Source organism: Stenotrophomonas muris, from assembly GCF_052751275.1.
The window spans coordinates 1638310-1861651 of sequence record NZ_CP199879.1; the positions used below are offsets into that span (position 1 = coordinate 1638310).

Annotated in this window: 226 protein-coding genes and 1 tRNA gene (1 of these 227 cut by a window edge); 77 read left to right on the forward strand and 150 right to left on the reverse strand. The window is 65.9% G+C overall.

Annotation, left to right across the window (positions count from 1 at the left end; translation table 11 throughout):
* On the forward strand, positions 1-941 hold the 3' portion of the coding sequence (locus tag ACUVWL_RS07420) for a long-chain fatty acid--CoA ligase (RefSeq protein ID WP_014647008.1). Its footprint begins 736 nt before the window's first position; the window shows 941 of its 1677 coding nt (coding positions 737-1677); the start codon falls outside the window, past its left edge; its stop codon occupies positions 939-941.
* 161 nt (positions 942-1102) lie between these two features.
* Positions 1103-1975 (forward strand): crotonase/enoyl-CoA hydratase family protein, encoded by an 873-nt coding sequence (locus tag ACUVWL_RS07425; protein ID WP_014647007.1) that lies wholly within the window; start codon positions 1103-1105, stop codon positions 1973-1975.
* A 70-nt stretch (positions 1976-2045) separates the two neighbouring features.
* On the opposite strand, the gene ACUVWL_RS07430 is transcribed toward ACUVWL_RS07425, so the two are convergent.
* From ACUVWL_RS07430 to ACUVWL_RS07465, 8 genes are all read right to left on the reverse strand, one after another.
* Positions 2046-4223 (reverse strand): response regulator, encoded by a 2178-nt coding sequence (locus tag ACUVWL_RS07430; protein ID WP_046430396.1) that lies wholly within the window; start codon positions 4221-4223, stop codon positions 2046-2048.
* Positions 4220-5365 (reverse strand): response regulator, encoded by a 1146-nt coding sequence (locus ACUVWL_RS07435; RefSeq protein WP_032959453.1) that lies wholly within the window; start codon positions 5363-5365, stop codon positions 4220-4222. The genes ACUVWL_RS07430 and ACUVWL_RS07435 overlap by 4 nt, the downstream gene beginning before the upstream one ends.
* A 205-nt stretch (positions 5366-5570) precedes the next feature.
* The gene (gene lysS / locus ACUVWL_RS07440) at positions 5571-7082 is read right to left on the reverse strand and encodes a lysine--tRNA ligase (protein WP_049440102.1); all 1512 of its coding nucleotides are present in this window, start codon (positions 7080-7082) and stop codon (positions 5571-5573) included.
* Positions 7083-7242: 160 nt separating this feature from the next.
* Complete coding sequence (locus tag ACUVWL_RS07445; protein ID WP_329768615.1) at positions 7243-8883, reverse strand: acetolactate synthase large subunit; 1641 nt, start codon at positions 8881-8883, stop codon at positions 7243-7245.
* A 62-nt stretch (positions 8884-8945) separates the two neighbouring features.
* Positions 8946-10331 carry an NAD-dependent succinate-semialdehyde dehydrogenase gene (locus tag ACUVWL_RS07450; protein ID WP_445978990.1) on the reverse strand — a complete coding sequence of 462 codons (1386 nt, stop codon included), beginning with the start codon at positions 10329-10331 and terminating at the stop codon, positions 8946-8948.
* Positions 10332-10977: 646 nt separating this feature from the next.
* Positions 10978-11760, reverse strand: coding sequence for a helix-turn-helix transcriptional regulator (locus tag ACUVWL_RS07455; RefSeq protein WP_021204557.1), 783 nt, complete (start codon positions 11758-11760; stop codon positions 10978-10980).
* 156 nt (positions 11761-11916) lie between these two features.
* Positions 11917-13042 (reverse strand): peptide chain release factor 2 gene (prfB, locus tag ACUVWL_RS07460; RefSeq protein ID WP_014037064.1). Its coding sequence is split into 2 segments (ribosomal slippage): positions 11917-12966 and positions 12968-13042, totalling 1125 coding nucleotides; the frame shifts between segments, so codons are not numbered across the junction.
* Between the two features lie 70 nt (positions 13043-13112).
* A complete protein-coding gene (locus tag ACUVWL_RS07465; protein ID WP_032959458.1) occupies positions 13113-13973 on the reverse strand; it encodes a LytTR family DNA-binding domain-containing protein in 861 nt (286 codons plus the stop codon).
* 175 nt (positions 13974-14148) lie between these two features.
* Between ACUVWL_RS07465 and ACUVWL_RS07470 the strand changes: the two genes are divergently transcribed.
* Positions 14149-15348: an acyltransferase family protein gene (locus ACUVWL_RS07470; RefSeq protein WP_046429954.1), complete on the forward strand. Its 1200-nt coding sequence runs from the start codon at positions 14149-14151 to the stop codon at positions 15346-15348.
* A 102-nt stretch (positions 15349-15450) separates the two neighbouring features.
* Here ACUVWL_RS07470 and ACUVWL_RS07475 read toward each other — a convergent pair whose 3' ends face one another.
* Positions 15451-18363, reverse strand: coding sequence for a VIT domain-containing protein (locus ACUVWL_RS07475; RefSeq protein WP_445978991.1), 2913 nt, complete (start codon positions 18361-18363; stop codon positions 15451-15453).
* A 142-nt stretch (positions 18364-18505) separates the two neighbouring features.
* Entirely contained in the window at positions 18506-20263 is a 1758-nt protein-coding gene (gene recJ, locus ACUVWL_RS07480; RefSeq protein WP_445978992.1) for a single-stranded-DNA-specific exonuclease RecJ, read from the reverse strand.
* 148 nt (positions 20264-20411) lie between these two features.
* On the opposite strand from recJ, the gene ACUVWL_RS07485 reads away from it, so the two are divergent.
* Positions 20412-21452, forward strand: coding sequence for a DUF1176 domain-containing protein (locus ACUVWL_RS07485; RefSeq protein WP_049440092.1), 1041 nt, complete (start codon positions 20412-20414; stop codon positions 21450-21452).
* Between the two features lie 112 nt (positions 21453-21564).
* On the opposite strand, the gene ACUVWL_RS07490 is transcribed toward ACUVWL_RS07485, so the two are convergent.
* The 5 genes from ACUVWL_RS07490 to ACUVWL_RS07510 form a co-directional block, all read right to left on the reverse strand.
* A complete protein-coding gene (locus tag ACUVWL_RS07490; RefSeq protein WP_014646995.1) occupies positions 21565-22482 on the reverse strand; it encodes a Regulatory protein, RpfE type in 918 nt (305 codons plus the stop codon).
* Between the two features lie 4 nt (positions 22483-22486).
* Positions 22487-22951 (reverse strand): transcription elongation factor GreA, encoded by a 465-nt coding sequence (gene greA, locus ACUVWL_RS07495; protein WP_026347191.1) that lies wholly within the window; start codon positions 22949-22951, stop codon positions 22487-22489.
* An 8-nt stretch (positions 22952-22959) separates the two neighbouring features.
* Entirely contained in the window at positions 22960-26202 is a 3243-nt protein-coding gene (gene carB, locus ACUVWL_RS07500; RefSeq protein WP_014646994.1) for a carbamoyl-phosphate synthase large subunit, read from the reverse strand.
* A gap of 149 nt (positions 26203-26351) precedes the next feature.
* On the reverse strand, positions 26352-27479 hold the full coding sequence (carA, locus tag ACUVWL_RS07505) for a glutamine-hydrolyzing carbamoyl-phosphate synthase small subunit (RefSeq protein WP_014646993.1): 1128 nt from the start codon (positions 27477-27479) through the stop codon (positions 26352-26354).
* Positions 27480-27815: 336 nt separating this feature from the next.
* The gene (locus ACUVWL_RS07510) at positions 27816-28487 is read right to left on the reverse strand and encodes a 4-hydroxy-tetrahydrodipicolinate reductase (protein WP_445979163.1); all 672 of its coding nucleotides are present in this window, start codon (positions 28485-28487) and stop codon (positions 27816-27818) included.
* A gap of 138 nt (positions 28488-28625) precedes the next feature.
* Here ACUVWL_RS07510 and ACUVWL_RS07515 point away from each other — a divergent pair, with 138 nt between their 5' ends.
* The 4 genes from ACUVWL_RS07515 (at position 28626) to ACUVWL_RS07530 (ending at position 31033) form a co-directional block, all read left to right on the forward strand.
* Entirely contained in the window at positions 28626-29387 is a 762-nt protein-coding gene (locus ACUVWL_RS07515; protein WP_414611750.1) for a 3-oxoacyl-ACP reductase, read from the forward strand.
* Positions 29388-29391: 4 nt separating this feature from the next.
* The gene (locus ACUVWL_RS07520; protein ID WP_445978993.1) at positions 29392-29787 is read left to right on the forward strand and encodes a MerR family transcriptional regulator; all 396 of its coding nucleotides are present in this window, start codon (positions 29392-29394) and stop codon (positions 29785-29787) included.
* A gap of 55 nt (positions 29788-29842) precedes the next feature.
* Positions 29843-30424, forward strand: coding sequence for an NAD(P)H-dependent oxidoreductase (locus tag ACUVWL_RS07525; protein WP_049408776.1), 582 nt, complete (start codon positions 29843-29845; stop codon positions 30422-30424).
* A gap of 147 nt (positions 30425-30571) precedes the next feature.
* Positions 30572-31033 carry a DUF4304 domain-containing protein gene (locus ACUVWL_RS07530; protein WP_142234665.1) on the forward strand — a complete coding sequence of 154 codons (462 nt, stop codon included), beginning with the start codon at positions 30572-30574 and terminating at the stop codon, positions 31031-31033.
* 106 nt (positions 31034-31139) lie between these two features.
* Here the strand turns inward: ACUVWL_RS07530 and ACUVWL_RS07535 are convergent, their stop codons facing one another.
* The 3 genes from ACUVWL_RS07535 to ACUVWL_RS07545 are packed head-to-tail and all read right to left on the reverse strand — an operon-like array spanning position 31140 to position 33501.
* Positions 31140-31385 carry a DUF6587 family protein gene (locus ACUVWL_RS07535; protein ID WP_032959473.1) on the reverse strand — a complete coding sequence of 82 codons (246 nt, stop codon included), beginning with the start codon at positions 31383-31385 and terminating at the stop codon, positions 31140-31142.
* Complete coding sequence (gene feoB / locus ACUVWL_RS07540; protein ID WP_032959475.1) at positions 31385-33250, reverse strand: ferrous iron transporter B; 1866 nt, start codon at positions 33248-33250, stop codon at positions 31385-31387. Before feoB ends, ACUVWL_RS07535 begins: the two co-directional genes overlap by 1 nt.
* Positions 33247-33501, reverse strand: a complete 255-nt coding sequence (locus ACUVWL_RS07545; RefSeq protein ID WP_005416370.1) for a FeoA family protein — start codon at positions 33499-33501, stop codon at positions 33247-33249. The genes feoB and ACUVWL_RS07545 overlap by 4 nt, the downstream gene beginning before the upstream one ends.
* Positions 33502-33620: 119 nt before the next feature.
* Here ACUVWL_RS07545 and ACUVWL_RS07550 point away from each other — a divergent pair, with 119 nt between their 5' ends.
* The 5 genes from ACUVWL_RS07550 (at position 33621) to yeiP (ending at position 37195) form a co-directional block, all read left to right on the forward strand.
* On the forward strand, positions 33621-34409 hold the full coding sequence (locus tag ACUVWL_RS07550) for an enoyl-CoA hydratase/isomerase family protein (protein ID WP_014037048.1): 789 nt from the start codon (positions 33621-33623) through the stop codon (positions 34407-34409).
* A gap of 2 nt (positions 34410-34411) precedes the next feature.
* A complete protein-coding gene (locus ACUVWL_RS07555) occupies positions 34412-34813 on the forward strand; it encodes a VOC family protein (protein ID WP_014646985.1) in 402 nt (133 codons plus the stop codon).
* Entirely contained in the window at positions 34810-35706 is an 897-nt protein-coding gene (locus tag ACUVWL_RS07560) for a hydroxymethylglutaryl-CoA lyase (RefSeq protein WP_329768620.1), read from the forward strand. The genes ACUVWL_RS07555 and ACUVWL_RS07560 overlap by 4 nt, the downstream gene beginning before the upstream one ends.
* 101 nt (positions 35707-35807) lie before the next feature.
* Positions 35808-36578 (forward strand): SDR family oxidoreductase, encoded by a 771-nt coding sequence (locus tag ACUVWL_RS07565; RefSeq protein WP_014646983.1) that lies wholly within the window; start codon positions 35808-35810, stop codon positions 36576-36578.
* Positions 36579-36628: 50 nt separating this feature from the next.
* Positions 36629-37195 (forward strand): elongation factor P-like protein YeiP, encoded by a 567-nt coding sequence (yeiP, locus tag ACUVWL_RS07570; RefSeq protein WP_005409468.1) that lies wholly within the window; start codon positions 36629-36631, stop codon positions 37193-37195.
* A gap of 119 nt (positions 37196-37314) precedes the next feature.
* On the opposite strand, the gene ACUVWL_RS07575 is transcribed toward yeiP, so the two are convergent.
* The 4 genes from ACUVWL_RS07575 to ACUVWL_RS07590 form a co-directional block, all read right to left on the reverse strand.
* Positions 37315-38016, reverse strand: a complete 702-nt coding sequence (locus ACUVWL_RS07575) for a COG3650 family protein (RefSeq protein WP_445978994.1) — start codon at positions 38014-38016, stop codon at positions 37315-37317.
* An 83-nt stretch (positions 38017-38099) separates the two neighbouring features.
* On the reverse strand, positions 38100-38492 hold the full coding sequence (locus tag ACUVWL_RS07580) for a nuclear transport factor 2 family protein (RefSeq protein WP_445978995.1): 393 nt from the start codon (positions 38490-38492) through the stop codon (positions 38100-38102).
* Complete coding sequence (locus ACUVWL_RS07585; RefSeq protein ID WP_445978996.1) at positions 38473-41622, reverse strand: multidrug efflux RND transporter permease subunit; 3150 nt, start codon at positions 41620-41622, stop codon at positions 38473-38475. The genes ACUVWL_RS07580 and ACUVWL_RS07585 overlap by 20 nt, the downstream gene beginning before the upstream one ends.
* Positions 41623-41658: 36 nt before the next feature.
* Positions 41659-42807 (reverse strand): efflux RND transporter periplasmic adaptor subunit, encoded by a 1149-nt coding sequence (locus ACUVWL_RS07590; RefSeq protein ID WP_445978997.1) that lies wholly within the window; start codon positions 42805-42807, stop codon positions 41659-41661.
* Positions 42808-42936: 129 nt separating this feature from the next.
* Between ACUVWL_RS07590 and ACUVWL_RS07595 the strand changes: the two genes are divergently transcribed.
* Positions 42937-43653 carry a response regulator gene (locus ACUVWL_RS07595; protein ID WP_172617733.1) on the forward strand — a complete coding sequence of 239 codons (717 nt, stop codon included), beginning with the start codon at positions 42937-42939 and terminating at the stop codon, positions 43651-43653.
* Positions 43653-44729: an ATP-binding protein gene (locus ACUVWL_RS07600; RefSeq protein WP_445978998.1), complete on the forward strand. Its 1077-nt coding sequence runs from the start codon at positions 43653-43655 to the stop codon at positions 44727-44729. The genes ACUVWL_RS07595 and ACUVWL_RS07600 overlap by 1 nt, the downstream gene beginning before the upstream one ends.
* Here ACUVWL_RS07600 and ACUVWL_RS07605 read toward each other — a convergent pair.
* From ACUVWL_RS07605 to ACUVWL_RS07615, 3 genes are all read right to left on the reverse strand, one after another.
* Positions 44707-46602 (reverse strand): DUF7844 domain-containing protein, encoded by a 1896-nt coding sequence (locus ACUVWL_RS07605; RefSeq protein ID WP_445978999.1) that lies wholly within the window; start codon positions 46600-46602, stop codon positions 44707-44709. The two genes, ACUVWL_RS07600 and ACUVWL_RS07605, sit on opposite strands and share 23 nt — an antisense overlap.
* 10 nt (positions 46603-46612) lie before the next feature.
* Positions 46613-46912 carry a DUF2388 domain-containing protein gene (locus ACUVWL_RS07610; protein WP_126412056.1) on the reverse strand — a complete coding sequence of 100 codons (300 nt, stop codon included), beginning with the start codon at positions 46910-46912 and terminating at the stop codon, positions 46613-46615.
* Between the two features lie 62 nt (positions 46913-46974).
* The gene (locus tag ACUVWL_RS07615; protein ID WP_445979000.1) at positions 46975-48363 is read right to left on the reverse strand and encodes an FAD-binding oxidoreductase; all 1389 of its coding nucleotides are present in this window, start codon (positions 48361-48363) and stop codon (positions 46975-46977) included.
* A 168-nt stretch (positions 48364-48531) separates the two neighbouring features.
* On the opposite strand from ACUVWL_RS07615, the gene serA reads away from it, so the two are divergent.
* Positions 48532-49773, forward strand: a complete 1242-nt coding sequence (gene serA / locus ACUVWL_RS07620; protein WP_005416356.1) for a phosphoglycerate dehydrogenase — start codon at positions 48532-48534, stop codon at positions 49771-49773.
* A 125-nt stretch (positions 49774-49898) separates the two neighbouring features.
* On the opposite strand, the gene ACUVWL_RS07625 is transcribed toward serA, so the two are convergent.
* Together ACUVWL_RS07625 and ACUVWL_RS07630 are read right to left on the reverse strand one after the other, a co-directional pair.
* Complete coding sequence (locus tag ACUVWL_RS07625; RefSeq protein WP_053495366.1) at positions 49899-50291, reverse strand: hypothetical protein; 393 nt, start codon at positions 50289-50291, stop codon at positions 49899-49901.
* Positions 50291-50905 carry an NUDIX hydrolase gene (locus tag ACUVWL_RS07630; RefSeq protein ID WP_197606707.1) on the reverse strand — a complete coding sequence of 205 codons (615 nt, stop codon included), beginning with the start codon at positions 50903-50905 and terminating at the stop codon, positions 50291-50293. Before ACUVWL_RS07630 ends, ACUVWL_RS07625 begins: the two co-directional genes overlap by 1 nt.
* Before the next feature lie 131 nt (positions 50906-51036).
* Between ACUVWL_RS07630 and ACUVWL_RS07635 the strand changes: the two genes are divergently transcribed.
* The 5 genes from ACUVWL_RS07635 to mtnC all read left to right on the forward strand — a co-directional run bounded on the left by ACUVWL_RS07635 (position 51037) and on the right by mtnC (position 56567).
* Complete coding sequence (locus tag ACUVWL_RS07635; RefSeq protein WP_014646972.1) at positions 51037-52512, forward strand: amino acid permease; 1476 nt, start codon at positions 51037-51039, stop codon at positions 52510-52512.
* Between the two features lie 81 nt (positions 52513-52593).
* Entirely contained in the window at positions 52594-54021 is a 1428-nt protein-coding gene (locus tag ACUVWL_RS07640) for an amino acid permease (RefSeq protein ID WP_014646971.1), read from the forward strand.
* Between the two features lie 555 nt (positions 54022-54576).
* Positions 54577-55218 carry a methylthioribulose 1-phosphate dehydratase gene (locus ACUVWL_RS07645; protein WP_445979001.1) on the forward strand — a complete coding sequence of 214 codons (642 nt, stop codon included), beginning with the start codon at positions 54577-54579 and terminating at the stop codon, positions 55216-55218.
* Positions 55219-55310: 92 nt separating this feature from the next.
* A complete protein-coding gene (locus tag ACUVWL_RS07650) occupies positions 55311-55868 on the forward strand; it encodes a 1,2-dihydroxy-3-keto-5-methylthiopentene dioxygenase (RefSeq protein WP_005409451.1) in 558 nt (185 codons plus the stop codon).
* A gap of 3 nt (positions 55869-55871) precedes the next feature.
* A complete protein-coding gene (gene mtnC / locus ACUVWL_RS07655; protein WP_014646969.1) occupies positions 55872-56567 on the forward strand; it encodes an acireductone synthase in 696 nt (231 codons plus the stop codon).
* Between the two features lie 86 nt (positions 56568-56653).
* On the opposite strand, the gene ACUVWL_RS07660 is transcribed toward mtnC, so the two are convergent.
* The 6 genes from ACUVWL_RS07660 to ACUVWL_RS07685 form a co-directional block, all read right to left on the reverse strand.
* The gene (locus ACUVWL_RS07660; protein ID WP_445979002.1) at positions 56654-59272 is read right to left on the reverse strand and encodes a beta-mannosidase; all 2619 of its coding nucleotides are present in this window, start codon (positions 59270-59272) and stop codon (positions 56654-56656) included.
* 77 nt (positions 59273-59349) lie between these two features.
* Positions 59350-60576 carry an AGE family epimerase/isomerase gene (locus ACUVWL_RS07665; RefSeq protein ID WP_014646967.1) on the reverse strand — a complete coding sequence of 409 codons (1227 nt, stop codon included), beginning with the start codon at positions 60574-60576 and terminating at the stop codon, positions 59350-59352.
* Complete coding sequence (locus ACUVWL_RS07670) at positions 60573-61568, reverse strand: carbohydrate kinase family protein (protein WP_049441047.1); 996 nt, start codon at positions 61566-61568, stop codon at positions 60573-60575. Before ACUVWL_RS07670 ends, ACUVWL_RS07665 begins: the two co-directional genes overlap by 4 nt.
* 7 nt (positions 61569-61575) lie before the next feature.
* The gene (gene fucP, locus ACUVWL_RS07675) at positions 61576-62889 is read right to left on the reverse strand and encodes an L-fucose:H+ symporter permease (RefSeq protein WP_032957977.1); all 1314 of its coding nucleotides are present in this window, start codon (positions 62887-62889) and stop codon (positions 61576-61578) included.
* Positions 62890-62949: 60 nt separating this feature from the next.
* Positions 62950-63999, reverse strand: a complete 1050-nt coding sequence (locus ACUVWL_RS07680) for a LacI family DNA-binding transcriptional regulator (RefSeq protein WP_014646964.1) — start codon at positions 63997-63999, stop codon at positions 62950-62952.
* A 96-nt stretch (positions 64000-64095) separates the two neighbouring features.
* Positions 64096-66561, reverse strand: a complete 2466-nt coding sequence (locus ACUVWL_RS07685) for a GH92 family glycosyl hydrolase (RefSeq protein ID WP_075077211.1) — start codon at positions 66559-66561, stop codon at positions 64096-64098.
* 1031 nt (positions 66562-67592) lie between these two features.
* Between ACUVWL_RS07685 and ACUVWL_RS07690 the strand changes: the two genes are divergently transcribed.
* Positions 67593-70667 carry a TonB-dependent receptor gene (locus tag ACUVWL_RS07690; RefSeq protein WP_445979003.1) on the forward strand — a complete coding sequence of 1025 codons (3075 nt, stop codon included), beginning with the start codon at positions 67593-67595 and terminating at the stop codon, positions 70665-70667.
* Between the two features lie 203 nt (positions 70668-70870).
* Positions 70871-71065 carry a heavy-metal-associated domain-containing protein gene (locus tag ACUVWL_RS07695; protein ID WP_008267227.1) on the forward strand — a complete coding sequence of 65 codons (195 nt, stop codon included), beginning with the start codon at positions 70871-70873 and terminating at the stop codon, positions 71063-71065.
* Positions 71066-71143: 78 nt separating this feature from the next.
* Here the strand turns inward: ACUVWL_RS07695 and cueR are convergent, their stop codons facing one another.
* The 19 genes from cueR to hisS form a co-directional block, all read right to left on the reverse strand.
* Positions 71144-71599 (reverse strand): Cu(I)-responsive transcriptional regulator, encoded by a 456-nt coding sequence (gene cueR / locus ACUVWL_RS07700; protein ID WP_134808815.1) that lies wholly within the window; start codon positions 71597-71599, stop codon positions 71144-71146.
* Positions 71600-71610: 11 nt separating this feature from the next.
* Positions 71611-74112, reverse strand: a complete 2502-nt coding sequence (locus ACUVWL_RS07705; protein WP_445979004.1) for a heavy metal translocating P-type ATPase — start codon at positions 74110-74112, stop codon at positions 71611-71613.
* A 150-nt stretch (positions 74113-74262) separates the two neighbouring features.
* Positions 74263-77220, reverse strand: coding sequence for a TonB-dependent receptor domain-containing protein (locus ACUVWL_RS07710; RefSeq protein WP_164077858.1), 2958 nt, complete (start codon positions 77218-77220; stop codon positions 74263-74265).
* Positions 77221-77598: 378 nt separating this feature from the next.
* On the reverse strand, positions 77599-78330 hold the full coding sequence (locus tag ACUVWL_RS07715) for a copper homeostasis protein CutC (RefSeq protein ID WP_445979005.1): 732 nt from the start codon (positions 78328-78330) through the stop codon (positions 77599-77601).
* Positions 78327-79325, reverse strand: coding sequence for a N(4)-(beta-N-acetylglucosaminyl)-L-asparaginase (locus tag ACUVWL_RS07720; protein ID WP_227864045.1), 999 nt, complete (start codon positions 79323-79325; stop codon positions 78327-78329). The genes ACUVWL_RS07715 and ACUVWL_RS07720 overlap by 4 nt, the downstream gene beginning before the upstream one ends.
* Before the next feature lie 51 nt (positions 79326-79376).
* Positions 79377-80399, reverse strand: a complete 1023-nt coding sequence (locus ACUVWL_RS07725) for a glucokinase (RefSeq protein ID WP_169412490.1) — start codon at positions 80397-80399, stop codon at positions 79377-79379.
* Positions 80400-80483: 84 nt separating this feature from the next.
* Positions 80484-80768: a hypothetical protein gene (locus ACUVWL_RS07730; RefSeq protein ID WP_005409434.1), complete on the reverse strand. Its 285-nt coding sequence runs from the start codon at positions 80766-80768 to the stop codon at positions 80484-80486.
* A 36-nt stretch (positions 80769-80804) separates the two neighbouring features.
* Entirely contained in the window at positions 80805-82394 is a 1590-nt protein-coding gene (locus ACUVWL_RS07735; RefSeq protein ID WP_032957989.1) for a calcineurin-like phosphoesterase C-terminal domain-containing protein, read from the reverse strand.
* 98 nt (positions 82395-82492) lie between these two features.
* Complete coding sequence (hisIE, locus tag ACUVWL_RS07740) at positions 82493-83113, reverse strand: bifunctional phosphoribosyl-AMP cyclohydrolase/phosphoribosyl-ATP diphosphatase HisIE (RefSeq protein WP_014646954.1); 621 nt, start codon at positions 83111-83113, stop codon at positions 82493-82495.
* Positions 83103-83879: an imidazole glycerol phosphate synthase subunit HisF gene (hisF, locus tag ACUVWL_RS07745; protein WP_014646953.1), complete on the reverse strand. Its 777-nt coding sequence runs from the start codon at positions 83877-83879 to the stop codon at positions 83103-83105. The genes hisIE and hisF overlap by 11 nt, the downstream gene beginning before the upstream one ends.
* Positions 83873-84607, reverse strand: coding sequence for a 1-(5-phosphoribosyl)-5-[(5-phosphoribosylamino)methylideneamino]imidazole-4-carboxamide isomerase (gene hisA, locus ACUVWL_RS07750; RefSeq protein ID WP_014646952.1), 735 nt, complete (start codon positions 84605-84607; stop codon positions 83873-83875). Before hisA ends, hisF begins: the two co-directional genes overlap by 7 nt.
* Complete coding sequence (gene hisH, locus ACUVWL_RS07755; protein WP_032957991.1) at positions 84604-85206, reverse strand: imidazole glycerol phosphate synthase subunit HisH; 603 nt, start codon at positions 85204-85206, stop codon at positions 84604-84606. Before hisH ends, hisA begins: the two co-directional genes overlap by 4 nt.
* Positions 85203-86276 carry a bifunctional histidinol-phosphatase/imidazoleglycerol-phosphate dehydratase HisB gene (hisB, locus tag ACUVWL_RS07760; RefSeq protein WP_014646950.1) on the reverse strand — a complete coding sequence of 358 codons (1074 nt, stop codon included), beginning with the start codon at positions 86274-86276 and terminating at the stop codon, positions 85203-85205. The genes hisH and hisB overlap by 4 nt, the downstream gene beginning before the upstream one ends.
* Positions 86273-87367: a histidinol-phosphate transaminase gene (hisC, locus tag ACUVWL_RS07765; protein WP_069118396.1), complete on the reverse strand. Its 1095-nt coding sequence runs from the start codon at positions 87365-87367 to the stop codon at positions 86273-86275. Before hisC ends, hisB begins: the two co-directional genes overlap by 4 nt.
* Positions 87364-88659, reverse strand: a complete 1296-nt coding sequence (hisD, locus tag ACUVWL_RS07770; protein ID WP_445979006.1) for a histidinol dehydrogenase — start codon at positions 88657-88659, stop codon at positions 87364-87366. The genes hisC and hisD overlap by 4 nt, the downstream gene beginning before the upstream one ends.
* Positions 88656-89567 carry an ATP phosphoribosyltransferase gene (hisG, locus tag ACUVWL_RS07775; RefSeq protein WP_049406503.1) on the reverse strand — a complete coding sequence of 304 codons (912 nt, stop codon included), beginning with the start codon at positions 89565-89567 and terminating at the stop codon, positions 88656-88658. Before hisG ends, hisD begins: the two co-directional genes overlap by 4 nt.
* A 34-nt stretch (positions 89568-89601) precedes the next feature.
* Entirely contained in the window at positions 89602-89910 is a 309-nt protein-coding gene (locus ACUVWL_RS07780; RefSeq protein ID WP_005416326.1) for a YerC/YecD family TrpR-related protein, read from the reverse strand.
* A gap of 198 nt (positions 89911-90108) precedes the next feature.
* Positions 90109-90375 (reverse strand): hypothetical protein, encoded by a 267-nt coding sequence (locus tag ACUVWL_RS07785; protein WP_232017557.1) that lies wholly within the window; start codon positions 90373-90375, stop codon positions 90109-90111.
* Positions 90376-90401: 26 nt separating this feature from the next.
* Entirely contained in the window at positions 90402-91799 is a 1398-nt protein-coding gene (gene hisS, locus ACUVWL_RS07790) for a histidine--tRNA ligase (protein WP_445391597.1), read from the reverse strand.
* Positions 91800-91926: 127 nt separating this feature from the next.
* Here hisS and ACUVWL_RS07795 point away from each other — a divergent pair, with 127 nt between their 5' ends.
* Positions 91927-92679, forward strand: coding sequence for a Crp/Fnr family transcriptional regulator (locus ACUVWL_RS07795; protein ID WP_010482595.1), 753 nt, complete (start codon positions 91927-91929; stop codon positions 92677-92679).
* Between the two features lie 102 nt (positions 92680-92781).
* On the opposite strand, the gene thrC is transcribed toward ACUVWL_RS07795, so the two are convergent.
* The 3 genes from thrC to thrA are packed head-to-tail and all read right to left on the reverse strand — an operon-like array spanning position 92782 to position 97513.
* The gene (gene thrC, locus ACUVWL_RS07800) at positions 92782-94068 is read right to left on the reverse strand and encodes a threonine synthase (protein ID WP_445979007.1); all 1287 of its coding nucleotides are present in this window, start codon (positions 94066-94068) and stop codon (positions 92782-92784) included.
* A 29-nt stretch (positions 94069-94097) separates the two neighbouring features.
* Complete coding sequence (locus tag ACUVWL_RS07805; protein ID WP_049406512.1) at positions 94098-95012, reverse strand: homoserine kinase; 915 nt, start codon at positions 95010-95012, stop codon at positions 94098-94100.
* Complete coding sequence (gene thrA, locus ACUVWL_RS07810) at positions 95009-97513, reverse strand: bifunctional aspartate kinase/homoserine dehydrogenase I (RefSeq protein WP_445979008.1); 2505 nt, start codon at positions 97511-97513, stop codon at positions 95009-95011. The genes ACUVWL_RS07805 and thrA overlap by 4 nt, the downstream gene beginning before the upstream one ends.
* Before the next feature lie 27 nt (positions 97514-97540).
* Here thrA and ACUVWL_RS07815 point away from each other — a divergent pair, with 27 nt between their 5' ends.
* Positions 97541-97861 carry a hypothetical protein gene (locus ACUVWL_RS07815; RefSeq protein ID WP_162489812.1) on the forward strand — a complete coding sequence of 107 codons (321 nt, stop codon included), beginning with the start codon at positions 97541-97543 and terminating at the stop codon, positions 97859-97861.
* 9 nt (positions 97862-97870) lie between these two features.
* Here the strand turns inward: ACUVWL_RS07815 and ACUVWL_RS07820 are convergent, their stop codons facing one another.
* The gene (locus tag ACUVWL_RS07820; protein WP_049440819.1) at positions 97871-98821 is read right to left on the reverse strand and encodes a DMT family transporter; all 951 of its coding nucleotides are present in this window, start codon (positions 98819-98821) and stop codon (positions 97871-97873) included.
* 167 nt (positions 98822-98988) lie between these two features.
* Positions 98989-99684: a helix-turn-helix transcriptional regulator gene (locus ACUVWL_RS07825; RefSeq protein WP_126412031.1), complete on the reverse strand. Its 696-nt coding sequence runs from the start codon at positions 99682-99684 to the stop codon at positions 98989-98991.
* Positions 99685-99787: 103 nt separating this feature from the next.
* On the opposite strand from ACUVWL_RS07825, the gene ACUVWL_RS07830 reads away from it, so the two are divergent.
* Complete coding sequence (locus ACUVWL_RS07830) at positions 99788-100594, forward strand: DUF6491 family protein (protein WP_049406516.1); 807 nt, start codon at positions 99788-99790, stop codon at positions 100592-100594.
* Here ACUVWL_RS07830 and ACUVWL_RS07835 read toward each other — a convergent pair.
* From ACUVWL_RS07835 to ACUVWL_RS07845, 3 genes are all read right to left on the reverse strand, one after another.
* Positions 100591-101643 (reverse strand): linear amide C-N hydrolase, encoded by a 1053-nt coding sequence (locus tag ACUVWL_RS07835; RefSeq protein WP_014646937.1) that lies wholly within the window; start codon positions 101641-101643, stop codon positions 100591-100593. The two genes, ACUVWL_RS07830 and ACUVWL_RS07835, sit on opposite strands and share 4 nt — an antisense overlap.
* Positions 101644-101710: 67 nt before the next feature.
* Entirely contained in the window at positions 101711-102124 is a 414-nt protein-coding gene (locus ACUVWL_RS07840; RefSeq protein ID WP_134808806.1) for a DUF6691 family protein, read from the reverse strand.
* Positions 102121-102558 carry a YeeE/YedE family protein gene (locus ACUVWL_RS07845; protein ID WP_445979009.1) on the reverse strand — a complete coding sequence of 146 codons (438 nt, stop codon included), beginning with the start codon at positions 102556-102558 and terminating at the stop codon, positions 102121-102123. The genes ACUVWL_RS07840 and ACUVWL_RS07845 overlap by 4 nt, the downstream gene beginning before the upstream one ends.
* An 86-nt stretch (positions 102559-102644) precedes the next feature.
* Between ACUVWL_RS07845 and ACUVWL_RS07850 the strand changes: the two genes are divergently transcribed.
* Positions 102645-102968, forward strand: a complete 324-nt coding sequence (locus ACUVWL_RS07850; RefSeq protein WP_049406519.1) for an ArsR/SmtB family transcription factor — start codon at positions 102645-102647, stop codon at positions 102966-102968.
* Between the two features lie 3 nt (positions 102969-102971).
* Here the strand turns inward: ACUVWL_RS07850 and ACUVWL_RS07855 are convergent, their stop codons facing one another.
* From ACUVWL_RS07855 to ACUVWL_RS07875, 5 genes are all read right to left on the reverse strand, one after another.
* Positions 102972-103400, reverse strand: a complete 429-nt coding sequence (locus tag ACUVWL_RS07855; RefSeq protein WP_014646933.1) for a BLUF domain-containing protein — start codon at positions 103398-103400, stop codon at positions 102972-102974.
* 83 nt (positions 103401-103483) lie between these two features.
* Positions 103484-104617: a hybrid sensor histidine kinase/response regulator gene (locus tag ACUVWL_RS07860; RefSeq protein WP_032957670.1), complete on the reverse strand. Its 1134-nt coding sequence runs from the start codon at positions 104615-104617 to the stop codon at positions 103484-103486.
* Positions 104614-105189, reverse strand: a complete 576-nt coding sequence (locus ACUVWL_RS07865) for a chemotaxis protein CheB (RefSeq protein ID WP_046430340.1) — start codon at positions 105187-105189, stop codon at positions 104614-104616. Before ACUVWL_RS07865 ends, ACUVWL_RS07860 begins: the two co-directional genes overlap by 4 nt.
* Positions 105189-106013, reverse strand: coding sequence for a CheR family methyltransferase (locus ACUVWL_RS07870; RefSeq protein ID WP_075076806.1), 825 nt, complete (start codon positions 106011-106013; stop codon positions 105189-105191). Before ACUVWL_RS07870 ends, ACUVWL_RS07865 begins: the two co-directional genes overlap by 1 nt.
* Positions 106010-109123 (reverse strand): response regulator, encoded by a 3114-nt coding sequence (locus tag ACUVWL_RS07875; protein WP_049440809.1) that lies wholly within the window; start codon positions 109121-109123, stop codon positions 106010-106012. Before ACUVWL_RS07875 ends, ACUVWL_RS07870 begins: the two co-directional genes overlap by 4 nt.
* Positions 109124-109274: 151 nt before the next feature.
* On the opposite strand from ACUVWL_RS07875, the gene ACUVWL_RS07880 reads away from it, so the two are divergent.
* Both ACUVWL_RS07880 and ACUVWL_RS07885 read left to right on the forward strand, forming a co-directional pair.
* Positions 109275-110438, forward strand: a complete 1164-nt coding sequence (locus tag ACUVWL_RS07880) for a two-component system sensor histidine kinase NtrB (protein WP_401730139.1) — start codon at positions 109275-109277, stop codon at positions 110436-110438.
* The gene (locus tag ACUVWL_RS07885; RefSeq protein WP_014646927.1) at positions 110428-110787 is read left to right on the forward strand and encodes a response regulator; all 360 of its coding nucleotides are present in this window, start codon (positions 110428-110430) and stop codon (positions 110785-110787) included. The genes ACUVWL_RS07880 and ACUVWL_RS07885 overlap by 11 nt, the downstream gene beginning before the upstream one ends.
* Positions 110788-110872: 85 nt before the next feature.
* On the opposite strand, the gene ACUVWL_RS07890 is transcribed toward ACUVWL_RS07885, so the two are convergent.
* Positions 110873-111766: a helix-turn-helix domain-containing protein gene (locus ACUVWL_RS07890; RefSeq protein WP_445979010.1), complete on the reverse strand. Its 894-nt coding sequence runs from the start codon at positions 111764-111766 to the stop codon at positions 110873-110875.
* A gap of 146 nt (positions 111767-111912) precedes the next feature.
* Here ACUVWL_RS07890 and ACUVWL_RS07895 point away from each other — a divergent pair, with 146 nt between their 5' ends.
* Entirely contained in the window at positions 111913-112473 is a 561-nt protein-coding gene (locus tag ACUVWL_RS07895; protein WP_142234640.1) for a GNAT family N-acetyltransferase, read from the forward strand.
* 7 nt (positions 112474-112480) lie between these two features.
* Here ACUVWL_RS07895 and ACUVWL_RS07900 read toward each other — a convergent pair whose 3' ends face one another.
* Complete coding sequence (locus ACUVWL_RS07900) at positions 112481-112945, reverse strand: GNAT family N-acetyltransferase (protein WP_445979011.1); 465 nt, start codon at positions 112943-112945, stop codon at positions 112481-112483.
* A gap of 662 nt (positions 112946-113607) precedes the next feature.
* Here ACUVWL_RS07900 and ACUVWL_RS07905 point away from each other — a divergent pair.
* Positions 113608-114507, forward strand: a complete 900-nt coding sequence (locus tag ACUVWL_RS07905; RefSeq protein ID WP_445979012.1) for a hypothetical protein — start codon at positions 113608-113610, stop codon at positions 114505-114507.
* 922 nt (positions 114508-115429) lie between these two features.
* Here the strand turns inward: ACUVWL_RS07905 and ACUVWL_RS07910 are convergent.
* Complete coding sequence (locus ACUVWL_RS07910) at positions 115430-116059, reverse strand: hypothetical protein (protein ID WP_197574456.1); 630 nt, start codon at positions 116057-116059, stop codon at positions 115430-115432.
* A complete protein-coding gene (locus ACUVWL_RS07915) occupies positions 116022-117149 on the reverse strand; it encodes a hypothetical protein (RefSeq protein ID WP_445979013.1) in 1128 nt (375 codons plus the stop codon). Before ACUVWL_RS07915 ends, ACUVWL_RS07910 begins: the two co-directional genes overlap by 38 nt.
* Positions 117150-117584: 435 nt before the next feature.
* Here ACUVWL_RS07915 and ACUVWL_RS07920 point away from each other — a divergent pair, with 435 nt between their 5' ends.
* Positions 117585-118700, forward strand: a complete 1116-nt coding sequence (locus ACUVWL_RS07920; RefSeq protein WP_197574458.1) for a hypothetical protein — start codon at positions 117585-117587, stop codon at positions 118698-118700.
* 127 nt (positions 118701-118827) lie between these two features.
* Here ACUVWL_RS07920 and ACUVWL_RS07925 read toward each other — a convergent pair whose 3' ends face one another.
* Positions 118828-119328 (reverse strand): hypothetical protein, encoded by a 501-nt coding sequence (locus ACUVWL_RS07925; protein WP_445979014.1) that lies wholly within the window; start codon positions 119326-119328, stop codon positions 118828-118830.
* Between the two features lie 472 nt (positions 119329-119800).
* Between ACUVWL_RS07925 and ACUVWL_RS07930 the strand changes: the two genes are divergently transcribed.
* Positions 119801-120076: a hypothetical protein gene (locus tag ACUVWL_RS07930; RefSeq protein ID WP_164166280.1), complete on the forward strand. Its 276-nt coding sequence runs from the start codon at positions 119801-119803 to the stop codon at positions 120074-120076.
* Here ACUVWL_RS07930 and ACUVWL_RS07935 read toward each other — a convergent pair.
* From ACUVWL_RS07935 to ACUVWL_RS08170, 48 genes are all read right to left on the reverse strand, one after another.
* Positions 120073-120522: a BLUF domain-containing protein gene (locus ACUVWL_RS07935; RefSeq protein WP_445979015.1), complete on the reverse strand. Its 450-nt coding sequence runs from the start codon at positions 120520-120522 to the stop codon at positions 120073-120075. The genes ACUVWL_RS07930 and ACUVWL_RS07935 overlap by 4 nt on opposite strands.
* A gap of 481 nt (positions 120523-121003) precedes the next feature.
* A complete protein-coding gene (locus tag ACUVWL_RS07940; RefSeq protein WP_142234548.1) occupies positions 121004-121303 on the reverse strand; it encodes a hypothetical protein in 300 nt (99 codons plus the stop codon).
* A gap of 590 nt (positions 121304-121893) precedes the next feature.
* Entirely contained in the window at positions 121894-122118 is a 225-nt protein-coding gene (locus ACUVWL_RS07945) for a hypothetical protein (protein WP_164166284.1), read from the reverse strand.
* A gap of 427 nt (positions 122119-122545) precedes the next feature.
* Positions 122546-122917, reverse strand: a complete 372-nt coding sequence (locus ACUVWL_RS07950; RefSeq protein ID WP_239508202.1) for a hypothetical protein — start codon at positions 122915-122917, stop codon at positions 122546-122548.
* A 208-nt stretch (positions 122918-123125) separates the two neighbouring features.
* Complete coding sequence (locus ACUVWL_RS07955; RefSeq protein ID WP_164166286.1) at positions 123126-123701, reverse strand: hypothetical protein; 576 nt, start codon at positions 123699-123701, stop codon at positions 123126-123128.
* Positions 123702-123824: 123 nt separating this feature from the next.
* Complete coding sequence (locus ACUVWL_RS07960; RefSeq protein ID WP_445979016.1) at positions 123825-124487, reverse strand: hypothetical protein; 663 nt, start codon at positions 124485-124487, stop codon at positions 123825-123827.
* 74 nt (positions 124488-124561) lie between these two features.
* The gene (locus ACUVWL_RS07965) at positions 124562-124951 is read right to left on the reverse strand and encodes a hypothetical protein (RefSeq protein ID WP_164166294.1); all 390 of its coding nucleotides are present in this window, start codon (positions 124949-124951) and stop codon (positions 124562-124564) included.
* Positions 124951-128463 (reverse strand): host specificity protein J, encoded by a 3513-nt coding sequence (locus ACUVWL_RS07970; RefSeq protein ID WP_445979017.1) that lies wholly within the window; start codon positions 128461-128463, stop codon positions 124951-124953. The genes ACUVWL_RS07965 and ACUVWL_RS07970 overlap by 1 nt, the downstream gene beginning before the upstream one ends.
* Positions 128460-129077 (reverse strand): tail assembly protein, encoded by a 618-nt coding sequence (locus ACUVWL_RS07975; RefSeq protein WP_445979018.1) that lies wholly within the window; start codon positions 129075-129077, stop codon positions 128460-128462. Before ACUVWL_RS07975 ends, ACUVWL_RS07970 begins: the two co-directional genes overlap by 4 nt.
* Entirely contained in the window at positions 129070-129771 is a 702-nt protein-coding gene (locus ACUVWL_RS07980; protein ID WP_445979019.1) for a C40 family peptidase, read from the reverse strand. The genes ACUVWL_RS07975 and ACUVWL_RS07980 overlap by 8 nt, the downstream gene beginning before the upstream one ends.
* A 131-nt stretch (positions 129772-129902) precedes the next feature.
* Positions 129903-130595: a phage minor tail protein L gene (locus ACUVWL_RS07985; protein WP_445979020.1), complete on the reverse strand. Its 693-nt coding sequence runs from the start codon at positions 130593-130595 to the stop codon at positions 129903-129905.
* A complete protein-coding gene (locus tag ACUVWL_RS07990; RefSeq protein WP_401728118.1) occupies positions 130592-130981 on the reverse strand; it encodes a hypothetical protein in 390 nt (129 codons plus the stop codon). Before ACUVWL_RS07990 ends, ACUVWL_RS07985 begins: the two co-directional genes overlap by 4 nt.
* Positions 130978-131529, reverse strand: a complete 552-nt coding sequence (locus ACUVWL_RS07995) for a hypothetical protein (RefSeq protein WP_445979021.1) — start codon at positions 131527-131529, stop codon at positions 130978-130980. The genes ACUVWL_RS07990 and ACUVWL_RS07995 overlap by 4 nt, the downstream gene beginning before the upstream one ends.
* 9 nt (positions 131530-131538) lie before the next feature.
* Complete coding sequence (locus ACUVWL_RS08000) at positions 131539-131868, reverse strand: phage tail protein (protein WP_164166308.1); 330 nt, start codon at positions 131866-131868, stop codon at positions 131539-131541.
* Positions 131868-134654, reverse strand: a complete 2787-nt coding sequence (locus ACUVWL_RS08005) for a phage tail tape measure protein (RefSeq protein WP_445979022.1) — start codon at positions 134652-134654, stop codon at positions 131868-131870. The genes ACUVWL_RS08000 and ACUVWL_RS08005 overlap by 1 nt, the downstream gene beginning before the upstream one ends.
* A gap of 2 nt (positions 134655-134656) precedes the next feature.
* On the reverse strand, positions 134657-134956 hold the full coding sequence (locus tag ACUVWL_RS08010) for a DUF1799 domain-containing protein (RefSeq protein WP_164166312.1): 300 nt from the start codon (positions 134954-134956) through the stop codon (positions 134657-134659).
* Positions 134957-134964: 8 nt separating this feature from the next.
* A complete protein-coding gene (locus ACUVWL_RS08015; protein ID WP_164166315.1) occupies positions 134965-135273 on the reverse strand; it encodes a phage tail assembly chaperone in 309 nt (102 codons plus the stop codon).
* Positions 135273-135932 carry a phage tail tube protein gene (locus ACUVWL_RS08020; RefSeq protein ID WP_445979023.1) on the reverse strand — a complete coding sequence of 220 codons (660 nt, stop codon included), beginning with the start codon at positions 135930-135932 and terminating at the stop codon, positions 135273-135275. Before ACUVWL_RS08020 ends, ACUVWL_RS08015 begins: the two co-directional genes overlap by 1 nt.
* A gap of 71 nt (positions 135933-136003) precedes the next feature.
* Positions 136004-136360 carry a tail completion protein gp17 gene (gp17, locus tag ACUVWL_RS08025; protein WP_142234528.1) on the reverse strand — a complete coding sequence of 119 codons (357 nt, stop codon included), beginning with the start codon at positions 136358-136360 and terminating at the stop codon, positions 136004-136006.
* A complete protein-coding gene (locus tag ACUVWL_RS08030) occupies positions 136357-136860 on the reverse strand; it encodes an HK97 gp10 family phage protein (protein WP_164166319.1) in 504 nt (167 codons plus the stop codon). The genes gp17 and ACUVWL_RS08030 overlap by 4 nt, the downstream gene beginning before the upstream one ends.
* A complete protein-coding gene (locus tag ACUVWL_RS08035; protein WP_445979024.1) occupies positions 136857-137207 on the reverse strand; it encodes a phage head closure protein in 351 nt (116 codons plus the stop codon). The genes ACUVWL_RS08030 and ACUVWL_RS08035 overlap by 4 nt, the downstream gene beginning before the upstream one ends.
* Positions 137204-137683, reverse strand: coding sequence for a head-tail connector protein (locus tag ACUVWL_RS08040; protein WP_445979025.1), 480 nt, complete (start codon positions 137681-137683; stop codon positions 137204-137206). Before ACUVWL_RS08040 ends, ACUVWL_RS08035 begins: the two co-directional genes overlap by 4 nt.
* A gap of 3 nt (positions 137684-137686) precedes the next feature.
* Positions 137687-138157: a hypothetical protein gene (locus tag ACUVWL_RS08045; protein WP_164166246.1), complete on the reverse strand. Its 471-nt coding sequence runs from the start codon at positions 138155-138157 to the stop codon at positions 137687-137689.
* Positions 138158-138218: 61 nt separating this feature from the next.
* Positions 138219-139469 (reverse strand): phage major capsid protein, encoded by a 1251-nt coding sequence (locus ACUVWL_RS08050; protein ID WP_049454497.1) that lies wholly within the window; start codon positions 139467-139469, stop codon positions 138219-138221.
* 11 nt (positions 139470-139480) lie between these two features.
* Entirely contained in the window at positions 139481-140323 is an 843-nt protein-coding gene (locus tag ACUVWL_RS08055; protein WP_445979026.1) for a head maturation protease, ClpP-related, read from the reverse strand.
* The gene (locus tag ACUVWL_RS08060) at positions 140301-141575 is read right to left on the reverse strand and encodes a phage portal protein (RefSeq protein WP_164166328.1); all 1275 of its coding nucleotides are present in this window, start codon (positions 141573-141575) and stop codon (positions 140301-140303) included. Before ACUVWL_RS08060 ends, ACUVWL_RS08055 begins: the two co-directional genes overlap by 23 nt.
* 8 nt (positions 141576-141583) lie before the next feature.
* Complete coding sequence (locus ACUVWL_RS08065) at positions 141584-143281, reverse strand: terminase large subunit (RefSeq protein WP_445979027.1); 1698 nt, start codon at positions 143279-143281, stop codon at positions 141584-141586.
* Between the two features lies 1 nt (position 143282).
* Positions 143283-143696, reverse strand: coding sequence for a hypothetical protein (locus tag ACUVWL_RS08070; RefSeq protein WP_445979028.1), 414 nt, complete (start codon positions 143694-143696; stop codon positions 143283-143285).
* A 148-nt stretch (positions 143697-143844) separates the two neighbouring features.
* A complete protein-coding gene (locus ACUVWL_RS08075; RefSeq protein WP_445979029.1) occupies positions 143845-144174 on the reverse strand; it encodes an HNH endonuclease in 330 nt (109 codons plus the stop codon).
* Entirely contained in the window at positions 144174-144536 is a 363-nt protein-coding gene (locus tag ACUVWL_RS08080) for a DUF1064 domain-containing protein (protein ID WP_445979030.1), read from the reverse strand. The genes ACUVWL_RS08075 and ACUVWL_RS08080 overlap by 1 nt, the downstream gene beginning before the upstream one ends.
* Positions 144536-144727 carry a hypothetical protein gene (locus ACUVWL_RS08085; RefSeq protein WP_445979031.1) on the reverse strand — a complete coding sequence of 64 codons (192 nt, stop codon included), beginning with the start codon at positions 144725-144727 and terminating at the stop codon, positions 144536-144538. Before ACUVWL_RS08085 ends, ACUVWL_RS08080 begins: the two co-directional genes overlap by 1 nt.
* Positions 144724-145245, reverse strand: a complete 522-nt coding sequence (locus tag ACUVWL_RS08090; RefSeq protein WP_445979032.1) for a Rha family transcriptional regulator — start codon at positions 145243-145245, stop codon at positions 144724-144726. Before ACUVWL_RS08090 ends, ACUVWL_RS08085 begins: the two co-directional genes overlap by 4 nt.
* Before the next feature lie 156 nt (positions 145246-145401).
* Positions 145402-145866, reverse strand: a complete 465-nt coding sequence (locus ACUVWL_RS08095; RefSeq protein ID WP_445979033.1) for a lysis system i-spanin subunit Rz — start codon at positions 145864-145866, stop codon at positions 145402-145404.
* Positions 145863-146177, reverse strand: coding sequence for a hypothetical protein (locus ACUVWL_RS08100; protein ID WP_445979034.1), 315 nt, complete (start codon positions 146175-146177; stop codon positions 145863-145865). Before ACUVWL_RS08100 ends, ACUVWL_RS08095 begins: the two co-directional genes overlap by 4 nt.
* Positions 146174-146662: a glycoside hydrolase family 24 protein gene (locus ACUVWL_RS08105; RefSeq protein ID WP_445979035.1), complete on the reverse strand. Its 489-nt coding sequence runs from the start codon at positions 146660-146662 to the stop codon at positions 146174-146176. Before ACUVWL_RS08105 ends, ACUVWL_RS08100 begins: the two co-directional genes overlap by 4 nt.
* Positions 146663-146786: 124 nt before the next feature.
* The gene (locus tag ACUVWL_RS08110) at positions 146787-147512 is read right to left on the reverse strand and encodes a hypothetical protein (RefSeq protein WP_445979036.1); all 726 of its coding nucleotides are present in this window, start codon (positions 147510-147512) and stop codon (positions 146787-146789) included.
* Between the two features lie 185 nt (positions 147513-147697).
* Complete coding sequence (locus tag ACUVWL_RS08115) at positions 147698-148189, reverse strand: hypothetical protein (protein ID WP_445979037.1); 492 nt, start codon at positions 148187-148189, stop codon at positions 147698-147700.
* A 269-nt stretch (positions 148190-148458) separates the two neighbouring features.
* Positions 148459-149157 (reverse strand): hypothetical protein, encoded by a 699-nt coding sequence (locus tag ACUVWL_RS08120; protein WP_445979038.1) that lies wholly within the window; start codon positions 149155-149157, stop codon positions 148459-148461.
* Positions 149158-149266: 109 nt separating this feature from the next.
* Positions 149267-149584 (reverse strand): hypothetical protein, encoded by a 318-nt coding sequence (locus ACUVWL_RS08125; protein WP_445979039.1) that lies wholly within the window; start codon positions 149582-149584, stop codon positions 149267-149269.
* A complete protein-coding gene (locus tag ACUVWL_RS08130) occupies positions 149581-149784 on the reverse strand; it encodes a hypothetical protein (RefSeq protein WP_445979040.1) in 204 nt (67 codons plus the stop codon). The genes ACUVWL_RS08125 and ACUVWL_RS08130 overlap by 4 nt, the downstream gene beginning before the upstream one ends.
* On the reverse strand, positions 149781-150149 hold the full coding sequence (locus ACUVWL_RS08135) for a Ref family recombination enhancement nuclease (RefSeq protein ID WP_445979041.1): 369 nt from the start codon (positions 150147-150149) through the stop codon (positions 149781-149783). Before ACUVWL_RS08135 ends, ACUVWL_RS08130 begins: the two co-directional genes overlap by 4 nt.
* Entirely contained in the window at positions 150149-150343 is a 195-nt protein-coding gene (locus ACUVWL_RS08140; protein WP_197620970.1) for a hypothetical protein, read from the reverse strand. The genes ACUVWL_RS08135 and ACUVWL_RS08140 overlap by 1 nt, the downstream gene beginning before the upstream one ends.
* Entirely contained in the window at positions 150340-151002 is a 663-nt protein-coding gene (locus ACUVWL_RS08145; RefSeq protein ID WP_445979042.1) for a hypothetical protein, read from the reverse strand. The genes ACUVWL_RS08140 and ACUVWL_RS08145 overlap by 4 nt, the downstream gene beginning before the upstream one ends.
* On the reverse strand, positions 150992-151882 hold the full coding sequence (locus tag ACUVWL_RS08150) for a helix-turn-helix domain-containing protein (RefSeq protein ID WP_445979043.1): 891 nt from the start codon (positions 151880-151882) through the stop codon (positions 150992-150994). Before ACUVWL_RS08150 ends, ACUVWL_RS08145 begins: the two co-directional genes overlap by 11 nt.
* A 1-nt stretch (position 151883) precedes the next feature.
* Positions 151884-152198, reverse strand: coding sequence for a winged helix-turn-helix domain-containing protein (locus ACUVWL_RS08155; protein ID WP_164166363.1), 315 nt, complete (start codon positions 152196-152198; stop codon positions 151884-151886).
* Between the two features lie 5 nt (positions 152199-152203).
* The gene (locus ACUVWL_RS08160) at positions 152204-152395 is read right to left on the reverse strand and encodes a hypothetical protein (RefSeq protein WP_088476175.1); all 192 of its coding nucleotides are present in this window, start codon (positions 152393-152395) and stop codon (positions 152204-152206) included.
* A gap of 29 nt (positions 152396-152424) precedes the next feature.
* Positions 152425-152610, reverse strand: a complete 186-nt coding sequence (locus ACUVWL_RS08165) for a hypothetical protein (protein ID WP_005418752.1) — start codon at positions 152608-152610, stop codon at positions 152425-152427.
* A 58-nt stretch (positions 152611-152668) separates the two neighbouring features.
* A complete protein-coding gene (locus ACUVWL_RS08170; protein ID WP_445979044.1) occupies positions 152669-153127 on the reverse strand; it encodes a hypothetical protein in 459 nt (152 codons plus the stop codon).
* A 73-nt stretch (positions 153128-153200) separates the two neighbouring features.
* Here ACUVWL_RS08170 and ACUVWL_RS08175 point away from each other — a divergent pair, with 73 nt between their 5' ends.
* The 7 genes from ACUVWL_RS08175 to ACUVWL_RS08205 all read left to right on the forward strand — a co-directional run bounded on the left by ACUVWL_RS08175 (position 153201) and on the right by ACUVWL_RS08205 (position 156106).
* Positions 153201-153875: a S24 family peptidase gene (locus tag ACUVWL_RS08175; protein ID WP_164166367.1), complete on the forward strand. Its 675-nt coding sequence runs from the start codon at positions 153201-153203 to the stop codon at positions 153873-153875.
* Positions 153876-153904: 29 nt separating this feature from the next.
* Complete coding sequence (locus ACUVWL_RS08180; protein ID WP_445979045.1) at positions 153905-154438, forward strand: hypothetical protein; 534 nt, start codon at positions 153905-153907, stop codon at positions 154436-154438.
* Between the two features lie 271 nt (positions 154439-154709).
* Complete coding sequence (locus ACUVWL_RS08185; protein ID WP_445979046.1) at positions 154710-154835, forward strand: hypothetical protein; 126 nt, start codon at positions 154710-154712, stop codon at positions 154833-154835.
* Positions 154832-155047 (forward strand): hypothetical protein, encoded by a 216-nt coding sequence (locus ACUVWL_RS08190; protein WP_445979047.1) that lies wholly within the window; start codon positions 154832-154834, stop codon positions 155045-155047. Before ACUVWL_RS08185 ends, ACUVWL_RS08190 begins: the two co-directional genes overlap by 4 nt.
* Positions 155044-155457, forward strand: a complete 414-nt coding sequence (locus tag ACUVWL_RS08195) for a hypothetical protein (protein ID WP_445979048.1) — start codon at positions 155044-155046, stop codon at positions 155455-155457. Before ACUVWL_RS08190 ends, ACUVWL_RS08195 begins: the two co-directional genes overlap by 4 nt.
* 109 nt (positions 155458-155566) lie before the next feature.
* Positions 155567-155809, forward strand: a complete 243-nt coding sequence (locus tag ACUVWL_RS08200) for a hypothetical protein (RefSeq protein WP_445979049.1) — start codon at positions 155567-155569, stop codon at positions 155807-155809.
* Between the two features lie 87 nt (positions 155810-155896).
* Positions 155897-156106, forward strand: a complete 210-nt coding sequence (locus tag ACUVWL_RS08205) for a hypothetical protein (protein WP_445979050.1) — start codon at positions 155897-155899, stop codon at positions 156104-156106.
* Positions 156107-156190: 84 nt separating this feature from the next.
* Here the strand turns inward: ACUVWL_RS08205 and ACUVWL_RS08210 are convergent, their stop codons facing one another.
* A complete protein-coding gene (locus ACUVWL_RS08210; RefSeq protein WP_445979051.1) occupies positions 156191-156877 on the reverse strand; it encodes a hypothetical protein in 687 nt (228 codons plus the stop codon).
* A gap of 64 nt (positions 156878-156941) precedes the next feature.
* Here ACUVWL_RS08210 and ACUVWL_RS08215 point away from each other — a divergent pair, with 64 nt between their 5' ends.
* Genes ACUVWL_RS08215 through ACUVWL_RS08235 form a run of 5 tightly spaced genes read left to right on the forward strand, consistent with a single transcriptional unit; the run spans position 156942 to position 159754 of the window.
* Entirely contained in the window at positions 156942-157673 is a 732-nt protein-coding gene (locus tag ACUVWL_RS08215; RefSeq protein WP_445979052.1) for a hypothetical protein, read from the forward strand.
* On the forward strand, positions 157670-158254 hold the full coding sequence (locus ACUVWL_RS08220; RefSeq protein ID WP_445979053.1) for a hypothetical protein: 585 nt from the start codon (positions 157670-157672) through the stop codon (positions 158252-158254). Before ACUVWL_RS08215 ends, ACUVWL_RS08220 begins: the two co-directional genes overlap by 4 nt.
* Positions 158251-158559 (forward strand): hypothetical protein, encoded by a 309-nt coding sequence (locus ACUVWL_RS08225; protein ID WP_445979054.1) that lies wholly within the window; start codon positions 158251-158253, stop codon positions 158557-158559. Before ACUVWL_RS08220 ends, ACUVWL_RS08225 begins: the two co-directional genes overlap by 4 nt.
* A gap of 11 nt (positions 158560-158570) precedes the next feature.
* Entirely contained in the window at positions 158571-158906 is a 336-nt protein-coding gene (locus ACUVWL_RS08230) for a hypothetical protein (RefSeq protein ID WP_229767336.1), read from the forward strand.
* Between the two features lie 8 nt (positions 158907-158914).
* Positions 158915-159754: a tyrosine-type recombinase/integrase gene (locus tag ACUVWL_RS08235; protein ID WP_445979055.1), complete on the forward strand. Its 840-nt coding sequence runs from the start codon at positions 158915-158917 to the stop codon at positions 159752-159754.
* Positions 159755-159847: 93 nt separating this feature from the next.
* Here the strand turns inward: ACUVWL_RS08235 and ACUVWL_RS08240 are convergent.
* Positions 159848-159924 (reverse strand) — tRNA-Arg (locus ACUVWL_RS08240).
* A gap of 183 nt (positions 159925-160107) precedes the next feature.
* On the opposite strand from ACUVWL_RS08240, the gene amaB reads away from it, so the two are divergent.
* From amaB to ACUVWL_RS08275, 7 genes are all read left to right on the forward strand, one after another.
* Positions 160108-161640, forward strand: a complete 1533-nt coding sequence (gene amaB / locus ACUVWL_RS08245) for an L-piperidine-6-carboxylate dehydrogenase (protein WP_014646923.1) — start codon at positions 160108-160110, stop codon at positions 161638-161640.
* Positions 161640-162479: an SDR family NAD(P)-dependent oxidoreductase gene (locus tag ACUVWL_RS08250; protein ID WP_445979056.1), complete on the forward strand. Its 840-nt coding sequence runs from the start codon at positions 161640-161642 to the stop codon at positions 162477-162479. Before amaB ends, ACUVWL_RS08250 begins: the two co-directional genes overlap by 1 nt.
* Before the next feature lie 179 nt (positions 162480-162658).
* Complete coding sequence (locus tag ACUVWL_RS08255) at positions 162659-162943, forward strand: DUF4190 domain-containing protein (protein ID WP_014646921.1); 285 nt, start codon at positions 162659-162661, stop codon at positions 162941-162943.
* Positions 162944-162947: 4 nt separating this feature from the next.
* The gene (locus tag ACUVWL_RS08260) at positions 162948-163718 is read left to right on the forward strand and encodes a class I SAM-dependent methyltransferase (protein WP_014646920.1); all 771 of its coding nucleotides are present in this window, start codon (positions 162948-162950) and stop codon (positions 163716-163718) included.
* Between the two features lie 8 nt (positions 163719-163726).
* Entirely contained in the window at positions 163727-164782 is a 1056-nt protein-coding gene (locus ACUVWL_RS08265) for a quinone-dependent dihydroorotate dehydrogenase (RefSeq protein WP_032962331.1), read from the forward strand.
* 8 nt (positions 164783-164790) lie between these two features.
* Complete coding sequence (gene murB, locus ACUVWL_RS08270) at positions 164791-165852, forward strand: UDP-N-acetylmuramate dehydrogenase (protein ID WP_111206792.1); 1062 nt, start codon at positions 164791-164793, stop codon at positions 165850-165852.
* A gap of 32 nt (positions 165853-165884) precedes the next feature.
* Complete coding sequence (locus ACUVWL_RS08275) at positions 165885-166772, forward strand: DMT family transporter (RefSeq protein WP_049406338.1); 888 nt, start codon at positions 165885-165887, stop codon at positions 166770-166772.
* A gap of 110 nt (positions 166773-166882) precedes the next feature.
* On the opposite strand, the gene ACUVWL_RS08280 is transcribed toward ACUVWL_RS08275, so the two are convergent.
* The 5 genes from ACUVWL_RS08280 to ACUVWL_RS08300 form a co-directional block, all read right to left on the reverse strand.
* The gene (locus ACUVWL_RS08280) at positions 166883-167887 is read right to left on the reverse strand and encodes an aminoglycoside phosphotransferase family protein (RefSeq protein WP_032959991.1); all 1005 of its coding nucleotides are present in this window, start codon (positions 167885-167887) and stop codon (positions 166883-166885) included.
* Positions 167888-167986: 99 nt separating this feature from the next.
* A complete protein-coding gene (locus tag ACUVWL_RS08285) occupies positions 167987-169021 on the reverse strand; it encodes a DUF418 domain-containing protein (protein WP_046430305.1) in 1035 nt (344 codons plus the stop codon).
* A complete protein-coding gene (locus ACUVWL_RS08290) occupies positions 169018-169608 on the reverse strand; it encodes a TetR/AcrR family transcriptional regulator (protein WP_014646914.1) in 591 nt (196 codons plus the stop codon). The genes ACUVWL_RS08285 and ACUVWL_RS08290 overlap by 4 nt, the downstream gene beginning before the upstream one ends.
* A gap of 96 nt (positions 169609-169704) precedes the next feature.
* Positions 169705-170508: an APH(3')-II family aminoglycoside O-phosphotransferase gene (locus ACUVWL_RS08295; RefSeq protein ID WP_142234634.1), complete on the reverse strand. Its 804-nt coding sequence runs from the start codon at positions 170506-170508 to the stop codon at positions 169705-169707.
* A 41-nt stretch (positions 170509-170549) separates the two neighbouring features.
* The gene (locus ACUVWL_RS08300; protein WP_197574374.1) at positions 170550-171056 is read right to left on the reverse strand and encodes a DUF2938 domain-containing protein; all 507 of its coding nucleotides are present in this window, start codon (positions 171054-171056) and stop codon (positions 170550-170552) included.
* A gap of 55 nt (positions 171057-171111) precedes the next feature.
* On the opposite strand from ACUVWL_RS08300, the gene ACUVWL_RS08305 reads away from it, so the two are divergent.
* The 4 genes from ACUVWL_RS08305 to ACUVWL_RS08320 all read left to right on the forward strand — a co-directional run bounded on the left by ACUVWL_RS08305 (position 171112) and on the right by ACUVWL_RS08320 (position 175306).
* On the forward strand, positions 171112-171777 hold the full coding sequence (locus tag ACUVWL_RS08305) for an ArsR/SmtB family transcription factor (RefSeq protein WP_111206789.1): 666 nt from the start codon (positions 171112-171114) through the stop codon (positions 171775-171777).
* A 14-nt stretch (positions 171778-171791) separates the two neighbouring features.
* Positions 171792-172520, forward strand: a complete 729-nt coding sequence (locus ACUVWL_RS08310; RefSeq protein WP_445979057.1) for a GNAT family N-acetyltransferase — start codon at positions 171792-171794, stop codon at positions 172518-172520.
* Between the two features lie 28 nt (positions 172521-172548).
* Entirely contained in the window at positions 172549-173265 is a 717-nt protein-coding gene (locus tag ACUVWL_RS08315; RefSeq protein ID WP_111206787.1) for an SDR family NAD(P)-dependent oxidoreductase, read from the forward strand.
* Positions 173266-173359: 94 nt separating this feature from the next.
* A complete protein-coding gene (locus ACUVWL_RS08320) occupies positions 173360-175306 on the forward strand; it encodes an EAL domain-containing protein (RefSeq protein ID WP_445979058.1) in 1947 nt (648 codons plus the stop codon).
* On the opposite strand, the gene ACUVWL_RS08325 is transcribed toward ACUVWL_RS08320, so the two are convergent.
* On the reverse strand, positions 175303-175914 hold the full coding sequence (locus ACUVWL_RS08325) for a TetR/AcrR family transcriptional regulator (protein WP_014646907.1): 612 nt from the start codon (positions 175912-175914) through the stop codon (positions 175303-175305). The two genes, ACUVWL_RS08320 and ACUVWL_RS08325, sit on opposite strands and share 4 nt — an antisense overlap.
* A 104-nt stretch (positions 175915-176018) precedes the next feature.
* Here ACUVWL_RS08325 and ACUVWL_RS08330 point away from each other — a divergent pair, with 104 nt between their 5' ends.
* Both ACUVWL_RS08330 and ACUVWL_RS08335 read left to right on the forward strand, forming a co-directional pair.
* Positions 176019-177095 carry an MBL fold metallo-hydrolase gene (locus ACUVWL_RS08330; RefSeq protein WP_445979059.1) on the forward strand — a complete coding sequence of 359 codons (1077 nt, stop codon included), beginning with the start codon at positions 176019-176021 and terminating at the stop codon, positions 177093-177095.
* Positions 177096-177261: 166 nt separating this feature from the next.
* Positions 177262-180381, forward strand: coding sequence for a discoidin domain-containing protein (locus ACUVWL_RS08335; protein WP_445979060.1), 3120 nt, complete (start codon positions 177262-177264; stop codon positions 180379-180381).
* Between the two features lie 59 nt (positions 180382-180440).
* On the opposite strand, the gene ACUVWL_RS08340 is transcribed toward ACUVWL_RS08335, so the two are convergent.
* The 9 genes from ACUVWL_RS08340 to ACUVWL_RS08380 all read right to left on the reverse strand — a co-directional run bounded on the left by ACUVWL_RS08340 (position 180441) and on the right by ACUVWL_RS08380 (position 191092).
* Complete coding sequence (locus ACUVWL_RS08340) at positions 180441-181418, reverse strand: ABC transporter substrate-binding protein (protein WP_014646904.1); 978 nt, start codon at positions 181416-181418, stop codon at positions 180441-180443.
* 16 nt (positions 181419-181434) lie between these two features.
* Positions 181435-183180, reverse strand: coding sequence for an amino acid ABC transporter permease/ATP-binding protein (locus tag ACUVWL_RS08345; RefSeq protein ID WP_445979061.1), 1746 nt, complete (start codon positions 183178-183180; stop codon positions 181435-181437).
* Complete coding sequence (locus ACUVWL_RS08350) at positions 183177-183728, reverse strand: GNAT family N-acetyltransferase (RefSeq protein ID WP_046430282.1); 552 nt, start codon at positions 183726-183728, stop codon at positions 183177-183179. The genes ACUVWL_RS08345 and ACUVWL_RS08350 overlap by 4 nt, the downstream gene beginning before the upstream one ends.
* Positions 183725-184945 (reverse strand): M20 aminoacylase family protein, encoded by a 1221-nt coding sequence (locus tag ACUVWL_RS08355; RefSeq protein ID WP_445979062.1) that lies wholly within the window; start codon positions 184943-184945, stop codon positions 183725-183727. Before ACUVWL_RS08355 ends, ACUVWL_RS08350 begins: the two co-directional genes overlap by 4 nt.
* Positions 184946-184949: 4 nt before the next feature.
* Entirely contained in the window at positions 184950-186293 is a 1344-nt protein-coding gene (locus tag ACUVWL_RS08360) for an LLM class flavin-dependent oxidoreductase (RefSeq protein WP_445979063.1), read from the reverse strand.
* Between the two features lie 18 nt (positions 186294-186311).
* Positions 186312-187289 (reverse strand): MsnO8 family LLM class oxidoreductase, encoded by a 978-nt coding sequence (locus ACUVWL_RS08365; protein ID WP_049440771.1) that lies wholly within the window; start codon positions 187287-187289, stop codon positions 186312-186314.
* A 14-nt stretch (positions 187290-187303) separates the two neighbouring features.
* Complete coding sequence (locus ACUVWL_RS08370; protein WP_049440770.1) at positions 187304-187663, reverse strand: DUF3088 family protein; 360 nt, start codon at positions 187661-187663, stop codon at positions 187304-187306.
* 153 nt (positions 187664-187816) lie between these two features.
* Entirely contained in the window at positions 187817-188398 is a 582-nt protein-coding gene (gene msuE, locus ACUVWL_RS08375) for an FMN reductase (RefSeq protein WP_032960012.1), read from the reverse strand.
* A gap of 117 nt (positions 188399-188515) precedes the next feature.
* Positions 188516-191092: a TonB-dependent receptor plug domain-containing protein gene (locus ACUVWL_RS08380; RefSeq protein WP_445979064.1), complete on the reverse strand. Its 2577-nt coding sequence runs from the start codon at positions 191090-191092 to the stop codon at positions 188516-188518.
* Positions 191093-191421: 329 nt separating this feature from the next.
* Between ACUVWL_RS08380 and ftrA the strand changes: the two genes are divergently transcribed.
* From ftrA to ACUVWL_RS08395, 3 genes are all read left to right on the forward strand, one after another.
* A complete protein-coding gene (gene ftrA, locus ACUVWL_RS08385; protein ID WP_142234625.1) occupies positions 191422-192423 on the forward strand; it encodes a transcriptional regulator FtrA in 1002 nt (333 codons plus the stop codon).
* A 94-nt stretch (positions 192424-192517) separates the two neighbouring features.
* A complete protein-coding gene (locus ACUVWL_RS08390) occupies positions 192518-192952 on the forward strand; it encodes a BLUF domain-containing protein (RefSeq protein WP_046430266.1) in 435 nt (144 codons plus the stop codon).
* Positions 192953-193059: 107 nt separating this feature from the next.
* Positions 193060-193527, forward strand: coding sequence for a chemotaxis protein CheW (locus tag ACUVWL_RS08395; RefSeq protein WP_142234624.1), 468 nt, complete (start codon positions 193060-193062; stop codon positions 193525-193527).
* Between the two features lie 11 nt (positions 193528-193538).
* On the opposite strand, the gene ACUVWL_RS08400 is transcribed toward ACUVWL_RS08395, so the two are convergent.
* The 3 genes from ACUVWL_RS08400 to ACUVWL_RS08410 all read right to left on the reverse strand — a co-directional run bounded on the left by ACUVWL_RS08400 (position 193539) and on the right by ACUVWL_RS08410 (position 195787).
* A complete protein-coding gene (locus tag ACUVWL_RS08400; RefSeq protein WP_445979065.1) occupies positions 193539-194039 on the reverse strand; it encodes a hypothetical protein in 501 nt (166 codons plus the stop codon).
* 92 nt (positions 194040-194131) lie between these two features.
* Positions 194132-194719, reverse strand: coding sequence for a TetR/AcrR family transcriptional regulator (locus ACUVWL_RS08405; protein WP_046430255.1), 588 nt, complete (start codon positions 194717-194719; stop codon positions 194132-194134).
* A 123-nt stretch (positions 194720-194842) separates the two neighbouring features.
* The gene (locus ACUVWL_RS08410) at positions 194843-195787 is read right to left on the reverse strand and encodes an AraC family transcriptional regulator N-terminal domain-containing protein (protein ID WP_164110218.1); all 945 of its coding nucleotides are present in this window, start codon (positions 195785-195787) and stop codon (positions 194843-194845) included.
* A gap of 102 nt (positions 195788-195889) precedes the next feature.
* On the opposite strand from ACUVWL_RS08410, the gene ACUVWL_RS08415 reads away from it, so the two are divergent.
* On the forward strand, positions 195890-196729 hold the full coding sequence (locus ACUVWL_RS08415) for an oxidoreductase (RefSeq protein WP_046430252.1): 840 nt from the start codon (positions 195890-195892) through the stop codon (positions 196727-196729).
* A gap of 47 nt (positions 196730-196776) precedes the next feature.
* Here the strand turns inward: ACUVWL_RS08415 and ACUVWL_RS08420 are convergent, their stop codons facing one another.
* The 3 genes from ACUVWL_RS08420 to ACUVWL_RS08430 all read right to left on the reverse strand — a co-directional run bounded on the left by ACUVWL_RS08420 (position 196777) and on the right by ACUVWL_RS08430 (position 200507).
* Positions 196777-198546: an oleate hydratase gene (locus ACUVWL_RS08420; RefSeq protein WP_445979066.1), complete on the reverse strand. Its 1770-nt coding sequence runs from the start codon at positions 198544-198546 to the stop codon at positions 196777-196779.
* A gap of 141 nt (positions 198547-198687) precedes the next feature.
* Entirely contained in the window at positions 198688-199212 is a 525-nt protein-coding gene (locus ACUVWL_RS08425; RefSeq protein WP_197605061.1) for a GNAT family N-acetyltransferase, read from the reverse strand.
* Positions 199213-199412: 200 nt separating this feature from the next.
* Positions 199413-200507, reverse strand: coding sequence for an FAD-dependent oxidoreductase (locus ACUVWL_RS08430; protein WP_445979067.1), 1095 nt, complete (start codon positions 200505-200507; stop codon positions 199413-199415).
* 80 nt (positions 200508-200587) lie between these two features.
* Here ACUVWL_RS08430 and ACUVWL_RS08435 point away from each other — a divergent pair, with 80 nt between their 5' ends.
* The 4 genes from ACUVWL_RS08435 to ACUVWL_RS08450 all read left to right on the forward strand — a co-directional run bounded on the left by ACUVWL_RS08435 (position 200588) and on the right by ACUVWL_RS08450 (position 202487).
* Positions 200588-201043: a MarR family winged helix-turn-helix transcriptional regulator gene (locus ACUVWL_RS08435; protein WP_014646885.1), complete on the forward strand. Its 456-nt coding sequence runs from the start codon at positions 200588-200590 to the stop codon at positions 201041-201043.
* A 184-nt stretch (positions 201044-201227) separates the two neighbouring features.
* Positions 201228-201683, forward strand: coding sequence for an SRPBCC family protein (locus ACUVWL_RS08440; protein WP_046430242.1), 456 nt, complete (start codon positions 201228-201230; stop codon positions 201681-201683).
* 10 nt (positions 201684-201693) lie between these two features.
* Complete coding sequence (locus tag ACUVWL_RS08445) at positions 201694-202026, forward strand: ArsR/SmtB family transcription factor (protein ID WP_445979068.1); 333 nt, start codon at positions 201694-201696, stop codon at positions 202024-202026.
* A gap of 2 nt (positions 202027-202028) precedes the next feature.
* A complete protein-coding gene (locus ACUVWL_RS08450; RefSeq protein ID WP_423373341.1) occupies positions 202029-202487 on the forward strand; it encodes an SRPBCC family protein in 459 nt (152 codons plus the stop codon).
* Between the two features lie 54 nt (positions 202488-202541).
* On the opposite strand, the gene ACUVWL_RS08455 is transcribed toward ACUVWL_RS08450, so the two are convergent.
* Entirely contained in the window at positions 202542-203792 is a 1251-nt protein-coding gene (locus ACUVWL_RS08455; protein ID WP_445979164.1) for an alpha/beta hydrolase family protein, read from the reverse strand.
* 180 nt (positions 203793-203972) lie between these two features.
* Between ACUVWL_RS08455 and ACUVWL_RS08460 the strand changes: the two genes are divergently transcribed.
* Both ACUVWL_RS08460 and ACUVWL_RS08465 read left to right on the forward strand, forming a co-directional pair.
* Positions 203973-204350 carry a DUF4180 domain-containing protein gene (locus tag ACUVWL_RS08460; RefSeq protein WP_445979069.1) on the forward strand — a complete coding sequence of 126 codons (378 nt, stop codon included), beginning with the start codon at positions 203973-203975 and terminating at the stop codon, positions 204348-204350.
* A 97-nt stretch (positions 204351-204447) separates the two neighbouring features.
* The gene (locus ACUVWL_RS08465) at positions 204448-205212 is read left to right on the forward strand and encodes a COG4705 family protein (RefSeq protein WP_445979070.1); all 765 of its coding nucleotides are present in this window, start codon (positions 204448-204450) and stop codon (positions 205210-205212) included.
* Here ACUVWL_RS08465 and ACUVWL_RS08470 read toward each other — a convergent pair.
* Both ACUVWL_RS08470 and ACUVWL_RS08475 read right to left on the reverse strand, forming a co-directional pair.
* Positions 205209-205991: a 3-hydroxybutyrate dehydrogenase gene (locus tag ACUVWL_RS08470; RefSeq protein ID WP_288496740.1), complete on the reverse strand. Its 783-nt coding sequence runs from the start codon at positions 205989-205991 to the stop codon at positions 205209-205211. The two genes, ACUVWL_RS08465 and ACUVWL_RS08470, sit on opposite strands and share 4 nt — an antisense overlap.
* Before the next feature lie 61 nt (positions 205992-206052).
* Entirely contained in the window at positions 206053-206532 is a 480-nt protein-coding gene (locus ACUVWL_RS08475) for a tetratricopeptide repeat protein (RefSeq protein ID WP_288496638.1), read from the reverse strand.
* A gap of 229 nt (positions 206533-206761) precedes the next feature.
* Between ACUVWL_RS08475 and ACUVWL_RS08480 the strand changes: the two genes are divergently transcribed.
* The 3 genes from ACUVWL_RS08480 (at position 206762) to ACUVWL_RS08490 (ending at position 211277) form a co-directional block, all read left to right on the forward strand.
* Positions 206762-207103, forward strand: coding sequence for a hypothetical protein (locus tag ACUVWL_RS08480; protein WP_143572903.1), 342 nt, complete (start codon positions 206762-206764; stop codon positions 207101-207103).
* A complete protein-coding gene (locus tag ACUVWL_RS08485) occupies positions 207100-210327 on the forward strand; it encodes a zeta toxin family protein (protein ID WP_445979071.1) in 3228 nt (1075 codons plus the stop codon). The genes ACUVWL_RS08480 and ACUVWL_RS08485 overlap by 4 nt, the downstream gene beginning before the upstream one ends.
* Before the next feature lie 185 nt (positions 210328-210512).
* A complete protein-coding gene (locus ACUVWL_RS08490; protein WP_445979072.1) occupies positions 210513-211277 on the forward strand; it encodes a hypothetical protein in 765 nt (254 codons plus the stop codon).
* A gap of 373 nt (positions 211278-211650) precedes the next feature.
* Here ACUVWL_RS08490 and ACUVWL_RS08495 read toward each other — a convergent pair whose 3' ends face one another.
* Genes ACUVWL_RS08495 through ACUVWL_RS08505 form a run of 3 tightly spaced genes read right to left on the reverse strand, consistent with a single transcriptional unit; the run spans position 211651 to position 215069 of the window.
* Positions 211651-213585: a helix-hairpin-helix domain-containing protein gene (locus ACUVWL_RS08495; RefSeq protein ID WP_401747833.1), complete on the reverse strand. Its 1935-nt coding sequence runs from the start codon at positions 213583-213585 to the stop codon at positions 211651-211653.
* Complete coding sequence (locus ACUVWL_RS08500; protein ID WP_445979073.1) at positions 213586-214395, reverse strand: PP2C family serine/threonine-protein phosphatase; 810 nt, start codon at positions 214393-214395, stop codon at positions 213586-213588. It lies immediately after the preceding gene.
* Positions 214395-215069 carry a vWA domain-containing protein gene (locus tag ACUVWL_RS08505; protein ID WP_262089698.1) on the reverse strand — a complete coding sequence of 225 codons (675 nt, stop codon included), beginning with the start codon at positions 215067-215069 and terminating at the stop codon, positions 214395-214397. The genes ACUVWL_RS08500 and ACUVWL_RS08505 overlap by 1 nt, the downstream gene beginning before the upstream one ends.
* Positions 215070-215212: 143 nt before the next feature.
* Between ACUVWL_RS08505 and ACUVWL_RS08510 the strand changes: the two genes are divergently transcribed.
* Entirely contained in the window at positions 215213-215824 is a 612-nt protein-coding gene (locus ACUVWL_RS08510; protein WP_445979074.1) for a hypothetical protein, read from the forward strand.
* 279 nt (positions 215825-216103) lie between these two features.
* Complete coding sequence (locus tag ACUVWL_RS08515; protein ID WP_445979075.1) at positions 216104-216280, forward strand: hypothetical protein; 177 nt, start codon at positions 216104-216106, stop codon at positions 216278-216280.
* A 66-nt stretch (positions 216281-216346) separates the two neighbouring features.
* Here ACUVWL_RS08515 and ACUVWL_RS08520 read toward each other — a convergent pair whose 3' ends face one another.
* Positions 216347-216826: a hypothetical protein gene (locus ACUVWL_RS08520; RefSeq protein ID WP_445979076.1), complete on the reverse strand. Its 480-nt coding sequence runs from the start codon at positions 216824-216826 to the stop codon at positions 216347-216349.
* 306 nt (positions 216827-217132) lie between these two features.
* Here ACUVWL_RS08520 and ACUVWL_RS08525 point away from each other — a divergent pair, with 306 nt between their 5' ends.
* Both ACUVWL_RS08525 and ACUVWL_RS08530 read left to right on the forward strand, forming a co-directional pair.
* Positions 217133-217507: a nucleotide pyrophosphohydrolase gene (locus ACUVWL_RS08525; protein WP_401747866.1), complete on the forward strand. Its 375-nt coding sequence runs from the start codon at positions 217133-217135 to the stop codon at positions 217505-217507.
* Complete coding sequence (locus ACUVWL_RS08530; RefSeq protein WP_445979077.1) at positions 217504-219387, forward strand: DNA/RNA helicase domain-containing protein; 1884 nt, start codon at positions 217504-217506, stop codon at positions 219385-219387. The genes ACUVWL_RS08525 and ACUVWL_RS08530 overlap by 4 nt, the downstream gene beginning before the upstream one ends.
* Before the next feature lie 67 nt (positions 219388-219454).
* Here the strand turns inward: ACUVWL_RS08530 and ACUVWL_RS08535 are convergent, their stop codons facing one another.
* Entirely contained in the window at positions 219455-220186 is a 732-nt protein-coding gene (locus ACUVWL_RS08535; protein ID WP_053494842.1) for a hypothetical protein, read from the reverse strand.
* Between the two features lie 98 nt (positions 220187-220284).
* Entirely contained in the window at positions 220285-221124 is an 840-nt protein-coding gene (locus ACUVWL_RS08540; protein WP_445979078.1) for a type 1 glutamine amidotransferase domain-containing protein, read from the reverse strand.
* Between the two features lie 95 nt (positions 221125-221219).
* On the opposite strand from ACUVWL_RS08540, the gene ACUVWL_RS08545 reads away from it, so the two are divergent.
* Positions 221220-222137, forward strand: a complete 918-nt coding sequence (locus ACUVWL_RS08545) for a LysR family transcriptional regulator (protein ID WP_445979079.1) — start codon at positions 221220-221222, stop codon at positions 222135-222137.
* Between the two features lie 553 nt (positions 222138-222690).
* Positions 222691-223047, forward strand: a complete 357-nt coding sequence (locus ACUVWL_RS08550) for a hypothetical protein (RefSeq protein ID WP_445979080.1) — start codon at positions 222691-222693, stop codon at positions 223045-223047.
* The last annotated feature ends 295 nt before the right edge of the window (positions 223048-223342 follow it).

Sequence of the window (223342 nt, forward strand, 5' to 3'; positions counted from 1 at the left end):
CCGGCATCGAGATGGGCAAGGAGTGGATCATCACCGCCCTGCCGCTGTACCACATCTTCGCACTGACCGCGAACGGGCTGGTCTTCATGAAGTTCGGTGGCTGCAATCACCTGATCACCAACCCGCGCGACATGAAGGGCTTCGTCAAGGAGCTCAAGTCGGTGCGTTTCACCGCCATCACCGGCGTCAACACGCTGTTCAACGGCCTGCTCAACACCCCCGGTTTCGACACGGTCGACTTCTCCTCGCTGAAGGTCACCCTGGGCGGCGGCATGGCGGTGCAGCGCGCCGTCGCCGAGCGCTGGAAGAAGGTCACCGGCGTGACCCTGGTCGAGGCCTATGGCCTGACCGAGACCTCGCCGGCAGCCTGCATCAACCCGCTTACCCTGACCGAGTACAACGGCTCGATCGGCCTGCCGATCCCCTCCACCGATGCCTGCATCAAGGATGACAACAGTGCCATCCTGCCGCTGGGCGAGGTCGGCGAGCTCTGCATCAAGGGCCCGCAGGTGATGAAGGGCTACTGGCAGCGCCCGGAGGAAACGGCCAAGGCCATCGACGCGGACGGCTGGCTGCATACCGGCGACATGGCCAAGATGGACGAACACGGCTTCTTCTACATCGTCGACCGCAAGAAGGACATGATCCTGGTGTCCGGCTTCAACGTGTACCCGAACGAAGTCGAGGACGTGATCGCGATGATGCCGGGCGTGCTGGAAGTGGCCGCGGTCGGCGTCCCGGACGACAAGTCCGGCGAGGTGGTGAAGGTGGTCATCGTGAAGAAGGACCCGAACCTGACCGCCGAAATGGTCAAGGAGCATGCCCGGGCCAACCTGACCGGCTACAAGCACCCCAAAATCGTTGAATTCCGAAAGGAGCTGCCGAAGACCAACGTCGGCAAGATCCTCCGTCGCGAACTCCGCGATACGCCCGCCCAGTAAGGGTTTGCGGCAATCTGGACAGTGCAGGGCCCGGGGCGGAAACGTCCCGGGCCCTTTCGCATGCGACGCCGCTGAGGCGGTGTAGCATCGCCGCGTGTGTGGACCGTTCGGCCCGCCGGCCACCCACCTGACACTGCGGGCCGCATGCCGAGGACCCTTCCATGAGTACCATCGAAAAGCTGCCTTCAAGCGGCTCACCGTTCGCCACCATCCGTACCGAAGACAGCGCCGACGGCGCTGCCCACTGGCTGTTCATGCACGCCGATGCCGCCACCGGGATCCGTCCCTGCTGCCGCAAGGACATGCTCGACGAAATGTGGAGCTACATGGCGGCCATCACCCGCAGCCCTGCCGAACGCCACAACGGGACATTGCGGCATTTCGTGCTGGCCTCCGATGCCGTCGCCTACAACCTGGGCGGCGACCTGGACCTGTTCACCCGCCTGATCCGCGAAGGCAACCGCGACCTCCTGCTGAACTACGCCCAGCGCTGCGTGGAGGGCGTGCACCACCTGCATACCGGGTTCGGCGGCGACGTCCGTTCGATCGCGCTGATCCAGGGTGACGCCCTCGGCGGCGGCCTGGAAATGGCCCTGGCCTGCCACACCATCGTCGCCGAGGAAGGCAGCGGACTGGGCCTGCCGGAGGTGCTGTTCGGCCTGTTCCCGGGCATGGGTGCGTACTCCTTCCTGTGCCGGCGCGTGTCCCCCCATCTGGCCGAGAAGATCATCCTCGACGGCCGGGTCTACAGTGCCGAGGAGATGCATGCCATGGGCGTGGTCGACGTGCTGGTGAAGAAGGGCGAAGGCCGGGCGGCGGTCGAGGAACTGATCCGCCAGCAGCAGCGCACGCCGCAGTCCTATCTGGCGATGAATGCCGCACGCGCCATCGCCCAGCCGGTCAGCTACGACGAACTGCTGGAGATCACCAAGGTATGGGTCGATTCCGCCCTCGCACTCGGCGACCGCTCGCTGCGCACCATGGATCGCCTGATCAAGGCCCAGACCCGTCGCGCCAGTCTCGACGCGGCCTGATTCCTCCCCTCCCCCAGGATGGGTTCAAGCCCGGCTCGCCACCGGGCTTTTTTTGGGTTCACGCCACGCCTCAGCGCGCTTCACCATCATCGGCGGCGCCGCGCATGCGGCGTTCGGCCCGCGCGTCCAGCGCGCGCCGGCCTTCCTTGATCGCCTCCTGCAGGATGCCCAGGCGCTGACGCCATTCGGTCTTTAGCTGCCAGTCGGCCATCCGCATCAGCTCGCCGGCACGGTTGGACGCGCGCATCAGGCCGAGATTGCTGGCCACGCCCTTGATCGCGTGGGATTGTTCGCGGAACACATCCCACTGCGTGGCCTCGCCGGCCTGCTCGGCCTTGCCCATGCAGCTCGCCACGTCCTCCAGGCACTGGCGGATGAACTCACGTTCGAAGCCCTCGCCCATGCCCAGCGAAGCCAGTTCGTCCAGCACGCTGCTGTCGAGCACGCCATCCTGCAGCGGCGCCGCCGGTCGCACCACCGGTGCGGCCATGGTCTTCAGCTGGGCATTGCTGGCGATCTCGGCCAGCGTATCGAGCAGGCGCACCGCAACGACGGGCTTGGCCAGGAAGGCATGTGCGCCGGCCTGGGTACAGCGCTGGATCGCCTCGGGCGTTACATCCGCACTGAGTACCAGTACCGGCGTGCGCGGACCGCCGCCGGCCTGCATCACCCGCAGTTCCTTGAGCATGTCCAGCCCGCTCATGCCCGGCATGTGCAGATCGACGATGACCGCGTCGAACTCGCTGTCGGCCAGCGCATCCAGCACCGCCTCACCGCCGTCCACGCACAGCACGCGATGGCCGGCCTTCTGCAGCAGGCGCTGCAGGACCATGCGGTTGGCCTCGTGGTCGTCGGCCACCAGGATCTGCATGCTGCGCACGCGGGCGCGATGGCGCAGGAACGGATCGGCAAAAGCGATCACGTTGCCGCCCGGGCCCGCGTCTTCGTCGCCGCTCAGGCTCGGCACCGCGCCCGGCACCTGCGGCTGCGGCGGCGCGAACGGCAGCTCGACCCAGAAGTGGCTGCCGCGCGGCGGGTTTTCCAGATAGCCGATGTCACCGTCCATCGCCTCGACCAGGCCCTTGGCGATGGTCGTGCCCAGCCCCGTCCCCTCGTGGCGGCGCGCCATGCTGACATCGGCCTGCTCGAACGCGTCGAACAGCCGTGCACGCATGGCAGGTGGCACGCCGATGCCGGTGTCGAGGATGTCGAAGCGCAACCGCACCGCACCGCTGGCATCGGCCTGCACCACGCCGACACGTATCTCGACCCGGCCATGGTCGGTGAACTTGACCGCGTTGCCCGCCAGGTTCAGCAGGATCTGCCGCAGGTGCCCGACATCGCCGCGCACGCGTGGCGGCACACCATCGGCCACCTTCACCCGGTAATCCAGCCGTTTGGCCTTGGCCTGTGGCAACAGGATCAGACCGATCGCCTGGATCACGTCGGCCACGGCGAAGTCCTCGGCCACCACGCGCAGCTTGCCGGCCTCGATGGCCGAGATGTCCAGCACTTCCTCCACCAGTGCCAGCAGGCTGCGCGAGGACGCCTGGATGGTGTTGAGGCACTCGCGCTGCTCGTCATCCAGGCGCGTGGTGGCCAGCACTTCGGTCATGCCGTTGAGACCGTTCAACGGCGTGCGGAACTCATGGCTCATGTTGGCCAGGAACCGGCTCTTGGCCTCGCTGGCGCGGCGCGCCTCGGCCATCGCTTCGGTCAACTGCCGCAGCAATGTCGAGAAGTACAGCGGCACCGCTGCCAGGCCCAGCCAGAGGCCGATGGCCAGGCGGAAATTCTGTTGCCAGTAAGGCGTCAGCATCACGGTGCAGCCGAAGCTCACCATCGCCATGGCCACCGCCACGTACAGATAGTGGTTGCCAAAGCGCATGCCATTGCCGACCGTCACCCACATCACCACGATGTAGACCCAGGCCAGCGGCTCACCCATCTGCACCATGCCGGCAGCAATGAGGCCGTAGTCAGCCAACATGCCCAGCACGCGGCGGGGATCGGAACGCGCCGGCCGCCACAGCAGCCAGCCGAACAGCAACAGTGACAGGCTCAGGCCGGTCAGCACGATCGCCAGCACACCGACGTACTGGGTGTGCGGCAGATCGTGGCGCGGTGCCGGCAACAGTACGTAGGCCAGGATCAGGCTGATCAGCACGATGCGGACGATCTGCTGGCCGTGCTCGCTGTCCTGGCGCTGGGACAGGCGCAGCCGCAGCTGCGACAACAGGCGTTTCACGCGCCCAGCCCCGGGCGCGCGGACGCCATCGAATGCTCGGCGCAGATCTGGTCGAGCTGTTCGCGGCCGCGCAGCAGCGCGTCCACGCATCGGGGATCGAACAGGCGGCCACGCTGGGCGTAGAGATAAGCCAGGGTGGCTTCCATGGTCCATGCTTCCTTGTACGGACGGGGCGAAATCAGGGCGTCGAAGACATCGGCGACGGCCACGATGCGCGCTTCCAGCGGAATCGCGTCGCCGACCAGCCCATCGGGATAGCCACTGCCGTCGTAGCGCTCATGATGACGCAGTGCGATCAACGCGCCAACCTGGATGAAGCGATTCTGGCTGCCGCTCAGCAGTTCATGGCCAATCCGCGGGTGCCGGCGCATGATCGCCAGCTCTTCCTCGTTGAGCTTGCCCTGCTTGAGCAGCACCGCATCGGGAATGGCGATCTTGCCCATGTCATGCAGCGGTGCAGCCATTTCGATCAGGCGCACCTCCTCTTCGGGCAGCCCGAGCTGTTCGGCGATCAGTCCGGCCACGCGCGCCATGCGCTCCAGGTAGGCGCTGGTGCCGGCATCACGGAACTCGATCGCGCGTGCCAGCCGCGACAGCGTCTCGCGCTCGCGCTCTTCGACCTCATGCATGCTGGCCAGCAGGCGCTGCTCCAGCGACAGCGCCCGCTGCTTCACGTTCTCGGTCTGCTGGCGCAGCTGCAGCAGGTTGTAGCAGCGCGCCCGCAGCTCGCGCGGGCGGATCGGCTTGACCAGGAAGTCGATGACGCCTGCTTCCAGTGCCGCTTGCCGGATCGGCTCGTCACCGACCACGGTGATCAGGATCACCGGAATGTCACGGTGCTTGGGCAGGCGACGGAAACGACGGGCGAATTCCAGCCCATCCATCTCCGGCATGCGGTAATCGAGCAGCAGCAGGTCGACCGGATGGGCTTCGCACCAGGCCAATGCGGTCAGCGGGTCTCCGAAGTCATACACGCTCAGTTCCGGCGCGATGTCTTCGATGACGTGACGCAGCATCGTCCGGGCCGAAGTCTGGTCGTCAACGATGACGATGTTCAACGCGTACTCTGCCTGGTTTCTCGACCACGCTGGATCATCAGCAGGCGAGGATACTCTGCCGCTGCGAACGCTCGCACCCTGCATCGGCCTGACTCCCGTGTCATGCGTCCCGATTCATGATCGTCATCACAATGTGAAGCGGACTCCCCACACCGTGCCCTCCCCCTGGCGCCGATCAAGCCATAACAGGCGTCAAGGTAGTGCAATTACGATACGCCGAGTGCGGGACGCGTCAATCGCGCCGTCTCGTTTCGGGACGGCGCGCACAATCGGGAGTCAAAAAGGCGACTTACTGCTCCGGACGCATGTACGGGAACAGCAGTACATCGCGGATCGAGCTGCTGCCGGTCAGCAGCATCACCAGGCGATCCACGCCGATGCCGAGGCCGCCGGTCGGTGCCATGCCGTACTCCAGCGCACGGATGTAGTCGGCGTCGTAGTGCATGGCCTCGTCATCGCCACCTTCCTTCGCCGCCACCTGGGCCTGGAAGCGCTGGGCCTGGTCTTCCGGATCGTTCAGCTCGGAGAAGCCGTTGGCCAGCTCCTTGCCGTTGACGAACAGCTCGAAGCGGTCGGTGTAGCCCGGGTCATTGTCGTTGGCACGGGCCAGCGGCGAGACCTCCACCGGATGGTCAGTGATGAAGGTCGGCTGGATCAGGGTGTGCTCAACGGTGGCCTCGAAGATCTCCAGCAGCAGCTTGCCCCAGCCGTAGGACGGCTTGACGCGGATCTTCAGGCGCTCGCAATGGCGCAGCAGCGCATCGCGGTCGGTGCAATCGGCGACGGAGATTTCCGGGTTGTGGTGGCGGACTGCCTCGTCCATGCGCCAGCGGCGGAATGCCGGGCCCAGGTCGATCTTCGCGCCGTCCCATTCGACCTCGGTGCCACCGTTGACGGCCTTGGCCACGTCACGGATCACGCCTTCGGTCAGGTCCATGATCTCGTTGTACGTGGCATAGGCCTCGTACAGCTCCATCATGGTGAATTCCGGGTTGTGGCGGGTGCTGACGCCTTCATTGCGGAAGTTGCGGTTGATCTCGTACACGCGCTCAAGGCCACCCACGGTCAGGCGCTTGAGGTACAGCTCCGGCGCCACGCGCAGGTACAGGTCCAGGTCCAGCGCATTGTGGTGGGTGGTGAACGGCTTGGCCGCCGCGCCGCCGGGGATGTAGTGCATCATCGGCGTCTCGACTTCCAGGAAGTCGCGGTTGTCCAGCCACGCGCGCATGGCGCGGATGATCTTCGAGCGCTTGATGAACACCGCGCGCGACTCCGGGGTCACGATCAGGTCGACGTAACGCTGGCGGTAACGCTGCTCGACGTCGGCCAGGCCATGCCACTTGTCCGGCAGCGGGCGCAGCGACTTGGTCAGCAGGCGGATCGATTCGGCCTTGACCGACAGCTCGCCGGTCTTGGTACGGGTCAGGCCGCCTTCGACGGCGATGATGTCGCCCACGTCCCAGCCCTTGAAGGCGGTATAGGCATCGCCCAGCACCGCGCCCTGCAGGAACAGCTGGATGCGGCCGGACTCGTCCTGGATCTGCGCGAAGCTGGCCTTGCCCATGATGCGCTTGGCCATCAGGCGGCCCGCCATCTTCACCTGGCGGCCGTTGCCTTCCAGGGCCTCGGCGGTCCAGGTTTCGGCATCTGCGAATTCTTCCTGCAGGCGGCCGGCGAAGTCCTCGCGACGGAAGTCGTTCGGGTACGCGATGCCCTGCCCACGCAGCGCTTTGAGTTTCTCACGGCGCTCGGCGATCAACTTGTTTTCGTCGACGGGGGGGGTATCGGTAGCTTCGCTCATGGATCTGCGGGAATCGTGTAGTGAGGGGGGATGCAGCGCCCGGCACAGCCGGTTGCCCAGCATACCAAAACCGCCCAGCCCCAGCCGGGAGAGGGGTCAGATCCCTCTGCTGCGCAAAGGGATCTGACCCCGACCGGGACCCCGCCTGGACCCTGGATGTCTACCTGTTGCCGGGGAACGCCTGGCGCAACTCATCCACCAGCACCCGCTGGTTCTCCGAATAGTCCACCGGCACCGACACCAGGTGCACCCCGCCCTCGTTGAAGGCCGCTTCCAGGGTCGGGATGAACTGCTCGATGGCCGTCACCTCGTGGCCCTTGCAGCCATAGGCCTCGGCGTACTTCACGAAATCGGGGTTGCTGAAGGTCATGCCGTAGTCGGTGAATCCGTCCACGGCCTGCTTCCAGCGGATCATGCCGTAGGCACCGTCGTTGAGGATCAGCACCACCAGGTTCAGGCCCAGCCGGCGGGCCGTCTCCAGCTCCTGGCTGTTCATCATGAAGCCGCCGTCGCCGCACACCGCCAGCACCCGCCGCTGCGGATACAGGATCGAGGCCATGATCGCCGACGGCAGGCCCGCGCCCATCGTCGCCAGCGCGTTGTCCAGCAGCAGCGTGTTGGCCACCTGGGTGCGGTAGTTGCGCGCGAACCAGATCTTGTACATGCCGTTGTCCAGCGCCACGATGCCATCCGGCGGCATCACCTGGCGCACGTCGTGCACCAGCCGCTGCGGGGTGAACCCGACCTCTTCGGCCCGGTCGGCCAGGTGTTCGAGGATGGTCGCGCGCAGCGGCAGCAGCGCAGCGGCATCCGGCACCGCGCCCTCGATGCGGTCGGCCAGCTGGGTCAGCGAACGACCGATATCGCCGATCACCTCCACCTGCGGGAAATACACCTGTTCCACCGCCGCCTGCGAGTACCCGATATGGATCACCGTCGGCCCACCCGGGCGCATCACGAATGGCGGCTTCTCGGTGACCTCGTGGCCGATGGTCACGATCACATCGGCCTGGTCGATCGCCATGTGCACGTAATCGCGCTCGGTCAGCGCCGCGGTGCCCATGTACAGGCCTGAACCACCGGCCACCGCGCCCTTGCCCATCTGCGTGGTGAAGAACGGGATGCCGGCGCGCAGCACGAACGCGGACAGCGCGTCGCTGGACTGCGGCCGCGAGGCCGCCGAAGCGATCATCAGCAGCGGCCGCTTTGCATTGCGGATGAGCTCTGCTGCCCGATCCAGCGCCTCCGGGCTGGCAATGGGACGGTCCACCGCGTGCGGCGGAATCAGCGCCACGCCCTCGACCTCATCGGCAGCAATGTCTTCGGGCAGCTCCAGCAACACCGGGCCCGGGCGCTCTTCCTGGGCGACACGGAACGCCTCGCGGACGATGGTCGGAATGGTGCGTGCCGAGACGATCTGCCGCGCCTGTTTGGTCAGCGGCTTCATCGTGCCGACGATGTCGACGATCTGGAAGCGCGCCTGCTTGCTGGCGACGATGCCCTTCTGGCCGGTGATCATGATCACCGGCCACGCACCCAGCAGCGCATAGGCGGCGCCGGTGGTGAAGTTGAGCGCGCCCGGGCCGAGCGTGGCCAGGCATACGCCCGGCTTGCCGGTCAGGCGGCCGTAAGTGGCCGCCATGAACACCGCCGCCTGTTCGTGGCGGGTGATGACCAGTTCGATGCTGGAATGGCGGAGCGACTCGACCACGTCGAGGTTTTCTTCGCCGGGAATGCCGAAAATGCGCTCGACGCCTTCGTTCTCAAGTGCGGCGACGAGCAGATCTGAACCCTTGGACATCGGATGCCGTCCTTTGTGCTGGACTGATGGTGGATCGTTGCAGGAAGGATGAGAGCCGCGCGTCAATGCTTGTCGAACCACACTGTCTGCGCGTTGACGAATTCACGGATGCCGAAGTGCGAGAGCTCGCGGCCGAAGCCGCTCTTCTTCACACCGCCGATCGGCACGCGAGGGTCGGAAGCGGAGAAGCCGTTGACGAACACACCGCCGGTCTGCAGCCGGCGCGCCAGCTGCATGGCCCGCGCGCGGTCACCGGTCCACAGGTTGCCGCTGAGGCCGAACTCGCTCTGGTTGGCCAGTTCCACCGCGTGGTCGGCATCGCGGGCGCGGCTGATCGAGGCCACCGGCCCGAACGTTTCCGTGTCAAAGGCCTGCATGCCCGGCTCCACGTCCGCCAGTACGGTGGGCGCGTAGAACGCGCCCGGGCGATCGAGCTGATGGCCGCCGACGAGCAGCTTCGCGCCTGCGTCCACCGAGGCGCGCACCTGCGCGTCCAACTGTTCCAGCAGGTCCTGGCGTGCCATCGGACCAACGCGATTGCCCGCTTCACGGCCATCACCGATGGTCAGCGCCTGCACTTTCTGGCAGAACTGCGCCACGAAGCGGCCGTACACCGCGTCTTCAACGATGATGCGCTTGCCGGCAATGCAGACCTGCCCGGTGTTCTGGAAGCGCGAGGTCACCGCCGCATCGACGGCCGCATCCAGGTCAGCGTCAGCCAGCACGATGAACGGATCCGAGCCGCCCAGTTCCAGCACCACCTTCTTCAGCGCCTGCCCGGCCTGGGCAGCGATGCTGCGGCCTGCGGCCACGCTGCCGGTCAGGGTGACGGCGGCGATGCGGTCATCGGCGATCGCACGGCTGGTACCCTCGCGGCTGATGTTGGCGGCGATGAAGGTGCCTTCCGGCAGCCCGGCATCACGCCAGGCGGCATCGAGCAGCTGCGCGGTGCCGACGATGTTCTCGGCCGGCTTCAGCAGGAAGCCGTTGCCGCCCATCAGGATCGGTACCGCCGCGCGCATCACCTGCCAGTACGGGAAATTCCACGGCATGATGCCCAGCACCACGCCCAGCGGCAGGTAGGACACGTAAGCCTTGTCGTCGGGCACCTGGGTCGGCTCGTCGCGCAGGAACTGCGCACCGTGGTCGGCGTACCAGTCGCACAGCACGGCACACTTCTCGATCTCGGCCAGTGCTTCGGCCTGCACCTTGCCCATCTCGGCGGTAGCCAGCGCGGCCAGCTTTTCACGGTCACGGCGTAGCACCGCGGCCATCGCACGCAGTACGTCTGAGCGCTGTTCGAGGCTCTTGACGCTCCAGGCCGCAAAGCCGACCTGGCCGCGATCCAGGATTGTTTCCAGCTCGGCGTCGGTAGCGAAGGGATGGCTGGCGATCTGCTGGCCGGTGGCCGGGTCGCGGGAAATGGCGGTGGTGGGGGCAGCGGACATGCAGGTCTCCTGGTGTCTCGACGACGGGCGGCGGCCCGTCTCCGGCACAGGAATGTGGACCCGATTGGCGGAGGCAACAAGGCGTCTGCTTATCCTGTGACCTGCACTTACCTGTCTGAATGGGGGCTCTTGCAGGGCTGCGCCCTGCACCCGCAGAGGCAACGGCAACAGCCGAAGCAGCAGCAACAGCGGGCTATCCGTGGGATGGCGAGGTGGGTCCGGTTGCGGGAGACGCCGTAAACCCGTCCTTGGGGGCTTGGCCGCGGCATCCATGCCGCGGACACTCCCGCAACCGGACCCACCCCGCCTTCGACGGTTTTCCGCGATCTGTCGGAAATGCTCTTGGGGTCAGATCCGTTTTCCATAGGAAAACGGATCTGACCCCGGAATTTCTTTCGATATCTGACAGATGTGTCGACCAAGGTCGACACCTACCAACAGCCGCGTGAACCTTTCAAAGGTGGGGCGGTGTCGGAGTGCGGGGTGTCAGCCGCATGGATGCGGCTGCCAAGCCCCCAGGGACGGGTTTACGGCGTCCCCGCACTCCGACACCGCCCCGCCAACCCACGGAATCCAGCTCTAGCTCTGGCTCTGGCTTTGGCCGTTGCATTGAGCAGGTGCAGGGCTGCAAGCCCTGCCGACCAACCTACCTACGCGGCAGGTAAGTGACCAGGGAAAGATCGTGCCGGCTCTCCGGCACCAGCGCCACGTACTGCAGGTCCAGCAACCCGCGCGTGGGATGGTTCAGCTTCTTCGCCCCTTCATCGAACCGACGCACGTCGTGCTCCGGCCACCACTGGCGGAACTCCTCGCTATGCGCCGCGATGTCCTCCACCAGCGCCAGGAACGGCGCCTTGTCCGGCGCCTGCGCCATCGCCGCACGGAAGCCTGCCAGCAGGCCGCGGGTCATTTCTTCCCAGTTGAGGATCAGCGTGCGGTACGGCGGGTACAGGAACATCAGCCGCAGCGTGTTGCGCTCATGCGGCGCCAGTTGGCTGTAGTCCACGAACAGATCGGCGATGGCCGGGTTCCAGGCCAGGATGTCGAAGCGGGTGTTGCGCACATAGGCCGGGATCGGCTGCATCGCCTCCACCAGCTGGCGCAAGCCGTCGGTCACGCTCTCGTCCGGTGATTCCAGCGGCACGCCGTAGCCGGACAGCGCGAACGCGTAGGCGCGTTCGTCGTCGCTCATGCGCAGCACCTGCGCCAGGCGCTCCAGCACCTCGGGCGAGGCGCGCACTTCACGGCCCTGCTCGATCCAGGTGTACCAGCTGACGCTCACCCCGATCGCCAGCGCGACTTCCTCGCGCTTCAGGCCCGGGGTACGCCGGCGCCCGGCCGGCAGGCCGAGCGTGGCAGGATCGACACGGGCGCGGCAGGCCTTGAGAAAGCCGCCGAGTTCCTTGCGTTCACTTTCGCTGCGCATCATCGCTACCGCCGTACCCGTTGTAGCGTCGAGCCATGCTCGACGCATCTGCTACTGCGCCAACAGCAGCCGAGCATGGGCTCGGCCCCACATCGGAAGCGTGATCAGCCACCCTCGGCGTTGCGCACGAGGGTGACGATATCCGCGCAGGCGCGCCGATCAGGCATCGACGCGCTTGGAGCCCACGGCCAGGCCGGCCTTCAGGCTGGCCTCGACGAACTCGTCCAGGTCGCCGTCCAGCACCTTCTGCGTGTCCGACCGTTCGATGCCGGTGCGCAGGTCCTTGATGCGGCTCTGGTCGAGCACGTAGTTGCGGATCTGGCTGCCCCAGCCGATGTCGGACTTGGTGGCTTCCACCGCGTCCTTCTCGGCGTTGCGCTTCTGGATCTCCAGTTCATACAGCTTGGCGGCCAGCATCTTCATCGCGTTGTCGCGGTTCTGGTGCTGGCTGCGGCCGGTCTGGCAGGCCACGACGATGTTGGTCGGGATGTGGGTGATACGCACCGCCGACTCGGTCTTGTTCACGTGCTGGCCACCGGCACCGGACGAACGGTACACGTCGGTACGCAGGTCGGCCGGGTTGATGGTGATGTCGATGTTGTCGTCGATTTCCGGCGACACGAACACCGAGGTGAAGCTGGTGTGGCGGCGGTTGTCCGAGTCGAACGGCGACTTGCGCACCAGGCGGTGCACACCGGTCTCGGTCTTCAGCCAGCCATAGGCATAGTCGCCTTCCACGCGCAGCGTGGCCGACTTGATGCCAGCAACGTCGCCGCCGGAGACTTCCATCAGCTCGGTCTTCCAGCCACGCGATTCACACCAGCGCAGGTACATGCGCAGCAGGATCTCGGCCCAGTCCTGGGCTTCGGTACCACCGGCACCGGCCTGGATGTCCACGAACGCGGCCGCATTGTCCATCTCGCCGGAGAACATGCGCTGGAACTCCAGCTTCTCCACGTGCGCCTGGTGCTTGTCCAGGTCGGCGACCACGGCCAGGGCGGTGTCCTCGTCCTGCTCGGACTCGGCCAGCTCCAGCAGCTCGGTGGCGTCGTTCAGGCCATCCAGCACCGAGGCGATGCCGCCCACGGTCTTTTCCAGGCTGGAACGCTCGCGGCCCAGGTTCTGGGCGTATTCGGCGTTGTTCCAGACGTCGGGGCTTTCCAGCTCCCGCGTTACTTCTTCAAGACGCTCTTTCTTGGCGTCGTAGTCAAAGATACCCCCGAAGCGACAGCACGCGATCGGTCAGATCGGTGATGCGCTGGCGGACAGGATTCAGTTCGATCATGTCGGCGGTCGTGCATTCAAAAGATGACTGGTAATGATACCGCAGGCTGCGGGTGCCCGGAATGAGGGCCTCACCCTGCCCCCAGCGCCTGCCGCAGCAGCGGCAGCTGGCGCCGGCTGCACGGCACTTTCGCCCCGTCGGCCATGTGCAGCAGGGCCTCGCCACCGTCCAGCGGCTCGATCGAGCGCAGCTGGCCCCGATGGATCAGCCAGCTGCGGTGCGGGCGCAGGAACTCGCCCGGGTCGAGCCGCTGCTCCAGCACCGCCATGGTGATCCGCAGCGGATAGTCGTGGCCGCGTACCCGCAGGTTCACATAGTTCCCCGCGGCCTGGGCATACTCCACGTCCGCCGTGGCGACCAGGAACTCCTTGCCCAGCTTGCGCACCAGGAAGTGCTGGGGGCGCTCGACCGGCTCCACCGGCGGGCCGACGTCCGGCTCGGCCAGCAGGCTCGCCTCGCCCTGCCTGCGCCGGCCGAACCAGCTGGCAAAGTGCTCCAGTGCCACGAACATCGCAAACGTGCGTACATCCTTCAGGTATTCGTAGGCAAAACGCTCCAGCCAGCCGGCATCATCCTGGTAGCGATGGCCCAGCGACCCGTAGGCCAGGTGCCGCAGCAGCACCATCCCCACCACGTGCAGCAGCGACCAGCCGACGCTGGCCAGCAGATACAGCGGCAATCGCCGCTTCCAGGTATCGGCATGCAGCGGCCAGCGCTCGCAGCCCCACCACAGCAGCGGCAGGGTCAACAGGACCAGGCCGAGGCTGCTGAACTCCCAGATCATCGGCTCCCACAGCCCGAGATCGGCGCCGCGGCGACTGGCGTCCATCACTTCCACCAGCGCATTGGTCACTGCCGAGGCCGACAGGATCGCCGCCCATACCAGCAGCCGGGTTGAAGTACGCCAGCGCGATGGTCGGCCCTGAGTCATTGCTGCATCCATGTCGTTGCGGTGCTCCAGCCTGCCTCAAGGGACAAAGGGTAGCGGCTCCATTGATCCCACCACCCCCGCCATTGGTCACTGCGTCGGTTCCAGCGGCCCCTTGCCAGTCGCCGCACGGACCGGGCGGCGTCACCTTGGCTCGACTCTCCGGCACACCACCACCATGACCCGACGCTACGACATCGACGCCCTGCGCGTGTTCGCCTTCGCCCTGCTGATCCTCTACCACACCGCCATGGCCTACGTGGACGACTGGGGCTTTCACCTCAAGAGCGTGCATACCGCCGAATGGCTGCAGTGGCCGATGCTGTTCGTCAACCGCTGGCGGATGTCGCTGCTGTTCCTGATCTCGGGTATCGCCATCGCGCTGATGCGGCCGGAAGGCAGGTTGCTGCGCTTCGCCGGCCTGCGCACCTGGCGGCTGCTGCTGCCGCTGCTGTTCGGCATGTTCGTGATCGTGCCGATCCAGCCCTATTGCGAAGGCGTGGCCAACGGCCACGTGGCACCCGGCTTCGGCCACTTCCTGCTGCGCTACTGGCAGGTGCGGCCGTGGCCGGAAGGCAGCTTCGCCGGCTGGCAGTACGGCATCACCTGGAACCACCTGTGGTACCTGGCCTATCTGTGGAACTACACGCTGGCCTTGGCCCTGTTGATGCCATTGCTGGGAACGGCGGTGGTTCGCCGCGCGATGGCGCTCTGCGCAGCATCGCCGATGCTGCTGATCGGCCTTCCGTCCGCCCTGCTGCTGGCCTGGGTGATCTGGCTGGAGCCGATCTACCCGTCCACCAATGCCCTGCTCGGCGACTGGTACCAGCACGCGAAGTACGCGACGGTGTTCCTGGCCGGCTACCTGCTGGGTCGTGAACCGGTGTTCTGGGAGCGCGTGGTCGCCCTGCGCCGCACCACGCTATGGCTGGCGCTGGCTGCCGTCGGCTGGTATCTGGGGTTGCGCATCCTCGGCCAGGTATTGCCCGCCGATTCCCCGCTGCGGCAATGGCCCGAACCGTTCTGGGACCTGCAGGGCCGGGCCAGCCAGTCGCTTTACGTATGGACCGCGCTGCTGGCCATCCTCGGCTGGGGAAAGGTCTTCCTCGATCGCCCGTTCCGCTGGCTGCCGTACTGCACCGAGGCGATCTATCCCTGGTACATGCTGCACCAGAGCCTGATCATCGTGCTGCTGTTCTGGCTCAAGCCACTTCAGTTGGGCCCGTGGATGGAACCGGCCCTGCTGCTGGCCGGTACTGTCGGCGGCTGCCTGCTGATCCATGAGTTGCTGATCCGTCGCGTGCGTTGGCTGCGGCCCCTGTTCGGCCTGCGTGCGAATCCGCCGGCGGCGCCAATGGCGCGCACCGCAGTAGTGTAGAGCCGAGCCCACGCTCGGCTGCTTCTGCCATGAGCCGAGCGCAGGCTCGGCTCTACATTGAGGCAGTCGAGCCAGCTCGACTCTACACGGGTGCCCGAGCGATCAACGCACCTCGAACTCGCCCACCAGCACGGTTTCGGCGCGATCCTTCAGCCGCATCGTCACCATCTGGTCCTTCTGCTTGGCCGTGCCCCAATGGGTGGTCAGGCGCAGCATCAGCGTCGTCGCACCGGTCACCAGCTGCTGGCGACTGCCGAAATAGTTCGCCTCGACCTTGTACTTGCCCGGCTTGGCGTTGCGCAGCGAGAACTGCTCGGGGCCATAGCCGCCGGTGAAGTCCTGCGACATCCGCCCGCCCTGGTAGGTCTGGCGGTTGCCGTAGTAGGCACGCTCGCCGTTCGGGTCGGTCACCCACAGGTCCATGTCGCTGTTGTCGGCATCCCAGGACAGCACCACGCGCAGGTCCAGCGGCATTGCCTGCAGCAGGCGCGGGTCGATGGCCGAGGTATCCAGCCGTGGCGTGCTGCGCGCCACCAGGTTGGTCAGCTCATCCAATGCGATCAGGGCGATGCCATCGAAGCGGCTGTCCCACGGCCGCACCACCACCTGGTACAGCGGCGCCAGCGCCTGCTGCGGCTTGCCGGCCGCTGCCAGCGCCAGGCCCAGGTCGCGGAAGCTCTGCGGTTCTTCCTGGCCCATCGCCAGCACCTGCTCGAACACCGGCACCGCCAGTGCCGGGGCATCAGCCTGCATCAGCCGGTAGCCGAGCACGCGCAGCAGATGCCGGTTGTCCAGATCCATCTCGGCCAGGTTCGACAGTACCCGCAGTGCCAGTTCGCGCTGGCCCTGCTCCAGCAGCAGGTCGGCCACATCGAGGAAGAACGCGCTGCTGTCGGCGTGGGCATCGCGCTCGGCCAGATAGCGGTCGTAGAGTTGCGACGGCGGGCCCTCGCGCAGGCGCCGGGCGATGGCCGAGTCCGGCTGCCAGGCCGCCAGCTGGATGCCGAGTTGGCCGTCGTTGGCAGCAGCGGGCGCAGCGACACGGCCACCAGTGACCGTGATTGAATCCAGGGCATTGTTCGATGCAGGCGCTGAGCGACGCGCACGCGCGCTGCTGGCTTCCATGCGCTGCTCGGCGGCGGCGGCCATCGGTGCCGGGGCGGGTGGTGCCGCCGGCGCCGGCGCGGCGAGCATCGCCACCGGTGCTGATTCCATCGCGTAGTCCGCGGAGGCCACTTCGAGTGCCCCGCCCTTCGGCTGCGGCGGCACACCCTTCGGCCAGCTGCGGTTCCACCACTGCTGGCGCTCCTTCCAGCGAGCGGCCACTTCATCCAGGCGCTGGCGATCGGCTGCGGCGCGATCACTTACCTGCACTGCAAACCTGGCGTCGTACTCGGCGCGCAACGTGCCCGAAGGGCGGATCGCATAGCGCAGGTAGTCCTCCAGCGTCTCCAGCACGATCAGCGAGGTATCCGGCCCGACCAGGCCGAACTGTTGTGACAGGCGCTGCATCGCCTCACGGTTGCCACGGCGGTCGGCGGCCAGCTGCTGCAGGCGCGCCTGCGCCCACAAGCCTGCCAGCAGTTCACCGTCTTTGCTCTTCTGCGTGGCGGGCAGCGCCTGCCATTCGCCGCCACCCACGCGCACCCGCATCGGCACGCCGTCGGCCGCCAGTCGTGCATGCAGCCACAACCAGCCCTGGGCTTCACTGCGACGATCGATCACCACGTCCTGCACGCCGCGCCCTGCATCGACCTGCACATCCAGCGGCGACGACAGCAGCTCACGGGCGGCCAATTCGACATCCTTCCCCAGCGCTACGAAGCGACCGCCATGCGCTTCGCTCCATCCACGCAGTCGCACGGCATCGGTGCGCGCGCCGGCGCTGCTGACCGCAAACAGGCGTTGGTCCGGCGCCATCGCCGGCAGCTGTTCCGGCCCATAGGTCAGCAGGCCATCGCTGAACAGCAGGTATTCCTTCACGCTCGATTGCGGCTGCCACTGCGCCAGCGCGCTGGCACCGTCCGGGCGTACGGCCTGCAGTGCCGCACGCAGCTCACTCCAGTTACCGGCGCGGATGCGGAAGCGCCTTACCGGCTCGGCGCGATCCCGCAGCACGGTCAAGGCCACGGTGCCGTCACCCAGCGCAGCGAAGTAGCGATCCAGCAGGGCGAACTCCCGTGAGCGATCGCGCTGTCCCGCCGATCCGGAGCCGTCCCACAGCAGGCCGATCTCGCTGGGCAGCGTGCGCGGCTTACTGCTGGCCGCCACCGGCAGTTGTGCCAGCAGGTAGTGCCCATCCTGCCAGGGCGCCACCTGGACCTGCGCCTGACGTGCTGCCGGCAGGTTCGACTGCAGCTGCTGCGGCAACTGCGCGCCCTTGCCCTGCCACAGCAGTTGGCCCGCGCTGATGCGGAAGGGTGCCGTACCTGCAGTGGTCGCGCCGGGTGTCTGCAGTTTCAGTTCAACCGAGGCCGCGCCGGCGGCGAACTGCAGCGGCAGCGTCCACTGCCAGCCTTGTCCGGCGAAGGCCAACGGCTCGCGAATCACCAGCTCCACGCGCCGGCTACCGCCGGCCGGCAGCGGGTAGATGCGCAACCGGAACTGGTTGCCGGCGGTCTGTTCCAGCAGGCCCGGGTCGACCCCGCGACGGGCGATCTCCTCGAACACCTGGCGGCCGCGATCCTTGGGCACCGGCACCGCGTCACGCATCTCGCCGTTGATATCCAGCGCGAAGCCGCTGACCTGCTGACCGTCGGCCAGCGGGAACTGCAGCTCGCCCTCCAGCACGCGCCGGTTCGGGTTGTGGAATTCCAGTGTGATCCGGGTCTGGGCGATGCCGGCCTGGACTTCGCCTTCGATGCGGGCGTGTCGCAGCTGCACCGCCTGCTCGGCGGCCGGGGCAATCAGCAAAGGCATGCTGGCCTGCGGCCGGGAGATCGGCGGCGACTGCGCGCCAGCGGGCCAGGCCGCGAGGGCCAGCAACAACACAGTGCAGCAACGGACGAAGACCATGAGCGGACTCCAGTGGGATCGTGAACCTTTGAACGCACCAGCAACCGTAATGGGGTTGGCGCCCCCAAAAAGGGGACGGAGGGGATTAAGTCGCAAGTGGCAAACAAGGCACAAGCGACTTAATCCCCTCCGTCCCCTTTTTCTATGCGGGCAGGCAGTGCTCCACGATCAGCTGGATGGCGCTGCCGCCGCGATAGTCGTCGCAGGCGAGGCGATAGGCGAGATGCACATGGCGACCGGGCGCGTTGCCGTGCCAGCCGCCGAAGTGGATCGCGTTGATGGTGCCGGGCACGCCCGGCAGGCGCAGCTCCAGCTTCAGGTGACGCTCCTTCAGCACGCGCCAGTTGGCCACTTCGAAGTGGCCGTCGAACAGCGGCTCGGGGAAGCCCTGGCCCCATGGGCCTGCCAGACGCAGCGCATCGGCATGGCGATGATCGAGTTCGTTGGCGGCCAGCTCACCGTCGCTGAGGACCTGCTGCTGCAGTGCCGCCGGATCGAGCATTTCCAGCACCACGGCGACGAAGGCGGCCTTGAAGTCATCGACGTGGTCACGCCGCAGGCTGAGCCCGGCCGCCATGGCGTGGCCGCCGAAGCGTTCGATCAGGCCCGGATGGCGCGCATCGACCAGCGCCAGGGCGTCACGGATGTGCAGGCCGGGAATGGAGCGCGCCGAGCCTCGCAGGGTGTCGGCGCCAGGTTCGGCCGGCGCGAAGGCGATCACCGGTCGATGCAGGCGGTCCTTCATCTTCGACGCGACCAGGCCGACCACGCCCGGATGCCAGTCGGCATCGAACAGGCAGGCCGCCACCGGTCGCTGACCGGCCATGTCCAGCACTACCCGGGTCAACGCCTGCTCGGCGTCATCGGTCATCGACTGCTGCACGGCGCGCCGTTCCGAATTGATCTGCTCCAGCGTCTGCGCGATCTCGCGCGCCTGGCGCGGGTCTTCGGTCAGCAGCAGCGCGATGCCCAGCGCCATGTCTTCCAGCCGGCCCGCGGCATTCAGGCGCGGGCCGAGCGCGAAGCCGATGTCGGTGGCTGTGAGCCGCGCGGCATCACGGCCGCTGGCTTCGATCAGCGCACGCAGGCCGACACAGCCCTGCCCCGCGCGCAGACGCCGCAGGCCCGCGCTGACCAGTGCCCGGTTGTTCGGATCCAGCGCCACCAGGTCGGCGACGGTGCCGACCGCCACCAGGTCCAGCAGCGTGGTCAGGTCCGGCCCCTTGCCATCGGCGAAGACGCCGGCCTCGCGCATGTGCCGGCGCAGCGCCATCAGCACGTAGAAGATCACGCCGACGCCGGCCAGCGACTTGCTGGGGAAGGCATCACCGTCGAGATTGGGATCGACGATGACATCGGCCGGCGGCAGCTGCGGCCCGGGTAGGTGATGGTCGGTGACCAGCACCTGCCAGCCCCGCGCCTTGGCCGCGATCACGCCCGCATGGCAGGCGATGCCGTGGTCGACCGTGACCAGCAGGTCCGGCTGCAGCTCGGCCAGCTCCTCCACCAGTGAGGGTGACAGGCCGTAGCCGTGCACCATTCGGTTCGGCACCGCGTGGAAGACATGCTGCGCGCCGAGCATGCGCAGGCCACGCACGCCGACCGCACAGGCGGTGGCGCCATCGCAATCGAAATCGCCGACCACCAGGATGCGCTTGTCATTGGCGATGGCCTCGATCAGCAGACCCACCGCATCATCGATGCCGGTCAGCAGCTCGGGGGCGTGCAGATGGCCCAGTCTCGGCTGCGCCAACTCCGGTGTACCGGCGCCCCGGTTGGCATAGAGACGCGCCAGCAGCGGCAGCGTGCCCTCCGGCCAGCTGCCGGGCGCGACCGCATCGCGGCGGCGGATCGTCGGCGTATCAGGGAATGGCTGCACAGCATCGGCGGCAAGGGACATCGGCATCGCCGGGTTGCGGAAGACATCCCCATGATAGCGCGGGGTCGGATCTCTCTGCCCGCAGGAGGCTCCCCCCCCCTGATCGCGAGCATTTGGAATCTGCCAGCATATCTTCCATGCTTGTCGGCCCTGAAATGGACTTCAACGCATGCATCGCACGCTGCTTCCCGCGCTGCTGGGCCTCGCCCTGGCCCCGGCCGCCCACGCCGCCACGCCCGAACCGAAGGCCGGCGTGCAGTTCCAGCACAACGACTGGTCGCTGGCCTGTGACAACACCCGCACCTGCCGCGCCGCCGGCTACAGCCCGGAAGAACCCGGCAATCTGCTCAGCCTGATGCTGGAACGCGCGGGCGGCCCGGGTACGAAGGTGCTCGCGCGGCTGCGCAATGGCGAGGATGGCGAAAGCCCGACGCCGACCGGGGCGCTGCGCCTGCGCCTGAACGGCAAGGACCTGGGCCCGGTGCACGACACCGGCGACGGGGACAACGTGTTGTTGCAGCAGGCACAGACCGATGCACTGGTCGCCGCACTGCCGCGCCAGGCACGCATCGAGATCATCGACGGCAAGGGCAAGGCGTGGCCGATCTCCGACAGCGGCGCAGCGGCCGTACTGCTGAAGATGGACGAGGCCCAGGGCCGGCTGGGCACGCCCGGTGCGCTGGTGCGGCGTGGCGACAAGCCCGAAGCGAGCGTGCCTGCGGCGTTGCCGGTGCCAGTGATCGTGCGCGGCACGCTGATGGCACCGCGCGCCTCGGACGCGGCGCTGGCCAAGGCACCGGGCCTGCGCAAGGCGCTGATCGCCAGCCTGCCGAAGCCGGATGAGTGCGGCCGCCTGAGCGATGGCGGGGCAGATGAGATCGAGATCCAGCGACTGGACGCCCAGCATGTACTGGCAAGCACCAGTTGCTTCGTGGGTGCCTACAACATGAGCAACGCCTACTGGGTGGTGCGAGACAGATCGCCTTACCAAGCGACCTTTGTCACCAACCTGGCCGAAGATTTTGACCGCGATGACGCTACGCTGCGAGGCCGCTCCCGAGGCCGCGGTGTCGGCGATTGCATCTCCGCCAATGACTGGGTGTGGGACGGGGAGCGCTTCGTGAAGAGCAGCGATTTCACGACGGGCCAGTGTCGCAATATGCTCGGCGGGCACTGGACACTGCCGACGGTGGTCAGCGAGGTCCGTTGAGGCGCCGCTACCTGCGGTAGTGCCGGCCGCTGGTCGGCAACCCCGACAAACCCTGGGGGTCAGAGCCGTTTTCCGATGGAAAACGGATCCGACCCCGATCGGTCGACCCCGATCAATCGTGAAGCTGCCGCGGCTTCTTCCAGAACTGCCAGCGCTGGCCGCGGTCCAGCTGGAACTGCAGGCCGTCCTCGAAATCCAGCACCAGCCGCTGCAGCTCGCCACGCTTCAGCGCGGCCAGCAGCGGCCGGATTGCATCATTGCCGAGCTGCTGCAGCGAACGCAGCTGGCGCAGGTCGACCAGTGCATCCACCGCCTGTTCGCCATCGACGGCTACGCCAGCCGCCAGGGCCAGGCCCTGCAGCAGGGCATCGCGGCTGCGCACCTGTGCGTGCGGCGTGCTGACCGACACCGGCATCACGCCACCGCCCCAGAACCACAGCGAATTGATCGGCTGTTGTCCCTGAGCGGCGCGCTGCTGGTTCCAGGAATGGTTGTGCAGCAGTACCTGCGCTTCGGTCATCAGCGCCCGCCAGCGACGGCCGCCCTCGCCCTCCGGCAGATGCGAGAACAGGTCATCGCCCAGCACCTCGTCCGGACTATTGAAGTCCGGCAGCACCAGGTCGATTGGAAGCCGCAGGTACCAGCGCGACGGGTCCGGTGCGTCAAGCACGAACCCGGCATCGGCAAACAAGGGCTGCAGCACCGGCAGCAGGGCCAGGCTGTCGGCCAGCGTCGGCCGCAGCGTTTCGCCGTAGGCCATCATCCGCGCGCCATGCATGTCCGGCACCATGCAGGCCGGATCGGCACGCAGCCAGCTGGCGCCGGCGGCATCGCCGACGTCGCGCTGGCGGGTCAACGCGGCCACCGGCCAGTGCGGCGCGGCAACCGCAAAATGGCGCGTCAGCTGCGCGCGTTCGCCCGGCGCGACCTGCACGGTCGTGGCACGGCCGAGCGCACGTGCCACATCGTCCGGCAACGCAGCCGCGGCAAAGCGGCTGCGGGCCGGCAACAGCAGGGTCGCCGTTGCCACCGTGTCAGTCCACGTAGCTGACGCTGACGATCTCGTACTCGCGCTGGCCGGCCGGGGCGTCGATCACGATCGAATCGCCTTCCAGCTTGCCGATCATCGCGCGCGCCACCGGCGAGGAAATCGCGATCAGGCCCAGCTTGATGTCCGCTTCCAGGTCACCGACGATCTGGTACTTCTTCTCTTCGTCGGTTTCCACGTCGGCCAGCGTCACGCTGGCGCCGAACACCACCTTGGAGCCGGCGTTGAGCTTGCTCACGTCGATGATCTCGGCGTGCGACAGCTCGCCTTCCAGCTGCTTGATGCGGCCTTCGATGAAGCCCTGTTCCTCGCGCGCGGCGTGGTACTCGGCGTTCTCCTTCAGGTCGCCATGCTCACGCGCTTCGGCGATGGCGGCGATCACCTTCGGGCGCTTGACCGACTTCAGGTGATCCAGTTCGTCGCGCAGCTTCTGCGCGCCCTTCATGGTGATGGGGGCTCTCATGCATTCAACTCCTTGTGCAGCTCCTGCAGCGACCAGACGGGACCGGTGCCGCGGAATTCCAGTGAATCCACCAGCGCCTTGGCGCCGGCAATGGTGGTCGAGTAGGTGACGCGATGCTGCAGCGCCTCGCGACGGATCGAGAACGAGTCGTTGATCGCCGAACGACCTTCGGTCGTGTTGACGATGTAGACGATCTCGCCGTTCTTGATCGAGTCGACGATGTGCGGACGGCCTTCGACCACCTTGTTGATGATCTCGCAGTCCATGCCGTGCTGCTGCAGCCAGGCGGCGGTGCCACGGGTGGCGACCAGGCTGTAGCCACGCGCCAGCAGCGCCTTGGCCACCGGCAGCACGCGCTTCTTGTCCGGATCACGCACCGAGACGAAGGCCTTGCCAACCGGCGGGGCCTTGATGCCGCCGGCTTCCTGCGCCCGCGCGAAGGCGGCGTTGAAGGTGCGGCCCACGCCCATCACCTCACCGGTGGAGCGCATCTCCGGCCCGAGGATCGGGTCGACGCCCTGGAACTTGGCGAACGGGAAGATCGCTTCCTTCACCGAGTAGTAGTCCGGCACGATTTCCTTGGTCGCGCCCTGCTCGGCCAGCGTCTTGCCGGCCATGCAGCGGGCGGCGATCTTGGCCAGCGGCATGCCGGTGGCCTTGGACACGAACGGCACGGTGCGCGAGGCACGCGGGTTCACTTCCAGCAGGTAGATGGTGTCGGCACCCTCGTCGCTGGTCTGGATCGCGAACTGGGTGTTCATCAGGCCGACCACGTTCAGGGCCTTGGCCAGCTCCACCACCTGGCGGCGCAGCTCGGCCTGGGTTTCAGCCGACAGCGAGTACGGCGGCAGCGAGCACGAGGAATCGCCCGAGTGCACGCCGGCTTCTTCGATGTGCTCCATCACGCCACCGATCAGGACGTTGCCCTGGGCATCGGCAATGATGTCGACGTCGCACTCCACGGCGTTGTCGAGGAAGCGGTCCAGCAGCACCGGCGAATCGTTGGACACCTTCACCGCGTCGCGCACGTAGCGGGCCAGGTCGGCTTCGCCGTAGACGATTTCCATCGCACGGCCGCCCAGCACGTAGCTCGGGCGCACCACCAGCGGGTAGCCGATCTCGCGGGCCAGCAGCAGGGCTTCCTGGTCGTTGCGGGCGATGCGGTTCGGCGGCTGCTTCAGGCCCAGCGTGTCGACCAGCTGCTGGAAGCGCTCGCGGTCTTCGGCCAGGTCGATCGAGTCCGGGCTGGTGCCGATCACCGGCACGCCATTGGCTTCCAGCGCGCGCGCCAGCTTCAGCGGGGTCTGGCCGCCGTACTGCACGATCACGCCCTTCGGCTGTTCCAGTTCGACGATCTCCAGCACGTCTTCCAGGGTCAGCGGTTCGAAGTACAGGCGGTCGGAGGTGTCGTAGTCGGTCGACACGGTTTCCGGGTTGCAGTTGACCATGATGGTTTCATAGCCATCCTCGCGCAGCGCCAGTGCCGCGTGCACGCAGCAGTAGTCGAACTCGATGCCCTGGCCGATGCGGTTCGGGCCACCGCCCAGGATCATGATCTTGTCGCGGTTGCTCGGCGCGGCCTCGCACTCGTCCTCGTAGGTCGAGTACAGGTAGGCGGTGCCGGTGGAGAATTCACCGGCGCAGGAGTCCACGCGCTTGTAGACCGGGCGCACCTTGTGCGCACGACGCAGCGCGCGGATGGCGGCTTCATTGGTGCCGGTCAGCTGCGCCAGGCGCGCATCGGAGAAGCCAGCACGCTTCAGCTTGCGCAGGCGTGCGGCATCCAGCGCGTCGATGCCACCGGCCGCGACTTCGCCTTCTGCAGCGATGATTTCCTCGATCTGGTCCAGGAACCAGTGGTCGATGAACGACAGTGCGTAGATCTCTTCCACGCTCATGCCGGCGCGGAACGCGTCGGCGACGAAGAACAGGCGCTCCGGGCCCGGCGCCTTCAACTCGCGACGCAGGGTCTGCAGGTCGTCTTCGTTGGCCAGGTCCAGGCCGGTCGGGTCGAAGCCGACCTTGCCGGTTTCCAGGCCACGCAGGGCCTTCTGCACCGACTCCTGGAAGGTACGGCCCATCGCCATCACCTCGCCCACCGACTTCATCTGGGTGGTCAGGCGGGCGTCGGCGGCCGGGAACTTCTCGAAGGCGAAGCGCGGGATCTTGGTGACGACGTAATCGATGGACGGCTCGAACGAGGCCGGGGTCAGGCCGCCGGTGATCTCGTTCTTCAGTTCGTCCAGGGTGTAACCCACGGCCAGCTTGGCGGCGACCTTGGCGATCGGGAAGCCGGTGGCCTTGGAGGCCAGCGCCGAGGAACGCGACACGCGCGGGTTCATCTCGATGACGACCACGCGGCCGGTCTTCGGGTTGATGCCGAACTGCACGTTCGAGCCACCGGTATCGACGCCGATCTTGCGCAGCACGGCGATGGAGGCATCGCGCAGGCGCTGGTATTCCTTGTCGGTGAGGGTCTGCGCCGGCGCCACGGTGATCGAGTCACCGGTGTGCACGCCCATCGGGTCAAGGTTTTCGATCGAGCAGACGATGATGCAGTTGTCAGCGGTATCGCGGACCACTTCCATCTCGAATTCCTTCCAGCCCAGCACCGACTCTTCCACCAGCACCTCGGTGGTCGGCGACAGTTCCAGGCCGCGGCTGACGATCTCGACCAGCTCTTCGCGGTTGTAGGCGATGCCGCCACCGCTGCCGCCCAGGGTGAAGCTGGGGCGGATGATGGTCGGGTAGCCGACGCGGGTCTGGATCTCCAGCGCTTCGTCCAGGGTGTGGGCGACGGCGGCGGTCGGGCATTCCAGGCCGATCTCACCCATGGCCACGCGGAACAGCTCGCGGTCTTCGGCCATGCGGATCGCTTCGCGCTTGGCGCCGATCAGTTCGACGTTGTACTTCTCCAGCACGCCGTTGTCGGCCAGGTCCAGCGCGCAGTTCAGCGCGGTCTGGCCACCCATGGTCGGCAGCAGCGCATCGGGCTTTTCCTTGGCGATGATCTTCTCGACCGTCTGCCAGTTGATCGGCTCGATGTAGACGGCGTCGGCCATCTCCGGGTCGGTCATGATCGTGGCCGGGTTGCTGTTGACCAGCACCACGCGGTAACCCTCGTCACGCAGGGCCTTGCAGGCCTGGGCGCCGGAGTAGTCGAACTCGCAGGCCTGGCCGATGACGATCGGGCCAGCACCGATGATGAGGATGGTCTTGAGGTCAGTGCGCTTGGGCATTTTCTTCTCTAAGTCAGTACAGCGTGACAAGGGGGAGTGATCGCACGCTGTCGATCAGGAATCTTGATCCGCAGCGCCGCGCCGGGGGCAGCAGCGATGCGGGGTTTACGGTCCATCGCGACGCCACCGGGGGGCCGGCGGCGTACTGATCACGCCTTGGCCTGCTCCATCAGCACCACGAAGCGGTCGAACAGCGGACCGACATCGGTCGGGCCCGGCGACGCTTCCGGGTGGCCCTGGAACGAGAACGCCGGCACGTCGGTGCGGGCGACACCCTGGTTGGTGCCGTCGAACAGCGAACGGTGGGTCACGCGCAGGGTCGGCGGCAGGGTCGCTTCATCGATCGCGAAGCCGTGGTTCTGCGAGGTGATCATCACCCGGCCGCTGTCCAGGTCCTGCACCGGGTGATTGGCACCGTGGTGGCCATGGCCCATCTTCATGGTCTGCGCGCCCGAGGCCAGGCCCAGCAGCTGGTGGCCCAGGCAGATGCCGAAGGTCGGGATCTTCACATCGATGAAGGTCTTGATCGCTTCGATGGCGTAGTCACACGGCTCCGGGTCACCCGGGCCGTTGGACAGGAACACGCCGTCCGGCTTCAGGGCCAGCACTTCGGCGGCCGGGGTCTGCGCCGGTACCACGGTCACTTCGCAGCCACGCTCGGCCAGCATGCGCAGGATGTTGGTCTTCACGCCGAAGTCGTAGGCCACGACCTTGAACCGGGCCGGCACGCTGACGAAAGCGTTGGCATCCAGGTCCAGCTGGCCCTCGGTCCAGGTGTAGGTCTTCTCGGTAGTGACGACCTTGGCCAGATCCATGCCCTTCAGCCCCGGGAACTTGCGGGCGGCTTCCAGTGCCTTTTCCACGTCGATGTCGCCGGCCATCAGCGCACCGTTCTGCGCGCCCTTCTCGCGCAGGATGCGGGTCAGCTTGCGGGTGTCGATGCCGGCGATGGCGACCACGCCACGCTGGATCAGCCAGTCCTGCAGCGACACCTGGCTGCGCCAGTTGCTGGGGCGGCGCGGAACGTCGCGCACGATCAGGCCGGCCGACCACACCTTGGACGCTTCGTTGTCCTGGTCGGTCATGCCGGTGTTACCGATATGCGGATAGGTCAGCGTGACCATCTGCCGGGCGTAGGACGGGTCGGTCAGCACTTCCTGGTAGCCGGTCATGGCGGTGTTGAACACCACCTCACCGACGGACAGGCCGGGCGCGCCTACGGATTCGCCCTCGAATACGGTGCCGTCTTCGAGGACGAGGATTGCGGCTTGGGTCACGGGAATCTCACTTTGGCTACCGAGGGGGCTGCCGAAGTCACGCCTGCGCTTCACGGAAATCCGGTTGCAAAAAAGCGCGGACGTACGGTCTGGGACCGGTCCGGCTTTCGTGATTCGGCGAGTGCGAATTGTAGCGCTGCCGGGGCGCTCGCGCCAGCGGTTATCGCGCTTCATGAACAGGCGATTGCGCATTCATTTCAATCCGATGGCGTATGCGGGCCGGAGGCGGGGTCGGATCCATTTCCCGAATGGGAAAGGCTCTGACCCCAGGCGCCCTCGGATGGGGTCAGAGCCCTTTCCGCAGGAAAGGGATCCGACCCCAGGAATCAGCCCGCCCTACTGCAGCAGGTCCCGCACCCGGTAGCTGCCCGGCGCCCGCCCCTGCAGCTGGCGGGCGGCGAACAGGGCGCCGCGGGCAAAGATGTCGCGGTTGGTGGCCCGATGCACCAGCTCGATGCGCTCGCCCAGACCGGTGAACTGCACCATGTGCTCGCCCACGATGTCACCGGCACGCAGGCTGGCGTAGTGCGGCTCCGCCCCGCCCCGCTGCGCGGCCGCGCCCAGGGTCAGCGCGGTGCCCGATGGCGCATCCTTCTTCTGGGTGTGGTGCGATTCGACGATGTCGCAGTCCCAGCCGGCCAGCGCCTGCGCCGCGCGCTCCACCAGTTCGTCCAGTACCGCCACGCCCAGGCTGAAGTTCGAGGCCCACACCAGCGGGATCTTCGCCGCCGCGGCCTCCAACGCTTGCCGCTGCGTGCTGGAGATACCGGTGGTGCCCGACACCAGCCCCGCGCGGCGTTCCACGCACAACGCCAGCATCGGGTCGAAACCCTCCGGCAGGCTGAAGTCGATCGCCACATCGAACACCGGCGCGCCGGGCAGCTCACTGGCGCCGAAGAACGGCACGCCGTCGACCACGCGCTGTGCCGGCGCACGGCCGGTCACTGCGGCCACGATCTGCAGGGTTTCGGGATGTTCGGCGGCCAGCCGCAGCAGGGCCTGGCCCATGCGCCCGGAGGCGCCGTGAATGAGCAATCGCAGGGGAGTCTGGTTCATGCCTGCAGGCTAGCGGCAGCACGCCTGCTCCGGCAAGCGCCATCACTGCTACGCTGCATGCCCTTTCATGCAATGGATGGCAGCCCCTTCATGCAGATCAGCGAACAGCTGGTGCTGGTCACCGGCGCCGGCCGCGGCCTTGGCCAGCACATCGCCCGCGCGTTCGCGGCGCAGGGTGCGCGCGTCATCGTCAACTACCACCGCAGCGAAGGCCCCGCACGGGCGCTGGCCGCCGAGCTGGGCGGACAGGCGATCGCGCTGCCGGCCGACGTCACCGACCGCAGCCAGGTCGATGCAATGCTGCAGCACGCCCTGGCCCACTTCGGCCAGGGCGTCACCACCGTGGTCAACAACGCGCTCGCCGCGTTCTCGTTCAATGGTGATGCCCGCGACGGCGCCGCCGATATCGGCTGGTCGGCGTTCCAGGCGCAGTTCGAGGGCAGCGTGCGCGGCGCGCTGAACACCGTGCAGGCCGCCCTGCCCGGCATGCAGGCCCGCCGCTTCGGCCGCATCATCAACATCGGCACCAACCTGTTCCAGAACCCGGTCGTGCCCTACCACGACTACACCGCCGCCAAGGCCGCGCTACTGTCCCTCACGCGCACGCTGGCCGGCGACCTCGGCCCACATGGCATCACCGTGAACATGCTGTCCGGCGGCCTGCTGCGCACCACCGATGCCAGCGCTGCCACGCCGGAGGCAGTGTTCGACTACATCGCCGCCAACACGCCACTGCGCAGCGTTACCACGCCAGCAGAATTCGCCGATGCCGCGCTGTTCTTCGCCAGCCCCTGGTCGCGCGCGGTGACCGGGCAGAACCTGGTGGTCGATGGCGGGCTGGTGCGGGACTGAGCCAATGCGCATTTCCGAGGTCAGCCGCCTGACCGGCGCCAGCGCCAAGGCCATCCGCCTGTACGAGGCGCGCGGACTACTGCCGCCGGTGCCGCGGCTGAACCGCTATCGCGACTACGGCGAACAGGATGTGGCCTGGGTGCAGCTGATCCGCCAGGCGTTGGCGCTGGGCATCACCCTGGCCGCGATCTCCCGCCTGCAGGGCCGCGACGGACGGCTCGACTGGCCCGCGGTGCTGGCCCTGCTTGAGCAACAACGCAGCCGCATCGCCAGCGAGCGGGCACGGCTGGCGCAGGTCGAGCTCGACCTGCAGCAGGTCAGCGACGAACTGCGGCAGTGGCTGCACTCCGGCAGCGGTGACTGCATCCTGGAACCCAGCGGCTGCGCCGCTGGTGGTTGACTCTGCCCCAAGGGCATAGCCCAACCTCGCGCACTTTCCATTGCCCGAGGTTGCCGTGTCCCGTTCCATCCTGATCCTGCTCGGCCATCCCGACCGCGACAGCCTGTGCGGTGCCCTCGCCCAGCGCTACGCCACCGCCGCCGAGAATGCTGGCCATCGGGTGCGCCTGATCGCACTGGGCGAACTCGAGTTCGATCCGGTGCTGCGCCATGGCTACCGCCAGATCCAGCCGCTGGAAGCCGACCTGCAGGACACTGCGGATGCGATCGAGGCCTGCGACCATCTGGTGCTGGTCTATCCCACCTGGTGGGGCGCGATGCCGGCGCTGCTGAAGGGCTTCTTCGATCGCGTGCTGCTGCCGGGGTACGCCTTCCGCTACCGGCGCGATTCAGTCTGGTGGGACCGGCTGCTGGCCGGTCGCAGCGCACGGGTGATCACCACGCTGGATACGCCGCCCTGGTATTACCGCTGGATCTACCGCGACCCGGGCATCACCCAGATCCGCGCCACTATTCTGGAATTCTGCGGCATCCGCCCGGTGCGGGTCAGCCGACTCGGTGCGGTGCGCAGCAGCTCGCCGGAGCAACGCAACCGGTGGCTGGCGTTGGCAGCGGAGCTGGGCTCACGGGCCAACTAGCTGGAAGAGCGTGCGAACCAAGGTTCGCACCCACCTGGAGCGTTCGCACCCACCTGGAGCGCTCGTTGCGGGTGTCGCGTTTGCCAATTGACCGTCAGGCACTGCGCCTCAAGGCTGTGGGCCCTTGTTACGGCCCAGGCAAAGCCCATGAAATCCTCGACTGTCTTCAGCAAGTGCGCCAGGAAGACCGGCTTTGCCGGGACGTCGACGACCCGCTACCGCTTGCTGGACGCCGCGCTGCTTGTCGTGAATCACCAGCGCGCCAGCGAAAGCCGGGGCTTCTATGTGAATGCTGGACTCTACTTTCCGGAACTGCTCACGTATCCCCTCGCGCCTGACGATCTTGAAACGGCTTTCCGGTACCGCTCCAGCATCCCCACGCCCCATGTCGACTGGCGGATCGAAGAAACGCCGGGCCTGCGCCGGACCTTCATCCAGCAGGATCTTGAAGATCTGCTGGAGGCCGGTAACCGCGACGCGTTGAAGGCCCTGCTGCTCGATGCCCTGGCCGACGTGGCAGGTTTCGCGGCAGCCCATGGGAACAGGGAATCGGTGCGGCGATTGAACCGGGACGGGAACTTCCGGGCGATCATCCGCAGAGAGGTCTGAATCCCGAGAGCGTGCGAACCAAGGTTCGCACCCACAGGGCGAAGGCCCGCACCACCGGCCGAAGGTTCGCACCCACCGGCCGGCCGCCGTCGAGCATGGCTCGACGCTACTTCTTGGTCGGCCCGCAGCTGTCGCAACCGCCACAGGCACCACCACCGCCCGTTGCCGGCGGCGCGATCTTCCGCCCCAGCGCCTGCAGCCAGGCGGCGCGGCCCGGCTTCAACAGGGCCAACGCCAACGCACCGCGCAGCGTGCGCACGGTGCCCGGGAACTGCTTCTTCAGCACCACCCAGGCACTGACCAGCACAGCCACCGCGATGATCAGGTACTGGATCAGCAGGCCGGTATCCATCAGCCGCCTCCCAGCGCCCTGGTCACCTGGTAGGTGATCAGTGCGGCCACATAAGCCGCTGCGAACAGGTAGAACGCGGCAAAGCCCATCTGCTTCCACGAATTGGTCTCGCGCTTGATGGTGGCCAGCGTCGAGATGCACATCGGGGCGTAGATGTACCAGACCAGCAGCGACAGCGCGGTCGCCAGCGACCAGCCATCGCTGATCAGCGGGGTCAGCGCCTGGCTGGCGGCATCGTCATCGGCGGCCGACAGCGCATACACGGTGGCCAGCGACGACACCGCCACCTCGCGCGCGGCCAGGCCCGGGATCAGCGCGATGCAGATCTGCCAGTTGAAGCCCAGCGGCGCGAAGAACACCGCCATCGCATGGCCGATCTGGCCGGCGTAGCTGTAGTCGATGGCTGGCATCGTGGCGTCGGCCGGTGCCGCCGGGAACGACAGCAGCACCCACAGCAGGATGGTCAGCGCCAGGATGATGCCGCCGACGCGCTTGAGGAAGATCATGCCGCGCTCGTACAGCCCCACGGCCAGGTCGCGCACATGCGGCAGGCGGTACGACGGCAGCTCCAGCATCAGCGGGTGCTCGCTCTTGTCGCGACGCCACTTCTTCATGATCCACGACATCGCCAGCGCGCTGAGAATGCCCGCCGCATACAGGCCGAACAGCACCAGGCCCTGCTGGTTGAACACGCCCCACACCGTCTTCTGCGGAATGAACGCACCGATCAGCAGCGCGTACACCGGCAGGCGCGCCGAGCAGGTCATCAGCGGCGCCACCAGGATCGTGGCCAGGCGGTCACGCGGGTCCTGGATGCTGCGCGTGGACATGATGCCCGGCACCGCGCAGGCGAAGCTGGACAGCAGCGGGATGAACGAGCGGCCGGACAGGCCGGCGGCCGCCATCATGCGGTCGAGCAGGAACGCCGCACGCGGCAGGTAGCCGGACTCCTCCAGCACCAGGATGAAGAAGAACAGGATCAGGATCTGCGGCAGGAACACCACCACGCCGCCGACGCCTGCGATGATGCCGTCGGTCAGCAGGCTGGCCAGCGGGCCTTCCGGCAGCACGCTGCCAACAAAGGTGCCGAGCCAGGCGAAGCCAGCCTCGATGCCGTCCATCAGCGGCGTCGCCCAGGCGTACACCGCCTGGAAGATCAGGAACATGACCACCGCCAGGCTGACCAGGCCGAACACCGGGTGCAGCAGCCAGCGGTCCAGCGCGTCGTCGATCTTCGCGGTCCGTGCCGGCATGCGCACGGCGACCGACAGGATCCCGCGCACCTTGGCGTGGTAATCGATGCCACCTTCCGGGCCCGGCACCGGCGCATCCAGGTGCGGCACCATGGCGTCCAGGCGCTCGACCAGGGCCTTGGCGCCCTGCTTGCGCACCGCCACGGTCTCCACCACCGGCACGCCCAGCTCGCGTTCCAGCGCGGCCACATCCACCTGGATGCCGCGGCGCTGGGCCGCGTCGACCATGTTCAGGGCCACCACCATCGGCTTGCCCAGCTCGCGCAGTTCCAGCGCGAAGCGCAGGTGCAGGCGCAGGTTGGTGGCGTCGATCACGCACAGCAGCACGTCCGGCGCGGCCTCGCCCGGGTAGAAGCCCCGGCACAGGTCACGGGTGATCGCCTCGTCCAGGCTGGCCGGATGCAGGCTGTAGGCGCCCGGCAGGTCAAGCACGGCGAATTCACGGCCGGACGGCGCGCGCAGGCGGCCCTCCTTGCGCTCGACGGTGACGCCGGTGTAGTTGGCGACCTTCTGCCGGCTGCCGGTCAGCTGGTTGAACAGCGCGGTCTTGCCGCTGTTGGGGTTACCGACCAGCGCGATGCGCAGGGGGGCGGTGGCGGCGATTGCGGTCATGCACGTCGTTCCTGGCTGGCGGCGTCGACCACGACCCGCTTGGCTTCACTGATCCGCAGCGCGAACCGGGTGAACCCGACCTGCACCAGCAGCGGCTCGCCGCCCACCGGGCCCTTGGCCACCAGGCGCACTTCCTCGCCGTTCACGAAACCCAGCTCGCGCAGGCGCCGGGCAATGGCATCGTTGGCATGCAGGTCCTGCACGGACTCGACCACGGCCGAGGTGTGCAGCGGCAGTTCGGACAGCGTCATCTAGCGTGTTCTCTGCTGGATGTAAATGGTTCTCGATTCTAACATTCCCGCGTCGCGTCATGGCCCATGACCAATGGCCCGCTATGATCCATACAGGTATGGAGTGACCCTGGAATCCCATGAACGATGCTTTGCAGATCGAGCGCCGTGGCGCCGTCCTCACCCTCTGGCTGAACCGGCCGGAGCTGCACAACGCCTTTGACGCCAGCCTGATCGCCCGGCTGACCGCCGCGCTGGAAGCCGCCGGCCGCGATGATTCGGTCCGGGCCGTGGTGGTGGCCGGCCACGGCGCCTCCTTCTCGGCCGGTGCCGACATGCAGTGGATGCGCGGCATGGCGGCGGCCAGCGAGGCCGACAACCGCGAGGACTCGCTGGCACTGGCACGGCTGATGCGCACCCTGGACGAGTTGCCCAAGCCGACCCTGGCCCGGGTCCACGGCGCGGCCTTCGGTGGCGGCGTCGGCCTGGTTGCCTGCTGCGACATTGCCATCGCCAGCACCTCGGCCCGCTTCGGCCTGACCGAAAGCCGCCTTGGCCTGCTGCCGGCGGTGATCTCGCCTTACGTGATCGAGGCCATCGGCCCGCGCCAGGCGCGGCGCTGGTTCGCCACCGGCGAGCACTTCGACGCCGATACCGCACTGCGCATCGGCCTGGTCCACCAGCTGGTCGAGCCCGAGCGCCTGGACGAAGCGCTGGAGCGCCAGCTGGCCCTGCTCGACAAGGCCGGCCCGATCGCCTCGTCCACCGCCAAGCAGCTGGTCCGGCAGGTCCGCGACAGCCATGACCGCGACGCGCTGGATCGGGATAATGCCGCCCTGATCGCGCGCCTGCGGGTGTCCGCCGAGGGCCAGGAAGGCCTGGGCGCCTTCCTCGACAAGCGCGCCCCCCATTGGGTCACGGAAGCCTGAACATGCTCGATCATCTTGGTTTGACCAGCGCCGACCTGGCGCGCAGCAAGACCTTCTTCCTGCAGGCGCTGGCGCCGCTGCAGATCGGCGTGGTGATGGAAGTGAGCGCCGAACAGACCGGCGACCACGACCACATCGGCTTCGGCAGCGACGGCAAGCCGTTCTTCTGGCTCGGCAATGGCGGCACCGCCAGCCACGGCGTGCACGTGGCCTTCGCCTGCGCCAGCCGCGCGCAGGTGGACGCCTTCCACGCCGCCGCCCTCGCCGCCGGTGGCCGCGACAACGGCGCGCCGGGCCTGCGCCCGTGGTACCACCCGGATTACTACGCCGCCTTCGTGCTCGACCCGGACGGCAACAACATCGAAGCGGTCTGCCATCGCCCCATCGGCGAGGTGGCTGCATGAGCGACTACGTCCGCATCGTCGAGGTCGGCCCGCGTGACGGCCTTCAGAACGAAAAGCAGTCGGTGTCCACCGCCGACAAGATCGAACTGATCAACCGCCTGTCGGCCACCGGCCTGCGCAGCATCGAGGCGACCAGTTTCGTCAGCCCGAAGTGGATTCCGCAGCTGGCCGATGCCGCCGAGGTCTACGCCGGCATCCAGCGCCGGCCGGGCATCCACTACCCGGTACTGGTGCCGAACGAACAGGGCTACGACCGCGCCCGCGCGGTGGGCGTGGAGGAAGTGGCGGTGTTCACCGCTGCGTCCGAGGCCTTCAACCGCACCAACACCAATGCCGGCATCGACGAATCGCTGGCCCGGTTCGAGCCGATCCTGCGCCGCGCCGCCGCCGATGGCGTGCGCGTGCGCGGCTACGTCTCCACCGTGCTCGGCTGCCCCTACCAGGGCGAGGTGCCGCTGGCCGACGTGGTGCGGGTGGCGCGCGCGCTGCACCAGATGGGCTGTTACGAAATCTCGCTGGGCGACACCATCGGCGTCGGCACCCCACGCAAGGCACGGGCGATGCTGCAGGCGGTCGCTGCCGAGATCCCGATGGGAGCCTTGGCCGTGCACTTCCACGACACCTACGGCCAGGCCATCGCCAACATCGCCACCTGCCTGGAAGCAGGCGTGCGCGTGGTCGACAGTGCAGTCTCGGGCGCCGGTGGCTGCCCGTACGCGAAGGGGGCCAGCGGCAACGTCGCCAGCGAGGACGTGGTCTACCTGCTGCAGGGCCTGGGCCTGGACAGTGGCGTGGACCTGCCGGCACTGGCCGAGACCGGCCGCTGGCTGGCCGGCCTGCTCGGCCGCGCCACCGCCAGCCGCACCGGCCAGGCGCTCGCAGCGACCGGCTGAGCACCCCGCTGCGCCGCTCCCGCTCGGGCGGCGCAGCGCACAACGGCGACGGTCGCCGCTTCCGTTAGAATCGGCGGTTCTCGAACCTGCAGGACCGTTCAATGCAGCTGTCTTCCGTACGTGCCGTGATCACTGGCGGCGTCTCCGGCCTCGGCCTGGCCGTGGCCCAGCACCTCGTCGCCCAGGGCGGCAAGGTGGCTCTGTTCGACCTCAACGACGACAAGGGTGCAGCTGCCGTTGCCGGGCTGGGTGCCGACAAGGCCCGCTATTTCAATGTCAACGTCAGCGATGAGGCGGCCGTGGCTGCAGCCATCGACCAGGCCCACGATTTCCTCGGCGGCCTGAACGTGGCGATGAACTGCGCCGGCATCCTCGGCGCCGGTCGCGTGCTCGGCAAGGAAGGCCCGATGCCGCTGGCCGGCTTCCAGGGCACGGTGATGGTCAACCTGGTCGGCAGCTTCAACGTCGCCAAGGCCGCGGCCAACCGCATGCAGCACAACGACGCCGGCGAAGACGGCGAGCGCGGCGTGATCATCAACACCGCCAGCATCGCTGCCTATGAAGGACAGATCGGCCAGGCCGCGTATGCCGCCAGCAAGGGCGGCGTGGTGTCGATGACGCTGCCGATGGCGCGCGAACTGTCGCGCTTCGGCATCCGCGTCAATACGATTGCTCCTGGCGTGTTCTGGACGCCGATGGTCGATGGCATGCCCGAAGCCGTGCAGCAGTCGCTGGCCGCCTCGATCCCGTTCCCGTCGCGCCTGGGCAAGCCGGAAGACTTCGCCAGCCTGGTCGGCTTCATCCTCGGCAACACCTACCTCAACGGCGAGACCATCCGCCTGGACGGCGCTACCCGCCTCGCTCCGAAGTGATTCCCCCCCGGGCGCCGGGACGGCGCCCTCCCCCAACGACCTAGATCACCATGAAAGCCAACGACATCAAGAAGGGCAACGTCGTCGAGTACAACAACGGCGTGTACCAGATCCGCGACATCGAGCGCAGCTCGCCGCAGGGTCGCGGCGGCAACGTCCGCTTCCGCTTCATCATGTACAGCGTGCCGGGCGGCAACAAGCTCGACGCCAGCTTCGATGCCGACGACAACCTGGTCGAGGTCGAACTGCTGCGCCGCCAGTCCACCTATTCGTACAAGGACGGCGATGCCTTCGTGTTCCTCGATGACGAGGACTACACGCCCTACACCCTGGACGCGGACGTGATCGGCGACGACGCCGGCTACATCACCGACGGCCTGACCGGCATCTACGTGCAGGTGATCGACGAGCAGCCGGTGGCGATCCAGCTGCCGGCCTCGGTGGTGCTGGAAGTGATCGAGACCCCGCCGGAACTGAAGGGCGGCACTGCCACCAAGCGCCCGAAGCCGGCCAAGCTCAACACCGGCATCGAGATCATGGTGCCGGAGTACATCGTCAACGGCGAACGCGTGCTGGTGAACACCGCCACCGGCGAATTCGCTGGCCGTGCCGACTAAGCGCCTTGCGCTGATCGGCTGCCTGTCCCTGCTTGCGGCGTGCTCGCCGCAGACAGCGGGCAGCGCATCGGATGTACCGATCGTGTAGAGCCGAGCGTGGGCTCGGCTCTACAGAAGGCTTACGGCTGCTTCGCGCCGAAGTTGCCGCAGCCGTGGTACTGGCGGGTGCCGATGGTCAGGTTCACCTTGGCATCGAACGCCTCGCCGCTCATGTCGTCCTGGCAGGTGGTGCGCTGGAAGCTGAGCTTGACGTCGGTACCGTCGGACGCCTTGCCACTCCAACCGTCAGCACCTTCGGTGGGCGTGGCGACGTCGAAGCGACGCTCGCCATAGTCAACTTCCACCCGCAGGCCCGGCGCGTCGCCATCGACGACCGCCAACCAGCCCGGCTCGTTGCCCGTGGCGCGGAACGCGGCCGTGCCCGCGCTGCCATCGCCTTCGGTCGCTTCGACCGCATGGCACTCGCGGTCCGCCTCGCCCTTCAGGCTCAACAGGCCGTCATCGCTGCCCTTGGTCCAGAAGCTGTTGCCCTGGCCATCACCGTACCTGGCACCCGACGCCGCACGTTCGGAGGTCATGGCGAAGGTACGTTCGCCGATCACCACCGTGGCCGCATCCTCGCCATTGAAGGTCGCGCGCACGCCCAGATCACCACACTGGTACGTGGTCTCGCTGCCGGTACCGGCGCTGGTGCTGGCAGCCGGTTCGGGCGCCGCCGGCGGCGCGGCATCGGTGCCGCCCGCAGCGGGTGCCTGGGCCGGCTGGCACGCGGCCAGCACCAACCCGAGCGAGGCTGCCAACAGACTGGGAACTACACGCATGGCTCGACTCCTTGTCGACACTACAGAGACCTTCGACCCTACCACCTGCCGGTGAGCGCGGCCTGAAAGCGGCCTGACCGTACTCACGCGGCCAGTACCGCCATCGACAACAGCTGCGCACCGCTGCCGGCGGAACTGCAGGCCCAGACCCGCAGCAGGCGCAGCTTCACTTCACGCTCCCGGCCCTGCCGCGACACGGACAACCGCACGTCGCTGGACAGCAACGCCAGGCGGCCACACAGCAGCGCCTCCACCGCGTGCAGCTGCAGGCTTCGCACCTGCAGGCTGCCGGCCAGCCAATCGCCCAGCCATGGCAGATCGAGCATGCGGCCGCCGTGGCCTTCCATCATGAACAAGGCCGGCGATACCAGCGCGTTCAACGCATCGTGGTCATTTTCCAGCAGCGCAGCGCACAGGCGCTGCTCCAGCGCCATCAACTGCTGCTCATGCAGGTCTTCAACGATGTTCCGTTCCATCCACGGTTCCTCCCGGCATCGGCCGGCGCCTGCGCAGGCGCTGCGCGATCCACTGCCGCGCGCCCTGCACCACTACATAGAAGACCGGCACGAAGAACACCGCCAGCACGGTCGCACTGACCATGCCGCCGAACACACCGGTTCCAATCGCCTGCTGGGTTTCCTTCGACGCGCCCTGCGCCAGCATCAGCGGCACCACGCCCAGCGCGAATGCCAGCGAGGTCATCACGATCGGGCGCAGGCGCAGCCTGGCTGCCTCCAATGCCGCCTCGACCAGGCCGCGCCCCTGCTGCTGCAGCTGCCGCGCGAACTCGACAATGAGGATCGCGTTCTTCGCAGACAGCCCGATCACGGTGATCATGCCGACCTTGAAGAACACATCGTTGGGCATGCCACGCAACAGCACCGCGGCGACCGCACCGAGCAGGCCGAGTGGCACCACCAGCATCACCGCCAGCGGAATCGACCAGCTCTCGTACAGCGCCGCCAGCACCAGGAACACCACCAGCATCGACAACAACAGCAGCCACGGCGCCTGCGCCCCCGATTCACGCTCCTGCAGCGACTGGCTGGTCCACTGCAGGGCAAAACCGGACGGCAGCTTCCCGGCCAACCGCTCCATCTCCGCCATGGCCTGGCCGGTCGACACGCCGGAGGCCGGTGCGCCGGACAGATTCAACGCCGGGAAGCCCAGGTAGCGCTGCAGCTGCAGCGGCGCCTCGGTCCAGTGCGGGGTCACCAGTTCCGACAACGCCACCATGCCGCCCTCGCTGTTGCGCACGTACAGATTCAGCACGTCCTCCAGTTCCATGCGATGCGGCGCGTCGGCCTGCAGGATCACCTGCTGCAACCGGCCCTTGTTGAGGAAATCATTGACGTACTGCGAGCCCATCGCCGCTGACAGCGTGCTGCTGATGTGCTCGAAGCCCACGCCCATCGCCTCGGCCTTGGCGCGATCAATGTCCAGCCGCACGCTGATACCTGCCGGCAGGCCATCGGCATGCACCTCCGACAGCAGCGGACTGGCCTCGGCCAGCTTCAGCAGCTGCTGCAGGGCCGCGCGCAGCTCGGCCTGGCTCTGCCCGGTACGCGCCTGCAGGGCCAGCGAGAACCCGGACGAACGGCCCAGGCTGTCGATCGCCGGCGGCATCACGCTCATCACCTCACCCTCGGCAACCGTGGCCATCGCCTGCTGCGCGGCCTCCACCTCGCCGGCCGCGGTGGCGCCAGCACGCTCACCCCAGTCCTTCAGCATGGTGTAGGTCAGCGCCGCGCTCGGGCCGGAACCGGAGAAGCTGTAACCGAGGATCGACTGGTTGGAGCCGATGCCCGGGCGCGAGGCCACGTGCCGTTCGTAGGCTTCGACCACCGCCAGCGTGCGTTCGGCGGTGGCTTCGGCCGGCAGCTGGATCGAGGTCATGAAATAGCCCTGGTCCTCTTCCGGCAGGAACGCGCCCGGCAGCCAGTGAAGGCCCAGCAGCAGCGCCGCCACCAGCGCGGCGAACACGCCCATCACCCGGCCGCTTCGCTGCAGCACGGAGGCCACGCCACGCTGGTAGCGCCCGGTCAACGCCTCGAAGCCACGATTGAAGGCGCCGAACAGCCCGCCACGACCATGATGGCCGTGGGTGTTCGGGCGCAGCAGGGTCGCGCACAGCGCCGGTGTCAGGCTCAGTGCCAGCAGCGCCGAGAACAGGATCGACACCGCCATCGCCACGGTGAACTGGCGGTAGATCGCGCCCACCGAGCCGCTGGCCAAGGCCATCGGAATGAACACCGCGGTCAGCACCAGGGTGATGCCGATCACCGCGCCGGTCAGCTCGCGCATCGCCTTGATGGTCGCCTCGCGCGGCGGCAGGCCCTCCTCGGCCATGATCCGCTCCACGCCCTCGACCACCACGATCGCGTCGTCGACGATGATGCCGATCGCCAGCACCATGCCGAACATGGTCAGCACGTTGATCGAGAAGCCCAGTGCCAGCATCACCGCGAAGGTACCGAGCAGCGCGATCGGTGCAACCAGCGCCGGAATCAGCGTGTAGCGCCAGTTCTGCAGGAACAGGTACATCACCGCGAACACCAGCAGCATCGCCTCCAGCAGCGTCTGCACCACCTTCTGGATCGAGATCTTCACGAACGGCGCGGTGTCGAACGGGATGCTCGCCTCCACGCCGCGCGGCAACAGCGGCGCCAGCTCGGCCATGCGCTCACGGACCGCCGACGCCGTGCGCACCGCATTCGCGCCCGGCCGCAGCTGCACCCCGGCGGCGGTGGCCGGATGGCCGTCCTCGCGGGTGCCCCAGGCATAGCTCTGCGCGCCCAGTTCGACGCGGGCGACATCACCCAGCACCACCCGTGAACCGTCGGCCCCGGCGCGCAGTACGATCGCCGCGAACTGTTCCGGCGTGGACAACTGGCCGTCGGCGCTGAGCGGCACGGTGATGCGCTGGCCTGGAACACCCGGCGAATCACCGATGCGCCCCGGCGAGATCTCCAGGTTCTGCTGCTCGATGGCAGTGGCCACATCGCCCATGGTCAGGCCGTACCCGGTCAACCGGGTCGGGTCCAGCCACACGCGCATCGCCTGCTCGGCACCGAACAACTGCACGCGACCGACGCCATCGATGCGGCGCAGCTCTTCGATGATGTTGCGCGCCATGAAATCGCCCAGCGCGGCCTCGCTGACGCTGGCATCCGGCGAACGCAGGCCGACCAGCATCAGGAAGCCGGAATCGGCGGCCTCCACGAACAGGCCGTTCTGCCGCACGCTGCGCGGAAGGCGCGGCTCGATCGCCTTGATCCGGTTCTGCACGTCCACCTGCGCCAGTTCCGGATTGGTGCCGGGCTTGAAGGTGGCGGTGATCGAGGCTTCGCCGGAGGTGTCCACCGACGATTCGAAGTACAGCAGGTGCTTGACGCTGGACAGCTCGCGCTCGATCAGGCCGACCACCGCATCGTTCAACGTCTGCGGGCTCGCACCCGGGTAGCTGGCATAGATGCTGACGCTGGGCGGCGCGACCGCCGGATAGCGCTCCACGGCCAGGCGCGGAATCGCCAGCGCGCCGGCCAGGATGATGAAGATCGCCAGCACCCAGGCGAACACCGGGCGATCGATGAAGAAACGTGCCATGTTGGATTTTCCTGGAGGGGCTGTCCCGGTAAAGGCTCAGCCCTTGCTGCCGGCCTGCACCGCACCGGCGCTGGCGACCGGCTTCTGCCAGTCGCGCGCATCGACCACCACGCCTTCCTGCAGGCGCTCCTGGCCCTCGACCACCACTTTCTCGCCGGCCTTCAGGCCCGCGCGCACCAGCCACTGGCGATCGACGCTGCCGTCCACCTCCAGCGTGCGGATCACCGCCCTGCCGTCGGCGCCGATCACCCAGGCATAGGCCTGGCCACCGGCGCTGCGCAGCACCGCCTGCTGTGGCACGGTCAACGCGCTGGCCGGGGCACCCCGCGGCACCCTCGCGCGCACATACATGCCGGGCAGCAGCTGCCGCCGCGGGTTGTCCACCAGGATGCGCAGGATCACATCACCCGTCCGTGCATCGACATTGATACCGGAGAACAGCAGCTGGCCACGCTCGGGCAGCGGCTTGCCGGCGGCACCGATGATGGTCACCGGCAGCTTGTCGCCGCCGGCCGCACTGCGCTGCAGCGACTCCAGCTGCGCCGCCGGCTGGCGCACATCCACGTAGACCTGGTCGATCTGCTGTACCACGGCCATCGGCTCGGCATCGGCCACGCCGACCAGCGCACCTTCGGTCACCAATGCCTGATCGATACGACCGGCAATCGGTGCGCTGACCGTGGCATAGCGCAGGTCGAGCTGGCGACGGGACAGGATCGCGCGCGCTTCATTCACTGCCGCGCGTGCCTGCTCGTACTCGGCGCTGGCGTCGTCCCGATGCTGCTGGCTGACCGCCTGCGCGGCAGCCAGGGCGTGCAGGCGCTGCGACTGCACGCGACTGCGGCCCAACGCCGCCTCACTGCGCTGCAGTGCGGCCAGCGCCGAATCGACGTCGGCCCGGAACGCTGCCGGGTCAATCTGGAACAAGGCCTGGCCTGCCCTGACTTCCGCCCCCTGGTCGAACAGGCGCCGCTGCACGATGCCGCCCACCTGTGCGCGGATCTGCGCGGTGCGCACCGCCGCGACGCGGCCTGGCAGTTCGTCGTCACGTTGCACCGCCTGCGGGCCGACGCTGATCACGCTGACGCGCGGCGCCGCCTCGGGGGTGGCTTCGGGAGTGGAGCAGGCCGTCATGGCCAAGGCGAGGGCCGCGATCAACGCGACCGGAGTCCTGAAGGTTCTCATTGCTGTGCACAATGCCGCGCAGGCGGCGGATACGTTCTGAAGCGCGCAGTCTGCGTGGCGATGATGGGGTTTCGATGGAGGAACTGTGGAGATACGATGGAGGCAAGCACCTTACGGCCCCGCCCCTGCATGCATGCCTCCCCTGCCCTCGCCGCCCTCGTCCTGATCGTCGAGGATGAGGCCGAGATCGCCGACATCCTTACTGCCTACCTGGAACGCGAAGGACTGCGCACGCTGCGCGCCGCCGATGGCCACAGCGCACTGGACCTGCACCGCAGCGCCCGGCCCGACCTGGTCCTGCTCGATGTGCAGCTGCCGCGCCTGGACGGCTGGAGCGTGCTGACCCAGCTGCGCCAGCGCGGCGAGACGCCGGTGATCATGCTGACCGCACTGGACCAGGACCTGGACAAGCTGACCGCGCTGCGGATGGGCGCTGATGACTACGTGGTCAAGCCCTTCAACCCGGCCGAGGTGGCCGCGCGCGTGCGCGCCGTACTGCGGCGCACGCTGCGCGCCGCGCGCGTGGACGCACCCACCGCGTTGCGTGTCGGCCCGCTGCTGATCGACTCGGCCACCCACGCGGTGCACGTGGAGGGCGAAGGCTACAGCCACGAAGTGCTGCTCACCCTCACCGAGTTCAAGCTGCTGCACTGCATGGCGCTGGCGCCGACGCGCATCTTCAGCCGCAGCGAGCTGATGCACGAATGCCTGCCGGAAAGCGAAGCACTGGAGCGCACCGTCGACAGCCATGTCAGCAAGCTGCGCCGCAAGCTGGATGAAGTGGGCATGGTCAACGTCCCAGCCAGCGTGCGTGGCGTCGGCTACCGGCTGATGGCCGATCGCTGATGCCCTCCCTGCGCCGCTCCGGGCTGAGCCGCCACATCATCGTTTCGATGTCGCTGATGGTGATCGGCGTCATCGTGATGATGATCCTGTCATCGTGGCTGCTGTACGCGGTGCTGGTCGAGTTCTTCCCCGGCAGTGCCGAGGAGCCGGAAAGCTGGCTGCCGACCGGCCCGGAACTGGCATGGATGGTGGGCGTGATCCTGACCGGGCTGGCGCTGGCCATCGCCGCCTCGTTCCGCCTCGCCCACCGCATCCTGTCGCCGCTGAATTCGCTGGTGGACAGCGTGCGTGCGCTCGCGGGCGGCGACCTGGGTGCACGCGCCAGCGTCGAGGAAAATTCGCCGGGCGAAGTGGCGACCCTGGTCGAGGACTTCAATGCGATGGCGCGCCGCCTGCAGCACGTGGAGAGCGAGCGCGCGATGTGGCACGCGGCCATCGCCCATGAGCTGCGCACGCCGGTGACGATCCTGCGTGGCCGCCTGCAGGGGCTGGCAGAGGGTGTGTTCCAGCCAGACGAGTCGCAGTTCCGCAGCCTGCTGGCCCAGGTCGAAGGGCTGTCACGGCTGATCGAGGACCTGCGCGTGCTGAGCCTGTCCGACAACGCGCGGCTGGACGTGCGTCGCGCGCGCACCGACGTGGTGGCCGAGGTGCATTCGGTGATGACCCTGGTCGATCCACAGTTCCGCGCCGCCGGCTTCGTGCTGGAGCTGGAAACCAGCCGCGAGGAACACAACGCGCACTGCGACCCGACCCGCCTGCGCCAGGCATTGCTGGCGCTGCTGGAGAACGCGCGGCGCTATGCCAGCCCGGGCAAGGTGCGGATTGCAGTGCATGACACGCCCGGCCACGTGCAGGTGGCGATCGAAGACGAGGGTCCGGGCATCGACCCGGAACTGCACGCGGATATCTTCACCCCGTTCATGCGTGGCGACGGTTCGCGTTCGCGACAGGGCGGCGGCAGCGGGCTCGGCCTGGCGGTGGTCAAGGCCATCGCCGACGCGCACGGTGGCCGCGTCTACTGCATCCCGGGCAGCGCCGGCGGCAGCCGCTTCGTCATCGAACTGCCGCGCCAGTAGCCGGGCGGGCTGCCTGCGTACGCAGGTGTGCACCGAGTGCGGCCAGATTGGCGTCGATCGCATCCATTTCCTCGCGCTGGCGGATCGGCAGCTGCTGGCGCAGCTGGCCGCGCAATGCCTGCCACGCCGGGACCGCCTGCGCACTGGCAGTGGCCACGGCTGCGGACAGCAGCGCCTGCTCGTCGCCCAGCGGCAATCCATAGCCGTCATCCTGCAGCAGCGTCCCCGGGCGCAGCCACTGCCCGCTCTGCTCCAGCAACCCGCGCAGGCTGCGCGTTTCAGCGCTGTCCGGTGCGGCCAGCAGCTGCCGCTTGAGCACATCGCGTGCGCGCAGCTCGGCGCGCCGCTGCGCGGCCTGTTCCAGCAGCAACAGGCCGGCACTGGCACGCAGGTCACCCTGCAGCAGCCACGGTGCGCGTTGCTGTGCAGACAGCTTCAACCAGCCGCGCACATCACGAGCGGGCAAGGCCAGCTGGGCCGCGGCCACTGCGAACAACTGCTGGTAGTGGTCGCGCGCCGAGGCGAAGTAGTAGCCCTGCGCCTGCGCTGCAGTGCGGTCCGCCAGTACCCTCTCGTCGAGCACATCCAGCCGCACCAGTCGCCGCTTCAGGCCGCGCGGACTCAGTTGGGCCAGGCCCGCCTCGCCAAGACGCGGCACCCCGGCCTGCAGCAGCTTGGCGGTTTCCACCGCGCAGTTGTTGCTGACGAAGTAATAGCGCCCGTCATAGCTCCAGTGCACCTGCGCGGTGCGCTCGAGCAGGCTGGCGATTTCGCTGCGGCCCAGCTGCAGCGGCAGCGACTGCAGCCCGCGCAGCTCGACCTTGGTGTACTCGTCCACCACCTGCTGCAGGGGCAGCACGAACAGCCGCGACGGATAGCCGCCGGTCAGGCCACGCCAGTTGGATATCTGCACGTCGCCCACGAACGCGCGGAACGACAGCACGCGGTGGTACTCCAGGTCCAGGCGGCAGTCCGGCCCAGGTACGCGGCCCGGCTTGCAGACCACCAGCCGCAGCATGCTGTGGCCCCAGCGACTCATCGGCTGCGCACTGCCTTCGGCGAACAGGTAGTCCACCGCGTAGACGCGCGCCGGGTCGAGCTGCAGCAGCGATGCAGCGCCCTCCTCCGATTCGGCCTGCAGCAGGGGCAGCGTCGTGGCGCACCGCGGCCGTGGCAGCGACGGTGGTGTTCCGAAATGCGCCTGGTACCACTGCGCCAACGCGGGCCGCCGGCAGGCGAACTCGCCGTCGAGGACGAAATGCTCGGCATTCACGGCCAGGTACTCGGCCGGGTTCGCCAGTTCATAGACATCCGGGCTGCGATCACGGAAATCGTTGTCGCCCCGGCCGAGGTGCCAGGGCCTGCGCTGCCAGCCCGCAAGGTCACGCCATCGCACGCTCTGCGACCAGTTCGCACCGCCACGGTCGGCGACGTGGGTCAGTTCATGCACCAGCGCACTGCGGCGCGCACGGCGGTTGCCGGGCATGCCGTCATCCAGCAGGGTGCGGCGCAACGTAATGCGGCCGGCGAAAGCGCGCCCGTGCACCTCGGCGGGAAGGTCATCACTCCAGCGCACCTGCACCTGAGCCGGCAAAGCGCGCAGCAGGCCTTCCGGCAGCAGGGACTGCACGTCGGCCAGGGTCTGGCTGGCGAGCTGCTGCTGCGCCGGATCGAGACCGGAGGGATCGAGCTGCAGCCGATCAGCCGCGTGGACGGAAGGGATGAGCAGCCATGCCAATGCGGCGATCCACCCGCACCGCCCGCTGTGCTTCCGTAGAGCCGAGCCTTGCTCGGCTGCTGTTGCGATCCGGGTGCGCCGGGCATCCAGCCGGGCATGGCTCGGCTCTGCAGAAAGCGATGACGCCGAGGTCATGCAGCCCGCATCAACGCGCCAGCAGCGCGCGGGCCAGTTCCAGGTCGCTCTGTTGCTGTGCGGCAGCGCTCTGCTCACGCAGGTGGACCAGCGCGGCCTGCAGGCGGGCGCCACGGATCTGGCCGTCGCTGGCGACGAACGCAGCGGCATCGGCGCGCGCGGCCTGCACTACCTTGTCGTCGCCCGAGCTGCTGCCCGAGGAACCGGAGGAGGCACCGGTCGCCGAACCGGCCGAGGTGCCAGCGAAGCTGGAAGCGAAGCCGGCCAGCGGCAGGGACAGCAGGGCGAGCAGCAGAAGCGGACGGGTCATCGGTTCGAAGCCGGTTGTGAAGGTGCGTGGAGCGTAACGGGTACGTGAAGGATTTGCCCGGCTCAGGCGTCGAACAGCTTGCCGGGATTCAGCCGCGCTTGGGGATCGAACGCGCGTTTGACCGCCTTCATGAGCGCGATCTCGGCGGGGCCGCGGGTGCTGTCCAGGTAGCCCTTCTTGACCAGTCCGATGCCGTGCTCGGCCGAGATGCTGCCATCGAAGCGGGCCAGCACCTGCGCCAGCAGCTTGGTCACGTGCTCGCACTGCGCCACGAAGTCGGCGTCGCTGGTGTCGTCCGGCTTGAGCACGTTGATGTGCAGGTTGCCATCGCCGATATGGCCGAACCAGACCACGTCGAAGTGCGGGTAGGCCTGCCCGATCAGTGCCTGGGTCTCGGCCAGGAACGCCGGCATCGCCGAGATCCGCACCGAGACGTCATTCTTGTAGGGCTTGTAGCGCGCCAGCGACTCGGTGATGCCTTCGCGCAGGCGCCACAGCTGGGCGGCCTGGGCATCGCTGGCACTGATCACACCGTCGCTGACCCAGCCGTTGCCCATGCAGTCCTCGAAGGCCGCCATCGCCGCGGCTTCCTGTGCCTCGTCGTTGGCCGCGAACTCGGTGACGACGTAGTACGGATGCACCTCGTCGAACGGTGCCTGCGCGCCATGCGCCAGCACGTGCTCCAGCGCCCGGTCGGTGAAGAATTCGAAGGCCTGCAGCTGCAGGCGCGCGCGGAACGCGGCGAACACCTGCATCAGCACCTCGAAGCTGGGCACGGCCAGCAGCATCACGTTGCTGGCTGGCGGCGGATCGGTGAGTTTCACTGTCGCCTCGACGATCACGCCCAACGTGCCTTCCGAACCGATCAGCAGCTGGCGGAAGTCATAGCCGCTGGAGTTCTTGATCAGGCCCTTGTTGAGTTCCAGCAGTTCGCCGCTGGCGGTAACCACCTTCAGCCCGGCGATCCACTCGCGGGTATTGCCATAGCGGATCACGCGGATGCCGCCGGCATTGGTGGCGATGTTGCCGCCGATCGTGCACGACCCGCGCGCAGCGAAGTCCACCGGGTAGATCAGGTCGTGGTCCAGCGCGGCGTTGTGCACGGCCTCCAGCGGCATGCCGGCCTGCACCACCAGAGTGCGATCGACCGCGTCGTAGGCCAGTGCCTTGTTCATCCGTTCCAGGCTGAGCACCAGCTCGCCGTTGGCGGCCACCGCGCCACCGGAAAGGCCGGTACGTCCGCCGGACGGCACCACGGCCACGTCCTCGCCCGCACTCCAGCGCATCACCGCCTGTACTTCCTCGACCGTGGCCGGCAGTGCGATCGCCAGCGGCGCTGGCGTCCAGCGCCGGGTCCAGTCGCGCCCGTAATGCTCCAGGTCGGCCGGGTCGGTCTTCAGCTTCAGGCCGGGACAGGCCTGCTGCAGCGAGGCAATGCGGGAATCGGTCATGACGGTCCAACGCGGTGCGTGAAGACGGGCAAGCGTGCCAGCGGTACGCGCCAGCGTCCAGCCCCGCAGCGATACAGATAGCTACGGATGCAACCAATTGCGCACTGCACCATGGGCGCTTCGATCTGGCATAGTGGTCAGCCCCTGTCCCACTGGCCGTGTTGCCCCATGTCGCCGAAGAAGACCTCGTTCCCGAAGCAGGATATCCGCGTGCTGTTGCTGGAGGGGGTCAGCCAGACCGCCGTGGAGGTGTTCAGCGCCGCCGGCTACAGCCAGATCGAGGCGCACACCAAGGCGCTGCCCGAGGACGAACTGAAGGCGCGCATCGCCGAGGCGCACATCGTCGGCATCCGCTCGCGCACCCAGCTCAGCGCCGAGGTGCTGGCCGAGGCCAAGCGCCTGATCGCGGTGGGCTGCTTCTGCATCGGCACCAACCAGGTCGACCTGGACGCAGCCGAGCTGGCCGGCATCCCGGTGTTCAACGCGCCCTACTCCAACACCCGCAGCGTGGCCGAGCTGGTGATCGCCGAGGCGATCATGCTGACCCGCGGCATTCCGCAGAAGAACGCTGAATGCCATCGCGGCGGCTGGTCGAAGTCGGCCAGCGGCAGCCATGAGGTGCGTGGCAAGACCCTGGGCATCATCGGCTATGGCCACATCGGCACCCAGGTCGGCGTGCTGGCCGAATCGCTGGGCATGCAGGTGATCTTCCACGACGTGGAAACCAAGCTGGCGCTGGGCAATGCCCGTGCCGCGGCGAGCCTGGACGATCTGCTGGCCCGCGCCGACATCGTCACCCTGCACGTGCCGGAGACCCCGGCCACGCAGTGGATGATCGGCAGCACCGAGCTGGCGAAGATGCGCAAGGGCGCGCACCTGATCAATGCCGCGCGCGGCACCGTGGTCGACATCGATGCACTGGACGCGGCCCTGGCCAGCGGCCACGTCGGTGGTGCCGCGCTGGACGTGTTCCCGGTCGAACCGAAGGGCAATGGCGATATCTTCGAATCGCCGCTGACCCGCCACGACAACGTGATCCTGACCCCGCACGTGGGCGGCAGCACGCTGGAAGCGCAGGACAACATCGGCGTGGAGGTGGCGGCCAAGCTGGTGCGCTACAGCGACAACGGCAGCACCCTGTCGGCGGTCAATTTCCCGGAAGTGACCCTGCCCGAACACGAAGACAGCCTGCGCCTGCTGCACATCCACCAGAACGTGCCGGGCGTGCTGTCCAGGGTCAACGAGATCTTCTCGCGCCACAACGTCAACATCGACGGCCAGTTCCTGCGCACCGACCCGAAGGTGGGCTACGTGGTGATTGACATCACCGCCAGCGAGGCGCAGGCCGCCGCCGTCCGCGACGAACTGGCCGCGATTCCAGGCACGCTGCGGACGCGCATCCTGTATTGAGCAAGGCGTCGCCGGGCATGCCCCGGCGGATTGCTTCCGGCGTCGCACCATCCACGCATGGCGTGGATCTACTGGCGTTTCGCGCTATCCCGCAGTAGATCCACGCCATGCGTGGATGGAACACCTCAGAACCTTACGGCGTGGAGGTTCTTGTAAAAGTCCCAATGGATCAGAACCCTGTCTTCCATCGACAGGAACAGCGTATCGACGAAATCCAGCTCCTCGGCATGAACCAGCCAGTCCTGCAGGCGGCTGCCCAGCGAAGGTACCGCCCCATCCACCTGGACAACCGTCAACGCAGCCTCGCTTGGCAAGCCAACAGCATCTGCAATGGCGCTCAACTCCTGCGCCAGCCGCTCCCGCCCCACCCCGGGGACCTCCAGGCGCGATGGCACGCGCTCCCAGTCGATGGATGTGATGACTGGCAATGCAGCCTTGATCATCGCAAGGGCAGCATCGTGCTTCGCCTCGCCACAGGCATGAGCCGCAACAAACGCGGCACAGCCGTCCGAGAGCATCAACGTGCCAGCCAGCGGCGCGCCATGCGCTGCATGGATTCATCCGACGCCGGGTCGGCCGCGACCTCGGTTACCGGCCGCCAGGCCAGGTCCAGCGATTCCTCGCTGAGCACGAATGCCTCGCCACCGAGCGCCCGGATCACGAAACGCACGTCGTAGTGCCAGTGTCCCGGCACGTCCTTGCGCTCCGGAATCCAGTGCTTGTCCAGATCGAAGATGGCCGGGTCTTCCAGCACCAGGCCGCTCAGGCCCGACTCCTCCTCGGCTTCCTTCAGCGCCACCCGGGCCAGGTCACGGTCGCCGTCGGCGTGGCCGCCCAGCTGCAGCCAGCGCTGCAGCTTGCGGTGGTGGGTGAGCAGCAGGCGCTGGCCATCGGCGCTGACCAGCCAGCAGCTGGCGGTGAAGTGGCCGGCCAAGCGCTCGCGGCGGAACGGATCTTCCGGATCATCCAGCAATGTGCCGAATTCGGCAGCCAGGGCGTCGTGGGCGGGTTCGCGGCGCGCGTAGTCCCGGAGCAGGCCGCGCAGGCGATCGTCAAGCGCGGCAAGGGTTTCGGCGGTCTGGCTCATGAATGGGGGCGGTTCGGAAAAATACTGCTCATTATCGCCGTTCATTGTTGCGATTGCGCTTGTGCGTTGGCTTCAGCTTTGGCTAAGGTACAGCGGGCCGTTCGCACGGCCTTCACCATCAAGGCAGCCGGCAACGTATCGGCCGCCCACCCCATCCGATCACTAGGAAGTACTGCATGCTGAAAGCTCTGTTGAGGGTCAAGCCGGTCGAGCCGGCCGGGCACGTCGATGCCGGCGAACCCATCGAAGGCAGCCTGGACGGCGAAGCCACGTTGAAACGGACCCTCACGGCTAAACACCTCATCCTGCTGGGCGTGGGTGCGGTGATCGGCGCAGGCATCTTCGTGCTGACCGGCCAGGCCGCAGCCAACCACGCGGGCCCGGCGGTGATGCTGTCGTTCGTGCTGGCCGGTTTCGCCTGTGCGCTGGCAGGCCTGTGCTATGCCGAGTTCGCGGCGATGATGCCGGTCTCCGGCAGTGCCTACTCCTATTCCTACGCCACCCTCGGCGAAGGCATGGCCTGGTTCATCGGCTGGTGCCTGGTGCTGGAGTACCTGTTCGCCTCGGCCTCGGTCGCGGTGGGCTGGTCGGCCTACCTGATCAGCTTCATCACCACCACGCTGCACATGCCCTTCCCGGACATGCTCAGCGCCGCGCCCATCGCCTGGACCGGCAGCGAGTTCGTCTCCTCCGGCAAGCTGTTCAACCTGCCGGCGGTGCTGATCGTGGCGGCGGTATCCGGCCTGCTGTACGTGGGCGTGACCCAGTCGGCGTTCGTCAACGCGATCATCGTGGCGATCAAGGTCACCGTCATCTGCTTGTTCATCGGCATCGGCGCGGCCCACATCGACCCGGCCAACTGGCACCCGTTCATTCCGGAAAACACCGGCGTGCCGGGTGAGTTCGGCTGGAGCGGTATCTTCCGCGCCGCCACCATCGTGTTCTTCGCGTACATCGGCTTCGATGCGGTCTCCACCGCTGCTGGCGAGACCAAGGACCCGCAACGCAACATGCCGATCGGCCTGCTCGGCTCGCTGGCCGTGTGCACGATCGTCTACATCATCGTCTGTGCGGTGCTGACCGGCATGATGCCGTACCACCTGCTGGGCACCGACAAGCCGGTGGCGACCGCGCTGGAGCCCTACCCGACCCTGTCCTGGCTGAAGACGTTCGTGGAAGTCGGCGCCATCGCCGGCCTGTCCTCGGTGGTGCTGGTGATGATGATGGGCCAGACCCGCATCGCCTACACCATCTCCCGCGACGGCCTGCTGCCGAAGTTCTTCGGCAAGGTCCACGCCCGCTTCCGCACCCCGTACGTCGCCACCATCGTGGTCGGCGTGATCGCCGCCGCGCTGGCCGGCCTGGTGCCGCTGAACGTGCTGGGCGAGCTGGTCTCGATGGGCACCCTGCTGGCCTTCGCCACGGTCTGCATCGGCGTGCTGGTGCTGCGCTATTCCAAGCCGGACCTGCACCGCCCGTTCCGCGTGCCGATGGTCTGGATCATCTGCCCGCTCGGCGCGGCCACCTGCCTGTTCCTGTTCTGGCAGGCGTTCGTGGTGCATTGGCACCTGTTCGTTGGCTGGACGCTGCTCGGCCTGCTGATTTACCTGGGCTACGGCATCCGCAACAGCAAGCTCGCCAAGTCGCCCTGATCCGCCTTCGGGCCGGCCTCGCGCCGGCCCGTCCGTTTTCCCGCGCGCCGCCCATGGCGCGCTTCGACAAGACCACCACACATGTTCAAGCAACTGTGGGCCACCAAGCATCCGCATGCCGCCCATGAAGACGCCAACGGCCTGAGCCTGCGTCGCCACCTTGGCCCCTGGGGGCTGACCGCCCTGGGCATCGGCGCGGTGATCGGCGGCGGCATCTTCGTCATCACCGGCCAGGCCGCCGCCAACCACGCCGGCCCGGCGATCATGCTGTCCTTCGTGCTGGCCGCCATCTGCTGCGCCTTCTGCGCGCTGGCCTATGCCGAATTCGCCTCGATGGTGCCGGTCTCCGGCAGCGCCTACACCTACACCTACGCCACCTTCGGCGAGCTCTCGGCCTGGTTCATCGGCTGGATGCTGGTGCTCGAGTACGGCGTCTCCGCCTCGGCGGTGGCGGTCAGCTGGACCGGTTATTTCCTCAGCCTGCTCAGCCAGTTCGACATCCATCTACCGGCGGCACTGGTCAGCGCGCCACTGGACGCGCAGCTGCGCCCCACCGGCGCGATCGCCAACCTGCCCGCCGCCGCACTGGTGCTGCTGCTGACCTGGCTGTGCTACGTCGGCATCAGCAAGTCCTCGGCGATGAACATGGCGATGGTCGTGCTCAAGACCGGCCTGATCGTGCTGGTCATCGTGGTCGGCTGGAAATACGTGGACACCAGCAACTGGACCCCGTTCATTCCGGCCAATGAAGGCCCGGGCAAGTACGGCATGGAAGGCGTGCTGCGTGGCGCGGCGATGGTGTTCTTCGCCTACATCGGTTTCGAGGCGGTATCGGTGGCGGCGCAGGAATCGAAGAACCCGCAGCGTGACATGCCGATCGGCATGATGCTGTCGCTGGTGATCTGCACCGTGTTGTATATCGCAATGGCCGCAGTGATGACTGGCCTGGTGCCGTTCCAGCTGCTGGGCACCGACGAGCCGGTGGTGACTGCCGTGGCCGCGCACCCACAGCTGGGCTGGCTGCGCTGGGTGGTCGAGGTCGGTGCGCTGGTCGGCCTGTCTTCGGTGGTGCTGGTGATGATCATCGGCCAGCCGCGCATCTTCATGATCATGGGCCGCGACGGCCTGCTGCCACCGGTGTTCACCAGGATCCACCCGAAGTACCGCACCCCGCACATCAACACCGTGATCACCGGCATCGGCATCGCGCTGCTGGCGGCGCTGTTCCCGCTGGACATCCTGGGCGAGCTGACCTCAATGGGCACGCTGATCGCGTTCGCCGCAGTCTGTGCCGGCGTGCTGATCCTGCGCCGCACCCAGCCGGACCTGCCGCGCCCGTTCCGCATGCCGATGGCGTGGCTGATCTGCAGCCTGGGCGTGCTGAGCTGCCTGGCGCTGCTGTCGGCGATGACGATGCACAACTGGATGCTGATGGGGGTATGGACGTTCGTCGGCTTCGTGATCTATTTCTGCTACGGGTTCCGGCACAGCCGCCTGCGGGGTCAGTAAGGGGTTTTTGTATTGCAGGGCCTGCGGCCCTGCACCCGCCTTTGAAGCCGGAGCGACGGCAAGAGCTGGGCTGAGGGTTTGGCGGGGAGGGGGGAGATTGCGGGGGACGCTGCAAGTACATCCCTGTAAGCTCGGTCGCCGCATCCATGCGGCTCACGCCCCCGCAACCTCCCCCCTCCCCGCCTCCGACAGTCTCCTGGCACGTCCGGTAGATCCACGCCATGCGTGGATGAATTGCGTCTGAGAGATGAATTCTCTCCGGTCGATGAATCCCCTGTAGAGCCGAGCCATGCTCGGCTCCGAGCAAGCCCAGCGCCGCGACCCGCTTTTCGCTTTTCCTTCTTCACTCCGTGGCTGGCCGCACGCCGGAACCTGTCCGAGGCGGGTGGGTGGGCCGTGCAGGGGCGTTGGCGCCATGTATGGCGCCATCGAGCTTACAGGGACGTACTTGCAGCGTCCCCTGCACGGCCCACCCGCCCCGCCCGCCCATGAACCGCTCTACACGACCCGCCACGAGGGGCTCAGCCGTTGGCCGAATCCAGTAAAATCGCCGGCATGAACGCCCCCACCTTCCCGTACGACACCGCGCGCCTGAGCGAACTGGCCCAGCTGCTGATCGACAACGTCCGCGAACTGGCGCACGCCGGCTGGACCCCGGCCACCAGCAGCAATTTCTCCCACCGCCTGGATGACCGCCACGCCGCGATCACCGTGTCCGGCAAGGACAAGGGCCGGCTGATCGAGGACGACATCATGGTGGTGGACTTCGACGGCCTGGCCGTCGGTCGCCCGCTGCGCCCGTCCGCCGAGACCCTGCTGCACACCCGGCTGTACCGCCGCTTCCCGGAAATCGGCTGTGTGCTGCATACGCATTCGCCGGTGCAGACCATCGCTTCGCGCCTGTACGCGCCGCAGGGCCATATCCGCCTGGAAGGCTACGAGCTGCTGAAGGCCTTCGCCGGCAACAGCACCCATGAAATGGCCATCGACGTGCCGGTGTTCGCCAACACCCAGGACATGAACGTGCTCTCGGCGCAGGTCGACGACCTGCTCGACCGGCAGAACCTGTGGGGTTACCTGATCGACGGCCACGGCCTGTATGCCTGGGGCCGTGACATGGCCGAGGCGCGCCGGCACCTGGAAGCCTTCGAATTCCTGTTCCACTGCGAGCTCGAGCTGCGCAAGCTGCGCGGCTGAGCCCGCGCGCAGGTGCAGATGCCGATCCGGAATCTGCGCCTCGCCCCCACCCTGCTACCCTGTCTTCCCCCCGAGACGTTCAAGCTGCCGCCATGAGCCGACTGCGCATCTACGACGACACCCGCCCCGAATCGCCGCTGCTGGACACCCAGGACGGCGCGGTCATCGCTGCCGAGCTGCAGAAGATCGGCGTCACCTTCGAGCGCTGGCAGGCCACCGCGCCAGTCGCGCCGGGCGCCAGCCAGGAGGAAGTGTTCGCCGCCTACCGTGCGGACATCGACCGCCTGGTCGCCGAGCGCGGCTTCAAGAGCGTGGACGTGGCCTCGATCGCCCCGGACAACCCGAACCGCGCCGAGCTGCGCAAGAAGTTCCTCGACGAGCACTTCCACAAGGAAGACGAGGTGCGCTTCTTCGTCGCAGGCTCGGGCCTGTTCACCCTGCACGTGGGTGACAAGGTCTATGAGATCGAGTGCGTGAAGGACGACCTGATCGCCGTGCCCGATGGCACCACCCACTGGTTCGACATGGGCGATGAACCGAGCTTCGTGGCGATCCGCTTCTTCACCGAGCCGGACGGCTGGGTGGGTCATTTCACCGGCACCGACATCGCGCAGAAGTTCCCCCGTTACGTACCTACCCAGGCGTCCTGATCCATGCAGCCCCGCGTCATCCTGACCGACATCGAAGGCACCACCAGCAGCATCTCGTTCGTCAAGAACGTGCTGTTCCCCTATGCCCGCAAGGCCTTGCCCGCGTTCGTCGCCGAACATGGCCAGCAGCCGGAGGTCCGCCGCTGGCTGGACGCGGTGGCTACCGAGATCGGCGGCGCCTGCCAGGACAGCCTGGTGGCCGAGACGCTGCAGGGCTGGATTGACCAGGACCGCAAGCACACCGCACTGAAGGCGCTGCAGGGCCTGATCTGGGATGAGGGCTACCGTCGCGGCGACTACACCGCGCACTTCTACCCGGAAGTGGCACCGGTGCTGAAGGGCTGGCATGCCTCCGGCCTGCCGCTGTACGTGTACTCCTCCGGCTCGGTGCCGGCACAGAAGCTGTTCTTCGGCTTCAGCGATGCCGGTGACCTCAGCCCGCTGGTGTCGGGCTGGTTCGATACCGAGATGGGTGGCAAGCGTGAGGCCGACAGCTACCGCCGCATCGTGCAGGCCATTGGCGTGCCGGCCGGCGAGATCCTGTTCCTGTCCGATGTGGTCGAAGAACTGGATGCTGCCCGCGAAGCCGGCCTGCAGACCCGGCTGATCGATCGCCTGGATGACTACCCGATGCCGCGTACCGGCCAGTCCGCCAACGGCCACGAGCGGGTCGAGAACTTCCAGCAGATCCAGCTGTAAGCAGGAAAATGGGGACGGAGGGGATTAAGTCGTTTGTGGCCCATGTGTGCCACAAACGACTTAATCCCCTCCGTCCCCTTTTTTGCTCAACGGTCGTTGAGGGTCTTCACCCTCAGCGCCTCGCGCAGGGTAACCAGATCCACCGGGCCGCGCACCGCGATATCGCGGGTTTCGCCCGGCAGCAGATCCAGCAGGTTTTCTTCGACCTGCACGTCCAGCGCGCCGAAGTCGATCCACGCCGCGCGCACGTACGCCGCGCTTTCCAGCCGCAGTCGATAGTGGTCGCCTTCGATGGACAAGGTGGCCTTGAGCTTCTGCCGCGGCAATACCTGGTCCTTGGCTTCGACGAATCCGACCACCTGCCGTGCGCTCACCGCCCCGTTCTGCAGCAGCTCAAACACCGCCACCGTGCGCTTCGGATCGGCACCGGCCAGCAACTCGGCATCGCGAAAATCACCGATCGAGGTGACGCCCGACGCCGCCAGCGTCACCGCATCCTCGCGACGGCGCAGCACCTTCCCTTCCACGTCCATCACCCGCAGCCGCCAACGTGCATCCAGCGCCGCACCGTCATTGATCAGGCGTACCCGCGTGCTGCCCTCATCGCGCAGCGCGGCTACCGTGACCGGCGCGAAGAAGCGCCGCGCGGCGAAGTGCAGCGCCTTCCAGCGGCCGAAGTAATCCACGCTGGACCACGAGGCGCCTGGCCAGACATCGTTGAGCTGCCAGTACAGCGAACCCATCGTGTATGGCCGGGAGGCGCGATGATGCAGCGCCGCCAGTGCAATGCCATCGGCCTGCATGACCTGGCTGAGGTAGACGAAGTCCTCGAAGTCCTTCGGCGTGCCATAGCCCTGTTCGATGTAGTGCAGCAGGCGGCTGTTGCCCTCGCCGGCCATGAATTTCTGGTGCGCGCGGATCACCGGGCTGTCGATGCGCTGTTCGGCGCGGGTGGCGATCTGGTCCACCGTCGCCACCGACGGCCACGCCTGCAGCCCGTACTCGGACATGAAGCGCGGCGTCTCACGCAGGTAGGCCTGCACCGGCAGCGCCGGATTGCCCCAGACCTGCCAGTAGTGCTTGTCGCCGCGGGTGGAATCGTTGGCCTTCTCGTCCAGATCGTTGCTGGGCGAACTGGACCAGTACGGTACGCCCAGTCCTTCCTCGCCCACCACCTGGCGCAGGTCGTTGCCGAACAGGTCGACATAGCCCTGCCAGACCTTCGCCGCAAATGCCGGGTCGGCCGCCTTCAGGTCGCGGCCGTGACCCCAGTCCTTCCAGGCGGTTTCTTCCTCGTTGTTGCCACACCACAGCACGATGCTGGGGTGATGGCGCAGCCTGCGCACGTTGTCGCGCGCCTCGGCCACCACGCTGGCACGGAAGGCCGGATCGTAGCCCGGCTGCATGCCGCCGCCGAACATGAAGTCCTGCCAGACCAGCAGGCCCAGTTCGTCGGCGATGTCGAAGAACGCGTCGTCCTCGTAGTAGCCACCGCCCCAATTGCGCAGCATGTTCATGTTGGCGTCGCGCGCGGCGGTCAGCACCTGGCGCAGACGTGCTGCGTCGACGCGTGCGGGGAAGGCATCGAACGGAATGACGTTGGCGCCCTTGGCGAAGATCGGCACGCCGTTGATGACGAAGGCGAAGCCCTGCCCGCCCTTGCCGTCCTCTTCGCGGCGCAGTTCGACCGTGCGCAGGCCGATGCGCTGCTCGCGCACCAGCGTTGCGTCGGCACCGCCATCCAAGCGCGCCTGCACGGTATAGCGATCCTGCGCACCATGGCCGACCGGCCACCACCGCTTCGGTTCCGCCAGTTCAATCGGTAGTTCAACACTGTTCTGCCCGGGCTTCAGCAGTACGGTGCGCTGCTGCTGGGCCACGCTGCGACCCTGCGGATCGAGGACTTCCACATTGACGACCGCAGAACCGGTGGCGCTGCCCTGCTCCACCTGCAGCAGCACCGCCAGCTTCGCCTGCTCCGCGCTCAATGCATCGGTGCGCACGGCAAGACTGGTCAGGCGGTGCGTATCCCAGGCCTGCAGGTCGACCCCGCGCCAGACCCCGGCGGTGACATAACGCGGGCCCCAGTCCCAACCGAAGTGGTAGGCCGGCTTGCGCGCGAAGTTTCCGACCATCGCGTCCTTCGGCTCATCGCCATACGGCGACGGGTAGTTGCCAGCGATCCTGTGTGGCATCGCCTGTACGCCCGGAAGCAGCGTGCGGATCGGTGAGCGGAACACGATCTGCAGTTCATTGCCCCTGGCGCGCAGATGCCCTTCCACGCGCGCGCGCCAGGTCCGGTGCGCGTTGTCCGCGCGCAGCAGCGGCTTGCCGTTGAGGCTGACTTCGGCATAAGTGTCCAGCCCGTCGAAGCGCAGTTCGGCATGGGGCTTGGCCAGCATCGCCGCGTCCACGTCGAAGCGCGCGCGGTACTCCCAGGCCGCCAGGCCGATCCATTGCAGCTCCGCTTCGGGCGCACCCACGTACGGGTCGCGGATCAGCGCATGCGCCAGCAGGTCGGTGTGCACGCTGCCCGGCACCGTTGCCGCACGCCATTGCTGCAGGCCTGGGTGGGCGGCGCCCTGCGCGTCGCCGGGCAGCATGCGGAACTCCCACTGTGCCTGCAGAGGCGCTGCAATTGCCGGGAAGGCCGACGTTGCGACCAGCAGCAGGAGCAGACGGACAACGAGGGAAAGACGATGCACGCGGAGCTCCTGTTTTTCCGCCGGGCGTGGCCCGGCGCTACTGATTCCGATTCATCATGCGTATGGCGACACGCGCCTCAACGCACCACGTTCAACACTTCGTAGCACGCGCCCATGGTGTGGTAATCCACCTTGCCGGCCGGGCTCTTCTCGTCGCTGTACTTGCGGTTGTCGGCATCGAGGATGCGGAACCAGGCGCCGAACTGATGGTCGACGAAGTGTTCCCACGAATACGCCCAGATGCGTTCGTACCACTGCCAGTAGCGGTCATCGCCGGTGCGCTTGGCCATCAGTGCGGCGGTCGCCAGCGTTTCGGCCTGCACCCAGAAGTACTTGTCGTCGTCGCAGACGAAGCTGTCGCCACCGATCGGCGCGCCATCCATGCCCGGCTGCCGGCGCGATTCCGGTGCGAAGCCGTAGTACAGGCCACCTCGCGCTTCGTCCCAGCTGCGCGCCACGGCCACGTCGAACAGGTGCTGCGCGGTCGGCACCAGCCAGTCGGCCTGCACGTGGCGATCGAGGATCAGCAGCAGCTTGGCCCACTCGGTCTGGTGCCCCGGTTGGAAGCCCCACGGGCGGAACAGGTGCTTGGGGTCGTCCAGGTTGTAGTCCCAGTCGATCTCCCAGTTCTCATCGTAGTGTTCCCAGACCAGCCCGCCGGCCTTGGCCGCCTGGCGGCGGGTCATGTTGTCGGCCAGCTGCAGCGCGCGCTCCACATAGCGCTGCTCGCCACTGGCCTCGAACGCGGCCAGCATCGCCTCGCACATGTGCATGTTGGCGTTCTGTCCACGGTAGCCGGTGAAGTTCCACTGGCCGTCCGCTTCATCCTTGTAGAGCCCGTGCTGCGGCTCCCAGAAGCGCGCTTCCAGCAGCTGCCAGGTCTCGTCCATCCACGCGCGCGCCTGCTCGATACCTGCCTTCAGCGCGCAGCTGTAGGCCAGCAGCACGAAGGCCACGCCGTAGCAGTGGTTCATGTCGTCCTCGACCTTGCCATCACGCAGGGTCCAGGCGTAGCCGCCGGTGGCGGGGTTGCGGTGCACCTCGCGCAGGTAGCGCACGCCGTGCTCGACCGCGTCGCGGTACTCGGCATTGCCGAACTCGCGGTAGGCCATCGCGTAGTTGAAGACGAAACGGGTGCTGCTCACCAGGTGGCGATGGCTGGCATCGTAGATGCTGCCGTCATCACGGAAGTAGTGGAAAAAGCCACCATTGGGATCGATGCAGCGCGGGTGGTAGAACGCCATGGTGTCGGCGATGTGCGCGCGCAGGAACGCGGGCGAACGGAAATCGGGCGAGGTGCTCATGCGGTAATGTCCTGTGCCTGCAGCAGCTGCTGCACTTCATCGAGCGAGGGCATCGCGGCGAACGCGCCCTTGCGGGTAACAGCCAGCGCGCCGACCGCAGCGCCGAAGCGCAGCGTGGCGGTGATCGCCTCGGGGTCCTGGCAGAAGGCGGTAAAACCGGCACCGGCCCCGCCGCGCTCCAGCAGGCCGACCAGCACGCCGCCGACGAAGGCATCACCGGCCGCCGTGGTGTCGACCGTGGCCACGCGGAAGCTGGTGACCGTGCCGTGGTTGTCGCGGGTGTACCAGTGCAGCGTGGCTGCACCATCGGTGACGATCACCCAGCGCGCCTGCGCGGCCAGCAGGCGCCGCAGCACCGCCGCCTCGCCATCGGCGCCCAGCGGCGCGGCCAGGTAGTCCAGCTCCTCGCGCGACAGCTTGACCAGGTCGGCGCGTTCCAGCGCCTGCCACAGGCGCGGCGTCGGGTCCTCGTTCGCCGGCCACAGGGCAGGACGCAGGTTGAGGTCCAGGCTGACCACCGCACCAGCAGCGCGGGCACGGTCCATGCCGGCAAAGGTCGCCTCGGCGATGGCCGGCTCGGTCAGGCTGTTGGAACAGACGTGGAAGCATTGCGCGCTGTCGAGGCACGCCGCCTGGAAGTCGCTGTCACGGAACAGCAGGTCAGCCGCCGGCGGGCGGTAGAAACTGAAGCTGCGCTCGCCATTGGCATCCAGGGCCACGAAGGCCAGTGCGGTCTTGGCCGCGTCGGTGCGCACGATGTAATCGGTACCCACGCCGTGCTCGACCAGGCTGTCGGCCAGGAAGTCGCCGAACATGTCACGGCCCAGCATGCCGACGAACTGGGTCTTCGCACCCAGCCGCGCAGCCGCCACCGCGACGTTGGCCGGCGCCCCACCGGCGTACTGCAGGAACGCACGCGGGGTGTCGGCCGAGGCCGGCGGCTGTGCTAGTAGATCGATCAAAATTTCGCCGAAGCAAACGATGGCACCCATTCCGGACTCAGCCTCCCTGCGTTGCGGAGGCCGGCGTACGCGCACCGACCAGTCCGTAGAAAATGATGTAGCCGTAGCACAGCAGCGGCAGGATGAAGCTGGCCTGCACGCCGATGTGGTCGGCCAGCACGCCCTGCAGGTACGGCACCACGGCACCGCCGACGATGGCCATGATCAGCAGGCTGGACCCCTTGTTGGTCAGCGGGCCGAGGCGCTCGATGCTCAGCGCGAAGATGGTCGGGAACATGATCGAGTTGAACAGGCCGATGGCCACCACCGAGTACAGCGCGACGTTGCCGGAGCTCAGCATGGTGGTGACCAGCAGCGCCACGTTGACCAGCGCGAAGATCGCCAGCAGACGGCTGGGCGAGAAGCGCGCCAGCAGCGCCGAACCGGCGAAGCGGCCGATCATCGCCATCGTCCAGTAGGCAGACACGTAATGCGTGGCCTGCTGCTCGCTGAAGCCACCGATGTTCGGCATCGACAGGTAGTTGACCAGGAAGCTGCCAATCGACACTTCGGCGCCGACGTAGAAGAAGATGCCCAGCACGCCCAGCAGCAGGTGGCGCTTGCGCAGCGCATCCAGGTAGCTGTGGTGGTGGCCCTGGTCGGCCTGCTCGGTGGCGTCGCTCAGCGCCGGAAGGCGGAACAGGAATACGAACAGCGCCAGCAGCACCAGCGCCACCGCCAGGCCCACGTACGGACCCTGCACAGCCTGCGCCTCGGCGGCACGGTAGGCCAGCTGCTCGGCGGCCGGCAGCGCCGCGATGTCGTCAGCGCTCTTGACCGTGTTGGACAGGATCAGCATGCCGCCGAAGATCGGGGCGATGGCCGTGCCCAGCGAGTTCAGCGCCTGCGCCAGGGTCAGGCGGCTGGAGCTGGTCTGCTCCGGGCCCAGCAGCGCGACATAGGGGTTGGCGGCCACCTGCAGCACGGTAATGCCGGTGGCCAGCACGAACAGTGCGCCGAGGAAGGCGCCATAGACGCGCAGTTCGGCCGCCGGCCAGAAGCCCAGCGCGCCGATGCCGGCGATCACCAGGCCGGCGACGATGCCTTTCTTGTAGCCCAGCGCCGCCACCAACCGCCCCGCCGGCAGCGACATCAGGAAATAGGTGCCGAAGAAGGTGAACTGCACCAGCATCGCCTTGGCGTAGTTCAGTTCGAACACCGCCTTCAGGTGCGGGATCAGGATGTCATTGAGGCAGGTCAGGAAGCCCCACATGAAGAAGATCGTGGTGACGACAGCCAACGCCTTGCCGTTGGTGACGGCGGGTGCGTTGCCCGAGGAACCCGATGGACGGGGCGTTGCGGAAATCGGCATGCGGTACGCGCCTCGATGCGCGGAAGGTCGTTGTTGCGTGGAAGGGGTGTATGAAAGGAATCAGTTCGGTCGCGCAGCACTGCTTTCGCGGATGCGCAGCTGCACCGGCGCGACCGTGCGCCGTGGCGGCGCATCCGGTTCGTCCAGCCGTTGCAGCAGCAGCGCGGCCGCTTGCCGGCCACGCTCGCGCGGGTCGGCAGTGAGCGTGGTCAACGGTGGCACCGCCACCGCAGCCTCGGAAATGTCATCGAAACCAGTAACGGCAAAGTCGCCACCGGGACGGATGCCACGCGAGTTCAAGCCCAGCATCAGGCCCAGCGCGACGGTGTCGTTGTAGCAGACCGCCGCACTCGGACGATGGCCATCGGCAAACAGTTCATCGGTGCGCGCTGCTGCTTCCAGGCGGTTCGGCGCCGACTCGATCATCCAACCCGGCGGCAGCGACAGCCCGGCCTCGGCCAGCGCCTGCTGGAAACCGGCGCGGCGCTGGTGGCAGGAACTGGATGCGGCGTGGCCGCCGAAGAAGGCGATCTGGCGATGGCCGCGCTCGATCAGGTGGCGCGTGGCCAGATAGGCGCCGTGCTGGTTGTCCAGGGTCAGGAAGTCCCAGTCAGCCCCGGCCAGTTCGCGGTTGAACAGCAGCACGTTGGCATTGGCGCCCAGCGCCTGCCGCAACTGCGCGGTGTCGCTGCCCTCGGCAGGCGACAGGATCAGGCCGGCCGGGGTGTGCTCCATCAGCGTGGACAGCACGGCCTGCTGGCGCTCTGGCGATTCCCCGGTGCTGCCCAGCAACGTCACGTAACCGCGCCCGCCCAGCGCCTCGTCCACGCCTGACGCGAATTCGGCGAAGAACGGGTTGGACAGGTCGTTGATCACCAGCGCGATGCTCGACGAGGTGCGCCGGCGCAGGTTGGCCGCCGCGCGGTTGTAGACATAGCGCTGGCGGCGCAGCTCGGCCTCGACCTTGGCGCGGGTATCGACATTGACCAGCGGGCTGCCGCGCAGCACCAGCGACACGGTTGCCCGTGACACGCCGATCGCACGCGCGATGTCGGTCACCGTCACCGCCTTGCCGGCGCGCTTGCTGGGACTGCTGCCGTTGTCGTTCATCGTCTTCCCGGACTCCGCTGGAAGCTCAAGCCTAATGGATCAGGGCCGTGTCGTGCCGTGCCGTTCGCTGGGTCACCGCGAACGGCACAGTCCGGCTCAGCGCAGCTGGCTGCCCGGTGCCGCGCACCAGGATACCGGCAGATCCTTCACCGCCGTGCCCCAGCCCTGCTCCGGCACCTTCGCATCCAGCGCAAAGCGCACGCGCGGGCCCTGCTGCAGGCGGTTCCAGTCCAGCCACACCGGTGCATGCGCCTGGCCATCGACCTGCACGCCCTGCACATACTGCAGGCGGCGGCCATCGGCGCCCGGCGCGTCGATGCGCAGGGTGCGGCCATTGCCCATGTCCACTTCCACCTTGCTGAAGCGCGGGGTGTGCAGCAGGAACTGGCCGCTGCCCGGCACCGCCGGGTACACGCCGATGGCACTGAACAGGTACCAGGCCGACATCGTGCCGAGGTCATCGTTGCCGGTCACACCGTTGGGGGCATTGGTGAACAGCTGCTGCGCCGCACGCACCACGGCCGCGGTCTTCCACGGCTGGCCGATCAGCGTGTACAGCCACGGCGAGTGCAGGTCCGGCTCGTTGTTCGGGTTGTAGCGGAACTGGTTGTAGTAGCTGTACGGCCCGACCACCCACGCCTTGCGGGCGGCATTGAGCGGATCGGCCTGCAGCGCGTCCATCGCGAAGAACGCATCGAGGCGGCGGCCCGCCTGCTCGCGGCCGTCCATCGCTTCGACCAGGCCCGGCACGTCCTGCTGCGCCAGCCACTGGTACTGCCACGCCGTGCCCTCGTGGAAACCGTGGTGCGAACGCGGGCTGTAATGGCCGTCGGACGGGGTGTACCACTGGCCGTCCTCGGTACGCGGGCGCGGGAACCCGGTGAAGCCGGTCTCGGCGTCGCGCACCTGCGGGTCCCACACCTTGCGCCAGTTGCGGCCGCGCTCGCGCAGCGTCGCCGCATCCTGGGCATGGCCCAGGCCGTCGGCCATCTGCGAGAGCGCGCAGTCGGCCAGCGCGTACTCCAGCGTGGCCGAACCACCGTGGTGCGGATCGACGTCCATGCCCTTGGACGGGAATGCACGGTCATAGGCCACGTAGCCCTTGTCCAGGTAGGTCGGGTTGCCGGAGCGGCCGGCCATGCGCGAATTCAGCGGCGGCGTGCCGAAGGCATTGCGGCGCAGCGCATCCCACGCCTGCGATTCACGGCCCTTGAGTGCACCGAACCGCCACAGGTCGACCATGAACGGGGTGACCGGATCGCCGGTCATGATGTTGGTTTCGAAGTTGGCATAGCCCCAGCGCGGCAGCCAACCGCCCTGCTCATCGATCGCCAGCAGGGTGCGGCCGATGTCGCGCGCCACGTCCGGGCGGGTCAGTGCCAGCCACTGGTTCTGCGCGCGGTAGGTATCCCACAGCGAGAAGTACTCGTAATAGGTCCAGCCTTCGGCACGGTGGATGCCATCGTCATAGCCGCGGTAGCGGCCATCGGCATCGTTGCCGGTCATCGGCTGCAGCAGCGCGTGGTAGACCGCGCTGTAGAACACGGTGCGGTCATCGGCGGTGCCGCCCTGCACGCGTACACGGCCAAGCTGCTCACGCCAGGCCTGCTGCGACAGCGCGCGCATGCGGTCGAAACCGAGCAGCGACCCACCCTGCATGCCCTCGGCACGCAGGTTGGTGCGCGCGCCTTCGGCATCCACGTGCGAGATCGCGCTGACCGCCGTCACCGACTGGCCCTTGGCCAGGTCGAAGCTGAGCCAGGCACCGTTCGGCTTCTGCTCGCCTTCCATGCTGTGGCGCGCGCCCGGCAGGCCGCCGCCCTCACCCCAGGTGCCATGCGCCTTGAACGGACGGTCGAACTCGATGCGGAACCAGGTGGTGTACTGATGGCCGCCGCAGAAACTCTTGGTGACCAGCTTGCCCTCGACCACGCGGTCGCCGACCACATCGACCACGCTGCCGATCACCGAATGGCGCTCGTTGGCCTGGCCGACATTGACCAGCACGTGGCCATCGCCACTGCGCTGGCTGAAGGTGTAGCGCTCGGCCGCAGCACGGGTACGCGCGGTCGCCTCGGCATCGATGCCGCCGTAGCTGGTCAGCCGCACCTTGTAGTAGCCGGCCTGGCCGACCTCGCCATCGTGGGTGTAGGACGCGGCGTAGGCCTTGTGGTCGAACTGCCTGGCGTTGCCGGTATCGAAATCGCCGCCCGGACCGATCGAGCCCGTGACCGGCAGCACCGACACCTGGCCGCCCTGTTCCCAGCAGCCGGCACCGGAGATGAAGGAGTGGCCGAAGCCACGGATCTTCTCGTCGTCATAGCGCCAACCCGAATAGTGGCTGCCGATCGGGCTGACCTGGATCAGGCCGAACGGTGCCGACGCACCCGGGAACGTGTTGCCGTCGTCCTTGCTGCCGATGAAGGTGTTGACCTCGCGCTCCAGCGCTGCCGGCGCGGCCTGCAGCAGCATCGGCGCCGCCGACAGCGCAAGCAGGCAGGCCAGGCGCGCCAGCGGGCGCGAGGATGATGGGACGGCGGGAGCGGACGGCACTGGACGCATGTCGGGTTCCTGTAGTCGATGACGCAGAGACAGACGGCCCGGGCCTTCCGGCACCGTTCCGCTGAGCTCTGCCTGGACCGGCAGAAGGCTCCCCCTGGAATGACGCCCGACCCACGTGACCGTGGATTTAGATCGATTCAAGTAGAGCATGCAGGTTCAGCCGAATGCATTCTGCGGCGCAGCATGAGGGTGTATTCGGCACGGCTGCGCCCTGCACCCGCGGTAGTGCCGGCCGCTGGCCGGCAACCTCAGAAGCAACAGCCGAAGCAACAGCAAAAGCCGGCGATCCGTGGAATGGCGGGGTGGGTCCGGTTGCGAGGGACGCCGTAAACCCATCCCTGGGGGCTTGGCCGCGGCATCCATGCCGCGGACACCCCCGCAACCGGACCCACCCCGCCTTCGACAGATTTCCGCGATCTGTGGATGGATCCACGCCATGCGTGGATGAATCTCTGTCAGATATCGAAATCAATCCAGGGTCAGATCCGTTTTCCAACGGGAAACGGATCTGACCCCATGACCCCATGTCGCTCCAGGATCAATCCAACCGTCACCGGGAAACTGTCAATGGCGCCATCGAGCCCCCATGGAAGGGTTTACGGCGTGTCCTGCCGGTCCACACCGCACCGCCAAACCCAGACAACCCAGAGCCGCTTTGGCTTTGGCTCTTGGCGGCCAGCGGCCGGCACTACCCGCAGGTGCAGGGCGCAGCCCTGCCGCCCCCCTCCCTGCGCACGAAAACGATTTCACTGATTTCAGCAAACCGTCATCCCTACGCCACGCCAGTACCATATTGCGGAGCAGCATGCGCCCAAGGGCGACCCATGCTAAAAATCGCCCGCCCATCGCTTAGATCGATCCAAGACGACGCTGCGATGGCCGGGAGTTGGGGGAGCAGCAACAGGACGTACACCAGGCCACGCGTGCGGTGCTACTGCCACTGCATGGCGACAGCGACAAATTCACTTCAAATTAGATCGATTCAAGTTGTCCGTGCCACGTCACCGGATCAATCCAGGAGAGAGGGAGAGATGGGAATGAAGCATTCAACACGTACGCACGGCCAGGACGCATTGTCGCTGGCCATCGCGCTGGCCCTGGCTGCCGCCGTCATTCCGGCAGGCGCCGCCGCGCAGCAGGCCACGACCACCGGCTCGCAGGACGCCACGACTCTGGACAGCGTCCAGGTCACCGGCTACCGCTATGCCATTGAAAAGAGCCTTGAGCAGAAGCGCGATGCCAACGCCGTGGTCGAAGTGATCACCGCCGAAGACGTCGGCAAGTTCCCCGACAAGAACGTGGCCGACGCACTGCAGCGCGTGCCCGGCGTGGTCATCACCCGCAGCGGTGGCGAAGGCAAGAGCGTCAGCGTGCGCGGCCTTGCACCGGACCTGACCCTGACCCAGTTGAACGGCAACTTCGTCGCCTCCTCGGAAACCAACAACGAAGCCACCCGTTCCTTCAACTACACCCTGCTGCCGTCGAACATGCTGTCCAGCGCCGAGCTGTTCAAGTCGCCGGAAGCACGCATCGACGAAGGCGGCATCGGCGGCACGGTCATCCTGCATACCCGCCGTCCGCTCGACATGGAATCCAACTCCGGCTACGTGAACCTGGAGGGCACCACCTCCGACACCAGCCACGACGTCGATCCGCAGGTGTCGGCGCTGTATTCCTGGCACAGCAAGGACGAGCGCTTCGGCGTGCTGGTCGGCGTGACCCAGCAGAAACGCACTACCCGCACCATGGAGGCCAGCACCGAGGACTACCAGTGGTACGGCAACGGCACCACCGCCCGCGATGCCAACGGCAACCTGCTGGAGCAGGATGGCATCCACTACTGGTGGGGCGAGTCCGGTTTCAACAACCAGACCGGCAAGAACTACAGTGAGTTCTTCATGCCGACCTCGGTGAACTTCGCGGTGAAGGAAGAGAAGCGCGAACGCAAGGGCGGGCAGCTGACCTTCCAGTTCAAGCCGGTCGACAACGTCACGATGACGGCCAACTACTTCCGCTTCGAGCTGCAGGGTGACTACACCCAGAACATGCTGAAGGTGCCGGAGTGGAACCTGGCCCGCTACAACCAGGACGGCAACTGGGCCGGCGGCCGCCTGCTCAATGGCCTGGACTTCGATCCGAGCGGCAGCATCGTCACCGGCGCGCAGTACCAGAAGCTGGCCGGTAAGACCTACTACTGCAGCGAGGATGAAGCGGCTGCCGCCGGCCTCAAGCCCGGTGGCTGGGGCCCGGACGACTGCACCATCCCCACCCCGCAGCTCACCGGCGGCTACAGCAAGGAAAAGGCACTGTCGCAGACCGCGGACCTGACCATTGACTGGGACATCAGCCCCCTCTGGAAAGCCTCGTTCACCGGCGGCCGCACCTGGTCCGAAGGTGGTCCGTCGATGAACTTCCGCATGTCGGCCAAGCCGCGCCGCAAGGTGGGCAACCAGTGGCAGTCCGGCAACCAGTACACCGCGTGGGACCTCACCGGCACGCCGTCGGTGCAGTTCTCTCCCGACCTGCAGCAGCAGCTGATGGCCGGCGTCGCCGAAGTCGATACCGGTTCCACCGACTCGTCGTGGATGCAGACCGGAGTCAAGCAGAACTACTTCCAGGCAGACGTCACCAAGCTGTTCGAGGCCGGCTGGCTGGACTCGATCCAGTTCGGTGCCAAGTACCGCGACGGCAAGGTCCACCGCAACACCGGCAACACCTACTGGGTGTGCCCGGGCCTGGACCCGTCCGACTATGACAACAACCGTTACCAGGCCGGTTGCGATCCGACCGCTGGCAACGCGCAGCCGGGCTTCTTCCTGTCCAACCCGATCAGCAACATCACCGGCGCCTTCAACGCCAATGTGTTCCCGGGCATCAACTACCCGGCCTACATCGATTACCTGAACAAGACCTACGGCGGCTCGCACAACCGCACCGAAGAAGACTTCGTCTACGACGTCAACGAGAAGATCTACTCCGGCTACTTCCAGGCCAACTTCCGCACCGAGCGCGTGCGCGGCAACGTCGGCGTGCGCGTGGTGCGCACCAAGCAGTTCGCCCAGTCCAGCGACTCGGTCGAGCGCTTCAACGACTACTTCGTCGACAACGCCAGCGGCGCGCCGATGAGCTGCGATGATCCGGCCGCCGATCCGAACCTGCGCTGCCAGGGTGGCTTCGTCCGCCTGCCCGACGCCCAGGTGCGCGACAAGGTGTACGCCCTGTCGTCGCTGGAGAAGACCTATACCGACGTGCTGCCGAGCTTCAACATTGCCTGGGACATCACCGACAACTTGGTGCTGCGCGGTGCGGCGTCGAAGGTGGTCGCGCGCCCGAGCTACACCAGCATCGCCTATCCCGGTGGCCTGCGTTACATCAGCGAGGAGTACGCCAACGATCGCCGTGTCACCGGCGGCACCGACACGCCCGGCTGGTACGGCTCGGGCAGCAACAAGGCGCTGGAGCCGTTCAAGGCGGTCCAGTTCGACCTGGGCCTGGAGTGGTACTTCCAGCCGGGCGCGGTCGCAGGTGTTTCGCTGTTCCGCAAGAACGTGGACAACTTCACCGTGCCGGTGGTGCGCGACCAGCAGATGAACGTCGGCGGGCAGTCGGTCACCGTGCAGAAGTACGAGACCCAGGCCAACGGCCGCGATGGCGTTTCGCAGGGCGTGGAGCTGTATGGCCAGTACACCTTCGACTTCGGTCTGGGCGTGCAGGCCAACTACACCTACAACGACACCAACCTGGCCTCGATCGTGCTGGACGGCGAGGAAATCGGCTCATCGCCGCTGGTCGGCAGCGCCAAGAACCAGGCCAACGTCACCGTGTTCTACGAGAACGACAAGTTCCTGGCGCGTGCCTCGTACAACCGTCGCGGTGAAGTGGTCGGCGGGCTGAACAATGGCATGACCACCTACACCAAGCCGTACAGCCAGCTTGACCTGAACGTGGCCTACAACCTGACCCCGGACTGGACGGTGACGGCTGCCGTGCTGAACGCCACCAAGTCCGAGCTGCGCAGCTACATCGGCAACGACAGCCAGGCCCGCCTGCTGTCCAACCTGTACGCCGGTCGCCAGTTGTACTTCGGCGTGAACTGGAAGTTCTAAGCCCGCACCGGGTTGGCCGGGCACGTCCCGGTGCAACCCATGCCCTGCCCTGGCGGGGACGTTCCTCCACGGCAGCCGCGCTGGTACAGGTGGCTGCCGTTTTTTTTGTCCGCGCCTTGTTCGTCGTTAAGCCCGACGCTTGACCCTGCCATCGTTGGAAGGTGCACACTGGTCCCATCCCAAGAGCAGCGAAGGAGCTACAGATGGAATTCCATGTCGACGGCATGACCTGCGGCGGCTGCGCGCGCAGCGTGACCCGTGCGATCCAGCAGATCGATCCCAACGCCAGCGTGGTGGCCGATCCGCCGACCGGGCTGGTCAAGGTGCAGACCACCGCGTCGCAGGAACAGGTGTTCGCCGCGGTGAACGATGCCGGCTTCCCGCCTCGCACTGCCTGATTCCCTGAACTGCATCCAGAACCAAGCCCGCCCCGTGCACTGTCACAGGGCGGGCTTTTCAGTGCACGCGATATCGATTCATTGCTTCTGTGCGCGTCGCCGCACCGCGCCGGTCTTGGCGGCGACGACCGGCACCGGGGCATCATGGTCTTCGCCCAACCGCTCCAGGATCGGGCATTCCGGGCGCTCGTCACCCGCGCAGCAGCTGATCAGCGACTTCAACGTGTCGGCCATCTGCCGCATGTGCTCGATGCGTTGCTCCAGGTCGGCAATGTGCTGTTCGGCCAGGTGCTTGACGTCGGCGCTGTGCCGCGAGGTGTCGTTCCACAGGCCCAGCAGATCGGTGATCTCGGCAACCTGGAAGCCGAGATCGCGCGCGCGGCGGATGAAGCGCAGGCGGTGGATGTCCGCCTGCGAGTACGCCCGGTAGCCCGACTCGGTGCGATCAGCCGCAGGAATCAGGCCGATCTGTTCGTAGTAGCGGATCATTTTCGCCGACACGCTGGAGGCCTTGGCGGCTTCACCGATATTCATGCGGTTCTCCCTCAATGGATCGCGGCGGGGGCGTCCGCCATCGGCGGCTGGAAGCGGCGCAGGCGCAGCGCGTTGCCCAGCACGAACACGCTGGACAGTGCCATCGCACCGGCCGCGAACACCGGCGAGAGCAGCACGCCCCAGACCGGATACAGCACGCCGGCCGCCACCGGAATCAATGCGGTGTTGTAAGCGAAGGCCCAGAACAGGTTCTGGCGGATGTTGCCCAGCGTCGCCTTCGATAGTGCAATGGCATTCGGCACGCCCTGCAGGTTGCCCGACATCAGCACGACATCGGCCGACTCGACCGCGATATCGGTGCCGGTGCCGATGGCCAGGCCGACATCGGCCTCGGCCAGCGCCGGCGCATCGTTGATGCCGTCGCCGACGAAGGCGACATGGCCATGTGTGGCCTTCAAGCGGCGCACCGCCTCGACCTTGCCTTCCGGCAGCACCTCGGCCACCACGTCGTCGATGCCGAGCTGGCGCGCGATCGCCTGCGCGGTACCAGCGTTGTCACCGGTGATCATCGCCACCTTGAGGCCAAGCTGATGCAGTGCCGCGATTGCGGCCGGCGTGCTCGGCTTGATCGGATCGGATACCGCGATGATTGCGGCCAGGCGGCCGTCGATGGCGGCATACAGCGGCGACTTGCCCTGGATGCCCAGCTCTGCCGCCAGCGTCGCAAACACAGTGATGTCCACGCCCAGGTCGCGCATGAAGCGATCGGCACCGACCTCCACGCGTGCACCCTCGACACTGGCCCGCACGCCCATGCCGGTGACCGATTCGAAGTCGACCATGCCCGGCAACGCGATGCCCTGGCCGGTCGCGGCATCAACAATCGCGCGGGCGATGGGATGCTCCGAGCGCGACTCCGTTGCGGCAACTGCCGCCAGCACCGTGTTGTGATCGAAGCCGGCAGCAATCTCCAGATCGGTCAGGCGCGGGCGCCCTTCGGTCAGCGTGCCGGTCTTGTCCACCGCCACCACCTGTGCATCCTTCAACAACTGGAGCGCTTCACCCTTGCGGAACAGCACACCCATCTCGGCGCCACGGCCGGTCCCGACCATGATCGAGGTCGGCGTCGCCAACCCCATCGCGCACGGGCAGGCAATGATCAGCACCGCCACCGCATTGACCAGCGCGAAGCTCAGCGCTGGCGAGGGCCCGAAGATCAGCCAGACTGCGAAGGTCGCCAGCGCGGCCAGCATCACCGCCGGCACGAACCACAGGGTGACCTTGTCGACCACCGCCTGGATCGGCAGCTTCGAGCCCTGCGCCTGTTCGACCATGCGGATGATCTGCGCCAGCATGGTCTGCGCGCCCACCGCCGTGGCACGTACCGTCAGTGCGCCCTTCTGGTTGACCGTACCGCCCACCACGCTGCTGCCCGGCTGCTTCTCGACCGGGATCGGCTCGCCGCTGATCATCGACTCGTCGATGTAGCTGCGGCCCTCGACCACCTCGCCGTCGACCGGCACGCGCTCGCCCGGGCGCACTTCCACCACGTCGCCGCTCAGCACTTCATTGACCGGGACATCCACCGTCCGGCCGTCACGGACCACGTGGGCAACCTTCGCCTGCAGATTGACCAGTCGCTTGATCGCCTCGGAGGTGCGGCCCTTGGCCCGGGCCTCAAGGAAGCGGCCGAGCAGGATCAGCGCAACGATCACCGCCGCTGCTTCGTAGTAGACGTTCACCGTGCCCGCCGGCAACAGCGTCGGCAGGAACGTGGCCACCACCGAGTAGCCAAACGCTGCGGCAGTGCCCACCGCCACCAGCGAATTCATGTCCGGCGCCAGCCGCAGCAGCGCGGGGATGCCCTTCTGGTAGAAGCGGCGGCCCGGGATGGCGAGCACCAGCGCGGTCAGCACGAACTGCAGGTACCAGCTGGCCTGCATGCCGATGGTGGACATCACCCATTCGTGCATGCCGGGGATCAGGTGCGACCCCATCTCCAGCACGAACACCGGCAGCGCCAGCGCGGACGCCACGATCAGGTCGCGCTTCAGTTCGGCGCGCTCGGCATCCTTCTTTTCCGCGGCCTCGTCATCGGACTGCACGCCGGCTTCAATCACGCGTGCGTCATAGCCGGCCTTGTCGATCGCGGCGACCAGCGCTGCAACTTCCGCCACGCCACGCACCGTGGCGCGCTCCGTGGCCAGGTTCACGCTGGCCTGGCTGACGCCGGGCACGGCCAACAGCGCACGTTCGACTCGGCCCACGCAGGACGCACAGGTCATGCCCTCGACCGACAGCTCGGTGGTGGCAGCGGGCACGTCGTAGCCCACCCGCTCCACCGCCTGGATCAACGCGGCCCGATCGACCGGACCGGACGGGCGGATATCCGCGCGCTCGGTGGCCAGATTGACCGAAACACTGCCCACGCCTTCGACCCTGGACAGCGCCGCCTCGACCCGGCCGACACAGCTGGCACAGGTCATGCCCTCGATGGGCAGGCTGATGGTGGCAGGGCTTGCGGGGGCTGCAGTGGCGCGGGGCGTGCTCATGATCGGATTCCCGGGGCTCCTTCTGGATGCGGACAGGCTAAACCTTGCCATCGTGGGAAGGTCAAATCCAGCCTGTCCGCAGTTCCTGAATGGGCACCCGGGTGTCCATATCCACGCATGGCGTGGACCTACCGGCGGAGGCAGGTCACCTCAGAAGGTGAACACATACTCCAACGCGAACTCGCGGCCGACCGCGCCCAGCAGGCGGGTCGGAGCGAAGTCGTAATCCAGCTTGTACGGGTCCTTGTGGTTCCAGCTGGCGGCGTTGAAGGCGTTGTTGACGTACACGTTTACCTTCGCGTGTTCGGTCAGCTGGTAGCCCACGTTGAAGTTCCAGGTGATGAACGGCCCCACTCGACCGTAGTAGCGCGCCGTCTGCTGCCCGGCGTTGGGGTTCGGGTTCACCGAACCATCCGGCAGCCGTGCCGGCTCTAGGCAGTTCAGTGACGGGCTGTCACTGGGCACGTAGCCATCGGCGAACGGCAGGCAGCCACCAGGGTTGTCCAGGCGGTCGGTACCCCAGTGGTAGCGCACGCCCGGCACCGAACCGATGCGGTCGGCATAGACATTGGCGTTCCAGTTGCCGCGCTGCCAGGCCAGGCTCGCGCGCAGCTTGCTGCGCAGGTCACGATCGCGGCGTTCCGGATTCGGGTCGGCGGCGTAGCGTTGCTCCTTGGTCGAGATCTGGTTGGTGTAGTTCACGCCCAGCTGGAAGCTGCCCCACCGCGCGGTTTCCAGGCGATAGCGCGCGGTCAGGTCGATGCCGCGCACCTCGCGGCTGGCCAGGTTGAACGGGCCGCGCTCGATCGATACCAGGCGACCGTTGCTGTCACGGTTCACGCGGGCCAGGATGCCGGCGCAGTACTCGCCACCGGCCGGGTTGGCCCATGGCGTACCGTCCATGTTCTTGCCGGTCAGGCAGCCGGCCTCGCTGGCCAGCACCTCATCGGCGCCGACGTCGACGATCATGTCTTCCAGCTTGATCGCCCAGTAGTCGGCACTGACCGACAGGTTCGGCAGCACGTCCCAGACGAAGCCGACCGTCCACGAATCACCGGTCTCCGAGCGCAGCAGCGGCGTCCCACGCCGGTTCACGTCGAACGTGTACCAGACGTCGGTGTTGCCCACGCCACAGTTGTTGACCAGGTACGCGCCGCTCTGGATGCAGCGCAGGCGGTCATAGGTCTGCACTTCCGAACTGCTCGGCTGGCCCAGCAGGTAATGCATGTCCGGCGCATGGAAGCTGGTGGCGTATGAGCCACGCACCAGCAGCGATTCGACCGGGCGCCATTCCAGGCCGACGTTCCAGGTGGTTTCCTTCTGGCTGCCGATGTCCAGCGCTTCGCTGCTGTCATCGGCCTTGTAGTTGCCATAGCGGTCGTAGCGCGCGGCCGCAGTGGCGGTCACGCTGTCCAGCAGCGGGATCTTGAACTCGACGCCGGCCGAGTAGCGGGTACGCTCACCGCCGCCGCGATCGACATTCTGCAGGTCGAAGTCGATGCCAGCGCGCGGGTCCGGACTGAGGTGATAGCCCTGCTGCGCGACTTCAGCCACCGCCGCAAACGAAATCGGGCCGGCCCAGCCCTGGAACAGCTCGCCGGTGATATCCGCCGACGCCTGGTTGACCCATGACGCCGCGCGGTTCTTCGCCACGGTCCCCATCTGCCAGTACTGGTCCGGCGTCAGCGGGTTCCACCAGCGCGATTCGTTCAACGCATAGATCGCCTCGCCATCGGCGGTGGTGCCCAGGCGCGGGCCAAGGAAGTAGTCATACGACTTCTGCTTGTCGACCACGTTCTGCCGTTCTTCCACGCGGTAATAGGAACGCCCCACCGTGGCACTCCAGTCAAAACGGTCGGCCAGGCGCCCGCGCAGGCCCGCGCTCCAGTCCCAGGACAGTTCGCGGTTGGTGTTGCGCAGCGTATCCAGGCCCCCGACTTCGTTCGGGGTGAACTGGCGCACGCCCAGGATCGGCCGGTTGCGGTTGGCATCCCAGTAATAGCCGTTGTCATCGTCGATCAGCGACACGCCGGGCGGATTGGTGCCCCAGATCGCTTCGGAGCGATACACCGCCAGGTTGGTCCAGGCCTGCAGGTCATTGCTGAAATCGAAGGTGGCGTACAGGTTTCCGGACACGTTCTCGGCGCCGCCGGTAAGCAGCCAGTTGGCGTAGTCGGCGCTCATGCCGCACAGGCGGCCGGTGTTGGTGATGCGGTTGGCGGCGTAGTTGTAGACCAATCGATCGGCGGTGTAATACTCGCCGTCGAATTTTTCGCAGGTGCCGGTGGGCGGCGCCAGGCGCTGGCCCGTGGTCGGATCGATCAGCGCCAGACCGGCGGTGGGACGGAAGCCGACCTTGCGTTGTTCCATGTTCCAGGACGGGTACGGCGCATCGTCGGCATCGTCCATCTGCGGGCGATCACGCCCGAACAGCGGGTCGCGCTTGGTGTACTGCAGCGCGTAGGTCACGCTCCAGTTTTCGCCGGTCTTGCCACCGGCCCAGGACAGATCCCAGGTATCACGTCCGCCTTCGCTGGAAGTGCCGCCGCGCACGCGCACTTCGTCGCCGTCGTAGTTGGTTTTGAGGATGACGTTGACCACGCCGGCGATCGCATCCGAACCGTAGATGGCCGAGGCGCCACCGGTCAGCACTTCAATGCGCTCCACCGCCGCGGCCGGAATGTTGCCGTAGTTGGAGAAGTTGGTTTCGCCACCGTAGGGCAGCGGGTAATCCGCTACACGACGGCCATTGACCAGCAGCAGCGAGCGGTTCGGGCCCATCCCGCGCAGGTTCAGGCCGCTGGCATTGGGCGTATGCGAGCCCCATTGCGATGCGGCTTCAACGGTGCCTGTGGCCTCGGTGAGGGTCTTCAGCGCGTCGTACACGCTGACAAAGCCTTCCTTCTGGATCTGCGCGGCGGTGATCACGTTGACCGGCGCCGGGCCCTCGACGCTGGCGCGCTTGATGCGCGAGCCGGTGACGGTGACCGCGTCCAGATCCTTGGTGGACGAACTGGCAGCTTCCTGCGCGCTGGCTGCCAGCGGCAACAGGGCCAGGATCAGGGCCTGGGACAGCAGGTGGCGACGCTTGTGGACGATCTGAGCCATGGGTGGTTGCTCTTCGAAGATGTGGACGCACGGGCGGACGGTGGCGCGGCACTACGACGGATCCAGGCGCTTGGATCGGTTCACGACCGATATGGCACCTCCCCTGTGGATCGATCCAAACTAAAGCACAGCTGAACCACGCCCGGCATGCGGCAACGCAGCAACAGCCGGCGAGATGCCGCTATCGGCTGCCGGTGTCCAGAACAATCAAAGAGTTGCGAAACATCGCTGAGAGAACGGCGCACGAAGTAGTGACACGATCACGACAACCGCGCGCGGAACGGTTTTGTCCGTCGCGTGCCTGCGGCCGGGGTTGCGACAGGGGTCAGATCCCTTCGCAGAAGGGATCTGACCCCGGGCCATGCCCGACGGATTCGATCAGCCGTCCAGCGCCTGCCGCAGCGCGGCCACGGTAGCGGCGGCGGTCTGGCTCCAGTCCGGGTCCAGACCGCGCAGCGCCGGGTTCTGGAACTGCATCGCCGAGCGGCGCAGGCCTTTTGCGGAGGCGTGCAGTTCGGTACAGCCGGTCTGCCGCGCGACGGTTGCGATGTTGCCCGCGGCCAATCCGGCGCCAGCCATCACCGTGATGCGCCCCGCCGCCTGGGTGACCAGGCCCGCCAGCACATCGGCACCGGCCTCGGCGCTGGCCTGCCCGCCCGAGGTCAGCACGCGCTGGCAGCCCAGCCCGATCACCTGCTCCAGCGCCGCCGGCAGATCGCGGGCGGCGTCGAAGGCGCGATGGAAGGTCACCTGCAACGGCCCGGCGGCCTGCACCAGTTCCCGGCACAGCGCCAGGTCGATGCCGCCCTGCACGTCCAGCGCGCCGATCACCACGCCATCGCAACCCAGCGCGCGGCACTGCGCGATGTCACGCAGCATCAGTTCGGTTTCCAGCGCGTCGTAGTGGAAGTCGCCCGGGCGTGGCCGCACCAGCACGAACAGCGGAATCGACAGGCGCTCGCGGGCCATCGCGATGCTGGCGAACGACGGCGTGGTGCCGCCCTCGGCCAGGTTGTCGAACAGTTCGATGCGGTCGGCGCCGCCAGCCTGCGCGGCCAGCGCCGAGGCCAGCGAGTTGCTGGCGATCTCCAGGGTCAGCCGCGTACTCACGCCTGGGTGCTCGTGTAGATCGACGGCGAGTCACGCAGGTCATCCTGGCGCTGCGCATCGCACACCGCATAGACGAAGCCACGATGCAGCGCGTAGGCACCGACCTCGCCCTGCTTGTTCATGGCCAGGAAGCACACCTGCAACGTTCTGCTCGCTTCCGGGCGCTTGCGCACCACGCGGTCGATGGCTTCACGGCAGGCCTGCGCCGGTGAACGCCCCTGGCGCATCAGCTCGACCACCAGGAACGAAGCCGCGTTGCGGATCATCTCTTCACCCACCCCCGAAGCAGTGGCCGCGCCGACGTCGTTGTCGACGTACAGACCGGCGCCGATGATCGGACTGTCGCCAACGCGACCGTGCAGTTTCCACGCCATGCCGCTGGTGGTGCAGGCACCGGCCAGCTGGCCCTTGGCGTCCAGTGCCAGCATGCCGATGGTGTCGTGGTTGTCGCTGTTGCCGGGAATGCCACGGCGCTCGGCATTGATCTGCGGCTGGTACTTCTCGGTCTTCAGCCACTCGCGCCAGGCCGCTTTGGCCTGCGGCGTCAGCAGATGCTTGCGCTCGAACCCCTGCTGCACCGCGAACTGCTGCGCGCCCTCGCCGACCAGCAGCACATGCGGGCTGTTCTCCATCACTTTGCGGGCCACCGACACCGGATGCAGGATGTCCACCAGCGCGGCCACTGCACCACAACGGCCATCGCCGTCCATGATGCTCGCATCCAGGCTCAGCACGCCGTCGCGATCCGGATTGCCGCAATGGCCAACGGTAGGGTTGCACAGCTCGCTCTCGGCCCAGCGTGCGCCCGCCTCCACCGCATCCAGCGCGCTGCCACCCTGCGCCAGCACCTTCCATGCGGCCTGGTTGGCCGGTACGCCGAAGTCCCAGGTGGAGACCACCCGGGCCCCACCCTGCGTGCGCGCCTGCACGCCCGGCAATGCCGCCATGCCTGCGGCCAGTGCACCGGCCTGCAGGAACTGCCTGCGATCCACCATTTTCCCCTCCCAGTCTGCAATGCACGGCCGGCCCGATGCCAACCCTGCCGATCAGTCGTGCGTGGGCTGCCGTGCGGCGTGCCAGACCGCTGCGCCGAGCACGCCCAGCTGGCCATGCTCCACGCGCCACACCGGCACCTGGCGCAGCACCTCGGTCAGCACGCCCTTGTTGAGGAAGCGCTCACGGAAGCGGCCATCGGCCAGGAAATCCTGCACATGCGCGGAAATGCCACCGGCCAGGTACACCGAGCGCGCGCCGACGGCGATCGCCGCGTCGCCGGCCAGGCTGCCCAGCCACGCACAGAAGACCTGCAACGTTTCCACCGCCAGTGCATCCTCACCGCCACGCGCGGCGCCGATCAGCGCCTCCGTACTGGTCCACACCGGGGTGACGCCGCGCAGTTCGCACAGGCACGGATACAGGTTCATCAGGCCGCTGCCGGACAGCACGCGCTCGTTGTCCACGTGCGGCCAACGCTGCAGCAGACGGCCCAGCACCTGCAGTTCCAGCGCGTTGCCGGCGCCCAGCGCGGCATGACCGATCTCGCTGGCCAGCACCGGACGCTCGCCATCAGCGAAACGCAGCGCGGCGCCCAGCCCGGTACCCGCGCCCAGTACCAGCGCCGGGAAGGCCTGCGCCGGATCGGCGTCGCCGTTCAGTGGCACCAGGGTTTCCGGCTGCAGGTAGGGGATGGCCAGCGCCACCGCTTCGAAATCATTGATCAGCTGCAGTTCGTGCAGCCCGGACTGCGCGCGGGTGGCCGACAGCGAGACCGTCCACGGCAGGTTCGAGTTGATCAGCACATCGCCATCCAGCAGGCCAGCGATGGCGACCACCGCGGTCTGCACCGGGTGGCCGAGGCCGGCGGTGAAATCGGCCAGGATTGCGGCCAGGCTGGAATGCTCGGCACAGGCATAGGTACGGTGGCTGCCCAGCAGCGGCGTCTGGCCGGGTCGGGTTTCCGCCAGCGCGAGCCGGGCAAAGGTGCCGCCGACATCGGCGACGACCAGACGGCGCGGAAGACCGCCGCGGGCGGAGTCGGAGGAAACCGTTGACGCTGCTGCGATGGTCACGCTGGCCTGCTTGGATCGATTGAATCGCCCCGATTCTCAGGCATCGGGACGGCTTTGCCTAGCGCGCCGGTGGTTCAGGTGAACCTACATGCCTTCCTGTTCGGCCACCTGCACCCCATCCACCAGCACGCGCAGGCGCTGTGGGCGGAAGCCGGCGAACAACAGCGGCCGGGTGCGCTCGACCAGCACTTCGTGGCCGGCGATGTGGCGCAGCCACGACTGTACCAGCGAGAACGAGAAGTGGGTGCCCGGATGCAGCGGGTGCTGCACCCAGACCTTCTCGGTGGCGCTCTGCAGCAGCATCGCGCCGGTGAACCAGTGGCGGCTGAGGGTCACCGGTGTGGTGCCGGCCATGAAGCGGATATCCATGCGGGGTCCTTTCGCTGGAGCGCTGGTGCGCGGGGGTCAGGGCTGGGCAGTCTGCAGGCTGTAGCTGGTGGTGGCGGTGAACACTGCGCCATCAGGCTGGGTGGAGCGTACCTCGACCTTATGGCTGCCCACTGCAAGATCGGTCGGCAGCGCGCCACGCCACAGGTGCGGCGACGCAGTGGCCTCCGGCGAACGGTCGTAGCCGCGCAGGCTGCTGGCCAGATCATCGGCCACGTTCTCCACCATCAGGCGCGGGTCGGGCTGGCTGACCTGCTTCATCGGCTGCCAGGCGCCGCCATCGACACGGTACTCGACCACGCTCCGATCCTCGCCCATGTAGACGTTGGCGTAGACACCCCACGCCGGGTAGGCCCCCTGGCGCAGCACCTTCGGCGCGTGCAGGCCGATCTGCTCGCTGGCCGGCCTGCCGGCCACGCGGTACTGCAGGCGATAGCTGCCGTTGCCGGCCACGTCGAGCAATGCATAGCCCTTCGGCGTGCCGTCGCTCATGGTGCTGTCCGGCACGCCAGCGGCATTCTTCACGCCCGACCAGAACGCACCGCAGTTGGCACCGACGTTGTATTCGTGCAGTGGCTTGTCGCCGTTCCAGCCCTCGGCCTTGCCGTGGTAGACGTGCTGCTGGGTGTGGCTGTGGCCGCTGAGCACCAGTACGTTGCGGAAGTCCTTCAGCAGGTCGAACAGGCGCTGGCGGTCAGCATGGCGGAAGGTCTCGCGCCCCGGCGCCGCGTCGAACAGCGGGATGTGCATGCCCAGCACCAGCAGGCGGTCCTTGTGCAGGCCCTTCAGGTAGCTGGCGAGGAAGGCGAACTGGTCTTCGCGCAGGCCGCCGATGTACTTCGGCCTGGCCTTGGGGTCGTACACCACGTCGTCCAGGAACACGAAACTGGCGCCGCCCTCTTCCACCGCGTAGGTGTCCGGGCCGTAGATGTTGCGCCAGCTGTCCAGTGAGTGTTCGTCGCTGGCCGCATCGAAGTCGAGGTCATGGTTGCCCGGCACGTGGAACCACGGCACGCCGAGTTCGGTGGTGACCTTGTTGATCGCCGGGTACAGGGTCAGGTCGTCGTTGACGATGTCGCCCAGGGTGGTGCCCATGCGTGCCCTGGTCTGGCCGACCAGTGGCGCCACGATCGACTGCTGGTAGTAGCCGATGTCCTTCAGGCTGGCGGTCTGCGAATCGGTGAATACCAGCATCTGGAAACCACGACGGCTGTCATGCCGATCCGACTGCAGGGCGAAGTCCCAGTTGCGGGTGACGTCGCTGGTCGCGGCGATGCCGCCGTACTTCAGCGCCGGCGAGCCGTTCGGGCGGTAGTGGCGCCAGAACGAAGGCAGGCCGTCCGCCGCCTTCGGGAAGGCGTAGGCATCGGGCTTGATCACGAATACGGTCTGGCCGTCGCGCACCGGCAGGCTGTAGCTGCCGTCAGCGGCAGTCTTGACGATGGTCTCGCCGTTGGAAACCTGCACCCCGGCCAGGCCCGGATCGGTCGCACCGCGGCCGGGCTTGCCGTCACGCTCCAGATAGACCTTGCCGCTGACCACGGTGTCCGCGGCCCAGGCCGGCGAGGTCAGCAACAGGCAGCACAGCCAGGCGGCAGGCAGTTTCATGGGCGGTCCGGGAAAGAAGAAGACCACCTATTGTAGAGCCGAGCCATGCTCGGCTGCATTGCAGAGGTGGGTGCGGACCGTTGGTCCGTACGCCTTCCTCAACGATGGCGTTTTTCCAGCACCGCGCGCGCATCATCCAGCGACAGCCCGCGCGCGCGCAGCAGCACCAGCAGGTGGTACAGCAGGTCCGACGCCTCGCCCAGCAATGCCTCATCATCCTGCGCCACGGCGGCCAATGCGGTCTCCACGCCCTCCTCACCCACCTTCTGCGCGATGCGGCGGATGCCGCCTTCAAACAGGCTGGTGGTGTAGCTGCCGGGAGGGCGCTGCGCGTCACGCATGGCCACCAGCTGGCCCAGCCCACCCAGGAAATCCTTCGGCGCCTGGTCGAAACAGCTCTCGGCACCGGTGTGGCAGGTCGGCCCGGCCGGGCGCGCCATCACCAGCAGCGTATCGGCGTCGCAGTCGACACGGATCGACTGCACCACCAGCACGTTGCCGGACTGCTCGCCCTTGGTCCACAACCGCTGCTTGCTGCGGCTGAAAAAGGTCATGTGGCCGATGGCCAGCGTAGCCGCCAGCGATTCGGCGCTGACATAGCCCAGCATCAGCACCTGCAGGGTATCGGCATCCTGCACCACGGCCGGCAGCAGGCCGTCGCCCTTGCCCCAGTCCAGCGCCTGCAGCGCATCCAGCGATGGCCTCACTTCAATAGACATCCCGCACCTCGATCTGCTGTCCGCGCAGGTAGCGCTTCAATTCTGGAATGGCGATGGCGCCGCTGTGGAACACACTGGCCGCCAACGCACCGTCGACGTCGGCCTGGTCGAAGGCGTCGGCGAAGTGCTCCATCGCTCCGGCACCACCGGAGGCAATCAGCGGCACCTGGCACAGCGCCCGCGCCTGCTGCAGCTGCACGACATCGTAGCCACGGCGCACACCGTCGCTGTCCATGCAGTTCAGCACGATCTCACCGGCTCCACGCCGTTGCGCTTCGACGATCCAGTCGAGCGTGCGCAGCGGCACCGCCTGGGTCTTGTCCGGATCGCCGCTGAAACGACGCACCCGCCATTGTCCGTCGGCCTCGCGCACCGAATCGACCCCCACCACAACGCACTGCACGCCGAACTCGTCCGCCAGCTCGGTGATCAGCTCCGGCCGGCCCAGCGCCGGCGAATTGATCGACACCTTGTCGGCACCGGCGAACAGCACGCGGCGCGCGGTTTCCACGCTGTCGATGCCACCGGCCACACAGAACGGAATGTCGATCAGGCGCGCGATGCGCTCGATCCAGGCGACGTCAACCGACCGTGCCTCGGGGCTGGCGCCGATGTCATAGAACACCAGCTCGTCCGCGCCCTGGTCGCGATAGCGCTGTGCCAACTCGGCGATGTCGCCCATGTCGACGTGATCGCGGAAGCGCACGCCCTTGACCACGCGGCCATCGCGCACGTCCAGGCACGGAATGATGCGGCGGCTCAACATGCCAACGCCTCGCTCAGGTCCATGCGCTGCTCCAGCAGTGCCTTGCCGAGGATGGCACCTCCGCAGCCGGCGGCACGCGCCTCGGCCACATCGGCCACGTCACGGATGCCACCGGACGCCTGCACCGCCACACCCGGCAACAGCGCCGACAGGTGCTGGTAGAGGCTGATGTTGGGCCCGGCCAGCATGCCGTCGCGGGCGATGTCGGTGCACAGCAGATGGCGCATGCCGGCGCGCGCGTAGCGCCGGGCCAGGTCATCCAGGGTCACCCCGGCGTTCTCGGTCCATCCGTGCACCGGCAGCTGCCACTGCCCCTGTGCGTCCTGGCGCGCGTCCAGCGCAATCGTGATGCGATCGGCGCCGAATTCCTCCAGCCAGCCGACCACTTCATCGGGACGACGCACCGCCAGCGAACCCACCACCACGCGGCCGGCGCCAGCGTCGAGGATGCGCGCCACATCGTCGCGGCCGCGCACGCCACCGCCGGTCTGCACCTGCAGCGGGGTCTGCGCACGAATGGATGCCAACAGCGGCGCCAGCGTGTAGCCACCGGCCCGTGCGGCATCCAGGTCGACCAGATGCATCCACTGCGCGCCCTGCGCGGCGAAGGCCTGCGCGCGCGGCAGAGGGTCATCCCCATAGGAGGTTTCCTGCGCGTAGTCGCCCTGGCGCAGCCGCACCACGCGGCCGTCGCGGATATCCAGCGCGGGGTAGACGATGAAACTCATGCAGCAGTGCCCTCGAGGAAGTTGCGCAGCATCAGCGAGCCGGTCTCGCCGGAGCGCTCGGGATGGAACTGTGCGCCGTAGTAGCGCCCCTGCTCCACCACGGCGGTGAACAGGCCACCGTGGTCGCAGGCAGCGACGGTGTGGGTATTGAGCGGCGCCGCATAGCTGTGCACGAAGTAGGCGCTGGCGCGTTCCGGCACGCCCTGCAGCAACAGCGATTCGCGCAGCGGCAGCAGGCGGTTCCAGCCCATGTGCGGCACGCGGATGCCACAGGCCGGCACCAGCTTGCGTACCACGCCCGGAATCAGTCCCAGTGTCTCTACGCCCGCTTCCTCGGAGCGTTCGAACAGCAGCTGCATGCCAAGGCAGATGCCCATCAACGGCACCTCCAGTCGCTGCAGCGGTTCCACCAGGCCCTGAGCGTGCAGGCGCTGCATGCCGGGACCGGCGGCGCCGACGCCGGGCAGGATCACCCGCCGCGCACCAACCAGGCCGTCCGCATCGCGCACCAGCCGCACCGTCGCGCCCAGGCGCTCCAGTGCGTAGCGCACCGAGCCCAGGTTGGCGCCACCGGCATCGATCAGCGCAACATCGCTCACAACGCCCCCTTGGTACTCGGCAGTGCCGTGCCCTGCCGGGCCAGCGCCGGACGCAGCGCGCGCGCCAGCGCCTTGAAGCAGGCCTCCACCTTGTGGTGATCATTGTCGCCGCGCACCTGCAGGTTGAGGTTCAAACCGCTGGCATCGCACAGCGAACGGAAGAAGTGCGGCACCAGCTCGGTCGGCATATCGCCCACGCGCTCGCGCTTGAACTCGCCCTCGAACACGAAATAGGGACGGCCGCTGAAGTCCAGCGCAGCGCTGGCCAGGGTCTCGTCCATGGGCAGGGTGAAGCCGTAACGGCCAATGCCGCGCTTGTCGCCCAACGCCTCGCGCAGGGCCTGGCCCAGGGCCAGCCCGGTGTCCTCGATGGTGTGGTGCTCGTCGATGTGCAGGTCACCCTCGGCCTGGATGTCCAGCGCGAAGCCGCCGTGCTTGCCGATCTGCTCCAGCATGTGGTCGAAGAACGGCAGGCCGGTGGCAATGCGTGCATCGCCCGCGCGGTCCAGGTCCAGCTCAACGCGGATCTTCGTTTCTTTGGTGTTGCGCTGGACAACGGCGGTGCGCGGCGCGTCGGCCAGCGCATGGGCGATGCCCGGCCAGTCCCACTCCCCACCAAACTGCGCGGTGCGCAGCTGGAAACCACGGATGTTGAGGTTGGCGGCAAACTGCAGGTCGGTGATCCGGTCACCGACCATGCCCGAGCGTGCCCAGTCGATGCTGCGGTCCTGCAGGTAGGCGGTCATCAGGCCGATGCCCGGCTTGCGGGTCGGCGCATTGTCCTGCGGCCAGCTGGAATCGATCAGCACGTCACGGAAGGTGATGCCCTGGCTCTCGAAGATCTGCAGCATCAGGTCGTTGGGGCCATCGAAGCTGGCGCGCGGGTAGCTGTCGCTGCCGAGGCCGTCCTGGTTGGTGACGATCACGAACTGGTAGCCGGCATCACGCAGCTTCAGCAGCGCCGGGATCACCTGCGGCACGAAGCGCAGCTTTTCGTAGGCGTCGATCTGGAAGTCGGACGGCTCCTCGATGAGGGTACCGTCGCGGTCAATGAACAGGATCGGGGTCATGCTGCGGCCCTCCGCGCCGACAGGGCCGCAAGCACGCGGTCATTCTCTTCGGGGCTGCCGATGCTGATGCGCAGCGCATCACCCAGCTGCGGCGCAGCGCGCTGGTCGCGCACCACCACGCCTGCAGCCAGCAGCGTATCGAACGCGGACTGGGGATCGGCGAAACGGACCAGCAGGTAGTTGCCGGCCGAGGCATACACCCGGCACACGCCGGGCAGGCCGGCCAGGGCTGCACGCAGGCGCTCGCGCTCGGCGATCACCGTGGTCACGCGCTCGGCGGTGCGCGCCAGCGCGGCCGGCTGCAGTGCCTGCACGGCCAGTTCCGCGCACGGCGTCGGCACCGGGTACGGCGCCTGGCAGCGACGCAGCAGGGCAATCAGCTCCGGGGCAGCGATCAGCGTGCCAACGCGGGCGGCCGCGAGCGCGTGCGCCTTCGACAGCGTGCGCAGCACCGCCAGATTGGCGTGCGCGGCCAGCAACGTGGTCGCCGACGGCCGTTGTGCATACTCGACATAGGCCTCGTCCACCACGACCAGCGCCTGCCCGCGCAGCGCAACCGCCACGCGCTCGACCTCATCCAGGGCGATGTCACTGCCGGCCGGGTTCGACGGCGCACACAGGAACACCAGCTTGGCACCCTGCGCCTTGGCCGCGTCGATCACCGCATCCAGATCGGTGCGCAGTCCATCCTCGCTGTCCACCAGCGGCACTTCAATCAAGGCGGCACCCTGCAGGCGTGCGCAGACGGCGTACATGCCAAACACCGGCGGCGTGACCAGCACGCCATCGCGACCCGGCACGCACAGCGCGCGCACCAGCAGATCAATGGCTTCGTCGCTGCCGCGACCGATCAGCAGCTGCTGTGGCGTCACGCCGTACAGCGCCGCCAGTCCCTCGCGCAGCGCGAGCGGCTGCGGCTCCGGATAGCGCCGGCTGCTGCCTGCGGGATCGGCCGCATTGGCCCAGGCCGACTCATTGGCATTCAACCAGACCTCGCCCTGCACCGCCGCGCTGCGTGCCGAGCTGTAGCCGGCGAAGGCCTGCAGGTCCGGGCGCACCAGTGCCAGCACCTCATCGATCGCCGCGCTCATGCCGCCACCTCCATGCGCAACGCAACGGCACGCTCGTGCGCATCCAGGCCTTCGGCACGGGCGATGATGCGCGCGCAGCCGCCGATCGCGGCCAGGCCGGCGGCGCTGGCGCTCTGCACGCTGATCAGGTTCTGGAAGCTGGCAACGCTCACGCCGCTGTAGGCACGCGCGGCACCGGCGGTGGGCAATACGTGGTTGGTGCCGCTGCAGTAGTCACCCAGTGCTTCGGGGGTGTAATCGCCCAGGAACACCGAGCCGGCCGCCTGCACCTTGTCCAGCCATGCGCGCGGATCACGCAGGGCCAGGATCAGGTGCTCTGGTGCATAGCGGTTGCTGATCGCGAACGCCTCGTCCAGCGCATCGACCTGCACCAGCCGCGATGCCGACAGTGCCTGGCGCGCGATCTGCTGGCGCGGCAGCAGGGCCACCTGGCGCTCAACCTCGGCTTCGACCGCCGCCAGCATCACGGCGTCGTCGGTCAGCAGCAGCACCTGAGAATCCCGACCGTGCTCGGCCTGCGACAGCAGGTCGGCGGCGACGAACGCCGGATTGGCGCCAGCATCGGCAATCACCAGCACCTCCGAAGGACCGGCAGGCATGTCGATGGCGGCGGCGCCGTCCTGTGCGACCTGCTGCTTGGCTTCGGTAACGAAGCTGTTGCCCGGCCCGAACAGCTTGTCGCAGGCCGGAATGCTGGCCGTGCCATAGGCCATCGCCGCGATCGCCTGCGCGCCGCCCAGCTTGAACACGCGCTGCACGCCGGTCAGGCGGGCGGCTACCAGCACTGCCGGATCGGCACTGCCGTCGGCGCGCGGCGGGGTGCACAGCACCACCTGCGGGCAACCGGCCAGCTGCGCCGGAACGCCCAGCATCAACGCGGTGGACGGCAACGGCGCGCTGCCAGCCGGTACGTACAGGCCCACCCGGCCGATCGGGCGCAGCATGCGTTCGCAGACCACGCCCGGCGCGGTTTCAACTGCATAGCCTTTGCCCATGCCAGCGGCGTGGAAGCGCGCAATGCGTTCGGCGGCGTCCACCATCGCCTGTCGCAGTTCGGCGGGCACGGCGGCTTCGGCAGCGGCGAATTCGGCTTCGGAAACTTCAAACGAGGCCAGCTCGACGCCATCGAAACGCGCCGTAATCGCACGCAGCGCATCGTCGCCCTGTGCACGCACCTGCGCGATCAGGGCCGCTACGGCATCGCGGGTCTGCTGCGCCACGGCCTGCACCGGGCGGGTCAATGCCGCGCTGCGCGCGGCCTCATCAAGTCGGGACCAGATCAGACGGTTCATGCCAGCGATCGCTCCACGCTCAGTACCATCAGGCCCTGCGCGCCCGCGCGCTCGAGTTCTTCCATGCGCTGCCAGCTCAGCGGGCCGGGGCACATGGTCTGCAGGCGCAGCGCGCCACCATCGGCCGGCAGCCGCACCAGCGGCTCGGCATCGGCCAGCAGCTGCGCCAGCGCGTCGACGCGATCTTCGCTGGCACGGAACATCAGCAGCTTGCGGTCCTGGCGCTGCACCACGCCGTCGAGGCGGCGCAGCAGCATCGCGCGCAGCGATGCACGTGCGTCATCCGGCACGCGCACCGCACCAGCCAGCACCGCCTCGCTGTCGAGCAGGTTGTGTACCGGGGTCAACTGGTTGGCACGCAGCGTGGCGCCGCTGGAGACCAGATCGCAGATCAGGTCGGCGGTACCCAGGCGCGGGGCGATTTCCACCGACCCGGACAGCTCGACCACCTGCGCGTCCACGCCCTGCTCCGCCAGCCACTGCTTGAGGATGGCCGGGTAGCTGGTGGCGATGCGGGTGCCGGCCAGCTGCGCCGGACCCTGCCACTGCCATTCCTCGGGCACCGCCAGCATCAGCCGGCACTGGCCGAAGCCCAGCCCGCGCAGCGCCTGGTAGGCGTCCGGCAGGCCGATCTGGCGGCGTGCCGCGGCCTGCTCGTCCAGTTCATTGCGACCGACGATGCCGAGGTCGCAGACGCCATCGGCGATCAGGCCGGGGATGTCGTCGTCGCGCACCAGCAACAGGTCCACCGGCAGCGATTCGCCGTAGCAGAACAGCTTGTCGCGGCTTTCGCGCCAGCTCAGGCCACAGGCGCTGAGCAGGTTGCGGGCGGGCTCGGCCAGCCGGCCACTCTTCTGGATGGCGATACGCAGCCGGTCTCGTGCCGGCGCTGCCTGGGATGCACTCATGGGGGAGGTCTCGAAGTTCGGAACGGGGCGCGGATCAGCGCGAAGCAAGGCGGTCGATGGCGGCGGCATAGCCTCGATGGCCGTGCTCGAGCGTGCGTGCCACCCGTCCGGTGGTGGTCACGCTGACGCCGGTGCGCTCGTGGATCTCGCGGTACGGCACGCCCTGCTGCAGCAGCGGCACCACCTTCCAGCGGTCGGCCATGGCCTCCAGCTCGGCCGGGGTGCACAGGTCGCGCAGGAATGCCTCGACCTGCTCCGGCTCGCGCAGCGCGGCAAAGGCCCGGGCCAGGGCTTCCAGGTCGGCCTTCGGGTCTTTGGCGGCAATCTCGGGGCGGGCTTTCACGGGGTCGGGTCCATGCATCAATGTAATAGCGCGTTAGTACATTAGCGCATTCTTGCGCAGTGCGTCAAATCGGAGCCTGATGGGGTCAGATCCGTTTTCCAAAGGAAAACGGATCTGACCCCTGGACAGGATGCCGGAAATGCAGAACGCCCACCAAAGGGCGGGCGTTCTGCTTTCAAATCAACAACCTGGCTCGACTCAGGGCAGGCAACGCACCTCCGCCTGCAGCGTCCCGCGCCGCAGGCACTCCCCGAACAGGCTGCCCTGCCGGCTCGGCAGGGACTGGATGTTCTGCAACGCCCCTGCACCCGCCGGGCACTTCCGCGAGGCCAGGGCCCGCAGGTCGCCCTCAAGCTGCGCGCGGTCGATCACGTGACAGCGATCAACCTGCAGCCGGTACTGCGCCGGGCCCAGCCGATCACTGCGCAGCACCGGGTCACTCTGGCAGCCCGCCAACAGGAGCACGGTGAGTACCCCTGCGACGGCCGGCTTCACATCATCGCCCTGGACTGCTCCAGCTCCACCAGCAGGGTGCTGGCCAGCTCGTCGCGCGACACTTCGAACTGCTGTTCACGCAGCAGGTCCTTCACCGCCACCACGCCGCGCGCGAGCTCGTCTTCACCGGCCAGCACCACGAAGCGGATGCCGGCCTTGGCCGCGTACTGGAACTGCTTGCCGATCTTCTTCGGCTCCATCTGCACTTCGGTATTGATGCCACCGGCGCGCAGGCGGCGCGCGATGTCCAGCGACTGCGGCATGCCCTGCTCGTCCATCAGCGCCACCAGCGCCTGCACGCTGCTGGCTTCGATGCCGTCGATCAGGCCCGCCTCGCGCAGCTGCCAGAACAGGCGCGACAGGCCGATGGAGATACCCACGCCCGGCAGCTTCGACTTGCTGTAGTGGCTGGCCAGGTCTTCGTAACGGCCGCCCGAACAGATCGAGCCGATCTGCGGGTGGTCGGTCAGCGTGGTCTCGTAGACGGTGCCGGTGTAATAGTCCAGGCCGCGCGCAATGGAGAAGTTCAGGCAGTATGCGGTTTCCGGCACGCCCAGCGCCTGCACCAGCTGCAGCACTTCGCGCAGTTCGGCGACGCCGGTACGCAGGATCTCCGAAGAAGCGGCGTCGGCTTCCAGCGTGGCCAGCTGCGCCAGCGCATCGGCATGGCCCTGCGAACGCACAGCGACGAAGGCCAGGATCTTCTCGACCTGTTCTGCCGGGATGTTGAAGCCCTCGCCCACCAGCGTCTCGCGAACGTAATCGGCGCCACGCTTGTCCAGCTTGTCCACTTCGCGCAGCACTGCCAGCTGGCGCTCGCCTTCAGCCACGCCCAGGCTCTCGAAGAAGCCGCGCATCAGCTTGCGGTTGTTCAGCTGGATGCTGAAGTCACCGATGCGCAGTTCCGAGAACACCGCATGGATGACCGCCAGCACTTCAGCGTCGTACCGCACGCTCAGGCTGTCCTTGCCGATCACGTCGATATCGCACTGGTAGAACTCGCGGAAACGACCGCGCTGGGCACGCTCGCCGCGGTACACGCGCTGCATCTGGTAACGGCGGAACGGGAAGGTCAGTTCGTGTTCGTGCTCGGCCACGTAGCGTGCCAGCGGCACGGTCAGGTCGAAGCGCAGCGCCATTTCCGGCAGCGAACGGTCGCCCGACTCGGCCGCGTTGGCCAGCGCGCCGGTGGACTGCACGAAATACACCTGGCGCTCGGTCTCACCACCGGACTTGGTCAGCAGCACGTCGGACAGCTCGAACACCGGCGTCTCCACCGGCAGGAACCCGAAGCGCTCGTAGTTGCGGCGGATGACGTCCAGCATGCGCTGGAACGCAATCTGCTCGCGCGGCAGCAGCTCAAGGGTGCCGGGCGGGGTACGGGGCTTGATCACGGGCGGAACTCCTGCTGGAACGGGACGTGGGAGGGGGCAACATTCTAGCGCCCCCGCCTCGGGCAGGGTCGAACGGCCGCTTGAAGTATCATAAGGCCCTCCCCGCCCGCGATACGCCCCCCGCAACATGTCACGGCCTTCCGGCGCTCCGCCCGCCACCAACGATCCCGCCTCGCCGTCCTGCACCACGCTGGACTGCCTGCACTGCTCGGTTCGGCACCTTGCGGTGTGCTCGGCGCTGTCGCCAGACGAAGTGCAGGCGCTGGAACAGGTCACCGTCTCGCAGCAGGTCAGCATGGGCAGCACGCTGGCACGCACCGGCGAAGAGCGCGACCATGTCTATACATTGACCGCAGGCGCACTGCGCCTGGTGCGCACCCTGGCCGACGGCCGGCGCCAGATCAACGGTTTCGTGCTGCCCGGCGACTACCTGGGCCTGAGCGGCAGCGACCACCATCGCTACGACATCGAGGCCATCGCCGACAGCCGCGTGTGCCGTGTCGCGCTGCCACAGATGAAGGCCCTGCGCAGCCGCTTCCCGCACCTGGAGCGCAAGCTGCTGCAGCGCGCCTGCCAGGAACTGGATGCCGCACAGGATGCTGCGCTGGCGCTGGCACGCCTGCAGCCGGCCGAGAAGCTGGCCGATTTCCTGCTGCGCCTGGCCGCGCGCGAGGCCAAGCTGGGGGGCGACGGCCTGCGCGTGTCGCTGCCGATGGGCCGCGGCGATATCGCCGACCATCTGGGCCTGACCATGGAAACGGTCAGCCGCACCTTCACCAAGCTGCGCCAGCAGGGGCTCATCGCCCTGCCCCACCTGAACGTGGTGGAGATCCTCGACGAGGATGGGCTGCGCACGCTGGCCGGTGAAGGGTTGATCTGACCGCATCGCGGTTGGTTGGGTTGCCGGCCAGCGGCCGGCACTACCGGACGGATGCAACACGGGTAGTGCCCGCCGCTGGCCGGCAACCGCCTCCATCTGCGATCAACGCAGCAACACCTCGCGCAACGCCGCGTAATCTGCCGCCAATGGTTCGGCGTGCGCCGGTCGCTGCAGCAACGCATCCAGCGCAGGCGGCACCGCCACCGTTTCGCCGATCAGCGGCTCGACCACAGCCTCGAACTTGGCTGGATGCGCCGTAGCCACCACCGCCCAGTCGCCCTTGGCACCGCGCGCGCGCAGATCCTGCAGCACCTTCACCGCCGTCGCCGTGTGCGGGCAGAACAGCTCGCCGCGGCTGGCATGCGCTGCGGCAATCGTCGCGCGGATGGTCACGTCATCCACCGCGAACGCGCGGAAAGCTGCACGCAGCTCTGCGTCGTCGCCGTGGTAGAGCCAGCGCAGTCGCTCGAAGTTGCTCGGCGCACCCACGTCCATTGCATTGGCCACCGTCGCCACACTGGCCTGCGGCTGGTAGTCGCCACCATTGAAGTACGCCGGCAGCACGGCATTGGCATTGGTGGCCAGCACGACCTGGCCGATCGGCACGCCCAGCGCGCGCGCCAGCACGGCTGCCATCGCGTTGCCCAGATTGCCGGTCGGCACCACCAGGTTGAGCCGGCGACGATGCGCGGCGTAGTGGGTCAACGCTGCATGCGCGTAGTAGCTCATCTGCGGCAGCAGTCGGCCCAGGCTGATGCTGTTGGCCGAGCTCAACGGCACCTGCGCCTGCAGTTCGCGGTCGGCCAGCGCCTGCTTGACCATCGCCTGGCAATCGTCGAATGCGCCCGTCACGCGCAGGGCCTGGATGTTGTCGCCGAAACAACCGAGCTGATGCGCCTGGCGCGGAGACACGCGACCCTCCGGATACAGCACCACCACGCGCACGCCCGGCTGGCGATGGAAGGCCGCCGCAACGGCGGCACCCGTATCGCCGGACGTGGCGACGACGATCGTCAGATCGCGATCCTTGCCGACCTGCAGCCGCGACAGCGTACCGGCCAGGAAGCGCGCGCCAATATCCTTGAATGCCGCCGTCGGCCCATGGAACAGCTCCAGCACATGGTCACCCTCGCCGAGCGCACGCAGCGGCACCGGGAAGTCGAACGCTTCGCGGCAGATCCCCGGAAGCGCAGTCTCGAGTGCATCGCCCGCGAAGAACGGTGCCAGCAGATCGGCGGCGGTATCGGCCAGGGTCGCCCCGGCCTGCAGCTCGCGCGCGGCCGGCAGATGCGCGGGAACATACAGCCCGCCATCGGGCGCCAATCCGGCGGCGATCGCGGCGCTGAGGCCAACGGCGGGCGACTGGCCGCGGGTCGAAACAAATTGCATGGGATCGGTTTCCAGAGAAGGGGAAGGATTCAGCACAGCCGGGCTCCCGGCGCATCCAGCGGCGATACCCAGGCGTCACTGTCGAAGCCGGCCGCAGCGAACGCTGCCTGCACCGGCGCCACGGCGGCACGGGCCTGGTCGGCGTCCTCGAACCAGGCGAACACACTGGGTCCGGCACCGGAGATGCCCGCGCCCATTGCATGGGCCGACAGCGCTGCATCACGGGCGGCCTCGAAGCCGGCAATCAATCCGGCCCGTCGCGGTTCGACCAGCACGTCGCGCAGTCCTGCGCGTACCAGCGTCGCATCACTGCGATGGCAACCACTGAGCACCAGCGCGAGGTTCGCGCTCTGGGCCACGAACTCGCCCAGCGCATAGCTGCCCTGCAGGGCCTGGCGGGCACGGCGCGTTTCCAGCACCGCATGCGGATGCACCAGCAGGCTGTGCCAGCTGGCAGGCACCGGGACCGGCAACAGGCGATCGGCCGTGCACAGCGCCAGGCCACCCAGCAGCAGCGGGCCGACGTTGTCACCGTGACGGCCACCACTGGCCACCGCCTCACCGTCCAGCGCGTAGGGGTACAGCGCTTCGCGCGGCAACGGGGCCTGCAGCAGCGCATTGGCGGCGACCAGCGCCGCGACACTCGACGCTGCCGAACCGCCCATGCCGGAACCGAACGGGATGCCCTTGTCGATCTCGACCGCGAAACCGAAATCCAGGCCCAGGCCTTCGCGCAGCGACATCAGCGCAGCCCCGGCGGTGTTGCCGGCGGCGTCCAGTGGCAGCGCGACGGCACTGCCACGGATCGCATCGATCCGCACCGCCGGCTCGTCGATGCGGCGCACGCTCACGGTATCGCCGATACCGGCAATGGCATGGCCGAGAATGTCGAAGCCCACTGCCACGTTGGCCACCGAGGCAGGCGCGAACGCACGTGCGATCACAGCCGCGCTCCTTCACCGGCGGCGACCCGCAGCAGGTCCGCGAACACACCCGCTGCCGTCACCTCCGGACCCGCACCCGGCCCCTGCACCACCAACGGGTTGTCGCAGTAGCGACGGGTGCGGAACTGCACCACGTTGTCGGTCAGCCGCAGGTTGGCGAAGGCATGATCGGCCGGCAGTTCCTGCAGCCCCACCGAGGCGCCGTCGGCACCCAGCTGTGCCACATAGCGCAGCACCGCACCACGCGCCCGCGCATCCTGCAGGCGTTGCAGCAGGTTGGCGTCGGACTCGCCCAGCCGCGCCATGAAGTCATCCACGCTGCCCTCGCGCAGCAGCGCCGGCACCAGGCTTTCCACTTCCACCTGCTCAAGACTGAGCGCGTGGCCGGCTTCGCGGGCCAGGATCACCAGCTTGCGCGCCACGTCCACGCCCGAAAGATCGTCACGCGGGTCCGGCTCGGTGTAGCCCATCGACCGCGCCTGCGCGACCAGCTGCGAGAATGGCTGGCTGCCATCGAAGCGGTTGAACAGCCAGGCCAGCGTGCCGGAGAAGATGCCTTCGATGGCCAGCACCTCGTCACCGGTATCGACCAGGTCACGCAGCGTGGTGATCACCGGCAGGCCTGCGCCCACCGTGGCCTCGTAGCGGAAACGCGCACCACTGGCCGCCGCCGCGGCGCGGATGCGCTGGTAGCGCGGCAGCGGCCCGGCGCCGGCCTGTTTGTTCGGGGTGACCACGTGGATGCCGGCTGCCAACCAGCCCTCATAGCGCTCGGCCACCTCGGCACTGCCACTGCAGTCGATCACCACCGCATGCGGCAGGTGCGCGGCCAGCAGGTGTTCGGTGAAGCGATCCAGATCGCTGGGCTCACCCGCCTGCTGAAGGGCTTCGCGCCAGTCGGCATGCAGCCCATCCGCATCCAGCCGCATGCGCGAACGCGAGGCCAGTGCGCGCAGGCGCAGGTCGACATTGGCCTTGGCCAGCAACTGCGGGCGCGCGGCCAGCAGCTGGTCCAGCAGCGCGGCACCGACGTTGCCAGGCCCGATCACACCCACCGCGAAGGTCTGCGGCGACAGCCAGAAGCCGGCATGCGCGGCGCGCAGGGCGCGGGTGGCATCGGCACTGTCCACCGCCACCGAAATGTTGCGCTCGGACGAGCCCTGCGCGATTGCCAGGATGTTCACCTGCGCGCGGCCCAGCGCCTCGAACAGGCGCGCCGCCACGCCAGGTTGGCCGGCCATGCCGTCGCCCACCGCCGCCAGAACGCTGACGCCCTCGCTGACCTGCACGCGCTGCACCTGGCCCACCGACAGCTCATGCGCAAACGCATGCAGCAGCGCCTCGCGGCCACGTGCAGCTTCGGCGGCGCGCACCACGCAGCAGATCGAATGTTCCGACGAACCCTGCGAGATCATCACCACCGACACCTGCGCCTGGCGCAGGGCAGCGAATACGCGCTCTGCAGTGCCTGGCACGCCGATCAGGCCGGTGCCTTCCAGGTTCAACAGGGCCAGGCCCGGGCTCAGGGTCAGGCCCTTTACCGGCCCACGCGGCGAGCGCTCGGCACTGATGCGCGTACCCGGATGCGCCGGTTGGAACGTATTGCGGATGAAGATCGGCAGGCCCAGGCGGATCGCCGGCGACATCGTCTGCGGGTGCACCACTTTGGCGCCGAAGTAGGCCAGTTCGCAGGCCTCGTCGTAGCTGAGCGATTCGAGCTGCACGGCTTCGGGTACCAGGCGCGGGTCGGCTGACAGCACGCCGTCGACGTCGGTCCAGATGTGCAGTTCATCGGCATTGAACAGCGCGGCGAAGATCGCGCCGGAGTAGTCACTGCCGTTGCGGCCCAGGGTGGTGATGCGGTCATCACGGTCACGCGCGACGAAACCGGTGGCGACCAGGCGCGGCTGAGGATGTTGAAGGCGCCATTGCGCGAGGCGGTCGGCGCTGGCTTCCCAGTCGACATCGACGCCCAGCTCGCCATGCCCGACCACCAGCACATCGCGCGCATCGAGCACCGCACAGTCTTCGCCCAATGCACGCAGGTGGGTGCCAAGCAACTGCGCGGAGAACACTTCGCCCAGGCCCTGCACGCGGTCCAGCACCTCGCGCGGCAGCTCGCCGATCACCGCCAGCGCCGCCAGCACTTCGGCCAGCTGATCGAAGCGGGCGTCGATCCATTCGACCGTCTCGCCGACCTGCTCGCCCAGCAGCGCCACGGCGGCGCCACGGTGGCGCGCGCGCAGGGCATGCCAGGCCTCGCGCCAACCCTGGTCACCCTTTGCCGCCAGCTGCGCCAGATCGATCAGCGCGTCGGTGACCCCCTTCATCGCCGAGACGACAGTGACCTGCAGCGACTCAGGACGGGCCAGCAGCAGGCCGGCAACATGGCGATAGCGTTCGGCATCGGCCACCGAGGTGCCGCCGAACTTGTGCACGACAGTGGACGGTGCAGCCAGATCGGCCGGGGCAACGGGATGGGCGGGGGCGTGGGAAGACATGCAGACCTCGGTAGGAGGCCCCGTCGCATGCAGGTGTCGAGTTTCCCCGCCACCTGGATGGTGCGGGGCCGTGGTTTTCGGGAGTTACACGAAGACGACGGGCCGCACCAGGGCAGTGGTGACGGTGGTGGTGGTAATGGTGGTGGTGGCGACCGGCGCAGTCGGACGGCCCGCAATGGCGGGGGCGATCAGGCTGGCGTGGGCGGCATCAAGGACCATGACGCACAGAAAACACTGTGCGCCGGTCCGCTGTCAAGTGCTGCGATGCAAAAAATCATTGCGGCGATCATCGGCCAACGTGCCGGCATTTGGTTGCATCTGAGACAAAGCCGGCATCAGCACGCTTGACGCCCACATTCAGCCTGCATGTTCGGCGATCGCCCGTGGCGAGCGATGGGCATGCGCGCACAGCATCACGCCGGCCACCAGGAACACGATCGCCAGCGCCTCCAGCAGCGAGGGCCAGCGCTGCTGCCAGGCGAAGGCATACGCCAGCGCGAACAGCGTCTCGAACACGATCATCTGCCCGGTCAGGGTCAATGGCAACAGGCGGCTGGCACGGTTCCAGAACGCGTTGCCGAGGATCGAGGCCACCACTGCCACGCCGGCGCTGATCGCCCAGAAGCCACTCCACTGCGCCGCGGTGTGGGTACCGCTGTGGCCGATGAAGGCCATCGGCACCAGCAGCAGGGCCAGGCCGCCAGTGGTGACGCCGGTCAGCAACGACCAGTCGTGGCTGGACAGGTCCGGCCGGCGCGCCAGCCAACGACTGTTGCCGATCGAGTACAGCGCCCACGAGAACAGCGCACCGAACGCACAGAGCAGGCCAATCAGGCGCTGCCGCCACGGTGTTGCGAGGTGTTCGGACATCAATGCTTCCCAGCCCACCAGCGCCACGCCGAGCACGCACAGGCCCAGCGCCGGCAGCAGCTGCTTCAACGGCACCGCGCCCTGCTCGCGCACGCCAACCACAGTGACCACCACCGGAATCAGGCCGACAATCAATGACGCCGCCGCGCCACCGGCCCACTGCACCGCCGTGGCCAGCAGCAGGAAGTACACCAGGTTGCCGGCCAGGCTCAGCCACAGCAGCCCGAACCATTCGGCGCGGCGCAGCCGCGGTGCCAGCCGCTTCCAGCGCGGCAGCAGCAGAGCGATGGCAATCAGGCCATAGACCAGGTAGCGACCGGCGGACAGTTGCAGGGCATTGAACGACTGCAGCACGGCGGGCGCGAGAAAGACCACGCCCCACAGCGCGCCAGCGGCAACGCCATTGGCGATGCCCAGGGCCATCGGGTTGTTGCGCATTCGGGTTCTTCGGGGGAAGAGAACGGGCCGCGCAGTGTAAGCGCTGGCCAGCGGGCGCTCTTGACCGAGGCTATTGCCTTGTCATCTCTGTAGAGCCGAGCCAATGCTCGGCTGCGATTGGCCGCTGTGCAGATAAGGGCAGCCGAGCGTGGGCTCGGCTCTACAGGTCAGATGGCGCCCCTGCGCCAGGCGGCCGGCGTCTGCCCGCACTCACGACGCAGCGCACGGGTCAGTGCACTCTGCTCGGAATAGCCTGCCGCCAGCGCGATATCGCTGATCGGCGCCGCACTGGTACGCAGTTGGTGCTTGGCCCAACGCAACCGGCTTGTACTGAGCCAGGCCTGCGGGCTCAGCCCGAACTCCCGCTGGAACAGCGCATGCAACCGGCTTTCGCTGACGCCGACGAAGGCGGCCATGCGTGCTACCGGCCACGCCTGGCCAGGATCAACCTGCACCGCCGCGCACAGGCCCTGCAGGCGCGCACCACTGCCCGCCGGTGCGAACACCTGGAGCAGCTGCGGCAACAGGGCCGGCAGTGCCTGGCCCTCACACACCTGCGCCAGGCGCTGTCGCAGCGCCAGTGGCAGATGCAGCCAGCGCTGGCGGCACAGGTGTTCCTGGGTACCGTCATCGAGCACACCCGGGGGGCAGTCGACGATCACGAAAGCATTCGGGCCATCGGCCATCTGGTCGTGTGCTTCGCCAGCCGCGACGAAGGCCCCCTGCAGCAGGTCCAGGCGACCACCGCGGCCTTGCATCTCGAACTGCAGTTCGCCCTGCAGCGGCAGCACCCACTGCGCGTAGTCATGACGGTCCAGGCCGGTGGCCTGGCCGTAGTGCCGCAGGTGGAAGATCGCGCCCATATGACGAGTGTGCGCGTGCTGGCATTTCCCTGCAACGCGGCCCCGGCACCGGCCATGCTATGTTCCAGCCAGTTACAGACGCAGGGATGGCAGGATGAACAGCATGATCCGATTGCTTCCGCTGGCACTGGCCAGCGCCTTACCCCTGGCCGCCCTGGCCCAGGCGCCATCCGCGCCATCGGCCGCCGAGCGCATCGCACCTGCACCGCACTGCCTGGACGCACGTGACGTACGCCAGGTCGAGCAGGAGACACCGACCGCCATCGCGGTCCGTGATGGCAGGGGCCAGGCCTTCCGCATCGACTTCAGCGCAGCCTGCCCGGGTGTCAACGAAGCCAGCGCACTGCGGCTGGAGGCGCCTTCGGGCTGGGCCTGCGGCCGCCCCAGTGAACAGGTGATGGTGGATGGCCGCCGCTGCGGCGTCGGCAGTGTCACCCCCATCGACAACCGGGAGTTCGCCAGCACCGCACGCCAGAGCAGCCGCCTGTACGCGGCCACCCTGCCGCCGGTGAACGTGACCGCCACAGGCAAGCCCAGCCGTGGCGGCAGCAGCCCGCGCCATACCTTCCAGGCCTCGCCAGCGTTCTGCTTCGCCACCCGCCATGTGCGCAGCTGGAACGAGGATCCGCAAGGCGTGGTGGTGGAGACCAATCCGCGCCGCAATGGCGGCAATCGCTACTACCGCGTCGAACTGGCCGGCAGCTGCTCGATCCTGGCCGGGGCGACCTCGGTGGAATTCCAGTCCGGTTTCCAGAACGGCCTGATCTGTGGCAATCCGGGCGATCGCATCGTGGAGACGCCGTCCGGAATCCCCGGCGACATGCGCGCCAGCACGCCGCGCTTCGCCCGCCCGGGCTGCAGCGTGCTGGCGGTCTATCCGAAGGACGCGCCGGACCAGGCCTCGCGCTAGCCGTCCACGCCGAGGAAGGCGAACGGTGCACTGGGTACGAAGTGACCCAATGCATCGCCGGCGAACGTGTTGCGCTGGTCCTTGCCAAGGTCGAGCTTGAGCACCTGGCCGCCGAAATCGACCTTGTTCAGATCGATCCAGAAGGTGTTGGGGGTCAGCGCCGATTCGAAGAAGTACAACCGCCGCTTGTGGTCGGCCACCGTGCGCCAGCGCGTCGATGAGATGTTCGGCTCGCCCGGCGTGGTGATGCCGTACGGCACCGACGCATTGCGGATCACGCTGAACACGCTGGCCAGCGCTTCCACCGGGTCCTCGGCCTTGGGAATGGCGTTGATGTAGAACGACGCACGCGCGAAGCGGTCGGACGAGCGGTTGGTACCTGGCAGCATCACCGTGCCACCGATCTGCTGCCAGTAGCTGTTGAGTGCCAGCTGCTGCTCGAAGATCGGCGAGTTGGTCATCACCTGGTAGCGCCGGTCATGGTGGATCACCTGGCGCCCCCCGATGTACTCGACGATGGCACTGTCGCCGCTCGCGTCGGACAGCGACAGATGCAGCGTTGCCTGGCGGTCCTCGCCCGGCACCTTGTCGGTGACGATCGAGTACGGCTCGCGCTTCAGCGCCGCCACTGCCTCATCCACGGTCGCGAAATTGTCCAGCACATACTGCGCCCACAGCGAGATCGCCAGTCCCGGCTTGTTGCCGCGCTGCTGCGGATACTCCGATTCGACCAGCCACAGCAGGTTGGCCACCAGGCCCTTCTCGTTCATGCCATCGGTGGTCGACACGTCGTAGCCGGTGGCCACCACCGAACCATAGCGCGCTGTCCAGGCCAGCGACTTCGGTCCGGCCTGGCCGGTGCGCGCGATGCCGCGCGGCAGCACGTAGAGATTGGTGGCCACGTCGACCTTCCAGTCCATCGAGCGTGCGGTGATCACATCACCGTTGTCACCCAGGTACACCGCGCGCGTGCAGGCCAGCGCCGGTGCCACCGCAGCGGCCAGTGCGACCGCCAGCATTGCCCTGCCCGTCCACTTCATCCGTACCATGTCGTTGTGCTCCTTTCCCCGTGAACCCCGGATCTGACCGCACGCAGGGTGACACAGGGGTGAAGCCTCAGCGTACGACCCGATCGTGCAGCCAGAAACCTGCAAGCATCGCAGGCACGAACCACAGCCCTTCACGCGATGCGACTGCCAGCCCGGCGATGGCCGGTCCCGGGCAATAGCCAGCCCATCCCCAGCCGATACCGAACAGTGCGGCGCCCAGCAGCAGGCGCGCATCGACATCACGCGCACTGGGCAGCTGGAAGCGCACCGCGAACCACGGCTGCGCGCGGCGCAGCACCCAGCGCTGGCCGACCGCACTGACCAGCAGCGCCGAGCCCAGCACCCACACCAGGGTGGGATCGAAATCACCCGCAATGTCGAGGAAGCCGAGCACACGGCGCGCGTCGGTCATCCCCGAAAGCGCCAGCCCCGCACCGAACAGCGCACCCGCCGCTGCCGCGGCCCCTGTCGCGCGGCTCATGCCGGGCCTCCGCCGTGGCGGATGAGGAACGTCGTCAGCATCGCGCAGGCCATGAACACCAGCACCGCCAGCAGCGAGCGCTTCGAGCCGCGAGCCATGCCGCAGACGCCGTGACCACTGGTACAGCCACTGCCCAAGCGGGTGCCGAAGCCCACCAGCAGGCCGGCGCCGATCAACTGCCAGGCAGGCAAGGCATTGCGCAACTGTACCCGCGGCAACGCTTCGGGCAGCGACTGCCACCACAGCACCAGCCCGGCCGCCGCGAGCAGGCCAGACAGGAAGGCCCAGCGCCATCCGCGCTCGCCTTCCGCTGCGCGCAGGCTGCCTGCGGCGATCCCGCTGATACCGGCCACACGCCCGAGGGTGGCGAGCAACAGCACTGCGGCGGCGCCGATCAACCCACCGCCGGCTACCGCAGTCCACGGCAGGTTCATGCCCCGCCCTCATTCACGCCCTTCATGGGATTGCCCTTTTATTTAGATTTATCTAAATTAGACACATCTAAACAAAAAGGTCAACCATGCCCAGCACCCCGCTCGACAGTGCCGCGATGGCCAAGCACGCCGCGCAGGCCGCTGCCCTGCTCAAGCGCCTGGCCCATCCTGCCCGCTTGCGCGTGCTGTGCCGCCTGGTCGAAGGCGAAGCGCCGGTACCGGAGCTGCAGGCGCTGACCGGATTGAGTGCGTCCGCGCTGTCGCAGCACCTGGCTGTGCTGCGCGATATGGACATCGTGGCGACCCGGCGCGAAGCACAGGCCATCCACTACCGCATGCAGGAAGGGCCCGCATTGGGCGTGCTGCAGGCGCTGCATGCCGCCTATTGCGGCGGCGGCGCCTCGGGCTGACGCTCAGCCGGCGTGCAGTGCTGGCTGCACAACGTTATCGAGCAGGTCCACCGGCGTCGGCGCGGAGCGATCACCCTGCAGCGTACGGGTAAAGCCCGACCAGTCACTGGATGACAGCTGGCGCAACAGCGCCTCCTCCACCGGCAGCGCGCGCATCGACCAGTACGGAAACTGGCGCTGGCCCAGGCGGCCGCGCGCCAGTTCAATGATGTCGATATGGCTGCCGGCCTGCAGGATGCGTTCGTAGACCGAACCGATGCCATCCGGCGGCCCTTCGATGTACTGCAGGAAACGCCCGCCGTCGTGCAGCAGCACGCCGGTCACGCCGGCCATCTTGTTGAAGCGGGCCGCATCGTCGACCAGCGCCTGCAGCCGTCGAGCGGAGAGATCCGGCAGCGCCCGGCTGACATAGGCGATCGCACGCAGTGGCATGGTGCTTCCTTGGCAATATCTGCCGCCACGGTAGCAGTTGCGGACGAGCCCGTCTCAGATCCACGCGTCGCTTGCTGAAGGATTCAGCTGGCCGCCGTTGCCGGGCTTTCAGAGCGCCGTGGCAGCGTCGCCTCGAACACCACCTGCCCCGCCTCGTTGCGCGCGCCGATGTGGCCGCCGTGCGCGCGGACGAACTGATCAACGATGTACAGGCCCAGCCCCAGGCCATTGCTGGGGTGGAAACTGGCCTTGAACGGCTCGAACAATCGCGGCAGCAGCGCGTCGTCGATCCGCCCGGCGTTGCTTACCCGCAGCAGCACGCTGCGCGGATCTCGGCCGTCCACCTCCACCCTCGCCTCGCTGCCATGGGTAAGCGCGTTGCCGACCAGGTTCGCGGCGACCTGGCCAAGCCGATCCAGATCACCCTGCAGGCGGGTATCGCCCTGCATGTCGAGATGCACCCGTGCGTGGCCGTGGGCGCTGCCCGCTTCGGCCACCACGGCACGCGTCACTTCCGCAAGATCGCAGGCACTTGCCTGCAGGCGCAGGCCGCCGCTGCGGATCCGCGAAAAGTCCAGCAGCTGCTCGACCATCCGCGCCATGCGCAGGGTGCTGGCTTCCAGGTGCTTCAGGGTCTGCTGCGCACCGGCATTGTCCTCTGGAAGCTCCAGCGCCAGCTTGTCGGCACACAGCAGGATCGCCGACAGCGGCGTGCGCAGGTCATGGGTGAGCACGGCCGCCATCGTCTCGTTGAGCTTGAGCGAACGTTCCAGCGCCTCGTTGCGCGCCTTCAGCAGCTGGCGCTGCTGGTAGAGCTCGATGAAGACGTTGACCTTGCTCAGGATCACCTGCGGTGCGACCGGCTTGTGCAGGAAATCGACCGCACCGGTTTCGTAGCCCTTGAAGGCACGCACCGGATCATCCGGCGAGGCGGTCAGGAAGATGATCGGCACATCGCGGCTGCGGTGCGAACCGCGCATCAGCTCGGCCAGGGTGAAACCATCGATCTCCGGCATGTGCACATCCAGCAATGCCAGCGCCACCTCGTGCTCCAGCAGCAGCTCCAGCGCCTGCGCACCCGAGCCCGCAAGCAGCAGGTTCACGCCCTCGCGCTGCAGCAGCGCCTGCATGGCTACCAGGTTCTGCGGCACGTCATCGACGATCAGCAGGTTGACCGGGGTCTGCGACTGCGCAGGGTCCGGTGGCAACAGGTTCATGCAAACAACTCCTTCAGGCGACGGCACATCAGTTCAAGGGGCAGCACGGCATCGGCGCCAGCGTGCTGCAGGGCGGAGGCCGGCATCATCGATGCCTCGGCCTCCTCGGGACATTGCAGCCAGGCGCGGCCACCAGCGGCGCGCACGGCGGCCACGCCTTCGCTGCCATCACTGCTGGCACCGGTCAGCAGCAAGGCCAGCACCTGCGCGCCGAACACCGCCGCCGCCGACTCGAACAGCGGATCGATGGCCGGGCGCGAAAACAGCACCGGGGCGTCGACCGACAGCGCCAGCGAACCGGCGTCTTCCACCAGCAGGTGATAGTCCGGTGGCGCAAAGGTCACCGTGCCAGGCTGCAGCGGCTGCTTGTCTTCGGCCTCGCGCACCGGCAGCGCGCAGTACGGCGCCAGCACTTCGGCGATGCGGCTGCTGCGATCGCGTGGCAGGTGCAGCACTGCCAGCACCGGCGCCGGCAGTGCCGCAGGCAGCGCGCCAAGCACCGTCTGCAGCGCTGCGACCCCACCCGCAGAGGCCCCGATCACCAGCACGGCCGGTCGTATCGGCAGGCTCATCAGGCGACTTTCCGGTACAGGCGATGCTCGCGCGAGCAGACCTCGAACGCACCGTGGTGGCGCCCGAACTGCAGCGACTCCTTGCTGCCCAGGCCAAGGAAGCCGCGATGCACCAGCGCATCACGGAACAGGCCCACCGCGCGATCCTGCAGGTCGCGGTTGAAATAGATCAGCACGTTGCGGCACGACACCAGGTGCACTTCGGAGAACACGGTGTCGGTGGCCAAGCTGTGGTCGGCGAACACCACGTTGCGGCGCAGCTGGCGGTTGAACACCGCGCCATCGTAGGCCGTGGCGTAGTAGTCGGAGAGCGAAGCGGTGCCGCCGGCCGCCAGGTAGTTGCGGCTGAACTGGGCCATGCGGTCGATGCCATAGGCGCCGGCTTCGGCGGTGGCCAGCGCTGCCGGATTGATGTCGGTGGCGTAAACGATGCTGCGCTCGAGCAGGTCTTCCTCGTGCAGCAGGATCGCCAGTGACCACACTTCCTCGCCCGTACTGCAGCCAGCCACCCACAGCTTCACCGAGGGATAGGTGCGCAGCACCGGCACCACCTGCTCGCGCAGCTCACGGAAATAGGCCGGGTCACGGAACATCTCCGAGACCTGCACGGTGAAGAACTGCATCGCCTGCGCGAACAGGTCCGGCTCGTGCAGCAGGCGGTGCTGCAGGTCGGCCAGCCGCTCGCACTCGTAGCGCTGCATGGCCTGGCGGATGCGCCGCCGCAGCGACGATACCGCGTAGCTGCGGAAGTCGTAGTGGTAGCGCTGGTACAGCGCTTCCAGCAGCACCTTCAGTTCCAGGTCGAACAGCGCCTGCTCGTTCATTGCCGCGAGCACCAGACACGGCACAACGAGACCAGCTTGTCGACATCGATGGGCTTGGCGATGTAATCGTTGGCACCGGCCTGCAGGCATCGCTCACGGTCGTCCGGCATGGCCTTGGCGGTCAGCGCGATGATCGGCAGGTCCTGCAGGTGGCGCTGCGCGCGGATCTCGCGCATCGCGGCCAGCCCATCCTTCTCCGGCATCATGATGTCCATCAGCACCAGATCGACCTCGCGCTCGGCCAGGCGATCCACCGCTTCCTGGCCATTGCGCGCGATCTCCAGCGTGACGCCGAGCGGTTCGAGCACGCTGGACAGCGCGAAGATGTTACGGACATCGTCTTCGGCCAGCAGCACGGTACGGCCATCGAGCACGGTGTCGCGCCGGCGCGCTTCGCGCAGCAGGCGCTGCTGGTCGGTCGGCAGGCTGGCCTCGACGCTGTGCAGGAACAGGGTCACTTCATCCAGCAGGCGTTCCGGCGAACGCGCACCCTTGATGATGATGCTCTTGGAATATCGGCGCAGGCGCTGCTCTTCCTCGCGGCTGAGCGCGCGGCCGGTATAGACGATCACCGGCGGGAAACCGACCTCATCGTTCCCGGCCATGTGTTCAAGCAGGTCGTAGCCGCTGCCGTCGGGCAGCGACAGGTCCATCACCATGCAGTCGAACGTGACCGTGCTGAGCTGTTCCAGTGCGCCGGCCAGGGTGCCCACCGCGACGATCTGCAGCTGGTCGCGGCCCAGCAGCAGTTCCAGGTTGCTGCGCAGCTCGCTGTCGTCCTCGACGATCAGCAGGCGCCGCACGTCGCGCTGGCTGGTCTGTTCCAGCTGCTCGATGGCCGTCACCAGCCGCTCGCGCGTGGTCGGCTTGATCGCGAAGCCGATCGCGCCCAGCTCGCGCGCCACCTGGCTGCGGTCCGTTGCCGAGACCACATGCACCGGGATGTGGCGGGTTTCGGGGTTGCGCTTCAGGCGCTCCAGCACGCTCAGGCCCGACACGTCCGGCAGGCCGATATCAAGCAGGATGCCGTTCGGACGCAGCTCACTGGCGAGCGTCAGCGCTTCTTCCGCCGTACCCGCCACCACGCAGTCGAAGTCCAGTTCATGGGCCAGGGCCACCAGTGCCTCGGCGAACGTGGCATCGTCCTCGACCGCCAGGATCAGGCGCCCGGCGCGCTGGCGGCGGCCGCGGTCGTCGGCCACGCCGGCCGACGCAGTGGCCGGCGCCGACGCAGTGGCAGCGCGCACCGGCGCGGGCGGCAGCACGGCCGGTGTCCGTGCCGGCGCCGGCACTGCCACGGGGGCCTCGGCAGCCTCGGCTGCGCTCGCCGCGGGGGCGCCCTGCAATGGCAGCTCCAGGATGAAGCAGCTGCCGCGCCCGGGCTCGCTGTCGACCTGGATCTGGCCGCCCATGCGCTCGGCCAGATCGCGCGAGATCGACAGGCCCAGGCCGGTACCGCCGTAGCGACGGCGGGTGCTGCCGTCGGCCTGGCGGAAGGCTTCAAAGATGACGTCCAGCTGCTCGCGGGCGATGCCGATGCCGGTGTCGCAGACCTCGAACCGGATGCGGCCATTGCCGGCCGCACGCACGTGCAGGCTGACCTTTCCGTGCTCGGTGAACTTCACCGCGTTGGCCAGCAGGTTCTTCAGGATCTGCTGCAGCCGCTGGCTGTCGACCACCAGCTGGCTCGGTGCCAGCGCATCGGCTTCGATCTGCAGGGCCAGGCCCTTCTGCCGCGCCATCGGCTCGAAGGTCTCGCGCAGGCGCTGCAGCGCGCTGTCGACCACCACCACTTCATCGGACAGTTCGACATGGCCGGCCTCGATGCGCGACAGGTCGAGGATGTCGTTGATCAGTGCCAACAGATCGTTGTTGGACGAAAGGATCGCACGGGCGTACTTCACCTGTTCCTCGGTGAGCGTGCCGTCCTTGTTGTCGGCCAGCAGCTTGGCCAGGATCAGCGAGCTGTTCAGCGGCGTGCGCAGTTCGTGCGACATGTTGGCCAGGAACTCGGACTTGTAGCGCGATGTCGCGGCCAGTTCGTTGCTGTTGCGCACCAGCTGGCTCTGCGCGACCAGCAGCGCCTGCTTCTGCGCCTCCAGCTCGTGGGTGCGCTCTTCCAGCTGCACGTTGCTCTGTTCCAGCTCGGCCTGCTGTTCTTCCAGGTGGCTCTGCGACTGCAGCAGGCTGCGGCTCTGCTCTTCCAGTTCCTCGTTGGCCACGCGCAGCTCTTCCTGCTGGGCCTGCAGCTCCTCGCCCTGGCGCTGCGACTCTTCCAGCAGCACCACCAGTTGCGCACGCAACAGTGATGCGCGCAGCGCCATGCCGATGGTCTCGGCACAGCGCTCCAGCAGCTCGCGATCCAGATCACGCTGTTCACCGACCCGGGCGCGGCCCAGTTCGATGATGCCGACCACGGCGCCGTCGCTGCTGAGCGGCGCCAGGATGCGCTCGCGCACCGGCAGCCGGCCCAGGCTGGTCTGCAGTTCAAGCACGGCGGCATCGTCGCCATGCAGGTGGCGGATCCGTTCATCACGAGCGACCTGCCCGGCCAGCCCTTCGTGCAGGGCCAGCGAGGCCGGCGCGCCCGAAGGCAGCGCCATGCCACCGGTCAGCTGCAGCCGTCCGCCTTCCAGCCGATAGACCGCACCGACCTCCGCGTCCAGCTGCCCGGCCAGGCTCGTCGCAGCCGCCTCGGCGATCTGCTCCGGCCCCAGGTCACCGCGCAGGCTCGACGCCACCGCGTTCTCGGCCTCCTGCAGCCAGAGCGCGCGCATGGCCTGGCGGCGGGCCTGGATGGCGCGCGAGACGATCAGCGCGATCATCAGGAAGGCGCAGCCACCGATGGTGCGGTTGACGAACGAGAACGACGAGTTGTTGCTGGCGGGCGCCACGTTGAAGCCGATCACCAGCAGGACACAGGCGATCATCGCGACCACGAACGGCGCGCGCGCACTGCGCTGGAACACCGTGACGCCCACGGCCAGGAAATAGGCCAGCCAGACCGCGTATCCCAGCGGCACCACCAGTTCCAGCGCGATGGTCGCCGCCAGCAATACGGCAGAGGTCATCCAGATCCAGCGGTCACGCGTAGTCGCACCAGGACGCATGCAGGTCGGTTCCAGAAGGCAAAGGGTGGAAGATGGTACTCCGTGTCGCATTCAGCCGCACAGGACAAATGGCACGTGTCAGGTGTGCACGCATCCTTCACACTTGAATGCCTAGCTTCACGTCCCTCACAGGGGTAACACTTATCTACACGTGGACGCAGCTGCCTCTACGACGTCCGTGCTGACGGACCCTTCCCGACAACTGCGATTGCTGATCGACAGCGTGCGCGACCATGCGCTGTACCTGCTTGATCCTGAAGGCATCGTCTGCAGCTGGAACCCGGGCGCCGAGCGTATCAAGGGCTATTCAGCCGATGAAGTGGTGGGTACGCACTTCGGTCGCTTCTACCTGGCCACCGAGCGCGAGGCCGGCGAACCGCAGCGCCTGCTCCGCCTCGCGGCGCAGCAGGGCCATGTTGCCAGCGAGGGCTGGCGGGTACGCCGCGACGGCTCCTCGTTCCGCGCCAGCGTGGTCATCGAGCCGGTCGTTGAAGCGGGCGAACTGCTTGGCTTCGTCAAGATCACCCGCGACATCACCGAGCAATGGCAGGCACAGCGACTGCTGCGCGATGCCCAGCGTGCGCTGCGCAACACCCAGCAGTTCGAGACGGTCGGCCGGCTCAGCCGCGGCCTGTCGCACGAGTTCAACAACCTGCTGACCACCATCGGCAACGCACTGGACCTGCTGTCGCTACGCGTCCGCGGTGACGATGCACGCGCCGCCGAGCTGCTGGACGCTGCGCAGGCGGCCACCGACCGCGGCGCCCTGCTGACCCGCCAGCTGCTGGCCTTCAGCACGGGCCAGACCTTGATCCGCGAACCGCTGGACATCAACACGCTGGTACAGCAATGGCTGCCGGGCCTGCAGCGCGCCTGCCCACCCACGGTGACGCTGGACGCCTGCCTCACGCCGGGCCTGCCGCAGGTGTGCACCGACGCGATGCAGCTGCAGGCTGCCCTGGCCAACCTGGTGGCAAATGCCGTAGAGGCCACCATCGATGGCGGGCGCATCCTGATCGGCACCGCGCTGGAACATCGACTCGACCCGGATGCGGACACTACGCTGCAACGCGGCTATGTCACCCTCAGCGTCTGTGACGAAGGCCATGGCATGGCGGCCGACATCGCCGAGCGCGCCAGCGAGCCCTTCTTCACCACCAAGGACATCGGCAAGGGCAGCGGCCTGGGCCTGAGCCAGGTGTTCGGATTCACTACCCAGAGCGGCGGCTTCGTCGATGTGTCCACCACGCCCGGTGTCGGCACGACGGTAAGCCTGCTGTTACCCGCATCAGAGGAAGCAACCCATGACCGATGAACCCATCCGCGTACTGATGGTGGAGGACCAGAACGATCTGCGCGAGATGATCGGCCTGGCCCTGCGCGATTTCGGCATCGAGGTCGCCACCACCGCCGATGGCCACGAGGCGGCGGAGCTGCTCAAGGGCGAGGCGCGTTTTGACGTGGTGTTCAGCGATGTCAGCATGCCCAACGGCATGTCCGGCATCGAACTGAGCGAGCACGTCGCCCGCGAACAGCCGCAGGCACGCATGATCCTGTCCTCCGGCTATGCGCGCTCGCAGCTGCCGCCGCTGCCGGAGCAGGTGGAGTTCCTGCCCAAGCCCTATCGCCTGCGCCAGCTGGTCGAGCTGTTGAAGCAGGATTGACCTTTCGCCAGGCCTGGCGAAGCCGATCTACGGGTGCCGGGGCCCTACCGCCGCGACTGCGTGGTCGAACGCATGCTCGGCGGGGTTACCGAGGATCTGCTGCCCGAAGTGCCGGCACCGCTGTTCGTATCCCACTAGGGCCGCCCTGCCCCGCACGGCGGTAGCCGGTCAGCGACTGCCCGGTGTGCCGCCGGAAGTAGCGGCACAGGTAGGACGCATCCTCGAAGCACAATCGCTCGGCGATGCGCCCGATCGGCAGCTCGCTGTAGCTCAGCAGCGCCTTGATCTCCAGCACCACCTGGCGGTCGATCAACGCCTTGGGTGTTTCATCGAAGCACTCGCGGGTCAGCTGTGAAAGATAGAACGGCGTGATGCACAACGCATCGGCATAAGACTGCACGTCGCGCTGGCGGGTACTGCGCTGGCCGACCAGTTCCCAGAAATTCCAGGCCAGGCGCTCGCGCCGGCTGACCGACGCTGCGGCCCCCTTCTGTGCCGGCAACAGCGTGGCGAATTTGAGGAAAAAGGTCTGCAGTAGATTGCGCAGCATCACGTGCCGATAGCGGCCCCCAGTATGCTGCGCGTCCATCAGCTGCTGCAGCCAGCCCTGCAGGAGCGGCACCTCCAGCGGCGACGGCACGCAATGGGGATGCTCATGCAGGAACTTGAACAGCGCGTTGGGCAGTACGTAGGCCACCTCCGACGCCAGCGCCTTCGGCATCAGGCAGACCACCGCCAGGAAGCCACGCGATCGCTTCCGCAGCAGCGCCAGCGTGTCCTCGGCCAGCACCAGCATGTCGTGCCGCTGCACCGCCACCTCACGGAAGTTCAGTGCGAAGCGCGCACGCCCGGACACGCACACCAGTACCGCCAGATATGCGTGCCCGAACGACAGCGGAACCCCCTGCCCCTCGGCCAGCGTACTGACCTCCAGGCGCATCGATTCGTCCTGATCCAGAAGCTGGGGTATGCGGTCCATTGGCCGATCCGGCTGCATTCCGGGGCACAGCATACCGGGCAACGCCGGGGAGTTGTGAAAAGTACCGAAACCATCAAGGTCCCGCCCTGTGCCCTCCGCCCGACGCGGCCTAGCCTGTGCGCTCTCTCCCTGCCCCTGGAACGGCCATGCCGCTGCATACCGAACGCTTGATCCTGCGCCCCTGGCGCGACACCGACGCCGCCGACCTGTACGAATACGCCCGCGACCTGCGCGTCGGGCCCATCGCCGGATGGCCAGCCCACACCAGCGTCGAGGAAAGTACCGAGATCATCCGCACCGTGTTCAACCGGCCGGAGGTCTATGCCCTGCAGAGCCGCGAAGATGGCCGCGCCATCGGCTGCGTCGGCATCCTGATCGGTGCCGACAGCAACTTCGAGATCGGCGAGCGCGAAGGCGAGATCGCCTACTGGATCGGCGTACCGTACTGGGGGCGCGGCCTGGTGCCCGAAGCAGTGCGCGAAGTGATGCGGCACGCCTTCCTCGGCCTGCGCCTGGACGCACTGTGGTGCGGCTACTTCGCCGACAACCTGCAGTCCCTGAGCGTACAGAGCAAATGCGGTTTCCAGCATCACCATACCGAAGTGAACAAGTTCAACAGCTTCCTCGGCGACTACCGCACCGAACACATCAGCCGCATCACCCGCGAGCAATGGCAGGCGCAACAGGCTTCCGTGCTGCGCGCGTGATCACCACTCAGCCGGCACGGTGCTGCATGAACAGCAGTTCCGGCGTCGAAGCGTCTTCCATCGGCTGAAAGCCCAGGTCGCGGCACAGGGTCACCGCCGCGACGTTGTCACGATAGACACGCAGGGTCAGCCGCTCCGCCCCGGGCGACTGCAACGCCTGCGCCATCAGCGCCTGCATCAGTACACGTCCCAGTCCACGCCCGCGTGCCCGCGGCGAAACGATGATGCGGCCCAGGTGCAGCGTGCCGGAGGTCGTTGGCCAGTACTGGCCGAAACCAAGGCAGTGGCCATGCGCATCCAGCAGCACCCAGCCCGGGCGCTGCTGCAGTTGCAGTGCGTGCGCGAATGCGTCCGGCACGAGCGGATACGCCACGCCGGGACCGGCCCAGCGCCGGGTTGCGCTGGCCGAATCCAGCCACGCGCCGATGGCGGCGAAGTGCGGAGGCTGCACGGGGCGAAGGTACTCAGTCATGGCGTGCGCGCAAGGAAGGATGGCCGCCATGGTGCGCGATCCCGGCGGCCGAATCACGTTGCACGGCAGCGCTTGAATTTTGTACCAGGGCAATAAGCAATGCCGATCGTCCACCGCCGCCACACCTGACAATCCCTTTTTTCCTTCTGCCCTCGGGATCCGGCGGCGCCGCTCTGGGCGCTGTACAACCGCTTCGGCGGCGTCCGCGTCATGGCATGCGCGGCGGCACTGATGGGCCTGTGCAGTTACGACTGCCTGCCGCGGCCGCTGCTTGGGTTGCGAGGCGAAGAGCAGGCGCACGTGGCGGAGGTGCTGCGAGGCCTGGAGTTGCTCTGTAGCCTGCGCGAAGCGGCATCACGCGCGGTGCATGCAATAGCGCCCCCGGCCCGATTCGAACAAGTGCCCTCTATCGTCAAAGATCCACCCCAGCGAAGGTGGGGCTCGGCCTGAACCAGGATTAGGCGTGTCCAGGCTTCCACTCAGCGTCCAGTACATAAACAAATACTGAACTAGACCTATGGCCTGATGGGGGGAGCGTCGCCCCATCCCGTTTTGTAGGCATGGGACCTGCCAAAGTGCGCGGCGGTCGGAGCCCAGCCCCTGATTGGGCACCGTGACAATCCCTGCACGCGTACCGCGCTGATCGGTCATGAAGGAACGCCATGTCTCCACGAGTCAAAGTCCTGAGCTTCTCTGCATTGATACTGATCGTCTTGGCGGGAGTCAGTTTTTGGTATGTCCCAACCAAAGCGGACACACAACAGCGCAAACCTGATTCTCAAACCAATCAGCCAAACTCCAAGGATCAGGCCAACTCTAGCCATACCGCCTCATCCCTCACAGGTCCTGAGTTGAGTTCCAACACACAGGATGCAGCAGCCGGATTTCTTGAACTTCGTTCACGTGCAGAAGCCGGGGACGTAGCAGCACAGCGCAAGCTGGGGCAGATTTATCAGCATTGCTCCGTTTTCAGCATTTCCCATTCGAACATGTATGCGACGTTGGACGCATACGCGCGCCTCAGCGGGAAAACGCAAGGCGCATACGATGACATCAAGAAGCGCTTCGCAGCGACCTGCTCGGTCGTTGACGGCGGCGACGTGATACTCGAAGAGCACTATACAAAATGGTTTGAACGCGCAGCAGATCACGGCGATCCTTACGCCAGGATTTACATGGCATCCAGCAAGTGGACCAGCCTCAAACCTGGTGACTATCAGCTACTGGCACGCGATGCGGTCAATTCTGCAGACCCGGAGGCAATTTTTGCACTGGGAGATCTGCTAGCGCTCGCGCCAGAGGGAACCGATCTCGGTGCCTTCAATGCAAGCGCTACGGGCCCATACGCCAACTATGCCTGGGGCATCGTCGCCTGCCGAATGGGGGCAGATTGCGGAGCCGGCTCATTCCGCATGGATTCACTATGTGTCAATTCGGGCGTGTGCGGATCAGAGAATTTTGAAGACGCCATCAGGAGCAGGGTGGTTCCTGCTGGACAGCAAGAGTCGCTTGATAGAGCAATAGTAGAAGTAAACAGAGCAGTTGGGAAGAAGCCATCTTGAAAAGGACGCCGCAGTGAATCGAATCTCCGGAAGAACGAAGTGGAGTATCGCCGGGCTGGTTTTCACGGCCTTTGCCGCCGTTGCTGCAACAGTATCGATCAACGCCAGTTCGTATCCGTATAACCAGGTTGCAGTTGCGCAGAATTTGTCCGCCTACGAAATGGTGGAGCTGCGACGCGCCGGCCTTGTCGGTTTGGCGGGCATGTACCGAATCACGCATGGCATTGCGTCTTTGCCTGTCGGCAGCAGGATCAAGGTGACCTGGGGTGACGGGTCCGTCGAAGAAGCCGCTGTTACTTGCCTCACTGGAAGCCCTTGCGTCCAGCCCCTGCCGGGAACTCAGCAGCCGCCCAGCCGTGGCGGTGGAGGTGCCGGCGGTGGCAGCGGCGGAGGTGCTGGTGGAACCGGCGGATTTAACCCTGGCGGAGGCTGCTATGGAAGCTGCGGAGGAGGTGGCAGCGGGGTTGTCACGGTGAAACCCATCATCCCGGTCCGTCCGAAGTAGACCCATTCAAGCCCGACGACGCCGCTCGCCCTGTTCCATTGATTCTGGTGACCCCGGCCCGATTCGAACGGGCGACCTTCCCCTTAGGAGGGGGCTTCCACTGCGCGTCCAATCAATGACTTGTACGGCAAATGGGACCGCAGTGGGACCATCCCGCTAAAACTCCCCGCTGCAGCTGCTGAAACCCTGCCGAGGCGTGCGAGGCAGCGGGGCCGCGAGGAAGACTGTAAAGGCCGGTCAAGGTCCACTCGCCGGAAAGCGAGCGACGACGCTCGCTACGGCCAGCGCCCCAACGGTCTGGGAAGCCGCCAAGGCATACATTGCGGAACGGCAAGCCGGATGGACCAGCCGATGCCGATGGGCCCAGAAAAGAGTAGCCCCCCCCCCTACCCGGAAGGATCGCCCGCACTATCAAAACTATCTATACCTCTTATTATTATCCTCAGCTTTTGCCGAGAGCTCATCGCTCAAGTGAGCATCGTGAAGTTCAAATATTTGAATAGGCAAAAGTGCAGAACGCGCCAAGCAAAGAATCAAAGAACCAAGCAGCATCGCCAGCGATGCGGAGTGCAGTAAAAGCGGCGCTCCCAAAAAATACACGACCAAATAAACGATGCATAGGACAGCACAAATCATGGCGCAAGCCAGAGTCACGGCCTGTGACACAAGCAAGTATCGCAGTCGAGAACCGTAGCTACGCAGATCTTCAACACTGAGGTTCTGAACCGTCCCGAGACGCCCGGTGAACAACATTAGCGTCACCAAAAAACCCACAAGCAGCCCGCAAAATGCAAGAACCCCGCCAAAGACCGCACCAAGCGCTCCTTCCGATAGTTTCATAACGGAAGGAGAAGCGAGGGCTCCAGGAATAGCTCCTAGCGCAAAAACAAATACGGAAAAAAAGCGGTTTCGCAACTTTTCCCGGCGATCTGGACTTCGGAATCGCCCCATTTCCTCGGCCACCTCCCCCCAGGTCGCCCATTCGGAGGGAAGCCGCTCGACTATATGACTAGCCAGCGTCTTGAATAATGACCGGCGCGTCTGCATTGAAGAACCCGCCATCGTTGATAAGGCGCCAGTTATTGCGCGAAATCCGAAGCTCATCCAAATAGCTCCACAATCCTTCGATCAATTCGCTGTAGTGAAGCAGGCCAGCGTTATCCATTGTAACATGCACCTGTGAACGGGCCTTGTAACTACCGAGTCCGGTCAGCTTATTGCCATCGTTCAGCTCGAGCGTAATTTTATCGAGCGCCGAGTCTTCCTCCATTGAGTCGTCAACGGCGGCGACGACGTCATCGGTATTCAAAACCTCATTGTCAGATGATTCCCAAATCGCAGCAAACTTCTCCGCATTCCGGAATCGGCGCTTTGAACTCTTAAGTGGGGCAGCCCAGCCATCATCGCCGGGGTCCGCCCCTTCCACCATCCGCAGGAAAACTTTTCTGACGCCGCGGCCGCGCATAATGGCTGTTCGCAGGTCGGCGGACGTCACATCGAGCAACTCAATCGTAGGGTACTTTCTGCGTGCGTCGCCATAGGTCAGGAAGTGACTGAACAGGCGACTCAACAGTTTCTGAACTCCGCCGACTCCTCCGCTGCCCATCACATTCTCGACAATGAGGGTCTCACCAAGCGCGACGCATCTACAGATGGTCACAATTTCGCGGACTCTGCCCTGCGCGTCGCGCACAGGCTCGGTCGTAATATCCGGCTCATCTGCGTTGAAGTCGAGCTCCATTTGGTCTGGCGCGTGGCCATTTGTGTAGCTGCCAACTTCGAAATAGAGACCCTTCTCGTCACCGTGATGTCGGCGAACTATGCGCCGGATGAACGCGCAAGCGACTCCAGGCTCCAAACGGCCCCCATCAGGCACCACTGGCCAATGTCTCTTTGACCACGTCGGCGCGACCTGCTGGAGGCGCGCCAACAGTTCTTCGATTGGCTCCGGCTCAAAATCTTTGTGCCGTCCTGCCTTGAAACGGATCTTCTTTGCGTAGACGGTCTTGGCGATCTGTTTAGGCACTACTTCCTTCCCCTGTGGTATAGCTCCGTTGGGCGGAGTATGCCAGAACAAGGGCATGCCCAAGCTGCGACCAGTTGCGTCATCATCGGCGGCCCAGTCTGCAGTACGCATGCCCGACCCTGACCCACGCCTTCATGGGATCCCTCGCCCTGGGCTTGGTTTCCTTCGGCGGTCGGCGCGGCTCCAGCGCTGCTTTGATCCGCTCGATCTCCTTCGCTCCGGCCTCGGCCAAGCGACGGGCTTGTCGCTGCTGCTCGCGGGTCGGTGGCAGTGGCAGCGGCGGCAGCGGCGGTCCCAGGCAGTGTTGGTGCTGCAAACCCCGCTCATCGAGAGCATCGGCCTGGTGCGATTCGAGCATGAGGTAGACGCTGTCATTGCAGGGACCTGAAAAAATGCCGCTTCGAAGTCGAGCAATAGATCAAAAGGCACCGGCTCATTCCTTTTAAATTCAATCACTTGATCTCCCCATTTTTCCGGGGCGTCACCGCGAAACCTCTGATTGCCCTATGCTCAGCTGACAATTTTTCCGGCTGCCCAGGGGACAATATGGCAACTAACACCCAAGCTCCGCCTTTTGACTACATCACCGCTCAACCCTACCGCTCGATCCTTGAGAGGGATTTTGAGGAGATGCAGATGTGCCTTCAGGCGGGTGCGTGGAAGGCCGCCATGGTCATGGCCGGCAGCCTGATTGAGGCCATACTTGTCGAGCATTTGGAGAATCTAGGGTCGCCGGGCGACGAAGAAGCGCTGCGCAAGATCATGCTTAATGAAGCCATCAAGCGTTGCGAGGCGCTCGGCGAACTCAGCGAGACCGCCGCCAAGCTCTGCAGCGCGGTGAAGGACTACCGAAATCTCATCCATCCTGGAAAAGTTGCGCGAGACAGCCTGCCTCCACCGGATCAGAACAACGCCGTGATCGTCACGGCGCTGGTCGGGAAGGTCACGCAGGAGATCGCTGCGAAGCGGAACGCGCGAGCGGGGTTCACTGCGGAGCAACTGCTTCGAAAAGTGGAATGTGATGCCGGTGCAATGGCGTTAGTGCCACACATCCTCCGCGACATGCGGGATCAAGAAAAGGCTCGACTTCTTCTGGAGATCCTGCCTGCGGCGCATGCGAAACACAGCGCGTATGACGATGAGTATTGGGATGCAACACTTCCTCCACGCATCGCAGAAGCGTACCGGCTCACGCTCAACGACTCCCCGCAGCTCGCAGAAGCAGCAGCAAAGCAGTTCTACCGGCTGATGCTAAATGGCGATTCATCGGAGATCCTTCGCTACGGTCAAGCGTTCTTCCGTGCCCCTGAAATACAGCATTTGGAGCCCTCGGAACGGGCCGCCGTTGTCGATTATTTAATTGACAACGTCATTCCGCACCTCAGTGATGATTACTCTCAGGTGTCGGGGATTGGCCCTTTCCTCACTTCACAGAGTTTCCAGAACTATGTAGCTCCTATTCTTCGAAGCGCTCTGTCGGCCCGTCCGTCTAAAGCAGCGCAGGGCCATCTCAACGTCGAGCTACTCCATCTTCATGAGGATGTAAAGCCAAGCGCAAAAAAACACCTCTTGCGTCTTGCCAGTCTGCAAGAGGGGCGGGGCAACGCCGACCATGCTACTGCTCTGCGTGAGTATGCTGACTGGGTGGACTTCCCGTTCTAAGATAATTTGAAAAGTCTGCCTGACTCTAGAAGCGAATCAAAGACTTGCTTTGGACTGATTTCTGGAGCGGGCAGGCCGTTGCCCTTGGGCCGCAAGGGCACCATGTACTTTTCTGGAGGGTAAGCGGTCAAACGGTGGGGCGAAGATGGCTACTTGCCCCCCTCACCCAGGCCTTCATCGGATCCCGCGCCCTGGGTTTGGTTACGGCCGGCGGCCGGATTGGCTCCAGCGCCGCCATCACCCGCGCAGACGCCGTCGCAGCTGCCTCGTCCAGACGTTGGGCCTGCTGCTGTTGCTCCCGGGTCGGCGGCAGGCCGGGAAGTGGCAGCGGCGGCGGGATCGGCGTGCTGTCGGTCAGGCGGGCCACCGCCTGGCGCAGTGGCAGATCGGGGTACAGCCTGGCCGCACACCAGCGCTCGGCGTACCGCTTCGCCTGCCGGACGTTGGCCGCGCGCACTTCCTTCACCTGCCACATCTTCTGGCCTTCCATCCATAGCCGGACCCCAGGACCGCCGTCGGGCGTGACGCTCGCCGTCTCGCGGCCGTTGTACCAGAGCGCCCAGCGCTCACCGGTCTGGACCCAGCCAGAGGGGATTGGGGCGGTGCGGAAGCCGGCGGAGGAATACATGGCCGGAAGGATACGACCGGCCGTCGCAGATCCTGCGAAGGTACGCCACCGCTCAGCCCGCTGTGATGAAGCGTTCACCTTAGGGCGAGCACAGTACGGTCTCACGGCTCTTCTCCGGCGCAGAATCCTTTGCTCCCGTGTCCAGCCCCTCAAGCGGCACGGCTATGCACCCTCCCAACGCTTTCAGGATCCATTCGATCCTGCCTCTGCTTGCGCTAAATGGCGCAATCATCCGCCTGGAGCAGGTGCGATCAACCTGCAAAAACTGTGGGCTCAGGTCGTCGATGACTGAGGGTACAGGCTTTCAAAAGGACCGAACGGGAACCACGCTTACGTGCCCCGCTTGCGGAGCTACAGGATTGATGGACGAAATGGAGATCTGGCATCACTGGCTCGAGCAGTGCCGTCGCGAACGACTCCTGGCGCTGTTCGACCCCGAGCGCGATGATCAACTCGATATCGAGGACCCGAAATGACCGATGAAATCTCCGAACTGCTGGACCGTCTCCACTGCTGCGAAGTTGCGATCGAGGTTCACCGCGGCTATCTCAAGGCAATGGAGTATGCGCTGCGGGTATCTGTCCTGACCCACCCGGCGCCCGAGCAATTGACCGATACTTGGTTGCGCCTGCTACCCAGCATCGCGGCGAAGCACAAACACGATGGCGGCGCTCTCTTCGCCGCCGCCTTCCAGCAATCGCTAACGGTTCTGACCGAGCAAATCGGAGAGCCCGCCGACAGAGGCTAGACTGCGATGGCGTACGGCTCCACCAGCCCGACCAACAGATCCATGGCAGTCGCATAGGGTGCCTGGTGATCGCCTCGCTGATTGAATCGGGTCCAGTCCCCATGGGCCACACGCCCAAGCTCATCCGATTCAACGGGCAGCCATCTCATCGGCCAGAACGGCAGGCGACGCTGGCCCACCCTGCCCCGCTGCAGCTCTACGATCCCGTTATGGCTACTCGCACCCAACACGCGGGAATAGGCAACTGACAATCCATCCTCTGGCCCCTCCAAGTACTGGAGGAAGCGCTCACCATCAAAGAGGAGCACCCCCGTAACTCCAGCGTTACGGTTGAACCGGGCCGCGTCGTCCACAACTTGGTCCAGCTTTCCGCTGGACAGGCCTAGCTTGTCGCTGGCAATGTCCTCGCCGGCGCTGCTAACGTATACAACCGCCCTGATGGGCATGGCACACCTCCTTGACGGGGACCAGCCTACCAGCAACGGGTTCATGTCAGCGCGAGGTGGCGGACGCGCCCTGAACGCGTCAGGTTCGCGTATTGCTGAATTCGGAACTTCGTCACATGATGCAGGCCCAGCTACATGCACCATGCACGAAAGTTCTAGGTACTAAGCAATGCCCGACACTGGCCTTTTCTACGTTCTGGATATAGATGTGGTGCGTCGCGATGAAGGCAATATCGAACGCGTGAACGCAATCAGCGTACGCTGCAACCACTGCCGGCACATCACGCATTCCAGAACACCTGGCTTGGAGACCATGCCAGGAGGCACCCTGCTCGCATGCGCAGGATGCCGCAAGCGGCAAGCGGTCAGTAACGCGCGCTTGGTCGAATGCGACCACGTTTTAAGGCACGACGACCCAGCAACACATGCTGCCCAGACCGGTCTTCGTGGCCAAGTCGGGTGACATAGTCAGCGTTCCACCTCAGCCGTCGGCTGGGTGCCTCCCAGCCAAGCTCCCCATCGTGAAGGCATACCCGGCTTCTTCCAGCAGTGCCCTCATGCGCAACTCCACACGACGGGGAGAGCGCAATCCATTCGGCGCATAGAGAGCATACACGTAGCCGGCGCCGTCAATGATTTCGCGGCGGACTGCGCACTCGGTTGATTCGGTAGCTTCGCACCAGACAGACATTAGCCTAGCCGGGCTGATCGACTGACCATTGCGGAGTCGGAAGAAAAGCCAACGCACGCCTGGCGGTTGAGCTGGATCTACTCTAGCCATTGCGATCCCCGGATTCGTCTGGATAGATCACTGAGAACCTCAGGGTCCAGGCGAGGGCGCTCATCTTTAGAGGAACGTGGCAGATCTATGCGCTCACTACCGTTCACTAGCGCGGGGAGATCTGACTGCAGATCGATCCACCACTCGGAAGGAAGCCGGAGCCCAGTACCCGTTCGATCGTAGATGTATATCGGGAAATTCATAGCGTTGCTCCTAGATGTACCGAGCATACGCTTGCGCAATGTCAGGCCAGAATGCGACTCCTACAAGGCTGACGCATCAACTCTCTTTGCACATATGAACACGTGTGCTTCGTCTCGCTGAACTTTCAGGAACGACTCAAGCCAGCAAAGAGCAGCGCCTCTATTCGCAATCACTCTTCCCAACTTTTCAGTCAAACACCGCGCACACTCCATTCCACCAGGGCTTTGCCCTTGGCAGGTCCGGCACTGAGCCATCGTCGTCGTGGTCGCCGGGCGCGATTGATACATGATCTTCGTCATCAAGTTCACAGCTTGAGCATGGGACGACATATCAACGTTCCTTTTGATACAGAAGGAGCCGCGCTGGGCGCGGCCACTCCTTAGACGTCAACGGCGGCTATTGCGACCCTCACTGCCCTTTTGGTCCTGGCCATGGGTCGACTGCTCACGCTCCTTGCCTCCCGGCTGCTGCTGTTGCTGTTGCTGACCTTGCTTTCCGGCGAGGTCTTCACCGCCAAGCTCGTTTCCGTCCACTTGACCCTGCTGGCCTGGCTGCTTCTTCTCGCCATCCGAATTGGGACGGTCGTTCTGGTTCTGGGGGGAATTGTTCATTTCTCACTCCGATGCAGCCATCTGCTGCCAACCCACAATGGCCCTCAGCCTGTTACGCAGCCGTGCCCGATTGGCACCAGTATGAACAAGCGCCATGAACAGGTCGCCGCCTCCAAGGGTGTACAGTGCAGCTCTAAGAGGAGAAGAACATGGAACGCAAGAGGAACAAGGATTTCGTTGACGTCGAACGTGAACTCACGCATTGGGGATTGGCATTCAACTCTGGTGCGCTACCCGCCATTAGCTTCCGCCATGAAGTTGACCCGGTCATCCGACTCGCATGTGACATCTACACCAGAGACCCGCACGGAACACGCGCAGAATGGCTGGACGACCTCAAGGGCAGACTTGCGGCCCGATCCAGTCTCCGTGGTCACCCTGGCGCAGCGGAAATCGCAGGTCAATGCTGGTCGCGCCTCTCTTGCTCCTAGGAGTTTTCTTCCCGCGAGGCTGCGTCGTTCCCTTCTCGCATGAGCTGATCATTCAGCACGTGAACGATGGACATGACCGCATCGGCGAGCGCTCTTGAGTCGCTGATTGACCCGTAAAAATAGATACGGGAGCCTTCAACCCGGACTTCTGCCAAGGAGAGCTGAGATGCCAGGGCCTCGCACTTCCTCACGAATAGTTCAGTCCAGCGGGCACCCGGCGCAAGATCCAACAACGCAATGATGGCCTCATCAGTAGAGGAATCGACGCGCTCATGTAGCTGCGGCACATCGAAACCGACAATTCTCGGAAGCATGGAAGCGCTCAACGGTTGATCCTCTTGCTTATAGTCGGTTTGAGTATCCTCCACGATACTCGGATCCACCATCTGGCAAACCCCCACAGCCTTGCGCCAATCCCGCTCCCATGTCTCAATAGCCGGTCATTCCTAACATGGCCATGGCCGTCCTAAGGGAGGCGGCGGTGATCCGGGCGGAATAGCACATGCGCACCATCTCACCGCGGAAAGTGTCGTGCCACGGTGAAGCCGCCCAGCCACAGGCTAGGCGGCTACCACATCACATGAAGACGTAGCCTTGCGGCCCGTCGTTGTGGGCGCCCGAGATTCCCTCGCAGCCAACATCGCGGGTGTCGAAATGACGGAGCTTTCCCTTCCACGTGTAAGCACATCGATACAGTGGCGCGGTTCCTGGCAGCTGCACCGACGATACATAGCCGATCGGCCCTTGATTGGGAGGAATGACTTGCCCCTCACAATTCATGTCAGTTGAGGTGAAGCCATCCCATGGGGTGTGACTGAAACACTCCCTAATCGGGTGACTGTTCTCAAAGGGTGTCGTGGAGATAAACCCGATGACCCCTTCGTCCATCCAGCCCGACCGCACCCACGAGGCAATATCGTAGTGAAGAATCCTGTGGGTGTTGTTCTTGCCTTGATAGATGCGGTGGAGTTCTGCCAGCGTGACACCAGCCGGCACAGCAAGACTGGGATCCATCTGTACCGCCGCATTCGCCACGGATGCAAGGTCAGTCCCGCTTGCATGGGCGACGGGCGCGCCGCCAACTGCGAGAAGCAAAGAAATACTCAGAAGACTCGATTTCACGAAATGCTCCATTTCTTCAATCGCGAACATCTTGTTCGCCGCTCGATCCTATCTAGTCTTGCGAGCCCACAATGTGACAGCGCTCACGTCGATCACCCTCAATCATCTTTTAGGCGGATGGCATTGAATTGAAATTCGGCCACGCCGCACTCTTCATCCGAACCCCAGCGGCACCTCGGTCAGGTCCACGATGAAGATCGTGGCGTTCTGCGGCCCCATCGTCACGCCGCCCACCGGGAACGTGTTGGTGATCAGGGTCTGTTGAGTCACCTGCAATCGCGAGAGGAAGATCCGGTTGTCGCTGGTCATGTGGAAATGGTCGGCATTCATGGTGCACCGATCCTGTGACTGCGAGAAGTAGTAGAAGCGCGGCGACGGGATGGCAATGCCGATCTTTGTCCCTGGGAAGAACTGGCCGATCTCTACGGGAGGCCCGGGGACCGTTGGCAGCGCCACCACCTGGAGTACCCGCAGACCCTTGCGTCGGGAGTCGTAGAAGACCGTGCCGTCTTCGCCACGCATGCGCAGACCAACCGGTCCACTGGCCGCACGCTCGGTGGCATTGAATGTGTAGTACTCCAGCGTCTTGTTCGGCGCTTGGTTGGAAGCGTAGACGAAACACGTCACACCGGTCTGAACCAGAGTGAATCCCGTCGTAGTTGCCACGCTGTCATTGATGTAGCGGCAGACATGGAGATTCGATGTCCCGCTCGTTGAGGCCAGGACCCCGCTCGGCGACCATGAGGCAAATGGCGGCGAGCCGCCGGTCCCGCCGCCGGAGAAAGTTCCGGTGTTGAGCGTCCCTGACTTGGCCAACTGTAGATTCTGATAGCCAGCCCCAATCTGGATCTGCCCGGTTCCCTGGTTCCGCACGCGTAGTCCGACGGCCATCAGCTGTATACCCCGTAATGAAGGGTGATGCCGCCGACGGTGTCCGTCGTGGGCTTGCTCGGAAACATCTCCATCCTGACGTGGAAGTTCACCACGTCAGGATCCCAGCTCCAGTTGATGCTGTTCCCCGATATGGTCACCGAAGGGACCAGCATTCCGTACACCGATCGTTGGCCTTCGCAGGTGAAGTAGTAGTAAGGCTCGCCGCCAAGGAAGTCGTTGACGACGAGCCCTCCATTTGCCTCGGGTGGCGCGACCCACTTGTTGTTGGAATTGACAGGGTTGTAGAGCGGGAACGTGTAGGACCCGATCCTCTTCGACAGCTTGGTGGTAACCGAAGTCTCCACGTACCCGCTCTCGGTCCGAACCCTCAGCCCAATGTCGACCATTACTGCAGCACTCCAAGCTCCACGGCGAGATTGCCGTTCGGGTAGCGGATGTAAATGCCCTGGTTCGTGATGTTCAGCTGATACCCGCCGGCTACACTGGCATTGAACTCGAACCCGCCGCCGGCAGCCTTGTTGATCCGCCAGCCAGTCTGTCCAGGCAAGTAGTCATCGGATTGGATCGCCCCGCTGATCTTCGCGTTGGTGATCGCCGCATCGGCAATCTTGGCGCTGGTGATCCACGCGGTGCCGATCAGGGCCTGGTTGATGAAGGTCTGTCCGCCCTGGATCACAAAGGGCGAGGTCAGCTGCCCGTTGACCAGGTTGACGAACGCGAAGCGATCGGCAGTGAACAGCACCTGGCTCTGGTAACCGCCGTCCGGCTGGTTCTCGATGCCGATGCCCATGCCCGCTGCGTAGTACTGGCCATCGGCCGCGATCTGCAGCTTCAGGCTGTACGAGGCGCTGATCTGTCCGTCCAAGTCGACCAGAGCCTGCGAGGTGGCCTGCACCATCGCCCTGGTTTCGCCTACCGCTGCTTCGGTGGTATCCACACGCCGGCCCAGCGCATAGTCACCGCTGGCGATGACTGTCAGCGTGGTGATCGTGCCGGCAAACGCGTCCTCATCACCCGCATTCCAGTCCCCATCGCCGGCGTGCTCCGCGCTGTATTGCGCCACCAAGCCATCTACGCGGTTGCCCACCGCCGTGACCTTGCCGTCCACCTCCGTAACATCCAGCTCCAGCTGATCGATCCGCCCAGCCAACGCACCGGCCTCGGCCACCGCATCGCCGACGCTCTTCCACTTCGTGCCCGGGGGCTCCTCGTTGCCGGGGGCGGCGTCGGTCCACAACCAGATCTTGCCGTTGTGCACCACCGTCTGGCCCGATTCGTACGTGGCATCTGCGGCCCAGATCAACGGCGCGATACTGCTGATGCTCTCGATCTCCGACAGCAGCTCCCGCCCCAGCGCGCTCTTGTTGATGAGGCCAGAGAAATAGGCGTCATACTCGGTCACGTCGGTGCTCGACTCGCCCACGACACCAGCGCCAGCGGGATACCACGGTCCGATGTTGCCGCTGCGGTCCACCAACCGACCCCAGAAGTAGAACTTCGCGCCGGCGGCCAGGCCATCGAGCCGGTGCCGGTTCTGGGGATAAGCGAAATCGCCCAGCTTCGTCGCGTTCTCCAGGTTCGGGCCAGCGCTGCGCCAGATCTCGGTGCGTTCGGTGTCGGTTGCCCCGGGCGGGAACGCCCAGGCCAGCTGGATGCCGAACACCACCGACGCTGCCGTCAGCGAGGTCAGCGCCGGCGGCGGCTCCGTTTTGCCCTGAATGTCGGTGAGGACGCTGAGGGCGGGCTGCGACACGGCATTGAGCGCGTTCACTGCACGCACCCTGGCCAGGTACTTGCCCGCGTAGATCCCGCGCACCTCCGCGCTGGCTGTGCCGACGCGCCCGACACGCACCCAGTTGAGGTCGTCCCTGCGCCACTCCACGTCGTAGGCAATCGCCTTGTCGGCGGCGTCCCACTCGATGGTCAGCACCGGCGTGGCAATGCCCTGGTCGATCACCACATGCGAGGACATGCGCACGTTGGTCGGTGGCGGCTGCACGCTGGGCGGCACGATGCTGATCGGTGGCGGCTCCAGCCGGGTGCCGTCATCGATCGCAGCGAACTTGTCCGGCCGATGGGTCAGCGCCGTGATGCGGTAGGTAAGCCCATCCTCCTCCGTGACGCTGATGACTCGGAATTGCTCCATCACCAGGTCGGTCGATTCGGTTGCCCAGATCGACTGCGCCACAGGCACCGCGCTCCAAGGCGCCGAGACGGCCACCACGCGCGTTCCCGGGTTGACCCCGCTGATGGTGCGTGCTTCAGTCTTCCCGCTCGGCAGCGTGGCGCGCAGGAGGTCCCCGACCTGCATCGAGGGCGGCACCACATCCAGTGTCAGGCTGCTCGCCGATGCCGCGCTGATGCGACCAGAATTGCGCCGGCCGGCACGTTTGGCATTCGCGACCTGGATAACATCCCCAGGCATGCAGTTCAGCGCATCCAGGCCCACGGCGAAGTTGACGGTCTCCGTCTCCAGATTCTCGCTGTAGAGGATGTGCAGCCCCACGCGCTGGGCCTGCGACTTGGAGTGGCAGCCGAAGGCCGTCACCTCAATCTGATTCACGCCATAGCGGGCGATGCCTTCCTGCAGCTGGACCGGCTCGACCTTCTGCCGGCCGAAGTCACCGGGATCCGACCACGACACCAACGCCACCGTGTGACGAGCCTTGCCGCCGCTGCCGATGTAGGTGAACTTCCCGTCGACCACGTTGGCTTGGCTGTAGGTATAGACCGGGTCCTTCGGCATGTCGGCCGAGGCCATGATCTGCCCCGCCGCGTAGAAGCTGATGCCGCGGAACATGCTGGCCATGTCCTGCAGCACCTTGTGGGCCGACTCCCGGGTCTGCAGGTACAGGCTGCAGGTGAAGCGCGGCTCCATGCCGCCCATGCCGTCGCTGACCAGCTGATCGCAGTACTGCGCGATCTCGTACAGGCGCCACTTGTTGACCCAGTCCAGCGGGATTCGGTCGCCCAGACCGAAACGGTCGTTGGTGACCATGTCGAAGAACACCCACGCCGGGTTGTTCGTCCAGGCCGACTTGAAGGTGCCATCCCACACCCCGCTGTAGGTACGCGCGATCGGGTCGTAGTTGCTGGGCACGCGGATGATCCGACCCCAGATGCGGTAAGCCGTGGTCGGCTTGCCCTGGAACTGGCTGCCGTCGATCTGGATCGCGGCCAGTGCGCAGTTCGGGTAGCGCAGCTTCACGTCGATGATCTCCGTCATGGAGATCACGTTCACGGTGTCGGCCACGGTGGAGCTGTTCGCGTTCGGCGTAAGGCGGCGGATCCGCGCCTGCCACTGATTGCCCGGCGGCAGGTCGATGCGGTGGCTGCGCTGGTACTCGGTGGTGGTCTTGCCGCGGAAGGCGTTGCTCAGCACCGTGCTGAAGGCGCCGCCGTCAGTGGACAGATCGATGGCGTACTCGACGGCATAGCCCTCGGTGTCACCGTTCTCGGTGTTCTGCCTTTGCAGGGCGGGAACACCAAACCGAATCCGAACCGCAGACAGATCCTGCCCGGAGGCTGCTCGCACTACCGGTGTGTCGCGCAGCTCGACGCCTACGCCGATCTCGTTCTCGACCGACGGGAAGCCCGGGATGTACTCCTGGTCCTGAGTGCCCGAGCGCGTCTCGACCTTCACGCCATTGAAGTTGAAGCTGCCGTCGCTGTTCTGGATCGGCACCTCATTGAGGTAGATGGACTGGTTGCCGGCCACCAAACCCCGGATCTCGCCCTCGCTGACCAGGTCCAGCACCTTGGCATAGGAGATCGAGTGCAGGCTGTCCGGGGTCTCCACCGGCGTGCGGGCATTGGTGCTGCTCTTGCCGCCTGCGCCGATCACATCAACGCACGCCAGGGCCAGCGGATCGTGTTGAGAGCTGACGGCTCGGTTCACTGCTGGTCCTCCGCGTAGATGCCGCCGCTGATCACCACGGATCCGACGACCATCCCCTTTGTGTCGTGGCCGCCGTAGGCGACGGGCACGGGGTTGCCTTGGGCCTGCACGTTCACAGGCCCGTTCATGCTGTAGTTCGGCGTGTTCTCGGCGGCCTCCTTCGTCCCTAGGCCACGGGGCTGGGGCGACAGCATCTGCGCCACGCCGCCGATCGCCAGACTCCAGCCGGCCGCGCCGACAGCGCCCCAGAACTTGGCCGCTGCGGCGCCGGCGCCCGGACCGCCGTAGATGGAGGCCACCACGATCAGGGCCACACCGACGATGGTCTGCAGGGCACCCCCACGTTTGGAGCCGACCAGCACCGGTGCAATGCGGATATCGTCGGCACCCGGCGGATCGTGCAGCTGCGCCTTGCTCAGGTTCTCCCGCCCGATGAACACGGCAAACTCGACGCCCTGGTCCTTGCAGCCTGTCAGGAACTGCCGGAAGCCGGGCAGCAGGATGCCGAGCGCGAAAATGGCCTCGGCCGGGCTGTTCACCACCAGCTGGAACTTGCGGCCAAAGCGAGCGCCGAGGCGCCCGTACAGCCGGACAGTGCGCAGGCGCTCAGTCATTGCCGGCCTCCTTGTGGCGGACGATGTAGCGGGTGCGCTCGGCCCACATGCCGCCGTAGACCACCGTTTCAGACAGGCGCCCGTGCATGTGGTGCAGCATCTTCCCGTCGCCCAGGTAGACGCCGGCATGATTCGGTACAGGTGAGCGGATCTGCATCAGGATCATGTCGCCGCGGCGCGGCTCGCCTTGGATGACCGCGAAGCCCTCCGCCTGCAGCCGGTCCAGGCTGTAGAGGTCCTGCCCCTTCTCCCACCAGTCGTCCTCCCGCTCGTACTGGCTGAGCTGGATGCCCAGCTCGCGGACGTAGAAATCACGCACCAGGCTGTAGCAATCCAGCACGCCGTGGGCGAACTGCCGGCCTACCAGCGGCGCCTCGTAGCCGCAGGGCACTATGGTCTGCAGGTCGCCACATTCGGGGTCAGCCCCAACGCACTGCCCCACGCTCACGACGTGCCACGGCAGGCCGCTGGCCTCGCACATGACGCGGTCGGCATCAGAGGCAACCGCAGACGCGTTCGGGTGACTGTGCACGACGGCCAGCACTTCGCCGTTGTCCTCGGCGTCGGCAAAGTCCTCTGCCGGCAGCCGGAAGTGCTCGCTGGGAGTTGTGGCCAGGTTGCGGCACGGGACGTATATCTCCCCATCGCAGCCGGCCACGATGAGGCCGCAGCACTCGCGCGGGTAGTCGGCCACGGCATGTGCCTGGATGGCCTGCAGGGTGCTCTGTTGCATGGATCTCGCCCATAGAAAAGGCCCGCGCCTGGCGAGCCCTGTGGTGCTGCTGGTGCAGCGCGAATGGTCTGGAGCTGGGGTATGGCGGATCGTCAGGTCCGCAGCAGGCCGGCGGCGGGGAATCCACCGTGCGGAATCGGCTTGTCCTGGCCGAACCGCAGTTGGCAGCTCCGGACCAGTCCGGCGCACACGTCCCTTGCCGGGTCGTCGACCGGCTGGTCGTTGATATCGAAGTAGGCCGAGCCGGTGTAGCCGCAGTAGGGACCTCGATAGCCCCCGTGCAGCAGGGCGCTGCAGATCCTCGTGCATTGCCGCGCGGGCAGCTCCCGCCCGTTGAAGTCGGCCACCGTGGTCAGCTCGAACTCAACCGTTTCGTCGTCCTCGCCCACCTTGCGCTCGATGTACCAGATCTCATCCGGGAAGTGTTCGCCCGGATCAGCCAACGGGTTCCCCGCGGGGAAGTTGGCCGCGTCCAGGTACTTCACCAGCGTCTGCCGGCGGATCAGCTTGGCGCCGGCTAGATCCTGGAACATGCGGCACAGAGCGCCGATCCGGCCGTCGATGTTGCTGACCCTAAGCCGCGGGTTGGGCTGCTGCTCGCTGGTGCGCTCGAAGCCGGTAGCGCTGATCGGCCATGGCCCATATTCCTGGCCCTGCCACCAGATCACCTCCGACTGCAGGTGCTGGTGAAACCAGAGCTGATCTGCACCGAAGCTGGTGCAGTCCAGTTCATAGACCGTGACGCGGCCGCCTGGCTCGAGCTGCTGGGCATCTGCGGTGATCATGCCGCATCGACCTCCGCATCCTCGGTTTGTTCGAGCTCCGGAGCGTCAACGACGACACGTACCGTCAGCAAGTAGACAATGTCCCTTGCCTCTCCGGTCGCCGGATCGGTACACGTGTAGAGCACCGCACCCGCCTCCTGCTGGATGGCCAGACGGATGGTCTGTTCGTCGTTCTCGTCACGGTATACGCTCGCGCGCCACCCGGTAGCCGGCTTGATCCCCGGACCAGCTACCCGATACACACCAGTCGCAACACGAGCGCACGCGATGCCCAAAGCATCAAACGAGCAACCGATGCTTGTGCCAGGAGCATGGTCTCCGTCGAGCACGATCCCGCCATCAGGCTGGATGTTGAACGCTGCAGTGCAGGTGAGCTCCATGTTCATGCTCTCTTGATGAAGTTGTTTGCATCCACCGTCGTGTTTCCCGCGTGCCACAAGGCACTGCCCCTGAAGGTGACAGCCGTTCGGGTGATCGTAAGCACCTGGACATAGGCCGAATTGAAGAAGTCGCCGTCCTTCAACCAGACTTGGCATTGGGACTCGAATCCGTTGGGCCCCGTAGGGACCAGGAAAACACCGGCCAGATCGCTGTTGCTGGCGTTGTAGGACAGGGTGAGCTTGGCTCCGAAATCGCTCGTAGCATTCGCATTGTGGAAGAAGTTCGCGCGACGAACTGCCGTTCCGCCGCCTCGCATGACGAGCGTCCCCGTCATGGCACCGGCTTCACCGCCAGACTTCGGAACAGCCGCCGCAGCTGCAGCACCCGCATTGGTCGCCTTCGTGTCCGCGGTGGCCGCAGCTGTGGCGACGGTACTGATCCGACCATCGAGGTACGCGTCGTTATCGTTGACCTTCCCGAAGGCGATCCTGGCTGGATCGCCCTTCTTGCCGTTCGGCTGGACTGTCTCGATATTGATTGGCTGAAGTGCCATGTTCTCTCCTTACGGCTGGAAAGTCTGTTCGAAGGTGGCCGTGACGCTGTAGGTCAGGCCACCAAGGTGGGAGTCCGTGTAGGTGTCGCAGTAGTAGAGGCCCGTTCCCCACGGGGCGGCCCACCAGAAGGACATGCCGGCGTGTGCATCGAGGAAGGCAATGATCTCGGTGATCACCGCCTTGGGCGCAACGAAGCTCACCTGGTACTTTCTGGCAACGGAATTGATGCCCTCCGCGACCTGCTGTGAGTAACCATCCCCGAACTTTGCACGCCTCACCGACGCAGTCGCTGATCCGCTGCTCTGGCTGGTGGCTTTCCAACTGAATGTGTCGGTCATCAACCTTTCCCCATCACCCTCATAGCGCCGCCGTCCTTCATGGACCGGAGCTGCGCATCGTTGATCTTCATGTCGATCAGCTGCCCGATCTCCTTGCCGAACTGCTGCCACAACGGGGTGTCGGCTGACACATCGGTCGATCCGTCGCTGTTCACCACGACGTTCACGTTCACCTGTGACGACCCTGAGCCGCCGCCATGTGCAGCGACGCCCAGGCGACCATCTGGTCCACGCTGCAGAGGCATGATGGCCTCCGGCCCGGCCTCACCGAACACGCCCGCTCCCTTCGCGAAGGCGAAAAGCTGCGGGGAGCTGTAGACGCCGCCGGAATACGCCGACAGGCTTGGCGATGTGTAGACACCACCGTTGGCATTGCGGCCAATGTTCGCGAGAAGGTCGGAGTTGATCTGCTGCGTCCCACTGGTAGCCGCGGCGTTCCCCGCAGCAGTGACCCCACCGCCCCAGGCACTGGCGATCATCCCGGCAATGCCGACGATGGCCTGCTTTGCGGCAATACGTGCTAGGTCGGCAATGATCGAGTTGGCCAGGTCGCGGAACGACAGCTTCCCGGTCATGGCGAACTGAACCAGCGCGTCTTCCGCGCCCTGGAATGCGTTCGTCAGCGCGGAATGGGCCTGGCCAGCCGCGTTGTTCGCCTCCGTGGCGTAATCCTCGAAGGCGGCTCGGGTGCCGTTGCGCCAGTCTCCCATCGCGGAAAGCCGGCGGGCTTGGTAGTCCATCTCCAGCTGCAACTGCTCGTCCCTGTGCCTAGCCGCATTCGCCGCCAGCTGGTCCCACTGGTCCTGATCGGTGGCCACCTTTCGGTCGCCCAAGCGCTTCAGTTCGTCCTCGTACTCCCGTTGCACGTCCATCTGCCGGCGCAGCTGGGCGACCGCGTCCTGGCCACGGCCGTAGCTCATCAAGTCCAGCTCATTACCCCGACGCCGTGACTCGGTCTGCTGGTCGAAGATGGCCTGCTGGCGGGTTAGCGCCTCCAAGGTCTTCTTCTGCTTATCCTTGGCCTCCACCAGGTCGCCGGTCGTCTTCAACTCCTCCAGCATCGTCCCGATGCGCTTCCGATCCGCTTCGGGAATCTTGGACCCCAGCCTGTCCAGTTCTTCCAGCACCTGCACCCGCAGGCGCTGGCTGACAGTGAGCTTCTCCTCGGTGCCTGACTGCTCTTTGTTCAGAGCTACCTGCTGCTGAATTCTGGCAACGATAGACGTGGCCGGGTTTGTTTTGGAGCCACCGCCCCGGCGCGCTTCTGCCTCAGCGAACTGCTTCCGCGACGCTGCGACTTCCCGGTCGATATCAGCCTGGTCCTTGCCGAGCTTCTTGCCCAGGGCGACGATCTGCGCCTCTTCGGCGAGCTGCTTCTGGCGCTTGGACAGGTTCTGCCCGGCCAGACGATCCCATTCCTGTTGGTCCTTCTTCCGCTGCTCTAGGCGCTTCCGCTCCCCAGCGCTGTCGATCGATTCCTCTGCGCCATTGCCGTAGATCCCTGCCATCGTGACGGTGGGCTTGGGGCCAAGGCCCCAGTACCTCTCGGCGAAGTCATTCGCCGCGCCAAGCAACCCACCCGCGAGCTTTGCCTGGCCTGCTATCGGGGTGAAGAATGATGCCGTCTCCGCCACCGCACCTCGTTTCACCCCCGTGGTGCGCGTGAGGAGGCGATCAGTGAGATCGATGTACCGCCCAAGCTCATTGAAGGCCGATGAGGTGTCGTCCTTTACTGCCTTCCACCACTGGCTGACGCCCGAAAGGGACTCACGCGCCTTTGCAGAAACATCTCCAAGGCTGGCGTGATAGATCCGGATCGCCTCCGTTACCGCCTCTTGCTGCCTCCCTTCTTCTTGAAGCGCGGTCACCCGGTCCAGTTGCGCGCGCGTGAGGAAGTGCTCGGCCTCGTTCAGCTTTAGCAGGCCTTCTACCGGGTCCTTCGCCAGCTCCTTGAACTTGTCGATGGTGGAGTCGATGCTCTGACCAGTCGCTCCTTCCATTTCGGCCGCTGATTCCGACACCAAGCGGAACTGTTCGCCAGTGAACCGGCCTGATGCCGCAACCTGAGTCAGCGCCGCCAGGGCCTTGCCCCGTGTTACACCGCCAAGGTTGTCCATCTGCCGAGCGAGCGCCGCAATCTGCTCGGCACTGGTTCCGGCATAGTTTCCGGTCGTGATCAGCGCCAGTTCCGCCTGCCGCTGCGCCTCTCCGACCTGATACCAAGCCACGCCAAGCGCTGCAGTCGCCGCGGCTGTGGCTGTGAGCGGGTTGATCATCGACAGCAGCTGCGACGCCAAGGCGGCGGCCGCTGGCCGGATGCCGCCGAACATGTCCTTGAGCTGTCCGCCCTGCTGCAGGAAGACAGTCAGCGGGTTCTGCCCACCCTGCAGGCTCACAGCAATGTCGGTGATCTGCGCGGGCACGCCGCGCATTGCCGCTGCCTGCTGGGCCGCGCTGACACCGTATGCATTCAGCTCCTTTCCGGAGCGCTTGGCCGCAGCTTCAGCGCGGGCCAACTTCTGTACGATCTCGTCCAGCACCGGCCCACTCGTGCGCAAGGCAGCGTTGTAGGCCAACTGCTGGGACCGGGTCATGCCCAGGGTGTCCGCCTGGCGCACCAGCGTATCGACGCGCGAGCGCTCAGCGCGCGACAGCTGCTGATACTGCTGCTGTGCGCTGCCCGACATGTCGGCGACACCGCGTTTTGCTGCAGTGATCGCACTGTCGAACTGCTGCGTATCGACGACCAGGTCGATTCGAGCCGCGCCAATTGATTGGTCGGTCATGGTCAGCCCTTGCAAATTTCGGTTAGGGCAGCGCCCTCAATGATGCGTATCGCGGCCATCACCTCGGCCCGGCGATCACCGGTCAACCCTTCGCGGTCAAGCTCTTGGAACACGACGTTGTAGTCCAGCCCAAACGGACCTCCGGCGCTTGCACGCCACTGGGTGGAGACCCGCGAGAAGATCTCGATAGGCAGCGAACACTCGGGCCACAGCTGCACGTCCGGCGGCTGGTAGTGCTTCGCTTTGAGGCCGACCTGGGCAAGCTCGGCCTCGGTGGGGGCGCGCCAGTACAGCGCCCCCACCGCCTCGATCAGTTTCCCTTGCGGGCCACCTGGATCGCCTGCGCATAGCCGGTGATGATCACCGCATCCAGGCCGATCTGCTGCTGCAGGGCCTCATCCACGCCGGCGGTATCCAGCGACACGTCCGCATCCCATTCCGCCACCATGTCCAGGATCGCTTGAGCCGGCGTGATCTCCTGCCCCGCCAGGCGTTGCAACAGCGCCGTGTACGCCTCCTGTGTCAGGTGCCGATAGATCAGGTTGAGCTTCTGCTCGCGGCCGTGGCCGATGATGGTCAACGATGCCTTGAAGGTCTCCGGGGCCTTTACCTTGAACATCAGGCGCCCTCCACCAGGATCGAATCGGCCAGGGCGGTGAACGTCGCGGTGGTGCCCATCGGCGTGTTCGCGGTCATGGTCGGGTCACCGTCGTAGCTCAGGTAGCCATACCAGTACAGAACGTCACCGCCGGCAAGCTTGGCCCGCAGCACCACCGGCTCGCCCTTGGCGTCGACCGTCTTCAACGCCGGATACCAGGGCTTGGACGGGTCGTAGTAGAGCGGGATGGTGATGGTCTTGGCGTTCTTGAAGGTCGGGATCTGGATCTGGCGGCCGGTCGGGTCCTCCAGCAGGATCCCGCTCCAGTACTGCTGTTCTCCGCCGGCGGTGGTCGGATCGCCCTGCTGGTCCAGGTCGATGAAGGCGGCCGCCTTTCGCAGCGAGCCGGCGCCGCTGGTGCCCGGGTACAGGGTGGTATCGGTGGTGTCGGTGCCGAGCAATTCGATTGCACCGGTGGATTCGGCGCCAGCGCGGGTCGTGCGGTTGTTCAGGGCCGGCCAGCCCGGGATCTCCAGCACCACCACGTCGTCGGTGTCGACTGCATTGGCCGCAATGCTCGCCAATGCCGGCGCCGCCTTGGAGATGCCAGTGGTTGCGATCTTGGTGGCCAGCACCGGCGCGAAGCCGAACTGGGTGCCCTTCGGGAGCTTGAGTGCCATGTGTTGTCTTCCTCTGGTTGAAAACGAAAAGCCCGGCGCATGGCCGGGCTGATACGGGGTTGGTGGGTCACTTACGGGTCAGGGAACCAGAGCCCGAAATCGAGACGGGCGCCGTATGCCTTGATGGGCGCCTCGTACATAGCGACTGCGGCGCCATAGGGCTCGGAATGCGGAACGCCGGTACAGATCACATCCTCGATACGACGGATCAGCGTGTTGGCCTCGGGCCTGGACTTGGACCAGATGGTGATCTGCACCCGCGCATGCTTGTGGTCCGGCATTGATCCTTCGAGGAACCACAGGGCTTGGCCTCCGACCTGCTGATAGAGCGCGAACGGGAAGACCGGCTGGTCCGGCGGAACGTCGGGATAGAAGCGTCCCTGTACCAAGGGCGCAATCAGGGCATGGAGGGACGGTTCGTAGCTCATCCGCTGCCTCCTCGCGCCTCACGCAGCAGCTCAGGAAGCCGCTCCCTGCCCCTTTCCACCATCGCCGCCTGCGCGCGCGACAGGGACGCCTCGTACCCCGGCCTGACGAAGGGGTTAGCAGGGACCCATTTTGGCTGCGCCAGCGGTGCACCCAGTGTCCAGGAGCCGTCCTTATCCTGGTAGACCGCATGCGTCTGCCAGTGCCCGAACTCCACCAAATGCCCGTGTGGCGCCTTCTTGGCGTTCCACGAGATCGAGTACACCTGCCGACTGTCGGTGGATCGGCCATCCCGGTATGCCAAGTAGATTGCGTCGCGGAGACTGCCGGGGCGCAGGCTGCCACCTTCCTCCGTGCCGACCGGTGCCCGCAGCTTCACCTCATCCCGAATGACCTGGCCACCTGCAACGCCCATGGAGCGCGCGAGACTGACGCGGGAGTCGAGAAGCGCGTCGAGTCCCTTCACCGCGTCGGAAAAGTCAACATTGGCCTTGATGCTCATCCGCTGTTGCCTCCCTGCTCAGTGATGATGAAGCCCTTGGCACGATCTTTTAGGTCGCGAATTACGCCCTTGACCTCAAAGATCAGGCCCTCGTGAACGATCCGCATGGACTCATCGACCGCGAACGACTGCAAAGTGGCGAATCGGACCATGAAGCTGTAGCGTGCGATCGACGCCGGCACGCCGCCGGCCAAGCTTGCGCGAATGGCGCCGAGTCCGGTTTCATTGGCGATTCCCGCCCATACCTCCGCAACCAGCTCCCAGCCCTGAACAGGCTGGCCCCAGTCATCGGTTCCCTCGGCTGGGCGCTCGATTCTGATCCTCCGGTTGAGATCTGACGTTCTCATGGCGTCATCACCCGCCTGTAGGGCCGAAGAAGCGGAATCACACCCATCGGTAGTTCGACGGCGGTTGCTCCGATCACCACCGCCGCCTGGTTGTCCCACAAGTGCGCCAAGGTCAACCGGACGGCTGCAACCACGCTCGGGTTGACGACCATTCCAGCCAGGTTCCGCGACAAGGCCAGATCGGCCGACGCCTTGCGTTGCCTGGCGACGGAACGCATCGCCGCTGCTTTGTCCGCATCAGGCTCAGAATCAGCTGCCGTCATGGCCGCAGAGTAGGCCGAGGCAGCTGCCGCAGCTGCAGCCGGGAACGCGTCCAAGGCGCCGTCCAGTGCTGCTTGGTCGGCGAATAACGATCGGTTGAGGTATGCCGCCGCCGCATCTTCGGCCGATGCGAGCAGCGCCGCCAGCTCTGCATCGGCGTAATCCCCATCGACCCTGCATTGGGCGCGGCACTGCTCAGGCGTCAACAGGGGCATGGCTCACTCCTTCTTGCCGTCGGCCAGCGCCGCGGCCAGCTTTTCAGGACCCCAGCGCTTGTCGAACGGGATACCTGCGGCTTCAAGCTGCGCCATCAAGGCTGGCTTGTCTTCGGCAGCGACCTGGCCCTTGTCGTCCTCGCCGGACAGCTTGTCGACGGTCTCTGCGATCAGCGCCTCGCGTGCGTTGTCCTCGAGCGCGTTCCAGTCCTCCACCGACAGCCCCGAGGCTACGTGTGCGCGGCCAACCACGTCGCCCAACGACAGGACACTGCCGTCGGAAAGCTCGAAGCTCTCCGGCTGAACACTGGAGCCCAGCAGGAACGCGGGCGGCGTATCTGCCATCAGGCTGAGAGCACCGACAGAGAGTGCGCCGGCCTCCAGCTCGGGCGGGCAGTCATTGCCGGCAACGAACTGGACGGGATAGATCTCGCCTTCCGGCACTCCACGGAAGGGCTTGATGAACTTTGCCATTGCGGCTCCTCGATCACAGGAGGGATGCCGGGCGGCGCGAGGCCGCCCGACGGGTGGGTGATCAGGCCGAAGCCGCGATCTTGAGGGCGCGCATCGGCTCGGGGTTGTGCACACCGCCGCCCACGCGCTTGGTGGTGTAGAACATCACGTAGGGCTTGTTGGTGTACGGGTCGCGCAGCACGCGCACGCCCTTGCGGTCGTACACGGTGTAGGTCTGCTTGAAGTCGCCGAACAGCGCGGCGATGGCGTTTGCTGCCACATCCGGGATCGCGGCCACGTCCTGCACCGCAAAGCCGGCCAGGGTCGACGGCTGACCCGCCACCAGCGACGGCTGCCACAGGTAGTTGCCCTGGGCATCCTTCAGCTTGCGCACCACACCCTGGGTCTTGCGGTTGAGCGCGAACTTGGCGCCCGCGGTGAATGCCGACGGCAGGTCATAGACCAGGTCCAGAATGCTGTCACCGTTGATGCCGGCCGCCAGCCCGCTGTTCACGGCCTTGATGGCACCGAACGGGTGCTTGGCCGCGTTGGCGCCGCCTTCCACGTAGGTCAGGATACCGAACGGCTTGTTGACGCCATTGCCGGAGAAGAACGCGTCGCCCTCCTGCTTGGCGAACTCCAGCTCGACCTCGCCGGCCAGCCATGCCTCCAGGTCAATCTCGGCATCGTCCAGCAGCTGCTGGGTCGCCGCCGGATTGGCGTAGATTTCGCCCCAGCCGAAGCTGAGCGGACGCAGCTTTGCCGTTGCGGTCTCCGGGCGGGGATCTTCTTCGCCCACCCAGCCCGACGAAGTGCCGCCGGTGTTGTAGAGCTTGGTCAGGCCCGCACCGGAGCAGGGCTGCACGTTGGCCAACTGCCGCATATCCGACACGATGACCAGGCGATCAGTGATCGAACGATCCCATTCGACCGGGGCCAGGTATCCACCTTCATCGGCCGCGCCCTTGTTCAGGGCCGCCTGCACTTCACCCTTTCGGAAGTGGGCACGGAAGGAATCGGTGTACTCGGCATCGGCGACACCGCTGCCGGCGCTACCGCCGCCCATCTGGAACGCGGCCATCTGGGTGTTGGCTTGGTCGACCGCAGCCTGCAGGCGGGTGATATCGGCATTGATGTTGTCGACCTTCAGGGCCTGCAGTGCATCGGCGCTGCCCTTCTTGATCTCTTCGAGCTGCTTGGTGTGCTCGGCCTTGAACTCGGCGAATGCCTTGTTCAGCGACTCCACCAGCGCCTTCACGTCGGGCTGGCTGCCACCATCGGCGCGCACGGAAACGAGGCCGCGCGGGACGCGGCCGTGGGTCATCTTGGTCATGTGTTGGCCTCTTAGGCTTTGATGTTGTCGAGAAGGCCCTGCAGCAGGGCCGAGGTTTCGTTGCCGCCAGCGCTCGGCGTAGCGGACCCGGCAGCGCTCGGCTTGCCGTTGAACAGCGATTTCAGGGTGTCGCGTCGCATGGATCGGGAGTGGCCGGCCTTGGCCATCGCCGCCTCGACCAAGGCCAACGCCTTGCGCCCACCCGATGCCTGCTTGGCATCCTTGGTGGCGGCAGCCCCATCGAGCAGACCATCGGCAAAGCCGTCCTCCACCGCCTGGGTGGCACCGATCCAGGTCTCCTCGTCCATCATCCGAGCCGCCTCGGCCTCGGTGACGCCCGAGCGGGCCGCGTAGACCTTGGCCATGGCCGTGTCGAAGGGCTCCAGCAGCCTTGCCGCGTCAGCCATGTCGTGCCGATTGCCGATGGCCACCGCCCAAGCGTTGTGGATCATCAGGAACGATCCGTCGCCCATCAGGATCTCGTCTCCGGCCATCGCAATCACCGAGGCCGCCGACGCGGCCAGGCCCATGACCTGGACCGTCACCCTGCCCTGGTGCTCGCGCAGCAGGTTGTAGATCGCGACACCTTCGAAGAAGTCGCCACCGGGCGAGTTGATGTTCACCACCACATCTTTGGCGCCGATGGCGCGTAGGGCGGCGCTGATCCGTTTGGCGGTGACGCCGGTCCCCTCCCAGTTTTCGCCGATCGAGTCATAGATCGAGATGCTGTTCGCGTCGTTGCCGGCGGCGCGTACTTCGGGCTCCCAGCGTTCGAGCGCATCGGGACGCATGTCGAACTGGGCGGCGCCGAGCCGTCGCTCGGCACGGATTTCAGGCAGCTGCCGGAGGCTCATTGCTCTTTCCCTTCTGTGTCATGGGGTTGATCAGGTCGTTGGCCCCTGGCTGATCCGATTCCGGATAGTCCAGCAGGTCGCGGACCTCGTTCTGTGTGTGGAACGGCGCCGTACCGCCAGAACCGAGAGCGGCCTTGAAGAACTCGGCCTGATCCTTGAGCGTGCCGCGCATCAGCGCCCGCACGTTGAACTTGGGCTGGTAGCGCTCCAGGTCACGCTCGTCGATCAGCGATCGCGCGACCGCCTGCTCCCAGTTGGTGAAGTGCTCCAGCATCGTGTACTGCAGGAAGAAGATGCCCAGCTGCTCGATGCCGGTGCCCCAGCTGGTATCGCTCAGGAACAGGAGCGGTCGAGGCACGCCGTAGAGCCTGGCCACCTCCTCCACCTGTGCGCTGCGGTTCTCGACGTGCTGGGCCTCTTGGGCGGTGCTGCCGAACTTGTTGGCCTTGGCCCCCTCCTCCAGAAGCATCCATTTCTGGGCTGCTGTCGCTCCAGCGTACTCAGTGTCCAGTGACCCACGCATCCGGCCATAGGCCATGTCGCTCAACGCCTGCGGAACCTCAATGGCGCCGCCGGCCATGTTGCCGGTCTCAAAGATCCGGCTTGCTGCCTGTTCCGCATCCAGAGCCAGGCGGATGGCCCGATCTGCCAGCTTCATCCTGGACAGGCTCGTCACGCCGTCCACGGATAGGTCACGGATGTGCAGCACTTCCTCCTGCTTCAGGATCACCTCGCCGCGTTTCTTGCTGTTGTACCGGTAGATCATCCGCCAGTCGTCGCCAAGCTCAGCGCGAACCGCGAGGGAATCCATCGGGATGAGGTGGATTGGCCGGCCGGCGGACCACACGATTCTCGCGTAACCATCGCCATGCCGCTGCCGGGCCAGCTCCATCTGCCGCTTGAACTCCAGCGGCGTCTGCCACGGATTCGGCTTGATCTTGAGTAGGCGGTGCGCGGGATGCTCAACGGCTATCCGCTTCTTCCCACCCGACTCAACCAGGTTCAGCGGCAGCATGCCGATGGTCCCGCAGATCAGAGACAGGCAGCGGAGTACCGCCATATTGCGCAGCTGGTAGCCGCCACCGCCATGGCCGGCCTGCGATCGGATGAATTCCAGTAGGGCCGGGTCATCCATTCCGGTGAACTGGCCGGCCTCAGCCCGCGCGTTTTGTGGAGGAGGCGAATCAAGGACGGCCGGAGGGTTCCAGTACCGGTCCAGGGACGCCAGATCATCGGCATTGAAACGAGACATGAGGTTCCTTATAGGAATCGGATGCCGCGGCTCTCGTAAACAGAGATACCGCGAGCAGTGGGATTGAGCGCCATCAACGAGACCGCATTGAACAACGCCATCAGCGGATCGATCTTTGCTGTTCCGCTGACTTGCTTGGTGATCGTGATGGCGTTTCCGGTCGGAACCACCTTTGCATTGCCCACTGACCAAGCCATCAACGGCTGCCCTGCGTGAACAAGGTCGCCGCCGGCCAATGCGCGTTCGGTCGTCTTGATGGCGCCGTTGAGCTTCCAGCCTTGGGAGACGGCCACAATCTGCTTGAGGTCGATGCCCCGATCCTCTGTGGTCAACTCGTCAACGACGGCCCCGATGCCTGCCGGGTCTACGCCGACGCCATTCTCTTCCGGCATAAGCCCCGCCAGCTTGATCCTGCAGATGGCGTCGGCCAGCTGATCCACGTCCTGGCCGGGAAGCTTGACGATGGTGAGATCACCGACCCGCTCGAATTCGCGAAGCATGATGACGATATCCTTGCGCCGCTCCAGCACGATCTCGTGCGCCCAGGCGTGAACCCAGGCCAGCCACTTGCGCGTTTCCCGCTCACGCCCTACCGCTGCCAGGCCCAGAAGATCGTCCAGCCCACCACCGTCGATCCCAGTGGTGATCACCTCGCAACGCTGCAGCAGATCATCCAGCGTGGCCACAAGCTCCGGACGGGCCTGCTGTTGCCAGAAGTCCGCGCCGGCCCAGCGATCCGAACGTAGGTTTAGCCCCACCTCGACGTTGGCGTGCTTGGCCAGAAAGCCTCGTAGCGAGTGCTCACCAGCCTGGTCAGCCTTCTCGTACTCTCGCCGCAGGAACTCCGAGTCCACCGACACCCCGAAGTTGGGATTGACCAGCGGCATGTTCTCCAGCTTCAAGTGGTCGCCGGCAGCTACCATCTCAGGCGGATGCTCATAGAGCACCGGTAACGACTGCGGATCCACGATCTTTCCATCGCGCACATCGCGCATGCGCTGCAGGTCTTGCTTGAACACCCCGGCCGGCGGTTCATCAGACTGCGTCGTCAGCTTGATGACTATCCCCTCTGGGCGTGACGCCAACCCACCCACCGCTTCGCGAAACATGGCCTCGGCGTTGGGCCTCTTGCCGAACAGCCATTCCTCATCGATCAGTACCCAGCTGGCCTTCTTGCCGCCAACTGTTTCGCTATCGGCGGCCACCACCTTCAAGGTAGCCCCCATCGTCCGATGGGTAATGGTGCGCACGTGGTCCTGGACGTGGAACAGCTCGGACAGGTCTTCATCGACCTTGATCATGTCGCGGGCAGGTGCGAAGGCGTTGTTGGCGATTTCCACGGTCGGCGCCAGGATGATCATCTCCGCCGACACACGCCAGTTCAGGATCAGGGCGGTCACCATGATCCCAGCCGCCAGCGTGGACTTGCTGTTCTTCTTGGGAATCAGCATCAGCACTTCGCGGATCAGCCTACGACCGGTCTCCGCGTCGTACGCGCCAAAGATGGCCGCCACAAAGTCGAATACCCATGGCTCGCAGGCCTCCCCGAACGTCGGACTACCAGGGGCATCCACGATCCGTAGCTGCTTGAACACCCTCAGCGCCTCTTCCGCCTGGTCGGGGTAGATCGGCGGCGGAATGATGCTCCTTCCCGTCCGCAGTCGATCTGCCCAGTCCAGGCAGGCCGTTGTGTAGGCGATTCCCATCTCAGTTCATCCGCGGACGTGGCGGGGCGGAGGGTGCGAAGCGACCTGCGACGGCCTGTGCCTTCTTCTGGCGCTCCTCCTTCTTTCCGCCCTCCCCCTTCTTTGTGTGGGTGTAGGGCAATGCGGCCGAGGCCGCTTTCACTTGGAGCGCCGTTGCAGCCACGCGCCCCAGTGCAATGTCCTGGAGCAGGGTCAGCATGTCCTTTTCTTCCTGCTCAACCGGCACAGATTTGGTGCGCTTGAGGGCGCCACCGCCGGGTTGAGCCTCCAGCGAGACCTTCACTGCCGATGCCTTGGCATTTGCTGATTTCTTTGGTGGAACCGGGATCGGCGGCTTAGGCTTCCGACCTGCGCCAGGCCTTGCGCCGCCCGCGTTCTTTCGTGGGCCGCCGCTCTTGCCTTTGACGCCTGCCATTTGCTGATTTCCTATTCCAGGCGGGAATTTTTTCTGTGAATGGGGAGACGACCGGTCTAGGTCTGGATCCGATCCATACTTTCAATGCCCCCTCGGTATGTTTAGGGGTCGCGCCGTGGGACACGACCTGTGAAACGCATTGGCGCGGTCAGGGCGTACGCTCCATCCGCTGCTTCGCACCGTCGTGGCACAACTTGCACAGCGACTGGTGATTCTTCGGATCCCAGAACAATCGATGGTCGCCCCGATGCGGGACGACGTGGTCGACCACAGACGCGGCGGTGGTAACGCCTGCGGCTTGGCACATGACACAGAGAGGATGCGCCTGCAGGAACCGCTCTCGATACTTCTGCCACTTATAGCCGTAGCCGCGCTGCGTGCTGCTCTTGTCCGGGCCGCGCCAACTACCTGGTGCAACGTTCTTGAGCCGCGCCGGGACCGGCTTCAGCCGGCCCGGGACGGTGTGCAGGCGAGCCATCAGAACTCCTCCACTTCCCAGCCACCGCCGTCGCGCTTGCGCCTGAGCTTCACGGCGATGAAGCGGAATGGGTACGTGGCTGCTGCGATCTTGATCTTGGCCCGGGCGTCGTCCTGCCAGTGCCCCTTCACCTCGTGGCACTCCATGACACCGTCGGCAGCCATGACTGCAAAGTCCGGGGTGTAGAACGTGTTGTCGGCCAAGCGCAGCTTCATGCCCTCGAACCGGTGCCACTGGACCCCGCCTGCGGCCTGCAGCGCGCGCAGCCGCTCGGCATACGCGGCCTCTGTCTTGTTCATCTCGCCAGTCTTCAGCCGGCCAAGCGCCAGCAAGCGACGCGCGGCTCCGGTCTTAGCCGCCATCACTGCGCCCCAAGCTGCTGTTCGATATCGGCAACACTCTCGCGCACCTCTACCCACTTGCCGTCCACGGCCATCTGCACGTTCGCCGCCACACCGTGCCAGCGCTGGCTCGGGCCGGCCTGCTGGATCATGGCGATCTGGCCAGGGCTCACCAACAGCGCGCGGCCGTGAATGTCGGTCAACCGGATCATGGGCTCACCTCGCCACAGAACGTCAGGCTCAGCTGCGGGTCAAGCTGCTGGAGTCGCTGCTGGTGCTCCACCTTTCGGCGCTTCCAGCGGTTCATGTCCTTGGCACAGTTGGAGACGTGCTCCCGCTCTTGGCGGTATTCCACATAGGCCACGTTCCAGCGCTCCATCGCACCCGATGCCTGGGTGCGGATGAACTCGGCCATCCGGTTGAATGCACGAATGAAGGCCCAGCGAACCTCCGCAGCCTTCTTGCCGGTGAAGGCCAATGCCACGGCCATGAAGCCGTCCTTGGTCATCAGGTAGTACCGCTGCGGCTTGCCGTTCTGTAAGTGATTGATTTCATGACAAACCTCAAAATTGAGTTTTGCCGATTCGTCCGGCGCGTCCTCCACGGCCTTGTGGATCGTGCGCAGAACGTTGTCGTGCCGCTTTCCGAAATACTTGGCAATGCGCCTGCTGTCGGTCATTGGCTGCCCGCCGGCCAGCATCACCATGTCCTGGATGGAGTCGATGTTCATTACCTGCTCCTACTGGATCTGCCTGAAGAGGAAGCGCGGCCAGCCTGTCGGGCAGGACGGCAGACGTTCGGTAGCGAACCTAGGCCGCGCTTGAAACGAGAAACCCGGCACTTGGCCGGGTCTCAATGTGTTCTGGGTTGGAATTCGGTTTCCCGACTATTTGCGGTCAGCCGCAATCACCGCTTGGCAGGCTCGGACCTGGTCGTCGGAATCGCGCCCGATCTGAACAAGATCTCCCGCGACCTCTGCTCGTAGTTGGGCATGCGCATCACGTTCGACGGCGCCGGCGACGGCTTCGGACAGGCGAGCGGTATTGCAGGTGGCGAGGTCGTCGCGCAGCTGGAGACGACCAGCGCGCAGGTCAGCCACAACAGCAGCAGGGACGGTCGCGGCCGCAGTCCGGTCTTCTTCATGCTTAGCTCCAATGTCGGCCAGCTGCAGAGCCTTGCTCTGCTCGGTGGCGCGGGTCTGGTTCACCTGGTCGGCGACTGCCGATGCGCCGGCGGCGCGCAGGGTGGCGTTGCTGGCATCGGCCCGGTCGCCACGCCAGGCCCAGCCAGCACCGAACATTGCGCCTGACCACAGGACGAACGCAGCAACCGCGATGGTGATTCGGTTCATTCGGACCCTCCTGCCTTGATGGTGTCGCTGTCCGGGTCAAACGGCGGTGGCTCCAAGCCGGCCGCGCGCATCAACCCTTCCAGCCGGTAGATGTGGCGGATCAGGCGCAGTTCCCTGGCCTCCATGCGGCCAACCCGTTCGCCCAGCCGGGTCACTTCCTCGCGCATCAGCTGGATCACGTTGACCTCGGCCCCCTCTCTGGCTGTCTCTACGAACTGCTTGCGCCACCACAGCGCCACACCGCCAGCCCCAACCATCAGGCCGCCGACGGCCGTGCCGATTGCCTGCCAATCCACGTCGACCCCGATCATGGCGCCGCCGTCCCGCCGGCCTTGCAGTACACCGCCAGCAGGTCGGCCAGCTTGTGTTCGTGCTGGCCGTAGCCCGCGCCAGGCAGGCTCGCCCAGGTCTTGCGGACGGCCCTGATGGCTTCCTCGATCTTCCCCGCTTGGATCAGCGGCAGCGCGCGGCGCTCCCGGATCTGCTGCAGCGCAATCAGGTCCTGGCTCAAAGGCGAGAAGTCCTTCAGGCCGAGCGTCTTCTTGTAGGCGTCGTAGTAGCGGCGCAGCAGCTGGTAGCGGCCGGCTGCGGTGGACTGGATCTTGAGCTTCGGAAGGTCCACCAGCACGCGCGGGTGGTCGGCATAGCTCTTGAGCAGTTGGCCGCCGACGATCACGTCATAGCCGCGATCCTTGGTGGGCTGCTTACAGTTGTCCGTTCCTTCGGACCAGGCAAGCATGTCGAGGAAGGCCACGACGTTCACGCCGCCTGCCTGTTGTGCGGTGATCTGCGCCATAGCAACTTCTCCTAGCTGTCAGCCTCACAGTGGTTGAGGCAAGACGATTGATTTGCCGAGGGAACAGACGTTTCCACTATTCCTGGCGCGCAAAGCCCCCCGCTCAATGCGGGGGGCACTTTTTTTACTGGTACAGATCGCGCCAGGCCTGCATCTGTTGCGGCTGGTGCTGGCGGAACTGAGCCTTCATTTCATTGAGCAGCTGATCGAGGTTGCCGTGGCTCATGAAGTTCAGGTACATCGCCGTGTAGCCATTGTTGTAGTCGCCAGCAGTCACTCCGGTCTCACCGCGACTGATGTGCCAATGCAACAGCTGATAGAGACCAGCGAGCACTTCGCCATGCAGATACCACTCAGCCATCTCATCTGGCGACGCCGGGGGAACGTACTGACGCGTGTCCCTGCTGTGGCCGACCTCGTGAATCAGGAGCGTGGCGGTGTACTTCGATTCCTGAAAATCCGCCATGCCGCTGTCGACAAAATCCTGCCGAATCCGGATCACTCCATTGTAGAAGTCCGCTTGGTGGGTCAGACCAGGCGTGGGCTGGATCATCCCGCCGGCCTCCAGGAACTGCTTCAGGTCTTTGGAGAAAGCTCGGTCGGACAGAACGACGTTGATGACGTTCTGCCCCAGCTTCAGGAGCTGAGGATTCCAAGCAAGGAACAAGTAGATTTCGTCCCATTCCGGATCGGGGACGTCTTCGATAGGCTCTCCAGTGTCCTCCCGCGGACCGGCGAAATCGCCAGCGCCCGCAGATGCAAGCGCGCCCCCCCAGTAGCCAGAATTTGCGGAACCACCGCCCTTCGGGGGGTACACGTTGATGGCGGGGAGGTTAGTAGTGCTAGTCATCATTTTTCTCCAGCTCGGTCGCACGCGATTCGATTGCGCGTGCGCAGCGCACTCATCGCGAAGAGTGCTGAATAGACCTCTCTGTTGAGAGCGTCCCGCGATGATGGAGAAGCTATAAATTGATCCGCGGGACTCTCAATCCCGCACTCTTCTGACCGCTGTTAGTTGAAGGCGAATCCTTTCTCTCAGAACGACGTAGATCCCTGCATTCGTTCATAGATCCATTCGTAAGGTTTTCGCCACTTCGCCCTGTAGGTGGACTCGTCGCGGCCGATCGATGCCGCCCTTTTTCGATCACTATGACCGGCAGTGCCTATTGCTGTGCACGCTGGGCAGAGACTCTTTCGCAGCTCATGCGACCGAATGCCGCTGCCCTTGCAGTTGCTGCACAAGGGCCGCTCCGAAACCTCACATTGAACAGCTCGCTCGATCGTCGCAAGCATGTCCAGCACGCTCTTCGGCCAGAGACGTCGTCTGACGCTCTCCAGCTCGATACCGGCGGCATGTAAAGCCTCGCGGCGCGCGCGACTTGGGCTGCGCTCATGCTCGACCCAGTACCTACAGACGGAGAGCTTGATTTCTGCCTCGAGTAGCCTGTGCCGCTGCTCGCGGAACTCATGTACGACAAAGGTGACCAAGGCATCGCCTTGGCCACCATTAGTAGGATAGGTATCCATGTCTCAGCTGTTGCGACATTAGTTAAGCAAGCTTCACTCGCTCTCCGGAGAGCGGCAGGGCTTGAGCCAATGGCACGCGGCTGAAACGCGTGTACGGCGGCGGCGCCCCGGTGCTTGCAGGCATCGGGGCGTCGCTCTGTTTGTTGCGGGATTGAGGCGGGTGGCAATGATGTTGCGTGACCGGCATAACAAAAGCCCCGGCTTGGCCGGGGCTTGCGTCTGGACGGTGGAAAGAATGCACCTGTTTTCGATGACCTTGGAAGTCATCGCTACGAGGCCTTTGAAAGCGCCCTGTTGAACTTCCTTGCAGCGCGCGACTCGGCGGCCCGGAAGCTGGCCAGCATCCACTCGTACACTGGTCGCCAGAACCTGCTATAGGCGGACCAATCGGCACCGATGGAAGCCGCACGCTTACGACCGCTCAGTGGCTCATGGCCGCTACCACCGCACTCCACGCAGTTCACGACACCTGCGACGCGCGGGTCCAGCAGAACCCGCTTGCCACAGCAGTGCGAGCACTCTCGCGCGCCGGCCATTTCAGCGATCACCGCCCCGGCCAGAACTCCCAACTGTTCCATCGTGTTGTTCGGCCAGGCAGCAGCGCGCGCGTCGTCCAGAGCCTTTTCCGTACGGAGCAGCTCCCGCCGCTGCGCCTCCGTAATCGACCCACCGCACCAGCCCATGCTGGCCTTGGCAATGCCGTAGTCAGTGCGCGCGTCGGCAAGAGCGTGCATCTGGCGGGTGAACTCGGGCGCGACCAGGGAGATGACCGCCTGGCGCAGCTGCTCGCGTCTCCGCTGACCACTCTCCGGCCACCACAGCGCCTCCAGCAGTTCGCGACCAAGGCCGGCCGGGACGTACGCCAAGGCGGCCAAGATTTCCTCAGTGCTCGGTCCACCAATGCTTCCGTCGAAGCTCAGTGCCCTCGGCCCCGTCCGGCTCGACAGCAGTTCGCGTGCCTCGTTCATTCCCATGTGCCTTCCCCTTGGTGGTTTGCTCGTGCAGCGCGCGATCGCGCATCGTGGTCATTCAGTGCGGGCCTTTTGAGGGCCTCTTTCTCTGTCCGGTTGTGGCCCGTCAAGAAGGCACCTCCGGGCCGGCCGGCTCGGCCGCAAAGTGCGTGATCTTGGGGTTGTCACCCCGCCAGCTCCCGAACACCGGCCGGTTGCTCACCGAGTCCCACAGCATCAGCCTTGTGCCGTCCTGCGGCGCCTCGGCTATCGGCTTCCAGTTCGGGGCCAAGGCCGCTCGGATCGCGCAGAGCGCGGCGGCCGTTGGAACGATGCCAAGCTGTGGGATCGACAGATCCATCATCAGCTCGGCAGTGACGCCGTCCGGTGGCAACCTCATGGCTTTGCACAGGAGGCTTCGCGCGGCGTGCTCAAGCGCGCTCATGCTCGCTGCTCCCAGCTGGCCGTCAGGTGCTGCACCTTTCCGCCGCGCGCCTTGAACTGCTCCACCGTCTCGGCCGGGCCATCGGCGAGCACACGTGCCTTGGCTCGCTTGGGCCGGGACACCGTGTTGTGGTCCATCCGCCGCTCGCGGGGCGCACGCTGGGGGTTGATCTTCGGCGCCATGGCCGTCGTCTTCTTCATGCTGCCGCCCTCAGTTCGTTGATGTAGGTCTGGTTTGCAATCAGCTCGTCGTCGGAGCCGTACGTCTCGTGGAACGTCCGCGAGCCATCCAGCAGGCTCGGGCCGTAGATCTGGCGCATCGTCGCGAAGGTGTTCCCCTCCATCGGATGCCGCATGTGGTGCCATTTACAGAGGCCGTAGCCCTCCATGTGACCGCGCCGCAGGTTCCCGCTCTTGGCGTGGTTGTAGTCGCAGCCGTACACCACCAACTCCGGGTCCAGCAGGCCCTGCATCTGCAGCGCCAGGCAGGCCATGCACGGGCCCGTCTTGGCCAGTTCGATCCGGGCCGCTTCTTCTCTGGTCGGCGGTGGTGCGTTCGACCACATCAGCGCAGCTCCGGGATCGGGCCGGCATAGCGGGTGATAGGGATCCGCCGCATGCCGTCGCGCCAGACAGTCATCCCGCGCGTCGCGTAGATCACCAGCGGCTTGATCCCGTAGCCGTAGGCCAGATACCAACCCGCCTCCGCAACCGGCTCGCTCACAGGACGCACTTCGACGTTGAAGTGATCGGGGCTCATGCGGCTTTGCCCTCCAGCAGCGCCACGATCTCGGCCAAGCGCGCGCGGGCTCGGTCGTCCGCTGTCGGCGATGCCTCAACCGTTCCGGCCAGCAGCGCCACCGGGTTGAAGGATGGGGTGGCGGGCGGAAGTGCCAGGTGCTCTGCCACCTGTTCCTTCAACAGCTGGCCAGCGGCCACCGCTTCCCGCAGTACGCTGTCCCGACCGGACACGTCGCCGCCGAGGGATAGCTGGTAGGCGGCCGTGCGGTGTGCAGCGCGCGCTTCCTTCACCAGCCGGGTGTACACCTCCAGGAATGCCGGCCGGGCCGCGATCTTGTCGCCCGCCTGCACCAGCGGCAGCGCCGCCGCCCACGCGTCGCGGGTCTGCTCAGTCCACACCACGGTCGCACCTTCGTCGGCGGCGCGGATCGCGTTGGCCCATGCCTCATTCGGTGCCGGGTGGCCGTCCTCGATGCGTTCGAGGATCGCCGCCAGCGAAAGCCGCGCCTTCAGCTCCCGGCGGCACGACGCCAGCGCGCGCTCCAGCATCGGCAGCGGGTACTGCGCCAGATCCGAAACCATGTAGGCCGCGGCGTTCGGGCTGAGCTGGTCGCCAATCACCTCGGCGGTGGCCACCAGCAGATCGACCAGCCGATCCTGCTCCTGATTACCGAGCATGTGCCGCCCTCCGCTGTGCCAGCAGAGCCTTGGCCGCGTCGGCGGCGCCGAGGTTGGTCTGAGTCTTGTCGGTCTGCCGCGCGGCCTCTTCGGTGACCTGACGGCCGGTGGCCCACTGCGTGCGGTATGCCTCGCACTTCCCCAGGAGGGCGCCCAGGTCGTGCATGTTCTGGACCACGTAGCGCTCGTTGACGGTCAGGAACCACGCGGCGACCAACGGCGCCTCGGTGTGGCCGAGCCGCTGCACGATTTGGCGGACGTTGCTGTTCACCTTTGCGTTGCGGACCGGCGCCACACCGTGGCGGGTGCGGTAAGCGGTGGCGTATGCCGCCCAGGTGGCACGGCACGCGGCCTGCAGGTCGGTCTCGGAATCCAACGCCAACGGCGCGGCCGGCAGGCCCGCCGGAAATGACGGTTCTCCTGACGGTTCATTGAGGGTTATATGACGGTTAGGCGGCACGGGGCGCACCCCCAGACCTGCGCCCGGTGCATCCCCCCCTGCATCGGGCGCATCCCCTCCTGCAGCGGGCGCACCCCCTGCATGGGGCGCAGCCCCTGCGCCCGGTGCAGCACCTGCTTTTCCAGACTTGCGGCCAGCCTTCGACGGCGCAGCGGCCTTGTCGAAGTTGGCCGGAGTGACCTTGTAGACCGTGCTGCTGTTGAACCGGCGGTCACGGGTCAGCAGGCCAACGGCCTCCAGATGATCCATTGCCGTTCGCACAGCGCGCGCCGACATGCAGCAGCGCGCGGCGATGGTGCCCACCGCCGGCCAGCACACACCGTCGTCGTTGGCCTGATCAGCCAGCGAGATCAGCACAGCCTTCTGCGTGACGCTCAGCCCCTGCAGTGGCCAGCACTGCGACATGATGATGGTCGACATGTCAGAGCCCCAGCGTCAGGTTCTCGCCCGGCGCAACCGGCCACCAGGTGCATGCGGGCTTGCCGGTGGTTGCGCACGGCGCGGTCGGGCCGCGCCAAATGCGTCCCTCGCGGGCCAGCTCAGGCAGTCGGCGACCCAACATGTGGCGATCAAGGCCAGTCAGCGTCGACAGATGCAGGCTGCTCTGGCCAGGATGGCGAATCACAGCAGCCTCGGTCTTGGCGTGCTGGACGCGCAGCGCTCCGCTGGCGACGAGGTCGGCAGCGGCGGCATGGCTGGTGTGCGGATCGGTGGAGCGCGCGAGCGTGCTGCTCATCGGTACTACCTCGTGGAGTCTTCGGGACGTTTCAGGCCCTGAAAAGGGACAACTTCGCCGTTACTTCGCGGAAGCCGGTAGCGGCGCCCAAGTTCGCCGCGCGCCAGCTCTGTGGCGGCCTCTTCGGGCGTGATGCCGCGTGAGGCCGCGTACTGCTCAAGCTGCTTTTGCTGGTCGCGCGACAGCTGGATTTCCATGGACCCTCCCCAGGGACTCGTTGGGTCCTTCAGGCCGCATCACGGTCGGGGCTACGCTGTTCCAACGCGGCAAGGCCGGCCAGCACCAGGTCGCGCACGAAAACCGCAGGCTGGCGACCGTTGAAGTTCGCCGCCGCATCGATCAATGCCTTTTCCGTGTCGTTGAACCGGACCTTGATCGGGTTGTCACGAAGGTTCGAAGGATCTGCGTACATATCCGTATGAGAAGTTCAGGAGGGAGTGGTGGAACGGGCTGCTACAGCGCGCGGCATGTCAGGCCGCATCGACCGGGACAATGCGGTCGTGGTCGAAATCGGTGGGCGCTACGGGATCCGGCGGCTTCGCCTCGCCGCCGAGCAGGCGCTGGATCTGCGGGAGAGCAGGCAGGACGCCCTCCTCCGGCCAGCCCTCGACCTGCGCTGCGGGGAGCTGCAGCAAGGTCGCCAGGTGCTTGTCGCTTGCGAGGCCGAGCCGGGCGCGCAGCGCGCGCTTACTCATCCGGCTATCGATCACGATGCGGACAGCGTCCGAGGTTCCCGATTGAGTCTCGGTGAGGCGACTCGCGTGAAGCCTCAACAGCGCAAACGCGGTAGTCGCCCGAGGCGATTGTGATCGGCCCGATGCGAGATCACCGACGGTGGAACCAGCTGCGCCAATTGCCTCGCCGATCTGGGCATAAGTCATGCCCGCCGACTGCAGCTCACCAATGATGGAAGCCCAAGGTTTGTCCATGTCCGCAACACTACGGGATTCCGTAGCTCCGTGTCAACGGCATTCCGTTACGGTTTTCCGTTCAAATCCAGTGATGAATACCATTGGCAGCAGGATCAGAGCCGAGCGCGAGTCACTTGGCATTAGCCGGGGCGAACTGGCGAAGTTTGCGGGGATCGCCCCGACGACCTTGTCGAATCTAGAGCTCGGCCTTTCAAAGTCGACGACCGCACTACACAAGATTGCCGCGCGACTGGGCGTTCAGACCGACTGGCTTGAAACAGGCCGGGGGCCCAAGGAAGGCGAAGGCAGGTCAGTCGCATCGATCTCGGAGACTGAGACGCCACCCGGATACGTTCGCTTCGACTTGTTCGAAGGGGGTGCGGGAATGGGTATCGGCATGGTCAACCAGGACTATCCGGAGGTTGTGAAGACCATCGAGGTTGCGGAGTGGGAGGTGCGGCGGAAGCTCGGTTTTTTGCCCAAGCCTGGCCGGATCCAGATCATTACCGGTCGCGGCCCGTCTATGCGGCCTAAGCTGGAAGACGGCGACATCGTCTGGATCGACACAAGCTGTGACTACTTCGACGGCGACGACTACTACCTCATCAACATCGGAGGTGAGACCCAGATCAAGATGCTCCAGAAGCGCGGGGACGGCCTATATGTGGTGAGCGTCAACACGGACTTCCCTGCCTACCGACCAGATCCTGGTGATGTGAGCATCTTGGGCAAAGCGCTGATTCATGCAGGGCTGCGCAAGTTCTAGACAAACCTTCCTTTGTATGGAGACGTGGAATGGCCCTGATTGATTGTGCCGAGTGCAAGCGAGAGATCAGCGATCAAGCGAGCGCGTGCCCAGGTTGCGGAGCGCCCCAGCGCCGACCGGTAGTCGCTTCTTCGCCGACGAAGGCGAAGACTTTCACGCCCCTTTCGGTGGCAGCGATCATCGTGGCAGTCCTCGTTACCCTTCTTGCCTTGGCGTTCACAGTCCGCAAGAAGCCGAACCAACAGCAGGTTGTCGCCACCGGCATGGCAATCATTAGGGGACAGGTGGCTTCCGACATACAAGTTGAAATGGAACCGTTCTCCTTTAGAGCCTTTGATGATGGCGCGCACTATCACGTCTGTGGCAAGGCCACCCTCAACCGGCCAGGCGACGGCCCCTTGGCGTTAAACAACGTCACGCAAGCGGTTGTAGTCAGCTTCAACCGAGATGGACGAGGGCTTGCAATATTCAACGGCAGCGATGACCCGGCTATACAGGCCAAGTTCCAGGCTTCGTTTGCTGAAAAGTGCAGAACAGTTGGTGGGCGAACCATCCCCGATTGAATGCCCGTATAGATGGCCTCCTCTACAGAGTCGAGCGCCTCCAGCCCGGTAGCCCCTCCATAGCGAGGGGCTTTTTTATGAACCGAATTCCGTACGTTCATACTTCTATACGGAATTCCGTTTGACAGGAAAATACGGTATTCCGTAGTCTACGCGTGCCGCCAGTTGAGGCCCTATTTCGGGGCCGGGCGCAGGAGATCACGCAATGGCTACCCTTTCTCTTGGCGTCAGCAAGGCGCCACCTACCGTAGTCGCTATGCCCGCAGTAGGCATGGTCGCCATCAAGGTCGGCGCTGCCAGCCTTTACATTGAACTGGAAGAGGCCGACCACCTCTCGGTGGAGATCCAGCACGCCGCACATCAGCTGCGCGGCGAAAGCCAGGACGCCGCCGCATGAGCGCCGCCCTCGTCAACCACTCCAACGGTCAGCGCGCCGCTGCAGCCGCCGGCATCGTCGCCCGCGCCGGGCGCCGCTGGGGCCTCCTCCCTTACCAGGTCGTCATCGCCTCCAGCATCGCCGCCAATGCCGTCCTGCGGAAGGGCAAGAGCGCAGCCGGCGCCGTCGCCGCCGCGCGCCGCGCAGCGCGCGCACAGGCAGGTGCTGCATGAGCCGCAGCGGCTACAGCGACGACTGCGACACCTGGCCGCTGATCTGCTGGCGCGGCGCGGTTTCGTCCGCCTTACGAGGCAAGCGCGGGCAGCACTTCCTGATCGAGCTGCGCGACGCTCTCGACGCGATGCCAGAAAAGCGTCTCATTGCCGAGCAGCTACAGGACACCACCGGCTGCCACTGCACGCTGGGGGTGATCGGCGCCAAGCGCGGCTTGGACATGGCTGGCCTCGACCCCAACGACCGCACGGCCGTCAGCAAGGCGTTTGGTATCGCCGAAGCGATGGCGGCGGAGATCGTTCACGAGAACGATGGCGAGTGGCGCTGGGACAACGAAACGCCCGAGCAGCGATGGACGCGCATGCGTGCATGGGTCGAGCGCCACATCGCCGACGGAGTTGCCTCGTGACCGACAACGACTTCTGCGCCGCCATGGCCGTCGGCATCCCGCTCATCACCGCGCCCGTCGGCCCGGCGCCGGCGCAGGCCGAGCCCCCAACCGAACAGGAGAGCGAGTAATGCGCCACCTAGCCCTGCCCTTCTACTGCGCCGTCGTCGTCGGCCTGCTGCTGGCGCTGCTCGCGCGCGCCATCTACACCGGTGCCGGCTCGCTCCTCCCGCCCTTTGGTGCCGGCGTCGTCTTCTTCACCTGGTGCGGCGTGCGCGACCTGCGGAACAACTGGCCCGCCTTCCGCGAGGAGATGCGCCAGCGCTCGGCAGAGAGAGCGCGCACGGCGCTGCCCGCCGACGACACCCACTGACCCCCTGCCCTGCGCTCGCCCCCTGTAGCGCAGGGAACCCGCGCCGGCCGGGTTCCAACAGCCGGCAACCCATCCCAGGAGTCCAGCGTGCGTAACCAGCTCGACATCTTCGATCACGACCCGGCCCGCATGGCAGCGGCCAACCGCGCCGCCGCCGAACGTGCACTGCACGATGTGCAGTTCACCGCCACCGTCCGGCAGGAACGCCACGAGTACTACCTGGGCGAAGCCGAACGCTGGAAACACCTCGCCGCACACAGCGCGCGCTCCACCAACAGCAAGGACATGCAGGCATGAGCAACGATAACAAGGAGCCTGCGGCGATGGCGCCGATCGAGACGCAGGCGGTGGGCAATGGTTGATCTACCGAGAGACCTGCACCTATTCACCCATGTTAGCCATCGCCATCCCATCCCGGGCGAAATCCGGGTTGGCAATACCCAGTCGATTGACCGACTGCTCGCATGCGACACGAACCACTTCCAGGTCTGCGACGACCATTGGCAGTACCTTCAGAAGAGCATTGTGCGCGTCCTTGTGCTCTTCTCGAGTGTCATCAGGGCTAGCACTCGCACAACCATCCTGCACAAGGGCAATGATAGAAGTTGCGCGGAGAAGGCAGGCTGCAATCTTCCTATCCAAGAAGTGGAGACGATCTGTAACGGCTGCAGTCAATGGAAAGCGAATGCGTTCGATTTGGGTAAAGACGTTCCTTCGAGTGTGCTCGTCGAGAACGAAATGCGCCTCGCCAACTCCGCCGCCATGCAATTCACCAAGAAGATCGGAAATTCGCTGCCGATTGGTCGACACCTCGCCAGTGATTTGGATGAGAACCAACAACTCTTCGGTCTCGGAACGGAAATCTTCCCTCTTGACCTGATGCAAAGCAATGTCCGTTGCCAACGACGTAGCACTGTTCGCTGCTCTTCCAAGCCGATAGGTGACTACGCCGAGAATCACAGTTGCTACAACTGCTGCGAAACCAGCGCCGGCGGCCCAAGCGTTCCACTCCGGAACGCATTCCTTTCCAAGCCACCAACAGCGGCTCAACGCCTCGAAAAACTCCATTGCCTAACCCTCCCGTGCACTGGCGGGCATTTTGCCACGCCGACAAAACAAACGGTGCCGCTCGATGCCTGACCAGCTACTCACCGCTGCACCATGGAAAGGCAAAGGCGTCATCGACCAAGACCTGGCATTCAAGATCGCCGACGGCATCATTTCGCGGAGACTGGTCAAGGGATGGTCACGCCAAGCCATCCTATCCAGCGTCGAGGGAGGTTCCTCGCCATGCGGGCGTGCGTTCTACCTGATGCGCGGTGGCGTCATCGTCGTCGCCCTCTTCCCGATGACGCAGCTAAGCGATATGAACGGTCGCGGGTACTGGTACTCAATCCGCGACCTGTTCCCGCCGCTTCCATATCGCACCCATGCAGGTACTGAAGATCTGCAGCCGTTCCAGGTCGGTGACAAGGTCTGGGCTTGGTACAAGGACGAGCCCAGGGCTGATTATGGCCAACCCGATCAGCCGGGCGATGACACACGCTGGAGTCGGTGCTTTCCGCTCTTCACCGTCAAGAGCGTGACGGGTCCACACCTCGAACCGGCAAAGTTCGCCGGTCGATCGCACTACCAGGTGCAGCTCAGGTATCGCGAAGGGCCGCCCGCCACCCACTACGACGCGGGCTACCACGACGTTTGCCCGATCAAGGGGCGTCCCTGGCAGATGCGCGGAGACGGCGACTACCTGCAGTTGGTGCACCGCGCACCGCCTGCGGCAAAGACACGCCGTACTGCTGCGGTGCCGTCGCCCACCCCCACCCTGCCGCCGCCGTTGCCGGCCCAACTGGACCTGTTCGCATGACCGCACCACTGCCTATTTCCCCGGCCACCGTTGTCGAGGCCACCAAGGCATCGTCGTCTGTCGCAGCGGTCGTCTCTGCCATGCGGCGCGTCGATCCCGCCGGCGGCGGCGTTGCCGCCAACCAGGTGCGCGCTTGGGCCGACACCCTGATGGCTGCGCTCTATACCGCGCAGCCAGTGCGCTGGGAGTACCGCCATAAGGACGATCATGCGCCGGGCTGCTGGATGCAGGCCGACGCCGGCCACGTCTACGGCGGGCACCAGCGCGGCCTCGTTGTCCGCGCCCTGTTCGACAGCCCGCGCGTGATCCAGCCAGAGAAGGTCCACGACTTCCAGCGGCGCGTGTGCGTCCGCTGCGGTGAGAGCGAGGACTGGGCCGGCCCGGACTGCTTCCCGCCCGACAAGAAGGTCGACCCGCGCACCCTGCTCCCGTTCGACCCGCAGTGGCTGGTCGAGCCGCTGGAATGGCTCAGGGACGCCCGCCCAACCCTCAATCAGTACGAACGCCGCAGGCGCGCCGAGCAAGCCGCCTTCCTGCTGGAAAAGCTGGTCGCCCACATTGAGGAGTGCAAGAAGCCATGACCCAGGAACATATCAGCCACCCGGAAGGATTGCCGAACTGCGCCGCCGGCCACCGCGCGCGCCACATCCACGACAAGCGCTGCGCGTCCGCCGGCGGTGGCCACCTAGTCGAGTGCGCCTGCAGGTCAACCAGTAAGCATGCGGATCCCGCTGCAGCCATTGCAGCATGGCGCCGGCTCAACCGGCCCGCGCGCAGCGCGCGGCCCGCAGCGGTGCCTGAGGCGAGCGACAACGTTCTGCAGTTCCAGCTCGGCCTAGCCGAGCGCAAACCAAAAGCCCAGCGCGCGGCGCTGGCGGCGAACTGAAGGAGGACCCGATGGGTGCTGCTGAAAAGCTGGACATCGTCGGAAAGGACTGGCTGACCGTGGACGAGGCCGCGCACTACTGCGGCGTATCACGAAGCCAGTTCGATTCGAACATCGCCGACTACGGCATCGAACCACGAAATTTCATGGGCAAGAAGCTCTACGAGAAGGCTGCCCTTTACTCTGCAATCTACGGCTCCAAGCAATGGTCAAGGTCACAGTCTTCTGGCGCGATGGCGCCGCGTACCTCAACTGGCGGGAAGGCGGCAAGCGAAGCCGTGTCGCCATTGGTCGCGTCAGCCCACGCGAGGCTGAGGGCGTACGAGCAGCGAAAGAAGCGGAACTGACCCATGGAGTGCGCATCCTTCCCCGGCTGCCCACGGTCCGCGACTTCCTGGAGCCCTACCTGGAGTGGTACAAGGCCGAGCATCCAACCACGCACGGCAAGGCCAAAAGCGAGGTTCGGTTGTTTATGGCCCGCTTCGGCCATCGCCCCATCGATACGCTGCGCCCGATGGAAATGGAGGCCTACAAGACGGACCGCCTGACCAAAGACAGGGTTTCACCGGAGACTGTGGGGAAGGAAGTGCGCAGGCTGCAGGCCGCGTTCCGGCGTGGGGTGCAGTGGAAAGAACTGGACTTCAACCCGCTGGAGGAAACCCGGGCACCGCGGGGCGTTCGTAGCGTGGCGGTGCGGTTCTACGACCGGGCCGCGATGCGCAAGCTGTACCGTGCGAACCCCGGCCGGGCTCCGCTATGGCTGTTCATGGCCCACACGGGGCTGCGCCGTGGTGAGCTGGTTGGGCTGGGCAAGGATTCGGTGGCCGGGTGCAGGCTCAGGGTCGAAAGCGATCCAGACGAAGATGGCCAGGGACGCACGAAGTCGGGCAAGTGGCGCGAGGTGCCGCTGAACCGGTATGCGCGCTGGGCGCTTCGCCACCTACCCGATCCGCTGGTCGCCGTGCACAAGGACACGCTGTCCGACTGGTTCGCCTCGGATGCCAAGCGTGCGGGAATCGGTGGCAGCCTCCACCGGCTACGGCACACCTTCTGCGCCCACATGGTGATCGCCGGGGTTCCGTTGCGAAGGGTGCAGATTCTGGCCGGGCACGCCGATTACGCCACGACCGAGAAGTTCTACGCCCACCTAACGCCTGAGGGCGACGATGGCGCCGTAGCGAAGCTCAAGTACTGATCCACGCCGCTGGGACCACTGGGACCAAATCCTGTGGATATGCGGGAAACAGTGGGAAATGCGCACCACTGAGCCTGCCTAAGTTATTGATTCTGGTGACCCCGGCCCGATTCGAACGGGCGACCTTCCCCTTAGGAGGGGGACGCTCTATCCAGCTGAGCTACGGGGCCATGCAGCCGGGAAGTTTACAGGCAACGTGCCCTGCCCTCCAAGCATTCATGTTCGGCCAGGCCTGGCTGGCGCGTTGCACCATGGCCGGCCGGGGCGCTCTGCTACCATCGGCGATTCAGTTCATCGCGTCCCCCACCTGCCCGCGATGGCACCAAACAACGTAACGAAATACAGGAGTCTGCATGTCTTCCGAGCTGCTCAAGTCCCTTGGCCTGGACGCGATCAACGCTGGCACGTACCTGGGCAACGGGGAGTGGTCGAGCGCGACCAGCGGTGAGCTGATCACCCCGGTCAATCCGACCACCGGCGAGCCGATCGCGCAGGTCCGCGCGACCACCGAGGCCGAGTACGAGACCGTCGTGGCCCGCGCCCAGGAAGCCTTCAAGGTCTGGCGCACCACGCCGGCCCCGCGCCGCGGTGAAGCCGTGCGCCTGTGCGGTGAAGCACTGCGCAGGCACAAGGACGCCCTGGGTTCGCTGGTTGCGCTGGAAATGGGCAAGAGCAAGCCGGAAGGCGATGGCGAAGTGCAGGAGATGATCGACATCGCCGATTTCGCCGTGGGCCAGAGCCGCATGCTGTACGGCTACACCATGCATTCCGAGCGCCCCGGCCACCGCATGTACGAGCAGTACCACCCGCTGGGCTTGGTCGGCATCATCTCGGCCTTCAACTTCCCGGTCGCGGTGTGGAGCTGGAACTCGTTCCTGGCCGCCATCTGTGGCGACGTGTGCATCTGGAAGCCGTCCAACAAGACGCCGCTGACCGCCATCGCCTCGCTGAAGATCTGCAACGACGCCCTGCGCGAAGCCGGCTTCCCGGACATCTTCTTCCTGATCAACGATGCCGGCACCGCGCTGTCGGAAAAGATGGTCGATGACCGACGCGTGCCGCTGATCAGCTTCACCGGCTCGACCCAGGTCGGCCGCACCGTCAACGAGAAGGTCGCGCGCCGCCTCGGCCGCTGCCTGCTGGAACTCGGCGGCAACAACGCCATCATCCTGGACGAAACCGCCGACCTGAAGCTGGCCGTGCCGGGCATCGTGTTCGGCGCTGTCGGCACCGCCGGCCAGCGCTGCACCACCACCCGCCGCCTGATCGTGCACCGCTCGATCTACGCCGACGTGCTGGCCACCCTGGTCAAGGCCTACAAGCAGGTGGAAGGCAAGATCGGCGACCCGACCGATGCGGCCAACCTGATGGGCCCGCTGAACAGCGAAGGCGCCGTGCAGCAGTTCCTCGATGCGATCGCCCAGGCCAAGGCGGCCGGCGGCACCATCGAGACCGGTGGCAGCCGCATCGACCGCCCGGGCAACTTCGTGTTGCCGGCCATCGTCTCCGGCCTGAAGAACAGCGACGCCGTGGTCCAGCACGAGACCTTCGCACCGATCCTGTACGTGATGCCGTACGACACCCTCGATGAAGCCATCGACATGCAGAACGGCGTGCCGCAGGGCCTGTCGTCCTCGATCTTCACCCAGAACCTGAAGACTGCCGAGAAGTTCCTGTCGGCCGCCGGCAGCGACTGCGGCATCGCCAACATCAACATCGGCACGTCCGGTGCGGAGATCGGCGGCGCCTTCGGTGGCGAGAAGGACACCGGCGGTGGCCGCGAGTCCGGTTCGGATGCGTGGAAGGTCTACATGCGCCGCCAGACCAACACCATCAACTATTCGGATTCGCTGCCGCTGGCCCAGGGCATCAAGTTCGACCTGTGATGGCAAACGACGCGGACACGTCCGTGGGCCAGAGCCCCTCCGGGGACCTGGCCCCAGCGAGGGGTCGGATCCCCGCAGGGGCTCCGACCCTCGATTTCAGCGGCCGCCGCGTGCTCATCGCCGGCGGCAGCAAGGGCATTGGCCGTGAAATGGCGCTGGCGTTTGCCGGCGCCGGCGCACAGGTCTCGGTCTGCGCCCGCGGCCAGGCCGGCCTGGATGCCCTGCGTGCCGATGCACGGGCGCAGGGCTTCGAACTGCACGCGTTTTCCACCGATCTGGCCGATCCCGGCCAGATCCAGGCCTGGCTGCAGGCCGCCGCCGACGCCCTCGGTGGCATCGATGTGTTGGTCAACAATGCCACCGGCTACGGCATGGCCGACGACGAGGACGGCTGGGCCGCCAGCCTGCAGATCGACCTGATGGCGGCCGTGCGTGCCTCGCGCCTGGCATTGCCATGGCTGCGTGCCTCCAGCGACGCCTGCATCCTCAATCTGTCGTCGATTGCCGCGCAGCAGCCGCGCCCCGGTGGCGCGCCGTACGCCGCGGCCAAAGCCGCGCTTTCGCACTACACCACGTCACAGGCGCTGGCGCTGGCCAAGGACCGGATCCGGGTCAATGCCATCGCCCCGGGCTCGATCGAGTTCGATGACGGCCTCTGGGACCGTCGTCGGGTCGAGGACCCCGCGCTGTACCACGGCACCCTGGCGAAGATTCCGTTCGGCCGCTTCGGCGACCCGCGCGAGATCGCCGACGCCGCCCTGTTCCTGTGCTCGCCGCTGGCGCGCTGGGTCACCGGTAGCGTGCTCAATGTGGATGGCGGCCAGGTGTTGATGGGCTGATACCGGCACTTCGGTAGCCGCCAAGCCTGGTTGGCATGCCTTTCGTCGACCAAGGTCGACGCCTACCAGGGCCGAAATCCCATTCGTCGGCCAGGGTCGACGCCTGCCATCGCATCCGCCGGGCATGGGATTGCCGGGGCAGAGGCACTATCATGTGCACACTGCCAAGGAGGACCCCGATGAGCGTGGCACCCCGACAGACAAGCGCCCTGGCCGTGGTCAGCCTGGTCATGGGCATCGCCAGCTGGACCGTCCTGCCCTTCGTGGCCAGCATCGTCGCCATCATCACCGGCCACATGGCCCGCGCCGAAATCCGCCGCCGCCCGCACGAACTGGAAGGCGATGGCCTGGCCGTCACCGGCCTGGTGCTGGGCTGGGTCATGGTCGGCGCGGCACTTGCCGCCATCGTGGTCTTCATCCTGTTCTTCGGCGGCCTGGCGTGGCTGGCGGCGGTGTCGAACTGACGCCATGACCGCCTCCGACAGCACTGAACGCTTCAGCAGCCGCGTCGCCGACTACGTCCGCTACCGGCCCGACTACCCACCCGCGCTGCTGGAGTGGCTGCATGGCCCGATGGGTGTCAGCCAGCAGGCGCGTGTGGCTGACATCGGCGCCGGTACCGGCATTTCCAGCCGCCTGTTCCTGGCCAGCGGCCATCCTGTTGTCGCGGTTGAGCCCAATGCGGCCATGCGGGGCGCGGCGGAAGAATGGCTGGCACCGCAGTACCCGCAGTTCCGTGCGGTGGACGGCCGCGCCGAGGCCACCGCGCTGGACGATGCCAGCATCGATCTGGTCAGCGTCGCGCAGGCCTTCCATTGGTTCGACACCGTGGCGGTACGCGCCGAGTGGCAGCGCATCCTGCGCCCCGGCGGCCAGGCCCTCATCTACTGGAATTCTCGCCTGCTCGATGCGAGCCCGTTCCTGATCGGGTACGAACAGCTGCTGCTGGACTACGGCACCGACTACACCGCCGTGGCCGAGCGCTACCAGGACGACGCCACCATGCAGGCCTGGTTCGGCGCTGGCCTGCGCGGCAGGGTGGAGCTGCCGAACGTGCAGCACCTGGACTTCGACGCCCTGCGCGGGCGCCTGCTCTCCTCCTCCTACGCCCCTCAACCCGGTCATCCGCGCCACGCACCGATGATCGACGCTCTGCAGCACCTGTTCGCCGCCCACGCGGTCGACGGCCAGGTTGCTTTTGAATATCGAACCCGAGCCTTCCTCGGCACGCTGGACTGAACCGACGCATGTATTCGCTTGCCCGCCCCTTCCTGTTCTCGCTCGACGCCGAGCGCGCCCACGGCCTCGGCCTGTCCGCACTGGACCTGGCCTATCGCACCGGCACCACGCCGCTGCTGGCCGCACGCATCGCGCCGATGCCCAGCACGGTGTTCGGGCTGACGTTCCCCAACCCGGTCGGCCTGGCCGCCGGCCTGGACAAGAACGGGGAGCACATCGATGCATTGTTCGCGCTCGGCTTCGGCTTCGTCGAAATCGGCACGATCACCCCGCGCCCGCAGGCCGGCAATCCGCAGCCGCGCCTGTTCCGCCTGCCGGAACACAACGCGATCATCAACCGCATGGGCTTCAACAATGCAGGCGTGGACGCACTGGTGCGCAACGTCGAGCGCGCGCGCAACCGCCGCGGCCTGCTCGGCATCAACATCGGCAAGAACAAGGACACCCCCAACGAACAGGCCGTGGACGATTACATCGCCTGCCTGGACAAGGTGTACGCGCTGGCCGACTACATCACTGTCAACATTTCCTCGCCCAACACCGCCGGCCTGCGTGAACTGCAAGAAGAAACCGCGCTGCGCCAGCTGGTCAGCCAGCTGCGTGACCGCCAGGAAGAGCTCGCGGCCCGCCACGGCCGCCGCGTACCGATGCTGGTGAAGGTGGCGCCGGACCTCAGCGAGCGCGACATCGATGCCGCCGCCCGCGTGCTGGGCGAGCTGCAGGTGGACGGCGTGATCGCCACCAACACCACCATCGACCACAGCAAGGTGGCCGGCGATCCGCTGGCCAACGAGGCCGGTGGCCTGTCCGGTGCGCCGGTGCTGGAGCAGTCCACGCTGGTGCTGCGCCGCCTGCGCTCGCGCCTGCCCGAGTCGGTGCCCTTGGTCGGCGTCGGCGGCATCCTGTCCGGTGCCGATGCCGTGGCCAAGATGGCGGCCGGTGCCGCGCTGGTGCAGTGCTACAGCGGCCTGATCTTCCGTGGACCGGCGCTGGTTTCCGAATGCGTGGAGGCGATCCGTCGCCGCCGCGAAGCGCCGAGCCGCGGCGCGGTGGCCCCACTGTGAGCGCGCCCATGGACACCACCGACGACAACGCCCCGCTGCGCTGGACACTCACCCGCAATGCGCCGCTGCAGGCACTGAATACCTTCCACGTGCAGGCCAATGCGGAACAGCTGCTGGAACTGCACGATGCCGCGCTGCTGCCGGAGGTGCTGGCACTGCCCGAGGTGGCCAACGGCCCGCTGCTGGTGCTGGGTGCCGGCAGCAACGTCCTGATCGCCGAGGACCTGCCCGGTACCGTGCTGGTGTTCGGCAACCGCGACATCAGTTTCCTTGAACACCGCGCCGACCATGCCGTGATCCGCGCCGGCGCCGGCGTGCCCTGGCATGGCCTGGTGATGTGGTCGCTGCAGGAAGGCCTGTCCGGCCTGGAAAACCTGGCGCTGATTCCCGGCACCGCCGGTGCCGCACCGATCCAGAACATCGGCGCCTATGGCGCGCAGGTCGGCGAGTTCATCCAGGCGGTCGAAGCCTGGGACTGCCAGGAACAGGCCTGGGTGCGCCTGGATAACGAACAGTGTGGTTTCGCCTACCGCGACAGCGTGTTCAAGCAACAGCCCGATCGCTACCTGATCACCGCCATCGAACTGAAACTGCCACTGCTGCACGATCTGCGCATGGACTACGCCGGCATCCGCGAAGAGCTGCAGGCGCAGGGCGTGGTGCTGCCGGGCGCGGTGGACGTGGCCAATGCGGTGATCGCGATCCGCCGCCGCAAGCTGCCCGACCCGGAGGTACTCGGCAATGCCGGCAGCTTCTTCAAGAACCCGGTGCTGCCGCTGGAGCAGGTCGACGTGCTGCTGCAGCATTTCCCCGACCTGCCGGTGTTCCCGGCCGAGCAGGACGACAAGCGCAAGGTCTCGGCGGCCTGGATGATCGAATCCTGCGGCTGGAAGGGCTTCCGCGACGGCGATGCCGGCGTGGCTCCCAGCCACGCGCTGGTGCTGGTCAACCACGGCAATGCCAGCGGCGCTGAACTGCTGGCGCTGGCGCGCCGCATCTCGGCCTCGGTGCTGGAGAAGTTCGGCGTGCCGATCGAACCGGAGCCCCGCCTGCTCGGCGCACAGTGGTGAACACTCTCGCCCTCTCCCCCGGCGCCACTCCGATGCGGGCGGCGCTGTTGATGCTCGGCAGTACGATGGCGTTCGGCCTGATGGCGGTAGCGATCCGCTATGCCACACGCTACGTTCCGACCCAGGAAGTGGCGTTCTTCCGCAATGCCTTCGGCCTGCTGGCGTTGCTGCCGATGCTGCTGCGGCCGGGCCGTGCGCCGCTGAAGACGCAGCAGCTGCCGCGCTATTTCGTGCGTAGTGCGATTGGCCTGGGCTCGATGCTGTGCGCGTTCTGGGCACTGGGCCACCTGCCGTTGGCGCAGGCGGTGTCGCTGTCGTACTCCACGCCGCTGTTCGTCACGATTGCCGCCGTGCTGTGGCTGGGTGAAACCGTGCGCGTGCGCCGCTGGGCCGCGGTCGTGGTCGGCTTCATCGGCGTGCTGGTGATCGTGCGTCCCGGCACCGCCGGCTTCACCGCCGGCAGCTTGGTCGCGGTGGGTGCGGCGGTACTCAGCTCGCTGGTGGCGATCCAGATCAAGCAGCTGACCCGCGTCGACAGTGCCGATACCGTGGTGCTCTATACCTACGTGTTCTGGGTGCCGCTGTCGCTGGTGCCGGCGCTGTTCGTCTGGGCCTGGCCAACCGGGTCGGCCTGGCTGTGGCTGCTGGCCACCGGCGTGCTCGGCACCGTCGGCCAGCTGTTGTGGACCCGCGCGCTACGGCTGGGCGAAGTCTCCGCCCTGACCCCGATCAGCTTCCTGCAGCTGCCCCTGGTAACGCTGTTCGGCTGGCTGCTGTTCAACGAAACGGTGGACCGCTGGACGATCATCGGTGCCGGCATCATCCTCGCCGCCAACGCCTACATCGCCCACCGCGAAGCCGTGCTGTCACGCCGCGCTGCAAGCGCGGCGGCCTCTGCAGCGGCCAAGCCCGCAGAGTAGATCCACACCCCGCGCAGACACCGCGGCCCCCTGTAGAGCCGAGCCATGCTCGACTCATCGCGCAGCGTGAGGGTTCATCGTAGAAAATGCCATGCACGCATGGCGTGGATCTACAGCGCGCGATACACCCGCTCTGCCGCGTCGAATACATTGCCCGGTGCGAACTGTTCGCTGAGGAAATGCAGCGACTGCCGGCGCAGCTGCGGCGAACGGTCCTCTCCATCACTGCCCAGCAGGACCTGCTGGAACTCGATCAGGTCCTGCAGGATGCGCCAGTGCCGGTACCAGGCGATCCAGCGTGGATCGCCGCGGTCACTGCCATAGCCTTCCTCGAATCCCAACGGGTTCTCGCGCCCCCAGCGCCCACCGACCGCGCCACCGATGAACATCAGGTCGCGCTCGCGCGGGGCCAGCGACAGGCCATCCCAATCGATCAGGTGCAGGCTGCCGTCATTGCCCATCAGCAGATTGCCGGCATGCAGGTCGGTGTGGCACAGGTGCAGCCGCACCGGGACATCCTGCAACGCAGCGTGCAGCTGCAGTGCCTGCGCATGCAGCGCCGCGATGCGCGCATGCTGCTGGTCCCAGACGGATACGAAGGCGCGGCCCAGCCCATCCCTGGCGGCCGCCAGGCCCTCGCCGGCCAGCCATTGCCCGACCGTATCAAGCGCCGCGGTTTCCATCCGCAGGCTCGGCAGCGCCTCCTGCAGCGCCGGTGGCGGGCACGCCTCGTGCAGGCGCCGCAGCACCTCGCCCAATCGTTGCCACTGCGTGCGGCTCAACGCCGCCTCGAAGCCGGACTGGCCTTCCACATACGGGAACAGGGTGAACTGCAGGCCCCAGCGCTGCACTGACGCTCCACCGGTCAGGGCCGGCCAGGGCGCGACGATTTCCTCGATGCCCAGCGTGCCGCGCAGCCAATGCAGGGTGTCCCAGACGGCAGGGGCAACCTGGTAACTGCGGCACTTCAACCACCATTGCCCGCGCCGTGCATCGATGCGATACACACTGGCGTTGGCATCGGCGCCAACCGGGCGTGGCACCACGGCATTGGCGGTGATGCCATAGGACTGCTGAAGGACTTCGCCGAGATGCTGCGCCGAAGCGAATGACATGGATGCAAGCGGAGAGTATTACCTGCCGCCACTATCGCAGATGCGCGGGCCGCGACACAGACATGTCCGTCACAACATCGTGCCTGCGCGACCAAAGTGCTAGCCGGCGACGCGTCGCATCACCGCTTCCAATGGGCCCCGCGCGAACCGCCAGGACCACAGCCACGCTGCGCCCGTGGCCAGCATCAGGAACAATAATGCCCACAGCAGCACCGACGCGAGCGACGCGCTGCCATCAAGCAGGCCCAGGCCTTCCAGCGTGCCCATGCCCAGCAGGATATGGCCGACGTACAGGGTCAGGGTCATGCGCCCGGCCGCGGTGAACGGTTCCAGCCAGTCACCCGGTCGTACACGCGTCAGCCACAGGCAGGCGGCAATGACACTGCAGGCCGCGCCCGCGCCTGTGAGTACGTAGGCCGGTCCCGGTGGCATCGGCTGCGTTCCCAGCCACGCCTGCCAGGGCGTTCCCTGCGCAAGCTGCTGCACGCCATGTCCAGCCACGATCAGCATCAGGCCCAGCACCAGCAGCGCGCGCTGGACCCGCGGTTGCGACAGTTGCAGCCGCGCCAGCAGCATGCCCAGCAGGAAGAAGCACAGCCACGGCAGCAGCGGATGGAACCCGTTGAACAGCAGGTTGCGGGCCGCGCCCGGCCATTGCCACAGACCGGCGTATTCCAGCGTCTGCCAGTTCCATCCCTGGCTGTAGTCCCAGTGCAGCAACGCCCAGAACGAACAGGCCGCGATCCCCACGATGCTGGCCAGCAACACCCGCGGCGAGGCCCGCAGCCACAGCACGGCCAGCGCGAAATACACCGCGTAGTAATGCAGGATATCGGCCGGGAACAGCGTCAGGTTGAGCAGGCCCAGCACCAGCAGGAACAGTGCGCGCCGCCAGGTCTGCACACTGGCCGGCCACCACCCCTGCCGATGCGTGCCCAGTACCAGGCCCAACCCGGCCAGCGTAACGAACGTCGCCGAAGCCTTGCCTTCCAGAAAGTGGAAGACGCCTGCCAACCATCCGGCGCCCTCTGCCGGCACGGCCATCGCCAGGCGGAAGTTGACCAGCACCATGCCGGCCAAGGCCAGGTAACGCGCCAGATCAACGCCGTGCAGTCGCCGGTCGACGGCGCTCATGCGCGTGCGCCCAGCAGCAGCGCAAGCAGGCCGAGATCCAGCGATGCCTCATCGGTGCCCCCGGCTTCGCCCAGCCCTCGGCGCAGGGCATCGCTTTCGATGGCATCCAGCAGCACCTGTGCCTGCAGTGCCGGGGCCAGCACGGGGCGCCGACGTTCGCGCCGTGCCACCTGCTGCAGGGCTTCGGCCAGCGTCGCCTGCAATTGCCTGCGATTGGCCGCAAATGCCTCGGCCACGGCCGGATTGCGTGCGCTCTCGGCCAGCACTTCGACGGCGAGCGTTGCCCACTCCGGTTGCCGGCACAGTGCGTGGAAGTCCTGAAGGAAAACCAGCACCCGTGCGCGCTCGCCATCGGACGCGGCCAGTCGCTGCAGCAACGGTGCCAGTTCCTCGCCTTCGGCCACGGCCACCGCAAGGATGATCGCCTCCTTGCCCGGGAAGTGGTTGTAGAGATTGCCGAGGCTGACGCCGGCCGCCTGCGCGATGTCACGCATGCTGGTCTGGTGGAAGCCCTTCACGAGAAAGCACTGCAGGGCGGCCTGCAGGATCTGCGCGATGCGTTGCTCGTTGCGGTCGGCTCGGTTCATGCCACAAATAGTGAACGAACGTTCGTCCACTTTTAAGGGCGCCCGGATCCGCCGGCAGGGCACCGTTCAGCCCTGCCTACGCTGCCCTCCGAGGTTTCAGAAGAACTCGTCGAGAAGACGGTAGAACGCCAGCCGCCGTTCGTCGGGCACAACGCCATAGCGCCGGAACAGCGGCGCGACCCAGCGCGTGTCGCCGAAGTTGTGGACCAGGCTGCGCGCGGCGAGCGCCAGATCCTGGTAGCGATCGGCCACACCCAGCCGGCCACAGTCGATGAAACCGCTGAAACGGCCTTCGGCTGCCAGCAGGTTCGGCAGGCAGGCGTCGCCGTGGCTGACCACCAGATCCTCGTGATTGGGCCGGGTAGCGCGCAGTTCGGCGAACACCTGCTGTGCGCTCTGCCCCAGGCGCTCGTCATCGAAGTCATCGGCGTCGACCAGGCCCGCCTCGACCCGTGCCTGCGCGGCCTGCAGGCGCGAGGCCAGCCGCTGGTCGAACGGACAGGCCGCCACCGGTATGGCATGCAGGCCCCGCAGCGCATCGGCCAGCAGTTCCACCAGGCGCTGGGGCGGAAGCTCAGGCGACGAGGCCAGGTCGCGGCCGGGCAGCGCGCTCATCAGCAACCAGCGCCGGCCCGCTTCTTCGGCGGTGGCAATTACCGTTGGTGCCGGCTGGCCCTGCGCCTGCAGCCAGCGCAGGCGCGCGATCTCATCGCCCAGCTCACTGAAGGCATCGATCACTTCCGATTTCAGGAAGGCATCAGCCTGTCCCGGGCGATGCACACGGGCGACGTCTGCGCGCGATACGCCGATCGACTGTCGCTCGATGCGCGCATCGGCCAATGTTTCCCGCCACGCCCACGGCAGCGGCATGCCATCAGTGAAAGGATCGGGTACTTCCATGCGGGGATGTTCCTGTTGCCGGTGACCCCACGGATTCTCGCTCATCCTGCACGGACCCCGGCCAACAGCAGCGCGGAAAGGTACATGCCTGCGCCGAACACGCTGTGTGCCACCAGGCTGCGCAGCCGCGCCTTGCCAGGCGCCGGGGTCTTCGAAGCGGCAATGCCGGCGCCCATGCCCGGCTGCAGGATGAAGAACGGCGCGGCAACGCTGAGAATGCCGAAGGCCAGCGCCGGCCACAGGGTCGGTGCCTGCACCCAACCGTTCCCGACCACGGCCAGCAACAACGCGGCGAAGACCACACCGATCACGTAATGCGCGGTCCACCCAAGCGCGCGCTCGCCGGCCACCGGCAGCGAACGACCAATGCCCTCATGGCGCAAGCGCCCACGCCGCAGGTGGCCGAGCCAGCGGCCGACCATCGCAAAATCCAGCGACGGAATGCCGAGCAGCCTGCGCTGCAGCAACGCCCACAGATCCATCAGCGCGGTCGCGCCCACGCCGATCACTACCGCATCGATCACCAATGTCGTCGCCCAGCCACTCATTCCGCCAACCTTCAATTATTTGATTGAATGATGGAGCGATGCTAGCGTGCCCGGCATGAACGCTGCAACCGAGCTGCCGCCGTCCACGCTGGAAGCGCTGGCCGAGATCGCCCGCACCCTGGGCCACCCGCACCGCCTGGCCCTGCTGGAGCACATCGCCCAGGGCGAGCGTGCGGTCGAGCGCCTGGCCGAACTGAGCGGCCTGTCGGTGGCCAATACCTCCCAGCACCTGCAGCAGCTGCGTCGTGCCGGCCTGGTGCAGACCCGCCGTGACGGCAAGCGCATCCTCTACCGCAGCGCTGACGGCCCACTGGCCAACCTGCTGGCCGCGCTGCGCGACTATGCCGACCACCAGCGCAGCGAAATGCAGGGCGTCCTCACCGACAGCCTGCAGCGCCGCGATGCACTGGAAGGGCTGACCGTCGAGCAGCTGCTGGAGCAACGCGACAGCGTGGTACTGCTGGACGTGCGGCCGCGCGAGGAATTCGATCTGGGCCACCTGCCCGGCGCGCTGAACATTCCCGCTACGGAACTGCACGCGCGGATGGACGAACTGCCGCGCGCCGTCCACATTGTCGCGTACTGCCGCGGGCCCTACTGCGTGCTGTCCAACGATGCAGTGATGATGCTGCGCGAAGCCGGCCTCAGCGCGCAGCGACTGGCCGCCGGCTATCCCGAATGGAAGGCCGCAGGCCTGCAGGTTGAACTGCCCCGACACTGAGCGAACCGTTTGTCATGGATGATGCGATTTCCCCGTTGATCGATGCTGCCTGGAAGCGCGTGTTCGCCGGCCAGCGCACGTTGCAGCAGGGGCCGCAGCTGCACCTGGCGTGCAGCGATGATGTCGATGAGGGTGAGGACGGCATGCTGTTACAGCCGGTCGCGGGCCCCGCCCGAGCGCTGTTGCGTCCTGCCCTGGCCGCTCGCCTGCAACTGCGTGCGCAACCGCACTGGACACTGGCGCAGCTGCAACAGCGCTTGCAGCAGCTCGGCCAGCATACGCACGGCGCGGATCGTGTCTTCTACTTCCCCACCGCAACACTCGCCGCCCTCGCCGAACACCCTGCCCCACCGCATATCCGCCGCCTCGGCGCGACCGACGCGGCAGCGTTCAGCGCGTTCCAGGCCACCGCCAGCGAGGACGATCTCGATGCCGCTTGGGTCGAGCTGGATCACTGGCAGGTGTTCGGTGCCTTCGACGGCGAGCGCCTGGTCGCTGCGGGAAGCATGTACCCCTGGAGCCTGGATCCAGCCTTCGCCGATATGGGCGTACTGACCCTGCCCGAGGCCCGCGGTCGCGGTCACGCGCGACAGCTGGTACACGCCATGGCCGTGTCCGCGCGGGCGTCCGGGCTGCAGCCGCAATACCGTTGCCAGCTCGACAACACCGCCTCGATCATCACCGCCGGACGCAGCGGCCTGCGCGCGTTCGCCGATTGGGACACCATTCTGGCGGCCGACTGAGGCCGCCGCAGCACAACAAGGAAGCCACATGAAATTGATGGTCATCGGCGCCAGCAGGGGCCTCGGTCGAGCGTTCGTCGAAGGCCTGTGCAGTGCAGGCGACACCGTCATCGGCGTTTCGCGCAGCCGCCCGCACGACCTCGAATGCCCCGAGGGCGTCACCCTGCAGTGGATCGAAGCGGATCTGTCCCAGCCCACCCTTGCTGCCAATCACATCGCAGCGCAGGCGCCGGCCGATCTGGATGTGCTCATCCACAACCTGGGCATCTGGGAAGAGACGGCCTTCAGCGACGGGTACGCCTTCCTCGACGAAAGCGATGCCGCGCTTGCCCAGCTGGTCGACGTCAACATCACCGCCACCCTGGTGCTGCTGCGGCGCCTGCTGCCGAGGGTACTGGGCGCAGCACGTCCACAGCTGGTGCTGACCGGCTCGACCTCGGCGCTGCCGCGCAGCGGCCGCCCGGAAGTGGCGTTCGGCGCATCCAAGTTCGCGCTCAACGGCATCGCCGATGCGCTGCGCGAAGGCTTCCGGGATCGGCGCCTGGCGGTAACCAGCCTGCAGCTGGGCTACCTCAACACCGACGATGCACTGTCAGTGCCGGTAGCGGACGCCGCAGCGCGCGGCGACGGCGAACTGGTGCCGGTCCATGATGTCGTGGCGATGGTACGCACCCTGCTGCAGCTGTCACCGTCCTCCTTCGTGCGCGAACTGGTGCTGCCCGCCATCGCCGACCCACGCTACTGACCGCAGGGACCTTGGCCTGGCCCTTGGTGGCCGCACAGGCGCCTGTGGTTTACCCTGCTCGTCACTGGCCGTCGGTCACAGGCGGGAACCTGCTATGGATGCGCTTTCACGGGTCTCGGCCCAGGTCCTGGACAGCGCCCTGCCCAGCCTGCCGCTGTACCTGCTGCAGGCCACGGCGGTGATCGGCATGATCGGCGTGCTGCTGATCGCCACCCGTCGCGCCGGGCACGCCATTGAAGGACGGCGCCTGTATGTCGGCGTAGCGCTGGGCCTGATCTACCTGTTCAATTCCTGGTTCGTGGCCCGTTACACCCAGGGTGTGGTCAAGCTGCACCTCGGCTTCGACATCCTGCTGGTCAGTGGCCTGCTCGGTGGCTGGCGCGGCGGCTTGGCCTGCCTGGCCGCCGCCCTGCTCGCCCGCTACCAGTTCGTCGGCACCCAGTTCTTCCTGCCTGCCAGCCTCGAGGCCGTGTTGCAGATGGTGGCCGGCGTCTGGCTGCGCAGGCGCCTGCACCCGCGCATGCTCAACGACCTCTCGCCACGCATGATCCTGCAGGCGTGGTCCGTGCGTATCGGGATGACCGCTCTGGGCCTGGCGCTGGGTGTGGCGATCATTGGGGCCGATCAACTACCGGTGGCCGAACTGGCGATCCAGCGCGTGCTGGCACTGCCGGTCTCGCTGCTGGTACTCGGCGCAGTGTTCGCGCTGGTCTACAACGATGCCCAGATCGATGCGCAGCGCCAGCGCGAACAGGCGTGGCTGCGCATCGATCCGATCAGCGGCCTGCCCAACATGCGTGCGCTCGGTGAACGCCTGCAGCGGTACTGGCGCGACAACGACGGCATCGGCAAGGCCTGCCTGATCGTGGCCGAGATGGGCAACCTGCGCGATCTGCGCCTGCGCTACGGGCCATTGCAGGACAACGGCCTGTGGCAGCGCGATACACCGGCCGACGTCCACCGGTTGCTGCCATCGCTGGCGGTGGACGACGTGGAGGTCTACCAGTTCGGTGATGCCGCGCTGGCGATCCTGGTGCGCGGCATGACCTTGTCCGAACTGCGCATACAACCGCAGATCACCGAGCTGGCCAGCAACCTGGCCGATCGGGTCGGCCGCGATTGGCCTGGCTTCCGGCCACTGTTCCGTTGTGCGGTGGTTGAATTGAAGCCCCCCGTTGATGCCGACGAAGGACATCTTCCGTTCCGCGCGATCACCGTGGCACTGAGCGCGATCGAATCCGGCGTCGTGTTCTTCGACGACCCGATCCAGCGCGACGGCGAGATCGACGCCCTGATCGAATTCGCCCTCGAACGCTGGCTGCAGCAGGGCGACGCACCGCTGTGCTACCAGCCCAAGCATCGCCTGCAGGACCGCCAGCTGGTCGGCGCCGAAGCGCTGCTGCGCATGCGCGATGGCGAAGGCCGGCCGATCGCACCGATGCGGGTGATCTCGCTGCTGCGCCGGCAGGGCCGGCTGGCAGACCTGGAATGGGCCACGCTGCAGTCGGCGGTGCACTTCCTGCAGCACTGCCGGCAGGACGGCGCGGCGCTGACCATCGCAGTCAATGTGTCAGCCGAATCCCTGCGCCTGCCCGACTTCGGCCTGCGCCTGCAGGAACTGCTGCAGCTGCACGACATCCCCGGCGCGATGCTGCGGCTGGAAATCGTCGAGTGGACCGAGATCGTCGAGCGTGACCTGGTCGATGCCAACATCGCACAGCTGCTGGCGGCCGGAGTCACCCTGTCGCTGGATGATTTCGGCGCGGGCTACTCGACCCTGATCCTGCTTTCGCAGCTGGCCATCGCCGAGGTCAAGATCGAGCAGGCGTTGATCGCCACGCTGTCCGACGCCAAGTCGCAGTCGATCGTTCGCTTCATCGTCGAAGTCGCGCACCGCTGCGGCGCGATCGTGGTGGCCGAGGGTACCGAGACCCTGGCCCAGGAACAGAAGCTGCGCGCACTCGGGGTGGATGTCGGCCAGGGCTACCTGTACTCGGCGGCGCTGCCGGCCGACGAGTTCCGTCGCTTCGCCGCCAGCTAGACCGCGTAGAAACCCAGGAACATGGCCACCGCCGATTCGGCGACGCGTGCGCGTTCCTGCGCGGTCAATGGTGGCTGCCCCATCGTCACCTGCGGCCAGAACGCGAAGCTCTTCACCAGCCCATGCAGCTGGTGGCCGGCGAATTCCGGATCAACCTCTCGCAACCGGCCATCGGCGATCGCTGCGCGGATCCACGCACTCTCGCCACTTTCCTTCTCGCCCATGCGGCAGACGATGGCCTGCGCCCGCTCCGGTGAGTGGATGACCTCGGCCATCGCCACCCGTGCCAGGTCGATGAAGTTGGCATCGCTGAGCAGTTCCAGCTTCTGGCCCAGCAACTGCAGCAGCTGCGCCTGCAACGGCTGGTCCGCGCGATACGGCAGTGCGTCGCTGGCCACGCTGCGTTCCCACAGCTCCTCCAGGATCATAGAAAACAGCGCTTCCTTGCTCGGGAAGTGGTTGTAGACGGTGCGCTTGGAGACCCCGGCCACCTCGGCGATGCGGTCCATGCTGGTCGCCTCGTAGCCCGATGCACGGAACTCCTCCACCGCCGCGCGCACGATGGCCTCGCGTTTGCGGTCGGTCAGGCGTTGTGGGGCACGGGGCATGGCGGAGACCGGATAGCTGAACGGACGCCACCATTTTACACCCAGTAGTGTACTTTTGAAAAATGCGAAACTACACTGTGCAGTGTACCCAGCGGACGTCACCCATGAAGCGCCTGCTCCTTGTCCTCCTGCTTGGAATCCTCGCCGTGACCGCCTACACCTTCTGCAAGTCCTGGTCCCTCCCCGACTTCCCCGATTCGCCGCAGTACCGCGACGGCAAGTTCCGCAATGTCCTGCCCCGTCCGGCGATGGGCCTGCGCGACGGTGCGGAGATCTGGTGGACGTTCCTGTTCAACAAGCCCAAGGGCACCGTGCCAGCCCACCCGATTCCGGTGCAGCCGCTGGACCGCGCCTCCCTGGATGCTGCGCCGGATCGCAGCCTGTTCCGGCTTGGGCACTCCACGATCCTGCTGAAGCTGCGTGGCCAGTACTGGCTGACCGACCCGGTGTTCTCCGAGCGCGCCTCACCGGTGCAGTGGATGGGGCCGGCGCGCTTCCACGCACCGCCGATCAGCATCGACGAACTGCCGCCCATCGCCGGCGTGATCCTCTCGCACAACCACTATGACCATCTCGACCATGCCGCGGTAATGCAGCTGGCCGGCAAGACCGCGCGCTTCATCGCACCGCTCGGCGTCGGCGACCAGCTGATTGCATGGGGTGTGGACGCCAGCAAGGTGGAACAGCTGGACTGGTGGCAGTCGACTGAAGCCAGTGGCCTGCGCTTGACCGCGACCCCGGGCCAGCACTTCTCCGGCCGCGGGCTGGGTGACAGCGACCGCAGCCTGTGGGCGTCATGGGTGATCCAGGACGGCGACTTCCGCATCTTCTTCAGCGGCGACACCGGCTATTTCGATGGCTTCAAGGCCATCGGCGAGAAGTACGGACCGTTCGACCTGACCATGATCGAGACCGGCGCCTACGATCCGCGCTGGGCGTTCGTGCACATGCAACCGGAACAGACCCTGCAGGCGCACCTGGACCTGCGCGGAAAGTGGCTGCTGCCGATCCACAACGGCACCTTCGATCTGGCCCTGCACGCATGGCAGCAGCCGTTCGAGCGCATCACTGCATTGGCCGCCGCAAAGAATGTGCCGGTGGCCACGCCGACGATGGGCGAAGCACTGGACATGCAGGCGCCGCAGGCGGGTACGCGATGGTGGGAGACGGTGGAGCTTTAACGGGGGATGCCGTTTGACCTGCCGGAAGCCATGTAGAGCCGAGCCATGCTCGGCTGCGTCAACCACGGAAGCGGCCTGCGGCGCTGCAGTGCGTCATGTAACCGATTACATCCCTTGCTAGCGTAGCGCTCGCCCGATTCCGGTCGAACCTGCGAGGCAGTCCGTAATGACGTTGCGCGCCGAACGCTCCAAGGTCTCCCGCTCAGCTATCCCATGGCGATCTGCCGCCGCCCTGCTGTTGGCCGCCCTGGCCTCCAGCGCACAGGCACAGACCCTCCCCCCGCGCAGCCAATGGCAGGCCAGCAGTTCCTCGCAGCAGGTACCGGCGATGGCGATCGGCCACCTGATCGACGGCGACCCGAAGACCGTGACCGGCGGCGCCTTCAGCCCCGGCCACTGGTTCCAGATCGATCTGGGCGCGCCCACCCTGCTGGCCGGTGCGCGCCTTACCTGGGATGTCTCCAACCCGGAAGGCTATTCACTGCAGACCTCGCTGGACGGTACGCAGTGGCAGACCGCGTACACGATGGCCGATTCGCTGGGCGACGTGGAAACGCTGTACTTCGCGCCGCGGCAGGCACGCTACCTGCGGCTGGCCAGCCCGCAGCGCACCTCCGATTGGGGCGTGTCGATCTTCGAGATGGAGCCACTGGACAGCACGCTCAGCGCACGCATCAGCGGTATCGATGCAACGCAGGCAGCGGCGCTCTGGCAAGGCGGCGGCACCGTCGCGATGCCGGCCGGGGCAAATGGATCCCATACGTTCGAGATCACGCTGCCGCGGGCCCAATCAACGGCTGGCCTGGTCGTCGACTGGGCCGATGGCGCGCGCGGCGCCGCGCGACTGCAGGTGCAGGATGCACAGGGCCGTTGGCAGGACCTCGCACACGATGCACAAGCGGCCAATCATCGACAAAGCTGGCTGGCCGCCACTGCAGCACAACCGTTACGTACATTCCGCCTGAGCGTGGACGGCGCTGCACCGCAGATCGCGCGCCTGCGCCTGCTCGGCCCGAAAGCCGTGATGACGCCGATGAAGCGCTACCAGATCACTGCCAGCGGCGCGCAGCGCGCGTTGTTCCCGGCGTCGTTGCAGATGCAGCAGACCTATTGGACCGCAGTGGGCGTGCATGCGGGCCGGCAGAAGTCGATCTTCGACGAATACGGCAATCTGGAAGCCTTCAAGGGCGCGCCACTGGTGCAGCCGATCTGGCGAAGTGCTGACGGCCGCGCCGCTGGCGCGGCAGGACAGCCGATACAGCACGCGCTGCGGGATGGCTGGAAGCCGATGCCCTCCGCTACGTGGTCACCGCAGCCCGGGCTGGAGTTGCGCAGCGAGGTATTCGCCATCGAGCGCAACGGCCAGCCGGTAACGTTCCTGCGTCATCGCCTGCACAACACCGGAAAAACCCGGATCGACGGCACGCTCAGCCTGGTCGTGCGCCCGATGCAGATGAACCCGCCATGGCAGAACGGCGGGCTGTCGCCGATCCGCGATGTGGCCATCGACAGGCAATCCGTGCGCATCAATGGCCGCACGCTGCTGCAGTCGCTCACGCCAGTGGCTGCGTCCGGCGCGGCGCCGTTCGGCAGGGATGGCGCCACGGAAATCACCGCGGACATCGCTGCCGGCCAACTGCCTTCCGCGCAACAGGCGCATGATGACCAGGGTCTTGCCTCGGCTGCGTTGGACTACCGCGTCTCGTTGGCGCCGGGAACCAGCGATGCCATCGTGGTCGCGTTCCCGTTGGGCACCGCCGCCGCGGATGCCAATGGCGTGCTGCCCGAAGCGCCTGCGCTGGATCTGGCCACGCTTCCCCGCGATGCCAATGCGGCGTTCGATTCACTGGCCACGCAGGCGTCCGCGGACTGGCAGGCACGGCTGGGCCAGGTCGGCCTGCGCCTGCCCGACCCATCACTGGTGGACATGCTGCGCGCGCAGGCCGCCTACATGCTGATCAACCAGACCGGCCCGGCGATGCAGCCCGGCCCGCGCAACTACAACCGCTCCTTCATCCGCGACGGCATGGCCACCTCGGCCGTGCTGCTGCGCATGGGCGAGGCCAAGGTCGCGCGCGACTACCTGGCCTGGTACAGCGAACACGGCGTACATGCCAACGGCCTGGTCTCGCCGATCCTCAATGACGATGGCAGCGTCAACACCGGCTTCGGTTCGGACATCGAGTACGACAGCCAGGGCCAGTACGTGGCGCTGGTCGCCGACGTTGCACGGCTGGATGGCGGACCCGAGTCGGTGCGTGACTACCTGCCGAAGGTGAAGGCCGCGCTGCACTTCCTGCAGGAACTGCGCGAGCGCACGCTGGTGCCCGGATACAAGGCTGACCAGCCTGCCCCGGAACGCTTTGCGGGCATCCTTGCACCATCGATCAGCCATGAGGGCTATCCATCACCCACCCACAGCTATTGGGATGACTACTGGGGCCTGAAGGGGTGGCACGACGGCGCGTGGCTGGCCGAGGCGCTGGGCGACCACGAAACCGCCCGTTGGGCGCGCGAGCAGTACAAAGCGCTGTACGACGCATTGCGTGCCTCGATCCGCGCAACGATGGCGTGGAAGGGCATCGACTTCATTCCGTCATCGGCCGATCTTGGCGATGGTGACCCCACCGGCGTGTCGATCGCCCTGGACCCGACCGGCGCGCAGAGCGTGTTGCCGGCCGAGGCGTTGCGGACCACCTTCGCCCGCTACCTGGAAGACGTGCGCAAGCGCAGCCAGCCCGGTGCGCTGTATGCCTACACGCCGTACGAGATCCGCAACGTGCTGAGCTATGTGCACCTCGGCCAGCCAGACGTGGCTGACGAGCTGCTGCAGGGCCTGCTTCACGACCGGCGCCCGCTTGAATGGCAGGTGCTGGCCGAAGTAGTGCATTCACGGCTGCGCTTCCCGCGCTACCTCGGCGACATGCCGCATACCTGGATCGGTGCCGAGTACGGCCGCACCCTGTTCGGCATGCTGATGCGCGAAGACGATGATGCGCTCTCGCTGCTGCCGGGCACACCGCCTTCGTGGGTGGCGGGGAATGGATTGGCGGTGGAACGCCTGCCGACGGCGTATGGCGCATTGCAGATGCAGGCGCGGCAGCGCGACGGGGTGCTGAAGGTGGGGCTTGGCAAAGGGCTGCGCGGCGGAACGGCGGTGAAGGTCTGGTGGCCGGCGCGCACGATGCCGAAGACGGTGCGTGTGGACGGACGCAGCGTTTCCGACTTCGACGCCGAGGGCGTGCGCCTGGCGAAACCGTTCAGAACGCTGGAGGCGCGTTGGTAAAGCAGCCGAGCATGGCTCGGCTCTACAGAAGCGGAGGTCGCGCCGGGCCACGCCCGGTGTCATTGCAACGTCGGCAATCCCGGCGGGTTGGTCTGCGACTGCGGCACGGCTTCCTCGGCCACATTCCACCGTTTCAGCGCCTGCGCGTAGGTGCCACTGGCGATCTGGGTGTTCAGCGCCTGCGTCACTGCATCAGCCAGGCCGCTGCCCTTGCGCGTGGTCACCGAGATCGCCGCAGCGTTCGGCCAGCCACCGGGGAACAGGCCGACGCGCCGCACCTTACCGTCGCGTGCGGAATAGGCGCCGGTGGCGTTGGGCTCGAACGACACATCGGCACGGCCGGTGATCACCGCCAGCCGCCCGACCACGGCGTCATCGAAGTACTGGTACTCCACCGGTTTCAATCCCGCCGCGATGTTCTGCTGGTCCCACTGCCGCAGGATCTGGTCCTGGTTGGTGCTGGCACCCACCACCACCTTCAGCCCGGCCACATCGGCCGGCTTCTCGATCTTCTGGATCGGCCCGTCTGCGCGCGTGTAGATGCCCAGCAGGTCGAAACGGTAGCTGGAGAAATCGAACTTCTTCTTGCGCTCTTCGGTAACCGTCACGTTCGACAGCACCGCATCGTACTTGCCTGATTCCAGACCCAGCGGCCAGTCGGCCCAGGCCACCGGCACGATCACCAGCTTCAGGCCCAGCGCATCGGCGATCAGGCGCGCGATGTCGGGCTCGATGCCCACAACGTCCTTGCTGTCGGCCCCGTAGTCGGCCAGCGGCAGCTGCCCTGGATGGGTGGCCACGGTGAACGACCCGGGCGTGACGAAGCGATACCCCTTGGGGATCAATGACTGCGCCTCTGGATCGAACGTGCCTTTCAACACCGCCGTGTTCGCACCGGCCAGGCTGGTCGCGGCCACGGTGCCGGCATCCGGTGCCTGCCGCACGCGCGAATAGACGATACCGGTGATGCCGATGACCAGCACGCCCACGATCAACAGGGTGCTGCGTGAGGGACGACGCGGTGCTGCAGGGCTCATGGTGTTCCCTTCTCGGTTACAGGGTCTTGGCCAGGAAATCGGCGGTGCGCTGCTGGCGCGGGCATTCGAACAGCACCTCGGGCGTGCCCTGCTCGATCACCCGGCCCTGGTCCATCATCACCACGTGGTCGGCTACGCGGCGGGCGAAGCTCAGCTCATGGGTGACGATCACCAGCGTGGTGCCGGAGCGGGCCAGCTCCTCGATCACGCTCAGCACCTCGGCCACCAGTTCCGGGTCCAGCGCCGACGTCGGTTCGTCGAACAGCAGCACCTTCGGCTGCAGGGCCAGCGCGCGGGCAATTGCGATGCGCTGCTGCTGGCCACCGGACAGCTGGCGCGGGAAGGCATCGGCCTTGTCGGCCAGGCCGACCCGTTCCAGCAGCGTGCGCGCCTGCTGCTCAGCCTGCGCGCGCGGCACGCCACGCACCGCGATCGGTGCCTCGATGATGTTCTCCAGCGCGGTCAGGTGCGGGAACAGGTTGAAGCCCTGGAACACCATGCCCACTTCTGCACGGCGGCGTCGGATCTCGCGCTCGGGCAGCTCGTACAGGGTGTCGCCCTCGCGGCGGTAGCCGATCAGCTGGCCGCCGACAGTCACGTAACCGCCGTCGGCGCGTTCCAGGTGGTTGATCAGCCGCAGCAGCGTGGACTTGCCGGCGCCCGAAGGGCCGATCAGCACGGTCACGCTGCCGGCGCGCAGGTCCAGGTTCACGTCTTCCAGCACCGGCTGGTCGCCAAACACCTTGCCTACGCCATGCAGCGACACCGCCGCGCCCTCGCCCGCTTCAACCTGGGTGGCGATACGCGGGCGGCTTGCTACGCGCGGTGCGGCTTCGCCCTGCACACGCGGGGGCGATGACACCCGCGACACCGAGCGCTCGCGCTGCAGCTGGCCGCGCGCGAAGCGTTGCTCCACGCGCCGCTGCAACAGCGACAGCACGGTAAGGATCACCAGGTACCAGACGGTGGCCACCATCAGCAGCGGCACCACCTCCAGATTGCGGCGGTAGATCACCTGCACGGTGTAGAACAGCTCCGGCAGCGCCAGCACGTAGACCACCGAGGTGCTCTTGGCCAGGCCGATCACATCGTTGAACGCGGCCGGCAGGATCGAACGCATCGCCTGCGGCAGGATGATGCGGCGCACCTGGCGGCCACGCGGCAGGCCAAGTGCCGCTGCCGCCTCGTACTGGCCATGGTCGACCGAGAGGATGCCACCGCGGATCACTTCGGCCGAGAACGCGGCCTGATTCAAGGTGAGGCCCAGCACTGCGGCGGTGAACACGCCGATCAGCTGCGTGGTCGGGTACGAGAACAGGCTGATGCCGGTGAACGGCACGCCCAGTTCGATGGTGCTGTACAGGTAGCCCAGGTTGTTCAGCAGCAGCAACAGCACCAGCAGCGGGATCGAACGGAACAGCCATACATAGCCCCACGACACCGCCGACAGCAGCGGCGAGCCGGACACGCGGGCCAACGCCAGCAAGGTGCCCAGCGCGAAACCGAGGCCAGTACCGAGTGCGGTCAGCAGCAGCGTGCGACCCAGGCCTTCCAGCACCGGGCGCGCGAAGAACCACTCGGCGAACGTGCCCCAGCCCCAGCGCGGATTGCCCAGCACGGATTGCAGCCCGATCAGGATCAGCGCCAGTGCCAGCACCGTGCCGAAGACCTGCAGCGGATGCCGGGCCGGCACGATCTTCAGCGCCGGTGCTGGCGCGGGGGGTGCGGCAATGCCATCCAGCGCAGTCGAAGGCGTGCTCATGCGTGGGCTCCGTGCAGCATGGCCTGTGATGGCACAACGACCGGCGCCGATACGCTCAGGTGCTTCTCGAACGGCAGATGCGCGATGGTTTCCGGGTCGGCCTGCAAGTCGAACAGCGCGGTATAGCCGTGGCTGAGGTACAGGCCGACGGCTTCAGGCTGGCGGAAGCCGGTGGTCAGGAACACCCGCCGGTACCCTTGCCGCGCCGCCTGGTCTTCCAGTTCCTGAAGCACGCGACGCGCGATGCCCTGCCTGCGCAGCCCGGGCAGCGTCCAGATGCGTTTGAATTCGGCGGTGTCCGGATCGCGGTGCGGCATGAAGGCGCCGCCGGAGATCGCCACACCATCGCGCAGCAGCAGCACGAACGCCCCTACCGGCGCCGCGAAGGCCTGCGCCGGATAGCGTTGCAGCTCCTCGCGGGCGCTGCCGCCGATGCGTCGGCGCACGTCGGCGTAACGGCTGTCGTACTCCTGCTCCAGGCCATCGAACAGCGGCCGCGCCAATGGATCATCCACCGACGTATAGAGGAAGCGTTCGTTGCTGCTCATGCCACGTCCTTCACCAGATAGTCTTCGGCCAGTCGCGCCCACAGGCTGGCGGCCGGTGCGATGGCCGCGTCGTTGAACACATAGCGCGGGCTGTGCAACGGCGCGCTGTCGCCGTTGCCGACGAACACGAAACTCCCGGGCCGCGCCTGCAACAGGAAAGCGAAGTCCTCGCTGGCGGTGCGCGGCGCGAACTCCGGCACCACCTGTTCGTGGCCGAAGCCCTGCACGGCCACGTCGCGGATGTAGGCGGTCTGCTGCGGGTGGTTGATCACGCTGGGGAAGCCACGCGGGAACTCGATTTCGGCGCGTGCCCCGAAAGCGGCAGCGGTCTGCTCGGCAATCCCGGTCACCCGGCGGCGCAGCGTGTCGCGCACCTCGGGCAGGTAGGCGCGCACGGTCAGCTTCAGCTCGACCACGTCCGGAATCACATTGGCGGCCTGCCCACCGTGGATCGAACCGACGGTGACCACGCCCATCTGCCGCGGGTCGACATTGCGCGACACCACACTCTGCAATGAAGTGATGATGTGCGCGGCGACCAGGATCGGGTCCACGCTGCCCTGCGGCTCGGCACCGTGGCCGCCCTTGCCGATCACCTTCAGCCGCGCCCAGTCGACCGACGCCATCGCCGGGCCGTCGACGAAGCCGAAGTGGCCGACCGGTACGCCGGGCCAGTTGTGCAGCCCATAGATCGCATCCACCGGGAAGCGCTCGAACAGGCCGTCGGCAATCATCTTCGATGCACCCGAGCCGGTTTCCTCGGCTGGCTGGAACACCAGCTGCAAGGTGCCGTCGATAGTGCCGTGATGGGCCAGGTAATGCGCGGCGGACAGCAGGATGGCGGTGTGACCATCATGGCCGCAGGCATGCATCAGGCCGTCGGTCTGGCTGGCGTAGGCCAGCCCCGAGTCTTCGTGGATCGGCAAGGCATCGATGTCCGCACGCAGCCCCAGCCGACGGCTGCCCTGCCCACGCTGCAACGTGCCGACCACGCCGGTGCCGCCGAGACCGGTGGTCACCTCATAGCCCCACTGCTGCAGCAACTCGGCCACACGGGCGCTGGTGCGGTGCTCCTCGAAGGCCAGCTCCGGGTGGCGGTGCAGGTCATGGCGGATCGCGATGGTGGCCTCGGCGCGTGCCGCGATCTCGGGCAATATGCCCGTCGATTGGGAAATCCGCCGGGCATGCCCCGGTGCTGCCGCAGTGTCTCCGCTCATTGCCCTACCCCGCCTTCCGCGCCGGCTCGGCATCGGTCGAATGACGGCTGGCCTTGTACGGCAGGCCCAGATGTTCGCGCAGGGTCTGCCCCTCCAGCTCGCGCTGGTGGTAGCCGCGCGCCTGCAGGATCGGCAGCACCTGGGTCACGAAATCGTCCAGGCCTTCGCGCTGCGCCGCGAAACCGAGGATGAAGCCGTCGCTGGCACCGGCATCGAACCAGCGGATCAACTCATCGGCCACGTGCTCCGGCGTGCCGATGAAGTTCGGTCGTGGACTCACGGCTTCCAGTGCCACCTGGCGCAGGCTCAGCCCCTTCTCCCGCGCATCCTGCTTGATGCGATCGGTGGTGGAACGGAACGAGTTGCTGCCGATCTCACCCAGCTCCGGGAACGGCGCGTCCGGATCGTACTGGCTGAAATCGTGGTGATCGAAGAAGCGTCCCAGGTACGCCAGTGCATCCTCCAGCGTGGCCAGTGCGGCGATCGCCTGGTACTTGGCTTCAGCCTCCTCTCCGGTACGGCCAACGATGGGGCCGATGCTCGGGAAGATCTTCACGTCGTTGCCGCTGCGGCCATGCGCGATCGCCGAGTTCTTCACCTTCTGGGTGAACGCGCGGGTTTCTTCCAGCGACGGCGAATGGGTGAACACCGCATCGGCGTACTTGCCGGCCAGCGCGATGCCGTCGTCGGACGAACCGGCCTGGAAGATCACTGGCTGGCCCTGTGGCGAACGCTGGATGTTGAGCGGACCTTCCACCTGGAAGAAGCGGCCCTTGTGCTCGAGGCGGCGGAATTTCTCCGGTGCGAAGAAGGTGCCGCTGTCGCGCTCACGCACGAAGGCGTCGTCATCCCAGGAATCCCACAGCCCCTGCACCACCTCCAGGTACTCGTCGGCAATCTGGTAGCGCAGTGCATGCTCGGGATGTGGGCGGCCATAATTGCGACCCGAGCCCTCCAACGGCGACGTCACCACGTTCCAGCCGGCGCGGCCGCCGCTGAGCAGATCCAGCGAGGCGAACTGGCGGGCGACGGTGAACGGATCGCTGTAGGACGTCGACAGCGTACCGGCCAAGCCGATCTTCTTCGTCGCCGTAGCGAGCGCCGACAGCAGCGAGATCGGCTCGAAACGGTTGAGGAAATGCGGGATCGACTTCTCGTTGATGTACAACCCGTCGGCCACGAAGCCGAAGGCGATGCCGTTGTCTTCGGCGGTGCGCGCGATGTCGATGTAGAACTGCAGGTTGACGCTGGCATCGGCCGGGTTGGACGGGTGCTTCCAAGCATGCATGTGGCTGCCGGGGCCCTGCAGCATGATGCCGAACGGAATGTGGCGCGGGGTCGTGCTCATGGGAAACGCTCCTGCAGGTCAGGCCACCGCCGCGCGCGGCGCGGGCGACAGCAGTTCAAGGGATGTCAGGCGTGCGTCGAGGTCGGCCACCGGCGCATCGAGGATGAACTCGCCCACGCCGAAACGCCGGTGCAGCGCATCCAGTTCGCCGCGCACGTGCTGCGCATCACCGGACAGCACGCTGGGGCGCGTTTCCTCGATGCGGAAGTCGGCCACCCCCACCTGGCGCGCGTACTCGGCAGCTGCCTCGGCGCTGGGCAGGTTCACCGCCTGCCCGGGACCGAGGTGCAGCTTGTAGACGCGCAGCGCACCGATGTGACGCGCTGCGGCTTCCGCAGTCGGTGCGGCGAAGGCCACCGTGGCCAGCAGCGGTGGCTGCGAGGCGACGCTGCGATAGGCGTCGAACGCGGCCTCGATGTGCTTCGGGTCACCATCGAAGTGCGCGGCGTAGACGAAGCGCCAGCCCAGTTCGGCCGCCTGCTTTGCACTCTGTGGACTTGCGCCGAGCAGGAAACGCTCCGGCGCCTGCTGCGGAAGCGGCCGCGCCAGCGCCTCGCTTTCGGCGCCGGCCAGATAACCCTCCAGGTCGCGCAGTTGCTGGTCGAAATCAGCGAACGGCGGACGCCCGGCTGCCAGCGCGGCAGTCGAGGCCGGCAGGCCGCCGGGGGCCTTGCCCACGCCCAGATCCACGCGCCCCGGCGCCAGCGCCGCCAGCAGGTTGAAGTTCTCCGCCACCTTGTACGGCGCGTAGTGGCGCAGCATCACCCCGCCACTGCCGATGCGGATGCGCCGGGTCTGCGCCAGCACCCAGGCCGCCAGCACTTCCGGTGCAGGGCTGGCCAACGTCGGTGCGGCATGGTGCTCGGCAAACCAGTAGCGGTGATAGCCCAGCTGTTCGGCGCGCTGCGCCAGCTGCAGGCTGTTGCGCAGCGCCTGCTCCGGCGAAGCGCCCTCGGCCACCGGGCTCTTGTCCAGCACGCTGATCTGATAGCTCACGGTCGCGTCCTCGCTCAGGGGTGGGCCACGGGAATGCCGAGCAATCCGTTCAGTGCGGCCAGGATCGGTTCGGCACCGGAGATGTACTGCCGGTCCTGGTGCGCGCCACTGGCCAGGTCGCTGCGTACGCCCTGCGGCAGCACCAGCTTGGGCAACGACTGGTCCTGCTCGCCGATCTCGGCGATCACCTCGCGGCGCGGCCGCGCGAAGCCGATGCGACGTACGTCCAGCTGCGCATCAAGGCCGTCGATGCTCGACAGTGCACCTTCCAGCAACAGGCTGTGTCGGCAGAAGAAGCGCTGGCCGGGAATCTGGCCGTCCTCGAACTCGCGATCGAGCAGGAACAGGATGGGTTTGCTTGCTGCGTCGAGCATGGGGTCCTCATCTGGGCCGGCAATGCGATGCCGCTTCGATATCGATGCTAGAGATGCCGGCGGCTGCGGCAGCGACGCCTGGCGACAATCGGCGGTCAGATCCGGCCATGCAGATGCAGCGTGGCCATAAGCAAAGCGCCGCCGGTTATGGCGTCAGGCGATGCGTCGCAGCGGCGCCGCTACCGCCAGCGCCTGCGTCGCCAGGTGGCCGGCCGCACGCTCGGCTGCCAGCGCGATGCGTGCCTGCAAGGCAGCACTGTTGATGTGCTCGCCGTCGAAGTCGGCAGGCGTGGCGTACACCCCGATCGGCAGCGTGTGCGCCTGCAGGAAACTGAACAACGGCCGCAACTGGTGGTCGATCACCAGCGCATGGCGCTCGCTGCCACCGGTCGCTGCCAGCAGCACCGGCGTATCCACCAGCGCCTCCAGCCCGACGAAGTCGACCAGGTGCTTGAACAACCCGGGATACGAGCCGCGATAGACCGGCGCGGCCACCACCAGCAGCTCTGCGGCCTCGATGCTCTGCAGCGCCTGCTCCACCTCCGGCCCCGCCTCATCGCGCGACAACGACTGGCCCAGCGAGCGCGCGATCGGCGCCAGCTCCACCAGCTCCACGCTGGCATGCACGCGTTGCTGCAGCGACGCCAGCAGATGTCGCACCAGCAGCAACGTGCGCGATGTCGCCGAACTGGTCGGCGACCCCACCAATGCAACCACCTTCAATGCAGAAGACATGAACTGCTCCTCGATAATGCCGAACTACCTCCGGCCGCCCTTCGTCTTTTGTAGAGCCGAGCCATGCTCGGCTGCTTCCCGCCTTTGTAGAGCCGAGCCATGCTCGGCTGCCCCAGATCAGAACCGGTAACTGATCCGCCCATACCAATACGCCCCGACGTTGCCCAACACGTCGCCGTTGTCCCAGGTCGTCTCGATGCTGGCCACATCGGTAGCACTGCGCGCGTACTCCGGCACCTTGCGCGTGCGCTTGTCGAACACATTGTTGATCCCCAGCGCCGCGCTCCAGCCCGCCCCCAGCTCCACGCCGCCGGACAGGTTGGTCACCAGCACCGGCGGCTGTTTGTACTCCACGCCGTTGTTCAGGCGCTTGATCGGGCCGTAGTAGGTGAAATCGACGTTCGAGCGCCAGCGCCCGTTCTGCCAGCCCAGCCCGGCTACCTGGGTGTAGCTGGGCGTGCGGAAGCGCAGCGCGTATTCGCTGCTCTTGGTCAGCAGGTTGATGTTCGGCAGCCCCTGCAGCGCCGCCGGAATGTCGCTCACCTTCTGGATGGTGGTACGGCCGACGTTGGCCGCGTAGCTCCAGCGCAGCTTGCCCCACGCAGTGTCCTGGTTGGCTTCCAGGGTCAGCTCGACACCGCGCGTGCGGGTATTGCCCACATTGGTGAAGTAGCTGGCGTAGAACGCATCACCCGGCAGGATGCTGATGCCGGCCGAACCCAGCAGCGCATCGATGGTGTTCTTCTGCGCCGCGCTCAACACCGTACCGCTGTTGTCGGTGATGCGCGCCGGATCCTGCGCGTTGTAGCCGATCTGGCTGGACTGGCCCAGCTGGCCACGGATGTCGATCTGGTACGCATCCACGGCCAGATGGAATGCGGGGCTCGGGTCCCAGGTCACGCCCAGGCTGTAGTTGGTGGCTTTCTCGGGCTTCAGCGGCGTAGCACCCAGCGCAACCGCCGCCGGTGAAGACACCTGCGCCACCAGCGTGGTCCCGCACGGGCAGCTGCCCGTGGCCTGGTAGAACTGTGCGCCCAGGCTGGGCGCATGGAAGCCGTTGCTGACCGTCGCGCGTACACCCAACGCGTCGGTGAAGTCGAAGCGCGTGGTCAGGCGGCCAGTGGACACACTGCCGAAGTCGGAATGATCTTCCCAGCGCGCCGCTGCATCCAGATACCAGCGCGAGGTGATGTTGCTGGCCGCGCCCACATAGACCGCCTTGCTGTTGCGCGTCGCCTTCACCGCATCGGCGGTGGAGTAGCCCACGAACGCGGCTGCACCGAAGCCGGTGTACGACTCCCACTGCCCGGCCCCGCGTTCGTACTGTTCGTGCTGGTACTCGGCGCCTGCGCTCACTTCCAGCGGCGACGCAAAGGCCGCCACCTCGAAGCCACGGCGCAGGTCGAGGTTGGCGATCCCCTGCTGGTAGTCCAGCTTGCCGTCATAGAAGTCAGTGGGCGAACCGGGATACGGCAGCGAGTAGTTCACCGAATTGCGGGTATAGGTGCGCACCGTGCTGCGGTTGCCGGTCAGGCTGGCGTCGTAATCCCAGCCCGCGATCTGCCCCTTCACGCCCGCAGTGCCGGTGTACTGCTTTTCCTTCGTCTCCAGCACCGGCAGGAAGCCATCGGGAAACACGCTCAGCACGCCGGGTGCCTTGTAGGTGGTGAAGATGGTCGCCGGCAGGCGGAAGTTCTGGATCGCCTGCGCGGTGCGGTCACTGGCCGTGGCGTTGGCGTAGAACTGCGCGCTCTCGCCCAGGCCATGGCCTGCATTCACTGCGAAAGCCTTCAACGCGTACGACGGCGAACTGAGGATGGTGTTGGCCTCGGCATCGCGGTTGGCCTCGGCCGGGTTCGGCGATGCACCCGTCGGCAAGCGATTGTTCGGGCGCAGTGCGACCCGGTTGCCGTTGGCATCTACTGCCGGATAGCTCAGGTAGCCATCGATGTAGCGACGGGTGCGGATCGCGTGGTGCTGCCGCGTGTTCTCGCCGGACAGGTTGACGAAGCCATCCTGGCCCCACGGCAGGCCGACATTGGCGCGCACGCTGGTACGCGAACCATCACCATCGATGCTCTGCCCGCTCTCCACCGACACATCGCCACCGTGCGCCTGCGATTTCAGGATCACGTTGACCACGCCGGTGATCGCGTCCGAGCCATAGATGGCCGACGCACCATCGCGCAGCACTTCCACGTGGTCGATGGCCGAGACCGGAATCAACGCCAGGTCGGCCCAGGCGTGGCCCGGAAAGCCACCACCGTTTGCGCCACTCACGTAAGCGCTGGCATTGCGGCGCTTGCCGTTCACCAGCACCAGCGTGTAGCCCGGTGACAGGTTGCGCAGCTGGTAGCCACGGATCAGGCTCTCCTGGTCGCTCTGGTAGCCGCCGATCTGGCTCAGCGACGGCAGGCTGCGCTGCAGCGCTTCCAGCAGGTTGCCCTGCCCGGTGGCGGCGAGGTCCTCTGCAGAGATCACATCGATGGGCGTGGAACTGTTCTTCACCGTGCGCGTGCTGGTGCGTGAGCCGGTGACCACCACCGCATCCAGCGTGGACGCTGCCACGTTGGCCGTCGTGGCGGTGGCAGCAGGATCTGCGCCTGCTTCAGCCGCATGGCTGGGCGAGGCGGCAAGGATGGCTGTGATCAGAACAGCGAGAGTGCTCAGGACAGGGGCGTGGGCGGCAGGCATGGGGGCTCGTGGGGGGGGCCGGAAACACGCTTCCATTCAAGGGCCTGTTCACCTGGTGCGACAGGCGCGATCGCGTCACCCAGCCGTAACATCCGGCCACCCACATGACCGCTGGTAATGACGTTAGGCGGCGCACACGCACAGGGTCCCCCACGGAGTCGGATCCCTTTCCATAGGAAAGGGCTCTGACCCCACGCACGCCTCCCCACCACGGGGTCAGAGCCCTTCCTGCGGAAGGGATCCGACCCCGGTTCCCATATGCCCGCCCGGCATCACCTCATGCCCGCGCATCACGCAACGCCACGCACCGCCACCCGTAGCATCAGGCCATGCCCAGCCCACCCGCCGATCCCACCGCGCCGCTCGTTGCCATCGTCGCCTGCCACGGCCAGGGGCTGTTCGAATTCGGCTGCGCGGTCGGCCTGTTCGCGCCGGTGCGGCCGGAACTCGGCGTGGCCTGGTACCGCACCCAGCTGTGCGCGGGCGAACCCGGTGCGCTGCGCATGCTCGGCAATGCGCAGGTGCAGCTTCCCTACGATCTCAGCGCGGTTGATGACGCCGACATCATCGTCATCCCCGGTTGGCGCGAACCCAGCGAGCGCCCACCGCAGGCACTGCTCGATGCACTGATCCGTGCCCACGCACGTGGCGCGCGCATCGCCTCGATCTGCTCCGGTGCCTTCGTGCTGGCCTGGGCCGGGCTGCTCGATGGCCGCCAGGCCACCACCCACTGGCGCCTCACCGAAGCGCTGGCACGCGAGTTCCCACGCATCGATGTGCGCGAGGATGCGCTGTACGTGGATACCGGCAGCATCATCACTTCGGCCGGCTCGGCCACCGGCATGGACATGATGCTGCACATGGTGCGCAAGGATTACGGCGCGCGCGTGGCCAACCTGGTGGCCGAACGGCTGGTCCTGGCACCATGGCGTGATGCCGGGCGCAGCCAGCGCGTCAGCCGCGCCATTCCCCACGGCGAGCCCACCCGCTTGGCAAAGCTGATGGAATGGATGCGCCGCAACCTGCGCGAGCCCCACTCACTGGGCAGCCTCGCCGAGCAGGCCGCGCTCAGCCAACGCACGCTGCAGCGGCAGTTCCTGGAGGCCACCGGCCTGTCACCCATCGACTGGCTGATCCGCGAACGCGTGGCTTTCGCGCGCGAGCTGCTGGAAACCACCGACCGGCCGCTGCAGTGGATTGCAGAACAGGCCGGCTTTGGTTCGCAGGAATCGTTCCGTCGGCACTTCCGCGGTCAGGTCGACGCGAGCCCTACCGAGTACCGCAGCCAGCATCGCGGCGGCCTCGGTGCCGACCGGTTGGTGGGCTGTTGATCCAGTGCGCGGAGCCAGGCGTGGCGTGAGCAAAGCCTCACGACGGTCCGGGCTTGCGTGCGTATAGTGACGTGCGTCACAAGAAGCCCCTTCCATGCTCCATGCATTTGCTTACTCCAGCCGCATGTCGGCTGGGCTGTCCAATCAAGCCCTCCACCAGATCGTCTCGCAATCTGCCACGTTCAATCGCCGGGTGGACGTTACCGGTGCGCTGATCGTCGACGGGCAGCGGTTTTTCCAGTACATCGAAGGCCCGCCCGACGCCCTGGAAGCGGTCAAGCGCCGCATCCATGACAGCCGCTCGCATGCTGCCGTCGTGCCGGTACTGGACATGGCCATCAGCGCGCGTGCAGTTCCGTACTGGGCAATGACCCACATCGAGACCGGGCAGATCGTGGTGTCCGGCCTGGTGAATGCGCGCTGGGACGAGTTCGGCCACTCCATTCCGGGCATGGACCAGCTCGTCGGCCTGCTGCGTCCGCATTTTCCACGCGTCGGCAGCGTCGGCGCGCCACGCGCAGCCGCCTGATAGACACTGAACCATCGCCTTGCACGCGCACGCCGACGTGGCCGCGCGTTGCGTCCAGGCGTCATCATCCAGATCTCCTTTCCCATCGTCTTCGCCACGCCCATCGCATGCCCGTACCCGCTCACCCTGCAACGGAAACACGCGCATCGCCTGCCGACCTGTTCGAGATCGTCGTCATGCGTGCAGGCACCGTCCTGTTCGCCATCGACATCCAGGCGGCGGTCGAAATCCGCGGTCCGGAGGCATTCGGCCCTGCAGACCGCAACGGCAGGCCGACCCTGGAGGTCCGTGGGCAACCGTTACCCGTCGTCGACCTGCGCCGCATGAGCGGCCAACCGGCATTCGAGGGTGGCAGCCCGGCCATGCTGCTGATCAACGCCGGCACCGCAACCCTGGCGCTGGCCGTGGACGAAGTGCTGGAGATCGAGACGCCGGACGCGAGCGCGAACACCCCCGAGCCTGCAGCGGGCCAATCGTTCTGCTTCTGCAGCCGGCACATTCAACTCGATCCGGCGCGCTCGGCTGCACTGATCGAACCGGCGGCACTGCTGGGCGCACTTGCCGCGCCGGGGTGACCGGCGGCGTCTCAGGATCGTCCTGCCAAGGCACGGTTTCGCAGCCTCCAGCACTGCGCGGCAAAGCCGATCACGAACACCACCAGGCAGGCCAGCAGTGTGTGCAGCACCACCGGGGCCATCGGTGCCGCAGCAATCGGATGCGCCGCCGGCAAGCGGGTCAGCGTTTCGTTGACGCCGGGCACCAACGAGAGCAGGAAGCTGAACGACAGTGCGAAGGTCGACAGGTAACGCGCGGCGCGCCCCAGCCAGCGCAGCCGCGCGGCCAGCATGCCGCCGAATGCCACCAGCAGCACGATCACCCCGAATGCGTGGCCGGGGTTGATCCCGCCCGTGCTGGACACGGTGAACGAGGTGGCCACCGACAGCACCAGCCCCACCAGGTACAGCTTGCCCGCGCGCTTGGCGGGATCGATTGCGCGATGGCGAATGAAGGCATACAGGCCACTCAACACCGGGATCAGGCTGACAGCGGTATGGATCACGCCAAGTGTGGACAGAGGGTGGGACATGGGACATCTCCAGGGACAAGATGAACCTACTAGTAGGTAGGCATTGGGTTCAAAAAGAAGGCCCGCGTCGCCGCAGGCCCACCACACATCTCTCAGGACGCCGCGCTCACCCGCGCAATCGCCAACCGCGCCAGTGCCGCGAAGGTCGCCGCATCACCGAAACCGCGCGCGGCCAGCATCGCGCCGTGCACCGATGACATGAACGCCTTGGCCTCATCGGCCGCCGAGCCCTGCAACTGCAGTTGGCCCATCGAAACGCCCTTCTCCAGCGTCACTGCCAGCCAGCCGCTCAGGTCCTCGAAATGGCCGCGCACTTCCTCAGCGATCTCTGCCGGAATCATCGGCGCTTCGGCGGCCAGCATCGCGCAGATGCAGAACGAGGACGTACCCCCTGCAATGCAGCTGGACCAGTACTCCACATAGGCGTTGAGCTCCTGCAGCGGGTCGGCCAACTGCCGGTCCAGCAGCGCCAGGCCTTCGCGCGCTTCGGCCCGGTACAGCTCGACCACCGTGCGCACCAGATCCGCCTTGCTGGGGAAGTGGTGATGGATGCTGGCCTTGCTGATGTTCACCCGCGCCGACACGTCGGCGTAGCTGAAGCCGTTGTAGCCACCGGCTTCCAGCAGCGCACGGGCATGGGCCAGGATTTCCTGGGCCTTGGGCGAGAGCGACTCTTTCATGGCAGTTAAACCTACTAGTAGGTAGACACCCTGTCAACCCCTCTCTGCTGCACCCGCCAGGCATCATTCCCGGCAGAGCCGGCCGCTGGCCGGCTTGCTGGCAACGTGACCTTTGATTGCCCCTCAATGCGAAGATACGTACACCGCATCGGCTGGCGGAGGTGGCAGCGCGAAACTGCGCCGCATCCGCGCGACCTCGGCCGCCGGCGGCAACGCGAACAGGCGCTTGAACTCACGGTTGAACTGCGACGGGCTGGCATACCCCACCGCCAGCGATGCCGCTTCGGCAGTCATCCCCTGCCGCAGCATCAGCAACCGTGCCTGGTGCAGGCGGGTCGACTTCACGTACTGCATCGGCGACGTGCCGGTAATCGCGCGGAAGTGGTCGTGGAAGGTCGCCACACTCATGCCCGCTTCGGTGGCCAGTTGCCCCACGTCCAGGGTGGTGGCATATCCGGCATGGATCGTCCGCAGCACTCTGCCGATGCTGCCGAAGCGCCCGCGCATGGCCAGCGCCTCGCGCATTGCGCCGCCCTGTGCACCCGTCAGCACGCGGAAGTACACCTCACGCACCAACGCAGGGCCGAGCACGGCAGCCTCCAACGGTTCAGCCAGTGCCTCCAGCAGGCGCAGCACCGTGGCCTGCATCGGCGCCTGCATCGGGCTGGACATCATGCCCTGCGCCGGTGTCTCCGGGGTGCCCTCCTGTTCACCCAGTTCGATCAGCAGATCCGCCGCCAGCTGCAGATCCAGGTGCAAGTAGATCGCCAGCAGCGGCGCCTGGGCCGACGCATCGGTTTCCATCGTGAACGGCACCGGCACCGACACTGCCAGGTAGTGCTGGGCGTCGTACTGGTAGACCTGCCCGCCCAGATAGCCACGCTTCACCCCCTGGCAGACGATCACGATGCCGGGGTCGTACAACACCGGCGTGCGCGCCAGTGGCCGGTCCGATCGCAGCAACCGCACCCCCGGCAGGCGCGTGAGCGTATAGCCCTCCTCCACCGCCAGCGTCTTCAGCAGGCCGACCATGCGCGCCTGCACCTGCCGTTGCAGGGAATCGACCACAGGCACTCCAGAGGAATAGGCAAGAATGGCCGAATCCTAGGCCTGTGACCCCGGTCGTTCAAGAACTAACGTGCAAGCCCTGCCCACCACGAACGCCCCCTCATGCCCCCTTCCCGCTTTCTCCTCATCACCGGTGTCAGCAGTGGATTCGGCCGCGCCCTTGCCCAGCAGGCCCTGCTGGCCGGCCACCGCGTGGTCGGCACCGTGCGCAACGAAACCGACCGCCAGGTACTCGAAGCGCTCGCTCCCGGCCGCGCATTCGGTCGCCTGCTGGACGTAACCGATACCGCCGCCATCAATGCGCTCGTCGCCGATATCGAAACCAACATCGGAAGCATCGACGTGCTGGTCAACAACGCTGGCTACGGCCACGAAGGCATCCTCGAAGAATCCACGCTCGCCGAGCTGCGGCAGCAATTCGAGGTGAACGTATTCGCTCCAGCCGCGCTGATCAAGGCCGTGCTGCCGCACATGCGCGCCCGGCGCCGCGGCCATATCCTCAACATCACCTCCATGGGCGGTTTCATCACGATGCCGGGCATCGCGTGGTACTGCGGCAGCAAGTTCGCGCTGGAGGGCATCAGTGAAGTGCTTGGCAAGGAAGTCGCGCCGTTTGGTATCCACGTCACGGCCGTCGCGCCGGGTTCCTTCCGCACCGACTGGGCAGGCCGCTCGATGGTGCGGGCACCGCGCAGCATTGACGACTACGACGCATTGTTCGATCCCATCCGCAGCGCGCGTGAGGCGAAGAGTGGCCACCAGCCCGGTGATCCAGTGAAGGCTGCGCAGGCCATGCTGCAGGTCATCGACAGCGACGCTCCTCCCCGCCACTTGCTGCTGGGCAGTGATGCGCTGCAGCTGGTGAGGGCAAAGCTGGCATCGATGGCCGGTAGCATCGACGCGTGGGAACAGCTGAGCCGTTCGACCGACGGCGTAGCGTGAGATCTTGAGGCCGCCGATGCCCTCACCGGCGGCGTCCCCCTGCCCGCTCAGTCTTCCTGCACCAGCTTGAACTCGCGCAGCAGGCCACCGATCTGGGTCTTGTCCAGCTTGTTCATCAGCAGATTGCGCAGGAACGCAGGCCCGGGAATATCCAGTTCCTTGCCATCGCGCAGGCGACCGGTGGCGGCCAGCAGCGAGCGCACGTCATACGTGGAATTGAACACCTCCGGCACGCCGCGCTCGATCCCCAGCAGGGTGTACACCGCTTCCATCGGCGTGCGCACCGAATATTCGGTGGTGAAGATGCAGTCGCGCTGCTTCGATTCGGCAAACTGGCCGATGAAGGCGAAGTTCACCGCGCCGTCCGGCACCACGTCCGGGCGGTCACCGGCCTGGCGTGGCATGAAGAACGCCGTGATGTACGGCATCATCACCGGCACCGTCTTCGCACCGGTCGCGGCCAGCGCATCAATCTCTTCCACCGGCACGCCCAGGTGGTACAGCCACTCGCGGGTGATCTCCTCGCCGGTGCACTCCTGCATCGGCTTTTTCACGTAGTCGCCCGGCGTATCCACAAACAGCGAGTACACCCAGACCACGATCTGGTCCCTGGGCTGGTTCTTGAAATGCGGCTGGCGGTTCACCGTCCAGCTCATCAGCCAGCGCGAGTCGCGCACGCTGACGATGCCGCCGGTCACCACCTTGCCACTGAACGGGTCGCGCTTGGCGATCTTCTGGATGTAGGCCGGAATGCGTCCATCCAGCGTGGTGACCGTGGCCGATTCCCACTTGGTCTGCGGGATATGCGCGCCGAACACGTCCGGGCGACCGAACGCCGCATCCTTCGCGGCGAGGCGACGCCACAGGTCCCAGGCCGGCGCCGGTCCTTCGTTCAAACGCGCCGCGGTGTGGTGATCGCCATTATCCGAGTTTTCGGTCAGCGAACCGATCGTCATGAAAACAAGGTCATCCACCCCCAGGTCCACGCCGCCGGCCACGCCTTCGCGCGTCCAGTGGATGCGGGTGGCCTGCTTGCGGCCGACCGACAGATCGAAGTCGACGTCGGTCACCTCGGTGCCGTACTGGAACACCACACCCTGCTCCTGCAACCACTTCACCAGCGGCAACACCAGCGATTCGTACTGGTTGTACCTGGTGAACTTCAACGCCGAGAAATCCGGCAGGCCGCCAATGTGGTGGATGAAGCGATGCAGGTACAGCTTCATCTCCAGCGCTGAGTGCCACTCCTCGAACGCGAACATGGTGCGCCAGTACAGCCAGAAGTTGCTGTCCAGGAAGTCGCGGCCCAGCACCTCGTCGATGCGCTTGTTCTCCATCTCCTTCCGGGTGGCCAGGAACAGTGCGATGATGTCCTTCTGGGCCTGCTCGGTCAGCGTGAACAGGCCATCGGTGTGTGCATCTTCGCCGCGATTGATGGTGGCACGCTGCAGCGAATAGTTCGGGTCGTCCTTGTTCAACCAGTAGAACTCGTCCAGCACGCTGGCATCTTCAATCTCCAGCGACGGAATTGAGCGGAACAGATCCCACAGGCACTCGAAGTGGTCTTCCATCTCGCGGCCGCCGCGGATCACGAAGCCCTTCTCCGGCACCTTCAGGCCATCCAGCGCGCCGCCAGGAATCTGCTGCTGTTCAAGGATGGTGATGCGTTCACCGGCCATGCGGCCGTCGCGCACCAGGAACGCGGCGCCGGCCAGCGAGGCCAGGCCCGAGCCCACAAACCAGGCGCGCTTGCCATCCACACCGGCCGGCTTGCGCGGGCGCGCGAAAGCTTCGTAGTTGCCACTGCTGTAGTACATGCATTGCACCTTCCTGGAGGGGATCATCAGGAACCGGCAGCGGAATGACACAGCCATCCGATGCAGGTCATGACCCTACTCTAGCGCCGAACCGGTGTATCGTTTCCTGCACGCAGGCTGCGACGGAATGACGCAGCCGCGTCAGAGCGTCCTTCCCAGCAGCATGCCTGGCCAGCCGTCCACGTTGAACGGCGCGATGCGCGTATACCCGCAGGATTCATAGAAGCGCACCAGGTCGCCGCTGCCTCCGGCGTAGCAGTCCACACGCAGATGGTCGACACCGGCAGCGCGCGCCTGCTCGTCGGCAAACGCCATCAGTCGGCGGCCGATGCCACGCACGCGCACATCACGCGAGGCCACCAGAACCCGCACATACAGCTCCGGCCCGGTGGGGGCCGGCACATAGGGCATCGACTCGCCCAGTGCCAGGAACGCCCGCACGTCGCCCTGCTCGTTCTGCGCCACCCATGCGCCTGGCAGTGCACACGCCTCGGTGACCTGGGCAATCCGGCGCGGCATCGTCGACCACGGTTCGCTGCCCCATTGCTGCACATTGCCGATCGACACGAACCACTCGATCACCTCGTCAAAGAGCCCCAACACTGCGGGGGCATCGGCCGCGCTGGCGCGGCGGATGTTCAAGGGGTCCTTTCCGGTTTCAGTCATGCGTTCCGCTCCTGTCATACCACGCTCCCCAACCCTGGAAAACAGGGGGAGCGTCGGCCGGTTCAACCAGTCTAGCGCGTGCCCCAGCGTGGCCACCTGTACCGGACCAAAGCAGTCGGAAGTCCATGTGACTTCCAGCGCGCCGCCAGGAATCTGCTGCTGTTCCCAGCGTCGCAGGTGCGTACAGACTCGATGCTTCATCAACCGCGTGGAGCATCCCCTCCGGTAGTGAACCAGCGCTGGAACCCCTCGATCGCATCCGGCATCAGGGCGCGGGCGCGTTCACGCACCAGCACTTCGGCGTCGCGCATCGCGCTGATCGCATCCGGCCGCGCGCACAACGCCATCGCCACATCCGACGCGTCCAGCATCGCCAGGTTCACGCCCACGCCCACCGGCGGCATCAGATGCGCCGCATCGCCGATCAAGGTCACGCCATCGCGCGGGGCCCAGCAAAAATCCGCTGGCAGGCTGTAGATCGGCCGCCGCACGAAGTCCGTGCAGGCCTCCAGCAGGCGCCGAAGGTTCGTGGCCCACCCGGTATAGCAGCCTGTCACCAGCGTCCGTATGCCGTGCTGCGCGATCTGTGCATCAAGCCATTCGGAAGAGCGCTTCAGCGCCGCATACACGCAGAGCCGATCGCGGCTGTTGCGTTGCACGAACAGGGCCTCCTCGCCGCCAAAGCAGAACAGGCTGCCCTGCCCGACCATCGCTGCGATGTCCGCAGCAGGCTGTGCGATCCAACCTTCGAAGAAGGTAATGCCGGTGGGCAGCGGCTGGCACGTACTCAAGGCCGCGCGCACTTTCGACCACGCACCATCGGCACCGATCACGATCTCCGCCTCGCGCTGCACGCCGTTGGCGAATCGCAGGCCGTGGCCGTTCGCCTGTGCAGATACCAGCGCGGTCAGGCTGTGACCCCACTGCACCGTGTCCGCCGGCAGCGCGTCCAGCAGCAGCTGGCGCAGGTCGCCGCGGTCGATCTCCGGCTTGTCCTTGCTCCCTTCCGGCCCGAACCCGCCGGTGGTGATCTCCCCGGACCACGGGTCGCCCATCCGCGCCTCCTGCCCCTCATGCCGCGCCACCGCACGGAAGGCCTCCAGCAGGCCCGCGCGCTGCAGCGCCACCTGCCCGGAATCGTCGTGCAGATCCAGCGTGCCGCCCTGTGTGCGCTGCTGCCCGGATGCTTCGCCCTCGTACACGCTCACGCGGTGACCGCCCCGATGCAGGATGAGCGCAGCGGTGAGGCCAGCGGGGCCTGCGCCGATGACGGCAATACGGGGAGGGTGCTGCATGGCGCGATCCAGGTTAGTTGATACGTCAACCGTATGCCGCAAGGGTTGACATGTCAACCATTGCCCGGCAACGTTCGGCCATGACCTCCCCCAGCATCACACCCGACGAATGGGCCACCTGGCGCGGCTTCCGGCGCATGGCAGAAATCACCTCCGGCCGCATCGTCCAGGACATCACCCGCAGCACCGGGCTCTCAAGGGCCGACTTCATCGTGCTGATGGAGCTGAACCAGTCCAAGGATCGCTGCCGCCGCCAGCGCGAACTGCTGGACTACCTGGAATGGGACAAGACGCGCCTCTCGCACCAGCTGACCCGCATGGCGGGCCGTGGCCTGATCGAACGCGATACCGACAGCGAAAACGTCGTAGTGATCCGCATGACCACAGAAGGTCACGCGCAGCTGCGCGCGGCACGGCCGGTACACGCCGCCGGTGTCCGCCGGTATTTTCTCGACCATCTCTCCGCGGATGATCGTGCCGCACTGCAGCGGATCACCGACAAACTGCATGCCGCCCTGCAGGACGCGGAGAACTGAGCCATCGCCCCCGGTAGTGCCGGCCGCTGGCCGGCAACTGCACGCACCCAACGCCACCGGGATGCCGGCCAGCGGCCGGCACTACCACGCCCGGGCGTTCGTGGCGGGGTTTGACATGCAGGCATTTACCTGCATATAGTCCACTCAAGGGCGGCGCCTGCCGGCCCATCGCGAGGAACCTGCAATGGTGGATATCGCACACAGGGTCGGCATCAAGGCCCCCGCAAGCCAGGTGTACCAGGCGCTGGCCACCCCCGAAGGCGTGGCCGCCTGGTGGGCCGAAGACGCGCACGGCGACCGCGAAGCCGGCGGCACGGTCAAGGTCCGTTTCACCAACAACGGCCAGGAAATCGGCGCCATGGAGATGAAGCTTGAGCAGCTTGTTCCAGGCGAGCTCGTGCTGTGGCGGTTCCTCGCCGGCCCCGCCGAATGGATCGGCACCCACGCGCGCTTCGCGCTGAAGCAGGAAGGCGACTACTGCATCGTCCTGTTCACCCATGAAGGCTGGAAAGAGCGCGTCGAGTTCACCTCCCACTGCAGCACCAAGTGGGCGGTGTTCCTGATGAGCCTGAAGGCACTGCTGGAAACCGGCAAGGGCCAGCCCAACCCACACGACGTCAGGATCGACAACTGGAATTGAAGACCTCCCCATGGCGGTAGACCACGTACGCGACGCAGACAAGGTGTTCAAGGCACTGGCCGATCCCACGCGCCGCACGCTGCTGGATCTGCTCTGCAAGGACAACGGGCAGACGCTGGGCCAGCTGTGCGAACACCTGGACATGGCCCGGCAATCGGTCACCCAGCACCTGGGCCTGCTGGAAGACGCCAACCTGATCAGCACCGTGCGCCGTGGCCGCGAGAAGCTGCACTTCATCAACCCGGTGCCCCTGCATGAAGTCTACGAACGCTGGGTACGCAAGTTCGAGCAGCAGCGCCTGAGCCTGCTGCATGACCTGAAACGCAAACTGGAAGGAGAATGACGATGTCTGCAGAGTCAACCCGCTTCATCCACGTGATCTACATCGCCTCCACGCCACAGAAAGTGTTCGAGGCCATCACCCGCCCCGAGATCGCCAGTCGCTACTGGGGCCACGAGAACGTCTCGGACTGGAAACCGGGCTCGCGCTGGCAGCACGTGCGTGCAAATGAAACGCGCTCGGTCGAGCTGGTCGGCGAAGTGGTGGAAAGCTCCCCGCCCTCGCGCCTGGTCATCACCTGGGCAGCCGCCTCGCAGGCCGACAACCCGGACGCCTACAGCCGCGTCACCTTCGACATCGTGCCCTACCAGGACATGGTGCGGCTGACGGTTACCCATGAGGAACTGGAACCCGGCAGCGGCATGGATACCGGCATCCGCCAGGGCTGGCCGATCGTGCTGTCCAGCCTGAAGTCGCTGCTGGAGACGGGCAAGGGGCTGGATGTGTTTGCGAAGCCGAACTGAGTCGTGCCGCAATCGGCGGCGGCGCGCCATCCGCCGCCAGCGCTCCCCATCCGGTCAATCGCTCAATCTGCGCGAACGTCCATAACTGCCATGCACATCCTGCTTGATCCAATCGGCCAGCAGGCGCAGGTAGCCGTCGGTGATCCGCGTCGACGCCCGGTTGCCCTCGGCATCGGTGCGGAACTCGACCATGCCGTGGTCGGTATCCGGGAACAGGTACGTATCAATCGGCTGCCCCGATGCGCGCAGGCGCCCCAGGATGCTGCGGGTGGCTGCAATCGGCGCGGCCCGGTCCTGCTCGGCCAGCACCCACAGCAACGGCAGCTTCAGGCGACGCAGCGCGGCCTCGGCGTCGTAGTCCCAGATCAGCTCCAGGTTGTCGAAGCGCGCTCGGCCGATCCGGCGCAGGTAGGCGTCACTCATACGCAGCATGTCGCCGCTGTACTCGCCGTTGATCGTCTTTGCCCACGGCGCGGCACCGATCTGGCTACGCACCCTGGCCAGCGCTTCGAACCCTTCAGTGAAATGCGTGCGCATCAACTGCGCGGTTGCGTCTGAAAGCTGTCCGACCTGCGCCAACGCCGCCGCATCCAGCTGCATGCGCCGTGCCTCATCGAACAACTGCTCGCGGTCCTCCTCGATGGGCGACACCACCAGCCCGAAACCGATCGCCACAAAATCCGCCTGCGAGCGGGTCGCCGCCAGCGGCGCGATCCACCCGCCCTGGCTGCCACCGAAGTAGCCGGCGCGGCCGAACCGGCCTCTCGCCAGTTCGCGCGCCTTGGCAAGCGCCGCCGCTGCGTCGTCGGCAAGCAGCTCGAAGTTCTGCGTGTACTCGCCTTCCGAATCGCCGGTGCCACGTTTCTGGTAAGCGAACACCGAAATACCCTGCGCCACCAGCATGCGCTGGTAGATCGCCGCCACCGCCATCGTGCGTTCCGAGCCGTGCACCAGCACCACCAACGGCCGTTTGGGGTCGGCCGGGCCGGCTGGTTCGATCAGCTGCCCGACCAGCTTGGTCCCCGCACTGATGAAAGTTGCATCGGTATCACGGGTCGGCAGGCGCTGCCAGCGCTGCGTGGCCCCAGCAGACGACCTGAAGCTGACCACATCGTCGCTGCAGCTCACCGGCGCGCTGGCATCACCGGTGGCGCCACGTCGCCCGTCCAGCATCAGATAGCGCTGGCCTGTGGCCGGCGCCGCAGCGGGTGCGCCCAGCACCACGATGTTGCCTTGGCCGTCACCGTAGGCACTGACCGTGCACAGCTCGGCGGCTGCAACCGGCAGCCCCGAACATACCAGCACCGCGCTCAACAACGAACGACTCCTCCACCCTGCCATGCCCTTCCCCGTTTCGATGAACCTGCGTCGTGCAGGTGCCGGGCGCAGCCTAGCGCGTTCGTTCGCCAGATTCATGCTGCAACCGCTCGCCGTCGCTCCCCTTCCACGGCCATACTGGAAGGACGATACGGACTTCAGAGCGTCATGCACCCACACTTGGAACACATCGGCACCACCCGCATCCTGCGCGTCGACCCGCAGGGCCCGATGCTCGATGCCGGCGCCCTACGCGACCTGGCCGGCGATGCCCTTGGGCACCAGGCCGAGTGGATCGCCGTGCCTGTGCAGCGCCTTCCGGCAGACTTCTTCGAGCTGCGCTCCGGCATGGCCGGGCAATGGCTGCAGATGCTGGTGAACTACCGCCTGCACTTCGCCGTCCTGGGCGATGTCAGCGCCTACCGCGCACGGAGCGAATCGCTGGATGCGTGGATCACCGAATGCAACCGCGGCCGCGACGGCTGCTTCGTGGCCGACTGGGGCGCCCTGCTGCCGCGCCTTTCGGCCCCCGCCAGCGCCGGCTGAACGCCGCCCCCACGCTCACCCTCGCCGAACCGGGTTCCGACCGGGCTCCGACGCCGCGCGCCGCAGCATCACCGGCAGGCTCCCCGGGCGACGTTCGATGCGCGCTTCAGACGCAGATTCCCTGCACAGCAAAGTGGCGGCGGTCACCCTCGGTTTCTGGGTGATGAAGATCGCCGCCACCACCCTCGGCGAGACTGCGGGTGACCTGCTGTCGATGACGCTCAACCTCGGCTACGTGGCCAGCTCGGCCATCCTGCTGGCGATCTTTGCCGGCCTGCTGGGCATGCAGGTGTCGGCGCGGCGCTTCCATCCGGTGCTGTTCTGGTCGGTGGTGCTGGCCACCAGCACCGCCGGCACGACCCTGTCGGACCTGATCGACCGCACGCTCGGCCTGGGCTACGCCACCGGCGCCAGTCTGCTGGCCGGCTGCCTGGCGCTGGTGCTGCTGGCCTGGCGCATGTCGGAAAAGTCGATCTCGGTCAGCAACATCGCATCGCGCCGCGCCGAAGGCTTCTACTGGACCGCCGTGCTGTTCTCCAACACGCTCGGCACCGCGCTGGGTGATTTCCTCGCCGACGATTCCGGACTGGGCTTCACCGGTGGCGCGCTGCTGATCGGCAGCCTCATCGCGCTCACCGCACTGGCCAGCCGAATCAAGGGCATCAACCGGGTCATCCCGTTCTGGATCGCCTTCGTACTCACCCGCCCGTTTGGCGCCACTTTTGGCGACCTGCTCACCAAGCCGCTGGAAAAGGGCGGCCTGGGCTTCGGCACGGTGGGCTCGTCGCTGGTGCTGTTCACCCTCCTCGCCACGCTGGTGGCGCTGCCGATGCTGCAGCGCAAGGCGCAGCCAGCCAGCTAGCGCGCCGTCCAGCCCCCATCCACCGGCAGCGCTGTGCCGGTAATCTGCGCAGCGGCGTCCGAGGCCAGGAACACCACCATTTCTCCCAGCTGCTCAGGCGTCACGAACTGCAACGACGGCTGCTTTTCAGCCAACAGCGCACGCGCGGCGGTCTCCTGATCCGTGCCTTCGCGCTCGGCCAACGCGGTGATCTGCTGCTCGACCAGCGCCGTCCGCACCCAGCCCGGGCAGATCGCATTGGCGGTGATGCCCGTGCCCGCATTCTCCAGCGCGGTCACCTTGGTGAAGCCCACCACGCCATGCTTGGCCGCCACGTAGGCCGACTTGTTCACCGAGCCCACCAACCCGTGCACCGACGCAATGTTGATGATGCGGCCGGCGCCCTGCTGCTTCATGTGGGGCAAGGCCGCCGCCGTTGCATGGAACACCGCCGAGAGATTCAGCGCCAGAATCGCATCCCACTTTTCGACCGGGAATTCCTCGATCGACGCGGTGTGCTGGATGCCCGCGTTGTTTACCAGGATGTCGATGCGCCCCATCGTCGCGACGGCGCGATCGATCATCCCGCGCACCGCCTCGCCATGGGAAAGGTCGGCGCCGTCATGCGCCACGCGCACGCCGAACTCGGCTTCCAGTTTGGAACGGATGCGTTCGATTTCCGCCGCATCGCCGAAGCCGTTCAGCACGATATCGGCGCCTTGCCGGGCCAGCGCGGTGGCAATGCCAAGACCGATACCGCTGGTGGAGCCGGTGACCACCGCAACCTTTCCACTGAACATGGGTGAGTTTCCATCGGGGGTAGGACGCCAGTGTAGCGTTATCGGCCTCCGCACCCTCCTCCTATGTGCCCACGTCCAACGAGTACGCCAGCAGGAACTCCCTGGCGTACTCATTCCCAGCCTGCGCCGAAGCGCGGATCAGGTACACCGCACGTGGCACGTCGCTGGGGACACCCTTGCCATGGAACAGCGCCAGGCCAAACTCGTACATGGCCGACGGATAGCCGGCCTCCGATGCCCGCTCAAAATGCGCGGCCGCCCGCATGACGTCCTGCTCGACGCGGTCACCGGTCAGCAGGCACAGCCCTACCGCATGGATCGCCGGGATATAGCCCTTCTCTGCGGCCCGCTTGAGGGCCGCGAAGCTGTCCGCCTCGGCATGGGCGTGGTCCTCCCCCACAGGCATCGAGGAAGAGAGGAACAACGCTTCAGCACAACCGCGTGCAAGCTGCGGGGCCAACAGCCGCCGCGCCTCGGCAATGTCACCACGGTCGAGCACCGCATCGAAGTCAGTTGTGAGCTGGGTTGGCATGTTCGTCATGGCGCAGGCTTCCTTCCTGTTTGCGGGCATCCGTTCGCCCCATTGGGATTATGCATGCGCAATGCCGTACATTCCTCCAGCCCACGAGGAATGGCGACCCAATGATCTGACTCGTGGGCCAAATCGACACAACCCATTTGCCTATACGTTGTCGCAAATAGCATTGGACCCACCAAGGCATGTGGGGATATTCTCGAATCTACGTGGATCTGCCCAAAAGGTGACAATCTTGACCCTTTCCTCTCCGCCCGTTCCAGCCAAACTCCGGGAAATGCTCAAGGACTATCCGGAACATATCGAACGGCTGCAGGAAGTACTGAATCGATCAGCCGAACGATCACGACAGATTCCTTTAATGCCGTTCGACGACGCGATCTCTGCATTGGAAGGCAGGCTCGGAACGTTCATCATGGAGGCACGGAGTGAGCTTGCCGCTGCTGAAGCGGCTGGGAATCCCCAGGATATTGCCAATGCACTTGAAAAAGAACGGTTAATGCTTAGGGCGCGCCTACAAAGCCAATGGATAGGAGATGAGTCGATGTACTCCTATTTTCAGGAGCTAGAGCGTTGAGTTCAGCCGATTGGAGCCTCGCGCCCCAGGCGCATGCGCAGGTGTTTGCGGAGAAGGTGCTTCCCCATAGTGGTCTGGACGGTACCACTCCTCAGCAGCACCCCAAGGCAATTGTACTCGCTGGACAGCCAGGCGCAGGTAAGAGCGGGGTTGCCGGTGCTGCGATTCGAGAGCTTGCTGGTGATGCCATTCCCATCGATCCCGACGCGCTGCGGGAGATGCACCGTGACGCTCCGCAGCTTGTCCAGCAGCATCCATACACCTGGTCAGGGCATACTCACAGCGATGCCAGCCAATGGGCAAAAGAGCTGCGATCCCTGGCAGTCGAGGGCCACAGGAATCTCATCCTCGATACGACACTAGGAAATGGCGACGCCGCAGTTAATCTGATCAAGAATCTCCAGGCCAAGGGCTACGAAGTGGAGATTCGGGGAGTTGTCGCACATCGGTTGGAAAGCGAGCTTGGTGTCGACCGAAGGTTTACTGACAAGCTGGACGACGAAGGCTTCGGCCGCTACGTCCCCGAAGACGTGCGCAAGCACGTTTACGATGCCCTGCCCGGAAATCTGGACAAGGTCCAGGCCGAGACCGGCATCCAGATTCGACTCTACGGACGCGAAGGCGCTCAGGTCTACGACAGCCATAGCGATACCCGTCTACCGGGCGCAGCGCTGGAAGCCGAACGCGAGGCTCGGCTGAAAGACCCCCGAATCACCCAATCATTGCGCGATGGCTGGCGCGCACAAGGCCGCTGGCACGCCGAGCTTACGGACACCCTGCCCCTCAACGACAAGGTCAGCCCACCAACAGCGGCAGCCGTTCTCGATGAGCGCGCAACGCTCAAGGTTGTTGAAGGCATTACGCCCAACATCCAGGAAGCACGCAGCGTCGACCACACCATCCGCGTGCACCCAAACATGGTGCGGGGCGCCGTCATCGGTGGCACCGCTGCGACGGTTGTTGAAGCTGCCTCAGAAGGAACAAAGATCGCCGATCTGTACGCACGCGACAACCGGACGGGCGCAGAAGCTGCGCTGTTGGACTTCGGTGCACGCAGCGTCGGCGGTTGGACCGGCGCAGCGGTGGGCGCCAAGGTCGGTACCCTGCTGGGCATCGAGTCCGGCCCCGGCGCCATTGTCACCGGCATCATCGGTGGCGGGTTGGGCGCCTGGGGTGGCGGTGAGATCGTCGATTGGATCGAAAAATACCAGATCAACAACCAGGCCGACAGCACCGGTAGGGTCTGGACGTTTGACCCGGCGCATCCCGAAAAGGGCTGGACGCACAGCGAGCGGGAGATCATAGGCACCGTCGGCACCCTGGCCGATCGCCCGATCTACGGCGCGACTACACTGCTCACGGCCGACGCCGAATTGACCCAGCAACTGAACTACCAGGCCTCAAGCCGGGCCGTCGGGCTGCGGCTGTCCGAGCCTGATCAACCGATCAACCCCTTCAGCATCGCCGGCGATGCCAGCGAAACGCCCAGCGCCCTTCCGCGCTCCTGGGAGCGCAACCCGGAGAATGGCGAATGGCGGCGCGAGATCGTCCATCAGGTCCTCGAGCACGGCATCAAGAACACCACGGTCGAAGTAGCCGACGCCACCAAGGCTGCCCAGCTTGATGACGCCGCACGGGGCATCATGGCCTTCAACGCCGCCCGCAGCTCGGCGGCTTTTGCCAAGCAGTACGAGCATGCCTACACCGCACAAGGCTGGTCCCAGTACGGACCGATTCCGGATGAAGTGATCTGGGCCCAAGACCATCCCGATCACGTACTGGCATCCGATGGACGCACCTATCAGCAACAGGGCGACGGCGAATGGCTGCATGACGGCTGGATCTACGATTCGCTGACCGAGGGCAACATCCGCGACGAGTTGAACGGAACCTACTCACAGATCCGCGCCATCCAACAGATGGAGGCGCCCGTACCCGGCGCCCACGACCGCAGTATCGAGGCACTGACCGTCAACGAACGCGAAGCCCGCGACCAGGCCATGCAGGAAGCCAATCGACTGGGTGTCGCTGCACCGCAGGCGCAGCAGGTGGCCGCCGCTGCCGTGGCTGAGGTTCGCGGCGAGCACGCCGAAGAACGGTTGACGCCACAAGCCGTGATCGATGCGCACAGCGTTGAACGCGCTGCACTATCGCCCAACACATCACCCTTGGTACAGGAGCATCGCGCTCCTACGCCTGCGGCGCCAACGCCATCGGATCCTGTGGAATCCGTACAGGAACCGGCTCGACGCGAGGCACGACGACCAGAGCCCACAGCAGCCTCTGCAACGCAGCCTGCGCGGGAAGAGTCAAGCGAGCCGCGAGCGCCTACCGAGGCAAACCCTCCTGCGCACACGATGCCGGCAGCCCCGGTGCCGTCACCCGGCATTCCATCCACTGAGCGATCTCCTGCACAGGCGGAAGCGAGTGCGGTGCCTACGCCGGATGTCGGGCGCCCCGCTTCTGCGCAGGAGCCCGTTGCGACTCACACCCACTCCACGGCCCCGTCGATCCAGACCGAAGTTGCTGAAGCCGTGTCGGTTACTGTCCGCCTACACGAAGCCGAATCAACGCCGGCGCCAGCGCCAGCGCCAGCGCCAGTCCAGCTTGAGTCAGACGTTCCAGCCACCCTCGCCGCAGCCGAGCCAGCTGCGCCCCCGCAGATGACAGGCGCCGCCCCCAAGGTCTCGGAGCACGAGCCTCCTTACGCGCCACCACCCGTGGAAGCACCGGCGGCGGCACCCTCAAGCGCAACGGCCCAGCAAGAGCCCGAAGCGCCGCCCGCCCCCCTGCTGCCTACCCAGCCTGAGCATCCCGATCACGCCCTCTACCAACAGGTGCGCGAAGGCGTAGCCACGTTGGATGCAAAGCACGGCCGCACGTTCGACGAAGCCAGCGAGCGCATCACTGCCAGCCTGCTGGTGCTGGCAAAGGACAACGACCTGGACCGCGTCGACCACGTGCTGCTGAGCAACGCCACCGCGGATAAACCCGCCGGTCATACTCTGTTCGTGGTCCAGGGCGAGCCCAACGACCCCGCACACCAGCGCGCCGCAATGCCGACCGAACTGGCTGCGCAGACCACGGTGGAAGAATCCATGCAGCAGTTTGACCTCGTCAGCCGCGAAGCGCATCAGCGTGCCATCGCCAACCAGCTTGAGCAGCAGCTGGAAGATCAGCGCGTGCAGCAGGATATCCAGATCCGCGCAGCCAGCATGGGCTGATGGATTCCCGCAAAACGCGAGGCACGGTTCAGCTGCAACATAATCGAACGTTGCAGCACTTAGACCTCAAACAATCATCGAGCTGACAGACCTCAAAATGAGGTGCCGTTTCTTATCTCCATCCGCCCTAACATCACATTTACTTCGAAGACGACTCGTTGCACTCAACAAACTAGAAACAACTCATGACCGATCTACCCGCCGAATCAATTTCCAGCGCCCCGCCTTCCCCGACTTCATTGCGAGCATCCCACCTTGCCAACCTTCTTCCACCCTTGGCCGGCGGTGTATTAACCGTTGCAACCATTGTCGGCTTTGCGCTGCACTTTGCGGGTGAAGTTGCCTACTCTACTTACCTCACCCACATGGGAATACAGCCCTCCTCATTTCCCCAAGCGGCAGACTGGAAGATCATCCATGGTCTTTTTGTAGCCCTCGACCAAAGCGCATGGTTCGTGGAATATATGCCACTGAAACGCATCGCAGTGGTGCTGATGATCGTAACGCTCCCACTTGTTATCGCCGGAGCACCCGCAAAGCAGAGTCCCCGCCTACGGCATTTGCTAATGCGAATTCCCTACTGGGTCCGCCAACCGTTCGTCGTGTACTTCTTCTTGGTGGCCATCCTCGCCAGTGCGGCGGCTTTTGGCTCACTGCTCCTGCTCGGCAGCACGATGCCAGGCGTTGTGGGCGAGCGATTCGGCACTTCGGAGGCAACCATACACGTCGAGCGCCTAAAACGTGGCGAATTCAAAGCCATTTCAGAGCTGTGGAAGGACGACCAGCGACAGATGCGAGGCGAGATCATTGTTACCGGTGCAGATCTCATCGCCCTCTACGACATGGACAGCAAGGTCATGCGCACCATTTCCAGGGACAGCATTGAGATTCGCGCGCCGCTTGGACTGGCGGCAGACGCGGGTGCTGACTCGACGCCAGGGTCGCAGTAATAGGACAAGTAATGCCTGACGGTGAAGCGGACTCGCGTTCGACGGCGAAGACTACTCCGACATGGCTCTACGCGTCGGTTTTCGGGAGGTTGACGATGGTGGAACGACAAGGGTTTCTTCTGAGGTCCTTGTTCGTTCTGTGTATGCAGAATCCAAGAGTGGTTGGACCTCGATAGCAAGGCGACAACGTCATCGGCTGGCCGCTGGCAGCAATAGTAGCGTTCGAGCGAACCTACCCCGAGAGCAGTGGAGCTACTGCGATGCTCCCTGGCCCCGACAGATTCAGTCCCGCCGATATCCGGAGGCATTTCACCCCCGTCGTATTTTGCAAGGCGCTCTAGCTTCTCTATCCGGCCGGAGCAGCGCCTGCGATCTAGAAAATTCCAGCCGCCTTGGCATCAGCGGTTTTCTGCGACAGAACATCAACTGCAGCGCGCATAGCCTCCTCCAAGGATCGGCGGCGAGCCATCGCGGCCTGTCGCATTTGTAGAATGGCCAATCGGCCAGCCACGAGATCAGACTCGATTTGAGCCCGCCGTCCTTGGATGGTTCGATCCAGATCTGCGACCTGCCGGGGATCGATCGCCGAGTTCGGGTCAAAGCGAAATCGCGCTTCTATGCCCTGCCGCCACTTCATCAAGCGGTCGGTCAACGCTGGCCCAAACCCCGGTACGTTCAGGACCGCTTGGTGACTGACGTCGGCTGCCGTCTCTATGCCGAAGGACTCCAGCATTGCCTTCTTGGTTGCGCCGATTCCAGGTATGGAGGCACGCTCGATCTCGAACTTGTCCAAGAACTGTTTCAGCGCGCTCTGATGGCGGTTGTTGAAAAGCGCGCGGTAACGCTTTTCTCGCTCTGCGAGCAGGCCGGCATGCTCGTCGCGCAATGGGCGAAGGTGGCTTTGCTTGGCCTGTAGCTGCGTGTCGGCTTGCTCTTGGGCCCATCGCGCCGCGAGGCCGTCGTAGTGGGCCTTGGCCTTCTGATAGCTGGCCGCCAAAGGCGCCGAGTCCGACCGTCCACGGCTGTTAACCCACGCCCCCATTGCCCACCCGATGCAAGCCCACAGAGGCGCGAGCACGGCCGAGAGCGCAATACCCAGCACCGAGATTGCCAAGCCCACAAGCCACCCCGAGGTTTGCCACAAAGCGCGACGTCGGCCCCACGCTTGCATCTGGGGAGCGGCCGGCACGACCTTCAGCTGAGGGATGGCCTGTATCGGGGGCAGCGTCGCCGTCGCGATATCTCGCCAAACAGCTTCAAGGTTGAACGGACCAGAGGCGAGCTTGGGAATAACTACTGCAGCACCACCAAATAGCGCAATACCGGCGCGCTCAATCGGACACCAAGGGCACTCGGCCAGCCCATTGAAATGGAAATGGGAAGGCCTCGAAGTACACCTTTTGAAGTTCTGCTCTAGCTTGGTCAGGGCCTGAACCCAATCCTCTGCCTTGGGACGCCCGTTCGGCCTAGCCCCTTCAGTGCCGAACGCTTTTTCCCACAAGTCTGCAACCCAAGGCGACGCTGCAGCCGGATGGGCGCTCAGCGGCGGCGGGCTCATTCGGGACCGTGCAGTGTCTTTGCCGTAAGCGTAGCGGAACTCCGGGATTGCCTTTTCGATTGGCATGTCTCCCGGACCACTGTAGCGTCCGGCAAACGGGTGACGACCGTTCATGAGCATCTGAAAAATCAGGACGGCCAATCCGAAGTTGTCATGATTGGCCGTTCGCGCAACTTGCTTGAACGCCTTCCCGTGGAGCTCAGGGGGAGTGAAATCCTGGACACCAACCTCGCAAAGGAAAGTCCGCCCTTGATGCGTGATCTGGAAGCTGTCGGTATCGATCAGCTTCACCGTCGCATCAGGCGACACCCGTACGCCACCATGGTTGACGTCCCCAACCAAATGGCCGGCCTGGTGAAGAACGGAAAACGCCCTTGCCGTGTTCAGCGCTGCGCGGACCACCAGCCGCCAGTCGGCTTGCGGGAAGTCCGCCAACCGGCTCTTGGGACTGTAGAGCTTATGGATGTCCTTCGATGCGCGAAGGTTGGCCATGACAAAGCCGCAGACCTTGCCATCGGATTGTCGCAGCACATCGATGGGCCAGGCCGTGAGTTGATCCAGTGCGGTGGTCCGGAGAGCGGCCATGGCCAGCAGCTTGTCCGCTCTCTCACTGCTGATCGCTGTCGAATAGATCTTGGCTGCCGAATCGGGCTTGCCTTCGACCTCGAAGACTGTTCCTTCACCGCCTTTGCCCAGCTGCTTCCCTAGGCGGACCGGTCCGGATTTGCCAACCAGAACAGGCAGAGCCACTTAGGCCTCCTCTGCTGACGCCGATGCCTCAGGCACCTTCCCCAGCCGACTGGCAAGCAGGAGCGTCTTGTCGTCGTCCGTCCGCTCGCAGATCAGAGGGGAATCGAGGTATGCCTCCAGCTTGGAGGACAACTCTTCACTATAACCCAGACTTGTTAGCGCTCGCACCGGTGAGAATATCTTGTCGAAAAAAGGCGAATGCACGCTTTGGGTGGCTTGATGAAGCACTAGCGCTTCAATGCCGTCAGTGAACACAGCGACCTCATCGACGGGGCCTGCACTACAAGAAAACTCGGCGTTCAGGACGGCCACTGGATCCGTAACAAAGACTGTGGTGTTGATGTATTCCCCGTGTTGGGGCCAGAACACGTAGGCCCAATCGTCGCCACGGGGGCGGATAACAATGGCGCCGTCGCCCACTTGGAAGAAACAAGCATGGGTTGGGGACACGATAGCGGCCACCACGGTGCACGCATACTCCCTGACCTCCAGCCCATCGGAAGCTGCCCTGTGGGCAATGCGGGCAGCTACGCCGGCAAGCCAGTTCAGTACGACGTCCCGGGTGACCTGTTCAATGCTTTGGCCGTCGTCAAAATGATTGCGTACGCAGTCCCGAATCTCCGCCGTCGCCAGCTTCGCTCCTGTCGCCGATCGCAAAGCGCTGCCGGCACCGTCCGACGCCACCAGGAGCACGGCACCGTGCTCTTGGAAGACCTCCTGCTCACAGGCGTCCTGACAATCCGTCCCAAACTTGATGTGGGACGTTCCAATGGAGGACGCTGCGGCGACGCGCCAGTCCTGCAACTCCATTACACGCTGGCCCAGCCATCTGGCGCCGTGGGGTTTACCAAAGTCACATTGTCACCTGGGGTCGAATGGGAAACCGCGCCCATGGAGTTAGAGAGCCACTTGAACAACTCCCTGAACTGAAGACCCTTGAGGTTGAGCGGCGCACGCGTGGAGATCTGGCTGAGGATATCCATGTCCGCGCCTTTCACGCCAACTGCGAAGAACTGGAAGTTCTTTGTCGCCTCCCCTTCTCGCACCAAAGCAGCTGCACGCTGCCAAGAGTCGGTCGGCGCTCCATCAGTGATCAGAAACACCCAAGGCCGATAGTAGGAGACACCATTGGCTTTGTAGACTTCTTTGCGCTGCCGAACCATCTCCAGCCCCTGCTCGATCGCCGCGCCCATCGGGGTGTCTCCCGTGCATGACAGGACCGGCGGATAGAAGCTATCAGCCGTAACGAAGTCTGTGACCGTTTGAACGGGCCCGAACGTGACGATGGCCACCTCAACCCGCTTAGCTGCAAGCGAGTCGGAGTTCAGCTCTTCCTGGAACTGCAGCAGTCCGGCGTTGAGCTCCTCAATCGGCTTGCCTCCCATCGACCCAGAGGTATCCAACAGAAGCAAACAAGCACAGCGGTTTTCCGGATTCTCGGCAAAATCGCTGGCTCCGAAAGGCACTTGATCAAAATCATTCATGACGCTGGATTTCCCTGTCCACTAACTGGAAGTGCCATCATAGCTCCGCCGTCCAACCCAATCTATGATGGGCCATGGTCACGCACCCCTCCACCGCTTCATTACCAGTCTGGGCGCCGCGAGGATTCGCGGATTGGGCCCCTTTGGCCGTTTCTGCCGCCGTGATCCTGATTTTGGTGACCTCTTTGCTCGCGCGCACCGCAAGTGATGCAAAGTCCATGCCAAATTATGCGATCCGAAAAGAAAGTGCAGTAGCAGCATCGGCACCGCCGACGTTGAATGGGGTAACACCCGCTCTCTCGACGGTTCGGGTGGGCACCCTGCGCTTGGTGCCCACCGTTCAACTGCCGTCGCCAAAGCAGCCAACTCAAGCAGATACGCAGTGCCCTCGCCCCGCATTGGGCACGCTCTCGCCTCAAGCCAACGCAGCGAACGCAGTGGGCTGGCATGTCAGTGCGGACGAGACGGTCAACGGCTTTCAGTTTGTCATGGTAGACGCAGGCGCCGAGAAGGCGCCAACCGGTTGCGCGGCCATCGGAGCCAGTGCACTGGTGTTCAATGCCCACGGCCTGATTGCCATCGCCTACGATCGAAACACTAAGCCATCGTCGAGGCTGGGTTCGCTTACCGTCGACCAATCAAGTTCTGTGCGTCTCGGGTCGCTCAGAGGGCCTCTCGCCGCAATCATGGTCAGCGATCAGGAGATCGGCCTTAAGCCCCTGGCAACGAGCAGGCAGCGCAGGTCATCGAAGTGATATCCGGGCTGGACTGGTCAGTTGATCCGCCAAGGCGATCCCGTGATCCAGAAGACTCAGTACGTGCCTTCTTCTCGCTGGTGACGCCGAGCCTCCAAATCCCGGGAGAGCGGTGCGGAGATGTCTTGGTTCAGCGCCGTCTAAGCCAGATCGCTGAGGGCCTAGTCCATTGCTGTCCAAGAGACTACACCGATATCGCCTTGGTCCGACCATGAAGAATTCTCACAGGGACAGAGAGCTAGTCGCCTTTCACGTAGGCACGCGCGAAGGGATTTGAACTTGTTCAGCTTTGGCGAAACTGCACTTGGTGGACGATCACATCCAGCCACCCAGCCCGCCCATCCCGATCAAGCCATCTATCAGCAGGTGCGCGCCATCGCCAACCAACTTGAGCAGTATCTCGAAGATCAACGCATTCAACATGATATTCAGATCTGCGCAGCCGCCATGGGTTGAGTGGGCGACAACCCGCCCTCCCGCCCCCTCTGTTCACCAATCAGCGCCGCTGATGTCGCTGTACAATCAGAAGAACAGACCCGCTCGCTCAACGGTCGCCAACGGATTGGCCTTGCGCACCGCCTCCAGGAAGAGCAGGAAATCGCGATTGAACAGCGTCAGGTTGTTGGTGAACGTCACGCACTTTCGGCCCGATGCTTTACTGAAGCACACCTGCCAGACATAACGTCCGTAGATGACATCGGACGTTCGCGTGACTGAGGTGATCTCCGAGAGCGGAACCGCCATAGGCACCGGGCCACGCCGCAGGTAGAAGGACTCCGCATCAAAGAAGTAGTGCTCCCGATCCTCTTTTCCATCCACCATCACCAGGGTCATGGACTTACCAGAAATCCGGCGAGGGGGAGTCAAAAGCAGCCCTGATCCCAATGCAGAACGTGCGGTCGCTGACATTCGCCGAAGAATGAACCAGAGGATCACCAACGGAAGTGCCGCGAGGACAACGAGGGCAACAGCCTTCAAAACAGATTCCAGTGCGCCGGGCACACAGATCTCCTGGATGAACGTTCAACATGGGCGACGACCCGCTCGCCGGGGCTAATAGATCCACACCATGCGTGGATGCTATCGCCTTATCGCCCCACTACTTTCAACGATGATGGGCTTCATCGGGTGCAGAAAGCCATTGTATCTACTGTCGTCGGCCCTACTGACGCTGTTGCAACGCAACCCTTGACTCACCAGATCTGCTCCAGATCCCCGTCGCTTCTCCCGATGCCACAGCGTGAAATGTCGCCTACGCCCCGCCGGGATGGGTAGAATTGGCCATATCGTGTCGTATAAGGCCATGCCATGGAACACCCTCTTGTCGAGGTTCAGGGCGCTGCCCAAGCGCTCAAGGAATTCGCCGAAGCCCGCGATTGGGCGCAGTTCCACTCCCCCAAGAACCTTGTCATGGCCCTCTCTGGTGAAGTCGGAGAGTTGAACGAAATATTCCAGTGGATGACCGAGGCCGACTCCTTCAAGGCAGCGTCCTCAGAAGCCACCGCCAAGGCCGTGCGCGATGAGATCGCCGATGTAGCCCTGTACCTCATCCGGCTGTCGGACGTGCTCGGCATCGATCTGAATGAAGCCGTCAGCAGCAAGCTGGTCATGAATGCCGCCAAGTACCCGGTCGATCTCTCGCGTGGCGTCAGCACCAAGTACAACAAGCTGGCGCAGCCATGATCGTCTATCAAGCGGACAAGGACGCCTTCCTTCGCCACTGCAACAATGAGGAGATCGAAGAAGTCATCCTCGCCAGCTACAAGGCAGCGACGAGCACCAAGGTCAGCGATTCTGAGGTCAATTCCTGGCGTTCCTCACTGGGATACGTCGCTCGCGCGCTGAACCACCCCTCCATTCCTGGGGACATCGGCGTGGCGGTGGAGTTCATTCTTCCGAAATCGCGAAAGCGCATCGATGTTGTCCTGACCGGTCACGCCGCAGATGAGTCGCCTCACGTCATCATCGTAGAACTCAAGCAATGGTCGGCGATCAAGCCTTCCGCACGCGACGCCATGATCGAGCTGCGCCCGGGAGACATGCGCGTCCACCCCAGTTATCAGGCGTGGTCCTATGCTGCCTTCCTGGAAGGCTTCAACGAAGCTGTCTATGAAGGCAGGCTCCAGCTTCACCCCTGTGCCTATCTGCACAACTATGTGCGGGACAGCGTAATCGACTCGCCGCACTACCAGCCCTATATCCAGCGTGCGCCGCTCTTTCTAAAAGGCTCATCTGACCTCGAGGATCTGCGCACTTTCATTAGCCAGTACACCAGCAAGGGTAACGGCCTGCCTGTGTTGGCCGAACTGGACAGCGGGCGCATTCGACCCTCCAAGGCACTCGCCGACGAAGTGTATCGGCTGCTGTCGGGAAATAGCGCGTTCACCTTGCTGGACGAGCAGAAGCATGTATTCGAAGCAGCCAAGGCAGCGTGTGCTCAGGCCCACGCAGACAGGAAACCCCGTGTCGTCATCGTTGAAGGCGGCCCAGGTACGGGCAAATCAGTCGTCGCTGTGAATCTTCTGGCCACGCTACGCGATGGCCTGAACGTAAAGTACGTCTCGAAGAATGCTGCACCGCGTGCGGTCTACAGCAATGCGCTTGGAAAATCGAAGGACAGTGCGCGCCTGCACCATTTCTTTGGCGGTTCCGGGGCGTTCATTGATTCCCCTGAGAACGAATTCGACGCGCTGATTGTCGACGAAGCACACCGGCTTACCGAGCAAGGCGGATTCTACGGAAACGAGGGCAAGAACCAGATCATGGAGCTGATCAACGCTGCCCTGTGCAGCGTGTTCTTCATTGATGAGGATCAACGAGTCACGCTCAAGGATATCGGCACCAAGGAAGCCATCCGGGAATTTGCGATTGCCCGCGGCGCTACCGTGGAAGAGTACGCCCTGTCATCGCAGTTCCGCTGCGCGGGCTCGGACGGCTACCTGGCATGGCTGGATGACGTGCTGCAGATCCGCCCAACCGCGAACCCTACACTGGACGGGATCAATTACGACTTCCAAATATTCGACGACCCGACCGCGCTGCATGCTGCCATTGAATCAAAGAACACCGGCAACCGCGCACGCGTAGTGGCAGGTTACTGCTGGCCCTGGAACAGCAAGAAGAACAGCAAGGAGATGGACATTGTCATCGGCAATTACCGGCGGCAATGGAACCTGGACAAGGACGGAAGCCTCTGGATCGTCTCCGCAGACTCGATTGACCAAGTCGGCTGCATCCATACCTGCCAAGGGCTGGAAGTCGACTACATTGGGGTGATCATCGGGCCGGACCTGGTCGTGGAAGACGGCGAGCTCAAGACCGTACCTCGCGCGCGGGACCGGCACGACAAGACCATGAAGGGGTTCGTAAAGCTGTCAAAGTCCCATCCCGCCCATGCCGCCGAGCTTGCAGACACCATCATCAGGAACACCTACCGCACCTTGATGACCCGAGGGATGAAGGGCTGCTACGTCTACGCAACCGACCCGCAGGTTGCCGCCTACTTCAGGGCCCGGCTGCAGCGACAGGCAGCCGCAGAACAGTCGGTTGAGGTGGAGGCCTAAGCGCTCCACCTGACGGCCATCCCCGGTAGGTCCACGCCACACGGCTGGCTCTCGCCTCAACGCCTCATCACTTCCAATGATCCGGCCCCAGGAACGGCAGGCTCAACACAAACACCGGCACCGCCACAGGGATCAACGCGGCCCCCAGCACCTTGCCCGCCGCCGAACCCGCACCCGGCTTGTCCTCCCTCTCCGGCAGGATCCGCTGCGCCCGCGCATTGATCGGCTGTGCAAGCTTCCCTTTCTCCGCCAGCACCGCAGCATCCGACAACTGCACCCGTTCGCCGTCGCCCTCGAACAGCGCGCTGTAATAGCTGCCGCCCTTCCTTGAAAGATTGCAGGCGCGATCAAACGCCAGCGCGTAACGGGTCCGGTCCATCGGCAGGTAGTAGCGCGCCCGCTCCTCCACGGCCTTGGCCTCACGCGGGGCGACCTCAATCCGCTCCAGCTTGAACTGCGCGGCCTGTTGCGCCGTCACCTGCTCCGGCCGCAGCAGCAGCGCATAGCTGCCGTGCACCTTGGCCTTGTTCGCCGGGTCGCGCCAGTCTTCATGGAAGTACATCTGCGCGCAGGCCACCGCCTCGCGCAGCGGGCTGTCCATCAGCGCGCGGTACTCGCGGAACGGCGCGGCATTGAAGCGCATCGGCTCGTCATAGTGCGGCAACAGGTACAGCTGGCCGTCGTCGGCCACGAACGCACTGGTGATCTCGCGGCTTGAGGCGTGCTCCTCCGGGCCACTGGCACAGCCGGACAGCAAGCCAAGGCACAGGGCGGAGAGAATGAAAAAAGACGTTCGCATGTCGTGTTCGAGGGCTTCCCTGGGAAAACGGCCCCGCCCGGAAGGGCGAGGCCAGCCCATCATGGTGCCACGGCACCGCATGCGATGCAGAAACCGCCTTACTTCAACCGCTCCACCAACCGCTGCCCCACCTCCAGTGCCGACGCCGGGTTCTGCCCGGTAATCAGCTCGCGGTCCACCACCACATGCCCGGTCCACGGCGTGGTGTTGCTGCTGAACTTCGCACCCGCCCGCTGCAATGCAGTCTGCGGGTAGAACTTCATCTCACCGCCGCCCAGCAGCGGCTTGGCCTGCTCCTCTTCCTGGTTGCTGATCACCGTCATCTGGTAGCCGCGGTAGATCCACTTCGGCGTAGCCGGCGTCGTACCCGCTTCCAGCTTCGCCACGAAACCCGCCGCATCCGGCAGCGTGGACAGCAGCGCGATCGGCCCGTGGCAGACCAGCGCGGTGGTCTTGTTGCGCTGGTGGAAGTCGGCCAGCAGCCGGCCCAGCGCCGGGCTCTTCAGCAGGTCCTGCATCGGCGCGTGGCCACCGGGAATGTAGACCGCATCGAAGCGCGCGTAGCCCTGCTGCTCGACACGCGCCAGGCTGACCACCGGCGAGGCGGTCGGCGAGGTCAGCGCCAGTTTCTCGAGCAGGTCCTTGTGCAGCGTCAGCTGCGCGGCATCGTTGCCGAAGTACGCCGGCGTCACCGAGGACGCGTCCACCGTTGGCGCCCGCCCGTGCGGCGTGGCGAAGGTCACCTCGTGGCCCGCGTCCAGCAGCAGCTTGACCGGCTGCATCAGCTCGTTGAGATAGAAGCCGGTGGACAGCACCTTGCCGTCCTTCAGGTCCAGGTGGTTTTCGTCGGACAGCACCACCAGCACGTTGGCGGCATGTACGCCGCTGGCGGCCAGGGTCAGGGCCAGCGCTGCGGCCAGCCGGGTCATCAGGTTCATGGAGAGCTCCTATCGGGGAATGGCGCCACTTTATTCATCGCCCCAGCGGCGATAAATTGGCCCCGTCGCAAAACATCTGTTCCCCGGAGAGCCAAATGAGCCGCAAGTTCGACTACTTGGGCGATGTGGAGGTGTTCCTGGCGGTGGTCGAGCACGGCTCGTTCACGGCGGGCGCGGTGGCGCTGTCCACCACACCTTCAGTGCTGAGCCGTGCGGTCACCCGCCTGGAAGCGCGGCTGGGCCGGCAGCTACTGCAGCGGACCACCCGCCGCGTGGGCCTGACCGACGCCGGGCGGCTCTATCTGGAACAGGTGCGCACCGCCTTCGGCCTGCTGGACGACGCCGAGCGCGACGTACTGGCCCAGGACGGTGCGCTGGCCGGCCGCGTGCGCCTGAGCGTGCCGACCACCTATGGCCACTACCGGCTGCCGCCCGTGCTGGCGCGCTTTGCGCAGCAGTACCCGCAGGTGCAGGTGGAACTGAACATCACCAACCGCAACGTGGACCTGGTGGCCGAAGGCTTCGACCTGGCCATCCGCCTGGGCCAGCTGCCGGACAGCGGGCTCGTGGGGCGAAAGCTGGAAGATGCGCCGCTGCTGCTCGTGGCTTCGCCGGACTACCTGCAGCGTCGGGGTACGCCGCAGACGCTGGACGACCTGCAGCAGCACCTGTGCCTGCCCTTTGTGATGCCGCGCACGGGGCGGTTGGCGCCGTGGGCGTTCCGCGACGACGGGCGCGACGTGGACTGGCTGCCGCGTTCGTCCATCGAGACCTCCGACGATGTGCTGGGCGTGGTGTCGCTAGCCGAACAGGGTATTGGCATCTGCCAGAGCTATGAGTTCATCGTGCGCGAGCGACTGCAGCGCGGGCAGCTGGTGGAAGTGCTGCCGCAGCTGCGGGGGCGGTCGAGGCCGTTCTCGGTGATCTATGCGCCGCATCGGCGGCAGTCGGCGGCGGCGCGGGCGATGATTGAGTTGCTGGTGGGGAACGCGGCTGAGGATGGCGCTGGTTGAGGGTGCGAGGTTCGTTGGCGGTGTCGGGTTTGAACCGCTTTTCGGGATGTGCGGCTGATCGCGTGCCGTTGCTTGGCGAGGCGAACTAAGAACTGTTGCAAAGAAGGCTGTCGCGCTATTCGCTGGCGGCATGGGCGATTGCGCCACCGTGATTCGCAATCGACAGAGCATCTGCGCGAATGCGCCTGCTGGCGTCGCGTGCTGCACGAATGGTGCGTGCAACAATAGTTCTTCGCTCTCGGATTCAACGATTCCTTCGCGAATTTCTATTGGCATTCGGAGCGGCTGCGTAAACACCATGGCGCGCCATCGAAAAAGGGTGGCAGCGGGTCTGCAAACCCGTGATGAGAGATGCACCTGTAGTTTGCGCTTGCCCGTCGGCACCGTCCTTAACCGGTGCCGGCGGGCAATCCGTCGGCCTTTCTGGCGGGCGGTGCGTGGGGGCCCTCGGGCCCACCGGTCTATGGTGCTATTTCATCCCGGTTTGCAGCCACGCATCGTCCGCCACCTCTTCGCGGTGGCGCTGTTAAGCACAGCCACGGAAGCCGACGCCATGAACGAATCCGACACCTTCTCTTCGTACACCGTTGTTGAACCCATCAACGACGGCACTCCCCTGCCCGACCTGAACTACCTCCTCGGCATCCTCAAGCGCATGCGCGGCTGCGAGGGTGCAGATGGGCACCCCTGGCCGGAAACCGACGTGTCACCCGGCCGACGTGTGAGCCTGGCGCGGACCGAGCGGGCATTGGTGGGGCTGCTGACGGCGCTGGAGCTGCTGCATGCGGCGGACCGCTGCCGGGTCGCTGCGGAGCCGGAGCGGCATCTGGATGAGGGGGTTGTGGATGGGCTATTTCTGGCTTGCCGGGGGTTGGCTGAGTGGGCTTGTCGGGAGATTAGGCCGGAGTGACTGTCGGTACCGTCAATAAGCTCACAGGACTGCTACGATAGACTCCGAGCCCGATTACAGTGGTCAGGATCGTGACCGTACCGGCGCCTGCTACCGAGCCTTTGAGAGCATCGAGCGCCGCAGAATGCTAGCGCTTCGGTTAGCTGTGCGTCGATGTCGTGCGTCGAGGTGATGCCTCCTAGCCAATGAACTGGCCCGGCCTATCGGAGTCTGCCGATAGCCGTCGTTGCCCCGCTGGACATCATCGCGTCCATGCGAGGATGATGCGACAATATCGCCCGGCCTGTGCAGGCAC

Coding starts and splice junctions, on each gene's coding strand:
- ACUVWL_RS07845 (WP_445979009.1), bottom strand. CDS start 102,558: ATGAACCTGCCGTGGACTGCGGTAGCCGGCGGTGGGTTGATCGGCGCC.
- ACUVWL_RS08290 (WP_014646914.1), bottom strand. CDS start 169,608: ATGAACCGAGCCGACCGCAACGAGCAACGCATCGCGCAGATCCTGCAG.
- ACUVWL_RS07550 (WP_014037048.1), top strand. CDS start 33,621: ATGAACGATGCTTTGCAGATCGAGCGCCGTGGCGCCGTCCTCACCCTC.
- ACUVWL_RS07705 (WP_445979004.1), bottom strand. CDS start 74,112: ATGAGCACGCCCCGCGCCACTGCAGCCCCCGCAAGCCCTGCCACCATC.
- ACUVWL_RS08175 (WP_164166367.1), top strand. CDS start 153,201: ATGAATACCATTGGCAGCAGGATCAGAGCCGAGCGCGAGTCACTTGGC.
- mtnC (WP_014646969.1), top strand. CDS start 55,872: ATGCAGCCCCGCGTCATCCTGACCGACATCGAAGGCACCACCAGCAGC.
- ACUVWL_RS07560 (WP_329768620.1), top strand. CDS start 34,810: ATGAGCGACTACGTCCGCATCGTCGAGGTCGGCCCGCGTGACGGCCTT.
- ACUVWL_RS08370 (WP_049440770.1), bottom strand. CDS start 187,663: ATGCTCGACGCAGCAAGCAAACCCATCCTGTTCCTGCTCGATCGCGAG.
- ACUVWL_RS07590 (WP_445978997.1), bottom strand. CDS start 42,807: ATGAGAACCTTCAGGACTCCGGTCGCGTTGATCGCGGCCCTCGCCTTG.
- ACUVWL_RS07825 (WP_126412031.1), bottom strand. CDS start 99,684: ATGGGCGCGATCTTCCACCTGCGGCACTACGGCCAGGCCACCGGCCTG.
- ACUVWL_RS08395 (WP_142234624.1), top strand. CDS start 193,060: ATGCCCGTACCCGCTCACCCTGCAACGGAAACACGCGCATCGCCTGCC.
- ACUVWL_RS08340 (WP_014646904.1), bottom strand. CDS start 181,418: ATGAGCCCTGCAGCACCGCGTCGTCCCTCACGCAGCACCCTGTTGATC.
- ACUVWL_RS07580 (WP_445978995.1), bottom strand. CDS start 38,492: ATGGAACGGAACATCGTTGAAGACCTGCATGAGCAGCAGTTGATGGCG.
- fucP (WP_032957977.1), bottom strand. CDS start 62,889: ATGCCGATTTCCGCAACGCCCCGTCCATCGGGTTCCTCGGGCAACGCA.
- ACUVWL_RS08445 (WP_445979068.1), top strand. CDS start 201,694: ATGGCGGTAGACCACGTACGCGACGCAGACAAGGTGTTCAAGGCACTG.
- ACUVWL_RS08295 (WP_142234634.1), bottom strand. CDS start 170,508: ATGGAAGTACCCGATCCTTTCACTGATGGCATGCCGCTGCCGTGGGCG.
- ACUVWL_RS07635 (WP_014646972.1), top strand. CDS start 51,037: ATGCTGAAAGCTCTGTTGAGGGTCAAGCCGGTCGAGCCGGCCGGGCAC.
- ACUVWL_RS08045 (WP_164166246.1), bottom strand. CDS start 138,157: ATGGCAAAGTTCATCAAGCCCTTCCGTGGAGTGCCGGAAGGCGAGATC.
- ACUVWL_RS07645 (WP_445979001.1), top strand. CDS start 54,577: ATGAACGCCCCCACCTTCCCGTACGACACCGCGCGCCTGAGCGAACTG.
- ACUVWL_RS08040 (WP_445979025.1), bottom strand. CDS start 137,683: ATGCCCCTGTTGACGCCTGAGCAGTGCCGCGCCCAATGCAGGGTCGAT.
- ACUVWL_RS07720 (WP_227864045.1), bottom strand. CDS start 79,325: ATGGTGGATCGCAGGCAGTTCCTGCAGGCCGGTGCACTGGCCGCAGGC.
- ACUVWL_RS08215 (WP_445979052.1), top strand. CDS start 156,942: ATGCCTGACCAGCTACTCACCGCTGCACCATGGAAAGGCAAAGGCGTC.
- recJ (WP_445978992.1), bottom strand. CDS start 20,263: ATGTCCCTTGCCGCCGATGCTGTGCAGCCATTCCCTGATACGCCGACG.
- ACUVWL_RS07735 (WP_032957989.1), bottom strand. CDS start 82,394: ATGAAACTGCCTGCCGCCTGGCTGTGCTGCCTGTTGCTGACCTCGCCG.
- ACUVWL_RS07595 (WP_172617733.1), top strand. CDS start 42,937: ATGCATGCCTCCCCTGCCCTCGCCGCCCTCGTCCTGATCGTCGAGGAT.
- ACUVWL_RS08425 (WP_197605061.1), bottom strand. CDS start 199,212: ATGACTGAAACCGGAAAGGACCCCTTGAACATCCGCCGCGCCAGCGCG.
- ACUVWL_RS08075 (WP_445979029.1), bottom strand. CDS start 144,174: ATGGCTCGCCTGCACACCGTCCCGGGCCGGCTGAAGCCGGTCCCGGCG.
- ACUVWL_RS07830 (WP_049406516.1), top strand. CDS start 99,788: ATGATCCGATTGCTTCCGCTGGCACTGGCCAGCGCCTTACCCCTGGCC.
- ACUVWL_RS08535 (WP_053494842.1), bottom strand. CDS start 220,186: ATGCGAACGTCTTTTTTCATTCTCTCCGCCCTGTGCCTTGGCTTGCTG.
- ACUVWL_RS07885 (WP_014646927.1), top strand. CDS start 110,428: ATGACCGATGAACCCATCCGCGTACTGATGGTGGAGGACCAGAACGAT.
- ACUVWL_RS08225 (WP_445979054.1), top strand. CDS start 158,251: ATGACCCAGGAACATATCAGCCACCCGGAAGGATTGCCGAACTGCGCC.
- ACUVWL_RS08210 (WP_445979051.1), bottom strand. CDS start 156,877: ATGGAGTTTTTCGAGGCGTTGAGCCGCTGTTGGTGGCTTGGAAAGGAA.
- gp17 (WP_142234528.1), bottom strand. CDS start 136,360: ATGAGCTACGAACCGTCCCTCCATGCCCTGATTGCGCCCTTGGTACAG.
- ACUVWL_RS08505 (WP_262089698.1), bottom strand. CDS start 215,069: ATGAATGATTTTGATCAAGTGCCTTTCGGAGCCAGCGATTTTGCCGAG.
- ACUVWL_RS07685 (WP_075077211.1), bottom strand. CDS start 66,561: ATGCGTCCAGTGCCGTCCGCTCCCGCCGTCCCATCATCCTCGCGCCCG.
- ACUVWL_RS07695 (WP_008267227.1), top strand. CDS start 70,871: ATGGAATTCCATGTCGACGGCATGACCTGCGGCGGCTGCGCGCGCAGC.
- ACUVWL_RS07520 (WP_445978993.1), top strand. CDS start 29,392: ATGCGCATTTCCGAGGTCAGCCGCCTGACCGGCGCCAGCGCCAAGGCC.
- thrA (WP_445979008.1), bottom strand. CDS start 97,513: ATGTCTTCCCACGCCCCCGCCCATCCCGTTGCCCCGGCCGATCTGGCT.
- ACUVWL_RS07575 (WP_445978994.1), bottom strand. CDS start 38,016: ATGCGTGTAGTTCCCAGTCTGTTGGCAGCCTCGCTCGGGTTGGTGCTG.
- ACUVWL_RS07690 (WP_445979003.1), top strand. CDS start 67,593: ATGGGAATGAAGCATTCAACACGTACGCACGGCCAGGACGCATTGTCG.
- ACUVWL_RS08490 (WP_445979072.1), top strand. CDS start 210,513: ATGACCGATCTACCCGCCGAATCAATTTCCAGCGCCCCGCCTTCCCCG.
- ACUVWL_RS08000 (WP_164166308.1), bottom strand. CDS start 131,868: ATGACCGACACATTCAGTTGGAAAGCCACCAGCCAGAGCAGCGGATCA.
- ACUVWL_RS07910 (WP_197574456.1), bottom strand. CDS start 116,059: ATGCAGACGCGCCGGTCATTATTCAAGACGCTGGCTAGTCATATAGTC.
- ACUVWL_RS07600 (WP_445978998.1), top strand. CDS start 43,653: ATGCCCTCCCTGCGCCGCTCCGGGCTGAGCCGCCACATCATCGTTTCG.
- ACUVWL_RS08300 (WP_197574374.1), bottom strand. CDS start 171,056: ATGAGTGGCTGGGCGACGACATTGGTGATCGATGCGGTAGTGATCGGC.
- ACUVWL_RS08060 (WP_164166328.1), bottom strand. CDS start 141,575: ATGTCTCGTTTCAATGCCGATGATCTGGCGTCCCTGGACCGGTACTGG.
- ACUVWL_RS08460 (WP_445979069.1), top strand. CDS start 203,973: ATGCACCCACACTTGGAACACATCGGCACCACCCGCATCCTGCGCGTC.
- ACUVWL_RS08500 (WP_445979073.1), bottom strand. CDS start 214,395: ATGGAGTTGCAGGACTGGCGCGTCGCCGCAGCGTCCTCCATTGGAACG.
- ACUVWL_RS08080 (WP_445979030.1), bottom strand. CDS start 144,536: ATGGCGGCTAAGACCGGAGCCGCGCGTCGCTTGCTGGCGCTTGGCCGG.
- ACUVWL_RS07510 (WP_445979163.1), bottom strand. CDS start 28,487: ATGGGCCAGGCCCTGCTGCGGCTGGCCGCCGAACATCCCGAAACCCTG.
- murB (WP_111206792.1), top strand. CDS start 164,791: ATGGACACCACCGACGACAACGCCCCGCTGCGCTGGACACTCACCCGC.
- amaB (WP_014646923.1), top strand. CDS start 160,108: ATGTCTTCCGAGCTGCTCAAGTCCCTTGGCCTGGACGCGATCAACGCT.
- ACUVWL_RS08275 (WP_049406338.1), top strand. CDS start 165,885: ATGCGGGCGGCGCTGTTGATGCTCGGCAGTACGATGGCGTTCGGCCTG.
- ACUVWL_RS07955 (WP_164166286.1), bottom strand. CDS start 123,701: ATGTTCGCGATTGAAGAAATGGAGCATTTCGTGAAATCGAGTCTTCTG.
- ACUVWL_RS08280 (WP_032959991.1), bottom strand. CDS start 167,887: ATGTCATTCGCTTCGGCGCAGCATCTCGGCGAAGTCCTTCAGCAGTCC.
- ACUVWL_RS07625 (WP_053495366.1), bottom strand. CDS start 50,291: ATGCTCTCGGACGGCTGTGCCGCGTTTGTTGCGGCTCATGCCTGTGGC.
- ACUVWL_RS07915 (WP_445979013.1), bottom strand. CDS start 117,149: ATGCGTACTGCAGACTGGGCCGCCGATGATGACGCAACTGGTCGCAGC.
- ACUVWL_RS08310 (WP_445979057.1), top strand. CDS start 171,792: ATGGATGATGCGATTTCCCCGTTGATCGATGCTGCCTGGAAGCGCGTG.
- ACUVWL_RS07940 (WP_142234548.1), bottom strand. CDS start 121,303: ATGGCTAGAGTAGATCCAGCTCAACCGCCAGGCGTGCGTTGGCTTTTC.
- hisB (WP_014646950.1), bottom strand. CDS start 86,276: ATGACCCCGATCCTGTTCATTGACCGCGACGGTACCCTCATCGAGGAG.
- ACUVWL_RS08260 (WP_014646920.1), top strand. CDS start 162,948: ATGACCGCCTCCGACAGCACTGAACGCTTCAGCAGCCGCGTCGCCGAC.
- ACUVWL_RS08035 (WP_445979024.1), bottom strand. CDS start 137,207: ATGAGAACGTCAGATCTCAACCGGAGGATCAGAATCGAGCGCCCAGCC.
- ACUVWL_RS07515 (WP_414611750.1), top strand. CDS start 28,626: ATGCAGATCAGCGAACAGCTGGTGCTGGTCACCGGCGCCGGCCGCGGC.
- ACUVWL_RS07445 (WP_329768615.1), bottom strand. CDS start 8,883: ATGTCCAAGGGTTCAGATCTGCTCGTCGCCGCACTTGAGAACGAAGGC.
- ACUVWL_RS08055 (WP_445979026.1), bottom strand. CDS start 140,323: ATGAGCCTCCGGCAGCTGCCTGAAATCCGTGCCGAGCGACGGCTCGGC.
- ACUVWL_RS08440 (WP_046430242.1), top strand. CDS start 201,228: ATGGTGGATATCGCACACAGGGTCGGCATCAAGGCCCCCGCAAGCCAG.
- ACUVWL_RS07640 (WP_014646971.1), top strand. CDS start 52,594: ATGTTCAAGCAACTGTGGGCCACCAAGCATCCGCATGCCGCCCATGAA.
- ACUVWL_RS07860 (WP_032957670.1), bottom strand. CDS start 104,617: ATGAACCTGTTGCCACCGGACCCTGCGCAGTCGCAGACCCCGGTCAAC.
- ACUVWL_RS08335 (WP_445979060.1), top strand. CDS start 177,262: ATGACGTTGCGCGCCGAACGCTCCAAGGTCTCCCGCTCAGCTATCCCA.
- ACUVWL_RS07815 (WP_162489812.1), top strand. CDS start 97,541: ATGCAGGTGTCGAGTTTCCCCGCCACCTGGATGGTGCGGGGCCGTGGT.
- ACUVWL_RS07615 (WP_445979000.1), bottom strand. CDS start 48,363: ATGACCGATTCCCGCATTGCCTCGCTGCAGCAGGCCTGTCCCGGCCTG.
- ACUVWL_RS08355 (WP_445979062.1), bottom strand. CDS start 184,945: ATGAGCGGAGACACTGCGGCAGCACCGGGGCATGCCCGGCGGATTTCC.
- carB (WP_014646994.1), bottom strand. CDS start 26,202: ATGCCCAAGCGCACTGACCTCAAGACCATCCTCATCATCGGTGCTGGC.
- ACUVWL_RS07930 (WP_164166280.1), top strand. CDS start 119,801: ATGACCGATGAAATCTCCGAACTGCTGGACCGTCTCCACTGCTGCGAA.
- ACUVWL_RS07835 (WP_014646937.1), bottom strand. CDS start 101,643: ATGGTACGGATGAAGTGGACGGGCAGGGCAATGCTGGCGGTCGCACTG.
- ACUVWL_RS08380 (WP_445979064.1), bottom strand. CDS start 191,092: ATGCCTGCCGCCCACGCCCCTGTCCTGAGCACTCTCGCTGTTCTGATC.
- hisF (WP_014646953.1), bottom strand. CDS start 83,879: ATGTTGAGCCGCCGCATCATTCCGTGCCTGGACGTGCGCGATGGCCGC.
- ACUVWL_RS08145 (WP_445979042.1), bottom strand. CDS start 151,002: ATGCTCGGTAATCAGGAGCAGGATCGGCTGGTCGATCTGCTGGTGGCC.
- ACUVWL_RS08530 (WP_445979077.1), top strand. CDS start 217,504: ATGATCGTCTATCAAGCGGACAAGGACGCCTTCCTTCGCCACTGCAAC.
- hisA (WP_014646952.1), bottom strand. CDS start 84,607: ATGAGTTTCATCGTCTACCCCGCGCTGGATATCCGCGACGGCCGCGTG.
- ACUVWL_RS07875 (WP_049440809.1), bottom strand. CDS start 109,123: ATGCGTCCTGGTGCGACTACGCGTGACCGCTGGATCTGGATGACCTCT.
- ACUVWL_RS07475 (WP_445978991.1), bottom strand. CDS start 18,363: ATGGTCTTCGTCCGTTGCTGCACTGTGTTGTTGCTGGCCCTCGCGGCC.
- ACUVWL_RS08525 (WP_401747866.1), top strand. CDS start 217,133: ATGGAACACCCTCTTGTCGAGGTTCAGGGCGCTGCCCAAGCGCTCAAG.
- ACUVWL_RS08330 (WP_445979059.1), top strand. CDS start 176,019: ATGAAGCGCCTGCTCCTTGTCCTCCTGCTTGGAATCCTCGCCGTGACC.
- ACUVWL_RS07585 (WP_445978996.1), bottom strand. CDS start 41,622: ATGGCACGTTTCTTCATCGATCGCCCGGTGTTCGCCTGGGTGCTGGCG.
- ACUVWL_RS08195 (WP_445979048.1), top strand. CDS start 155,044: ATGAGCCGCAGCGGCTACAGCGACGACTGCGACACCTGGCCGCTGATC.
- ACUVWL_RS07605 (WP_445978999.1), bottom strand. CDS start 46,602: ATGACCTCGGCGTCATCGCTTTCTGCAGAGCCGAGCCATGCCCGGCTG.
- thrC (WP_445979007.1), bottom strand. CDS start 94,068: ATGCAATTTGTTTCGACCCGCGGCCAGTCGCCCGCCGTTGGCCTCAGC.
- ACUVWL_RS07795 (WP_010482595.1), top strand. CDS start 91,927: ATGTCACGGCCTTCCGGCGCTCCGCCCGCCACCAACGATCCCGCCTCG.
- ACUVWL_RS08550 (WP_445979080.1), top strand. CDS start 222,691: ATGAACGAATCCGACACCTTCTCTTCGTACACCGTTGTTGAACCCATC.
- ACUVWL_RS08005 (WP_445979022.1), bottom strand. CDS start 134,654: ATGACCGACCAATCAATTGGCGCGGCTCGAATCGACCTGGTCGTCGAT.
- ACUVWL_RS07965 (WP_164166294.1), bottom strand. CDS start 124,951: ATGGTCGACATTGGGCTGAGGGTTCGGACCGAGAGCGGGTACGTGGAG.
- yeiP (WP_005409468.1), top strand. CDS start 36,629: ATGAAAGCCAACGACATCAAGAAGGGCAACGTCGTCGAGTACAACAAC.
- ACUVWL_RS08450 (WP_423373341.1), top strand. CDS start 202,029: ATGTCTGCAGAGTCAACCCGCTTCATCCACGTGATCTACATCGCCTCC.
- ACUVWL_RS07455 (WP_021204557.1), bottom strand. CDS start 11,760: ATGATGCGCAGCGAAAGTGAACGCAAGGAACTCGGCGGCTTTCTCAAG.
- ACUVWL_RS07995 (WP_445979021.1), bottom strand. CDS start 131,529: ATGGCACTTCAGCCAATCAATATCGAGACAGTCCAGCCGAACGGCAAG.
- ACUVWL_RS07895 (WP_142234640.1), top strand. CDS start 111,913: ATGCCGCTGCATACCGAACGCTTGATCCTGCGCCCCTGGCGCGACACC.
- ACUVWL_RS07945 (WP_164166284.1), bottom strand. CDS start 122,118: ATGAACAATTCCCCCCAGAACCAGAACGACCGTCCCAATTCGGATGGC.
- ACUVWL_RS08020 (WP_445979023.1), bottom strand. CDS start 135,932: ATGGCACTCAAGCTCCCGAAGGGCACCCAGTTCGGCTTCGCGCCGGTG.
- ACUVWL_RS08360 (WP_445979063.1), bottom strand. CDS start 186,293: ATGAGCACGACCCCGCGCCACATTCCGTTCGGCATCATGCTGCAGGGC.
- ACUVWL_RS07545 (WP_005416370.1), bottom strand. CDS start 33,501: ATGACGCTGTCCGAACTGCCGCTGCACACCTCGGCCGTGGTCGAGTCC.
- ACUVWL_RS08150 (WP_445979043.1), bottom strand. CDS start 151,882: ATGTCGACCATCATCATGTCGCAGTGCTGGCCACTGCAGGGGCTGAGC.
- ACUVWL_RS07565 (WP_014646983.1), top strand. CDS start 35,808: ATGCAGCTGTCTTCCGTACGTGCCGTGATCACTGGCGGCGTCTCCGGC.
- ACUVWL_RS08220 (WP_445979053.1), top strand. CDS start 157,670: ATGACCGCACCACTGCCTATTTCCCCGGCCACCGTTGTCGAGGCCACC.
- ACUVWL_RS08070 (WP_445979028.1), bottom strand. CDS start 143,696: ATGGCAGGCGTCAAAGGCAAGAGCGGCGGCCCACGAAAGAACGCGGGC.
- hisG (WP_049406503.1), bottom strand. CDS start 89,567: ATGAGTGCATCCCAGGCAGCGCCGGCACGAGACCGGCTGCGTATCGCC.
- ACUVWL_RS07820 (WP_049440819.1), bottom strand. CDS start 98,821: ATGCGCAACAACCCGATGGCCCTGGGCATCGCCAATGGCGTTGCCGCT.
- ACUVWL_RS08135 (WP_445979041.1), bottom strand. CDS start 150,149: ATGTGGTCGAACGCACCACCGCCGACCAGAGAAGAAGCGGCCCGGATC.
- ACUVWL_RS08230 (WP_229767336.1), top strand. CDS start 158,571: ATGGGTGCTGCTGAAAAGCTGGACATCGTCGGAAAGGACTGGCTGACC.
- ACUVWL_RS08250 (WP_445979056.1), top strand. CDS start 161,640: ATGGCAAACGACGCGGACACGTCCGTGGGCCAGAGCCCCTCCGGGGAC.
- ACUVWL_RS08320 (WP_445979058.1), top strand. CDS start 173,360: ATGGATGCGCTTTCACGGGTCTCGGCCCAGGTCCTGGACAGCGCCCTG.
- ACUVWL_RS07870 (WP_075076806.1), bottom strand. CDS start 106,013: ATGAACGAGCAGGCGCTGTTCGACCTGGAACTGAAGGTGCTGCTGGAA.
- ACUVWL_RS07465 (WP_032959458.1), bottom strand. CDS start 13,973: ATGACTCAGGGCCGACCATCGCGCTGGCGTACTTCAACCCGGCTGCTG.
- ACUVWL_RS08015 (WP_164166315.1), bottom strand. CDS start 135,273: ATGTTCAAGGTAAAGGCCCCGGAGACCTTCAAGGCATCGTTGACCATC.
- ACUVWL_RS08160 (WP_088476175.1), bottom strand. CDS start 152,395: ATGGAAATCCAGCTGTCGCGCGACCAGCAAAAGCAGCTTGAGCAGTAC.
- ACUVWL_RS08125 (WP_445979039.1), bottom strand. CDS start 149,584: ATGAGCGCGCTTGAGCACGCCGCGCGAAGCCTCCTGTGCAAAGCCATG.
- ACUVWL_RS08200 (WP_445979049.1), top strand. CDS start 155,567: ATGCGCCACCTAGCCCTGCCCTTCTACTGCGCCGTCGTCGTCGGCCTG.
- ACUVWL_RS08345 (WP_445979061.1), bottom strand. CDS start 183,180: ATGAGCACGCCTTCGACTGCGCTGGATGGCATTGCCGCACCCCCCGCG.
- ACUVWL_RS07470 (WP_046429954.1), top strand. CDS start 14,149: ATGACCCGACGCTACGACATCGACGCCCTGCGCGTGTTCGCCTTCGCC.
- ACUVWL_RS08165 (WP_005418752.1), bottom strand. CDS start 152,610: ATGTACGCAGATCCTTCGAACCTTCGTGACAACCCGATCAAGGTCCGG.
- ACUVWL_RS07840 (WP_134808806.1), bottom strand. CDS start 102,124: ATGAGCCGCGCGACAGGGGCCGCGGCAGCGGCGGGTGCGCTGTTCGGT.
- ACUVWL_RS08285 (WP_046430305.1), bottom strand. CDS start 169,021: ATGAGCGCCGTCGACCGGCGACTGCACGGCGTTGATCTGGCGCGTTAC.
- ACUVWL_RS08180 (WP_445979045.1), top strand. CDS start 153,905: ATGGCCCTGATTGATTGTGCCGAGTGCAAGCGAGAGATCAGCGATCAA.
- ACUVWL_RS08420 (WP_445979066.1), bottom strand. CDS start 198,546: ATGTACTACAGCAGTGGCAACTACGAAGCTTTCGCGCGCCCGCGCAAG.
- ACUVWL_RS08315 (WP_111206787.1), top strand. CDS start 172,549: ATGAAATTGATGGTCATCGGCGCCAGCAGGGGCCTCGGTCGAGCGTTC.
- ACUVWL_RS08030 (WP_164166319.1), bottom strand. CDS start 136,860: ATGAGCATCAAGGCCAATGTTGACTTTTCCGACGCGGTGAAGGGACTC.
- ACUVWL_RS08140 (WP_197620970.1), bottom strand. CDS start 150,343: ATGAGCCCCGATCACTTCAACGTCGAAGTGCGTCCTGTGAGCGAGCCG.
- ACUVWL_RS08265 (WP_032962331.1), top strand. CDS start 163,727: ATGTATTCGCTTGCCCGCCCCTTCCTGTTCTCGCTCGACGCCGAGCGC.
- ACUVWL_RS07450 (WP_445978990.1), bottom strand. CDS start 10,331: ATGTCCGCTGCCCCCACCACCGCCATTTCCCGCGACCCGGCCACCGGC.
- ACUVWL_RS08545 (WP_445979079.1), top strand. CDS start 221,220: ATGAGCCGCAAGTTCGACTACTTGGGCGATGTGGAGGTGTTCCTGGCG.
- ACUVWL_RS08100 (WP_445979034.1), bottom strand. CDS start 146,177: ATGATCGGGGTCGACGTGGATTGGCAGGCAATCGGCACGGCCGTCGGC.
- ACUVWL_RS07610 (WP_126412056.1), bottom strand. CDS start 46,912: ATGACCCGTCCGCTTCTGCTGCTCGCCCTGCTGTCCCTGCCGCTGGCC.
- ACUVWL_RS07670 (WP_049441047.1), bottom strand. CDS start 61,568: ATGGGTGCCATCGTTTGCTTCGGCGAAATTTTGATCGATCTACTAGCA.
- ACUVWL_RS08415 (WP_046430252.1), top strand. CDS start 195,890: ATGCCCCCTTCCCGCTTTCTCCTCATCACCGGTGTCAGCAGTGGATTC.
- ACUVWL_RS07900 (WP_445979011.1), bottom strand. CDS start 112,945: ATGACTGAGTACCTTCGCCCCGTGCAGCCTCCGCACTTCGCCGCCATC.
- ACUVWL_RS07730 (WP_005409434.1), bottom strand. CDS start 80,768: ATGGATATCCGCTTCATGGCCGGCACCACACCGGTGACCCTCAGCCGC.
- ACUVWL_RS07850 (WP_049406519.1), top strand. CDS start 102,645: ATGCCCAGCACCCCGCTCGACAGTGCCGCGATGGCCAAGCACGCCGCG.
- feoB (WP_032959475.1), bottom strand. CDS start 33,250: ATGACCGCAATCGCCGCCACCGCCCCCCTGCGCATCGCGCTGGTCGGT.
- ACUVWL_RS07485 (WP_049440092.1), top strand. CDS start 20,412: ATGCATCGCACGCTGCTTCCCGCGCTGCTGGGCCTCGCCCTGGCCCCG.
- ACUVWL_RS07890 (WP_445979010.1), bottom strand. CDS start 111,766: ATGGACCGCATACCCCAGCTTCTGGATCAGGACGAATCGATGCGCCTG.
- ACUVWL_RS08475 (WP_288496638.1), bottom strand. CDS start 206,532: ATGACGAACATGCCAACCCAGCTCACAACTGACTTCGATGCGGTGCTC.
- ACUVWL_RS07710 (WP_164077858.1), bottom strand. CDS start 77,220: ATGGCTCAGATCGTCCACAAGCGTCGCCACCTGCTGTCCCAGGCCCTG.
- ACUVWL_RS07530 (WP_142234665.1), top strand. CDS start 30,572: ATGAAATCCTCGACTGTCTTCAGCAAGTGCGCCAGGAAGACCGGCTTT.
- ACUVWL_RS08115 (WP_445979037.1), bottom strand. CDS start 148,189: ATGGATACCTATCCTACTAATGGTGGCCAAGGCGATGCCTTGGTCACC.
- lysS (WP_049440102.1), bottom strand. CDS start 7,082: ATGAGCGAAGCTACCGATACCCCCCCCGTCGACGAAAACAAGTTGATC.
- ACUVWL_RS08065 (WP_445979027.1), bottom strand. CDS start 143,281: ATGGGAATCGCCTACACAACGGCCTGCCTGGACTGGGCAGATCGACTG.
- ACUVWL_RS08185 (WP_445979046.1), top strand. CDS start 154,710: ATGGTCGCCATCAAGGTCGGCGCTGCCAGCCTTTACATTGAACTGGAA.
- ftrA (WP_142234625.1), top strand. CDS start 191,422: ATGCCCAGCCCACCCGCCGATCCCACCGCGCCGCTCGTTGCCATCGTC.
- ACUVWL_RS08435 (WP_014646885.1), top strand. CDS start 200,588: ATGACCTCCCCCAGCATCACACCCGACGAATGGGCCACCTGGCGCGGC.
- ACUVWL_RS08430 (WP_445979067.1), bottom strand. CDS start 200,507: ATGCAGCACCCTCCCCGTATTGCCGTCATCGGCGCAGGCCCCGCTGGC.
- ACUVWL_RS07985 (WP_445979020.1), bottom strand. CDS start 130,595: ATGATCACCGCAGATGCCCAGCAGCTCGAGCCAGGCGGCCGCGTCACG.
- ACUVWL_RS08540 (WP_445979078.1), bottom strand. CDS start 221,124: ATGAACCTGATGACCCGGCTGGCCGCAGCGCTGGCCCTGACCCTGGCC.
- hisD (WP_445979006.1), bottom strand. CDS start 88,659: ATGAACCGTCTGATCTGGTCCCGACTTGATGAGGCCGCGCGCAGCGCG.
- ACUVWL_RS08465 (WP_445979070.1), top strand. CDS start 204,448: ATGCGCGCTTCAGACGCAGATTCCCTGCACAGCAAAGTGGCGGCGGTC.
- ACUVWL_RS07865 (WP_046430340.1), bottom strand. CDS start 105,189: ATGAGCCTGCCGATACGACCGGCCGTGCTGGTGATCGGGGCCTCTGCG.
- ACUVWL_RS07920 (WP_197574458.1), top strand. CDS start 117,585: ATGGCAACTAACACCCAAGCTCCGCCTTTTGACTACATCACCGCTCAA.
- ACUVWL_RS07435 (WP_032959453.1), bottom strand. CDS start 5,365: ATGCAGGGTGCGAGCGTTCGCAGCGGCAGAGTATCCTCGCCTGCTGAT.
- msuE (WP_032960012.1), bottom strand. CDS start 188,398: ATGTCTTCTGCATTGAAGGTGGTTGCATTGGTGGGGTCGCCGACCAGT.
- hisC (WP_069118396.1), bottom strand. CDS start 87,367: ATGAGCGCGGCGATCGATGAGGTGCTGGCACTGGTGCGCCCGGACCTG.
- ACUVWL_RS08255 (WP_014646921.1), top strand. CDS start 162,659: ATGAGCGTGGCACCCCGACAGACAAGCGCCCTGGCCGTGGTCAGCCTG.
- ACUVWL_RS08390 (WP_046430266.1), top strand. CDS start 192,518: ATGCTCCATGCATTTGCTTACTCCAGCCGCATGTCGGCTGGGCTGTCC.
- ACUVWL_RS07905 (WP_445979012.1), top strand. CDS start 113,608: ATGTCTCCACGAGTCAAAGTCCTGAGCTTCTCTGCATTGATACTGATC.
- ACUVWL_RS08350 (WP_046430282.1), bottom strand. CDS start 183,728: ATGAGCAGCAACGAACGCTTCCTCTATACGTCGGTGGATGATCCATTG.
- ACUVWL_RS07855 (WP_014646933.1), bottom strand. CDS start 103,400: ATGCCACTGCGTGCGATCGCCTATGTCAGCCGGGCGCTGCCGGATCTC.
- ACUVWL_RS08090 (WP_445979032.1), bottom strand. CDS start 145,245: ATGAACATCGACTCCATCCAGGACATGGTGATGCTGGCCGGCGGGCAG.
- ACUVWL_RS07925 (WP_445979014.1), bottom strand. CDS start 119,328: ATGTATTCCTCCGCCGGCTTCCGCACCGCCCCAATCCCCTCTGGCTGG.
- ACUVWL_RS08050 (WP_049454497.1), bottom strand. CDS start 139,469: ATGACCAAGATGACCCACGGCCGCGTCCCGCGCGGCCTCGTTTCCGTG.
- ACUVWL_RS07425 (WP_014647007.1), top strand. CDS start 1,103: ATGAGTACCATCGAAAAGCTGCCTTCAAGCGGCTCACCGTTCGCCACC.
- ACUVWL_RS08405 (WP_046430255.1), bottom strand. CDS start 194,719: ATGAAAGAGTCGCTCTCGCCCAAGGCCCAGGAAATCCTGGCCCATGCC.
- ACUVWL_RS08095 (WP_445979033.1), bottom strand. CDS start 145,866: ATGAACCGAATCACCATCGCGGTTGCTGCGTTCGTCCTGTGGTCAGGC.
- ACUVWL_RS07630 (WP_197606707.1), bottom strand. CDS start 50,905: ATGAACGGCGATAATGAGCAGTATTTTTCCGAACCGCCCCCATTCATG.
- ACUVWL_RS08110 (WP_445979036.1), bottom strand. CDS start 147,512: ATGACTAGCACTACTAACCTCCCCGCCATCAACGTGTACCCCCCGAAG.
- ACUVWL_RS07665 (WP_014646967.1), bottom strand. CDS start 60,576: ATGAGCACCTCGCCCGATTTCCGTTCGCCCGCGTTCCTGCGCGCGCAC.
- ACUVWL_RS08130 (WP_445979040.1), bottom strand. CDS start 149,784: ATGAAGAAGACGACGGCCATGGCGCCGAAGATCAACCCCCAGCGTGCG.
- cueR (WP_134808815.1), bottom strand. CDS start 71,599: ATGAATATCGGTGAAGCCGCCAAGGCCTCCAGCGTGTCGGCGAAAATG.
- ACUVWL_RS07990 (WP_401728118.1), bottom strand. CDS start 130,981: ATGAACATGGAGCTCACCTGCACTGCAGCGTTCAACATCCAGCCTGAT.
- ACUVWL_RS08105 (WP_445979035.1), bottom strand. CDS start 146,662: ATGGCGCAGATCACCGCACAACAGGCAGGCGGCGTGAACGTCGTGGCC.
- ACUVWL_RS07555 (WP_014646985.1), top strand. CDS start 34,412: ATGCTCGATCATCTTGGTTTGACCAGCGCCGACCTGGCGCGCAGCAAG.
- ACUVWL_RS07535 (WP_032959473.1), bottom strand. CDS start 31,385: ATGGATACCGGCCTGCTGATCCAGTACCTGATCATCGCGGTGGCTGTG.
- ACUVWL_RS08470 (WP_288496740.1), bottom strand. CDS start 205,991: ATGTTCAGTGGAAAGGTTGCGGTGGTCACCGGCTCCACCAGCGGTATC.
- ACUVWL_RS08325 (WP_014646907.1), bottom strand. CDS start 175,914: ATGCCCCGTGCCCCACAACGCCTGACCGACCGCAAACGCGAGGCCATC.
- ACUVWL_RS07975 (WP_445979018.1), bottom strand. CDS start 129,077: ATGACTGAGCGCCTGCGCACTGTCCGGCTGTACGGGCGCCTCGGCGCT.
- ACUVWL_RS08305 (WP_111206789.1), top strand. CDS start 171,112: ATGAACGCTGCAACCGAGCTGCCGCCGTCCACGCTGGAAGCGCTGGCC.
- serA (WP_005416356.1), top strand. CDS start 48,532: ATGTCGCCGAAGAAGACCTCGTTCCCGAAGCAGGATATCCGCGTGCTG.
- ACUVWL_RS07650 (WP_005409451.1), top strand. CDS start 55,311: ATGAGCCGACTGCGCATCTACGACGACACCCGCCCCGAATCGCCGCTG.
- ACUVWL_RS08400 (WP_445979065.1), bottom strand. CDS start 194,039: ATGTCCCACCCTCTGTCCACACTTGGCGTGATCCATACCGCTGTCAGC.
- ACUVWL_RS08085 (WP_445979031.1), bottom strand. CDS start 144,727: ATGATCCGGTTGACCGACATTCACGGCCGCGCGCTGTTGGTGAGCCCT.
- ACUVWL_RS08120 (WP_445979038.1), bottom strand. CDS start 149,157: ATGAACGAGGCACGCGAACTGCTGTCGAGCCGGACGGGGCCGAGGGCA.
- ACUVWL_RS07680 (WP_014646964.1), bottom strand. CDS start 63,999: ATGAACGACAACGGCAGCAGTCCCAGCAAGCGCGCCGGCAAGGCGGTG.
- ACUVWL_RS08190 (WP_445979047.1), top strand. CDS start 154,832: ATGAGCGCCGCCCTCGTCAACCACTCCAACGGTCAGCGCGCCGCTGCA.
- ACUVWL_RS07935 (WP_445979015.1), bottom strand. CDS start 120,522: ATGCCCATCAGGGCGGTTGTATACGTTAGCAGCGCCGGCGAGGACATT.
- ACUVWL_RS08170 (WP_445979044.1), bottom strand. CDS start 153,127: ATGGACAAACCTTGGGCTTCCATCATTGGTGAGCTGCAGTCGGCGGGC.
- hisIE (WP_014646954.1), bottom strand. CDS start 83,113: ATGTCTATTGAAGTGAGGCCATCGCTGGATGCGCTGCAGGCGCTGGAC.
- ACUVWL_RS08155 (WP_164166363.1), bottom strand. CDS start 152,198: ATGAGCAGCACGCTCGCGCGCTCCACCGATCCGCACACCAGCCATGCC.